The sequence below is a fragment of the Pseudomonas sp. BIOMIG1BAC genome, assembly GCF_001705995.2.
Classification (GTDB): Bacteria; Pseudomonadota; Gammaproteobacteria; order Pseudomonadales; family Pseudomonadaceae; genus Aquipseudomonas; species Aquipseudomonas sessilinigenes.
On record NZ_CP049045.1, the window covers coordinates 6750172 to 6977016 of the forward strand.

The 226845-nt window shown below is 61.9% G+C and carries 214 protein-coding genes and 9 pseudogenes (2 of these 223 cut by a window edge); 89 read left to right on the forward strand and 134 right to left on the reverse strand.

The features are described from left to right. The 3 genes from clpB to rluD form a co-directional block, all read right to left on the reverse strand. Positions 1-57, reverse strand: the start of a protein-coding gene (gene clpB, locus ATY02_RS31370; protein WP_068580965.1) for an ATP-dependent chaperone ClpB. Its footprint begins 2508 nt before the window's first position; only the first 57 of its 2565 coding nucleotides appear in the window; it begins with the start codon at positions 55-57; its stop codon lies beyond the left edge, outside the window. 130 nt (positions 58-187) lie between these two features. Beyond that, positions 188-913: a peptidoglycan editing factor PgeF gene (gene pgeF / locus ATY02_RS31375; protein ID WP_068580969.1), complete on the reverse strand. Its 726-nt coding sequence runs from the start codon at positions 911-913 to the stop codon at positions 188-190. Further along, a complete protein-coding gene (gene rluD / locus ATY02_RS31380; RefSeq protein WP_068580971.1) occupies positions 910-1872 on the reverse strand; it encodes a 23S rRNA pseudouridine(1911/1915/1917) synthase RluD in 963 nt (320 codons plus the stop codon). The genes pgeF and rluD overlap by 4 nt, the downstream gene beginning before the upstream one ends. A 150-nt stretch (positions 1873-2022) precedes the next feature. On the opposite strand from rluD, the gene ATY02_RS31385 reads away from it, so the two are divergent. The 3 genes and pseudogenes from ATY02_RS31385 to ATY02_RS31395 form a co-directional block, all read left to right on the forward strand. Continuing rightward, positions 2023-3045, forward strand: a complete 1023-nt coding sequence (locus ATY02_RS31385) for an outer membrane protein assembly factor BamD (RefSeq protein WP_068580973.1) — start codon at positions 2023-2025, stop codon at positions 3043-3045. 133 nt (positions 3046-3178) lie between these two features. Continuing rightward, positions 3179-3412: a PP0621 family protein gene (locus ATY02_RS36290; RefSeq protein WP_083235883.1), complete on the forward strand. Its 234-nt coding sequence runs from the start codon at positions 3179-3181 to the stop codon at positions 3410-3412. Between the two features lie 358 nt (positions 3413-3770). Next, positions 3771-4664 (forward strand): annotated as a pseudogene (locus tag ATY02_RS31395) (sigma-54 interaction domain-containing protein); the annotation flags it as partial. Between the two features lie 10 nt (positions 4665-4674). Here the strand turns inward: ATY02_RS31395 and thiO are convergent. The 5 genes from thiO to pilV are packed head-to-tail and all read right to left on the reverse strand — an operon-like array spanning position 4675 to position 8084. After that, positions 4675-5772 carry a glycine oxidase ThiO gene (gene thiO / locus ATY02_RS31400; protein ID WP_068580976.1) on the reverse strand — a complete coding sequence of 366 codons (1098 nt, stop codon included), beginning with the start codon at positions 5770-5772 and terminating at the stop codon, positions 4675-4677. A 55-nt stretch (positions 5773-5827) separates the two neighbouring features. Further along, entirely contained in the window at positions 5828-6229 is a 402-nt protein-coding gene (locus tag ATY02_RS31405) for a type IV pilin protein (protein WP_068580979.1), read from the reverse strand. A 15-nt stretch (positions 6230-6244) separates the two neighbouring features. Beyond that, positions 6245-6895 carry a pilus assembly PilX family protein gene (locus ATY02_RS36460; protein WP_068580982.1) on the reverse strand — a complete coding sequence of 217 codons (651 nt, stop codon included), beginning with the start codon at positions 6893-6895 and terminating at the stop codon, positions 6245-6247. A gap of 38 nt (positions 6896-6933) precedes the next feature. Beyond that, the gene (locus ATY02_RS31415; protein WP_068580985.1) at positions 6934-7644 is read right to left on the reverse strand and encodes a PilW family protein; all 711 of its coding nucleotides are present in this window, start codon (positions 7642-7644) and stop codon (positions 6934-6936) included. Beyond that, a complete protein-coding gene (gene pilV, locus ATY02_RS31420) occupies positions 7641-8084 on the reverse strand; it encodes a type IV pilus modification protein PilV (RefSeq protein WP_068580988.1) in 444 nt (147 codons plus the stop codon). The genes ATY02_RS31415 and pilV overlap by 4 nt, the downstream gene beginning before the upstream one ends. Positions 8085-8388: 304 nt before the next feature. On the opposite strand from pilV, the gene ATY02_RS31425 reads away from it, so the two are divergent. Next, positions 8389-8913: a GspH/FimT family protein gene (locus tag ATY02_RS31425; RefSeq protein WP_068580991.1), complete on the forward strand. Its 525-nt coding sequence runs from the start codon at positions 8389-8391 to the stop codon at positions 8911-8913. Here ATY02_RS31425 and ispH read toward each other — a convergent pair whose 3' ends face one another. From ispH to murJ, 6 genes are all read right to left on the reverse strand, one after another. Then, a complete protein-coding gene (gene ispH / locus ATY02_RS31430) occupies positions 8914-9861 on the reverse strand; it encodes a 4-hydroxy-3-methylbut-2-enyl diphosphate reductase (RefSeq protein ID WP_068580993.1) in 948 nt (315 codons plus the stop codon). A gap of 102 nt (positions 9862-9963) precedes the next feature. After that, the gene (gene fkpB / locus ATY02_RS31435; protein ID WP_068595631.1) at positions 9964-10416 is read right to left on the reverse strand and encodes an FKBP-type peptidyl-prolyl cis-trans isomerase; all 453 of its coding nucleotides are present in this window, start codon (positions 10414-10416) and stop codon (positions 9964-9966) included. Beyond that, positions 10409-10921 (reverse strand): signal peptidase II, encoded by a 513-nt coding sequence (gene lspA / locus ATY02_RS31440; RefSeq protein WP_068581052.1) that lies wholly within the window; start codon positions 10919-10921, stop codon positions 10409-10411. Before lspA ends, fkpB begins: the two co-directional genes overlap by 8 nt. Continuing rightward, positions 10914-13745 carry an isoleucine--tRNA ligase gene (gene ileS, locus ATY02_RS31445; RefSeq protein ID WP_068581048.1) on the reverse strand — a complete coding sequence of 944 codons (2832 nt, stop codon included), beginning with the start codon at positions 13743-13745 and terminating at the stop codon, positions 10914-10916. Before ileS ends, lspA begins: the two co-directional genes overlap by 8 nt. Positions 13746-13758: 13 nt before the next feature. After that, complete coding sequence (gene ribF / locus ATY02_RS31450; RefSeq protein ID WP_068581046.1) at positions 13759-14703, reverse strand: bifunctional riboflavin kinase/FAD synthetase; 945 nt, start codon at positions 14701-14703, stop codon at positions 13759-13761. A 129-nt stretch (positions 14704-14832) separates the two neighbouring features. After that, positions 14833-16371 (reverse strand): murein biosynthesis integral membrane protein MurJ, encoded by a 1539-nt coding sequence (murJ, locus tag ATY02_RS31455; RefSeq protein ID WP_068581043.1) that lies wholly within the window; start codon positions 16369-16371, stop codon positions 14833-14835. Between the two features lie 252 nt (positions 16372-16623). Here murJ and rpsT point away from each other — a divergent pair, with 252 nt between their 5' ends. After that, positions 16624-16902 carry a 30S ribosomal protein S20 gene (gene rpsT / locus ATY02_RS31460; protein WP_009050949.1) on the forward strand — a complete coding sequence of 93 codons (279 nt, stop codon included), beginning with the start codon at positions 16624-16626 and terminating at the stop codon, positions 16900-16902. Positions 16903-17013: 111 nt separating this feature from the next. Here rpsT and ATY02_RS31465 read toward each other — a convergent pair whose 3' ends face one another. The 5 genes from ATY02_RS31465 to rplU all read right to left on the reverse strand — a co-directional run bounded on the left by ATY02_RS31465 (position 17014) and on the right by rplU (position 20822). Then, entirely contained in the window at positions 17014-17475 is a 462-nt protein-coding gene (locus tag ATY02_RS31465; RefSeq protein ID WP_068581040.1) for a CreA family protein, read from the reverse strand. A 20-nt stretch (positions 17476-17495) separates the two neighbouring features. Continuing rightward, positions 17496-18614 (reverse strand): glutamate 5-kinase, encoded by a 1119-nt coding sequence (proB, locus tag ATY02_RS31470; RefSeq protein WP_068581037.1) that lies wholly within the window; start codon positions 18612-18614, stop codon positions 17496-17498. Positions 18615-18799: 185 nt separating this feature from the next. Continuing rightward, positions 18800-20023, reverse strand: coding sequence for an Obg family GTPase CgtA (gene cgtA / locus ATY02_RS31475; RefSeq protein ID WP_031320559.1), 1224 nt, complete (start codon positions 20021-20023; stop codon positions 18800-18802). Positions 20024-20217: 194 nt separating this feature from the next. After that, the gene (rpmA, locus tag ATY02_RS31480; RefSeq protein WP_003228360.1) at positions 20218-20475 is read right to left on the reverse strand and encodes a 50S ribosomal protein L27; all 258 of its coding nucleotides are present in this window, start codon (positions 20473-20475) and stop codon (positions 20218-20220) included. Positions 20476-20510: 35 nt separating this feature from the next. After that, the gene (gene rplU, locus ATY02_RS31485) at positions 20511-20822 is read right to left on the reverse strand and encodes a 50S ribosomal protein L21 (RefSeq protein ID WP_068581034.1); all 312 of its coding nucleotides are present in this window, start codon (positions 20820-20822) and stop codon (positions 20511-20513) included. Positions 20823-21201: 379 nt separating this feature from the next. Here rplU and ATY02_RS31490 point away from each other — a divergent pair, with 379 nt between their 5' ends. The 3 genes from ATY02_RS31490 to ATY02_RS31500 all read left to right on the forward strand — a co-directional run bounded on the left by ATY02_RS31490 (position 21202) and on the right by ATY02_RS31500 (position 23090). After that, positions 21202-22170: a polyprenyl synthetase family protein gene (locus ATY02_RS31490; RefSeq protein ID WP_068605706.1), complete on the forward strand. Its 969-nt coding sequence runs from the start codon at positions 21202-21204 to the stop codon at positions 22168-22170. 122 nt (positions 22171-22292) lie between these two features. Further along, positions 22293-22634 (forward strand): zinc ribbon domain-containing protein YjdM, encoded by a 342-nt coding sequence (locus ATY02_RS31495; protein WP_016967028.1) that lies wholly within the window; start codon positions 22293-22295, stop codon positions 22632-22634. Between the two features lie 186 nt (positions 22635-22820). Continuing rightward, positions 22821-23090, forward strand: a complete 270-nt coding sequence (locus tag ATY02_RS31500) for a hypothetical protein (RefSeq protein WP_068580996.1) — start codon at positions 22821-22823, stop codon at positions 23088-23090. A gap of 76 nt (positions 23091-23166) precedes the next feature. Here the strand turns inward: ATY02_RS31500 and ATY02_RS31505 are convergent, their stop codons facing one another. From ATY02_RS31505 to ATY02_RS31515, 3 genes are all read right to left on the reverse strand, one after another. Continuing rightward, positions 23167-23784 carry an FKBP-type peptidyl-prolyl cis-trans isomerase gene (locus ATY02_RS31505; protein WP_068580999.1) on the reverse strand — a complete coding sequence of 206 codons (618 nt, stop codon included), beginning with the start codon at positions 23782-23784 and terminating at the stop codon, positions 23167-23169. Positions 23785-23911: 127 nt separating this feature from the next. Next, positions 23912-24217: a DUF6482 family protein gene (locus tag ATY02_RS31510; protein WP_068581002.1), complete on the reverse strand. Its 306-nt coding sequence runs from the start codon at positions 24215-24217 to the stop codon at positions 23912-23914. Positions 24218-24351: 134 nt separating this feature from the next. Next, positions 24352-24840: a TIGR00645 family protein gene (locus ATY02_RS31515; RefSeq protein WP_068581005.1), complete on the reverse strand. Its 489-nt coding sequence runs from the start codon at positions 24838-24840 to the stop codon at positions 24352-24354. A 152-nt stretch (positions 24841-24992) separates the two neighbouring features. Between ATY02_RS31515 and ATY02_RS31520 the strand changes: the two genes are divergently transcribed. Then, positions 24993-26825: a hypothetical protein gene (locus ATY02_RS31520; RefSeq protein ID WP_068581008.1), complete on the forward strand. Its 1833-nt coding sequence runs from the start codon at positions 24993-24995 to the stop codon at positions 26823-26825. Positions 26826-26846: 21 nt separating this feature from the next. Here ATY02_RS31520 and ATY02_RS31525 read toward each other — a convergent pair whose 3' ends face one another. Further along, complete coding sequence (locus ATY02_RS31525; RefSeq protein WP_068581011.1) at positions 26847-27188, reverse strand: hypothetical protein; 342 nt, start codon at positions 27186-27188, stop codon at positions 26847-26849. 213 nt (positions 27189-27401) lie between these two features. Beyond that, the gene (locus tag ATY02_RS31530; protein ID WP_068581014.1) at positions 27402-29840 is read right to left on the reverse strand and encodes a Lon protease family protein; all 2439 of its coding nucleotides are present in this window, start codon (positions 29838-29840) and stop codon (positions 27402-27404) included. A 274-nt stretch (positions 29841-30114) separates the two neighbouring features. Here ATY02_RS31530 and ATY02_RS31535 point away from each other — a divergent pair, with 274 nt between their 5' ends. The 4 genes from ATY02_RS31535 (at position 30115) to ATY02_RS31550 (ending at position 33567) form a co-directional block, all read left to right on the forward strand. Then, positions 30115-30603 carry a DUF3015 domain-containing protein gene (locus tag ATY02_RS31535; protein WP_068581017.1) on the forward strand — a complete coding sequence of 163 codons (489 nt, stop codon included), beginning with the start codon at positions 30115-30117 and terminating at the stop codon, positions 30601-30603. Between the two features lie 91 nt (positions 30604-30694). Then, complete coding sequence (locus ATY02_RS31540; protein ID WP_068581020.1) at positions 30695-32548, forward strand: DUF4105 domain-containing protein; 1854 nt, start codon at positions 30695-30697, stop codon at positions 32546-32548. Positions 32549-32647: 99 nt separating this feature from the next. After that, positions 32648-33004, forward strand: coding sequence for a hypothetical protein (locus tag ATY02_RS31545; protein ID WP_068581023.1), 357 nt, complete (start codon positions 32648-32650; stop codon positions 33002-33004). 71 nt (positions 33005-33075) lie between these two features. Then, complete coding sequence (locus ATY02_RS31550) at positions 33076-33567, forward strand: GreA/GreB family elongation factor (RefSeq protein ID WP_068581025.1); 492 nt, start codon at positions 33076-33078, stop codon at positions 33565-33567. 6 nt (positions 33568-33573) lie between these two features. Here ATY02_RS31550 and gdhA read toward each other — a convergent pair whose 3' ends face one another. The 14 genes from gdhA to ATY02_RS31620 all read right to left on the reverse strand — a co-directional run bounded on the left by gdhA (position 33574) and on the right by ATY02_RS31620 (position 47757). Continuing rightward, positions 33574-34911, reverse strand: coding sequence for an NADP-specific glutamate dehydrogenase (gene gdhA / locus ATY02_RS31555; RefSeq protein WP_068581028.1), 1338 nt, complete (start codon positions 34909-34911; stop codon positions 33574-33576). Positions 34912-35429: 518 nt separating this feature from the next. Then, positions 35430-35675 (reverse strand): DUF2274 domain-containing protein, encoded by a 246-nt coding sequence (locus ATY02_RS31560; protein ID WP_034018438.1) that lies wholly within the window; start codon positions 35673-35675, stop codon positions 35430-35432. Beyond that, the gene (locus tag ATY02_RS31565; RefSeq protein WP_164823730.1) at positions 35672-36952 is read right to left on the reverse strand and encodes a TrbI/VirB10 family protein; all 1281 of its coding nucleotides are present in this window, start codon (positions 36950-36952) and stop codon (positions 35672-35674) included. Before ATY02_RS31565 ends, ATY02_RS31560 begins: the two co-directional genes overlap by 4 nt. Before the next feature lie 2 nt (positions 36953-36954). Further along, positions 36955-37947, reverse strand: coding sequence for a P-type conjugative transfer protein TrbG (gene trbG / locus ATY02_RS31570; protein ID WP_164823731.1), 993 nt, complete (start codon positions 37945-37947; stop codon positions 36955-36957). Continuing rightward, entirely contained in the window at positions 37944-38648 is a 705-nt protein-coding gene (trbF, locus tag ATY02_RS31575; RefSeq protein ID WP_006378793.1) for a conjugal transfer protein TrbF, read from the reverse strand. The genes trbG and trbF overlap by 4 nt, the downstream gene beginning before the upstream one ends. An 18-nt stretch (positions 38649-38666) precedes the next feature. Then, positions 38667-40034: a P-type conjugative transfer protein TrbL gene (trbL, locus tag ATY02_RS31580; RefSeq protein ID WP_068596007.1), complete on the reverse strand. Its 1368-nt coding sequence runs from the start codon at positions 40032-40034 to the stop codon at positions 38667-38669. After that, entirely contained in the window at positions 40031-40357 is a 327-nt protein-coding gene (locus tag ATY02_RS31585; protein WP_068596004.1) for a hypothetical protein, read from the reverse strand. The genes trbL and ATY02_RS31585 overlap by 4 nt, the downstream gene beginning before the upstream one ends. Before the next feature lie 12 nt (positions 40358-40369). Then, on the reverse strand, positions 40370-41113 hold the full coding sequence (gene trbJ, locus ATY02_RS31590) for a P-type conjugative transfer protein TrbJ (RefSeq protein WP_164823732.1): 744 nt from the start codon (positions 41111-41113) through the stop codon (positions 40370-40372). After that, on the reverse strand, positions 41110-43560 hold the full coding sequence (gene trbE, locus ATY02_RS31595) for a conjugal transfer protein TrbE (RefSeq protein ID WP_164823733.1): 2451 nt from the start codon (positions 43558-43560) through the stop codon (positions 41110-41112). The genes trbJ and trbE overlap by 4 nt, the downstream gene beginning before the upstream one ends. Positions 43561-43570: 10 nt before the next feature. Then, positions 43571-43840, reverse strand: a complete 270-nt coding sequence (locus ATY02_RS31600; RefSeq protein ID WP_068587373.1) for a VirB3 family type IV secretion system protein — start codon at positions 43838-43840, stop codon at positions 43571-43573. Then, positions 43837-44223 carry a TrbC/VirB2 family protein gene (locus ATY02_RS31605; RefSeq protein WP_068587371.1) on the reverse strand — a complete coding sequence of 129 codons (387 nt, stop codon included), beginning with the start codon at positions 44221-44223 and terminating at the stop codon, positions 43837-43839. Before ATY02_RS31605 ends, ATY02_RS31600 begins: the two co-directional genes overlap by 4 nt. Continuing rightward, complete coding sequence (gene trbB / locus ATY02_RS31610; protein ID WP_164823734.1) at positions 44220-45290, reverse strand: P-type conjugative transfer ATPase TrbB; 1071 nt, start codon at positions 45288-45290, stop codon at positions 44220-44222. Before trbB ends, ATY02_RS31605 begins: the two co-directional genes overlap by 4 nt. Next, entirely contained in the window at positions 45287-45763 is a 477-nt protein-coding gene (locus ATY02_RS31615) for a CopG family transcriptional regulator (RefSeq protein WP_068605611.1), read from the reverse strand. The genes trbB and ATY02_RS31615 overlap by 4 nt, the downstream gene beginning before the upstream one ends. Further along, a complete protein-coding gene (locus ATY02_RS31620; RefSeq protein WP_164823660.1) occupies positions 45760-47757 on the reverse strand; it encodes a conjugal transfer protein TraG in 1998 nt (665 codons plus the stop codon). The genes ATY02_RS31615 and ATY02_RS31620 overlap by 4 nt, the downstream gene beginning before the upstream one ends. Positions 47758-48072: 315 nt before the next feature. Here ATY02_RS31620 and ATY02_RS31625 point away from each other — a divergent pair, with 315 nt between their 5' ends. The 3 genes from ATY02_RS31625 to ATY02_RS31635 all read left to right on the forward strand — a co-directional run bounded on the left by ATY02_RS31625 (position 48073) and on the right by ATY02_RS31635 (position 50331). Continuing rightward, positions 48073-48969 carry a LysR family transcriptional regulator gene (locus ATY02_RS31625; protein WP_228022240.1) on the forward strand — a complete coding sequence of 299 codons (897 nt, stop codon included), beginning with the start codon at positions 48073-48075 and terminating at the stop codon, positions 48967-48969. 280 nt (positions 48970-49249) lie between these two features. Then, complete coding sequence (locus ATY02_RS31630; protein ID WP_034018433.1) at positions 49250-49780, forward strand: polyketide cyclase; 531 nt, start codon at positions 49250-49252, stop codon at positions 49778-49780. A 44-nt stretch (positions 49781-49824) separates the two neighbouring features. Beyond that, positions 49825-50331 carry a hypothetical protein gene (locus ATY02_RS31635; RefSeq protein WP_052157317.1) on the forward strand — a complete coding sequence of 169 codons (507 nt, stop codon included), beginning with the start codon at positions 49825-49827 and terminating at the stop codon, positions 50329-50331. 335 nt (positions 50332-50666) lie between these two features. Here the strand turns inward: ATY02_RS31635 and ATY02_RS31640 are convergent, their stop codons facing one another. The 4 genes from ATY02_RS31640 to ATY02_RS31655 form a co-directional block, all read right to left on the reverse strand. Beyond that, on the reverse strand, positions 50667-50984 hold the full coding sequence (locus ATY02_RS31640; protein WP_000539741.1) for a DMT family transporter: 318 nt from the start codon (positions 50982-50984) through the stop codon (positions 50667-50669). A 58-nt stretch (positions 50985-51042) separates the two neighbouring features. Further along, entirely contained in the window at positions 51043-51306 is a 264-nt protein-coding gene (locus tag ATY02_RS31645) for an EexN family lipoprotein (RefSeq protein ID WP_016487824.1), read from the reverse strand. 32 nt (positions 51307-51338) lie between these two features. Then, on the reverse strand, positions 51339-52244 hold the full coding sequence (locus ATY02_RS31650; RefSeq protein WP_006378999.1) for a LysR family transcriptional regulator: 906 nt from the start codon (positions 52242-52244) through the stop codon (positions 51339-51341). Positions 52245-52333: 89 nt separating this feature from the next. After that, positions 52334-53737 (reverse strand): efflux transporter outer membrane subunit, encoded by a 1404-nt coding sequence (locus ATY02_RS31655; protein ID WP_016487825.1) that lies wholly within the window; start codon positions 53735-53737, stop codon positions 52334-52336. A gap of 101 nt (positions 53738-53838) precedes the next feature. Here ATY02_RS31655 and ATY02_RS36300 point away from each other — a divergent pair, with 101 nt between their 5' ends. The 9 genes from ATY02_RS36300 to ATY02_RS31700 all read left to right on the forward strand — a co-directional run bounded on the left by ATY02_RS36300 (position 53839) and on the right by ATY02_RS31700 (position 63527). Further along, positions 53839-54480, forward strand: a complete 642-nt coding sequence (locus ATY02_RS36300) for a TetR/AcrR family transcriptional regulator (RefSeq protein WP_068585663.1) — start codon at positions 53839-53841, stop codon at positions 54478-54480. Between the two features lie 131 nt (positions 54481-54611). Beyond that, on the forward strand, positions 54612-55643 hold the full coding sequence (locus tag ATY02_RS31665) for an efflux RND transporter periplasmic adaptor subunit (protein WP_228022241.1): 1032 nt from the start codon (positions 54612-54614) through the stop codon (positions 55641-55643). Between the two features lie 24 nt (positions 55644-55667). After that, positions 55668-58772, forward strand: coding sequence for an efflux RND transporter permease subunit (locus ATY02_RS31670; RefSeq protein WP_034018429.1), 3105 nt, complete (start codon positions 55668-55670; stop codon positions 58770-58772). An 80-nt stretch (positions 58773-58852) separates the two neighbouring features. Then, positions 58853-59200 carry a DMT family transporter gene (locus ATY02_RS31675; RefSeq protein WP_032665245.1) on the forward strand — a complete coding sequence of 116 codons (348 nt, stop codon included), beginning with the start codon at positions 58853-58855 and terminating at the stop codon, positions 59198-59200. Positions 59201-59215: 15 nt separating this feature from the next. Next, on the forward strand, positions 59216-59836 hold the full coding sequence (locus ATY02_RS31680; protein ID WP_016487830.1) for a DUF3313 family protein: 621 nt from the start codon (positions 59216-59218) through the stop codon (positions 59834-59836). Then, on the forward strand, positions 59833-60990 hold the full coding sequence (locus tag ATY02_RS31685) for an MlaE family ABC transporter permease (RefSeq protein WP_016487831.1): 1158 nt from the start codon (positions 59833-59835) through the stop codon (positions 60988-60990). Before ATY02_RS31680 ends, ATY02_RS31685 begins: the two co-directional genes overlap by 4 nt. A gap of 5 nt (positions 60991-60995) precedes the next feature. Next, positions 60996-61808 carry an ABC transporter ATP-binding protein gene (locus tag ATY02_RS31690; protein WP_024944155.1) on the forward strand — a complete coding sequence of 271 codons (813 nt, stop codon included), beginning with the start codon at positions 60996-60998 and terminating at the stop codon, positions 61806-61808. 91 nt (positions 61809-61899) lie between these two features. Then, a complete protein-coding gene (locus ATY02_RS31695; RefSeq protein WP_034018428.1) occupies positions 61900-62829 on the forward strand; it encodes an MlaD family protein in 930 nt (309 codons plus the stop codon). Continuing rightward, a complete protein-coding gene (locus ATY02_RS31700) occupies positions 62826-63527 on the forward strand; it encodes an ABC-type transport auxiliary lipoprotein family protein (RefSeq protein WP_016487834.1) in 702 nt (233 codons plus the stop codon). Before ATY02_RS31695 ends, ATY02_RS31700 begins: the two co-directional genes overlap by 4 nt. A 75-nt stretch (positions 63528-63602) precedes the next feature. On the opposite strand, the gene ATY02_RS31705 is transcribed toward ATY02_RS31700, so the two are convergent. The 9 genes from ATY02_RS31705 to ATY02_RS31750 all read right to left on the reverse strand — a co-directional run bounded on the left by ATY02_RS31705 (position 63603) and on the right by ATY02_RS31750 (position 71116). Continuing rightward, the gene (locus ATY02_RS31705) at positions 63603-65597 is read right to left on the reverse strand and encodes a relaxase/mobilization nuclease and DUF3363 domain-containing protein (protein ID WP_034018426.1); all 1995 of its coding nucleotides are present in this window, start codon (positions 65595-65597) and stop codon (positions 63603-63605) included. Between the two features lie 460 nt (positions 65598-66057). Beyond that, positions 66058-66657: a S26 family signal peptidase gene (locus tag ATY02_RS31710; protein WP_034018425.1), complete on the reverse strand. Its 600-nt coding sequence runs from the start codon at positions 66655-66657 to the stop codon at positions 66058-66060. Then, positions 66654-67199 carry a DUF2840 domain-containing protein gene (locus ATY02_RS31715; RefSeq protein WP_034018424.1) on the reverse strand — a complete coding sequence of 182 codons (546 nt, stop codon included), beginning with the start codon at positions 67197-67199 and terminating at the stop codon, positions 66654-66656. Before ATY02_RS31715 ends, ATY02_RS31710 begins: the two co-directional genes overlap by 4 nt. Further along, entirely contained in the window at positions 67196-67483 is a 288-nt protein-coding gene (locus ATY02_RS31720) for a hypothetical protein (RefSeq protein ID WP_034018439.1), read from the reverse strand. Before ATY02_RS31720 ends, ATY02_RS31715 begins: the two co-directional genes overlap by 4 nt. After that, positions 67480-68118, reverse strand: a complete 639-nt coding sequence (gene parA / locus ATY02_RS31725) for a ParA family partition ATPase (RefSeq protein WP_034018423.1) — start codon at positions 68116-68118, stop codon at positions 67480-67482. The genes ATY02_RS31720 and parA overlap by 4 nt, the downstream gene beginning before the upstream one ends. Positions 68119-68407: 289 nt before the next feature. Continuing rightward, positions 68408-69256 (reverse strand): replication initiator protein A, encoded by an 849-nt coding sequence (locus ATY02_RS31735; RefSeq protein ID WP_103243856.1) that lies wholly within the window; start codon positions 69254-69256, stop codon positions 68408-68410. Between the two features lie 26 nt (positions 69257-69282). Next, entirely contained in the window at positions 69283-69564 is a 282-nt protein-coding gene (locus tag ATY02_RS31740; RefSeq protein ID WP_034018421.1) for a helix-turn-helix domain-containing protein, read from the reverse strand. Positions 69565-69639: 75 nt separating this feature from the next. Then, on the reverse strand, positions 69640-70446 hold the full coding sequence (locus tag ATY02_RS31745) for a DUF2285 domain-containing protein (protein ID WP_068588630.1): 807 nt from the start codon (positions 70444-70446) through the stop codon (positions 69640-69642). A 322-nt stretch (positions 70447-70768) separates the two neighbouring features. After that, complete coding sequence (locus tag ATY02_RS31750; RefSeq protein ID WP_034018415.1) at positions 70769-71116, reverse strand: DUF2958 domain-containing protein; 348 nt, start codon at positions 71114-71116, stop codon at positions 70769-70771. 265 nt (positions 71117-71381) lie between these two features. Here ATY02_RS31750 and ATY02_RS31755 point away from each other — a divergent pair, with 265 nt between their 5' ends. Further along, positions 71382-71672, forward strand: a complete 291-nt coding sequence (locus ATY02_RS31755) for a helix-turn-helix domain-containing protein (RefSeq protein ID WP_034018414.1) — start codon at positions 71382-71384, stop codon at positions 71670-71672. Between the two features lie 52 nt (positions 71673-71724). Beyond that, positions 71725-73224, forward strand: coding sequence for a hypothetical protein (locus tag ATY02_RS31760; RefSeq protein WP_034018412.1), 1500 nt, complete (start codon positions 71725-71727; stop codon positions 73222-73224). 52 nt (positions 73225-73276) lie between these two features. On the opposite strand, the gene ATY02_RS31765 is transcribed toward ATY02_RS31760, so the two are convergent. From ATY02_RS31765 to ATY02_RS31785, 5 genes are all read right to left on the reverse strand, one after another. Then, positions 73277-73591 (reverse strand): DUF736 domain-containing protein, encoded by a 315-nt coding sequence (locus ATY02_RS31765; protein WP_034018411.1) that lies wholly within the window; start codon positions 73589-73591, stop codon positions 73277-73279. Between the two features lie 773 nt (positions 73592-74364). Further along, on the reverse strand, positions 74365-74574 hold the full coding sequence (locus tag ATY02_RS31770; protein WP_028624810.1) for a hypothetical protein: 210 nt from the start codon (positions 74572-74574) through the stop codon (positions 74365-74367). 63 nt (positions 74575-74637) lie between these two features. Beyond that, positions 74638-76722 (reverse strand): ParB/RepB/Spo0J family partition protein, encoded by a 2085-nt coding sequence (locus ATY02_RS31775; RefSeq protein WP_034018408.1) that lies wholly within the window; start codon positions 76720-76722, stop codon positions 74638-74640. An 81-nt stretch (positions 76723-76803) separates the two neighbouring features. Beyond that, a complete protein-coding gene (locus tag ATY02_RS31780; protein WP_022960621.1) occupies positions 76804-77631 on the reverse strand; it encodes a DUF932 domain-containing protein in 828 nt (275 codons plus the stop codon). A gap of 710 nt (positions 77632-78341) precedes the next feature. Beyond that, a complete protein-coding gene (locus tag ATY02_RS31785; RefSeq protein WP_003283602.1) occupies positions 78342-79370 on the reverse strand; it encodes an IS30-like element ISPsp7 family transposase in 1029 nt (342 codons plus the stop codon). 556 nt (positions 79371-79926) lie between these two features. Between ATY02_RS31785 and ATY02_RS31790 the strand changes: the two genes are divergently transcribed. Genes ATY02_RS31790 through ATY02_RS31805 form a run of 4 tightly spaced genes read left to right on the forward strand, consistent with a single transcriptional unit; the run spans position 79927 to position 86405 of the window. After that, positions 79927-81351 carry a DUF1329 domain-containing protein gene (locus ATY02_RS31790; RefSeq protein ID WP_068585509.1) on the forward strand — a complete coding sequence of 475 codons (1425 nt, stop codon included), beginning with the start codon at positions 79927-79929 and terminating at the stop codon, positions 81349-81351. A 23-nt stretch (positions 81352-81374) separates the two neighbouring features. Further along, positions 81375-83021, forward strand: coding sequence for a DUF1302 family protein (locus tag ATY02_RS31795; RefSeq protein WP_068585505.1), 1647 nt, complete (start codon positions 81375-81377; stop codon positions 83019-83021). Positions 83022-83029: 8 nt separating this feature from the next. Then, positions 83030-85432: an efflux RND transporter permease subunit gene (locus tag ATY02_RS31800; RefSeq protein WP_023082917.1), complete on the forward strand. Its 2403-nt coding sequence runs from the start codon at positions 83030-83032 to the stop codon at positions 85430-85432. A 10-nt stretch (positions 85433-85442) separates the two neighbouring features. Then, positions 85443-86405, forward strand: coding sequence for a WD40/YVTN/BNR-like repeat-containing protein (locus ATY02_RS31805; RefSeq protein WP_023086261.1), 963 nt, complete (start codon positions 85443-85445; stop codon positions 86403-86405). Between the two features lie 84 nt (positions 86406-86489). Here ATY02_RS31805 and ATY02_RS31810 read toward each other — a convergent pair whose 3' ends face one another. Beyond that, positions 86490-87356: a phytanoyl-CoA dioxygenase family protein gene (locus tag ATY02_RS31810; RefSeq protein WP_003089190.1), complete on the reverse strand. Its 867-nt coding sequence runs from the start codon at positions 87354-87356 to the stop codon at positions 86490-86492. A gap of 294 nt (positions 87357-87650) precedes the next feature. Between ATY02_RS31810 and ATY02_RS31815 the strand changes: the two genes are divergently transcribed. Continuing rightward, positions 87651-88418, forward strand: a complete 768-nt coding sequence (locus ATY02_RS31815; protein WP_228022242.1) for a hypothetical protein — start codon at positions 87651-87653, stop codon at positions 88416-88418. Positions 88419-88480: 62 nt separating this feature from the next. Here the strand turns inward: ATY02_RS31815 and ATY02_RS31820 are convergent, their stop codons facing one another. After that, entirely contained in the window at positions 88481-88705 is a 225-nt protein-coding gene (locus ATY02_RS31820) for a type II toxin-antitoxin system RelE/ParE family toxin (protein ID WP_228022317.1), read from the reverse strand. On the opposite strand from ATY02_RS31820, the pseudogene ATY02_RS31825 reads away from it, so the two are divergent. From ATY02_RS31825 to ATY02_RS31840, 4 genes and pseudogenes are all read left to right on the forward strand, one after another. Beyond that, positions 88682-89231 (forward strand): annotated as a pseudogene (locus tag ATY02_RS31825) (recombinase family protein). The gene ATY02_RS31820 and the pseudogene ATY02_RS31825 overlap by 24 nt on opposite strands. Positions 89232-89234: 3 nt before the next feature. Next, on the forward strand, positions 89235-92201 hold the full coding sequence (locus tag ATY02_RS31830; RefSeq protein WP_065990646.1) for a Tn3 family transposase: 2967 nt from the start codon (positions 89235-89237) through the stop codon (positions 92199-92201). A 56-nt stretch (positions 92202-92257) separates the two neighbouring features. Further along, entirely contained in the window at positions 92258-93199 is a 942-nt protein-coding gene (locus ATY02_RS31835) for a tyrosine-type recombinase/integrase (protein ID WP_228022243.1), read from the forward strand. Between the two features lie 78 nt (positions 93200-93277). Then, complete coding sequence (locus tag ATY02_RS31840) at positions 93278-93538, forward strand: hypothetical protein (RefSeq protein ID WP_022676121.1); 261 nt, start codon at positions 93278-93280, stop codon at positions 93536-93538. 3 nt (positions 93539-93541) lie between these two features. Here the strand turns inward: ATY02_RS31840 and ATY02_RS31845 are convergent, their stop codons facing one another. Genes ATY02_RS31845 through ATY02_RS31855 form a run of 3 tightly spaced genes read right to left on the reverse strand, consistent with a single transcriptional unit; the run spans position 93542 to position 95268 of the window. After that, positions 93542-93811, reverse strand: a complete 270-nt coding sequence (locus ATY02_RS31845; RefSeq protein WP_082209094.1) for an HNH endonuclease family protein — start codon at positions 93809-93811, stop codon at positions 93542-93544. A 6-nt stretch (positions 93812-93817) separates the two neighbouring features. After that, entirely contained in the window at positions 93818-94120 is a 303-nt protein-coding gene (locus ATY02_RS31850; protein ID WP_022676120.1) for an SCP2 sterol-binding domain-containing protein, read from the reverse strand. Further along, on the reverse strand, positions 94117-95268 hold the full coding sequence (locus ATY02_RS31855) for an aromatic ring-hydroxylating oxygenase subunit alpha (RefSeq protein WP_068587002.1): 1152 nt from the start codon (positions 95266-95268) through the stop codon (positions 94117-94119). The genes ATY02_RS31850 and ATY02_RS31855 overlap by 4 nt, the downstream gene beginning before the upstream one ends. Before the next feature lie 78 nt (positions 95269-95346). On the opposite strand from ATY02_RS31855, the gene ATY02_RS31860 reads away from it, so the two are divergent. Continuing rightward, entirely contained in the window at positions 95347-96015 is a 669-nt protein-coding gene (locus ATY02_RS31860) for a TetR/AcrR family transcriptional regulator (protein ID WP_083236627.1), read from the forward strand. Here ATY02_RS31860 and ATY02_RS31865 read toward each other — a convergent pair. The 3 genes from ATY02_RS31865 to ATY02_RS31875 form a co-directional block, all read right to left on the reverse strand. Next, positions 95987-97225 carry an MFS transporter gene (locus ATY02_RS31865; protein WP_068587006.1) on the reverse strand — a complete coding sequence of 413 codons (1239 nt, stop codon included), beginning with the start codon at positions 97223-97225 and terminating at the stop codon, positions 95987-95989. The genes ATY02_RS31860 and ATY02_RS31865 overlap by 29 nt on opposite strands. A gap of 16 nt (positions 97226-97241) precedes the next feature. Beyond that, entirely contained in the window at positions 97242-98228 is a 987-nt protein-coding gene (locus ATY02_RS31870) for an MFS transporter (RefSeq protein WP_068587008.1), read from the reverse strand. A gap of 163 nt (positions 98229-98391) precedes the next feature. Further along, positions 98392-98616, reverse strand: a complete 225-nt coding sequence (locus tag ATY02_RS31875; protein ID WP_228022317.1) for a type II toxin-antitoxin system RelE/ParE family toxin — start codon at positions 98614-98616, stop codon at positions 98392-98394. Here ATY02_RS31875 and ATY02_RS31880 point away from each other — a divergent pair. The 5 genes and pseudogenes from ATY02_RS31880 to ATY02_RS31900 all read left to right on the forward strand — a co-directional run bounded on the left by ATY02_RS31880 (position 98593) and on the right by ATY02_RS31900 (position 106541). Further along, positions 98593-99142, forward strand: a pseudogene (locus ATY02_RS31880) (recombinase family protein). The gene ATY02_RS31875 and the pseudogene ATY02_RS31880 overlap by 24 nt on opposite strands. Before the next feature lie 3 nt (positions 99143-99145). After that, on the forward strand, positions 99146-102112 hold the full coding sequence (locus ATY02_RS31885) for a Tn3 family transposase (RefSeq protein WP_065990646.1): 2967 nt from the start codon (positions 99146-99148) through the stop codon (positions 102110-102112). Positions 102113-102145: 33 nt separating this feature from the next. Beyond that, positions 102146-102970 (forward strand): annotated as a pseudogene (oxyR, locus tag ATY02_RS31890) (oxidative stress transcriptional regulator OxyR); the annotation flags it as partial. Continuing rightward, a complete protein-coding gene (recG, locus tag ATY02_RS31895; RefSeq protein ID WP_068579127.1) occupies positions 102967-105042 on the forward strand; it encodes an ATP-dependent DNA helicase RecG in 2076 nt (691 codons plus the stop codon). The pseudogene oxyR and the gene recG, both read left to right, overlap by 4 nt. An 89-nt stretch (positions 105043-105131) precedes the next feature. Next, positions 105132-106541, forward strand: coding sequence for an aminoacyl-tRNA deacylase and HDOD domain-containing protein (locus ATY02_RS31900; RefSeq protein WP_031693225.1), 1410 nt, complete (start codon positions 105132-105134; stop codon positions 106539-106541). A 71-nt stretch (positions 106542-106612) separates the two neighbouring features. Here ATY02_RS31900 and ATY02_RS31905 read toward each other — a convergent pair whose 3' ends face one another. From ATY02_RS31905 to glcD, 9 genes are all read right to left on the reverse strand, one after another. Next, positions 106613-107005 (reverse strand): hypothetical protein, encoded by a 393-nt coding sequence (locus ATY02_RS31905; protein WP_003096629.1) that lies wholly within the window; start codon positions 107003-107005, stop codon positions 106613-106615. Positions 107006-107140: 135 nt separating this feature from the next. Next, complete coding sequence (locus ATY02_RS31910) at positions 107141-107413, reverse strand: HU family DNA-binding protein (protein ID WP_003096630.1); 273 nt, start codon at positions 107411-107413, stop codon at positions 107141-107143. A gap of 201 nt (positions 107414-107614) precedes the next feature. Further along, entirely contained in the window at positions 107615-108769 is a 1155-nt protein-coding gene (alkT, locus tag ATY02_RS31915) for a rubredoxin-NAD(+) reductase AlkT (protein WP_003114369.1), read from the reverse strand. Between the two features lie 51 nt (positions 108770-108820). Next, positions 108821-108988, reverse strand: coding sequence for a rubredoxin (locus tag ATY02_RS31920; RefSeq protein WP_003098329.1), 168 nt, complete (start codon positions 108986-108988; stop codon positions 108821-108823). Positions 108989-109171: 183 nt separating this feature from the next. Beyond that, a complete protein-coding gene (locus ATY02_RS31925; RefSeq protein ID WP_003098330.1) occupies positions 109172-109339 on the reverse strand; it encodes a rubredoxin in 168 nt (55 codons plus the stop codon). 133 nt (positions 109340-109472) lie between these two features. Continuing rightward, positions 109473-109874, reverse strand: a complete 402-nt coding sequence (locus ATY02_RS31930; protein ID WP_003096637.1) for a heme-binding protein — start codon at positions 109872-109874, stop codon at positions 109473-109475. Between the two features lie 4 nt (positions 109875-109878). After that, a complete protein-coding gene (gene glcF, locus ATY02_RS31935) occupies positions 109879-111105 on the reverse strand; it encodes a glycolate oxidase subunit GlcF (RefSeq protein ID WP_068579125.1) in 1227 nt (408 codons plus the stop codon). A 9-nt stretch (positions 111106-111114) separates the two neighbouring features. Further along, positions 111115-112194 (reverse strand): glycolate oxidase subunit GlcE, encoded by a 1080-nt coding sequence (gene glcE, locus ATY02_RS31940; protein WP_031693227.1) that lies wholly within the window; start codon positions 112192-112194, stop codon positions 111115-111117. After that, positions 112194-113693, reverse strand: a complete 1500-nt coding sequence (gene glcD / locus ATY02_RS31945; protein ID WP_068579123.1) for a glycolate oxidase subunit GlcD — start codon at positions 113691-113693, stop codon at positions 112194-112196. The genes glcE and glcD overlap by 1 nt, the downstream gene beginning before the upstream one ends. A gap of 205 nt (positions 113694-113898) precedes the next feature. On the opposite strand from glcD, the gene glcC reads away from it, so the two are divergent. The 3 genes from glcC (at position 113899) to ubiA (ending at position 116187) form a co-directional block, all read left to right on the forward strand. Beyond that, a complete protein-coding gene (glcC, locus tag ATY02_RS31950; RefSeq protein ID WP_003096643.1) occupies positions 113899-114654 on the forward strand; it encodes a transcriptional regulator GlcC in 756 nt (251 codons plus the stop codon). A 79-nt stretch (positions 114655-114733) separates the two neighbouring features. Continuing rightward, on the forward strand, positions 114734-115270 hold the full coding sequence (locus tag ATY02_RS31955; protein WP_031693228.1) for a chorismate lyase: 537 nt from the start codon (positions 114734-114736) through the stop codon (positions 115268-115270). A gap of 26 nt (positions 115271-115296) precedes the next feature. Beyond that, a complete protein-coding gene (gene ubiA, locus ATY02_RS31960) occupies positions 115297-116187 on the forward strand; it encodes a 4-hydroxybenzoate octaprenyltransferase (protein WP_009314540.1) in 891 nt (296 codons plus the stop codon). Between the two features lie 23 nt (positions 116188-116210). On the opposite strand, the gene ATY02_RS31965 is transcribed toward ubiA, so the two are convergent. After that, positions 116211-116594, reverse strand: a complete 384-nt coding sequence (locus ATY02_RS31965; RefSeq protein ID WP_003096652.1) for a hypothetical protein — start codon at positions 116592-116594, stop codon at positions 116211-116213. Between the two features lie 176 nt (positions 116595-116770). On the opposite strand from ATY02_RS31965, the gene phoB reads away from it, so the two are divergent. From phoB to ATY02_RS31980, 4 genes and pseudogenes are all read left to right on the forward strand, one after another. Beyond that, a complete protein-coding gene (gene phoB, locus ATY02_RS31970) occupies positions 116771-117460 on the forward strand; it encodes a phosphate regulon transcriptional regulator PhoB (protein ID WP_003096653.1) in 690 nt (229 codons plus the stop codon). A 72-nt stretch (positions 117461-117532) separates the two neighbouring features. Further along, positions 117533-118366: pseudogene (locus ATY02_RS31975) on the forward strand (phosphate regulon sensor protein PhoR); the annotation flags it as partial. Between the two features lie 39 nt (positions 118367-118405). Further along, entirely contained in the window at positions 118406-118594 is a 189-nt protein-coding gene (locus ATY02_RS36770) for a hypothetical protein (RefSeq protein WP_416220700.1), read from the forward strand. Between the two features lie 18 nt (positions 118595-118612). Beyond that, entirely contained in the window at positions 118613-119581 is a 969-nt protein-coding gene (locus tag ATY02_RS31980; protein WP_083235659.1) for a caspase family protein, read from the forward strand. Here the strand turns inward: ATY02_RS31980 and ATY02_RS31985 are convergent. Continuing rightward, positions 119570-120598, reverse strand: coding sequence for an IS30-like element ISPsp7 family transposase (locus ATY02_RS31985; RefSeq protein WP_164823735.1), 1029 nt, complete (start codon positions 120596-120598; stop codon positions 119570-119572). The two genes, ATY02_RS31980 and ATY02_RS31985, sit on opposite strands and share 12 nt — an antisense overlap. Before the next feature lie 125 nt (positions 120599-120723). Here ATY02_RS31985 and ATY02_RS31990 point away from each other — a divergent pair, with 125 nt between their 5' ends. Then, complete coding sequence (locus ATY02_RS31990; RefSeq protein WP_164823736.1) at positions 120724-121023, forward strand: toll/interleukin-1 receptor domain-containing protein; 300 nt, start codon at positions 120724-120726, stop codon at positions 121021-121023. Positions 121024-121168: 145 nt separating this feature from the next. On the opposite strand, the pseudogene ATY02_RS31995 reads toward ATY02_RS31990, so the two are convergent. Then, positions 121169-121908 (reverse strand): annotated as a pseudogene (locus ATY02_RS31995) (IS5-like element IS1384 family transposase); the annotation flags it as partial. Positions 121909-121978: 70 nt separating this feature from the next. Between ATY02_RS31995 and ATY02_RS32000 the strand changes: the two are divergent. Further along, positions 121979-122458 carry a toll/interleukin-1 receptor domain-containing protein gene (locus tag ATY02_RS32000; protein ID WP_079391116.1) on the forward strand — a complete coding sequence of 160 codons (480 nt, stop codon included), beginning with the start codon at positions 121979-121981 and terminating at the stop codon, positions 122456-122458. Positions 122459-122716: 258 nt separating this feature from the next. On the opposite strand, the gene radC is transcribed toward ATY02_RS32000, so the two are convergent. The 5 genes from radC to ATY02_RS32025 form a co-directional block, all read right to left on the reverse strand. Beyond that, the gene (gene radC / locus ATY02_RS32005; RefSeq protein WP_034018403.1) at positions 122717-123226 is read right to left on the reverse strand and encodes a RadC family protein; all 510 of its coding nucleotides are present in this window, start codon (positions 123224-123226) and stop codon (positions 122717-122719) included. 330 nt (positions 123227-123556) lie between these two features. After that, positions 123557-124624, reverse strand: a complete 1068-nt coding sequence (locus ATY02_RS32010; protein ID WP_034018401.1) for a PDDEXK nuclease domain-containing protein — start codon at positions 124622-124624, stop codon at positions 123557-123559. Next, on the reverse strand, positions 124621-125823 hold the full coding sequence (locus ATY02_RS32015) for a tyrosine-type recombinase/integrase (protein ID WP_034018398.1): 1203 nt from the start codon (positions 125821-125823) through the stop codon (positions 124621-124623). The genes ATY02_RS32010 and ATY02_RS32015 overlap by 4 nt, the downstream gene beginning before the upstream one ends. 223 nt (positions 125824-126046) lie before the next feature. Then, a complete protein-coding gene (gene ettA / locus ATY02_RS32020) occupies positions 126047-127711 on the reverse strand; it encodes an energy-dependent translational throttle protein EttA (protein WP_068581800.1) in 1665 nt (554 codons plus the stop codon). Between the two features lie 120 nt (positions 127712-127831). Next, complete coding sequence (locus tag ATY02_RS32025) at positions 127832-129028, reverse strand: benzoate/H(+) symporter BenE family transporter (RefSeq protein WP_068581803.1); 1197 nt, start codon at positions 129026-129028, stop codon at positions 127832-127834. Positions 129029-129152: 124 nt separating this feature from the next. Between ATY02_RS32025 and ATY02_RS32030 the strand changes: the two genes are divergently transcribed. From ATY02_RS32030 to ATY02_RS32055, 6 genes are all read left to right on the forward strand, one after another. Beyond that, complete coding sequence (locus ATY02_RS32030; protein WP_068581806.1) at positions 129153-129824, forward strand: GntR family transcriptional regulator; 672 nt, start codon at positions 129153-129155, stop codon at positions 129822-129824. A gap of 30 nt (positions 129825-129854) precedes the next feature. Then, entirely contained in the window at positions 129855-130847 is a 993-nt protein-coding gene (locus ATY02_RS32035; protein WP_068581808.1) for a class I SAM-dependent methyltransferase, read from the forward strand. Between the two features lie 63 nt (positions 130848-130910). Beyond that, the gene (locus tag ATY02_RS32040; RefSeq protein WP_068581811.1) at positions 130911-131711 is read left to right on the forward strand and encodes a hypothetical protein; all 801 of its coding nucleotides are present in this window, start codon (positions 130911-130913) and stop codon (positions 131709-131711) included. A 54-nt stretch (positions 131712-131765) separates the two neighbouring features. Then, entirely contained in the window at positions 131766-131996 is a 231-nt protein-coding gene (locus ATY02_RS32045) for an acyl carrier protein (RefSeq protein ID WP_068581820.1), read from the forward strand. 11 nt (positions 131997-132007) lie between these two features. Further along, entirely contained in the window at positions 132008-132856 is an 849-nt protein-coding gene (locus tag ATY02_RS32050) for an alpha/beta fold hydrolase (protein ID WP_068581813.1), read from the forward strand. Next, entirely contained in the window at positions 132853-134640 is a 1788-nt protein-coding gene (locus ATY02_RS32055; RefSeq protein ID WP_164823737.1) for a non-ribosomal peptide synthetase, read from the forward strand. The genes ATY02_RS32050 and ATY02_RS32055 overlap by 4 nt, the downstream gene beginning before the upstream one ends. Here ATY02_RS32055 and ATY02_RS32060 read toward each other — a convergent pair. Continuing rightward, on the reverse strand, positions 134628-135665 hold the full coding sequence (locus ATY02_RS32060; protein WP_011911785.1) for an IS630-like element ISPa47 family transposase: 1038 nt from the start codon (positions 135663-135665) through the stop codon (positions 134628-134630). The two genes, ATY02_RS32055 and ATY02_RS32060, sit on opposite strands and share 13 nt — an antisense overlap. Before the next feature lie 83 nt (positions 135666-135748). On the opposite strand from ATY02_RS32060, the gene ATY02_RS32065 reads away from it, so the two are divergent. The 5 genes from ATY02_RS32065 to ATY02_RS32085 are packed head-to-tail and all read left to right on the forward strand — an operon-like array spanning position 135749 to position 139187. Then, on the forward strand, positions 135749-136678 hold the full coding sequence (locus ATY02_RS32065; RefSeq protein ID WP_068577365.1) for a chlorinating enzyme: 930 nt from the start codon (positions 135749-135751) through the stop codon (positions 136676-136678). A gap of 9 nt (positions 136679-136687) precedes the next feature. Next, positions 136688-137110: a VOC family protein gene (locus ATY02_RS32070; RefSeq protein WP_068577363.1), complete on the forward strand. Its 423-nt coding sequence runs from the start codon at positions 136688-136690 to the stop codon at positions 137108-137110. A 9-nt stretch (positions 137111-137119) separates the two neighbouring features. Further along, positions 137120-137884 carry a thioesterase II family protein gene (locus ATY02_RS32075; RefSeq protein ID WP_068577361.1) on the forward strand — a complete coding sequence of 255 codons (765 nt, stop codon included), beginning with the start codon at positions 137120-137122 and terminating at the stop codon, positions 137882-137884. A gap of 5 nt (positions 137885-137889) precedes the next feature. After that, positions 137890-138528 carry an alanyl-tRNA editing protein gene (locus tag ATY02_RS32080; RefSeq protein WP_068577359.1) on the forward strand — a complete coding sequence of 213 codons (639 nt, stop codon included), beginning with the start codon at positions 137890-137892 and terminating at the stop codon, positions 138526-138528. Between the two features lie 47 nt (positions 138529-138575). Beyond that, the gene (locus ATY02_RS32085; protein WP_068577357.1) at positions 138576-139187 is read left to right on the forward strand and encodes a LysE family translocator; all 612 of its coding nucleotides are present in this window, start codon (positions 138576-138578) and stop codon (positions 139185-139187) included. 295 nt (positions 139188-139482) lie between these two features. Here the strand turns inward: ATY02_RS32085 and ATY02_RS32090 are convergent, their stop codons facing one another. Next, positions 139483-140463: an IS5-like element IS1384 family transposase gene (locus ATY02_RS32090; protein ID WP_010466230.1), complete on the reverse strand. Its 981-nt coding sequence runs from the start codon at positions 140461-140463 to the stop codon at positions 139483-139485. Between the two features lie 90 nt (positions 140464-140553). On the opposite strand from ATY02_RS32090, the gene ATY02_RS32095 reads away from it, so the two are divergent. From ATY02_RS32095 to ATY02_RS32115, 5 genes are all read left to right on the forward strand, one after another. Further along, the gene (locus ATY02_RS32095) at positions 140554-144342 is read left to right on the forward strand and encodes a bifunctional diguanylate cyclase/phosphodiesterase (protein WP_068576409.1); all 3789 of its coding nucleotides are present in this window, start codon (positions 140554-140556) and stop codon (positions 144340-144342) included. A gap of 165 nt (positions 144343-144507) precedes the next feature. Beyond that, positions 144508-145761, forward strand: coding sequence for a serine hydroxymethyltransferase (glyA, locus tag ATY02_RS32100; RefSeq protein WP_068576407.1), 1254 nt, complete (start codon positions 144508-144510; stop codon positions 145759-145761). Between the two features lie 354 nt (positions 145762-146115). Then, entirely contained in the window at positions 146116-147429 is a 1314-nt protein-coding gene (locus ATY02_RS32105; RefSeq protein WP_068576405.1) for a C4-dicarboxylate transporter DctA, read from the forward strand. Between the two features lie 78 nt (positions 147430-147507). After that, the gene (locus ATY02_RS32110) at positions 147508-148206 is read left to right on the forward strand and encodes a FadR/GntR family transcriptional regulator (protein WP_068576403.1); all 699 of its coding nucleotides are present in this window, start codon (positions 147508-147510) and stop codon (positions 148204-148206) included. Between the two features lie 49 nt (positions 148207-148255). Then, positions 148256-149053: a GntR family transcriptional regulator gene (locus tag ATY02_RS32115; protein WP_083235650.1), complete on the forward strand. Its 798-nt coding sequence runs from the start codon at positions 148256-148258 to the stop codon at positions 149051-149053. On the opposite strand, the gene yjiA is transcribed toward ATY02_RS32115, so the two are convergent. The 3 genes from yjiA to ATY02_RS32130 form a co-directional block, all read right to left on the reverse strand. Beyond that, positions 148989-149960 carry a GTPase gene (yjiA, locus tag ATY02_RS32120; RefSeq protein ID WP_068576402.1) on the reverse strand — a complete coding sequence of 324 codons (972 nt, stop codon included), beginning with the start codon at positions 149958-149960 and terminating at the stop codon, positions 148989-148991. The two genes, ATY02_RS32115 and yjiA, sit on opposite strands and share 65 nt — an antisense overlap. Before the next feature lie 77 nt (positions 149961-150037). Then, a complete protein-coding gene (locus ATY02_RS32125) occupies positions 150038-150235 on the reverse strand; it encodes a YbdD/YjiX family protein (RefSeq protein ID WP_007937254.1) in 198 nt (65 codons plus the stop codon). Between the two features lie 15 nt (positions 150236-150250). After that, positions 150251-152317 carry a carbon starvation CstA family protein gene (locus ATY02_RS32130; protein ID WP_068576401.1) on the reverse strand — a complete coding sequence of 689 codons (2067 nt, stop codon included), beginning with the start codon at positions 152315-152317 and terminating at the stop codon, positions 150251-150253. 276 nt (positions 152318-152593) lie between these two features. Here ATY02_RS32130 and ATY02_RS32135 point away from each other — a divergent pair, with 276 nt between their 5' ends. Beyond that, positions 152594-152962: a PilZ domain-containing protein gene (locus ATY02_RS32135; RefSeq protein WP_068576400.1), complete on the forward strand. Its 369-nt coding sequence runs from the start codon at positions 152594-152596 to the stop codon at positions 152960-152962. A 14-nt stretch (positions 152963-152976) separates the two neighbouring features. Here the strand turns inward: ATY02_RS32135 and ATY02_RS32140 are convergent, their stop codons facing one another. The 4 genes from ATY02_RS32140 to katB form a co-directional block, all read right to left on the reverse strand. Beyond that, a complete protein-coding gene (locus tag ATY02_RS32140) occupies positions 152977-153705 on the reverse strand; it encodes a hypothetical protein (RefSeq protein WP_068576399.1) in 729 nt (242 codons plus the stop codon). A gap of 31 nt (positions 153706-153736) precedes the next feature. Beyond that, on the reverse strand, positions 153737-155104 hold the full coding sequence (gene radA / locus ATY02_RS32145; protein WP_068576397.1) for a DNA repair protein RadA: 1368 nt from the start codon (positions 155102-155104) through the stop codon (positions 153737-153739). A gap of 45 nt (positions 155105-155149) precedes the next feature. After that, positions 155150-155698 (reverse strand): ankyrin repeat domain-containing protein, encoded by a 549-nt coding sequence (locus ATY02_RS32150; protein ID WP_068576396.1) that lies wholly within the window; start codon positions 155696-155698, stop codon positions 155150-155152. A gap of 74 nt (positions 155699-155772) precedes the next feature. Further along, positions 155773-157314 (reverse strand): catalase KatB, encoded by a 1542-nt coding sequence (gene katB / locus ATY02_RS32155; RefSeq protein ID WP_068576392.1) that lies wholly within the window; start codon positions 157312-157314, stop codon positions 155773-155775. A 285-nt stretch (positions 157315-157599) separates the two neighbouring features. On the opposite strand from katB, the gene mscL reads away from it, so the two are divergent. Next, on the forward strand, positions 157600-158013 hold the full coding sequence (gene mscL, locus ATY02_RS32160) for a large-conductance mechanosensitive channel protein MscL (RefSeq protein ID WP_068576390.1): 414 nt from the start codon (positions 157600-157602) through the stop codon (positions 158011-158013). Positions 158014-158065: 52 nt separating this feature from the next. On the opposite strand, the gene ATY02_RS32165 is transcribed toward mscL, so the two are convergent. After that, entirely contained in the window at positions 158066-158842 is a 777-nt protein-coding gene (locus ATY02_RS32165; RefSeq protein WP_068576388.1) for a ferredoxin--NADP reductase, read from the reverse strand. A 221-nt stretch (positions 158843-159063) separates the two neighbouring features. Here ATY02_RS32165 and ATY02_RS32170 point away from each other — a divergent pair, with 221 nt between their 5' ends. After that, positions 159064-160188 carry a methyltransferase gene (locus ATY02_RS32170; protein WP_068576386.1) on the forward strand — a complete coding sequence of 375 codons (1125 nt, stop codon included), beginning with the start codon at positions 159064-159066 and terminating at the stop codon, positions 160186-160188. A gap of 203 nt (positions 160189-160391) precedes the next feature. Here the strand turns inward: ATY02_RS32170 and ATY02_RS32175 are convergent, their stop codons facing one another. The 3 genes from ATY02_RS32175 to ATY02_RS32185 form a co-directional block, all read right to left on the reverse strand. Continuing rightward, positions 160392-160559, reverse strand: a complete 168-nt coding sequence (locus ATY02_RS32175) for a DUF2474 domain-containing protein (protein WP_068576418.1) — start codon at positions 160557-160559, stop codon at positions 160392-160394. A 90-nt stretch (positions 160560-160649) separates the two neighbouring features. Then, positions 160650-161657, reverse strand: a complete 1008-nt coding sequence (cydB, locus tag ATY02_RS32180; protein ID WP_022641127.1) for a cytochrome d ubiquinol oxidase subunit II — start codon at positions 161655-161657, stop codon at positions 160650-160652. Positions 161658-161660: 3 nt separating this feature from the next. After that, entirely contained in the window at positions 161661-163091 is a 1431-nt protein-coding gene (locus ATY02_RS32185; protein WP_068576385.1) for a cytochrome ubiquinol oxidase subunit I, read from the reverse strand. Positions 163092-163603: 512 nt separating this feature from the next. On the opposite strand from ATY02_RS32185, the gene ATY02_RS32190 reads away from it, so the two are divergent. Beyond that, a complete protein-coding gene (locus tag ATY02_RS32190; protein WP_068576383.1) occupies positions 163604-164848 on the forward strand; it encodes an MFS transporter in 1245 nt (414 codons plus the stop codon). 130 nt (positions 164849-164978) lie between these two features. Here ATY02_RS32190 and ATY02_RS32195 read toward each other — a convergent pair whose 3' ends face one another. Then, positions 164979-165428 carry a DUF4879 domain-containing protein gene (locus ATY02_RS32195; protein WP_068576381.1) on the reverse strand — a complete coding sequence of 150 codons (450 nt, stop codon included), beginning with the start codon at positions 165426-165428 and terminating at the stop codon, positions 164979-164981. Positions 165429-165635: 207 nt separating this feature from the next. On the opposite strand from ATY02_RS32195, the gene ATY02_RS32200 reads away from it, so the two are divergent. Both ATY02_RS32200 and trmA read left to right on the forward strand, forming a co-directional pair. Beyond that, complete coding sequence (locus tag ATY02_RS32200) at positions 165636-166928, forward strand: NCS2 family permease (RefSeq protein WP_068576378.1); 1293 nt, start codon at positions 165636-165638, stop codon at positions 166926-166928. After that, entirely contained in the window at positions 166925-168004 is a 1080-nt protein-coding gene (trmA, locus tag ATY02_RS32205) for a tRNA (uridine(54)-C5)-methyltransferase TrmA (RefSeq protein ID WP_068576377.1), read from the forward strand. Before ATY02_RS32200 ends, trmA begins: the two co-directional genes overlap by 4 nt. Before the next feature lie 108 nt (positions 168005-168112). Here the strand turns inward: trmA and ATY02_RS32210 are convergent, their stop codons facing one another. The 12 genes from ATY02_RS32210 to pcaQ form a co-directional block, all read right to left on the reverse strand. Continuing rightward, the gene (locus ATY02_RS32210; RefSeq protein WP_068576375.1) at positions 168113-169450 is read right to left on the reverse strand and encodes a TolC family outer membrane protein; all 1338 of its coding nucleotides are present in this window, start codon (positions 169448-169450) and stop codon (positions 168113-168115) included. Then, positions 169447-170796 carry an HlyD family type I secretion periplasmic adaptor subunit gene (locus ATY02_RS32215; protein WP_068576373.1) on the reverse strand — a complete coding sequence of 450 codons (1350 nt, stop codon included), beginning with the start codon at positions 170794-170796 and terminating at the stop codon, positions 169447-169449. The genes ATY02_RS32210 and ATY02_RS32215 overlap by 4 nt, the downstream gene beginning before the upstream one ends. Continuing rightward, complete coding sequence (locus tag ATY02_RS32220; protein WP_068576371.1) at positions 170793-172574, reverse strand: type I secretion system permease/ATPase; 1782 nt, start codon at positions 172572-172574, stop codon at positions 170793-170795. The genes ATY02_RS32215 and ATY02_RS32220 overlap by 4 nt, the downstream gene beginning before the upstream one ends. Positions 172575-172793: 219 nt before the next feature. Then, a complete protein-coding gene (locus ATY02_RS32225) occupies positions 172794-173408 on the reverse strand; it encodes a heme acquisition protein HasA (RefSeq protein ID WP_068576369.1) in 615 nt (204 codons plus the stop codon). Between the two features lie 82 nt (positions 173409-173490). Then, positions 173491-176196 (reverse strand): TonB-dependent receptor, encoded by a 2706-nt coding sequence (locus tag ATY02_RS32230; RefSeq protein ID WP_068576367.1) that lies wholly within the window; start codon positions 176194-176196, stop codon positions 173491-173493. 130 nt (positions 176197-176326) lie between these two features. Further along, a complete protein-coding gene (locus ATY02_RS32235; protein ID WP_068576365.1) occupies positions 176327-177340 on the reverse strand; it encodes a FecR family protein in 1014 nt (337 codons plus the stop codon). 63 nt (positions 177341-177403) lie between these two features. Further along, positions 177404-177925, reverse strand: a complete 522-nt coding sequence (locus ATY02_RS32240; protein ID WP_068576415.1) for an RNA polymerase sigma factor — start codon at positions 177923-177925, stop codon at positions 177404-177406. A 126-nt stretch (positions 177926-178051) separates the two neighbouring features. Then, positions 178052-178276, reverse strand: a complete 225-nt coding sequence (locus ATY02_RS32245; RefSeq protein WP_068576362.1) for a hypothetical protein — start codon at positions 178274-178276, stop codon at positions 178052-178054. A 105-nt stretch (positions 178277-178381) separates the two neighbouring features. Beyond that, complete coding sequence (locus tag ATY02_RS32250) at positions 178382-179059, reverse strand: TetR/AcrR family transcriptional regulator (RefSeq protein ID WP_068576361.1); 678 nt, start codon at positions 179057-179059, stop codon at positions 178382-178384. Between the two features lie 191 nt (positions 179060-179250). Further along, positions 179251-179856 carry a protocatechuate 3,4-dioxygenase subunit alpha gene (gene pcaG, locus ATY02_RS32255; protein ID WP_068576360.1) on the reverse strand — a complete coding sequence of 202 codons (606 nt, stop codon included), beginning with the start codon at positions 179854-179856 and terminating at the stop codon, positions 179251-179253. A gap of 10 nt (positions 179857-179866) precedes the next feature. Next, positions 179867-180583: a protocatechuate 3,4-dioxygenase subunit beta gene (gene pcaH / locus ATY02_RS32260; RefSeq protein WP_068576358.1), complete on the reverse strand. Its 717-nt coding sequence runs from the start codon at positions 180581-180583 to the stop codon at positions 179867-179869. A 104-nt stretch (positions 180584-180687) separates the two neighbouring features. Beyond that, the gene (gene pcaQ, locus ATY02_RS32265) at positions 180688-181617 is read right to left on the reverse strand and encodes a pca operon transcription factor PcaQ (RefSeq protein WP_068576413.1); all 930 of its coding nucleotides are present in this window, start codon (positions 181615-181617) and stop codon (positions 180688-180690) included. A gap of 140 nt (positions 181618-181757) precedes the next feature. Between pcaQ and ATY02_RS32270 the strand changes: the two genes are divergently transcribed. After that, positions 181758-182657 (forward strand): neutral zinc metallopeptidase, encoded by a 900-nt coding sequence (locus ATY02_RS32270; RefSeq protein ID WP_068576356.1) that lies wholly within the window; start codon positions 181758-181760, stop codon positions 182655-182657. Beyond that, positions 182658-183629 carry a hypothetical protein gene (locus ATY02_RS32275; protein ID WP_068576353.1) on the forward strand — a complete coding sequence of 324 codons (972 nt, stop codon included), beginning with the start codon at positions 182658-182660 and terminating at the stop codon, positions 183627-183629. Positions 183630-183657: 28 nt separating this feature from the next. Here ATY02_RS32275 and ATY02_RS32280 read toward each other — a convergent pair whose 3' ends face one another. The 3 genes from ATY02_RS32280 to ATY02_RS32290 form a co-directional block, all read right to left on the reverse strand. Next, the gene (locus tag ATY02_RS32280; protein WP_068576349.1) at positions 183658-184251 is read right to left on the reverse strand and encodes an HAD family hydrolase; all 594 of its coding nucleotides are present in this window, start codon (positions 184249-184251) and stop codon (positions 183658-183660) included. Further along, the gene (gene tesB / locus ATY02_RS32285; protein ID WP_068576347.1) at positions 184248-185117 is read right to left on the reverse strand and encodes an acyl-CoA thioesterase II; all 870 of its coding nucleotides are present in this window, start codon (positions 185115-185117) and stop codon (positions 184248-184250) included. Before tesB ends, ATY02_RS32280 begins: the two co-directional genes overlap by 4 nt. A gap of 104 nt (positions 185118-185221) precedes the next feature. After that, the gene (locus ATY02_RS32290) at positions 185222-185791 is read right to left on the reverse strand and encodes a GNAT family N-acetyltransferase (RefSeq protein WP_068576343.1); all 570 of its coding nucleotides are present in this window, start codon (positions 185789-185791) and stop codon (positions 185222-185224) included. 75 nt (positions 185792-185866) lie between these two features. Here ATY02_RS32290 and ATY02_RS32295 point away from each other — a divergent pair, with 75 nt between their 5' ends. Together ATY02_RS32295 and ATY02_RS32300 are read left to right on the forward strand one after the other, a co-directional pair. Next, positions 185867-186787 carry a histone deacetylase gene (locus tag ATY02_RS32295; RefSeq protein ID WP_068576341.1) on the forward strand — a complete coding sequence of 307 codons (921 nt, stop codon included), beginning with the start codon at positions 185867-185869 and terminating at the stop codon, positions 186785-186787. A gap of 589 nt (positions 186788-187376) precedes the next feature. After that, positions 187377-188624, forward strand: coding sequence for a TIGR03862 family flavoprotein (locus tag ATY02_RS32300; RefSeq protein ID WP_068576411.1), 1248 nt, complete (start codon positions 187377-187379; stop codon positions 188622-188624). Between the two features lie 55 nt (positions 188625-188679). On the opposite strand, the gene ATY02_RS32305 is transcribed toward ATY02_RS32300, so the two are convergent. Continuing rightward, positions 188680-190014, reverse strand: coding sequence for a DEAD/DEAH box helicase (locus ATY02_RS32305; protein ID WP_068576339.1), 1335 nt, complete (start codon positions 190012-190014; stop codon positions 188680-188682). A gap of 195 nt (positions 190015-190209) precedes the next feature. On the opposite strand from ATY02_RS32305, the gene ATY02_RS32310 reads away from it, so the two are divergent. Both ATY02_RS32310 and ATY02_RS32315 read left to right on the forward strand, forming a co-directional pair. Then, positions 190210-190668, forward strand: a complete 459-nt coding sequence (locus ATY02_RS32310; protein ID WP_068576337.1) for a hypothetical protein — start codon at positions 190210-190212, stop codon at positions 190666-190668. Positions 190669-190730: 62 nt separating this feature from the next. After that, positions 190731-191792, forward strand: a complete 1062-nt coding sequence (locus tag ATY02_RS32315; protein ID WP_068576335.1) for an alpha/beta hydrolase family protein — start codon at positions 190731-190733, stop codon at positions 191790-191792. On the opposite strand, the gene yedA is transcribed toward ATY02_RS32315, so the two are convergent. Then, a complete protein-coding gene (yedA, locus tag ATY02_RS32320; protein ID WP_068576332.1) occupies positions 191793-192701 on the reverse strand; it encodes a drug/metabolite exporter YedA in 909 nt (302 codons plus the stop codon). A 162-nt stretch (positions 192702-192863) separates the two neighbouring features. Here yedA and ATY02_RS32325 point away from each other — a divergent pair, with 162 nt between their 5' ends. Continuing rightward, positions 192864-193325, forward strand: coding sequence for an Lrp/AsnC family transcriptional regulator (locus tag ATY02_RS32325; protein ID WP_068576330.1), 462 nt, complete (start codon positions 192864-192866; stop codon positions 193323-193325). 79 nt (positions 193326-193404) lie between these two features. On the opposite strand, the gene ATY02_RS32330 is transcribed toward ATY02_RS32325, so the two are convergent. From ATY02_RS32330 to ATY02_RS32340, 3 genes are all read right to left on the reverse strand, one after another. Beyond that, positions 193405-194010 (reverse strand): PolC-type DNA polymerase III, encoded by a 606-nt coding sequence (locus tag ATY02_RS32330; protein ID WP_068576328.1) that lies wholly within the window; start codon positions 194008-194010, stop codon positions 193405-193407. A 28-nt stretch (positions 194011-194038) separates the two neighbouring features. Next, positions 194039-194518 carry an NYN domain-containing protein gene (locus tag ATY02_RS32335; RefSeq protein WP_068576326.1) on the reverse strand — a complete coding sequence of 160 codons (480 nt, stop codon included), beginning with the start codon at positions 194516-194518 and terminating at the stop codon, positions 194039-194041. A gap of 137 nt (positions 194519-194655) precedes the next feature. Further along, positions 194656-195417: a DUF2076 domain-containing protein gene (locus ATY02_RS32340; protein ID WP_068576324.1), complete on the reverse strand. Its 762-nt coding sequence runs from the start codon at positions 195415-195417 to the stop codon at positions 194656-194658. 178 nt (positions 195418-195595) lie between these two features. Here ATY02_RS32340 and ATY02_RS32345 point away from each other — a divergent pair, with 178 nt between their 5' ends. After that, on the forward strand, positions 195596-196255 hold the full coding sequence (locus ATY02_RS32345) for a YciC family protein (protein ID WP_068576322.1): 660 nt from the start codon (positions 195596-195598) through the stop codon (positions 196253-196255). 88 nt (positions 196256-196343) lie between these two features. Then, positions 196344-197420, forward strand: coding sequence for an endonuclease/exonuclease/phosphatase family protein (locus ATY02_RS32350; RefSeq protein ID WP_068576320.1), 1077 nt, complete (start codon positions 196344-196346; stop codon positions 197418-197420). 1163 nt (positions 197421-198583) lie between these two features. On the opposite strand, the gene ATY02_RS32355 is transcribed toward ATY02_RS32350, so the two are convergent. The 8 genes and pseudogenes from ATY02_RS32355 to phnC all read right to left on the reverse strand — a co-directional run bounded on the left by ATY02_RS32355 (position 198584) and on the right by phnC (position 205927). Continuing rightward, a complete protein-coding gene (locus ATY02_RS32355) occupies positions 198584-199204 on the reverse strand; it encodes an IS5 family transposase (protein WP_309294825.1) in 621 nt (206 codons plus the stop codon). Then, a complete protein-coding gene (gene ltrA, locus ATY02_RS32360; protein WP_010466266.1) occupies positions 199114-200382 on the reverse strand; it encodes a group II intron reverse transcriptase/maturase in 1269 nt (422 codons plus the stop codon). The genes ATY02_RS32355 and ltrA (ATY02_RS32360) overlap by 91 nt, the downstream gene beginning before the upstream one ends. Positions 200383-200901: 519 nt before the next feature. Continuing rightward, positions 200902-201414: pseudogene (locus tag ATY02_RS32365) on the reverse strand (IS5-like element ISPst7 family transposase); the annotation flags it as partial. A gap of 107 nt (positions 201415-201521) precedes the next feature. Continuing rightward, positions 201522-202391, reverse strand: a complete 870-nt coding sequence (locus tag ATY02_RS32370; protein WP_010466239.1) for a LysR family transcriptional regulator — start codon at positions 202389-202391, stop codon at positions 201522-201524. Further along, complete coding sequence (gene ptxD, locus ATY02_RS32375; RefSeq protein WP_003118429.1) at positions 202385-203395, reverse strand: phosphonate dehydrogenase PtxD; 1011 nt, start codon at positions 203393-203395, stop codon at positions 202385-202387. The genes ATY02_RS32370 and ptxD overlap by 7 nt, the downstream gene beginning before the upstream one ends. A gap of 8 nt (positions 203396-203403) precedes the next feature. Next, on the reverse strand, positions 203404-204231 hold the full coding sequence (phnE, locus tag ATY02_RS32380) for a phosphonate ABC transporter, permease protein PhnE (protein ID WP_010466252.1): 828 nt from the start codon (positions 204229-204231) through the stop codon (positions 203404-203406). An 8-nt stretch (positions 204232-204239) separates the two neighbouring features. Next, the gene (gene phnD, locus ATY02_RS32385; RefSeq protein ID WP_010466255.1) at positions 204240-205103 is read right to left on the reverse strand and encodes a phosphate/phosphite/phosphonate ABC transporter substrate-binding protein; all 864 of its coding nucleotides are present in this window, start codon (positions 205101-205103) and stop codon (positions 204240-204242) included. Beyond that, on the reverse strand, positions 205100-205927 hold the full coding sequence (phnC, locus tag ATY02_RS32390) for a phosphonate ABC transporter ATP-binding protein (protein ID WP_003118432.1): 828 nt from the start codon (positions 205925-205927) through the stop codon (positions 205100-205102). Before phnC ends, phnD begins: the two co-directional genes overlap by 4 nt. A gap of 461 nt (positions 205928-206388) precedes the next feature. On the opposite strand from phnC, the pseudogene ATY02_RS32395 reads away from it, so the two are divergent. The 3 genes and pseudogenes from ATY02_RS32395 to ATY02_RS32405 form a co-directional block, all read left to right on the forward strand. Continuing rightward, positions 206389-206901, forward strand: a pseudogene (locus ATY02_RS32395) (IS5-like element ISPre1 family transposase); the annotation flags it as partial. Between the two features lie 519 nt (positions 206902-207420). Continuing rightward, complete coding sequence (gene ltrA / locus ATY02_RS32400) at positions 207421-208689, forward strand: group II intron reverse transcriptase/maturase (RefSeq protein ID WP_010466266.1); 1269 nt, start codon at positions 207421-207423, stop codon at positions 208687-208689. A 59-nt stretch (positions 208690-208748) separates the two neighbouring features. After that, positions 208749-209219 (forward strand): annotated as a pseudogene (locus tag ATY02_RS32405) (IS5 family transposase); the annotation flags it as partial. Between the two features lie 256 nt (positions 209220-209475). On the opposite strand, the gene ATY02_RS36775 reads toward ATY02_RS32405, so the two are convergent. The 6 genes from ATY02_RS36775 to hrpB form a co-directional block, all read right to left on the reverse strand. After that, positions 209476-210270, reverse strand: a complete 795-nt coding sequence (locus tag ATY02_RS36775; protein ID WP_020301990.1) for a DNA translocase FtsK — start codon at positions 210268-210270, stop codon at positions 209476-209478. A gap of 220 nt (positions 210271-210490) precedes the next feature. Next, positions 210491-210916, reverse strand: a complete 426-nt coding sequence (locus tag ATY02_RS32415; protein WP_080761479.1) for a hypothetical protein — start codon at positions 210914-210916, stop codon at positions 210491-210493. Then, a complete protein-coding gene (locus ATY02_RS32420; RefSeq protein ID WP_227496825.1) occupies positions 210913-212964 on the reverse strand; it encodes an integrase in 2052 nt (683 codons plus the stop codon). The genes ATY02_RS32415 and ATY02_RS32420 overlap by 4 nt, the downstream gene beginning before the upstream one ends. After that, a complete protein-coding gene (locus tag ATY02_RS35870; protein WP_034139406.1) occupies positions 212961-214874 on the reverse strand; it encodes a hypothetical protein in 1914 nt (637 codons plus the stop codon). Before ATY02_RS35870 ends, ATY02_RS32420 begins: the two co-directional genes overlap by 4 nt. Further along, the gene (locus ATY02_RS32430; RefSeq protein ID WP_032904872.1) at positions 214867-216348 is read right to left on the reverse strand and encodes a site-specific integrase; all 1482 of its coding nucleotides are present in this window, start codon (positions 216346-216348) and stop codon (positions 214867-214869) included. The genes ATY02_RS35870 and ATY02_RS32430 overlap by 8 nt, the downstream gene beginning before the upstream one ends. Before the next feature lie 49 nt (positions 216349-216397). Further along, positions 216398-218920 (reverse strand): ATP-dependent helicase HrpB, encoded by a 2523-nt coding sequence (gene hrpB, locus ATY02_RS32435; protein ID WP_068579657.1) that lies wholly within the window; start codon positions 218918-218920, stop codon positions 216398-216400. 130 nt (positions 218921-219050) lie between these two features. Between hrpB and ATY02_RS32440 the strand changes: the two genes are divergently transcribed. Together ATY02_RS32440 and ATY02_RS32445 are read left to right on the forward strand one after the other, a co-directional pair. Further along, positions 219051-219470, forward strand: coding sequence for a polyribonucleotide nucleotidyltransferase (locus tag ATY02_RS32440; protein ID WP_068579654.1), 420 nt, complete (start codon positions 219051-219053; stop codon positions 219468-219470). A gap of 22 nt (positions 219471-219492) precedes the next feature. After that, entirely contained in the window at positions 219493-220389 is an 897-nt protein-coding gene (locus ATY02_RS32445) for a cation diffusion facilitator family transporter (RefSeq protein ID WP_068579651.1), read from the forward strand. Here the strand turns inward: ATY02_RS32445 and ATY02_RS32450 are convergent. Beyond that, positions 220383-221447, reverse strand: a complete 1065-nt coding sequence (locus ATY02_RS32450; RefSeq protein ID WP_068579648.1) for a DUF6515 family protein — start codon at positions 221445-221447, stop codon at positions 220383-220385. The two genes, ATY02_RS32445 and ATY02_RS32450, sit on opposite strands and share 7 nt — an antisense overlap. A gap of 417 nt (positions 221448-221864) precedes the next feature. Here ATY02_RS32450 and ATY02_RS32455 point away from each other — a divergent pair, with 417 nt between their 5' ends. Both ATY02_RS32455 and ATY02_RS32460 read left to right on the forward strand, forming a co-directional pair. Beyond that, positions 221865-222344, forward strand: a complete 480-nt coding sequence (locus tag ATY02_RS32455; protein WP_068579645.1) for an Lrp/AsnC family transcriptional regulator — start codon at positions 221865-221867, stop codon at positions 222342-222344. A 138-nt stretch (positions 222345-222482) separates the two neighbouring features. Beyond that, on the forward strand, positions 222483-222692 hold the full coding sequence (locus ATY02_RS32460) for a DUF2788 domain-containing protein (RefSeq protein WP_022641176.1): 210 nt from the start codon (positions 222483-222485) through the stop codon (positions 222690-222692). On the opposite strand, the gene ATY02_RS32465 is transcribed toward ATY02_RS32460, so the two are convergent. From ATY02_RS32465 to ATY02_RS32480, 4 genes are all read right to left on the reverse strand, one after another. Continuing rightward, complete coding sequence (locus tag ATY02_RS32465) at positions 222687-223253, reverse strand: pseudouridine synthase (protein ID WP_164823759.1); 567 nt, start codon at positions 223251-223253, stop codon at positions 222687-222689. The two genes, ATY02_RS32460 and ATY02_RS32465, sit on opposite strands and share 6 nt — an antisense overlap. A 145-nt stretch (positions 223254-223398) precedes the next feature. After that, positions 223399-224895 carry an AMP nucleosidase gene (gene amn / locus ATY02_RS32470; RefSeq protein WP_164823738.1) on the reverse strand — a complete coding sequence of 499 codons (1497 nt, stop codon included), beginning with the start codon at positions 224893-224895 and terminating at the stop codon, positions 223399-223401. A 76-nt stretch (positions 224896-224971) separates the two neighbouring features. After that, positions 224972-226624 carry an acyl-CoA dehydrogenase family protein gene (locus ATY02_RS32475; RefSeq protein ID WP_068579631.1) on the reverse strand — a complete coding sequence of 551 codons (1653 nt, stop codon included), beginning with the start codon at positions 226622-226624 and terminating at the stop codon, positions 224972-224974. Between the two features lie 74 nt (positions 226625-226698). Next, positions 226699-226845, reverse strand: the end of a protein-coding gene (locus ATY02_RS32480; RefSeq protein WP_068579628.1) for a hybrid sensor histidine kinase/response regulator. Its footprint extends 2220 nt past the window's final position; the window shows 147 of its 2367 coding nt (coding positions 2221-2367); its start codon lies beyond the right edge, outside the window; it ends in the stop codon at positions 226699-226701.

Sequence of the window (226845 nt, forward strand, 5' to 3'; positions counted from 1 at the left end):
GGATTGAGAATCGGATAAGGCCAGCTGTAGCTTGCTGGTTAATCGGTCTATACGCATTAGTCACCTTCCTTTTGAGCAGGCCGGAGCGATGGACACACCTAAATAGAGAAACCTGCCAGATGATTCTCTAGATGCGGTCGATTCTGGGAGATTCAAGCGCCAGTTGCTTGACGCAAGTCAGATTAGTCTAGCGCTCGAGCCAGACGAGGGAAGCAAAACGCCCGGTACGCGGACTGCGCCGATAGGAGAAGAAGCGAGGGTCGCTGACTGTGCAATAACCACCGCCATAAACAGCCGTGACGCCACGGGCCGCCAGGCGCAGGCGGGCCAGTTGGTAGATATCGGCCATGAAGCGCCCGGCATTGATGCTCGGCACGAAGGCCTGCTCGGCCTCGGCCAGCTGGGCGACGAACACTTCACGCACTTCGGCGCCCACTTCAAAACGCTGCGGACCGATGGCCGGCCCCAGCCATACCAGGACCTCAGAAGCTGGCACGTCCAAATGATCGAGCGTGGCTTCCAGCACCCCGGCAGCCAGCCCACGCCAGCCGGCATGAGCGGCCCCGACCCGGGTTCCGGCGCGATTGCAGAAAAGCGCCGGCAGGCAGTCGGCGGTCATCACCGTACAGGCAATACCTGGGGTCGCGGACCAGCTGGCATCGGCGGTTGCAACCACGGCCGGATCGGCGTGGGCCACCGCGACACCGTGCACCTGCTGCAGCCAGGCCGGGGCCATGGCGAAGCGTTCAGTGAGGCGACGACGGTTTTCGGCTACCGCTTCAGGATGATCGTCAACGTGATCACCCAGATTGAGACTGTCGAACGGCGCCAGGCTGACGCCGCCCTCACGGGTGGTAACACAGGCTTTGACTCCAGCCGGCGCTGGCCAGTCGGGAATCAGCCAGTCATTCATCCGATGAACGCCTCGCGGTCTTGCTTGAGCAGCGACAGCAGCCAGACGAAGTCTTCCGGCAACGGCGACTCCCAGCTCATGCGCTTACCGGTGGTCGGGTGGTCCAGTTCCAGGAAACGTGCATGCAGCGCCTGGCGCGGGAAGTTCTTCAATGACTCGACCATGGTCGGGCTGGCTGCCGGAGGAATGCGGAAGCGGCCGCCATATGCCGGGTCCCCCACCAACGGGAAGTTGATATGGGACATATGCACCCGGATCTGGTGGGTACGACCGGTTTCCAGCTTGACCCGCACATGAGTGTGGGAACGGAAACGCTCCAGCACTCGGTAGTGACTGACGGCAGGCTTGCCGCCTTCCATCACCGCCATGCGTTGGCGTTGCTGGCCATGGCGCCCGATCGGGGCATTGATCTTGCCACCGGCGGTCACGACACCGATCACGATGCACTCATAGATGCGGCTGACGGTACGGCTCTGCAGTTGGGCGACCAACTGCGTCTGGGCCTGAATGGTCTTGGCCACGACCATCAGCCCGGTGGTGTCCTTGTCCAGGCGATGGACAATACCGGCCCGTGGCACATTGATGATGTCGGGGATGTGATGCAGCAGGGCATTGAGCAAGGTGCCATCAGCATGGCCAGCAGCCGGGTGCACCACCAGGCCGGCTGGTTTGTTGATCACCAGGATGTCGTCGTCTTCATAGACGATGTCCAGCTCGATGTCCTGAGCGACCCATTCACCCTGGGCTTCCTGCTCGGCAGTCAACTCAAGGACGGCACCGCCGTGCACGATATCCCGCGGGCGAAGTACCGCCCCATCCACGGTCAGTCGACCGTCTTTGATCCAGGCGGAAAGGCGCGAACGCGAATGTTCGGCGAATAGTTGGGCGGCGACTTGATCGAGGCGTTGACCGCCCAGTTCGGACGGCACCTCTGCGCGAAGTTCAATTTTATCGGACATGCTCGGACTGGGGGTCGGCACAGCCTTTGGTTTCGGCTGCGCGCTTGTGGTTAAATACGGCGTCTTTTGCCCCGAGGCTTTCAACGGGGCGCTCATCATAACAGGACGGCCCCGCCCAAGACAGCGGCCGTCATAGGGACGCAAGCCGCTATGCAAGTGAAACACCTGCTGCTGATCGCCATCCTCGCACTGACTGCTGCTTGCTCATCGAAGGAAGTCGTTGACGAAAACCTGAGCGAAGTCGAACTGTACCAGCAGGCGCAGACCGACCTGGACAACCATAGCTACACCAGTGCCACCTCCAAGCTCAAGGCCCTGGAGTCGCGCTATCCCTTCGGTCGCTATGCCGATCAGGCACAGCTCGAGCTGATCTACGCCAACTACAAGAATGCCGAGCCAGAAGCCGCCAAGTCGGCTGCCGAGCGCTTCATTCGCCTGCATCCCCAACATCCGAACGTGGATTACGCCTACTACCTCAAGGGCCTGACTTCGTTCGACCAGGACGTGGGCCTGCTGGCGCGCTTCCTGCCGTTGGACATGACCAAGCGCGACCCGGGTGCCGCTCGCGACTCCTACAACGAGTTCGCCCAACTCACCAGCCGCTTTCCCAATAGCCGCTACGCACCGGATGCCAAGCAGCGCATGATCTACCTGCGCAACCTGCTGGCCTCCTATGAAATCCACGTAGCCGACTACTACCTGACCCGCCAGGCGTACGTTGCCGCAGCCAACCGTGGCCGCTACGTCGTCGAGAACTTCCAGGAGACCCCTTCGGTAGGCGATGGCCTGGCGGTCATGACCGAGGCCTATCAGCGCCTGCACCTGGATGAACTGGCAGCCACCAGCCTGGAAACCCTGAAGCTCAACTACCCGAACCACCCAAGCCTGGTGGATGGCCAGTTCGTACCGCGGGTAGCCGAAGCTGACAACCGCTCCTGGCTGAGCAAGGCCACCCTGGGCCTGATCGAGTCCCGCCCACCGCTGCCACCGGGAGAAACCCGCGCCAACCAGGACATCATGAAGCAGTACCAGGATGCCAAGGACGCGATTCCCGCAGAACTCAAGTCCAAGAATGGCAATAGCGATGCTATCGAGGAAGAAAACCACGAAGCCGAAGGCAACAACAGCGATCGCTCCTGGTTCAGCTACATGACCTTAGGCGTGTTCGACTGATTGCTGACAGTGGCGCAGTCCAAACAAAGGGAGACTTGAAGTCTCCCTTTTTCATGTCCCGAGTTTCATAGGCCTGTGCGCCCGGCAAGCGCTTGGCTAAACTGCCGTATCTTTCCCTACTAAGCTGGTCACCATGGTTCGTCTACTGTTCTGGATAGCTCTGATTGCTGCTGCGGTATGGTTCTGGCGCAAATTCAAGCGGCCCGATTCGGCCCCTCGTGCATCAAGTGAACCCACTACCACGCCCATGGTGCGTTGCGCCCATTGCGGCGTACACCTGCCACAGGATCGGGCGTTGAGCCTGTCGCAACAGTGGTACTGCAGCCAGGCACACCTGGAACAGGGGCCAGGCAGCCAAGACCGCTGACTCTACCGGCCCTGCCCTACCGGTGCAGGGCCATCGCCCTCCCACGCCAGAACAATTGGCGACAAAAAACTCTCCCACCCCAGCCCCTTCGACAGCAGGCTTCAGCGCCCGGGTTTACAACGCGTCCGGACGGTTACAGGCCTCGCCCAACGTATCCCGATCTCCCCGCTCCTGCCCCACGGGGCCTAGACTTCAACTCTCGGGCTACCGGCATCGTCGCCTCCCGCTTCTTTTCATGGATGAAATCGCAACTGTCATGAACTCACGGCAAACGGTGCTGTTGGCCGATGCAGCCAGGGCTTCCTCCCACTCAAACCTGTTGACAGGAGAGTCATCAGCCCTGGCCGGCTTGAACCGCCAGATCGCCAAGCTGGCCTCCAGCTTGGCAGCGGTCTACATCAATGGAGAGTCCGGTAGCGGCAAAGAGCGGGTAGCCCGCCTGATCCACCAACTGGGCCCCAGGGCCCGACAACCGTTCATTGCCCTGAACTGCGGCGCCATTCCTGCCGACCTGGTGGAGAGCGAGCTTTTTGGGCACTGTAAAGGCAGCTTCAGCGGCGCCTTGGCCGACTACCCCGGGTTATTCCAGGCGGCCAACGGTGGCACCTTGTTCCTCGACGAGATCGCTGAGCTTCCTCTAGCCATGCAGGTAAAACTGTTACGGGCCCTACAGGAAAAGTCTGTTCGCCCTGTTGGCAGCCATACGGAACGAGCGGTCGACGTGCGGATTCTATGTGCCACCCATCAGGACCTGAAGGTCCTGGTAGAACGTGGCCAGTTTCGCCAGGATCTCTACTACCGCTTGAACGTCATCCAGCTACAGGTCCCGGCCTTGCGCGAGCGCCGTGGAGATATTGCCCTACTGGCACGCCAGATCCTCCAGCGCCTGGCCGCCGGTAGCGGTCAACCGGTACTCGAGCTGCACCCACAAGCGCTACAAGCTCTTGAACAATATGACTTTCCTGGCAACGTGCGCGAACTGGAGAACCTGCTGGAGCGGGCCCATACCCTTTGCGAAGGTCCACGAATAGAGCTGGCGGACTTGCACTTGCCCATCACCGAAACCGTCAGAGGATCCTCCGAGCAACCGATGGCGACCTACGACCTGGTGCAGCATCTGCTCCAGGTCGAACGCCATCTATTGCTCCAGGCCCTGGAGAAAACCCGCTGGAACCGCACCGCCGCCGCCCAGCGCCTGGGCCTGTCGTTTCGCTCGATGCGATACCGCATGAAGAAACTAGGATTGGAGTAGAGCCCGCTGACTAGATTCGCCCTGCGGGGTCGTAAGGCGCCGGATCGATGATCGGTGGATTGCCCAGCAACAAATCGCAGAACAGCTGGCAGGAGGCCGGGGCCAGCACCAAACCGTTGCGGTAGTGCCCGCAGTTGAGCCATAGCCCCTGGACCCCGGGCACCGGCCCGATGAAGGGAATCCCTTCGGGAGACCCTGGACGCAGTCCAGCCCAGTGCCCAACCACCTCGGCATCCACCAGGGCCGGGACCAACTCGACAGCCGAGCTCTTGAGGCTCTCCAGGGCCGAAGCCGTCGGGGTCTTGTCGAACCCCTCATGCTCCAGGGTGCTCCCCACGAGAATGTGCCCGTCACGCCGAGGAATGGCATAACGCCCCTTGGCCAGGACCATGCTGGACAGGAAGTCGGATGCGCATTTGTACAGGATCATCTGCCCCTTGACCGGCTCCACCGGTAGCTCCAGGCCGAGACCGGCCAGCAACTCACCGCTCCAGGCCCCGGCACACAGCACCACCTGGTCCGCCGTCACTTCACCCAGAGAGCTATGCACCCCCACCACACGTTGTTCGTCGCGAATAAAACCCGTGACAGTGCAGTGCTCATCGATATGCACATTAGGCAGGGCTTGCAAGGCAGCCTTGAGGGATTTGACCAACCGTGGATTGCGTACATTGGCTACGTTGGCCATGTAGATCGCCTGCTGGTAGCCCTTGCCCAGCACCGGTACGGCATCATGTACCGCCGAGATATCCACCCGGCTCAACGGACGACCTTCGCACTGGGCCCACTCCAGGGCCTGGGCCTGATCCTCCAGGTCCAGCCAGTAGAGCCCGGTGGTATGCACTTCCGGATCGATACCAGTAGCGCCGAACAATTGCCGCGCCAACTGTGGATAAAAATCCTGGGACCAGTGGGCCAGGGCGGTGACTGCCGGGCTGTAGCGCCAGGGATAGAGCGGCGAAACGATTCCACCACCGGCCCAGGACGACTCTCGCCCCAGGCCCGAGCGCTCCAGAAGCCTCACCTGCTGCCCCTCGGAAGCCAGATTGAAGGCAGTGAGCAAGCCAATGACTCCTCCCCCCACCACCAGCACTTGCTGCTTAGCCATAGTTCGATCCAATCATGAGAAAGACAACAAAGATCCCAGATCTCTGGAGGGTTGCTCAGCGTCCCCAGCAATCCTTCGTGGTCAGGCCTTCAGCCTGATTGCTGAGGCCAATGGCACCGGCCTGGTCGATGGTGAAGCTGCCACATTTGTCTGCGGCCATCAGGCCATCGGCCTTGGGTTGCGCAACCAGCGAAAAAGTCGTGTCGGTCAAGGTTGCAGCAATGCTGTAGTAATCATTTCCCAGGCTAAGGTCTGGAGCATTGCTATAGACCCCGGACTTGGAGTGATAGCGTTCGAGCTGTTGCGCCTGCTCGCTCAGCAGCACAGCAATTTCACTGCGGTGCGGTTTCTTCATGTATTCGGTGATGCTGGGAAGGCTCAGGGTGAGCACCAGGCCAATGATCGCAATCACGATCATGACTTCGATCAGGGTAAGACCCTGGTTGGATCTGCGCATGGTCAAGAATCTCGCTTACTGAATTTGTCGCCACAGGATACGACGCCCATCCATCGGTAGGTTTCCTACCGCATTACCGACGCTCTCAGGGAATCTGCTACGGGTCTCATGGGTGTCCGGTTCCGGCTTGGTCTGGCTAAATGCCCGGCCCGCTGGTCCATCCTCACGGGCATCACTACTCCCCGTTGCCGCAGCGCCGAGCATCTTACCGCTGAACACGTCCACCTCGGTCAATTTCCCACGATCCACGTCCGGCACATGTGCATAAATGCTCTCCAGGACACTTCGCAAAGGCCCGGAAAATCCGACAGCGGTCACTCGAAACAGGAGCACTGGGCGGCTCACAAGAAGCTCGACTACCGGCTCCCGGGCTACCCCCAGGTTCTGCACGCGGTAGTAACCCTCTTTCGTCGCTATCCACTGCCCTCCACCCCCCATGATCTCTGGAGGCGCGCATTGCAGGAAGTTGCCACATGGCGCCAGGACATGACCGCCTCGCCGCACTGCGCCTTCCCCCTCCCTCAAGGCCGTTTCGGCAGACTGGAAGGCGCGATTGTACAGGGCCAGGCTGGCAGCCATCTTCTCCTGCAGCAGGGCATTGTGCATGGCTGAAAGGCCAATCATCGTCAGCAATGACAGGAATACCAGGCTGGTCAAAAGCGCCATGCCACGCTCCTTGGCACTTGCACAGACAACGGCAGTCATCACGGCAGTCTGTTACGTAGGGCCGCCACCACCGTGAAACGCTGCGCACGGACAGCCGCGCCAGGAGCACCCAGCGTCAGGCTCAACCTGACGCTGCGTATACGCGCCGGATCCTGCGGATTACGACTGTAGTAAGACGCCAAGCGTGCAGTGGCCGAATGGGCCAGGCCAAAACTCACATCGAAGGCCTCGACATTATCCAGCAACACCACTTGCTGCTGGCCCAGTCCGCTGCCCAGTAGCAGTTGATGGTTCTTGAACCGGTAGAACAATCGACGCAGGGCAAATACCTGCTGCCCTTCAGCGCCTTTGTGTACTCCTGAATAGGCCACCGCACTCGTCCGACAATCAGTCACCAGGCTCCAGGTCGGTGCGCTGCCCACCTCCCCGATATCGACGGTCACCAGGCTCAATTTCTGCTCGGCACGGCTCCACTGGATCGGCGCCGACATATGCCGGGAGAACGAACCGCCGGTACTGGCATCCTCAATGGTTCGCAAGCAGCCGGAAAACCCCACCATGCGAATCTCTTGCAGCATCTTGCCCAGGACAAAACGCGCCTCCTCCTGCTGGTAGGCCGACGCCCCCTGGCTCATGTAGGTGCTCTTGGCTGCAATGAACACCTGGACGGCCCCCAGTACCAGAACCAGGCTCAAGAGCAGCGCCAGCATCATCTCCACCAGACCAAATCCCGGGCTTGGATGACTCATTGGGCACCTCCCGCTTCTGCCGACAACTTGCTGCCCAGCAGTAGGCTGCGCTGGGTGCCCGAAGCCCCGGCGGCACGTGAGTCATCCCAGGAGATACGGACGCTATGGACGCCGCGTTCAAGACTGATGCTGCCCTTGGCACCCGGCCCGCCAAAGCTTGCAACGTTGCTGGCAAAGTCATTCAGGTCCTGGTCCCGAATATTGTCTCTATGCTCATCGCCGCGGCTAGCCACCGTGTAATCCGCTCCAGCATTGGCCCTGATCCGGTCGAGCATGTCATAGGCGATGAAGCTGGCCTGGGTGCTCATCCGGGCACTGTCGGTGTACTGCAAAGCCTTGAGTTGGACCAACGCCGCTCCCAACAAGCCCAAGGCCAGGATCGAGAGCGCCACCAACACCTCCACCAGGCTCGTGCCGGCCTGTGCATATCGTTGCCCCATTGCCCCTCCGCTCATCGACACAGCCACGACCAACATCGTCATTGCCTGAGGTTAGTCCCGGAGTCATCGCTGGAGCGGCATCTGGAACAACCGGCAATACAATGCAGCCAACTCGACAAGTGCGTCCCAGAGCAGGCGGTGCAAGAGCGGGTAGCGAACGGGCACGGTGCGATGAAACCCTTTGTAGGGATTCATGAGGGAGCTCAAGGCGCAGCGCGGCTATAACCAGCCATAAGTCCAGGCAGCTATGTGAAAACCTGCCTGTGGATTTCGCAGAGCCGTCACTTCCAGGGAGGAGAATACTGTGCACGAGAGAGGTTTCAGCTTGATCGAGCTACTGACCGCACTGGCGCTGCTGGTGTTACTGCTACCGCTTTCCAGCACCACGTTCAGTGAACTGCTGTCTTCGAACCGGCAACAGGATGCTGCACGAACCCTGGCCAGCGATCTGCGCAACGCCAGGGCCGCAGCGATTCAGCATCGCCACACGACACTGGTCCATGCCATGGGCGGAGGCTGGAGCCAAGGCTGGAGAGTCATCCTGGACATCAGCGGCAAAGGGGCAAAAGATCCGGAGAACCCACTGATCATGGAGCGCCGGGGCACAAGAGGAATCGCAATAGAGGGCAACCGCCCGGTGCAGGATTTCGTGCGCTTCAGCGCCATGGGCAGCCCACTGCTACCAACGGGAGCCTTTCAGGCTGGCACGTTGCATATCTGCCAGAGGGCCCGGGAAGGCAGCCTCTATCAGGTAGTGTTATCGCGCAGTGGCAGGATCAGCCTGCGCGATGAAATCATCGAACAGGCTTCATGCACATCCCCTGGCTGATCAGAGCAGAGAACGGACCCGCAGTTCTTTGGGCATGGAGAACGTGATGTTCTCTTCGCGACCGGCGAGCTCGTCGGCGCCCGTCGCCCCCCAAGCCTGGAGCTGCTGGATTACACCACGCACCAGGACCTCCGGAGCCGATGCCCCTGCGGTGATGCCAATGCGCTCGACACTCTCGAACCAGTTGCGCTGCAGATCCTCGGCACCATCGATGAGGTAGGCCGGAGTCGCCATGCGCTCGGCCAACTCGCGCAGGCGGTTGGAGTTGGAACTGTTGGGGCTACCCACCACCAACACGACGTCACACTCGTCGGCCAGCTGCTTGACCGCATCTTGCCGGTTCTGCGTGGCATAGCAGATATCATCCTTGCGCGGCCCGCCGATGGCTGGGAAACGCGCCCGCAAGGCATCGATCACGCGGCTGGTGTCGTCCATGGACAAGGTGGTCTGGGTCACGAAAGCCAGGCGATCGGGGTTCTGCACCTGCAGCTCGGCCACATCCTTCTCATCCTCCACCAGGTAGATGGCGCCACCGTTGCTGGAGTCGTACTGCCCCATGGTGCCCTCGACCTCAGGGTGGCCAGCGTGGCCGATAAGAATGCACTCTCGACCATCGCGACTGTAGCGCGCCACTTCGATATGCACCTTGGTCACCAACGGACAGGTGGCGTCGAACACCTTGAGGCCGCGGCCGGCAGCTTCGCTGCGCACGGCCTGGGATACGCCGTGGGCGCTGAAGATGACAATGACGTCATCCGGCACCTGATCCAGCTCTTCGACGAAGATCGCTCCACGATTGCGCAGGTCTTCGACGACAAATTTGTTGTGCACCACTTCATGCCGGACGTAGATCGGCGGCCCGAAGACTTCCAGGGCGCGATTGACGATTTCGATCGCCCGGTCCACGCCGGCGCAGAAGCCACGGGGATTGGCGAGTTTGATTTGCATGCTGTGCCTCGTGTCTTGCGCGCAAGAAGTTAGATCGTTGTAGACAGCGGATCGCCGGCAAGCCGGCTCCTTAAGAATAGGAGACGGCCTGCCGGCGATGCTTTAAAGCGCTTTGACGTCGATAATCTCGACATCAAAGGTCAAGGTCTTGCCAGCCAGCGGATGGTTGAAATCAACGGTGACCTGGGCTTCATCGAAGCTTTTGACCACACCGGGCAACTCAGTGTTCGCCGCGTCGTTAAAGATCACCAGCAACCCCTCCGACAACTCCATATCCTGGAACTGCGAACGTGGAATGACTTGTACGTTCTGCGGGTTGGGCTGGCCAAAGGCGCTTTCCGGCTCGATGGTCAGGTTACGCTTGTCGCCAGCCTTGAAGCCGAACAGCGCCGCCTCGAACCCCGGGAGCAGGTTGCCATCGCCCACCTTGAAGGTCGCAGGAGCCTTGTCGAAGGTGCTGTCCACCGTATCGCCGTTCTCCAGGCGCAATGCGAAGTGCAGAGTGACTTCGGTGTTCTGGCCGATGCGTTGCCCAGCCAATGCCTGTTCAGTCATGAACGGTTTCTCCGGTTTTCTTGCTCTTGAACATATCCAGGGCCAGCATCACGGCACCGACGGTAATAGCGCTGTCGGCGAAGTTGAATGCCGGGAAGTACCAGCGGTTCTGCCAGTGCACCAGGATGAAATCGATCACATGACCCAGGACGATGCGGTCATACAGGTTGCCCAGGGCACCACCCAGCACCAGGGCCAGGGCGATGGCCAGCCAGGTCTCACCCCGGCCCAGGCGCTTGAGCCAGACCACCAGCACCGCGCTGACCACAATGGCGATCAGGGCGAACAGCCAGCGCTGCCAACCCGAGCCGTCGGCCAGGAAACTGAAGGCGGCACCGGTGTTGTAGGCCAGGGTCCAGCTGAAGTAGTCGGGAATCACCACGATCTGCTGGTACATGGTCAGCGAGTTTTCGAAGTGCAGCTTGCTGACCTGGTCAATGACCAGGACCAGCACGCTCAGCAACAGCCAGCTCAGACGACCGAAACGGCCTGCGGCATTAGGCATAGTGACGGACCTCGCCTTCGCCGCTGATGTTATCTACGCAGCGACCGCAGATCTCCGGATGCTCAGGGTGGACGCCGACATCTTCACGGCAGTGCCAGCAACGGGCGCACTTGGCGAAGCTCGACTTGACCACTTTCAACTTGAGACCGCTGACCTCAGTGGCCACTGCGTCCGCCGGCGCCTGTGCAAGAGGCGCGACACTGGCGGTGGAGGTGATCAGCACGAAGCGCAGTTCGTTGCTCAACTTGGCCAGGTCGGCCGACAGTGCGTCTTCGGCATACAGTGTCACTTCGGCCTGCAGGTTGCCGCCTACCGCTTTCGCAGCACGCTGGTTCTCCAGTTCCTTGTTGACCGCGACCTTGACCGCCATGATCCGCTCCCAGTAGGCACGGTCCAGTTCGAAGCCTTCCGGCAGCTCGCTCAGCCCTTCGTACCAGGTATTGAGCATCACCGACTCATTGCGCTCGCCCGGCAGGTACTGCCACAGCTCGTCGGCGGTGAAAGCCAGGATCGGCGCGATCCAGCGCACCAGCGCCTCGCTGATGTGGAACAGCGCGGTCTGGCAGGAGCGACGGGCCTTGCTGTCGGCGCCGGTGGTGTATTGGCGGTCCTTGATGATGTCCAGGTAGAAACCGCCCAGCTCCTGCACGCAGAAGTTGTGCACCTTGGAGTAGACGTTCCAGAAGCGGTATTCGCCGTAGTGCAGCTCCAGCTCACGCTGCAGCAGCAAGGTACGGTCCACGGCCCAGCGGTCCAGGGCCAGCATGTCTTCGGCTGGCAGCAGATCGGTGGCCGGATTGAAACCGCTCAGGTTGGAAAGCAGGAAACGCGCGGTGTTGCGGATCCGCCGGTAGGCGTCGGCACTACGCTGTAGGATCTGGTCGGATACTGCCATCTCGCCAGAGTAGTCGGTCGCCGAGACCCACAGGCGCATGATGTCGGCGCCCAGGGTGTTGTTGACCTTCTCCGGCTCGATGGTATTGCCCAGCGACTTGGACATCTTGCGCCCGCTTTCGTCCACGGTGAAACCATGGGTCAGCAGTTCGCGGTACGGCGCATGGCCGTCGATGGCGCAGCCGGTCAGCAAGGAGGAATGGAACCAACCGCGGTGCTGGTCGGAACCCTCCAGGTACAGGTCGGCGCGCGGACCTGTGGCGTGACCGATATCGTGGGAGCCGCGCAGCACGTGCCAGTGAGTGGTGCCGGAGTCGAACCAGACATCCAGGGTGTCGGCGATCTTGTCGTACTGGCCGGCTTCATCGCCGAGCAGCTCGGCGGCGTCCATCTTGAACCAGGCCTCGATGCCTTCCTTCTCGACGCGCTTGGCCACTTCTTCCATCAGCTCGACGGTGCGCGGGTGCAACTCGCCGCTTTCCTTGTGCAGGAAGAACGGAATCGGCACGCCCCAATTGCGCTGGCGGGAAATGCACCAGTCCGGACGGTTGGCGATCATCGAATGCAGGCGCGCCTGGCCCCAGGCCGGCACGAACTGGGTGTTCTCGATAGCCTGCAGGGCACGCTCGCGCAGGGTGTCGCCGGCCACCGGTTGCTTGTCCATGCCGACGAACCATTGCGCAGTCGCGCGATAGATCAGCGGAGTCTTGTGACGCCAGCAATGCATGTAGCTGTGGCTGATGGTCTCGGTGTGCAGCAACGCACCGACTTCGCTCAGCTTGTCGACGATGGCCGGGTTGGCCTTCCAGATGAACTGGCCGCCAAAGAACTCCAGGGAAGGCGCATAGACGCCATTGCTCTGGACCGGGTTGAGGATGTCGTCGTTGACCATGCCGTAGCGCTTGCAGGTCACGAAGTCGTCCTCACCGTAGGCCGGCGCGGAGTGGACCACGCCAGTACCGGCACCCAGCTCTACGTAGTCGGCCAGGTATACCGGCGACAGGCGATCATAGAACGGATGACGGAAATTGATCAGCTCCAGGGCCGAACCCGGGGCAGTCACGATCACCGAACCTTCCAGGCCGTAACGGGCCAGGCAGGACTCCACCAGCTCCTCGGCCAGGACCAACAGGCGCTCACCGGTATCCACCAGGGCGTAGTTGAACTCCGGATGGATGTTCAGAGCCTGGTTGGCCGGGATGGTCCACGGGGTGGTGGTCCAGATCACGATGGCCGCGGGCTTGGCCAGCTTGGCCAGGCCGAAGGCAGCGGCCAGTTTGTCCTCGTCGGCGACCGGGAAGGCCACGTCGATGGTGGCGGACTTCTTGTCCTGGTACTCGACTTCCGCCTCGGCCAGGGCCGAACCGCAATCGAAGCACCAGTTCACCGGCTTGAGGCCCTTGAACACGAAGCCACCCTTGACCATCTGGGCCAGGGCACGGATTTCACCGGCCTCGTTGGCAAAGTTCATGGTCTTGTAGGGGTTGTCCCAGTCGCCCAGCACGCCCAGGCGGATGAACTCGACCTTCTGGCCCTCGATCTGCTCGGAGGCGTAGGCGCGGCACAACTCGCGGGTCTGGTCCGAGGACAGGTTCTTGCCGTGGGTCACCTCGACCTTGTGCTCGATCGGCAGGCCATGGCAATCCCAGCCCGGCACGTACGGAGCGTCGAAGCCCGACAGGGTCTTGGAACGGATGATCATGTCCTTGAGGATCTTGTTCAGCGCATGACCGATGTGGATCTTGCCATTGGCGTAGGGAGGACCATCGTGCAGAACGAACTTTGGACGGTCCTTGCCAATCTCGCGCAACTTTCCGTACAGGCCAATGCTGTCCCAACGCTGCAGAATCTGTGGTTCGCGCTGAGGCAGGCCGGCCTTCATTGGGAAGGCGGTGTCCGGAAGGTTTAACGTGGCTTTATAGTCGGTCATTTAAGGCTCTTCATTAGCGATTGGCGCTATGGATACGTGCCACTTGGGCACGGGCGGCGGCAACATCCGCATTGATCGCCGTCTTCAACGCCTCCAGGGAGGCGAAACGCTGCTCTTCACGCAGCTTATGGTGGAAAACCACCGTCAAACGCCGGTCATACAGATCGCCGGCAAAATCTAAAAGATGAATTTCCAGGTGGGCCTTGCCATCACCTGCGACCGTGGGGCGGACGCCGATATTGGCAACTCCCGGCCAGGCCTTGCCATCGATGTCGACACTGACCAGGTAGACCCCGGAGAGCGGCACACGACGACGCTTCAATTGCACGTTGGCCGTGGGCGTACCCAACTGGCGCGCCAGTTTCTGGCCATGCAGGACCCGACCGGCAATCCGGTACGGGCGACCGAGCAAGCGTTCGGCCAGCTCGAAATCAGCGGCAGCCAGTGCATTGCGGACCTGGGTACTGCTGATACGCAAGCCATCGAGTTCAACAGTCTGGGCCGCCTCGACGGTAAACCCGTGGGTCACGCCCGCCTGCTGCAGGAACTCGAAGTCGCCCGCCCGATCACACCCAAAACGGAAGTCGTCGCCGACCTCCAGGTGCTGTACCCCCAGGCCATCCACCAGGATCCGCTCGACGAACTCGCTGGCACTGAGCTTGCTCAGGCGCTGGTTGAACGCCAGGCACAGGACCCGGTCGACCCCTGCCTGAGCCAGCAACTGCAACTTGTCGCGCAAGCGTGCCAGGCGTGCAGGAGCAGACTCGGGAGCGAAGAACTCTCGCGGCTGTGGCTCGAAAATGACCACACAGCTGGGCACGCCCAGTTCAAGCGCACGCTCACGCAGTCGACCCAGGATAGCCTGGTGACCAAGGTGAACACCGTCGAAGTTGCCAATAGTGGCGACGCAGCCCCGATGCTGGGGGCGCAGATTGTGAAGGCCTCGAACCAGCTGCATAACGCGCTTCTTGCTCATAAAGTGGCCGATTATAACCACACCGGGCGGCTGACGACAGGCAGCACCACACCCCAAAGTGATCGAACCGACAAAACCTGTGTCAACCCCGCCCCAACAACTAAACCGTCGTCAGTTCAGAGCCTTGCGATTGAAGTCCCGCAGGCGAAAGCCCAGTAACGCCAACATACCGAAATAAGCCACTACACCGGCTGCCACCAAGGCTCCCAGGCGCAGAAAGCGCTCGAGCATATGCCCCTGATCCCAGGCCGGCATGAAATACATCGCCCCCAGCAACACGCCCGACATCACCGCTACCGCGACGATCAGCTTCAGGGTGAAGACGCCCCACCCCGGCTGGGGCAGGAACATCTGCTGCTTGCGCAACTGGTAGAACAGCAGGCCCGCATTGATACAGGCACCGCCGCTGATGGCCAAGGCCAGGCCCGCATGCTTGAAGGGACCGATCAGCATGAGGTTGAGCAACTGAGTGATAACCAGGGTAAAAATGGCGATTTTCACCGGCGTGCGGATGTTCTGCTGGGCATAGAAACCCGGCGCCAACACCTTGATCACGATGATCCCCAACAAACCGACGGCATAAGCCACCAGCGCGCGCTGAGTCATGGCGGCATCGAAGGCACTGAACTCACCGTACTGGAACAGGGACACCGTCAAGGGCTCTGCCAGGATCCCCAGCGCCAGGGAGCAAGGCAGCACCAGGATGAAACACAGGCGCAACCCCCAATCGAGGATCCGCGAATATTCGTGACGATCCTTATTGGCGTAGGTCTTGGCGAGCGTTGGCAGCAGGATGGTCCCGAGCGCCACGCCCAACACACCCGAAGGCAGCTCCATGAGGCGATCGGCGTAATACATCCACGACACCGAGCCGGCCACCAGGAACGAAGCGAAGATGGTGTTGATGATCAACGAAATCTGGCTCACCGACACCCCGAGGATCGCTGGCAGCATCTGCTTCAGCACCCGCCACACCCCAGTATCACGCAGACTCAGGCGCGGCAGCACGAGCATGCCGATCTTCTTCAGATGCGGCAGCTGGTAGAGCAACTGCGCCAGCCCCCCAGCCAGCACCGCCCACCCCAGAGCCATCACGGGGGGATCGAAGTACGGCGTGAGGAACACCGCGAAGATGATCATGCTGACATTGAGCAGGGTCGGTACGAAGGCCGGCACCGAGAAGCGATTCCAGGTATTGAGGATCGCCCCGGCCAGGGATGAGAGGGAGATCAGCAATATATAAGGAAAGGTCACCCGCAACAGGTCGGAGGTCAGGGCGAACTTTTCCGGGGAATCGACGAAACCCGGCGCCGTGGCCCAGATGACCCAGGGCGCTGCGATCATTCCAAGGGCCGTGACCAATGCCAGCACCAGGGTCAACAAGCCGGACACGTAAGCGATGAAAGTACGCGTCGCCTCTTCGCCCTGCTGGCTCTTGTACTCCGCGAGGATCGGTACGAAGGCCTGGGAAAACGCTCCCTCGGCAAAGATCCGCCGCAACAGGTTGGGCAACTTGAAGGCAATGAAGAAGGCATCCGTGGCCATCCCGGCACCGAAGGTACGCGCGATGATGGTGTCACGCACAAACCCCAGCACTCGGGAAAGCATCGTGATAGAGCTGACGGCGGCCAACGACTTGAGCAGGTTCATGAAAAGCTTTGTGCCTTAGTAGATAAACAGCAGGCGAAAGGATGCCCACCTGTGCGATACTCCGCGCCGCAACAGCACAGAGCCAAAGCTCGCGAGTTTACAGGTCAAGCGCCGGAAATAAATATCCCGCCTCTTCAGATCGACCACTCAGCGGAACGCATCAGCTGCCCTTGACAACACACCAACTCATCGGCATGATTCGCGGCCTATTTTGTTTGCTATTTCCCAAAAAGTCTTTCGAGGAGCTCGACGGTGGCCAACTCACCTTCCGCCAAAAAACGTGCAAAACAGGCTGAGAAGCGTCGCAGCCACAACGCCAGCCTGCGTTCCATGGTTCGTACCTACATCAAGAATGTAGTTAAAGCCATCGACGCAAAAGACGCCGAAAAAGCGCAAGCTGCTTACGTTCTGGCCGTGCCAGTTATCGACCGTATGGCCGATAAAGGCATCATCCACAAGAACAAAGCTGCTCGCCATAAAGGCCGCCTGAATGGCCACATCAAGGCTCTGAAGCTCGCTGCTGCAGCCTAAGCGATACGCTTGTTGAAAAACCGACCCAAGGGTCGGTTTTTTATTGCCTGTAATTCAACCCGCCCGACGAGCCAGCCCAACATCCACAGGGCCGACTCGCCAGCGATCAGATTACTGATGCGACCAAGGCAGGATCGGAATCGCCGTCACCGCATTCTGCGGACTACCCTCGATCAACCGATCGCTATAGACCAGGTACACCAGGGTATTGCGCTTCTTGTCGAGGAAGCGCACCACCTGCATGGTCTTGAACACCAATGACGTGCGTTCCTTGAATACCTCCTCGCCATCCTTCAGGTCACCCTTGAAGGCAATCGGCCCCACCTGGCGACAGGCAATGGAGGCCTCGGCTCGATCCTCGGCCAAACCCAGGCCACCCTTGAGACCACCCGTCTTGGCCCGCGACAGATAGCAGGTCACGCCATCGACCTTGGGGTCATCGAACGCCTCGACGACGATCCGATCATTCGGCCCAACAAACTTGAAGACCGTGGACACCTGGCCAATCTCCTCGGCCGACGCCATGAGCGGCATCGCCAAGAACAAACCCAACAATCCCTTTGCCATGCGCATTCGATTTTTCCTTATGCCACTCAAACCAGAATCAGATTGTCGCGATGAACCAGCTCCGGCTCGGCCATGTAGCCCAGCACACCGACAATCGCATCGGAAGGCTGGCCAATGATCTTCTGTGCCTCTTGCGCACTGTAGTTAGCCAACCCACGAGCGATCTCGCGCCCATCAGGCGCCACGCAGACCACCATCTCACCACGCCGGAAGCCACCCTGGACCTGCTTGACACCAACCGGCAGCAAACTCTTGCGGCCCTGGGCCAACGCAGACACTGCCCCCTCATCGAGCACCAGGGTACCGCGAGTCTGCAGATGCCCAGCCAACCACTGCTTGCGCGCAGCCAGCATGCCGCGCTCCGGCGACAGCAAGGTGCCGATCCGCTCGCCCGCCTTCAACCGATCCAGGACCCGCTCCAGCCGCCCACCCACGATGATCGTGTGCGCCCCGGAACGCGCCGCCAACCGCGCAGCGCGCAGCTTGGTCTGCATACCGCCACGCCCCAGAGCACCGCCAGTACCACCAGCCACCGCATCCAGGGCTGGATCATCGGCTCGCGCCTCATAGATCAGCTGGGCGCCTGGATTACTGCGCGGGTCAGCATCGAACATGCCATCGCGATCAGTCAGGATCACCAGCAAATCCGCCTCCACCAGGTTGGCCACCAGTGCCGCCAGGGTATCGTTATCACCAAAACGGATCTCATCGGTGACCACGGTATCGTTCTCGTTGATCACCGGGATCACCTTGAGCTCGACCAATGCGCGCAAGGTGCTGCGCGCATTGAGGTAACGCTTGCGATCCGACAAGTCGTCATGGGTCAGGAGGATCTGCGCGGTATGCCGACCATGCTCGGCGAAGCTCGATTCCCAAGCCTGCACCAGCCCCATCTGGCCAATGGCCGCGGCAGCCTGCAACTCATGCATCGCACTCGGTCGTGCGGTCCAGCCCAGGCGACTCATGCCAGCAGCGACAGCGCCGGAAGAGACCAGCACCAGCTCGACACCAGCCTCATGCAAGGCCACCATCTGCTCAACCCACACACCCATCGCTGCGCGATCCAGCCCCTTGCCGTCCGCCGTCAGCAGCGCACTGCCGATCTTCACGACCCAGCGCTGTGCACCCGTCACCTTGCTCCGCATCTCATTCAACCTTTGCCAGCGAGCGACGCGACCGAGCGCCACTCATGGGGTTATTCGTATGTACGCCGCGCAGACACCAAAACGCCGCTCAGATGAGCGGCGCATTGAAAGCTGGCCCGGCAGCGATGATAACACCGCGCCAAGCCAGATAAACCGTCTTCGCGGGCAAGCCCGCCAACGATGAATCAGTCGCGGACGTAGATGATTTCCGGGCCATCCTCGTCATCCACATCCTCCTCATCCCAGTCATCGTCGCCGATATCATGGACGCTCTTCACGCCAGTGCGGCGCAGGGCCCGCTGGTCATCCAGGGCCTGCAGCTGGGCACGCGCCTCATCCTCGATACGCTGATCCAGCTCGGCCAGCTCATCGGCAAAGGCCGGGTCGGCCGCCAGACGATCGGCACGATCTTCCAGGTACCGCATGATGTCACGGCTCAGGCGCTCGGTGCCTTCCTTGGAGATAGCCGAGATCACATACACAGGACCGGTCCACTCCAGGCGCTCGACAACCTCCTTGACGCGCTCCTCCTGTTCCTCCTCAAGAAGCATGTCGCTCTTGTTCAGCACCAGCCAGCGCTCACGCTCAGCCAGGGACGGACTGAACTTCATCAGCTCGTTGACAATCACCTCGGCAGCATCGGCAGGACTGCTCTCATCCAGCGGCGCCATGTCCACCAGGTGCAACAGGATGCGCGTACGCGCCAGGTGCTTGAGGAAGCGGATCCCCAGGCCAGCGCCATCGGAAGCCCCCTCGATCAACCCCGGAATATCCGCGATCACGAAGCTCTTCCAGCGATCGACGCTGACCACGCCCAGGTTCGGCACCAGGGTCGTGAACGGATAGTCGGCGACTTTCGGCTTGGCCGCGGAAACCGAACGAATGAAGGTACTCTTGCCGGCATTCGGCAAGCCCAGCAGACCAACGTCCGCCAGCACCTTCAACTCCAACTTGAGGTCACGCTGCTCGCCCGGTTTGCCCGGTGTGGTCTGGCGTGGCGCACGATTGGTACTGGACTTGAAGCGGGTGTTACCCAGGCCGTGCCAGCCACCCTGCACCACCATCAGGCGCTGGCCCGCCTTGGTCAGGTCACCGATGACCTCCTGGGTGCCAGCATCGATCACCGTGGTACCAACCGGAACCCGCAACTCCAGGTCCTCGCCCTTCTTGCCGGTGCAGTCGGTGCTACCGCCATTGGAGCCACGCTCGGCGTCAAAATGGCGGGTATAGCGGTAGTCCACCAGGGTATTGAGGTTTTCGTCGGCGACCATGAAGATCGAGCCGCCATCACCGCCATCACCACCGTTGGGACCACCGTTCTCGATGAACTTTTCCCGACGGAAACTCATGCAACCATTGCCGCCGTCGCCAGCTTTTACTCGGATCGAAACTTCATCAACAAACTTCATGATCAAACGCCTCTCGCCGCACGGGCGAGCTGAAAAAACCAAGACATAAGACTCTTGCAAAAATGAGCGCAGCGGCCTCAATCAACGACCGAAAATTCCAACGCTGGCAGCCCGTACAAACAGCTTTGCAAGAGACTCATCCCACAAACGAAAAAGCCCCGTCGCGAGACAGGGCTTTTCCAGCGATCGCGCAATTAAGCTGCGACGACGCTCACGTAACGACGACCGAAGGCGCCTTTTACTTCAAACTTGATCACGCCTTCGATTTTCGCGAACAGGGTGTGATCCTTGCCCATGCCAACGCCGTAGCCAGCGTGGAATTGGGTGCCGCGCTGACGCACGATGATGTTGCCGGCCTTGATGACCTGGCCGCCATACATCTTCACGCCAAGGCGTTTGGCTTCTGAGTCGCGACCGTTACGGGTACTACCACCAGCTTTTTTGTGTGCCATGAGTTCAATTCTCCTAGTGAGGAATTAGGCTGAAATTAAGCCTGAATACCGGTGATTTTGATCTCGGTGAACCACTGGCGGTGGCCCATACGCTTCATGTGGTGCTTACGGCGACGGAACTTGATGATGCGGACTTTATCGTGACGACCTTGGGCGATCACTTCAGCCTTGACGGTTGCGCCAGCAACAACAGGTGCGCCGATGTTCACGTCATCGCCATTGGCGACCAACAGAACGCGGTCAAAAGTCACGGATTCGCCAGTGGCGACTTCCAGTTTTTCGATCTTCAGGTATTCACCTTCAGCGACCTTGTATTGCTTACCGCCGGTAACGATTACTGCGTACATGGTATTTCTCCGATAATCCTGCTCACCCAGCTCTTAATAAGAAGAGGTATTGGCTGGCATGGCTGCATGGGGCTGGAACGGCCCAAGTGCAATTGCGTAAGGCAGGTGCTGCCCAGGAAGTTCAGGGTGCGCGATTGTACGCAAGGCACAATAACGATGCAAGTGCCGCTCAGGAGCGCGAAAGATGCTGTCAAGCCCTTGTGCCAAAAGAAAAGAAAGCATGCCATCAGGCTTCAATGGCAAAACAAGAGCATTAACCTAGTATTTTACCTTGGCAAATTACGGCATACCGGGGCTTTACCCTCTCGGGAACGCGCCTTGACACCTGCGGACGTGGGTCCTAGCATGCCGCGCATCCCTTCTGGAGCACCTGTCACTGATGCAACCCCAAGCTTTCTACCGCGCGGTGGCGGAAGATTTTAACGCCGTCGACGGCATCATCAAGAAACAATTGACGTCCCGAGTACCGCTGGTTTCGAAAATCGGCGACTACATTACCTCGGCCGGCGGTAAACGCCTGCGTCCTCTATTGGTGCTGCTGTGCGGCAAGGCCCTGGGTCGCGAGGGCGACGATCTGCGCATGCTGGCCGCCACCATCGAATTCCTGCATACCGCCACCTTGCTGCATGACGATGTAGTCGACATGTCCGGCATGCGGCGTGGACGCTCGACCGCCAACGCGATGTGGGGCAACGCCCCAAGCGTGCTAGTGGGCGACTTCCTGTACTCGCGCTCGTTCGAAATGATGGTCGAACTGGGCTCGATGCCCGTCATGCGCATCCTGTCCCATGCCACACGCATCATTGCCGAAGGCGAAGTACTGCAACTGTCCAAGGTACGCGACGCCAGCACCACCGAAGAAACCTACATGGAAGTCATCCGCGGCAAGACCGCGATGCTCTTCGAGGCCTCGACCCACAGTGCCGCGGCCCTGGCCGGCGCGACGCAGGAACAGGCCGAGGCGCTGCGCACCTTTGGCGACCATCTCGGCGTAGCCTTCCAACTGGTCGACGACCTGCTGGATTATCGCGGCGATGCAGACACGCTGGGCAAGAACGTCGGTGACGACCTGGCAGAAGGCAAGCCGACATTGCCATTGATCTACACCATGCGTGAAGGCACCCCGGAACAAGCGGCCCTGGTTCGCCAAGCGATCCAGAAAGGCGGGATCGAAGATCTTGAAAGCATCCGCAATGCGGTCGAAGCCTCTGGCTCCCTGGACTACACCGCGCAACTGGCTCGTGATTACGTCGCTCGTGCCATTGCCTGCCTTGAAGCCCTGCCAGCCAGCGAATACCGCGATGCCCTGGTGGAGCTGAGCGAATTCGCGGTGGCCCGCACTCACTAAGATGCACCCCGGCTCCTGCCAGTGGCAGGAGCCGGTCCTACCTCCAGGCCCTGCGCCCCCGCTTCCCGGCAAAACCCTATATAATGTGCGCTTTTTAGCCATCCTGACTTTGAGGAGCCTAAGTGAGCACTTTGCCACCCTGCCCAAAATGCAATTCCGAATACACCTACGAAGACGGTACCCAGCTGATCTGCCCCGAGTGCGCCCATGAATGGTCCGCCAGTGGCGAAGCCGAAGCCGCTTCCGATGAAGCAGTGAAAAAGGATTCGGTGGGCAACGTACTGCAGGACGGCGATACCATCACCGTGATCAAGGACCTCAAGGTCAAGGGCACTTCCCTGGTAGTCAAGGTCGGTACCAAGGTCAAGAACATCCGCCTGTGCGATGGCGACCACGATATCGACTGCAAGATCGATGGCATCGGCCCGATGAAACTCAAGTCCGAGTTCGTCCGCAAGGTTTGAAGCCACGCCTCTCGCGCCCAGCGCGAGAGGCCTCCCCATCCTCAAGCACTCCCCTGCTAGCCAAAAGCCATTCGCTTTGAGCGAAAGCAATTTCTGCGCAGAAAAAAGCAGAAACCGCCAATAGGCACTTGCTATTCATTGAATAAGAATTATTCTCATTGAACCCCATTCAAGGAGATGAGAACCATGACTTATTTGATTGATGCCTGGCTGGATCGCCCACACCCCTACCTGCGAATCCTGCATCGGGAAACCGGGGAAGTCTGTGCGGTGTTGGAAGAAGAAGCCCTGAACGAGCTGCAGGACCAGGGTGATCTGGACCTGAATGGCTTGAGCTCCAGCGAACCACTGGTTCTCAAGGAGTTGGTGCGCAACCTGTTTTTGTTCTGCTACGCCAGAGCCTTGCGGCCGACCGGCACCGACAGCCAGGGCCTGAGCGCAAGAATCCGCCTATGACCCCGCTGCCGATCAAGGAGCCTGCTCGCAGGCGATGACGACAGTTTCGTCGCCAACGGGCAGGCTCCTCTACCGATTACAGAACGTCCAGCAACTCGACGTCGAATACCAGAACGCTGTGCGGAGGAATGCTGCCAACGCCTTGCGCACCGTAAGCCAGCTCGCTCGGTACATACAGGCGCCATTTGCTACCGGCATTCATCAGTTGCAGGGCTTCAGTCCAGCCCGCGATCACGCCGCCTACCGGGAACTCGGCAGGTTGGCCACGCTCGTAGGAGCTGTCGAATACGGTGCCGTCGATCAGGGTACCGTGGTAATGAGTACGCACGCTGTCTTCACGGGTCGGCTTGGCGCCTTCGCCCTGGGTCAGCACTTCGAACTGCAAGCCGGAAGCCAGAGTGGTGATGCCTTCACGCTTGGCATTTTCAGCCAGGAATGCCAGGCCCGCACCTGCTGCGGCCTCAGCCTTGGCAGCGGCCTCAGCCTGCATGATTTCGCGAATCACCTTGAAGCTGGCGGACATTTCGTCCTGGCCAACGCGGCTTGGCTTACCATCAAAAGCATCGGTCAGGCCTGCCAGGATCGCCTCCAGGCTCACGCCCGGCGGTGGGTTATCACGCAGTTGGTCGCCCAACTGACGGCCAATACCGTAGCTGACGCGGGTTTCGTCGGTAGACAGGTTTACTTCGGACATGACGCTGCTCCGCTGTGCGGACGGCTCGCGAAGCACCGTGCGAAAGCACGTTCCTCCGGAGCGCCCGGAACCAAAAGGGCGAGCAGACTAGCACAGAAGGCCAGCGCGGATCATCGCCGCCGGGAGCTCAGCCCCCGGCATGCAGGGTGATGGGGACTTTCAAGCGATCATCAGTCCCGGCAGCCAGCCCGCACATCTCGTCGTGCACCAGGGTATGGATCAGGTTGAATGGTAAATCAGGAAAGGCCTGCAGCACCTCACGGGCATGTTCTACCGAACGCAAGTGGAATGTCTGGCCCTGGGCGTCGATCAGTGGAAAGGCCATCCCATGCATTCGAGCCTCAAGCAGGTAGATTCCCCCCTCCAGGGAGATCAGGTTCAACTCGTCGACTTTTCCGGCAAGAGCGTAGGCATTCATTTCCTGCAGGTTCATGAGCGCACCTCGTGCAATCCACTCCCGTGACCTGTACAGGGATATGCCCCGGCCAGGAAAAGCACAAGCCACAAACGACACCGCCCGTCCGTTTCACAACGGACGGGCGGTATTCATCCCGCTCACAAGAGCCCTTAGTGCTTGGTCAGCTTGTCCAGGTAACCCATGGCAAATGCGGAGACAACGAAAGTCATGTGGATAACCACGTACCACAGCAGGTATTCGGTAGGAATGTTCTTGGCATCCATGAACACTCGCAGCAGATGGATCGAGGAAATCGCCACGATGGACGCAGCCACCTTCATCTTCAGCGACGAGGAGTCCATCTTGCCCAGCCAGCTGAGCTTCTCCTTGTTTTCATCGATGTCCAACTGCGACACGAAGTTCTCGTAGCCGGAAATCATCACCATCACCAGCAAGCCGCCCACCAGCGCCATGTCGATCAACGACAGCAGCACCAGGATCAGGTCGGACTCGGCCATGGAAAACACATTGGGAATGACGTGGAAGACTTCCTGGAAGAACTTCAATGCCAGCGCCAGCAGGCCCAGGGACAGGCCGAAGTAGATCGGCGCCAGCAGCCAGCGTGAGGCATACATTGTATTTTCGATAAAACGTTCCATTGAAATCTCGTACCTGATGTGAAAGCGGCGCCGAGTATATCAGCGCTCAAAAAGCCCATAAACCATGGCCCTACCGGTTTTTCCGGGCCGTTTTTCTGCTAGTGTCGGAACCATTCCTAGCACTCACCGACATTGGACAGGACGACTGGAAAATGGATTTGCGATTGCCTTTGGCAAGCCTTGGCTTGTGCCTGGCCGTACTGAGCAGCAGCGGCTGTTCGCCCAGCGAAGAAAAGAAAGAGGCCAATCTCAAGGACGAGGCCGCCCAGCTGGAAAAGTCCCTGGCGGCCATCCAGGACCCCAAGCTCAAGGACGCGTTCGCCGACCTCGGTGGCTCATTGCTGCTTCTGGAACGCGCCCAGCTCAAGCTCGCCAACAAGCCGATCGAGACCGAATATGCTGATGACGCGCTGGCCTTGCTCAAGCACTACCCGTCTCCCCAAGCGTTGGTGGATACCTACGTCAACGGTCTGTTCGTACTGCGCAAACAATCGAACTCGGACTACCTGACCGACCTGCAACCGGTCTTCCCGTTCAGCTTCAACATCCCGGGGCAGTTCCCCTTCCCCCATGATCTGCAATGGCAATCGGTGACCTTGAGCAACAAGAAGGTGGTTGCCTTCCAACCAGAATGGTCGGAAACCGATTCGGGAATCCAGTTGAGCCCCTCCAGCGCCAACATGACCAACCCGGACGACCTGACCGTGGCCTACCCCTTTGTCGAAGGGCTGGAGATCGACAACAAGAGCCAACCGCAACCTGTCTCCCTGCAAGGCAAGCTGGAAGTGATCGCACCGGGACGGGTGTTGAATCTCGAACTGACCAAGGCCGACGTCGGCAAGCCTCGCAAGGATGGAAACATCACCCTGACCCTGCTGGTCCTGGAGAAAAACGTCGCCGAGATCGTCGTGGACAACAGCACAGCGCTTCCCGAAGAACTCAGCGATGCCTCCGCTACTCCGTTGCTGGCCCAGGCCCGCGATAGCACTGGGCAGGTTCTCTCACGCTCCGGCTCGATCAATGAAGATGCCGAGCAAATTGCCTTTTATCGACAGCAACTGGCCGAGATGCAACAACAGAAGGCCTGGAGCGATGCCTTCGAAAAACAACTGGAAGACGAACAGCAAGCCTTCGACCGAAAGCACACCCGGCACTATGCCAAGGTCTACTTCAACGGCCTGGTGGACAAACTGGAGGTCGCCGTTCTCGACTTCGCCCAGGCCCAGGTCACGCGCAAGGACCTGGACCTGCCCGTGCATCGTTTCGAGAGCAACACCACGGACAAGCTCATCCAACCATTGCCAATGCCGGTGGTGGTCTATGACGACCAGGCAGCCAGCTACCTCAAGGGCGCGCAACTGGACGAGGAATCACTGAAAAAATCAGTCAGCATCAGCCAATCGGTGGAGGATGCCAGTGCGGCTCGCATCGAATTCAACCACCCTCGCACCTTCAACGATGAGCTACTGGGCTCACAGTTCAACACTGGGGACACGCCGCTGACGTTCTTCACCCAGAACGACAAGGGCGAACGTGGCGAACCCATCGAACTGCCGGACGAGGCCATCGAGATCGACGCCATGCGCGGAGTCATCACCTACGACCTGAACCTGTTCCCGGAAACCCCGGCCTACGCCGTCGGCTCGGTTCCACTGTTTCTGGCCAATATCGAGAAAAAGAGCATAGGCACCGAACAATTGCCCAAGGGGCTCGAACTCAAGGGCAATGCCCTGATCGTCGACCAGAAGCTCTTTCCTTCGGACGCCTGGCGCTTCTATGCCAAGGACGCAAGCGGCCAGTACCTCAAGGAGATCCTGGCGGTCTCCCACAGCGCTCCGAATGCCGGTCCAGCGCTGTATGACGTGCACTACTTCTACGGCCAGCCAAGCCAACTGGAAACCTACAACCGCAGTGACCTGAACACCGTGGAATACGGTTTCGAGGTCAAGCTCGACAAAGTCGAGTCAGGACCTCCCGCGCCCTAGCCAAGCGACGGGACCTGTCCTTCAGTGCTCGGGGTGAAACTGGAAGTCACCGCCACTACGTCCCCGGTCCCCGTTCATCTGCCGCAACTGGGCCTGCAAGTGCAGGCACCAGATCTGTGGATCGTCGGCCAACTGGTAGCCATGGGTCGTCAGGCTTTCGACGATGGAGTCGAGGATGGACTCGGCGAGCACTGGACCACAGAACGGTCCCTGGGACTTGATTGCCGAAGGTTGTTCACCAGCCATTCCGGCCGCGAAGAGAAGGGTCCACATACCGTTGTCACCAGCCAGAGGGCGGACACTGCATTCGATACGGGTAACCAGGCCAAGGCATTGGCGAGTGAGGCAAAGGTTGCGCGACATGGCGGCGACCCTCGGTAGATCCACTATTCAGCCTTCAGCCGAAGACTGTTTCGATCCAGCGACGATTGTCGTTCTCCTTGCCCTGAGGATAGAAGAAAAGAGCGATAAACAAAGTTGCCCCATCCAACAGGCGCCGAATGGTCTATTTTGAAAAATTGGCGCCAGCGCATCGACGCCAATGGCGAGGGCACAGGCCCCCGCCATCCACTATCCTCAGGCCGGCTTGGCCTCGGACAGCGCCTCTTGCGCCGACTCCTTCTCCGCCTCCTTCAGGTCTTCCTCGCTGATCATCTCGGCGATGACCCGCAGGCGCTCCACCACTCGGGCATTGACGCTGCCCTCGGGAAACTGCCCATCGGCATCCGGCTCACCGGCAGGCTCGCCCACCAGCAGGCTCAGCGCCTCATCGGCCTGGCGCACCGCATAGACGTGGAACTGCCCACTGCGCACGGCCTGCAGGACCTTCTCGTCGAGCATCAGGGTGGCAACGTTGGCCTGGGGAATGATCGCCCCCTGCTCCCCCGTCAGGCCACGGGCCTCGCATAGGCGGAAGAAGCCTTCGATCTTCTCGTTGACCCCGCCAACCGCTTGTACTTCGCCAAACTGGTTGATCGAGCCGGTAATGGCAAAACACTGCTTGAGCGGCGTCCTCGACAACGCCGAGATCAGCGTGCAGGCCTCGCCCAGCGAAGCACTATCGCCATCCACGTAACCGTAGGACTGCTCCAGGGCGATGCTCGCGGAAATCGCCAGGGGGAACTCCTGGGCATAGCGACTACCCAGGTACCCGGTCAGGATCATCACCCCCTTGGAGTGAATCGGCTGGCCCAGGTTGACCTCGCGCTCGATATCGACGATGCCGCTGCCGCCAGGGTAGACCGTGGCGGAAATCCGCGCTGGCACCCCGAAAGCCGAGTCCCCCACCTCAAGTACGGTCAGGCCGTTGCACTTGCCCACGGCAGCCCCGTCGGTATCGATGAGGATGATGCCGGCCAGCATGTCGTCGAGAATCCGCGCCGAGACGCGCCCGGTACGAGTCGCCTTGGCCTTGAGCGCACGCTCGATATGCCCGGCATCGGTCATTTCGTCCGAGGCCAGGTGGCGGATGAAGTCGGCCTCGCTGACCAGTTGGAACAAATCACCGATTCGCGCCGACAAGCGCCCCTGGTGCTCGGCAAGGCGGGCACTGTAGGTGGCCAGGCGCGCCACCGCATCAGCGGTCAGGGGAGCCATGCCCTCTTCGGAGGTACGGGTCTTGAGCAGTTGGGCAAACTGTTCCAGGCTTTCGTCCACCATCGGGATGTCTTCATCGAAATCCACCAGCACCCGGAACATCTCCTGGAAGTCCGGGTCCAGGTCCTGCAGCGTGTAGTACAGCTGGCGGGCACCGATGATGATCACCTTGACCTGCAGCGGGATCATCTGCGGCGTCAGGGTCACCGTGGCCAGGCGGCCCATCTCCCCCAGGGGCGACTCCATCTTCAGCTTGCGCGACTGCAAGGCACGCTTGAGGGCATCCCAGACAAAGGGCTCGCTGAGCATCTTCTCGGCTTCCAGGATCAGGAAGCCGCCGTTGGCCCGATGCAGTGCCCCAGGGCGCAGCTGTCGATAGGTGGTGTAGAGCGCGCCCTGGTCGGTGCTGTACTCGATCCGCCCGAACAGGTTGTCATAGGTCGGATGGGGCTCGAACACCACTGGAGCACCGCCGCTGGCCGGATGCCCCACCACCAGGCTCGGGCAGTATTGTTCCTCCAGCAGCTTGCGCGCCACAGCGTCGGTCTTGCTGTCGTCCACCAGTTGCTCGACCACGGTCTTGAGCAGATACACCTGCATGGCCTGCAGGTAGCCGCAGACCGCTGCATTCTCCGCGTACTTCTCCGACAACGGCGACAGCAACGGTTGCAGGGCCAGGGTGATGGTCTCCTCGTTGAGCTGGCGCAGTTGGTTGCTCGATTCGCGCTTCCACTGCGGCAGGCTTGCCAGCTCTTCGTTGAGGCGCTCCTCCAGGGCGGAGATATCTTCATGGAAGCGCTCGCGGTCGGCTTCCGGCAACTGGGCGAATTCAGCTTCGTCCAGCGCCTTGCCCTCGTACATCGGCGTGAAGGCGATATTGCTGCTATCGCGGTACAGCGCCACGTCCTTCTCCAGGGCCAGGCGCTCGATCACGTCCAGGGCACGGTCATAGCGCTGGTTGAAGGCCCGGTCGATGGCACTCTTTTTCTGCTGGTAGGACGGATGCTCGAATACCGCAGGGAAAGTCGCCAGCAAGTTATCGATCAGGACATTGATATCGGCGATGAAGCTGCCCGCCGCACCGGCCGGTAACTCCAGGGCCCGCGGCTCGCGCGGCTCATCGAAGTTATTGACATAGACCCAGTCCGACGGCGTCTGCAGGCGCTTGCCTTCGGCCTTGAGGTAGCGCTTGACGAACGAAAAGCGGCCGGTGCCCGGCTCGCCCATGACAAACACGTTATAGCCAGGGCGCGGCATGGCCACGCCAAACTGCAAGGCCTCTACAGCACGTTCCTGGCCAAGCACGCCGCGAAAGGGTTCCAGATCATTGGTGGTAGAGAAGCTGAACTGTTCAGCAGAAAAGGGGCGGGTCAGCGCTTCAGGCGCTAGACGCAAGCTGGCAGCAACAGGATCAGGCATCGGGCTTCCTTACATCAGGCGGGGCGGATGACGGCATTCTGGCGCCGGGTATGCCCGGCTGGCAAGGCACGCCTGGCGGCAAGGTTCAGGCCGCACAGGGACTGTCCCCCCATGCCGTGCACCCCCCGGCCCCAGGCATTGTTTTGTAAATTGTTACGGAACCCAAGGAATCTGCCTAAACTCCAACCTGTGCGGCTGGGTGATAACCGGCCCCCTGGTGCCGGTACGGACCAGTCCCCCTGTCCATTGGTATGCACACAAAGAGAACAACGCTATGAAACGGATCCTTCTCGGTACTCTTTTCACCGTCGTATCCCTCAACGCCATGGCCCAGGCCCCAGGCGGCCCGGATTGCGGCTGGGGCAACATGCTGTTCAAGGGCCAGCGCGGCACGCCGGCGCACTTCCTGGCGTCGACCACCAACGGCACCTCGGGTAACGCGACCTTCGGCATGACTTCCGGCACCAACGGTTGCTCCACCAACGCGGCACTGACCTACGGCGGTAAGTCCTGGTTCGCCATGAACGGGATGATGAACGAGCTCTCCGAAGACATGGCCAAGGGCCAGGGCGAAGCCCTGACCACCTACGCCGTAGTCCTGGGCGTGGCTCCCGAAGACCGCGCGCACTTCGCAGCGGTCACCCACGAACACTTCCAGCAGATCTTCAACAAGGCCGACGTAACGGCCGAAGACGTGCATACCAACACCCTGGCCGTCCTGAAGGGCGATTCGCGCCTGGCCAAGTACGCCACCCCGGTTTAAGTCCGGCTCGCCCGCTCCCCTTGGGAGCGGGCTTTTTTTATCGACCTTGCCCCACCTTGGGTCTTTGTATTTCCGACTTAAGTTGCCCGATATGCTCAAACGCCTTGCCTACCTGGCGCTCTGTGCCTGCGCCCCGTTGTACGCCGCGCCTCACATCGACCATCAACGTTTGCAGCAACTGGCCAACGACCCCTTCTGGATCTCCCTGGGCCACTACGAAACCGCCAAGCTGGGAGGCTGGCGCAGCTATGTCAGCGACCCGAAGTTCTTCCTGGCCGCCGATGGCGCCCATCACCCCGATGCCGAGTTGCAGGCGACCCTGGACGCCCTCTACGCGCCCGCCAGTGCCGGGGAACGACATGCCCAGTGCGTCTATCCAGCCCGTACCCGCTGGCTCAAGGCACAGCTGAAGCTGGACGACCTGCCCAAGGTCGAATGCGCCGAGTTCACCCAGTGGTTCAAGGACGTCGCGCCCCACAGCACGATGATGATCTTTCCGGCCGCCTATCTCAACAGTCCATCGTCAATGTTCGGCCACACCCTGCTGCGTATCGACCAGGCCGACGTGCAAAGCAATCACACTGCCCTGCTCAGTTATGCCATCAACTTCGGCGCCTACATCGAAGGCTCCGACAACAGCATCCTCTATGCCTGGAAGGGCTTGATGGGTGGTTATCCCGGACTGTTCGCCCTGGTGCCCTACCAGGAAAAACTGGCGGAGTACCGCAGCCTGGAGAACCGCGACCTGTGGGAGTACCGGCTGAACCTCACCCAGGTGGAAACCGAGCGCATGGTGGAACATGTGTGGGAACTGAAGCAGATCAAGTTCGACTACTTCTTCTTCGACGAGAACTGTTCCTACCGCCTGCTGGAACTGCTGCAGGTCGCTCGCCCCAGCCTGCGCCTGACCGGCCAGTTCCCACTCACCGCGATCCCCACCGACACCGTCAAGGCAGTCAAGGACGCCGGATTGGTGGAACGAATCGACTATCGCCCATCCAGGGAGCGCGAGTTGCTCAGCCGCGCCCAGCCCTTGAACCCCGAAGAGCAACAATGGGTACTCAAGGTCAGCGCCGACCAGAAACAACTGCAGGACCGCGATTTCAAGGCCCTGCCCCGGGACCGACAAGCCCTGGTCGTGGACGCGGCCTATCGCCTGGAACGTTATCGAGCCAATGGCCAGGAGCGTGATGCCGAACGCTCCCAGCGCAGTTTCGAGCTGCTCAGGGCCATCAACCAGAACCCCGCTCCAGAGTTGCAGATCCAGCGGCCAGGCCTGCCGGAAGACGGCCACCAGTCCCGCACCTGGCAACTCGGGGTCGGCACGCGCGACGACAAGGCCTTTGCCGAGTACGGCCTGCGCATGGCCTATCACGACCTCAATGACAACGCCGAAGGCTTCCCAATGGGCGCCCAGATCGAGATCCTGCAGATGAAGCTGCGCCAGTACGAAGGTAACCACTGGCAATTGCAGCAGCTCGACCTGGCCACCATCCGCTCCCTGACCCCACGTACGCAGTTGCTGCAACCCTGGTCCTGGCAAGTTACCGGCGGCCTGGAGCGGGTACCGGGCAAGCACGACGACGAAACCCTGGTCAGCCACGTCAATGGCGGTGCCGGCGGCACCTGGCAATTGGGCGAGGACACCCTGGGCTTTGCGCTGGGCACGGTACGGGTCGAGCACAACGCCGATTTCGCCGGTTTCATCGCTCCGGCGGCAGGCTTCAACTCCGGCCTGCTATGGAAGAATCCACTGGGCAACTTCAGCCTGGAAGCCAAGGGCGACTACTTCACCAATGGTGAAGTCCGCCGCAGCCTGAGCCTCAACCAGCAATGGGAGCTGTCGCGCAACCTGGGCCTGCGCCTGAGCGCACAGCGGGAGTTCAGCCAACTGGCCAGCCCGGCCAACGAAGTCATGCTCGAACTCAAGTGGTACCACTACTAACGGCAGCTGCGAGCGTCAAGCTGCTAGCGACAAGGTTTTCACGCGTCGCCGACAAATGCCCTTCTAGACTTCACTCATGTGAAGTCTGGGAGTTCCTCGATGTGGCGTTACGCTTGGGCATTGCTGGCACTGGCCCTGATCGGTGGCTGTGAATCAACCCACGAGCATCTGCTCGCGCAGGGCTATCCGCCAGCATTTGCCGACGGCTTCGATGCCGGCTGCGTCAGTGGCCGCCAGGCCGCGGGGTCCATCAGCGGAGAGTTTCGCAAGGACGTGCCCCGCTACCTCGAGGACCGGCAGTATGCCGAAGGCTGGGATGATGGCTTCCGTCAGTGCCAGGCCATGCTGGAAAACCAGGACCGCGAACAGTATCGCGAACGGCATTGGGATGAGCGGGAACGGGCCTGGCAACAGGAAAAGGATCGCGATGCCGCGCGGGCCTATCGCTCGCAATAGGTCGTTTTCAGCTAACTGCAGGGGGTAAAAGCCTGCAACCATGGCTCGACCCTCCAGCCAAGGAGCACACCATGAGCCGCGCTTTCGTCAACGAGGACCAGGCAGCCGCCCAGGCCGAGCAACCGATCGAGCGCCAGGTCAGCCCGCACCCCAACTATGTCACGCCCCAGGGCCTGGTGGAGCTTCAGGAGAAAGTCGCTCAGCTGCAACTCCAGCATCAGCAACAAAGTGACTTGCGCGATAGCGCCGATCCGCAGCGCCTGGCCGACCTGGAGCGAGACCTGCGTTACTTCTCCCAGCGCTTGCGCAGTGCCCAGGTGGTGACAGCCACCGCCACCGACAAAGTACAGATCGGCAGTCGGGTGACCTATGTCGATGAACTGGACGACCAGCACAGCGTGCAGTTGGTCGGCGAAGACCAGGCCGATGCCGCCCGCGGCCTGGTCAATTGGGCCTCGCCCCTGGGTCGGGCACTGTTGGGCGCGCAACCTGGGGACGAAGTTCTGTGGCAGCGACCGGCCGGGGACCGGCTGATCGAAATCATCCGTATCGAACCGGCCTGAGTCGCCTCAGACCACGCCCTGGGCCAGCATGGCATCGGCGACTTTGACGAAGCCCGCGATATTCGCGCCCTTGACGTAGTTGACCCGACCGTTTTCTTCGCCGTAGTGGACGCAGGCGTGGTGGATCGACTGCATGATGGCGTGCAGCTTGCTGTCCACCTCGCCGGCGGTCCACAACAGGCGCATGGCGTTCTGCGACATCTCCAGGCCACTCACCGCTACGCCACCGGCGTTGGAAGCCTTGCCCGGGGCAAACAGGATGCCGGCGTCGATGAAGATATCCACAGCCTCCAGGGTGGTGGGCATGTTGGCCCCCTCGGCAACACAAGTGCAGCCGTTGCGCAGCAGGGTCCGGGCGGCCTCGGCGTCCAGCTCGTTCTGGGTCGCACACGGCAGGGCAATCTCGCAAGGCAGGTCCCAAGGCGTCTTGCCAGCCCGGAACTCCAGGCCGAAGCGACCAGCCAGCTCGCTGATGCGCCCGCGCTGGACGTTCTTGAGTTCCAGCACCGCTTGCCATTGTTCTTCGCTCAGGCCGGACTCGCAGTACAGGGTGCCTTCGGAGTCCGACAACGAGATCACCTTGCCCCCCAGGTCCATGACCTTGCGGGCGGCATACTGCGCAACGTTGCCGGAGCCGGAGATCGCCACGCGCTTGCCTTCGACCCGATCGCCCCGACGCTTGAGCATTTCCTCGGCGAAGTACACGCAACCAAAACCCGTGGCTTCCGGGCGGATCAGGCTGCCGCCGTAGCTGATGCCCTTGCCGGTCAGTACCGAGGTGAACTGGTTGCTCAAGCGCTTGTACTGGCCAAAGAGGAAGCCGATTTCCCGGGCACCGACACCGATGTCCCCGGCCGGTACGTCCACGTCCGCGCCGATATGCCGGTACAGCTCGCTCATGAAGGCCTGGCAGAAACGCATGACCTCGGCGTCGCTCTTGCCCTTGGGGTTGAAGTCCGAGCCGCCCTTGCCGCCGCCCATGGGCAGGGAGGTGAGGGAGTTCTTGAACGTCTGCTCGAAGGCGAGGAATTTCAGCACGCCCATATTGACCGACGGGTGGAAACGCAGGCCGCCCTTGTACGGGCCGATGGCGCTGTTCATCTGGATACGGAAGCCACGGTTGACCCGGACCTTGCCTTGATCGTCGACCCAGGACACGCGAAATACCACGGCGCGCTCCGGCTCGCAGATCCGTTCGAGAACACCGGAGTCCAGGTAATGCGGGTTGGCCTCGAGAAACGGCCACAGGCTACGCAATACCTCTTCCACCGCCTGGTGGAATTCGGGCTGGTCCGGATCGCGCTTTTTCAGGCGGGCGAGGAAGTCTTCGACGGATTCGATCATGGAAAGTCTCAGCAGATTTATTGTCGTTAAGGGGGAGATTTGCCAAGGACTTTATCAACTCAACCCGCACCGCGACAGCGCAAAATGTCGCAGATATGAATTTAAATGGTGCATTTAATATAAATTTGTTGATTTTGCTGGGCTTGAGCGCACTGAATTGGTGACAAAAAGTCGCAGGTTTGCACTCACTTTGAACGTCATTCGCCCCACTGGATTTACCGGAAAACATCGTTCCGGGCATAAAAAATGTCCGCTGTCAAGCTTCTAGGTGAGCGATGCAGCGCGACGATAGGGCTTGTGGGACAACAGGTTAGGCCAATTTCTGGCTTCTGCGTGTCGTTGCCGTTTTTCAAGCTAGGTGTCGTATAGGCGCTTCGCGATAGAAAGCGTAAGAGCGCCGTAGCGTGCAAGATCGCATCGATATCACGCCTTGAGTTGCCACAAGACTTCCTCAAAAGCGAAAGCGCAGCCCGCAGGCTGCGCTTTCATTCTGGGCAGTGGTGGCTGCGCCGACATCGTCAACTCGATTTCGGAGGCTCAGTCTTGCTCGTGCCCCCCTTCCTGAATCCCCGATCTCCAGCCATGAACGCTTCCAGCATATGCGGGATTAGCGTCGCCGCGTCGACAGCCTCGCCATACGCCTGCGCGTGTAGCGCGGCGTAGCGGTCGAGGTCGGCTTTCAAACTGGTCGGGCAAACGAAAGTCAGCTTGGTGCTCTCGGTCTTCGGCAGCGGGCCGAGTCGCAGCTTCTTGGTCGTGCTCATCGTGAAGTCCCCCGGTTGAAGAACAGCGGCTGGTACGGCCGCAGCACCAGATCCCGGTTGACGATGATGCGAACCGGCAGGCCCGGCCGTTGCGTCAAGGTCGGCTGGATGTTGAGGTTGCGCCGGGTCATCTCCTGGCCGACCTGATTGATGCTGTCCTGCGCGCTGTCGCGCCCAGCGATGATGACGCGATCACCATCCTGCCGGTTCTCCGGCGCGGCCAGCTCGGCACCGACGCCCAGCAGCGTGGTGAGTGCCGCACCGGCAAAGATGCGGCCCCAGTGGTAGTCCACATCGTCCTCCAGCCCGGCATAGCCGGCTGGGTCGGTGCCGGCCAGGTTGTCGAGCGTGAGCGAAGACGTGTCCGGCAGGATGATCCGGTTCCAGACGACTTGAACGCGGCTCTGCCCGTAGCTGACCTGGCTGTTGTATTTGCCCAGGATGCGCGAACCCTGCGGAATCAGCAGGAAGCGCCCGGTGGCTGTGTCATAGACCGGCTCCGTCACCGTGGCGATCACGTCGCCGGGCAAGTCCGACTTGATGCCCGTCACCAAGGCACCTGCGACCACTGTTCCGGCCATAACCTGATACGGCGAAATTGGCAGAGTCAGATTGCCGGAATTACGGGTTTCAGTGGGGCCAGCTTTCATGAAAGCCTCTTTCTGGTCTTGCCGGTTTTGCACCGCTGTCGGGTCAGCAGGTTGGGCCGCCGTGGAGGCCGGCCCGGCCGCCAGCGGGTCAAACGCCGCATTGGCGGCGAAGCCCGGCGCAGCGGCCACCTGTGTCTGCGCTACCGGCGCCGCATTCTGCCCACCCGAGCGGAAGAACACGGACGAGGCCGCGGCCGCCTCGGCTTCTTTTCGCAGGGCATCGTTCGGGTCGTGACCGGGGGCCGCGTAGACAGCCGTCGCCGGCTGCTGCGACTTCACGATAGCCGGGCCAAGATCGCCCGGCAGCGGTGGCCCTAGTTCGGGAACGGCAGGCGGCAACGCCGGCGGCAGCTTGGAATAGTCCGTCGGCAGCGCATCCAGTCCTTCCGACTTTGACACGCGATCGACGTTGTAAAGCTCGGTCTGCTCGCCTGTGCTGCGTCGATGAGGTTGCAGCGACCACATCAGCGCGCCGAGCACGGCGACCGCTAGGACGCCGGCAAGGATGGCCAGCGAGCGCCGGTTCAGGCGTGTGACTGGACGCGGCTGGGCGCGCAGCGCCACTGCCTCCGGCGCCACCTTGTCCGCCTGCGGCGCGGCAAGGTCGGGAGTGTCATCCTGGCTCATGGTCAGTTCCTCCGTGCAACACCATCGGTGCGCTCGATCCGCACCACGTCGCCGCCATCGCCGCCCAGCCGCAGTTCGGCCGCGCCGAACAGGCGATCCACGACGTAGTACGGCGAGCGAAAACGGTAGTTCACCAGTTGCCCGTCGCCCTGCGCGCCGATGACAAACAGCGGCGGCAGCTCGCCCTGGGCGATGCCCGGCGGGAACTGGATATAGACCTTCTCTCCATCATCGAAGGCGCGCAGAGGCTTCCACGGCGGGTTGCTGCCCGATACCGCGTAGCGGAAGCGGATCTTGTCCAGCGACAGGCCCGTATCGACAGGCGTTGTTGCCTGCGCTGCCTGCGCCTGGCGCTGCAACGCGAGCATTCGGTCTTTCGGATAGTCCCAGGACACCGACGCCATCCATGCCCTCTCGGTCGAGGTCAGCTCCAGCAGGTAGGTGCGCCGACTGGTGGTGATGACGAGATTGGTTTTCAGACCGGAGCGGATAGGCTTGACCAGCACATTGACGCGCAGATCGGCCCCGCCGCCGCTGGACGTGTCGCCCACGATCCAGCGCACGGTATCGCCGGCGGCGACCGTTACCAGTTCCTCGCCCGGTTGAAGCGAAACCACCGTCACGCGCCCCGGCGACGCATAGACCTGATAAAGCGCGCCATCGGTGAACGGCCACACCTGAATCGCGTTGACGTAGCCCTCACGGGTAGGCGCGATACGCGCTTCTGCATTGGCACGGGAAACGCGCACCTTTTCGTCGGCCGGCTCCGGCGCAACGGGGGCCTCATCGAGTTCCGGCAGCGGCTTCAACTGCGCCGGCAGCGCCAGCGGTTCAGGGACGGCGACGACTTCGACGGGCGTGGGCGGTTCGGGCAATGGCTGGGCCAGCACCGGCTCGTCGAGCAAGATGGACGGCGGCGGCTTGCCCTGCGAGGCGCAGCCCGCGAGGGCCAGAAGCGTCAAAGGAAAAACGTAAAGGCGGAAACGAAGTTTCATGGTTTGGCTCCTTCGGAAGAATCCAGTTCGCGGCTCCATGACAGGCCGTTGACGTAGATGCCCAATGGGTTCTTGCGCAGGCGCTGTTCAGTACGCGGGGTTTGCAGGACGGTCGAAAGCACGGCGTTCCAGCGTTCGGTGCCGGCGGGCGCACCGTTGACATAGCGCTGCTCTGTCCAACGCACGTTGAAAGACGTGTCGCTGGCGCGAACCACGCTGGTGATCTGCACCGTCACCGATTCCTTGCCGATGCGGGCGAATGGGTCATTGGTGCGGGCGTAGTCGTTGAGCACCGCCGCGCCCTTGTCGGTGGTGTAGTCGTAGGCATCGAGCCAGTTCTGCCGCACCACGATGGGGTCGATGGACAGCGAGCGAACCAGCGTCACGAAGCGCGCCAGGTGGTGCGCGATCTGCGCGTCGCCGGGCCGATACGGCGTAGCGGCCTTACCTACAGCGCGCACCTGCCCGGCCTGATCGACCTCGATGACATAGGGCGTCACGATGGACTGCGCCGAGCGCCACACCAGGCCGCCGGCCATCAACAGCGCGAGCACTAGGCAGCCGAAGGCCATCAGGCGCCAATTCTTCGCCTGCACGCGGGCGGAGCCGATACGGTCGTCCCACACCTGGGCGGCGGCTTGATACGGGGTGGCAGGCTGCGGCGTATCGGCGTAGCGCACCTGCGGTCGTTTGAATCGCATGGGTGTTCTCCTTGAAGATTAGGTATCCGAATCCCGCAGGCTCGGGCCTTGCCCGGAGCCGCCGCCGTCGCCGCCGCGCAGCGTGTGGGCGGCAGTGGTCGCGGCATGGGTGGCTTGCTGGCGGCGGTGCATCCGCTTGGCCCAGGCAGGCTGCTCTTGCTTCTGCGAGCCTGCGGTGCTGTCCGCGGCCTGGCCGGGGCCGGCACCGTCGCTGCCGGCTTCTGTGCCGTTCCAGCCGGCGCGGAAGGAATCGGTCATCTTCTGCCCCGCAGCGGAAGCACCAGAGGCGACGCGGCGGCCTGCGGCTTGTGCGCCAGTCTTGGCGACATTGCCGAAGCCAGCCACCGCGCCCTTGGCACCGCCGCTGGCCGCAGTGGCACCGGCCTGGAACGCCGATCGGGCACTGCCGGCCGCCGAAGTCGCGGCACGCGCGCCGGCACCGGCCAGCTTTGCGGCCGCCGGGGCCATTCGTGCACCTGCCATGACGGCGCCGCCCACGCCCGTTGCGGCGGCCCCGATCGCAACGCCGGTGCCGACAGCCCCGACCGCAGCACCAGCCATCGCGCCCGCACCAAGCTGCGGCGCACCGGACACCAGGCCGGTGGCGATACCGGGGCCGAAAATGCCCAGCGCCAGCAGCGCGAGCGAGGCCAGCATCACGACCAGCGCGTGGTCGATGGATGGCTCGTCCGGATGCACCTGGAACTCGGCGAACAGGCCGGAACCGATGCCGACGATGACGGCCAGCACCAAGACCTTGATGCCTGACGACACCACGTTGCCTAGCACCTTTTCCGCGAGGAACGAGGTCTTGTTCCAGAGTGCAAACGGGATCAAGACGAAGCCGGCGAGCGTGGTCAGTTTGAACTCGATCAGCGTGATGAAAAGCTGTACCGCCAGCACGAAGAAGCAGAGGATCACCACCAGCCAGGCGATGAACAGCACCACGATGGGGTCGATGTTCACGAACACCTCAGGGAACCCAGCCATGTCCCCGATTTGCTCCAGAATCGGCGCGGCAGCGTCGATGCCGGTTTTTGCCAGGCGGCCCGGCTGAAGGAAGTTCTCCATCGTGATGGCCGAGCCGGTCGCGGTAATCCCCAAGCCGGCGAACGAGCGGAACACGATGCTCGCCAGCCAGTTGAAGTTGCCGATGATGTAGGCGAACGCGCCGACATAGAGCACCTTGCGCAGCAGCTTGGCGATCACGTCGTCTCCCTGGCCGGTGGCGTGGCTCATGGCCCAATACAGGCCAGCGATCGTCATGTCGATGATGATGAGCGTGGCGGTGAGAAATGCCACTTCGCCCTGCAATAAACCGAAGCCCGAGTCGATGTAGCGCGAGAACGTATCGAAGAAACGGTCGATGATGGTCACGTCGTTCATGGCGAATCCTCGGGCGGAGTGAGCGGAGCGGCGCCCTCTGGCAATTCATCTGCGGGCGTATCGAAGCTCGGCGGAATCGGCAGGAGTTCAGCCAGCGAGTTGTATTCGTCCGGCCCGGTATAGCCGGCGAAAAAGCGCCGCCGGAAGGCTTCGGCGGCGGCGCGGCAGGCATCCTCGCCCACGGCCTGCCGGTCGGCCGCGCATTGCCCGCGCAATGCCTTGAGCCGCACCGGATCTGCGGCCAGGGCGTCGGCCAGGTTCTCGGCCGGCTGCTGGCCGCACGCGGTCAGCAGCACGGCCAGCAGGACGGAAGCGCATCGCATGGCCGCCTCCGGTCAGTTGTTGTAGAAGTTGACGGACTGCGGCGTGTACGGCGTGCCGGTGCCGAGGAAGCGCCGCCGCACTTCGCGGGCGCGCTCCATAGCCGCCGCTTGCCGCGCCAGTTCCAGCGAAGCGGCCCGGTCTTGCGTGATCTGGAGCTGCTGCGACTGGATCGACTGCTTGGCCTGCAAAGCCAGGAGCTGGTTCGTCGCCTGCATCGCTTGCAGCGCGCCGGTGGCCGACTGGCTCTGGCTCACGAGGTCGGCCAGCGCGCTTTCGTCTTGGGCGAGGTTCTGCGACACCTGCGCCTGCATCCGCATCGCGGTATGCAGGCCGTTCAGGGTGTTCTGCCAGCGTTCGCGGGCATCCTGTGCCATGCGGTCGCCGCTGATGGTGGCGGCGTACTGTTCCGGGTACAGGCGGGCGAACGTGGCATCCATGCTCTGCACGTCGTAGGCCAAGCCGCGCGCCTCGGCGATCAGGCGCTCGGTGGTGGCGAGCGTCGAGCGCAGGCGGTTGACGATGTTGAAGTCGAGATTTGCCAGGTTCCTGGCCTGGTTCATCAACATCTGCGCCTCGTTCTGGAGCTGGTTGATCTGGTTGTTGATCTGTTCCAGCGTGCGCACGGCGGTCAGCGTGTTCTGCACGAAGTTGGACGGGTCGAACACCGTCAGCGCGGATGCGGGCTGCACGGCCAACATCGATACCGACAGCACGGCAGCGAGTGAGACGGAGAGCAAACGGGGCTTGGTCTTCATGGCGAAACCTCCAGCGGTTGAGAAGCGAGAAAGGAAGCTGCCGCCTGAGCGGACGGCAGCAGGTCGGCGGCCCAGCCGAGGCCGCGATGACGCAGCCACGCGCCGGCGAAGCCTGGAGCGCCGGCCTGCGTCAGCATGCGGTCAATGTCGCGTTGGTCTTGAGGGGTGGATGCGCCCGCGAATGCGAGCGCGACAGGCCCCAGGTCGAGGTCGAAAAGGCGGTTGCCGAGGCGCGACTGGTAGTAGTAGTCGCGCTTGGGCTGCGCGGTGGCGACGATCTCGATCTGCCGGCTGTTCAAGCCGAAGCCTTCGTAGATCGAGCGAATCTGCGGCTCGGTCGCCTGCGGATTAGGTAAGAAAATCCTGCTCGCACAGCTTTCGATGATGGCTGGCGCGATGGTCGAGTCCTTGATGTCGGCCAGCGACTGCGTGGCAAAGATGACGCTGACGTTCTTCTTTCTGAGCGTCTTGAGCCATTGCCGGATGCGGGCCGCGAAAGATGGCTCATCAAGGAATAGCCACGCTTCATCGAGGATCAAAAGCGTGGGCGCGCCGTCGAAACGTTCGTCGAAGCGGGCGAACAGGTAGCGCAGCACCGCTTGAACGGCGGCAGGGCTGTGCATCAGTTCTTCCATCTCGAAGCCCTGCACGTCTGCCATGCCCAGCCGGTCTTGGTCAGCGTCCAGCAGCTTGCCGTGTGCGCCGCCCAGCACATAGGGCGCGAGCGCTTGGCGCAGCGCGTTGGACTGCAATAACACCGACAAGCCGGTCATGGTGCGCTGCTCCGCCGGCGCACCGGCAAGGCTTCTCAGCGCCGACCAGATGGCAGCCTTCTCGTCCGGGCCGACCGTCACGCCTTCGTGCAGCAGCCGGCCCTCCACCCATTCGGCGGCCCAGGTGCGGTAGCCCTCCTGGGCAATTCGTGCGAGTGGCTGGAAGGCGATGCCGCCATCGGCGCCGAGGTCATAGTGCTCACCGCCAAGGCCGAGGATGGTGGCGCGCATCGAGCGCCCCATGTCGAAGGCGAAGATCCGCGAGCCGAAGTAGCGCCGGAACTGCATGGCCAGGATGGCGAGCAGTACTGACTTGCCCATGCCAGTCGGCCCAGCGACAAGGGTGTGGCCCACGTCGCCGATGTGCATTACCAGCCGGAACGGCGTCGCACCATCGGTGCGTGTCACGATCAGCGGCGGGCCGTCGAGGTGGTCGTTCTTCTCCGGCCCAGCCCATACCGCTGACAGCGGCATCATGTGGGCCAGGTTCAGCGTTGAAACGATGGGCTGACGCACGTTCGCGTATGCGTTTCCGGGAATCGAAGACAGCCAGGCATCGACGGCGTTCAATGTTTCGGGGATCGTCACGAAGCCCCGGCCCTGGATGACGCGCTCCACCATGCGCAGCTTCTCGTCGGCCACGGCCGGGTCGGCGTCGAGCACCGTCACCGTGGCGGTGAGGTAGCCGAAGGCAACTTGGTCGCTGCCCAACTCCTGCAAGGCGGAGTCGGCGTCAGCGGCCTTGTTGCTCGCATCGGTATCCACCAGCGGGGATTCCTGCTGGAAGATCGTCTCGCGCAGCAACGCGACGACGTTCTTCCGCTTCGCAAACCATTGACGGCGCAAGCGGCCGAGTTCCTTTTCCGCCTCGGCTTTGTCCATGCAGAGAAAGCGTGTGCTCCAGCGGTAGCCAAAGCCCAGGCGGTTGAGGTCGTCCAGAACCCCCGGCCACGTCGAGGTCGGAAAGCCTCGCACCGACGCCACGCGCAGGTGTTGGTCGCCGAGCATGGGCGCAAGGCCACCGACCAAGGCGCAGTCGGCCAGCAGCGCGTCGATATGAAACGGCACGTCGGGCACGTCGACGCGGTAGCGCCGCGTGGACACCGTGGCGTGCAGGTAGGTCAGCGTCTGGTTGTCATCGAGCCAGGCAATCTCCGGCATCACGCCATCGAGCAGATCGAATACCCGATCGGTTTCCGACACGAAGGCATCGAGCCGGCCACGCCAGTCCACTCCGTCGCCTGGCGAGTTCTCGTAGAGCAGCTTGGCAGCGCGGGCACGCGATTCCTCGGGCGGCAGAAACACCATCGTCAGGTGATAGCCGCTCTCGAAGTGGTGGCCCGATTCCTCAAAGGCGGCGCGGCGTTCCTCGTCCACCAGCCAGGACAGTGGCTCGGGAAAGTCCGAGTGCGGATAGTCTGCCGCTGGCCGGCGCGCGGCTTCGATGAACAAGGCCCAGCCTGAACCCAGGCGGCGCAGCGCGTTGTTGAGCCGCGCCGATGTGGCGATCAGCTCGCCCTGCGTGGCGCTGTCCAAGTCTGGCCCGCGAAAGCGTGCGGTGCGCTGGAATGAGCCATCCTTGTTCAGCACCACGCCTGGCGCGATCAGCCCGGCCCAGGGTAGCCAGTCGGCAAGCAAGGCCGGGCGCTGACGATATTCGGCAAGGTTCAGCATGCGATCCTCCTCACACGTCCAGCAGCGGCTTGTGCTTGATGTGGCGCGCGAAGACCTGCATAAACTGCGGATCGACGCGCGCACCCCATACGGCCAGCGAGTGGCCTACGATCCAGAGCACCACGCCGAGAATCCACAGTTGCAGGCCCAGGCCGACGGCGGCGGCCAGCGTGCCGTTGGCGATTGCCACGGTGCGCGGTGCGCCGCCCAGCAGTATTGGCTCGGTCAGCGAGCGATGCAGCGGCACCTCGAAGCCTGGAAAGTCGCTGGCCGCACTCATACGACGGCCCCGCCGGAGAACGAGAAGAACGACAGGAAGAATGAGGAAGCGGCGAACGCGATGCTCAACCCGAACACGATCTGGATCAGCTTGCGAAAGCCGCCGCTGGTGTCTCCGAAGGCCAGCGCCAGTCCCGTGGCGATGATGATGATGACCGCGACGATGCGTGCCACCGGCCCCTGGATCGACTCCAGAATCGACTGCAAGGGCCCCTCCCACGGCATCGAGGAACCGGCGGCCTGCGCCGTCCCGGCCAGCAACAGCAGCAGCGCGGCCAGCAGCAGTCCATGACCCGCAGGGCGGGTGAGGCTGCACAGCGGCGCCAGGCCGGACAGGCGAGGAGGCGGATTTACGGAAAAGCGGAAAGAATCAACATGCGTCATGGCAGTTCTCCAAGTCGGTTGGGGGGGCGGGGATGTGCAGCGGCGTCAGCTGCGAGAGGAACCGGCGTCAGCTCCGGAAACGGCGTTTCCAGTGCGTCCGCCAGGCGATAGCCCGTGTCGTCGAAGCCGACGACACGGGCTATGGTTTCGACGTGGCGCTTGCGGCCGCGTCCGGCGATGTGGATGACGACGTTGACCGCCTCGGCGATCAGCGCCCGCGGCGGATTCACAGCGACTTCGAGAATCAGCTGTTCGAGGCGCAGCAAGGCGCCCAGCGCGGAGCCGGCATGGATGGTTGCAATGCCGCCGGGGTGGCCGGTGCCCCACACTTTGATGAGGTCGAGGGCTTCGCCGCCGCGCACCTCACCGACGATCACGCGGTCAGGCCGCAGACGCATCGTGGCTCGCACCAGCTCGGTCATGGTGACGACGCCGGCGCGGGTGCGCAGCGGCACATGGTCGCGGGCCGCGCATTGCAGCTCGATGGTGTCTTCGAGCACCAGCACGCGGTCGCCTGTGGCGGCGATCTCGGCCAGCAGCGCGTTCGCCAGCGTGGTCTTGCCGGTGCTGGTGCCGCCAGCGATCAGGATGTTCTGCCGCTCGCGCACGGCGCGGCGCAGGAACTCGGCCTGCCCGGCGGTCAGGATGCCGTCGGCCACGTAGCGATCCAGGCCGATGATGCTCACGGCCCGCTTGCGCAGCGCGAAGGCTGGCCCCGGGGCGGCCGGAGGCAGGATGCCCTCGAAACGCTCGCCGGTCTCCGGCAACTCGGCGGTCAAGAGCGGCTGGCCGCGATGCACCTCCGCACCGACATGCGCGGCGACCAGGCGGATGATGCGTTCACCATCGGCCTCGGGCAGCTCCACGCCCAGCGGCGAGCGACCCGACGACAACCGATCCACCCACAGGGTGCGATCGGGGTTGAGCATGATTTCCACCACATCCGGGTCTTCGAGCGCAGCGGCGATCAGCGGCCCCATTGCCGTGCGCAGCATCTGGATGCGGCGATCCTGGGACGCTGCTGCGGATGAGCGAGGTTCGGGCGGGATCTGTGGAACGGCACTCATGATGCACGCTCCGCAGTTCGTTCATGGGCGGACGCCATCACTGCTGCGTCATCCATCCGCATCGGATCGGGGTGCAGTTCCTCCACCACGTCGCGCACCAGACTGCGGCCGCGCAGAAGGTGGCGGCCCAACTGCTCGACGAACTGCTCGAAGCGCACCTTGCCCTGGGCGCGTGCCGCATCCTGATGGGCTTCGGGCACCGGCGTGCTGACGGTCAGGAAGTAGCGGATGAACAGCGCGAGCGTTTCGATCTGGATGTTTTGGTCGCGCTCCAGGCGTTCGGTCTGCCGCGACAGTCGATCCAACCGCTTGGCAATGGCGGCCTCGCGCTGGTCGCCAGCATCGGGCGACAGCCAGGACGCCAAGGCCGCTGCGACGATGGACGACTTGGACACGCCTTTCTTGGCGGCCAGTTCGTCCAGGCGCTGGGCGTGCTCGGGCTGGATGAAAAGATTGAGGCGGTATTGGCTCATAGGTCGATTCCGTCGTTGGGGTCGAGGGAAGCCAGCCGGGCCGTGCGCTGCATGGCCGGGTCGAGCTGGCCGGGAAGCGGCAGCGCCAGGTCGTCGTCATCGAGCAGCGCCAAGTCGTTCGCATGTGCGTCCGGCTCAGGGTCGTAGGCGACGGTTTCGGAGAGTTCGGGCTGGCGGCGCGGGCCGCCGTCGTCGGTGCCGCCCAGGCCATCGGCGGATGCCGAGGCCGGCGCCGCAGGTACGGCCGGGATCGCCAAGCCACTCCAGTCGTCGGGGCGGGCTGGCGGCGCGTCGGTGTACCTCCCGGCTACGAGCGCGGGCGGTGGCAGGACGCGATTCTTGAAATTGGCGTCGGCGTAGTAGCGCAGCTTCTTCGCGCGGATCGGGGCAACGCTGGACACCATGACCACTGCGTCATCAGGTGGAAGCTGCATCACCTCGCCGGGCGTCAGCAGCGGACGTGCAGTTTCCTGACGCGACACCATCAGGTGCCCCAGCCACGGAGCGAGCCGGTGGCCGGCGTAGTTGCGCTGCGCGCGAAGCTCGGTGGCGGTGCCGAGGGTTTCTGAAATCCTTTTCGCCGTCCTTTCGTCGTTCGTGGCGAAAGTCACCCGGACATGGCAGTTGTCGAGGATGGAATGGTTCTGCCCATATGCCTTGTCGATCTGGTTCAGGCTCTGAGCGATGAGAAAGCTGCGGATGCCGTAGCCGGCCATGAAGGCAAGCGCGGACTCGAAAAAATCTAGGCGACCCAGCGCCGGAAACTCGTCCAGCATCAGCAGCAGCTTGTGCCGGCGCGCGATGCCATCGCTGCCGTCGAGCGATTCGGTCAGCCGCCGCCCGATCTGGTTCAAGATGAGCCGGATCAGCGGTTTGGTGCGGCTTATGTCGGAGGGCGGCACCACCAGATAGAGCGATACCGGGTGCTCGGCGGAAATCAGGTCGGCGATGCGCCAATCGCAGCGCGATGTGACTTCGGCCGCGGTCGGGTCGCGGTACAGGCCGAGAAACGACATGGCGGTGGAGAGCACGCCCGATCGCTCGTTGTCCGACTTGTTGAGCACTTCGCGGGCAGCGGATGCGACAACCGGGTGAGGCGCATCGCCCAGGTGCTTCGTCGTCATCATCCGGTGCAGCGTCAGCTCGAACGGACACGCCGGGTCGCTGAGGAAGTTGGCGACACCGCGCAGCGTCTTGTCCTCGCCTGCGTACAGTACATGCAGGATGGCGCCAACCAGCAGCGCGTGACTGGTCTTTTCCCAATGGTTCCGGCGTTCGAGTGCGCCATCGGGATCGACAAGAATGTCGGCCACGTTCTGCACGTCGCGCACTTCGTGCGCGCCGCGCCTCACTTCCAGCAGCGGGTTGTAGGCTGCCGACTGCGCATCCGTGGGGTTGAACAGGAGGCAGTGGCTAAACCGCGAACGCCAGCCTGCGGTGAGCGTCCAGTTCTCGCCTTTGATGTCGTGAACGACGACGGATGCGGGCCAACTCAACAAGGTGGGAACGACCAGGCCCACACCCTTGCCCGAGCGCGTTGGTGCGAAGGTCAGGACGTGTTCCGGGCCTTCATGGCGGAGGTACTGGCCGCGATGCAGCCCGAGGAAAACCCCGTCGGGCTGGATCAGCCCAGCTTTGCGTATGTCTTCCGCATCGGCCCAGCGTGCCGAACCGTAGGTGGTGACAAGGCGCGCTTGCCGCGAGCGCCACACCGACATGGCGATGGCGACCACCACGGCCACCAGACCACTTCCACCCGCGATGGCCCCGCCGATATCGAAGACGTGCGGCGCGTAGGCATCAAAGAAGAACCACCACTCGAACAGCCGCCAAGGGTGATAGACCGGGGTTCCAAAGAAGTCGAACCATGGCGAGCCAAGGCGTAGTTGATAGCCCAGGACGGCGGCTGTCCATTGCGTTGCACCCCACACGCCGGCGATCACGATGCCGAATACGGCGGCGATCTGCCCGAACAGTACGCCCTGAGCTTGCATTGACTGGCCTCCGATTTCCCTGCACTGATTCCTCGTTCAAAAGCGGCACAGGAACGTGCCGCATAGAGCGAGGATCGGTGCCGGGTGGGTGCCCGTCAAAGACCGTTTTGAGCACAACGGTCGAGGGAAAAGAAAGAATGAGCGGCGGGGCGAGTCGAAGACAAACGCCGCAAACTACAGCACCCTATGGCGCATTTGGAGTTTCCAAGAGGTTGCCCAGAAAAAAATTCTCGCTGGGTCTTGCTCCCCTCATGAGCAGAATCTAGATATCATGGAAAAGAATTATTTATTGAAATCTTGATAAGAATGAAAGATATGAAGAGCATGGATCTCAACTTACTCAAGGCGCTGGACGTATTGTTGGACGAACGCAACGTGACACGGGCGGCAGCACGTCTTGGACTAACCCAACCGGCCTTGAGCGGCATGCTTGCGCGGCTGCGTGAAAGCTTCGGCGACCCGCTGTTCGCGCGTGCGCAGCGGGGCATCGTTCCGACGCAGCGGGCGCTAGACATAGGGATATCTGTCAAACAGGTGCTAGCGGAAATCGACGCGCTGCTCCAGCCACCTTCTTTCGACCCAGCCACCGCACAACTGACCTTCTCCATCGCCGCGACGGACTATGCGCTGCGTGCCATTGCTGTCCCATTTCTATCGGCACTCAAACAGCACGCACCGCGCGTTCGAGTCTCATTAGTGCCAGTCGAGAGCGGACTGCTACAGAACCAGCTTGAGCGCGGTCAGATCGATCTAGCCCTCCTGACGCCAGAGATCACTCCGCCAAATCTGCATGCCCGAGAGCTATTCAAGGAGCACTACGTGTGTGTCCTGCGGGAAGACCATCCAGCGGCTATGGGGCGCAAGCTGACAGTTAAGCAGTTCTGTGCTCTCGACCATGCGCTTGTTTCCTACGATGGTGGAGGTTTCCGCGGCGTCACCGACGATGCGCTAGAACAGTTGGGCAAACAACGAAGCGTCACACTGTCGGTCAAGAGCTTTCTGATCTTGCCAGACATCCTGCGTGCCAGTGACATGGTTGCGATCTTGCCGAGCCGCTTGGTCGCCGGTATGGACAAGCTGGCTATCTCCCTGCCGCCGGTGAAGATACCGGGGTTCACCAAGACGGCTGCTTGGCACGAACGCACCCATCACGATCCAGCACATCGCTGGATACGAGCACTGCTGTTCACTTCCTGTGCTAACAACAAGTAGGCAAGATGGCTCTCATCGTCATGCTCAGCACAACTCTGCCTCGCACTACAAATATGCAATCAGCCGGCTCAATTGGAGACGGACCCTTTCGTAGCACCGCTGCGAGATAGCCTTGTCGGCGGATGGCAGAACCTAGACGCTGATATCAAATTATATGATTTCAAAAATAAAAAATTAGTATTTCACTTATTTCACAGGGAGGATCATGATTGCTCTATGACCACTTGAATGACGCAGCCACCCCTGTTGCGTCATTGACATTTTGTGAAGGAGCTTCGATATGAGCAAGCAACAGAACGCCATCCTCTGGCCCGAAGGCTACACGCCGGGCTTTACTGAGAATTTCGCCTCTAATGAGATCATCGCCGCCGGCTTGAGCGCGGCCGACGTATGGCCGCTACTCGTCACACCATCGCTGTGGTCAAGCTACTACGCCAACTCGGCTAACGTGCGCTTTCATGGCGGCAAAGGCCCGGTACTGGCCGACGGCGATCGATTTTATTTCGAGACCTTCGGCTTCCCGGTAGAGGGGCAGTGCAACGAGTACGTGGCACCTGCGGATGGGCAACCCGGCCGCGTGGCCTGGCACGGCTGGTCCGGCGAGGAAGGCACAGATACGCGCCTGGATGTGCATCACGCCTGGCTGGTCGAGAACCTGGACGGCGGGCGCGTGCGCATCCTCACGCAGGAAACGCAGAAGGGCAAGCCGGCCGAGGAGCTGCACAACGCCAAACCCAACCCGATGATCAACGGCCATCAGGACTGGCTCGACAGCTTGGTCGAGACAGCGCGCAAAGCCAAGCAGGCGTAATGGTCGCTGGCCGCTTGATCCCAAGCGTCTGAACTGAGAAAACCATGATGGGAACTCCCCTCGAGATTCTGCTGGTTTTGACTTCGCAGGCAACGATGGGCGACGACCCGCGCCTGACCGGCGTGTGGTTCGAGGAACAGTCCACCCCGTACTACGCCTTGGTCGATGCAGGTGCCAATGTGGATATTGCGTCAATCGCCGGCGGCGAGATTCCGGTGGATCCTCATTCCATAGCGAGCGAAGGCATGAACCCGCCGAGCGTGGAATGCTTCCTCGATGACAAGGTGTCGATGGACAAGCTCGAAGGCTCGCTGAAGATCGACAGCATCGCCCCGGAAGGGGGTGCGGTGATGTTCCTGCCCGGCGGCCATGGCACCATGTGGGACTTACCCGGAGCGGGGCGCTCGTCAATCTGCTGTCGGGCGCTTGGGCTGACGGCAGGGTGGTCGCGGCGGTCTGCCACGGCCGAGCCGGACTGGTTAATGTCAAGGAAGCGAATGGCCAGCCGCTGGTTGCCGGCCGTCGCGTCAGCCCCTTTGCCAAACGCATGAGCCGCGAGACTGGGCTACCTGTGGCAGTGAGTTGGGGCATCGACCATCCGCGAATGGCCGAGCACGTGATCGCTGGCAGGTAGATGGGTTTGGTGATTCTTGGCCGCGCCATGCTAGCCAACCCACACTCTTTCTCCACCTTTGCAGGAGCTGAAGGTGGAGCACCCGGAATGGCTGCTCCACCGCCTTACGCGCACTGGCTCGAACTCTCCCGAGGCTGCGGCAAGCTCACCACATATAACGACTAGGAGGAGGTGACCGTGCGAGTTCCCAGAACCCGATCCAGTCTGTGTCGCAGGGTGTCCCAGTGACTACGCTATCAAAGGAGCTAGTACTCAACTCGATAACTTGAGCGTGATAACGCCCAGGATGATCAGCGCCACGCCAAGGTATCGCATCAGGGAGGTTGGGTCGCCATAGAAATGAATTCCGACTAAGAACGTTCCCGCCGCTCCGATACCCGTCCACACCGCATAAGCAGTCCCAATCGGTATCTGACGCTGAGCAAGCCATAGGAAGGCGCCGCTAATTGTCATGAAAGAGACGGCTACTGCGACCCCACTCCAACGCGATGTTGGCTCTTGCGCCATTTTCAGCCCGACCGGCCATCCGATTTCAAACAATCCAGCCAAAACAAGATAGATCCAGCCCATTGCAATTCTCCTTCAAGTTTTTCATATCCGGCATACATACTCCAGCGTGACCACCAGCTTAGAACTTCGGCGGCTCTTTAGGTGTGGTGTAGGGCACATCGCCATCTTCGTAAAAGCGCTTTCGGGTAGCCTCGGCAACCCGGTTACATAGTTGGTCGCCCAGCATAGGACGATCCAACTTGCATTGCTGGCGCAACTTTTTCAGCCGCTCAGGATTGAGCGCTAATTCATCGACCGTCGGAAGGTTGCCTTTATCTGGTTTCCCGGATGGGCTGCAGGCTGCCAGTGTCGAGGAAAGCAATATGAGAGCAATCTTCTTCATGGTTAAGTTTCCTTGGGAGATTGTGTGATGGTTTACCGCCGACTTTTGGCGTCTGGAGATTTGATCGAATGAACGCGTTCCATGAAGCGAGTCAGTATTTCTGACGGCTCGCTGGCCGGTCGTAGCAGATAGGTCGTGAGCATGGGCGAACCTCCAGTCAGCGGCCGTGCGACCACACCCTGTTCCCTGCTGGCAGTAATATGCGCACCTCCTGTGAGGCCTAGTGCAAGTCCCGCCGAAACCAGGACCATCATTAGATCGCTGGAAGTCACGCGTTCGGCAATTAGAGGCTCAATGTCCACGCGACGTAGCACCCGTTCAACTTGCCGAGCATGGCCCTCACACGCCACCGCGTCGCAGAGCACCAGCGGATACCGCAACAGCTCTTCCAGGGGAATCTGTTTGTGGGATAGCAAGGGGTGCCGTGCGGGCACAGCTACCATCAGAGGGTCACTCCACACCGGCACGGCGATGATGCCTTCGCCGACTTCATCCGATTGAGCGAAGCCGAGATCGTACAGTTCGCCACACAATCCCTTGATTTGCTGTGACAAAGGCACTTCGAAGAAGCGAACTTCCACTTCCGGCTCTTCCTGCCGGCAGAGCGCCAACAACGCAGGCAGGCGCGATGGCGTGATTCCATCAGACAATGCAATACGGAGCTGGCAATGAAAGCCATTGGCTGCGGCGTTCACACTGTCGCGCGCCTGCTGCAAAGCTGCGAAGACACGGGGTACGCTCTCAAAGAAGAGTCTGCCTGCACGAGTCAAGCGGGTGCTCCGAGTGGTTCTCGCAAATAGCGCTACGCCCAACTCCTCTTCAAGCTCTTTGATGGCGCGCGACAGCGGCGATGTCTCGATGTGGAGGCGCTCTGCGGCTCGGGCAAAGTGCAGTTCCTCTGCCACCGCTAGAAAGTAGCGCAGATGCCGAATTTCCATGTTCGCATTCCTCCTCACTTAGGCCTCACCACCTTCGCCTTGCGCCACGCTATCTAGCCTTCGCAAGCTGCTCCAGCAAGCTTCCCCGATCAAACAGGTGGGCCGGATAGTGCTTTTGCCAGCACACCCCATTGCACGGCTGTCTCGGCCCGCGTGCGGATCAGCGAAGCCTGCGCTGACATCACCCCCGCCTCAGCCTCGGCCACCACCGTGGCGTCCACTTGTCCCGCCTCAAACAGACGGCGGCTGCGATCGAGCTGACGCTCCGCGACTGCGACCCCCTCGGTCTGATGCTCCAGTGCGGCGTGCTGCGTATGCCAACCGAGGTATGCGTTCTCTACGTCCTGCAATGCACTCAACAAAGTGCGCTCGAACTCCGCGCGCGCAGCTCGGCTGCGCGCCTCTCCGGTCTCGATGCCGGCACGGATCGCGCCACCATCGAAGATCGGCAACGAAACCCCGGCCCCAAGTGAAAAAATGTTGCCGGTAATGCGCGTCCCCGCACTCTCAACGCGCTGCCGTCCGCCGCTCAGGTCCAACACCAGCTTAGGGAAGCGTTCGCCTTCGGCTGCGTTCCAGCGCGCGGTTTCGGCTGCGAACTTCGCTTCGGCGGCGCGCACGTCGGGCCGCTCACTCAGCAGGTCCGCAGGTATGCGTGTCGGTGTCCAATTGGGGGCGGCGAGTGAAGCAAGAGTCGGAGAAGCTGCAGACGCTCCGGGCGTTTGTCCCGCTAGTACATCAAGTGCATGCGTCGCCTCGCCGCGCGCACGCCGAAGTTGCTCTTGCTCCACACGCAGTGCGACGACGCCGGAGCGGGTTCGCTCGATGTCGAAGCCGGTAGCTTGTCCGGCCTCGAACTTCCGTTGTGTCAGCAAGACAAGTCGCTCGGCGGATGCCAGCCGCGCCGTGGCGAGCGCTTCGAGTTCACTGGCTTGGCGCTGCTGCACAGCCGCCGACACTGTTTCAAACGCGACCTGCCAACGCGTGGCAACCCACGCTTGTTCGGCTGCCACCGCATCCAGGCGCGCACCTTCTGCTGCCTGCGAAAGCCGCCCCGACAGGTCTGCCTCCCACGATGCAGACAACGTGGCGCGGCCATCATTGCCGATCGCAACGTTCTCTGAATAGTCGCGTCCTCGAGTTGCCTGCGTGCCCGCGGACAACGAGGGGAGCAGGGAGGCCCGTGCTCGCCGCGTGGCGGCCGAGGCCTCGTCGACGCGCGCGCGCGCAATCGACAGTTCGGTGTTGCGCTCCAGCGCCGCCCGGACTAGGACATTGAGCTGTGGATCGCCGTAGGCCGTCCACCAGTCGACGGGAAGAGTACGGCGGGATGATTTGTCCAGGATGCCTTCACCTCCCTCTTCATTTGAGAAATGGGCCGGTACATCCAGGCGAGGCGGATCGGCAGAGTGCGGAGCATGGCTGCAAGCCGCAAGAAGCATTAGCGGCGAAATCATGGCCATGAGGCGATAGCGTTCAAGAATTTGAGACATGGCAGGTCCTTGCATTCCGAAAAAGTCTTGACGGACTGTTTTACGCCTTCTACTATACCGTCTGGACTGTATATGACTCAAGCTTTTTTTGGAGCACGACCATGCCGCCTCGCGCGAAAACAAAGTTGCACCCCCCGTCCACCGCCCATAGCAGCACCGATGCGCAGCCCGTTCTCCAGCAAAGAGCCCAGCTAACTCGCGAGCGCATCCTGCAGGCCGCTCGCGAACTGGTGCTGGAGGAAGGCGCCAGTCGTCTGACGCTGGACGCCGTCGTCGTGCGGGCCGGGTTGAGCAAAGGGGCGTTTCTCTATCATTTCAAGACCAAACGCGATTTGTTCGTGACACTGATCGACGAGATGATCCGGGCGTTCGACGCGGTACAAGCCAATCACGAGCGCAGGTTTGCCGGAGACCCGGACCCCTGGCTGTCGAGCCAGGTGGAAGCGATACCCGACGACGAGATGCAGAAGATGGGCGCAGCGCTGCTCGCGGCAGCTGCGGAAGATCCAACACTTCTCGACCCACTGCGCGAGTGGTATCGCGTGCAGTACGAACGCGTGCGTCGATCCCCGCGTGGCACCGAGACCGCGGCACTCATCATGCTGGCATTGGATGGCGCCCTGTTCGCCGATCTCCTGGGTCTGCCGATACTCGCACCCGCAGAGCGGCGGCATTTCTTTCGGGCGCTCCAGGATCTCGCCTCGGGCCATCTCGAACTGATCCCTGCGAAAGGACACCCATGAGTCGCGTCCGTAGAGCTTTCATGACCGCGTGCGCACTGCGCTCCTTGACGGTTGCTTGCACACTATTCATTTCGACCCTGGTCTCAGGGTGCGGAAACTCGCAATCCACCGTATCCGAGCCTCCGCGTGCAGTGAAGCTCGCCGCCGCGCAGTCGGATCTTCCGCATAGCTCCCGCATCGAATTGACTGGCTCGGCGCGAGCAACCGAGCGCAGCATCCTAGGATTTGAAACAGGAGGACGGATCGCCAAGTTGAACGTCGACGTGGGTGAACGGTTCGCCCGCGGTCAAGTCATGGCAGAACTTGATGCGGAACCTGACCGGCTTCGCGTGACGCAAGCGCAAGCATCCCTGGCGGCCGCCGAAGCCGGCCTGATGGATCGACGTGTACAGACAGATCAACAGCGCCGGTTGCTCGAAAGCGAAGTCATCTCCCCTGCTGCGTTCGAGAGCGCCAAGGCGCAGCTAGCGGTCGCAGAGGGCCAAGCGCGCACTGCCAAGGCAGCGCTTGGCCTGGCCGAACGAGCACAACGTGGCACGATAATCGTCGCTCCTTTCGATGGTGTCGTGGCGGAAAAGCTGGCTTTGGCGTTCACCGACATTGCTGCTGGTGCGCCGGTATTTCAGGTCGACGGTGTGCGCAGTGGCACTGAGATCATCGCGAACGCGTCTACTACACAGGCACCTCACATAGATGTCGGCCAACGCGCAGAACTGTTCTGGAGCGGAGCCGAACAACCAATCCGAGCGGTGGTACGTCGTGTCGGTCTGCGCGCCGAAAATGGCTCGCTCCTACCCGTGGTGCTAGTGCCTGAAGATAACGCGCAAGCGCGCGCACTTCGGCCAGGTATTCCCGTACAGGTCGTGCTCGACGCACCTGCGGCGACCTCCAAGACCTCTCGGCCCGAGACTGTATCCGTCCCTTATGCCTCGCTGGTGCTCGGCACGAAGCCGGGTGAGGCTTCCGTCTTCGTCTACACCCCTGCAGATAAGAAGGTGCACCGTCGCGCGGTGCGCTTCACGCCGGCACAGGAAGGAGACAGCGCGCGCGTCCTCGCTGGACTTAAGCCCGGCGAGACGGTGGTTGCCGCCGGAGGCGGATGGCTCACCGATGGACAGCCAGTGACACCACTGGAAGCCACCACTCAATTGACCAAGCGCTAACGCGATCCACCAGGTTACTTCATCATGAAGATCACCGAGATGGCGCTGCGCGCCAGTCGACTTACCTACTTTGTAGCGCTTATCATTTTCGTCGCCGGCATCGCGACCTTCCTGAATTTTCCTTCTCAGGAGGAGCCGACTGTCACGGTCCGCGATGCGATGGTCACGGCGTTGAACCCGGGGCTGCCCGCCGAACGCGTTGAGCAACTCATTGCCCGGCCGATCGAGGAGCGCTTGCGCGAACTGGCAGAGGTCAAGCGCGTGACGAGCACCGTGCGCGCAGGCAGCGCCATGATCCAGGTCACGATCTGGGACCGCTACACCGACTTGGCACCGATCTGGCAGCGCGTCCGGGCCAAGGTCGCCGATTCGAAGGATGCCTTACCACAGGGCACGATGGGGCCTTTCGTCGACGAAGACTTCGGCCGCGTCGCGGTTGCCTCGATTGCGGTCACTGCACCAGGTTACTCCATGAGCGAGATGCGCGTCGCGCTCAAGCAGATGCGCGACCGCCTGTACACCGTGCCTGGTATTGAGCGCATCACTTTCTACGGCCTGCAGGAAGAGCGCGTCTATCTCGAGTTCGATCGGCCTAGGCTTGCGCGATTGGAGCTGACACCACAGGGGGTGATCGACCAACTCGTCAAACAGAACGTCGTCGCTTCGGGTGGACAAATTGTCGTCGGCGGCATCAATGCAACCTTGGCGGTCAGTGGCGAAGTGAGTGACGCTCCCTCCCTGCGAGCAATGCCGATCGCGCTGCCGCGACCGCAAAGTAGTACGGCGCCCATGCCGACGATCGCATTGGGTGAACTGGCGCAGGTGAGTGTGCGGCCAGCCGATCCGCCGGAGTCTGCCGCCATCTACAAAGGCCAGCCCGCGGTCGTCATGGCGGTTTCGATGGCCTCTGGTCAAAACGTGGAGCAGTTCGGAAAAGCGCTCAAAGCACGGGTTGCAGACCAGGAGAAGCTGCTGCCGGCGGGTTTCGATCTGTCATACGTCACTTTCCAGGCCGATGTCGTCAAGCACGAGATGGGCAAAATGAACCACGTCATGATGGAGACGATCATCGTCGTCCTCGGTGTCGTCGTGCTCTTCCTCGGTTGGCGAACCGGGATCATCGTGGGCATGATCGTGCCGTTGACGATCCTCAGTGCACTCATCGTCATGCGCGCGATGAACATCGAGCTTCAGAACGTCTCGATGGGCGCCATCATCATTGCGCTCGGCTTGTTGGTGGACAACGGCATTGTGATTGCCGAAGACATCGAACGCCGCCTAGCCGGTGGCGAAGATCGTAAGCATGCCTGCCTCGAGGCCGGCCGCACGCTCGCCATTCCGCTGCTCACGTCCTCGCTCGTGATCGTGATCGTGTTCTCGCCGTTCTTTTTTGGCCAGAACGCCACGAGCGAGTATCTGCACAATCTCGTGGTCGTGCTGGCACTGACGTTGTTCGCATCGTGGCTGCTGTGCCTGACTGTCACGCCCCTGTTGTGCTACCACTTCGCCAAACCCCACCACAAGCAGGAGCATGGCGACGCCTATGACACCCGCTTCTACCGTGGCTACCGGCGCGTACTGGAGTGGGTTCTCCACCATAAGGCGGTCTATGTAGCGTCGATGATCGCGGCGCTTGCCATTGCGCTGTATGGCTTCACCACCCTGCCTTACGATTTCATGCCCAAGTCCGACCGGCTTCAGTTCCAGATTCCGGTGCAGCTCGCCCCAGGTACGGATTCGCGCGAAACGCTCGCACGCGTGAAGCAGATCAGTAGTTGGCTGGGCGACACGAACATCAATCCAGAAGTCTCCGATCACATCGGCTACGTCGCCGATGGTGGACCTCGCTTCATCCTTAGCCTGAATCCACCGCTGCCGGCATCGAACATCGCGTACTTCGTTGTCACACTGAAGCCGAAGAGCGACATCGACGCTGTCCTCGCCCGAACCCGCAGCTACTTTGCGCACGCACATGGCGACGTGCGCGCCGAGCCCAAGCGCTTCTCGCTCGGTGCGACCGAATCAGGGACCGCCATCTATCGTGTCAGCGGTCCGGATGAGGAGGTATTGTTGGAGGCTGCGTCCAAAATCGAAGCAGCACTGCGCAAGCTGCCCGGAACCATCAACGTCAAGAACGATTGGGATACGCGCATTGGCCGCATCGACGTAAAGGTTGACCAGGACCGCGCGCGTCGGGCGGGCGTAACGACTGAAGACATCGCTGGCGGGCTGGATGTCCGCTACAGCGGCCGATCGATCTCGGTGATTCGCGACGGTGACACCTCCGTTCCGATCGTCCTGCGCAGCATCGTAAGCGAGCGTCGCAGCACGGCAGACGTAGGCGCGACGCTCATCTATCCCAGCAACGGCGGTCCGGCGGTGACGCTGGCCCAGGTCGCAGACGTATCGCTCGCGAGCGAGCCATCGGTCATCCAACGGCGTAATCTCATCCGCACGATCACCGTGCAAGGACAGAACACCTCCTACACCGCCCAGGAGATCGTCAACCGCCTGGTGCCTAGCGTCGCTGCCTTGGACCTGCCCGCGGGCTACTCGGTCGAACTTGGCGGCGAGATCGAGGAAGCTGCCGAATCGAACGCCGCGCTGTCGACCTACATGCCCCTCGCATTTCTGGCGATGCTGATGCTGTTCGTATGGCAGTTCAATTCCTTCCGCAAGCTCGGTGTGATCCTCGCGACGATCCCTTTCACGCTTATCGGCGTGGTATTGGCTCTGAAGCTAACCGGCACACCTTTCAGCTTCATGGCGACCTTCGGCGTACTGGCCTTGTTCGGGATCATTGTCAACAACGCCGTGCTGTTGCTGGAACGCATCGACCAGGGCTTAGCGGAAGGCCTGCCGCGCCATGAAGCCTTGGTTGGGGCCGCGATACAACGACTTCGTCCAATCGTGATGACCAAGGTCACCTGCATTTCGGGACTGGTGCCACTCATGCTCTTCTCCGGACCGTTATGGAAAGGGATGGCGATCGCGATGATCGGTGGGCTGGCGCTCGGAACGCTGGTGACGTTGGGCTTGATTCCGTTGCTTTACGAAGTCCTGTTTGGAATCAAGCGAATTGGGCCGTGGAGCCTGAGTGCCGCCACCGCGCATGGAGATCGCTCATGAGTCTCTTGCGGACCGCCTCGTGCTGCGCATTCTCAGAATTCGTATGTACCCACGCTTCATCCGTATGTCTCGCTAGGCTTATGCGATTCAGCATCCATCCGCTGATCTGGAAATCCTGGTCGATTGTCATTGCCGCAGGGGTTCTAGGAGCGGGCTATCCATTGGGCCTGCGGGCCATCACGGCGGGCGGTCCGACGCGCTGGGTCGGCCTCTGTGTGGCAGTGACGTGCATGGCGGCCAGCGGCGCACTTTTGTGGCTCGCGCTCAAGCGGATTCCGATCAGCGCGGCCTCTGCAGCCTGGGCAGGAATCGGGCTACTTGGAAACTTGGGTATCGGCGCCCTCTTGCTAGGCGATCTCGCATCAGTGACGCGCTGGTCTGGCACCGCCCTCATCGCAGCAGGCATTGCCTGTCTTAGTTTCGTTTGATCAAGGAGACCCATTATGAAGAGCAAAACTGCATTGATCCGCGGCGGCATTTTTTTTTGCGTAGCAGCCGCGCTCTCTGGATGCGCGACCAACAGCATGACGCGCTCCGGATTTCTCGGCGACTACGAGAAGTTATCGCCGACACGATACGAGAACGTACTGATGTACCGCGCAGCGGGATTCGAGCCCAAGCGTTATGCCGCTGTCGTGGTGGAAGATGCGCAGATCAAGACCGCCTCGGGTCGCATCGATGGGCTCGATGACGCGCAGCAGCGTGAAGTGCTAGACCATGTGACGAGCGAACTGAAACGCCAGGAAGGCAAAAGTCCCGCCACCCCAGGTGGCACGGGACAGGTTCGGGTGCGTGTAGCGGTCACCGAACTGCAGACACCGAATCGGGCAGTCAATGCAATGACGACCCTGCTGGTTGGACCCGTGACGACGGGCGGTGCCAGCCTAGAGTTCGAAGCAGTCGATGTAAGTACGGGACGACGCGTTGCTGCCGCCAGTTGCTTCGAGCGCGGCAACGTCATTAAAGAGTTCGCCGGTTCGTACACATTGCTGGGTCATGCCAAAGCGGCGATCACGAACTGCATCGAGCGCATCGACAGCGCTTGGCGGGACACGCAGCCATGAGCAACGCTTCACAGGCTTGGCTCCGGCAGGATGCCATGGTCGGCGGTGATCACAAATGGCTGGCGGGTGGCGACTGGACGATAGAGCACTACGCCAGTCTGGCAAAATCCGTGTCCGCCGCCCGCATCAGCCATGCCGAGGGGTACGCCACTCCCTTGCTCGACTGGACGCAAGTCCAGAGACTGGACACCGCCGGCGCGGCTCTGCTGGTGGAAATTCTCGGGCCAGACTCGATACTCGACCGGCCGGAGGCAGCTCCAAATCTGTCCCCGGATCGCCTCGCCCTAATGAAAGCGCTTGCCGCCGCTGCTACCGCTCAGCAGAAGACGGACAAAGCAGCGGTGAGCGGGAATCCTCTGCTCCGCGGTCTGGGACGCATAGGCCTGACCGTGGAACAGGGCTGTCGTGCGTGTCTTGGTCTGGCCGGGTTCGTGGGTCAGATCATCGAAACATGGAGCCGTACCGTTCGTCACCCGCGTCGCTGGCGCACGACCTCGGTGATCGCTCAAATCCAGCGGTCAGCGGTGGACGCCATTCCCATCGTGGCGCTACTGAGCTTCATGGTAGGAATGGTGGTGGCGTTCCTGGGCGCAACGGTGCTGGCCAACTTCGGTGCGAGCATCTTCTCGGTGCATCTGGTCGCCTTCTCGTTCATGCGCGAGTTCGGAGTGCTGCTCCCGGCCATATTGATTGCAGGCCGTACCGCAAGCGCGTATACCGCCCAAATCGGTTCGATGAAGGCAAATGAAGAGATCGATGCGCTTCGCTCCAACGCGCTCGACCCCATCGAGTTGCTGGTGCTGCCACGCGTGCTGGCGCTTCTTGTGTCCTTGCCACTGCTCACATTAGTAGGCATCTTGGCTGGCATTGTGGGCGGCGCCACTGTATGCGCACTGAGCTTGGAGATTCCTCCTGCACAGTTCCTTGCCATCGTGCAGGAAAAAATCGAGGTGCGCCATTTTCTTGTCGGAATGAGCAAGTCCCCGCTCTTCGCGGTGATGATCGCCGCTATCGGCTGCCATGAAGGGTTCAAGGTCGCCGGTAGCGCTGAGTCGGTAGGCGACCACACGACTTCTAGTGTTGTGCAATCAATCTTCATGGTGATCCTGATAGACGCCATCGCTGCACTGTTCTTCATGGAGATGGGCTGGTGAGCGCGGTGAAGCAAGACACCGACAACGGTGTGCGACACGCTATTGAAGTGCGCGGCCTGGACAACAGGTTTGGAACCCAGCAGGTCCATCAGGACCTAGACCTGGACGTGCGGCGCGGGGAAATCCTTGGCGTGGTGGGAGGGTCAGGCACCGGGAAATCCGTGCTCTTGCGTAGCGTCGTCGGGCTGCAGAAGCCGCATTCGGGCGTGGTCCGTATCGGGGGGCGCGACCTACTGCGAGCCCAATGGCTTGCGCGCGCGCGTATGGAGCGAAGGTTCGGCATTCTGTTCCAGAAGGGCGCGTTGTATTCATCGCTGACCGTCTTGGAGAACGTCGCTCTTCCTTTGATCGAGCATGTCGGTCTGGCGCGGCCTCTTGCCGAGCGTTTGGCAAGAAGCAAGCTGGGCTTGGTGGGGTTGCCTGCCGGAGCGGGAGACAAGTATCCGGCCTCGTTGTCCGGAGGCATGGTGAAACGAGCAGCACTGGCGAGAGCCTTGGCGCTTGATGCGAACATCCTGTTTCTTGACGAACCCACCGCAGGACTGGATCCAATCGGGGCTGCATCTTTCGACCAATTGATTCTGACCCTGCGCAATGCACTGGGCCTCACGGTGTTTCTGGTAACCCACGACCTCGATACGCTGTACACCATATGCGACCGTGTCGCGGTCCTGGCGAACCAGAAGGTACTCATCAACGACGGCATCGAGGCAGTCGAGCGCTTCAAGCACCCGTGGATACAGGAATACTTTCACGGCCCCCGTGGCCGTGCGGCCGCACAGGCCACTGGTGCTTCCAGCCAAGAGACGCAGCCATGAAACCCCTCCGCATCTGCATCATTCTTCCGTCGCGCACGCATTGGGCTGGGCGCACGCAATATTTACACTCTGAAAACGAGGTGGTCTGATCATGGAGCCACGTGCCCATCATGTATTCATTGGTCTGTTCGTCGTGCTGCTCGGTGCGATTGGTATCGGCTTCGCGCTCTGGCTCAGCGACACACGTTCCGACCACGATTACCAGTATTACCGGATCATGTTCGATGAGCCAGTGACCGGGCTTACGCCCGGCAGCCAGGTTCAGTACAGCGGAATCACGATTGGCGAAGTCGTTGCACTTTCTCTTTCGCCGCGTGACCCAAGGCGGGCGATAGCGCGCGTGCGTATCAATGCCACCATCCCGGTCCGGCAGGATACCCGCGCTGAATTGGTCATCACGGGAATTACCGGCAACGCGGTGATCGAGTTGAGCGACGGCGGGCCAAACGTGCCATTGCTGGATCGGAAAGAGGACGAGGAACCGTTGATCCTCGCGCCACGTTCGGCGATGGCATCCCTGGTCTCCGGCGAGGGTAACAGCATGACGACACTCAACGGCATCTTGCTGCGCACGCAGGAGTTACTGTCGAAGGAGAATTTGGCTCTTGTGCACCGCAGTCTAGTGAATCTCGAACAGACTACGGGCGCGGTCGCTGACCAGAGGGCCGAGATCGCGACGTTAATCAGCAATCTGACCGAAGCAAGCAGAGAATCGACAGCTGCCGTGCGCCAAGCAAATAGCACTCTTCGCGATGCCAACCTGCTACTAAATAACGATGGTAAGCAAATCATGGTGAACACGCGTGATGCAACGGCATCCCTCGAACGCGCCGCTTTCAGGGTTGAGACGCTACTGCAAAACAATCAGGAATCGCTGAACCAAGGCATGGCCGCCACAGGCCCTGCCATGCACGAACTCCAGCAGGCGCTGGCCAATCTAAACACCGTGCTGCGCCGACTGGATCGCAATCCGGCGCAATACCTGCTCGGTGGAGAGAACATTGAGGAAACCAAGCCGTGAACACTTCCGCCAGGATGATTCCCGTCGCTGCCGCGACTATGACGCTAGTACTCGGCTTGTCCGCGTGCAGTGTGCTTCCCAAAACAGCTCCAATGGTCACCTACAAACTGCCCGACTATCACATCGCCCAGGCGGAGAGTACGCCACGCGCCGTTCCTGGACCTGGGGCGCTGCGCGTCTACGCCCCTGAGAGTAGTCGCGTCCTGGATTCGGAGCGGCTTTTCATTGCGCAGCCCGATGGTCGCTTGTCGGCTTGGCAAGGAGTGCGTTGGGCCGACCCCGCACCGGTGCTGCTACGCGACCGAATCGTCGAAGCCTTCATGCGCGATGGCCGGTCGACTTCGGTGATTACCGATAGCACGCCAATGAGCGCCGATATGGAGTTGCGCAGTACGCTACGGGCGTTCCAGCTCGAATACCGCGGCACTGAAGCGATCGCCGCGGTTCGGGTTCGGCTCGATGTGCAACTGGTCGATCCGGCCAAACGGACTGCTATTGCCAGTAGACGCTTCGAAGCAATCCAAGCTACAGGCAGCAAGCGAGAGGCAGATGTGGTGAGCGCGTTCGGTGTCGCGACAGACGTGTTGGCCGGGCAGATCGTTGAATGGGCAGTTCAGGTCGGGGCAGCGCGTTTGCGAGTTGCACCGGAATCGGCAAGCAACCATGCACCCACAGCGTCGGCGATAAGCACAGACTAGTCGCCTTAACGGAGCACAGAAGCTAGGGCCAGAACGCTGCTCGACACCTTAACTCGGTACGACAGCCTACGGCCCCTATCCAATCCCAGGACCTCGTTGCCGTCCAACCTCCCATGACACACCGCCGCCGCGTACAGTCGCGGCGATCTGCTGCCCCAGTCGTGGCTCGATTATCGGCCGCCAAGGCACCAGACTGAACCCCATGCCGTCATCGAGCAGCGCATAGCGACCGCTGGCGAGAATGACCGAGCGCCGGTAGATGCCGGCTACGCGCTGCCCGTCTGTGACGTGCCGATGCTCCAACCCACTATCGGCGGCAATGTGCTGGGCGGCCTGCGCCAGCTCCCGATTGCGCAGCGTTTCCAGCAGATTCCGGGAGAGAATCACCCGCTGCCCACGCCGCTGGGCCAGCCCCTGTTCTTCGAGGAAGTCGGCGCGCTGCTGCAAGGCTTGCTTGGCATCGCCACCAAAGCCCAGGTCGCCCAATCCCCGGCCGCCGCCGATCAGTTGCTGGTCGAGCCAGGTGGCGCCGATCACGCGGGCCTGCCGCTCGATCGGCAGGTGAGATTTCAGGTCCACGGCCACGCCGCCCAGTCGCTGCGCATCGTACTGGCGCCCACGCTCGGATAGGTCGTCCGGCACTTTCCATAGCCCTTCCGCCACGCGCTCCACGATGCCGGCCCGGCGCAGGGCTTCCAGCCGTCGGACGTGGGCCGCGACGACTTCCTGCGGGTCGCGGCCGGGCTTGGCTCGGCCTTGCTCGATCGCCAGGTGATGATCGGTACGGTACAGGCCATCGCTCGCCAGTGCGGCGATGTTCTTGTCCGCCGCCCGTACCTCGGCGGAACCACGCACCTCCACCACCGCGCCGGTGGGGTAGCTCGCCAGTTCGTCGCGGGCGTTCAAAGCGACGTAGTGGGCCTTGCCGTCCACGCCGTCGATGACCAGATAGCCGCGGTCGTGCAGCTCGTCGGCCAGCCCCTTGGCGGCCACGCGGCCGACGAGGGTACGGCCGTCGTCGGCCGGCTCGAATATCGCCAGCTCGCGCGGCTGGCCGCTCATGGCGCGCTGCATGGTGCGGATGATGTCGCCACGCTCGCCCAGGGCACGCAGGGTCTTCTCAGCGTCGGCATGGATGGCCCAGGTGCTGGGCTGCACCTCGTCGGCCAGGCCGAGCCGCTGCAAGCGTTGCAGCCGGCCGATCAGTAGCAGGCGCTGGCGTTGCAACGTCGGTTCGTTGAAGCGTTCGATCCGCACCCGGTCATCCTCGCCGACCTCGCGCTGCAACGTGCGGTCGAGGCTCGTCCACCGCTCTTGCTTCACCTCGCGCTGCCAGGTCTGCTGGATCTCCAGTTCGGTGCGCGGCCCCAGCCATTCCGTCGCCAGCTCGGCGGCGCGATGGCGGAAGCCGTGGGCGATGTAGTCGCCCGCGATGACGAGGTCTCTGCCGGTATCGTCGCGTCCGCGCACGATCAGGTGCGTGTGCGGGTTGTCGGTGTTCCAGTGATCGACCGCCACCCAATCCAGCCGCGTTCCCAGGTCGGCCTCCATGCGGTTCATCAGGTGCCGGGTGTAGGTGCGCAGGTCGTGCAGCTCGGCTCCGTCTTCCGGGGAAACAATGAAACGGAAATGGTGTCGGTCGTCCTGGCAGCGTTTCTTGAAGGCATCGAGGTCGGCATGGTCGGTCTGCGGCCCGTAGGCACGGCCCGGCTCGCCGTCCCGGCCGGCACCGTCGCGCTCGATGTAGCGCAGGTGCTTGGCGAGCGACTGCGGGCTGGCGTTGCGCTGGTTGACCAGCAGCGTCTTGACGGTCACGCGCCGTGACATGGGTGTCAGCTTTGCACCTGCGAAGCGCGCTGCCGTATGGCCGCGCCCAAGCCGTGAGCCGGGCCGCTGGCCCGCGTGCTGGCCGCTCCCGCCAGCGACAGGACGGCGCACCGCCGACTTGCCGCCGCTGGCTTTGCCAGCCCGCTTGAGCACCTTGGAAACGAAGCTCCGGCCCTGGCCTTTGCCTCGGTTCTTCGGCGCGCCAGGGCGCACCCGGAAATCGTCGTCGCGGCGGTCGGTCATGGCAGCGCCCCTGGCAAGCTCCGGCGTCTCCGGGCGTGCGAAGCACGCGGACATGCCTGCATTGGCGCGGGCCTCGCGCCCCACGCGGCACGGCGGCAAAGCCGCTCCGTGCCGCGCCACCCCCATGTGCAGACAGGCCTTCGACGCGGCCCGGTGCCGCGTCCTTTTGTCTTGCCTTCCGCCGTTGCCCTTCGCTCCCGCTCCGGGCATCGTCGGCCCGGCGGCGCTGCTGCACCCGCAGCCAACCCGCCGGCGAACGCGCAGGTGGACAAGCCTGGAGCCGCAGGCCAGGCGCGTTCGAAGCAAGACGTCTGCACGTTGGACGGCTGCGCTGAAGGCGGCGCGAAGTGCGGTGCGAATGCACGCGCACTGCACGCGCGACGGCACGCCGAAGACCTGCAGAACGACGCACCTGATAGCACGACAAGAGGCACGGCAACGTGCAGTGAATTGGCGGCCATCATGGGCGTGCCTCCATCCAGACCGGATGCGCAACGCCGATCACGGCGGATGCGCTGACCGGCCCGAAATACCGGCTGTCGAACGATGCCGGATTGGTCACGCTCAACAGGAACAGTTCGCCCGCCTCAAGGCGACGGCAAAGCTGCAAGGATGGCAACGGCCGGCCCAGCCGGTCGGCAGGCAGCGCAGCGGCCATCGGCACGCCGTCGATGCGTACCTGACCAGCGACGATGCAGACGTGTTGCGGCGCGACCGCGCCCACACGCTTGAGCAGCGGAACGCGAGTCGGCAGGTAGCCGCGCTGCGCAGCGAGCGCAGCTACATCTGGCGGCAATGTGGTCAGGACGACGCTGCCCACGGACAAGGGACGCGGCAGCGAATCGGCGCCGTGGCGCTGCGGATCGACGCGATACCAGCCGACCGGAACGCTGTCAGACGGGTTGTAGATCAAGCGCGGCAGCGGCTGCACGAAAGCCGCCCAGGCCAGCGCAGCGAGACCGACGGCGGCGAAGCTCGCCAGCACGAGGCGAGCACGCAGGCGCGAGCGAGGAAGCGGCGCGGCTTTGTGTGTGTGTGCGGTGGTGGGATGGGCCGTCATGGCGGCGCCCTCCCGGCCAGCCAGGCGGCGTGCCGCTCGGCGGTGTATTCGGGCAGCGGCGAATGCGCGGCGAGCCGGTTGGCGAGCGTGCGCCAGTACGCGGGCGACACGTCGATGGCAGAGATACCCAGCGCCTCAATGCCGTCGATGCGTTCCAGCACAGCACGCACATTGGCGTCACCTTCGGCATGCAGCAGCAGGCACGCGCCTGGCTGCACGCCGGGGATGCGTTGCACGGCATCAAGCGGTGTAGCAGCCTGCATCACCATGAGCTGCCAGCGGATCGTGCCGTAGTCGTTGGCCTGCCAACGAACGCGGCAGAGCATTGCACCCGGCATGAACATGGCACAGCGCCGCCAGCGATCTAGCTGGAGCGTGCGCGCTGGTTGGCCGAAGCGCAGGTAGAGCTTGAAACGTGGTTCGATGTAGGCGAGCGATACGCGCGTCAACGGCGCGCTGGCGGGTTGGCTGGAAGGTGATGTGCGCGCAGCCGTGGCCGCGATGGCGGCAGGTGCGGCAGCAGACAATGAGGATGTGGTCATGGCGTGTTCTCCCTGCGGTGTTCTGGAAACTCGCGCTCCAGCAAACCGCGCAGCAAGTCGGCCACGGTCACGCCTTGCGTGAAGGCCGACACCTTGATGCGCGCCCGCATGGCGGGCGTGATGTCGAGGGTCAGGCGAGCGGTGTAGAGGTCGCCCTTGTTGAGCGCATCCGCGTCGCCCTGTCGAATCCAAGCCTCGGCGTGCGGATTGGCGGGCGGACGCGCGCCGATGCCGACCCGCTTGGCCGGGCGTTTTCTGTTGGGTGGGTTGCTGTTGTCGCTCATGACGGCCACCGCAGCAGCTCATCGACCAGCGCGGTGATTTCCTGCGCCGCCGCGCTATCGGGGGCCGTCTCCCGCGCCAATCGACCCGCAGCCACGCTGTCGGCAAAGACGATGCGCTGGCGCACCTCGCTGCGCAGCGCTGGCAACGGCTGTTCGGCCAAGGCTTGTCGTACTTCGCGCCCGATTACCGTTGTGCTGACGCGCCGGTTGATGACGAAGGCCGCGCTTAGCGCAGGCCGGAACACCTGGGCCTCACGGATCAGCGCCACCATCTCGGCGCTGGCCCACAGGTCGTAGGGGCTGGGTTGTACCGGGATCAGCACCCGTTCGGCCGCCAGCAGCGCAGAACGCGCCAAGGCGGCAATCCTGGGTGGCCCGTCGATGATGACGTGATCGGCCCGTCTGGCGAGTTCTGGGGCTTCCTGGTGCAGTGTTTCGCGTGCCAGGCCCACTGCGCTGAAAAGCCGGGGCAAGCCCTGCTGGCTTCTGCGCTGCGTCCAGTCCAGTGAGGAACCCTGCGGATCGGCATCCAGCAGGACGACATGCTGGCCGCGCAGCGCCAGTTCGCCAGCGATGTGCGTGGCGAGCGTGGTCTTGCCGACACCGCCTTTCTGGTTGAGCAAGGCAACGATCATGGCGCGGCCCTCCAGCTTGGAAGACCGGACTGTTTTTGCCGTGCCGAACGGGGTGATTTTTGCGGCTTTTCCTGGCCGGTTTTTCGGCCTGCGGCACTTGTCCACCGCAATGCTGTTTCTCTATCAATAGTTAGAGAATTTAAGTTAGTAATGTTAGAGGGATCGCAAACCCGCGCCGTTACTGGCTTTCCGGCGTTTTCGTACTCCTGATAGCACGATAGGCGTACTCCTGATAGCACGACACCCCTTACTCCTGATAGCACGACCCCATCCACAGCTTGTCCCGCTGTTATCCCCGTGCCGTCTGCGGCACGGGCCGGAAGGTCAGCAATTCCATGTCGTCCTCGGGAATCCGCACGATTCCCAGCTCGTAGCCCGGCAGCGATTGCCGGGCAACCAGCGCCCGCAAGTCGTAGGCGAAATCCGAAAACCGCGTGCTGCTGCCCGACTTGCGGTGCAGATGCCGGAAGTCGAACTGCCAGCCGTATTCCTGCCTCCCGCCATGCTTGCGCACCAGGCGGTACAGCCAGCGCTCGATGCCGCCCGTGAGGCGGAAATACGTCGGGTCGATGGTCAGCACCAGGGCGGCGTCCAGCACGCCGGCATAGAACCAGTCCGGCAGGATCAGTTCGATGCCCAGCGGTGTGCCGTTGGCATCGGCCAGTTCCTTCCATTCGTTGATCCACGAAAAGCGGTGCAAGCGCCTTCCCGTCGTTTCGCGGATGGACGTGGCCACCGTGGTCGATTGCAGCCGGTCGAGCGCGGCCTTGAGACGCTGGTAGTCGCGCAGCGACTTGCCGCGCCCGATGAAGCGCAGGATCTCGTAGGGCGTGGCCTGCATCCGCCGAGAGGGCTGGATGCCCGCGTCCTTGGCTTCGACAATCTGGCTGGCCGCCCAGATCAGGATGTCGGCATCCCAGATCGTGGCAATGCCATGCTCCTGCGTGCCTTCCACGCGAATGGTGATGTTGCCGCTGCGAAAGTCGATCGGCGCGGTGCGCCGCGACTTCGCCAGCGAGAAGAACGGATAAGCCATCAAGTCCTGGGCATCGCGCGGTGCCATGTCCTCGCCCGGCAGAGCTCGGAACAGGTCGAGCTGTTCGCGCTGCTGCAAGGCGTGCCCTGGTGGGCGGGACATGGAGATGGCCACCGGCGATGCGCCGATCAGCGCGCACGGCTGTCAGCCGAGTGGTGCTCGGCATATTCGGGGTCGGAAGTGGTCTCGAAGCTGCGCGTTTCCGCCCAGGCATCGAGGTCGGCCACGGCGTACATGACACGGCGACCGAACTTGCGGAACTTCGGGCCACCACCAATGACGCGCTGTTTCTCCAGCGTGCGCGGTGACAGGCGCAGGTAATCGGCAGCTTCATCGTTGGTGAGATAGCGCTGGGGTTGTGCGGGTGTGGCAACGGGAGCGGCGGCAGGCCACAAGGGAGCGGGTCGCATGGGATGTACCTCCATCAAGCCCGGCCACACAGCGCAGCCGGATGGAGGCAGTCTCAAGAAACTTGGGACTCTTGCTCAGGGACGTTCTGCAGGGGATGCGAAACGTCCCCCCTCATGCGAAGTGACAGCCGGAAGCTGTGCCAGACGGCGATAACCGCCGCGCATCAGCCCATCGCCCCGTCGCACCAGCCGCCGCACGCGGGCGCGCAGAGCGCTGTCGGCGTGCCAGTCGGCGGCAACGGCATCCACACCAAACAGCCCTTCGGCCACCTCCCGCAAGGACGCACCCGCCAGGGTTGCGTCCAGCGCCTGAAGCGTGTGCAGTTCCAGCAATGCGGACAGCGACGGACGTGGCCGGACGGTCGCCGCAGGTACGGCACCGGCTGCTACGGCGATCTTGTTCAATTCGCTCGCCAAGGCCGCATAGCGTTCGCAAGGCGCGGCGCAGGCCCGGATGGCATAGGCGTACGCCATGCCATCAGCCAAGCCTGGTGCGAGAACGAAACGCAGGCAGCAGCCGGGCCAGCGCGCCACCAGCACCAGGCGCTTGCCGTCATGGATCAGGTGTTTGTGGCCCGACAGCTTCCAGAACTCAAAGCACAAGGCATCGGGCGGCGGATCGGCGTCGGGGTAGAGCTGCACCACGGCATCGTGATCGGGGAACCAGGCCGGGTGCGCGTCCCGCGCATCCAGGGCGGGATCTTCCAGCAGGCGCAGCCCCCAATGCCCGGCAGCATCCGGTTGGCGACGATAGCGCAGCCAGTCGTGCCGATAGTCTGGATGACGGCGCAGGTACTCCCAGGCCAGCGCCGGGCCATCCAAATGCAGAACATAGAGATAGGCCGCCGTGGCATACCACGGCTCGGCACTGCGATCAGCCATGAGGCAACCTCCCTGTGCTGGGGATGCGTCGCCACGGCGAAACGGCGTGCTACGAGGCCATCGTCAAAACGTCATGGGTGAAGCGTAAACTGGCAGTGTCAAGACCGATGAACTCCGATGCGTTGCTGAAATCGTCCGAGTGCGACGGCGGCAACGCACTCCAATGGCATGCCGCGTCGGTCAGCTTGCCGCAGCCCGCGCCAGGCATCATGACCGTTTCGATCTGGCACGCACCACTGCGGTGCAACACTGCCGATTCAGACCTAACGGGTCACAGACCAGACCGAAATAGACACATTGCGCCACCGTTTCGCGGTGGCCCTCAATCGGTGATCGAGCTGTTGTCTTCGGCCAGCCGCAGGTATTCCGACAGCCGCCGCACCGGCTGGAAGTAGCGATCCCGCATCACGGACTGCTGGCGCGGCCCGACGATGGCGGCCAGGTCGGACAGCTTCACCGTTCCCAGTGCAGGCATGCCAATCCCCAAGTCGATCAGGCCGTGGGCAGTATCGCCATCGGCTGGGTCGAGCGAAGCCAGCAGCCAAGTGGCATGCGCATCTGGCGTGAACAGGCGCACCACAGGCAGCGGGTCGGTGTCCTGCCCGGCGGCGCGGGCGTGGCCGTTGGCCAGCAAGTGCGTGCGCTCGTTGGCGGTGATGAGCGCGGTCATGGTTGCACTTCCACGGATACACAAAGCATCAGAGACGCTTTCACGCCTTCCCACGAAAGCACCAATGCGCAACCCCACGTATCCGCAGAGACGTAGAAACACGAAGGCACATGCACGGAAGTCAGGAAAGACACGGAACAGGCTCTCCGCTTTTGAAGAAAGCCGCCGATGCGGTTTTCAGTAAAGGCACAAAAACAGTTGATATTGGATGAATGAGTTAAATATAACGTGGTTTTAATTGTGCTGTGAATCGACGCTTCTGTCTATGCAGAAGCGAACCGTCCAGCGCGGCCGACCGGCCGGCTCCACCACCTTCGACGCCGAGCTGGCCCAGGCCTTCGGCGCGGCGGTGCGCGCACTGCGGGTCGAGCAAGGCGTGGCGCAGGAAACCTTGGCACATCAAGCCGGTATCGAGCGTTCTCACATGGGCAAGATTGAGCGCGGCGAACACATGCCCACGCTGGCGATTATTTTCAAGATCGCGCGTGCGCTGGGGCTCAGCGTCGCCCACTTGATGGGGGCCGTTGAAGAAGTCCTGGGCGAAGTACCTAATTGACTCTGCATCGCATAGCTTCGCTTGGCGTGGTGCAACTTTGGAAAGGAACTCAATGGCGAAGACATGCATCGTGTGCGGACAGGCCGCAGGCTCTGGGGAGCACGTTTTTCCGGCGTCTCTTGGAGGCCGGCGGGTCAACTCCGGCATCTATTGCCCCAAGCACGACAACAGCTATTCGGGTCTCGTCAATGAGATTGCCGAGCAGCTCGACTTCCTCAATGCATACTTGGGCGTTCGGCCGGATCACTCCAAGCACCCCAAAACTGCCTATGGCGAGCATACGCTGACGGGAGAGACCGTTTCGATCTCTGCCAAGGAGATCAAATTCACGAAGCCCCGTATCATCTCCCGCACAGCAGTTGGCGAAGGTGAAGAGTTGCATCTGGCATTTCCCAACCAGCAGTCCGTCAAACAGTTCGCAAACAAGATGGAGGACGATGGACACGAGTGGACACCCTTGTCGAAGCCCTCCGCTCGGCCGTATATCACCGGCTCCATTCACCATAAGCGCAAATTTGGCGGTGCCTGTGGTCTGGGCGCCATCGCGTACATGACGCAGACATTCTTCGCGCAGGAATTCCCAGAGCTCGCGCGATCAGGGACGCTTTTCAACTTCATCAACTACACGCAAGCCATCGCCAAGGTCGCAGCGCTGGGCGGCTGCGAACAGCAGCCGGAAGAGCGCGAGGAATTGATCAAAGCACGCGCGGCGGTGACGGTTGCGCTGGAGCCCTTTGGAGGCACGGCACCGATCTGGTGGGATTTCAGCCCGCCCGCCGGAGCGCGCGCCAACAAGTTTGAATTTGGGCATCGAGTGACGGTCGGCGTTGATGGCTTCGACGGCCAAATTTACGGCCGTGTCGCGCTGTTCTCCGCTTTAAACTTTTCCGTACACCTGGGCACGGCACCGCAGGGTTCCGCCACGCGCGAAGTGACAGTGGACATTGATCCTCTCGCGGAGCATCCGCCACACGATATCGACAAACATCAGGTGCTCTTAGCGCCAAGCCGCGTTCAAGTGCCGGAACACGCTACCGAAGGGCTTGCGAATGCGCTCGCCGACGGCACGCAACAGCGTGCGTTCGCAAACCTGCTGGAACGCTTGGAAGAACATCAACTCCTCAAGCTGGCGCGCACCATGAGTACGGCGCTCGCGCCATGTTCCACGTTGTCGCTATTTGAGGCGCGAACACTGATCGAAAAGGAACTTGACCAGCAACCACAGCAAATTTGGCGCTTGGTCACTGCTGTCGTTGAAGGCTTACGGGCGGAAATGGTCAAAGGCGGCATGGAAAATATTACCCCAGTGCTCGATAACCTGATTGCGTATGACGCTCAATCAGCGAGCGGCCTATCGCAGCAGGCAGAGGCCACGTTGGCCCTGGCCAAAGCCGCATTGGTTGCACAGATGGAGCAAGACTGCGCGGCAGGCGTACTCCACGAGGAACGAATTGCGGAACTCATGGGCAGAGGGCCGGGCCTTTATTCCGTGGGCCAGTTGGTGCTGGCGCCTGTCTTGCAGGTGTTTGGTAAATTCGCTGACCCCCAATGAAGTGAGCAGGTAGGCCAAGCGCCTCGCCATAGTGGGCGAGGCGCTGAGGTGGTTACGCCGCCTTGGGCTTGCTGCGTGACCAGATCAGGGCATGCGTGCCATCCTCGTTTTCGATCAGGCGGGCATAGACCGTTGCAGGGAACGATGGATCATCAAGGGTCACGGACACATAAGGGCGTCCGGCCTCACTGGTCTTTTTCCACGCTGCGCCGATGTCGTGGCCAGCCGCTTGCAGGCGGTAGTCGGGTGCGCTTTCGTTCTCGCCCTTGGGGTTGGCAACCAGCTTGACCTTGACATTGAGTGTCAGAGTGCGAAGCGTGCCGGTGAAACCGTCTTTCTCTGCGGTGAAGGTGCCGATGTTTGCCATGATGAATTTCCTTTCGATTGAACAGGGTTCGCGCCCATCGCGTCCTGTTGTGATCCGACCGGCGGGGGACGGGCTGGCTGCACCGCTTGCGGGCGCAACGCAGTGGAGCGCCTGGAAGCGAAAAGAATTTGTGCCGCGAGGAATGCGCGCAGCGCAGGGGAAATTGTTTTCGCCTCCAGGTTGCGGTCATAAAGCCCAAGGCGCAGCCGCGCCACCGCCAGGATTCGCAACAAGACAAGGACGCACGGGCCGCCCGCTCCCGAATGGAAACATGGCCGACTCGGCATCCTCGCATGACAACTTCACCGGCTTGTTCCCTGACGCGGCCAGGTCAATGCCCCAGCAACAAGGTACGAGCGCTCCTGCCACAACTTGCGGCCACATGCTTGATGCGTGGCGTGGAAGTTCCAAATCGAGGCTATGTGGCGTGTCGGTGAACCGTCCTTCGTGACGTACAGGCAAAGAACCGCCAGCGTCGAGCACGGCACGCTTTCGAGCAACCTGCCGCAGCAAGCCGGGGCGTAGGCCCACAAGCGCCGCCCATTGCGGCGAGGTGCTGTCGGAATGTCGGCGGCGCGTGCGCCGCTGCACTTGCATGGCCTCAATGGCTTTTGCGCACAAGGCGACTTGTGCGCGGCCCCTTTACCGCCTGACCGAAGGCGGCAAAGGGGCGTTTTGGCTTTGAGCCTTGAAACCGGGCGCGGCCACCGCCGTGCCCGGATTTTCGGCATTCCCCGCGCCCAAGACGGAACGGCTTGGGCGCGGGGGGCTTCCTATTCTTTGGTTTCGATGATCCACCACACGGCACGCGGCAAGGCGCGGCCCGTAATGGGGTGTAGGTCGGTCAGGTCGGCACGGGCTGTCCAGCCGCGAGGCGGACGATAGCCGCGCACGTCGCTATCGCCATGCCAGCGGCGGGCGCGTACCGTGCCGGGGGCGTAAGTCGCGGCCATGCGCGGGCGGTTCGTGGTGTCGTGGCTCATGGGGGGAGTCCTCGGCATGATAGCGCCCCGCAAAGGAACCGGGGCGCTATCTGTGGTGCGGGGTCAAGCGGCCAATGCCTCGGCTCGCGTCTGCTCATCCGCCACGGCGGCGACTTCATTCGGTGCTTCGACTGCCTCGTCCGTCACCACCTCCTGCACGGTCTGCTGCGTGGCTTCGGCGGCGAAGATGGCAGGCATCCAGCCGGTGCCATCGGCCAGCCGCTCGGCTTCGCTGGCAATGTCGCCTTTTTTCAACTTCGCCAGCCGGGTGACGTGCTCCGGTGCGAATTCGCCCACTGCTTCCAGAGTCGCGGCCTTCGGCACATGCTGGAAATAGCCGTCTGCGGTCGGTTGCCACCATGCCGCCATGTCCAGCGCCACGGCCTGCGCCAGTTCGGCGCCCGGTTGGTGCTGCGTGGCGCGGGGTGTCACCACATCGACCGTGGATGCCACGCATACGGCCAGCAGGCGAACCAGTTCATCCTGCGGCTTCGCCAGCAGTGCGGCGAACAGTTCGGCGCTGTCCTCCGGCAAGGCTTCACCCGCTACCTGTTGCAGTTCGCGCAGTGCCACGGCGGCGGGCGATTCCGGCCAGTCCGGGGCCATGCCTTCCAGCCGATCTTGCTGGGTCAGCTTCACGCCCAGCGGCAGATCGTGGCCGTAGTAGCTGCCCTGCAAAACGGTCTGCGCCATGCCATGCACCAGTGCGGCCAGCGCCACCTGCGGATGCCGGGCCACTTCGATCTGCAGCGCGGCGGTACGGTGGGCACTCAAGCGTTGCGCCAGCCGGTCGGACATGGCGGCGGGCTTGGGGGCGTCGTCGGCTTGCTCGCCTGTGTCGTCGTTCCCAGCTTCGCCCTCGCTGCCGAAACCCTGCCGCAGCCGTTCAAGCGTGCGCAGTGCTTTGGCCTCGGCTTCGCGCAGCAGGCCACGATGAATCACGGCCTCGCCGTTGCGGTCGATGGTGACGATGGCACCGGCGGCAGCTTTGACGGCTTCCCCGTAGTCCAGCAAGCCATCTTCCAGCGCCTGCAACTGTTCGCCCAGGTGTTCGCCTTCTTCCTGCAAGGCATCGGCCTTGTCTTCATCGTCGGCGTCCAGGGCGGCATCCACGGCCTCGGCCAACGCCTGCATCTTGGTTTGCAGCTTCTCGATGCGTTGGGCTTCGCACTTATCCGGGCTGCGGCGCTGTCTCGGGGCGCGCTGGAAGGCTTGCAGGTCGGCATAGGTCGTGCCGGTGGTGGCATCCACCCATGCCCAGCCTTCGGCCTTCACCTCGGCGGCAAGGCTGGCCAGCTTGTCCTGCGCCAGCCGTTCCAGCAGCGTGGCATCGGTCAGATACACGCCGCTATCGGCCTCCGCGAACAGATCGCGGCGGATGCCACCGTCTGCGGCCTCGTAGGTGTCCAGCCCAACGAAGCGCACCAACGGATGCCGATGGGCATCAATCTCGCGCTCGGTCAGGCGGTCGCGCAGGTTATGCGGGCTGCGCTGCCATGTCGGCGCATCGTAGAACGCGGCTTCCTGCGCGGCGTGGTCGTCGGTGATGGCAAGGGCCATCAACTGGTCAAGGCTCACGGCCTCGGCCCGGTAGTCGGCCAGCAGGCGCGGCGACACGTTGGCGAGTTTCAGGCGGCGCTGCACCACCAGCGGTGTGACGCTGAAATCTGCGGCTATGTCCTCGATGGGTCGGCCTTCGGCCACCAGCGCGGCGAATGCCTCGAACTGGTCAGCGGGGTGCATGGCTTCGCGCTGCACGTTCTCGGTCAGGCTGGCGGTGCGGGCGGTGCCATCGGCCACCAGCAGGCAAGGCACATCCCATTCTTTGCTGATGCGGCGCTTCTTCGCCAGCAGCTTGAGAGCGGCAAGGCGACGGCCTCCGGCCACGACTTCGTAACGCTCGCCATCAGTGGTCGCGGTGACGATCAGGTTTTGCAGCAGGCCGACACGCTGGATGCTGGCGGCGAGTTCAGGAATCGACATGCGCGGGGTCTTGCGCACGTTGCGGCCCGTAGGGCGCGATACCAGCCGCGACAGCGGCACAAGAATCAGATTCTTGCTCGGGTCGGCGGCTTCCAGCAGCACGGCAGGCGCGGCGCTGGCTGCGGCGTGGATGGCTTGGGCTTCGGTGTGGTTGATGGCGTTCATGGTGAAAACTCCTTGCGATGATGGAATGCAGCAGCGAATGACGCGGCAAGGGTTGCTGCCTGCCCCTGCCGCGCAGGGGAATCAGGCTTTCAACTGGCGCAGGCCGTCGGCCAGCAGCCACAGAGCGCGATTGAGGCGAATATCGGAATCAATGCCCTGCACGGGGCGGGTCTGCTGGCGGCGTCCGTTGGCGCTGCGCCCATGCAAACCGCCTTTGGTCAGGTTCTCTTGGGTGCGGTTGAACACGCTCCACAAGTCCGGGCGGCGGTCGTCGAACCGGCGCGGCATCAGGATTTGCGATTCGGTGATGGGTGCGGGCTTATCCGGGTCGTCGTACTTGAGCGACAGCGCGGCGCGGGCGAATACTTCGGCCTCGCCTTCGTCCAGCGTGATGGCCTGCATGGATTCGCGGGATTCCAGCGCACGGTCAAACCCGTGCAGCACCTGATAGGCACCTTCGATCACTTGTCCGGCCACGTCGCCCTTATGCGGCACGCGCACATCGGCCACGGTATCGCCGCACACCAGCCCATTGCTGCACACGAAACGGAACATTCCGGCCAGCATCTGGTAGCTGCTGGTGCCATCGTGCGAGTTCAGCAGGATGATTTCGTTGGCTTCGCCTCGGGCGTTGATCTGGCTGGCATGGCGCAGCCGGATCATGTGCTTGGTGTAGTCGCGCCGGTCTTCGTGGCGGGTGCGGGTCTGCGTCACCATGAAAGGCTGAAACCCTTCCTTGCGCAGTTCGGTCAGCACCGTGGCGGTGGGGATATAGGCGTAACGCTGGGAACGGCTTTCGTGGGGGGCTTCCGCAAAGATGGACGGGGCCACGCGGTGAATCTGGTCATCGGACAGCGGGGAATCGCTGCGCAGTACCGGGGAACGGGAAGCAAAACGGGATGCAAGCATGGTCTTTCTCCTGACGAAAAGGGTTTGCTGTTCAAACCGCACACCGGATTCCTAGATTCGGAGCCCAGCCTTTCGGCTGTTCGGTGCGGTTGGCACGAGGAACCCGGTTGGCCCTGTTGCCACCGTCTTTCCTGAGTTCATCGCCCGCGACGGTCAGGAGCCCACGGACGTGGGCCGTCAAGGAGAAAAGCGACAGGTTGGTGCGGCCCGCAGGCGCAGCCGAGGACACGGCCTGGCGCGCCTTGATGGCACGCGGCCACGGGCTACAGTCGCGAGCAAGGTGATGGAGTCAGGAGAGACGGCTGGACATGGCAACGGCCGCCACGATGTGCAGACCGCACGCAAGCGAAGCGCGCAGGCCCGAAGCTGGAAGCCGGGCCGTAGGCGTCAGCCGAGCGGAGCGAGGGAACGATGGAAGCCCGAACAGGGGCGAGACTCGTGCAACGAGGCTCGATGCGCGGCACGACAGCGCGACCGGCCATGCTTTTGGGCCGGGGACGCCCGCCATGTTTGTTCCTTCAGCCTTATGCGTCCGACACGATTAATATCGAAATATCTGTTACATTCGATACGAAGTATCGCGACAGGCACTCCAACACCATTTCGGCAAAAGAGGATCACATGGCAGACAAGAAAGTTATTTTCGTTGCATTCGCTATTGAAGACGAAAGGCAAAGGGACGGCGGTTGCAGGAGCTGAGTGCAACACGGTTATTGAATTGAAGCCGGAGCATCATGCCGCATTGCCATGGAATTTTGCATGACCTCTCCCATCACCTCGATGGGGCATTTGAAGTCGAAGCGCTTGCGCGGTCGCATGTTCAGTTGCAGCGCAATGGCGTCCAGCTTCTCCTGGCTATGTACCGACAGGTCTGTGCCCTTGGGCAAGTACTGGCGAATCAGGCCGTTGATGTTTTCGTTGCTGCCGCGCTGCCAGGGGCTGTGCGGGTCGCAGAAGTAGATCGCCACGCCGGTTCTTTGGGTGATCTCGGCGTGTCGCGCCATCTCCCGGCCCTGGTCGTAAGTCATGCTCTTGCGCATCTCCAGCGGCATGCTATTGAGCGCGGCGCTGAAGCCTTCCAGCGCCGAAGTCGCCGTCGCGTCGTTCATCTTCACCAACATCAGGTACCCACTGGTGCGTTCCACCAGCGTACCGACGGACGAGGCGTTGGCCTTACCCTTGATGAGGTCGCCTTCCCAATGCCCCGGCATCAGCCTGTCTTCAATCTCCGGCGGGCGCACATGAATACTGACCATCTCGGGGATCTGGCCGCGCCGATCCACGCCACCAGAGCGCGGCCGGCGCGTCGTCTTGCCTTGGCGCAGACAGATGATCAGCTCCTTACGCAGCTCACCCACTGGCAGGGCATAGATCGCGTTGTAGATCGTCTCGCGACAGACGTAGGCATCTCGCAGGTTGGGTATGTTCATGCTGCGCAGCTTGCCGGCAATCTGCTCGGGAGACAAACGCTCACGCAGCATATGGGTCACCAGTTCGAAGCGCTCGCTACCCGGCAACAGTTTTCGCATCGGTCGACAAACCTGGCGGCGGGCCTGCATTTGCTGCTGGGCCAGGCGGGCCGAGTAGCCACCGCAAGCACCTCGGTTACGGCGCAGCTCACGGCTGATGGTCGAAGGGGATCGGTTGATCAAGCAGGCAATCCTGCGCAGGCTGAAGCCTTGGGTACGACCGATTTGAATGGTGGCGCGCTCTTCAACGCTGAGTTCGGTATAAGACATAGGGGCAGCACCGTACCGGAAAGGTCAGGTGTTGCACTCAGTTTTTGCCGCCGCCGACTTTTTGAAAGGTCAATCACTTCTTACAAATTCCCCTTTCGAATACATAGATATGTCAGTCAAGGAAGCCTACATCCGCTATAGTCCCGCTCCGCCGCGGAGCGTGCATTGTCGGATAAAGTTGCTCGATTCATGACCGGTCATATCCGATCGCTCCCTCTGACCCGAGGCGAAACGACAATTGAAAATGCCCGAGCCGATATCTACGAAAGTTCCCCTCAAGCTCTCTTGTGCCCTGTTACCAAGCATCTCCAGGTAACACATGTTTCTTTACTTCCCAAGGTGGTGCACAGGGCACTGGGCCTGGAACAGAACTTTTTCCATAACCGCCTGATTTATAACAATTAAAAAAACATGAAAGAGAACTGGCATATGGTTTGCCTCATGATCGTCCGACATGGTCAATTGGTCAGGTCAAATGATCATTATCGACAGGAGCCGACTTCTTCCCCTTGGGAGGTCGAGCAACCGGTCCATGCCCTGTGTGAGGAGCCATCCAATGAAAGATGTAACTGAACGGCTGGAAGGTGAAGCGCCCACCCGTCGTGTTTTCCGGCAGCAGTTGTTCATGACCCTCGCGGTATCGACCGTGCTCTGTTCGGTCCAGGCTGCGCCCCAGGGCCCCGAGGCGCTGGGGTCGAAACTGACTCCCTTGGGCGGGGAGATCGCAGCGAGTGCAAGCGGGGATATTCCTGCCTGGACGCAGCCTGGACAGCAGGACGAGGGATGGAGCTACGGCCAGGTGCGAGGAGAGCACTGGAAGTTCAAGGGCGACAAGCCGCTCTACAGCATCGACGCGAACAATCTCGCGCAACACTCGAGCAAGCTGTCCCCCGGACAGGTCGAGCTGTTCAAGAGGATTCCCGGCTATCGCATGGATGTGTATCCGACCCGTCGGACCTGTAGCGCTCCGGACTTCGTGGTCGAGAACACCCGGCAGAACGTTGGTTTCGCCAAGCTCGATGCTGCCGGCCTCGCTCTGGACGAGGCTCACGTTCCGGGCATCCCGTTCCCCATGCCGAGTACCGGTGCCGAGGTGATGTGGAACATGAAGATGCGCTACCGCGGCGTTGGCGTCGAAATTCCCCGGACCATTTCCGGAATTTCTCCACGCAAAGGGGGGGAATGGTTACGTCAGTCGACAGACACCTTCTTCTTCACGCCCTGGGGGAAAAAGGGGAGTGCGCTCTTCTCGTCAGTTGGCCGCCTGGAGAATGCGACCTTCTTCAACTACCTCGAGCCGGCTGCTCTGGCCGGCCAGTCCGCGGTACAGGCTGCCGTGGCCGGCGAACAGGCCACGACCTTCTACTACTTCCCCGGCCAGCGCCGCGTGCGGCGAATGCCGTCGTACTCCTACGATGCGCCACAGATCGGCTCGGATAACCAGTACACCGTCGACGAGGCGAACGTCTTCTTCGGCACCATGGACCGTTTCGACTGGAAGCTGATCGGCAAGCAGGAGTTGCTGGTGCCTTACAACGATTTCGGTGCCTACGACACTGGCGCCAAGGTGGAGACGTTTGCCGGCAACGACTCGATCGCGCCGCAGTCGCGTCGCTATGAGCTGCATCGGGTCTGGGTCGTCGAGGCCAATGTCCGTCAAGGCATGCGCCATCAGGCGCCGAAGCGCATGTTCTACATCGACGAGGACAGCTGGAACCCGTTGCTGGCGGTGGACTACGACAAGCAAGGGCAGATCTGGAAAGTGCGCGAAGGGTTCTCGATTCCCGTGTACGAGACAGGCGCCTGCGACGTCCAGGCCCAGGTCCAGTACAACCTGGCGGATGGCCGCTACCTCTTCGACATGACCTCGATCGGTGCGGGCAAGAACGATATTCGCTGGCTCACCGAAGACAACGGCTCCCCCCGCCTGAAGCGTGACTTCTTCACCTCCGACAATCTGCGAGCCATCAGCGAGCGCTAACCGACGCCAGATCGAGAGCCAGCATGAAAAAAATAATTACGAAAGCCTCAGGCCTTGTCATCGCGTGCACAACCCCACTGGCAATGGGATTCACGTTCGAAACCGAAACCCTCAATGGCTCCTTCGACTCCACGATCACCGCAGGCATGGGTCTGCGTACCGAGTCACGGGGCTGCAACCTGATCAACCAGGGACCGACCGGGCACAACGCGCCCTCCGGCTGCCTGGCGCAGAGCTCCGGCGTGGCCGACCAGGGCGACCTGAACTACGACCGCGGCGACATGTTCACCAACTACCTCAAGGGCACCCATGAGCTGTTGCTGAAGATGCCCGAGGACATCACCTTCATGGCGCGCGGCACCTGGATCCGCGACTTCGCTGCCACCGATACCACCGGCACGCTGTCGTTCAACACCCCGGAGAGCGTCGGCAGCAACGGGCTGAGCGACGACGCCCGCGACGACCTCGCGTTCAAGGCCCGCCTGCTGGACCTGTGGGTGAGCAAAGGCTTCGACGTGGGCGGGCAGCGGGTCCGCGCACGCCTGGGCAACCAGGTGATCAACTGGGGCGAAAGCCTGTTCGTGGCCGGTGGCATCAACAATACCAACGCCTACGATTACCAGGCCTTGGCGCGCCCCGGCGTGCAGCTCAAGGAGGCCGTGCTGCCGGCGCCGATGCTCAGTGTCGCGTCGGGCCTGGGCTCGGGTGTCAACGTCGAGGCCTACTATCAATTCCGCTGGAACAAGAGCGAATTGCCGCCGGTGGGCAGCTACTGGTCCACCATCAACGCGCTGGGTGAGGGCAGGGGGGACTACGGATTCTCCGAAAAGGACGCCCGCGACAGCGGCCAGTGGGGCCTTTCGCTGCGCTGGCAGCCGGAGGACAGCGACGTCGCCTATGGCTTCTACGTGATGCGTTATCACGACAAGTTGCCATCGTTGCGTGTCGCCATTCTCGACCCGAACACCTTCGCGGCGGCACCGACCTGGGAGTACCAGGAAGACCGGATGATGTACGGCATCAGTGCCAACATGCCGATCGGTGACTGGGCCGTCGGTACGGAGCTGTCGTACCGGCCGAAGGACTCGGTCATGCTCAACCCGGTCATCGACCTGTGTACCGGCAACGGCGGCAAATGCTGGAAGGACGAGAAGAAATTCCAGTGGCACCTGACCGGCCTGTACAGCTTCACGCCGTCCAATTCCCCGACGCTTCTGGATTTCAGCGGGGCCAGCACGGGCAGCTTGCTGACCGAACTGGTGGTCATCAAGTACCCGGGGCTGCATGACGAGGTCAATGGCGAACCGCTCGCCGCGGGACTCAATGCCTGGCAGCTGGATCCTGCCAGAGCGCCGAAGTCCCGTGGCGACAAGACCTCTTCAGGGATCAACCTGGACTTCAGCCTGACCTATGACGGCACCTTGTTGCCGGGCTGGCAGGTCACGCCGGGCGTCTTCTATGCACGGTCGCTGGGAGGACGGACACCGAACCTCAGCGCAACCTTCACCGAGGACGCGAGCAGCATGAACCTGTACCTGAACTTCGTGCGGAACCCGGCCAGTTGGCAGATTTCCCTCAACTACGCGAAGTTCATGGGCGGTGAGACGCCCTACGACCAGCTTTATCGTGACCGCGATTATGTCGGCATCGCGATCTCCCGCACCTTGTGAGGCTTGCCGTGAACGGTTCTGTAAAGCTACCTGAGGCCCCGACACGTGGCCTGTTGTCATATGTCGAAGGTGTGTTGTTCAGGCATCGCCGGCTGGTGCTGGCGAGCCTGGCGGTATTCACGCTGATCATGGGCTGGTTCGCCGTACAGCTGCGCATGGATGCCGGCTTCGAAAAGCAATTGCCGGTAGGCCACGAATACATCGAGACATTCGAGGCCTACCGCAATGACCTGCTGGGGGCGAACCGACTGACCATCGTGGTCAAGGCCCGAGAGGGCGATATCTGGAGCGCCCCGGGCCTGAAGCGGCTGTATGACGTCACCCAGGCGGTGACCTTCCTCCCGGGAGTATCGCGCAGCAGCGTGCGCTCCCTGTGGACGCCCAACGCCTTCGTCAACGAAATCACCGAGGAAGGTTTTCGTGCGGATCCGCTGGTACCCGGAACGGTTTCTCCCGAGCACCTGGATGACCGGATCATCGCGAAGATCGCCAATTCCACTGCCCAGGGCGGCTTCATCGGTACGCTGGTTTCCCGGGACCAGAGCAGCGCGATGATCACGGTGGAACTCAACGAGTACGATAGCCAGGGCGCCCATCTGGACTACGTAACCTTCAACCATCGGCTGGAGAAAGAGATCCGCCAGCGCTTCGAAGACGGCGATTTCGAAATCCAGATCATCGGTTTCGCCAAGCAGATCGGCGACATCGCCGACGGAGCTTCAGCCGTGCTGGAGTTCTGTTTGCTGGCGTTGCTGCTGACGGCGGGGGCGGTGTACTGGTATTGCCACTCGCTGCGTTTCACCTTGCTGGCACTGGTCTGTTCGCTGGCCTCGCTGGTCTGGCAGTTCGGCAGCCTGCGCCTGTTGGGCTACGGGCTCGATCCGCTGGCAGTGCTGGTGCCCTTCCTGGTGTTCGCCATCGGGGTTTCCCATGGCGTGCAGCAAATCAACTTCATCGTGCGCGAGATCGCCATCGGCAAGAGCGCCGAAGAGGCGGCACGCTCGAGCTTCACCGGGTTGCTGGTTCCCGGGACGCTGGCGCTGGTGACCGCGCTGGTTTCCTTCGTGACGCTGCTGTTGATCCCGATCCCGATGGTGCGGGAACTGGCGATCACGGCTTCGCTTGGCGTGGCCTACAAGATCGTCACCAACCTGGTGATGTTGCCGTTGATGGCGTCGTTGCTGCGCGTCGACGACAAGTACGCAGCCGCCCAGGAGGTTTCCCGGCAGCGTCGCAGCCGTTGGCTGCGGGGCCTGGCCCGGCTCGCCGAGCCACGCAAGGCGCAGTGGGTGCTCGGCGCGGCCTTGGCGGTGTTCCTGGCGGCGATCTGGCAAAGCCATGACCGCGTCGTCGGCACGCTGCAGGCGGGTGCGCCGGAGTTGCGCGAGGACTCGCGCTTCAATCGCGACGCGGTCTCCATCGCCAGCAACTACGACATTGGCCTGGACTGGCTCAGCGTGGTGTTCGAAGTCGACAAGGCTCCTTCCGAGGTGGCCTGCGAGGATGTTGCCCTGGGCCAGTACCAGGATCGTTTCGTGTGGGCCATGCAGGGGGTGCCCGGCGTCCTCTCGGTCGCGTCCTTTTCCACCACCATGCGTCAGTTCAACGAGGGCTACAACGAAGGCAACCCGAAGATGGCGGCGGTGCCCATCGACCCGATGAACTACGCCGCGCTGGCCACCGAGGTTGCGCGAACCCCCGGGCTGATGCGCACCGATTGCAGCATGTCGGCCGTGCACCTGTACCTGGCCGATCACAAGGCCACGACCATCAACCGAGTGGTGGACGCCGCCAAGGCCTTCCGCAGCGAGTATCCGATGTCAGGCATTTCGATTCGCCTCGCCTCCGGCAACGCCGGCGTCCTGGCAGCGATCAACGAAGAGGTGGAGAAGAGCGAAACCCCCATGCTGCTTTACGTCTATGCCGCCATCGCCTTGCTGGTGTTCGTGGTCTATCGCGACTTGCGGGCAGTCCTGGTGTGTTGCCTGCCGCTGACCATCGGCACCTTCATTGGCTACTGGTTCATGAAGGAGCTGCAGATCGGCCTGACCATCGCCACCTTGCCGGTGATGGTGCTGGCAGTGGGCATTGGCGTCGATTACGCCTTCTACATCTACAACCGCCTGCAACTGCACCTGGCCCATGGCCAGACGATCACCAAGGCGGTGGAGTACGCGCTGCTCGAGGTGGGCGTCGCCACCATTTTCACCGCCATCACCCTGGCCGTTGGCGTGGCCACCTGGGCCTTCTCGGAGCTCAAGTTCCAGGCCGACATGGGCAAGCTGCTGGCCTTCATGTTCGTCGTCAACATGGTCATGGCCATGACCGTGCTGCCGGCCTTCGCCGTATGGCTGGAGCGGGCGTTCCCGCGCAAACGTCCCGTGCGCATGATCGGCGCGCTGGTGCACTGAGGAGAGAAGCATGAAGTTCAGGGTTTCATTCACCGCGGCCTTGCTCGCAGCAGGATTGCCGCTGATGTCTCTCCAGGCCGCGCCGTTGCAGGCCGTGCCGGCCGTGCAGGCGGGCAATGCCACGCAGGCCACCATGCTGGCCGCCGGCTGGGCCGGAGAGCGGGTGGTTGCCGTGGGCGACCACGGTATCGTGTTGTTGTCCGACGACCAGGGCAGGCAGTGGCGCCAGGCACGCTCGGTCCCACTATCCACGCCATTGACGGGTGTGTCCTTCGTGGATGCCAGGCACGGCTGGGCGGTGGGTCACTGGGGCGCGATCCTGTCCACCGCCGACGGCGGGGAATCCTGGCAGGTCCAGCGCCTGTCGAGCGAAGAAGACCGGCCGCTGTTCGCCGTGCACTTTTTCGATGCCCGGCAGGGCGTTGCGGTAGGGCTCTGGTCGTTGGTGCTGACCACCGAGGATGGCGGCAAGACATGGACGGAGCAGCCGTTGCAAGCGCCTCCAGGAGCCAAGCGGGCCGACCTCAACCTGATGGGGCTGTTTGCCGACAACCACGGCACCCTGTACGCCACGGCCGAGCATGGGCAGGTGCTGCGCTCCGACGACCAGGGGAAGAACTGGCGTTACCTGGATACCGGCTATGAGGGCACCCTGTGGTCTGGCGCGGTGCTGGCCGATGGGCGTCTGCTGCTGGGTGGTCAGCGTGGCACCCTGTTGCAGGGCTCTGCCGATGGCAAGGCTTTTCGCAGAGTGCCAACGCAAGGCAAGGGCTCGGTCACATCCATAGCAGTGGCTGGCGCTCGGGTACTGGCGGTCGGGCTTGACGGACTGAAGGTACGGAGCAGGGATGGTGGAAACAGTTTCCAGGAAGCACCGTCGGCTGACGGCCTTTCGCTGACGGCGGCACTGTTCAACGCCGACGGCACGCCGCTGCTGTTTTCACGTCGCGGAGTAATGCCCCGCCAGGAATGAAAGTGTTCACCGGCCTCTTTGCTTGTCCGGGGACGCGGTTGGGCCTGGCGCCTTCGGGGCCAGGCCGGCCAGCGTGGAAGGCTTCTAGAGCTGGAGATAGTCGGCCAGGTCTGCGTAGTTATGTTGCCACAGGCCTGGGCTGCCATTGGGGTACTGGGAGCGGAAGCCGAGGATCTTCTGAACGCGCGGAGCAAGCGTTCTGACCAGTTCGAGCGGCACGATCAACGGGTAGGCCTCTTCAGGTGTGATGATCGAAGCCTGCATCGGGATGGTCAGCCCGCGACGGTAGAAGTCAGCGGTCACGTTGGCCCCGCCGCCATGAACGACTTTCCCGCCGAACAGCACGGCATCTCCTGCTTTCAACAGGGCAGGGATCGTCATTTCTGGGGTTCCTACATCGTCGAAGTCATCCCAGTCCTGGCTCCCGGGGATCAAGCGCGTGGCACCGTTTTCCTCGGTGAAATCGGTCAGCGCCAGCATCAGGTTGGTGATGGTGCGCGGCGCATGTTTATTCATGGCCACGAACGGTTGGTACTGCGCCATGTCGCGGTGCAGCATTTGCGCTTTGTTGCCTGGGCCGATCTCGATCAACTGGGCCGTGGTCAGCCACCAGTCACCGCACTCCGCGGCGTAGAGCACGTTCCCCAGGTCGTGAAAGAGGTCGTCATCGAGGATCTCCTCGCGAAAGGTCTTGCTGTGGGTGACGAGGTTGGTGAGCCGTTTGGTCTGGCGGCCATGGAACTCGGCGATCAGCTCGTGCTGGTGCTTGGAGCCGGCCTCGAGCGCGGCCAGGGGAGCGTCCAGTTCGTTGTTGATCCGTGCGACTTGTTCGGGGGTCATGAAGTTGCGGATGATCACCGCACCTGCCTGGTCGCTCAGCAGTGCAATCTCTTGCGCTGGAGTCGAGCGGGTTACGACGGGCAGGCTGAAGGTATCGCGAGAGGCTGACATTGAAAGAACTCCGGATTGAAGGAACGGTTGGCGCAGGCGGGTCGCTGCCCGGGCAACGGGCACCGGCGAACAAGCCCGCTTGCCACTGCGCTAAACCCCAAAAAAAGAACATGGAGCGTCACGGCGCCTCCTTGTATTTTTTTGTTCAGGCAGTGAGTTCATGCTAGGTTTCCCCCAACCTTGCGCCAAGGTACGAACTGCACCATTTCCTCTGTGATTTTTGAGTGTTTTGCACCGCCCATGACCAGTACGCCATCCTCCTGGCCACGCCCATCGGAAGCCGTTCGTGAACTCATGCGCAAAGGCGCCGAGCTCGCTCAGACGCTGCCGCCGGAGTGGGTCGAGCGCCTCAATCAGGCGCTGTTCTCTTCACCGGAAGATGCCAAGCTGCTGGAGGACCCGGTCATCCTCGCGGCGTGCCGGCGCGCCAACCGCGCAGAGTTGCTGCATTGGGCGAACGCCAATCTGCAGCGCCCCGGAGAACCGGTGCAACCCTACGTCTCGGCCGACATGGTGGACACGGCCAGGGAACTCGCCCGCAGAGGGCTGTCCGAGCTGCTGATGAATGTCGCGAGGTCGACACAGAACACCGCCTGGGAGCTATGGATGAAGATGGCCTTCAACCTGACGCAGGATCCCAGGGTGCTTGAGGAATTCCTGGAGGTCTCGTCGCGGTCCATCTCGGAGTTCATCGACAGCAACATGCGTGTGGTGACCCAGATCATCCTCGAAGAAAAGAGCGCCCAGGCCCATGACGACCCGATCGACAAACGAAGCCTGGTCAGTCGGCTGCTCGAGGGCAGGGATGTGGATACGGAGCAATTCGGCAGGCGGCTGGGCTACAGCCTTTTCCAGAAGCACTACGCCGGCCTGGTCTGGTGCGAAAGCCCGGACGCCGAGATCCGCCTTCTGGAGGATGTGGCGCGTACCCTGGCGCAACTCACGGGCACGGCGGCGCCGTTGATCGTATTCGCCGGCCTCGCGACCCTGTGGGTCTGGAGCCATGCGGCGAAACCGCTGGACCTGGGGAGCCTACAGAATTCGGAAAAAATCGTACGCTAAGGTTTTCCGATCAGTCATAGGCTCGCCAGTTTGATGTGTTCCGTTCCTGGCCCAGCCAAAACCTATCGGTCTTCGCGGGTGTGCCACAGGCGCAGCAGGTAGATAGTGGAATCCACTATCTCGTAACGCATCTCGTATTGGCCGATCTGAATTCGGCGTACATCCCTTGGTTCGAACTCTTCTAGTCGTTCGCCAATGCGCGGATTGGTCAGCAGCGTGGTAGGTGCTGCTGTAAGTTCATCTACATAGCCTAGGGAGGCCCCTTGCAGGGGCAACGTATCGGCTATGTCCGGGTCAACAGCTACGAACAGAACCCGAAATGTCAGCTGAAACAAAACGAGGTGAACAAACTGTTCACCGACAAGGCCTCTGCCAAGGATACCCAGCGTCCGTAACCGGAGGCCATGCTTGGCTTCGTCCGTGAAGGTGATACGGTCGTGGTACACAGCATGGATCACTTGGCCCGCAACCTGGATGACCTGCGCCGCCTGGTGCAAAAAAATGACCAAGCGCGGCGTGCGTATCGAGTTTTAGAAGGAAGGGCTGGTATTCACGGGAGGTGATTCGCCGATGGCCAACCTGATGCTGTCGGTCATGGGAGCCTTCGCCGAGTTCGAGCGAGCGCTCATTCGCGAGCGAATCGCCCAGGCCAAGCAACGCGGCGGTTACCGGGCTCGTAAAAAAGCCCTGTCCGACGAACAGACTGTCGCAGTCCGGCAACGGGCCGCTGTCGGTGAACCAAAGGCCCAGCTAGCCCGTGAGTTCGGTATAAGTAGGGAAACCCTTTACCAGTACCTACGCACGGATGACTGATACATGCCCCGTCGCTCGATACTCTCGGCTTCTGAGCGCGAGACTTTGCTTGCGCTGCCGGAAAGCCAGGACGATCTGATCCGCTATTACACCTTCAACGAGTCCGACCTGTCGCTGATCCGTCAGCGACGGGGTGATGCCAATCGTCTCGGCTTTGCCGTGCAACTCTGCCTGCTGCGCTACCCCGGTTACGCGCTGTCCAGCGACAGCGTGCTGCCAGATCCGGTCATTGAGTGGGTGGCACGACAGGTTCAGGCTGCGCCCGAAAGCTGGGCGAAGTACGGTGAGCGCGATGTCACCCGCCGTGAACATGCCCAGGAGTTGCGAACCTACCTGGGCTTGTTGCCGTTCGGGCTGTCAGACTTTCGCGCCCTGGTACGTGAGCTGACCAACCTTGCCCAGCAGACCGACAAAGGTTTGTTACTGGCTGGGCAGGCTCTGGAGAGTCTGCGTCAGCAACGGCGGATTTTGCCGACCCTGACGGTGATCGACCGGGCCTGCTCCGAAGCAGTGGCGCGAGCGAACCGGAGGATCTACCGTGCTTTGATCGAGCCGCTAAGCCAGCAGCATCGCAACAAACTCGACGAACTGCTGACCATCAAGACAGGCAGCAATAGTACCTGGTTGACCTGGCTACGGCAGTCACCGTTGAAACCGAATTCGCGGCACATGATGGAGCACATCGAGCGGCTGAAGATTTTTCAACTGGTGGCCCTGCCCGAAGGGCTCGACCGGCATATCCACCAGAACCGCTTGCTCAAGCTTGCCCGCGAAGGTGGGCAGATGACGCCGCAGGATCTTGGCAAGTTCGAGAACGAACGGCGCTACGCCACCTTGGTTGCCGTGGTGCTGGAAAGCACCGCGACAGTGACCGATGAACTGGTGGATCTACACGACCGCATCCTAGTCAAGCTGTTCAGCAGCGCCAAGAACAAGCATCAGCAGCAATTTCAGAAACAGGGCAAGGCGATCAACGACAAGGTTCGCTTGTACTCGAAGATAGGTCAGGCCTTGCTGGAGGCCAAAACTACCGGTGGCGATCCGTTCGCCGCCATCGAGGCGGTCATCCCCTGGGACGAATTCGCCCAGAGTGTGACCGACGCCGAGCTACTGGCCCGTCCCGAAACCTTCGACCATTTGCACCTGGTCAGCGAAAACTTCAATACTCTGCGCCGCTACACTCCAGCCTTTCTGGAGGTGCTTCAACTCCGGGCCGCACCGGCAGCTCAACGTGTGCTGGATGCCATCCAGCAGCTGCGCGAGATGAACGCAGACAACCTGCGCAAGGTGCCATCGGACGCACCAACTGCGTTCATCAAGCCGCGCTGGAAACCGCTGGTGATCACGCCGGAAGGCATTGACCGGCGTTTTTACGAAATCTGCGCCTTGTCTGAACTGAAAAACGCGCTGCGTTCCGGCGACATTTGGGTCAAGGGCTCACGGCAGTTTCGTGACTTTGAAGATTACCTGCTGCCGCCCGCGAAGTTTGCCGCGCTCAAGAAGGAACAGGCGCTGCCATTGGCGACCAATCCCAACAGCGACCAGTACCTAGAGGAGCGCTTGCAGCTGCTAGAGCAGCAACTGGCGACCGTCGCCAAGCTGGCCAAGGACAATGAACTCCCCGACGCGATCCTCACAGAGTCCGGACTGAAGATCACGCCGCTGGATGCGGCAGTACCGGTCACCGCCCAGGCGCTGATCGACAAGACCAGTCAGCTACTACCGCGCATCAAGATTACCGAGCTGCTGATGGACGTGGATGAGTGGACAGGATTCACCCGTCACTTTACCCACCTGAAGGATGGTGCTCAGGCCAAGGATCGAACGCTGTTACTGTCAGCAATCCTTGGTGACGCCATCAACATTGGGCTGACGAAAATGGCCGAGTCGAGTCCGGGTATGACCTACGCCAAGCTGTCTTGGCTGCAAGCCTGGCACATCCGTGACGAAACCTACTCGGCGGCTCTGGCTGAATTGGTCAACAATCAGTTCAACCACACCTTTGCGGCCAACTGGGGAGACGGCACCACCTCATCCTCCGATGGCCAGCGCTTCCGTGCAGGCGGTCGAGGCGAAAGCACCGGGCACGTCAACCCGAAATACGGCAACGAACCAGGGCGGCTGTTCTATACCCATATCTCCGATCAGTACGCGCCGTTCAGTACCCGAGTGGTGAATGTCGGAGTGCGGGATTCGACCTATGTGCTCGATGGTCTGCTGTATCACGAGTCGGATCTGCGGATCGAGGAGCACTACACCGACACGGCTGGCTTCACCGATCATGTCTTCGCCCTGATGCATCTGCTGGGCTTTCGTTTTGCCCCGCGCATCCGCGACCTGGGCGAAACCAAACTGTATGTCCCGCAGAGCGTACAGGACTACCCGACGCTGCGCCCAATGATCGGCGGCACGCTGAACATTAAGCACGTCCGCGCTCACTGGGACGAGATTCTGCGTCTGGCCGCGTCGATCAAACAGGGCACCGTCACTGCCTCGTTGATGCTGCGCAAGCTGGGCAGCTATCCACGTCAGAACGGCCTGGCCGTGGCCCTGCGGGAGCTGGGCCGGATCGAGCGCACGCTGTTTATCCTCGACTGGCTGCAAAGTGTCGAGTTGCGTCGTCGCGTGCACGCTGGATTGAACAAGGGCGAGGCGCGCAATGCCCTGGCCAGGGCGGTGTTCTTCAACCGCCTTGGTGAAATCAGGGATCGCAGCTTCGAACAGCAGCGCTATAGGGCCAGCGGACTGAACTTGGTGACCGCCGCTATCGTGCTGTGGAACACCGTCTACCTGGAGCGGGCAACCCAAGGGCTGACTGACGCCGGAAAGCCGGTGAATACCGATATGTATCAATATCTGTCGCCGCTGGGCTGGGAGCACATTAACCTGACCGGCGATTACGTCTGGCGGCAGAGCCGCAAGCTGGAGGAAGGGAAATTCAGGCCGTTACGACAGCTCGGAAAGCCTTAGCGTACGATTTTTTCCGAATTCTCTCGGCTCCCCTTCTTGGCGCGCTTGATCGCTATGTGGGCAGCACACAGGTTCACCTCATAGGGCCCGATCGCTGGAAACAATATCCGACTTGGCGGCGCGAGAACGGGACGGGCCGACACCGCGCCCAGATCAGCGATGCCACCATTGAGTTCGAGATGGGCGCGTTCAACGCCGCCATGAACTTCGCAATTAGCAAACGCTATGTTCCCGCCAGCCAACGCTTCGAGGGTAAGCCAAAGCTCAAAACCATGCGCCGCGACGAATTCACGTTGGAAGAATATCGCAAGCTGCATGCGGTTGGGCGCGCATGGATTGCCAAGGCCACAAAAGCGCCGAGCGCATGGGCGCGCACCATGTGCTACAATTTCATGCTGATAATGTGCAACACCGGGATGCGTCCACCCGAGGCGAAGAACTTGCGCTGGCGCGACATCATGGTTGCCAAGGATCGTGACGGCAAAGAAATCGTCGTCCTATTCGTCCAGGGCAAGGGCAAGTCGCGCAAGCTGGTCGCGCCGAAGAGCGTGGGTGATTATCTCGACCGTATTCGCGCCATCTCAAAAGCCACGCTACCCGATGATCCGGTATTCACCACCATTACCGGCAAACCCGTCAAATTCCTGTATGAAGACGCCGTTGAGAAACTGCTGACCGAGGCTGAACTCAAAATCGGGCCGAACGGCACTCCGCGTTCAACCTATTGCTTCCGGCATACCTATACCACCTTCCGGCTTAGCGAAGGTGTCGATGTCTATATCCTTGCCGAGCAGATGGGCACGTCGGTCAAGATGATCGAGCAGTATTATGGGCATGTGAACACCATCAAACATGCCGACCGTGTTTTGCAGGGCATGAGTGGATGGGAGCCGATGATAAGCGATCCGGCAGACAGTGGCGGCACGGCCCGCGCATCGGCAGGGGCAAAGGCACGGCTCGCGACGCCAACTCACCGGGCGCGAACGCCACGGCAGTAAATCACCTTCCTATCAGGCCGCGCCCTAACAGCGTCGCGCTGCGATGCGCCGCGTGGGCTCCTATCGCCGGTCGCCGACATGCCGCTGGCATTCTTGGTTAAGCAGATCGGTGCAGATTGCTTTGCAGACCTATGGCGCATCGAGCTTCAATGCGACCTGCCATGCAAGCCTTTCCGCCCGTATCCCGATGCGCCGCTGGCGCACTTGATCGGGACATGGGCCAAGCGGGCAACGGAAATAGGCGCGCCGAGCCTCAAGCACCCCTTTGCCCGCGTCTTCGTCGCAGTTGTCGCCGCTACGCCGCTGGCGAATTCAGAGTGGCGCAATAAAGTGATTTGAAACCTACGGAATGCTCGCAGGACGAGGCCACAGCTGGATTGCCAAGGGCAATAAACCTTGCGCTCGCTTTTGCAGGACGGCCTCATCCCACACGTCTTGATCGGTCAGCAATTGGAAATAGCTGTTCAGCATCAAACTGCTGTTTGCTGCGATTTCTGGGCGCTTCTCGGCAAAGGCACAATTACTCAAAGTCGAGTTATAGCCGGGCGTGGCCAGAGTAAGGTTGCCGATACAGTGCAGCAATCGGTGACCCGTGATGCTCCTATGAAATATCTCCCATCAAAACATGCGGTGCCCCAGCTCGATCAATTTGGCGACGTTGTTCATATCGCCAGTGATGACAATCTTGCCGTTGTTGATAGCCCGGCGTGGGTCAAGCGAGCCGCGCGTCAGCGCCAGCCAGTCGGTCCAGCTAACGGCGATATGTGTGTCTGCTGGCTCCCCCAGTTCCGCGCACCGGACGCCTTGCGCGATACCGTCAAGCAAGACTGCGCCATCATCGCCAAAATCAATAGCCACCCGCGCTCCCGCAATCCACGCGCGGTTTTCGGCCATTTGCCCGATCAGCTCGTCAACGGTCATGCGGCATCCGCCCCGGCCATTTTCCGCGCGATCCAATCGTGAAACGTTTTCACCCTATGTTCTTCTGGCATCAGGACGCCAGCCTTAAACGGACTGGTGCGCAGACCGCGCTGGTTCAATTCGCACACTTCTTCATCTTCATTTTGCACCTGTTGATTGAACGCAACAATCTGGTGCAGATCGAAATTGGGGTCGGCCAAAGCCGCTGGCGCCACCAGCACCTCGCCGGTGACTTCGGTCTGTTCCGGCCCCTTGGGGCGATAGGACACGATGCTGATATAATCGACATGCGCGACGATGAACAATGTTGGCCAGATCACACAATAGACCTGGCCAGCGTTGCGCTGGTCCTCTGTCAATCCAGGAAATTCGGCGGTGGCGGCCGCTCCGCTTAACGTCCAGCTGCGTGCGCCATCACGCAAGCCATGTTCGGGTTCCATGCTGTCGGGGGTCCAATCGGGCGCATCAGAATAAGTGCCCAGCCCTTTTCTATGGATTGGAATGAGGTCGCATAGCGATGGATGAACACCCGGACAATGCAGGCATTCGTGGAAATTTTCCCACAGAATTTTCCAGTTGCATTCAACCAGATGGGTTTCGCGGCTTGCGGTTACCAGCTCGCGCATTGGCCAGTTATCAAGGTCATGCAGGCCAAAGGCATTGTCTGCGCCAAAATCATCGCTGCTTTCCACCGGGCGGACAAACAGCAGCCCATTCCAGTCGATCAGACCAACGCTGCGCAGACCATGATCCGCTTTGTCGAAATCGGGCGCGTGACTGGCCGCAGCGGTTCTTGCCAGTGTGCCGTCGGCGTTAAAGCTCCACGCATGATAGGGACATAATATCCGTCCGCCGCGCAAAGGTTGTTCGTCGGCGGTGCACAGTTCGGATCCGCGATGCGGACAGACATTGTGATAGGCGCGGACATCGCCGTCTTTGGCTCGAACCAGCAGGATATTGGTGCCTGCCACATCCACCCGGCGCATCGTGCCAGGGGCTATATCCGACAGCGGCCCGACATAATTCCAGCCTTTTTTCCATATATTGTGCAATTCATCGGCATAAACGTTCCCATCGATATAGCGCGACGGCGGCAGCGACGGGGTGGCCTCGCGCAGCAGCGGGGAGAGGGGATGGATCTGTTGCATGATGGCGTCCCGTGTTCTACCTCAGATAAGTACACTTTACCTGTCAGCTGACAGGCTGTCAATTCCAGAGCGTCGCTTATGCAAAATGCCAATTCTCATATTACGATTGACGGGGGCGTTAGCCTGCAAGAGGCGATATCTGGCATTCGCGGACCGCGCCCGGCGCATACCGCTACAGCGTGTGAAATCTTGGATGCCGCTGTGGCGCTGGTCGAAGAAGTGGGCGCAGAAAATTTTTCGGCGCACAAGGTGGCGGAACGTTCGGGCCTGAAGCTGGCTTCGGTACAATATTATTTTCCGACCCGCGCGGCACTGGTGCGCGCAATGATCGAATATTGGATCGATGATTATCATGACCGCCTGATTACCAAACTGACGGGTCAGTCGGCTGATCCAGCAGCAGCCATGCGCGATTATCTGGATTTTCTGATGGTTGAGTCGCTCGCGCTGCGCGGCCGCGCATTCTGGAATTATGTCTGGTCCCTTGCCGATCTCGACGCCGACGTCAGCGCCGCACTGACGCAGTTTATGACGCTCTATCGCTCGTTGTTTGCGCTGCTGATCCGCCGGGTCAATAGCGCGCTCTCCGAACGGGAAGCCCTTCGCTTGGCAGCGGCGCTCAGCAGCATGATCGACGGGATTGGATCGGTGGTGGGGGAAGGCAGGCCGACCGACGCTGACCTTGCCGGCATTGAGGATATGGTCAAGTCCTTGGCATTCAGGATTGCGGTGGAGGTACCCCGTTAAGGTTGCGTGACCATGCAGCAGCGGCGAATGCCGGGGCTGCAAGCAACAGAAACGCGACGGCGATGCTCACTGACCACAGCGGCCCGTGCGATATATCGGCCGTCAGGCCAACCGCCGCTGGCCCCGCCATCATGCCCGCCGCCTGTACCGCAGGCATGAGCGATGCCGCCGCCGAAGCATCTTTTTGTCCGGCTAGCGCGCCCAATTGAAATGGCGCGATAAAGGCACTAGCGCAGGCCCCGATCAGATAATAGCTGACGTAAGTCGTTGGGCCAAGCACAAGGTAGAGCGGGGACACGCACAGCAGGATGATCGCCGTTCCGCCGATAAAGGCGGGTAGACGCCCGATCCGTTGGCCAATCGGTGCAGCCGCGAGGCTGCCGATCACTGCAAGCACAGTCGATCCCACCAGCAACTGGCTCATTCCCGACAATGACATGCCGACATCGCTGCCGAGCACTTCGGAAAAAGCCCATGATGCCTGCGTGGATGCCGAGAGCAGCGCAATGGACAGCAACAGCAACCAGCTTGGCCGGGTGAGACTGGCAGCCGGTACCACCAACGCCGCCGGGTTTGCTGACCTCTTTGGCAGCAAGCCCACTAACGGCAGCGCTGTGACGAAGCATCCTGCGAGCAATATGATAACGCCGGTCCAGCCAAGCGCATCGCCAGCGACCGGTAACAGCAACAGCACCACCAAACCGATCACCAACTGTGCCGTAAAAGCATAAGCAAAATTGCGATCAGGTGCGGCGCTTTCGGACAGCACAACGATCGCAATGACGATCAACGGACCGCCGCCGAATATGCTGGCTGTCGCGCGGATGATACGCAAGACGTCAGGTGAGAGGGTAAACGCCGTCGCCACGATCCCGGCGATCATCACCAGCAACGCCGCCAGCGCGGCTGCCCGCCAGTTGAAGCGGGTTATCCACCAGCGCGCGGTGAGCGCGGCGATCACACCGCCCAGTGACTCTGCACCAGCGAGCAGACCGATTTCGCGCTCGGTCAGCGGCACCCGCTGTGCCAGCAGCGCAAGATAAACCGGGGTTATATAGGTGATGAGCGGGGCGAGCGCGTAGAGCAGCCACGCGGCGCGCGCCGCAAGAACCGCGGGCCGTTCTTCAGCATTGGCGGGGTCAAGCGCCAGCAGCGTGGTTGTCGGATCGCTGCGGCGGGTCAGCTTCATAATCGACTGGAATAACGACATTATTTTGTTTCCGGCGTCATTGGGTGCCGCCGTGATCGCCACGCGGCAAATTCGGGCGCAGGCGCGCCAAAGGCCATGCCAGCAACAGCAGCGGCCCCAGCGCCCATGCTAACCCCCATTGAGTCGACAAGCCAAGGCCAAGGCCACCCAGCGCAGGCGCGATCGCCCCGCCGACGGTATAGGCCGCGATGACGATCGATACCGCCAGCGACTGCCCGCGAAACGAGCGGCCTACATGGATCATCGTCAGCGTATAAATCGCGCCGCCCGCGCCGCCCCAGATAATGGCGGCAAGCCAGATCATCGCATCAATGCCCGATCCCAACGGCGCTGCCAGCAGCGACAGTAACAAGGTAGCGCACAATATCTGCATCATCGGCCCGATGCCAAAGCGGTCGGCCAATCGCCCGACCGGATATTGCATCACCAAGCTGGCCACGGCGATGACGCCGGTAAGGATGATTGCGCTATCAGTGGCGATAGCGCCAAGCCGTTCAGCTTGAATCGGGGCCAGTACATTCAACCCGACCTCAAAAACACCGCCGATAAAGCCTAGCGCTGCGAGCGGAAGAAAGACGTGCCACGACGCGTTGCCGCCGGGCGTATCATTTGTGGCAAATTGCACCTTTTCAGCCGTTCCGCCTATCAGCACCGGCAGCCATGATGCGACCGCAAGCCCAATCGCGACATAGCCCGCGCTATCGAGCGTCAGCGCGAACAAAGGCACCAAGAACGGGCCGATGGCATAGGCGGCGGCGACAAGCGTTTGATAGAAGCCAGTTACGCGGCCCAGACTGTCTATCGGAGCAGACCATGCGATCATCGCCTCAACCGCGCTCCAGCGATAGGCGGCGCCAATGCCGACCAACCCCGCGCCGAGGCACAGCGACGCATAATCGCGGCTAGCGGCCTTCACATAGCTGCCATATCGTTCGTTCCACTCGCGCCGGGCTGCCAGATATGGCGTTTCCGGGGCGCTGGACGGTTCCTTACGCTTTTTCATAGTCACTCCGCCAACAGGTTTTATAGTCTTGAGACTATATTCTTGAACACAAATCGGCCTTAGTGGGGAGCCTACAGAATTCGGAAAAAATCGTACGCTAAGGTTTTCCGATCAGTCATAGGCTCGCCAGTTTGATGTGTTCCGTTCCTGGCCCAGCCAAAACCTATCGGTCTTCGCGGGTGTGCCACAGGCGCAGCAGGTAGATAGTGGAATCCACTATCTCGTAACGCATCTCGTATTGGCCGATCTGAATTCGGCGTACATCCCTTGGTTCGAACTCTTCTAGTCGTTCGCCAATGCGCGGATTGGTCAGCAGCGTGGTAGGTGCTGCTGTAAGTTCATCTACATAGCCTAGGGAGGCCCCTTGCAGGGGCAACGTATCGGCTATGTCCGGGTCAACAGCTACGAACAGAACCCGAAATGTCAGCTGAAACAAAACGAGGTGAACAAACTGTTCACCGACAAGGCCTCTGCCAAGGATACCCAGCGTCCGTAACCGGAGGCCATGCTTGGCTTCGTCCGTGAAGGTGATACGGTCGTGGTACACAGCATGGATCACTTGGCCCGCAACCTGGATGACCTGCGCCGCCTGGTGCAAAAAAATGACCAAGCGCGGCGTGCGTATCGAGTTTTAGAAGGAAGGGCTGGTATTCACGGGAGGTGATTCGCCGATGGCCAACCTGATGCTGTCGGTCATGGGAGCCTTCGCCGAGTTCGAGCGAGCGCTCATTCGCGAGCGAATCGCCCAGGCCAAGCAACGCGGCGGTTACCGGGCTCGTAAAAAAGCCCTGTCCGACGAACAGACTGTCGCAGTCCGGCAACGGGCCGCTGTCGGTGAACCAAAGGCCCAGCTAGCCCGTGAGTTCGGTATAAGTAGGGAAACCCTTTACCAGTACCTACGCACGGATGACTGATACATGCCCCGTCGCTCGATACTCTCGGCTTCTGAGCGCGAGACTTTGCTTGCGCTGCCGGAAAGCCAGGACGATCTGATCCGCTATTACACCTTCAACGAGTCCGACCTGTCGCTGATCCGTCAGCGACGGGGTGATGCCAATCGTCTCGGCTTTGCCGTGCAACTCTGCCTGCTGCGCTACCCCGGTTACGCGCTGTCCAGCGACAGCGTGCTGCCAGATCCGGTCATTGAGTGGGTGGCACGACAGGTTCAGGCTGCGCCCGAAAGCTGGGCGAAGTACGGTGAGCGCGATGTCACCCGCCGTGAACATGCCCAGGAGTTGCGAACCTACCTGGGCTTGTTGCCGTTCGGGCTGTCAGACTTTCGCGCCCTGGTACGTGAGCTGACCAACCTTGCCCAGCAGACCGACAAAGGTTTGTTACTGGCTGGGCAGGCTCTGGAGAGTCTGCGTCAGCAACGGCGGATTTTGCCGACCCTGACGGTGATCGACCGGGCCTGCTCCGAAGCAGTGGCGCGAGCGAACCGGAGGATCTACCGTGCTTTGATCGAGCCGCTAAGCCAGCAGCATCGCAACAAACTCGACGAACTGCTGACCATCAAGACAGGCAGCAATAGTACCTGGTTGACCTGGCTACGGCAGTCACCGTTGAAACCGAATTCGCGGCACATGATGGAGCACATCGAGCGGCTGAAGATTTTTCAACTGGTGGCCCTGCCCGAAGGGCTCGACCGGCATATCCACCAGAACCGCTTGCTCAAGCTTGCCCGCGAAGGTGGGCAGATGACGCCGCAGGATCTTGGCAAGTTCGAGAACGAACGGCGCTACGCCACCTTGGTTGCCGTGGTGCTGGAAAGCACCGCGACAGTGACCGATGAACTGGTGGATCTACACGACCGCATCCTAGTCAAGCTGTTCAGCAGCGCCAAGAACAAGCATCAGCAGCAATTTCAGAAACAGGGCAAGGCGATCAACGACAAGGTTCGCTTGTACTCGAAGATAGGTCAGGCCTTGCTGGAGGCCAAAACTACCGGTGGCGATCCGTTCGCCGCCATCGAGGCGGTCATCCCCTGGGACGAATTCGCCCAGAGTGTGACCGACGCCGAGCTACTGGCCCGTCCCGAAACCTTCGACCATTTGCACCTGGTCAGCGAAAACTTCAATACTCTGCGCCGCTACACTCCAGCCTTTCTGGAGGTGCTTCAACTCCGGGCCGCACCGGCAGCTCAACGTGTGCTGGATGCCATCCAGCAGCTGCGCGAGATGAACGCAGACAACCTGCGCAAGGTGCCATCGGACGCACCAACTGCGTTCATCAAGCCGCGCTGGAAACCGCTGGTGATCACGCCGGAAGGCATTGACCGGCGTTTTTACGAAATCTGCGCCTTGTCTGAACTGAAAAACGCGCTGCGTTCCGGCGACATTTGGGTCAAGGGCTCACGGCAGTTTCGTGACTTTGAAGATTACCTGCTGCCGCCCGCGAAGTTTGCCGCGCTCAAGAAGGAACAGGCGCTGCCATTGGCGACCAATCCCAACAGCGACCAGTACCTAGAGGAGCGCTTGCAGCTGCTAGAGCAGCAACTGGCGACCGTCGCCAAGCTGGCCAAGGACAATGAACTCCCCGACGCGATCCTCACAGAGTCCGGACTGAAGATCACGCCGCTGGATGCGGCAGTACCGGTCACCGCCCAGGCGCTGATCGACAAGACCAGTCAGCTACTACCGCGCATCAAGATTACCGAGCTGCTGATGGACGTGGATGAGTGGACAGGATTCACCCGTCACTTTACCCACCTGAAGGATGGTGCTCAGGCCAAGGATCGAACGCTGTTACTGTCAGCAATCCTTGGTGACGCCATCAACATTGGGCTGACGAAAATGGCCGAGTCGAGTCCGGGTATGACCTACGCCAAGCTGTCTTGGCTGCAAGCCTGGCACATCCGTGACGAAACCTACTCGGCGGCTCTGGCTGAATTGGTCAACAATCAGTTCAACCACACCTTTGCGGCCAACTGGGGAGACGGCACCACCTCATCCTCCGATGGCCAGCGCTTCCGTGCAGGCGGTCGAGGCGAAAGCACCGGGCACGTCAACCCGAAATACGGCAACGAACCAGGGCGGCTGTTCTATACCCATATCTCCGATCAGTACGCGCCGTTCAGTACCCGAGTGGTGAATGTCGGAGTGCGGGATTCGACCTATGTGCTCGATGGTCTGCTGTATCACGAGTCGGATCTGCGGATCGAGGAGCACTACACCGACACGGCTGGCTTCACCGATCATGTCTTCGCCCTGATGCATCTGCTGGGCTTTCGTTTTGCCCCGCGCATCCGCGACCTGGGCGAAACCAAACTGTATGTCCCGCAGAGCGTACAGGACTACCCGACGCTGCGCCCAATGATCGGCGGCACGCTGAACATTAAGCACGTCCGCGCTCACTGGGACGAGATTCTGCGTCTGGCCGCGTCGATCAAACAGGGCACCGTCACTGCCTCGTTGATGCTGCGCAAGCTGGGCAGCTATCCACGTCAGAACGGCCTGGCCGTGGCCCTGCGGGAGCTGGGCCGGATCGAGCGCACGCTGTTTATCCTCGACTGGCTGCAAAGTGTCGAGTTGCGTCGTCGCGTGCACGCTGGATTGAACAAGGGCGAGGCGCGCAATGCCCTGGCCAGGGCGGTGTTCTTCAACCGCCTTGGTGAAATCAGGGATCGCAGCTTCGAACAGCAGCGCTATAGGGCCAGCGGACTGAACTTGGTGACCGCCGCTATCGTGCTGTGGAACACCGTCTACCTGGAGCGGGCAACCCAAGGGCTGACTGACGCCGGAAAGCCGGTGAATACCGATATGTATCAATATCTGTCGCCGCTGGGCTGGGAGCACATTAACCTGACCGGCGATTACGTCTGGCGGCAGAGCCGCAAGCTGGAGGAAGGGAAATTCAGGCCGTTACGACAGCTCGGAAAGCCTTAGCGTACGATTTTTTCCGAATTCTCTCGGCTCCCCAAGAAGCTCGAGGACGAGCTGGGGGTGCTGATCTTCGAGCGCAGCAAGAGCGCCGTGCGCCTGACGCCAGTGGGCGAAGGCATCGTCGCCCAGGCACAGAAGGTCCTCGAACAGGCCCAGGGCATCCGCGAGCTGGCCCAGGCCGGCAAGAACCAGCTGGCCGCACCGCTGAAGGTCGGCGCCATCTACACCATCGGACCGTACCTGTTCCCGCACCTGATTCCCCAGTTGCACCGGGTCGCGCCGCAGATGCCGCTGTACATCGAGGAGAACTTCACCCATATCCTCCGCGACAAGCTGCGCACCGGCGAACTCGACGCGATCATCATCGCCCTGCCGTTCCAGGAAGCCGACGTCCTGACCAAGCCGCTGTTCGACGAGCCTTTCTATGTGCTGATGCCGGCCGACCACCCCTGGACCGCCAAGGCCAGCATCGATTCCGAGCTGCTCAACGACAAGAGCCTGCTCCTGCTCGGCGAAGGCCACTGCTTCCGCGACCAGGTGCTGGAAGCCTGCCCGACCGTGCGCAAGGGCGACGAGAACAAGCACACCACGGTGGAGTCCTCGTCGCTGGAGACCATCCGCCACATGGTCGCCTCCGGACTGGGCGTCTCGGTGCTGCCGTTCTCCGCGGTGGACAGCCACCACTACGCGCCGGGCGTCATCGAAGTGCGCCCGTTCAGCGCGCCAGTGCCGTTCCGTACCGTTGCCATCGCCTGGCGCGCCAGCTTCCCGCGTCCACGCGCCATCGAAGTGCTGGCCGACTCGATCCGCCTGTGCTCGGTGGCCCGTCCGCAAACCCAGGAACAACCGCAAATCGCATGACCGAGCTGTCCAGGGTCCCGGTCATCGCGCTGAAGGGCGTAGGCGCCGCACTGGCGGAGAAGCTCGCTCGGGTAGGCCTGGAAACCCTGCAGGACATCCTGTTCCACCTGCCCCTGCGCTACCAGGATCGTACCCGCGTCACCGCCATCGGCGCCCTGCGGCCAGGGGCCGACGCGGTGGTCGAGGGCGTGGTGGCCGGCGCCGACGTGGTGATGGGGCGCCGCCGCAGCCTGCTGGTGCGCCTGCAGGACGGCAGCGGCACCCTGAGCCTGCGCTTCTACCATTTCAGCCAGGCGCAGAAGGACGGTCTCAAGCGCGGCACCCACCTGCGCTGCTACGGCGAAGTCCGGCCGGGCGCCTCGGGCCTGGAGATCTACCATCCGGAATACCGCGCGCTGAACGGCGACGAGCCGATTCCGGTGGAGCAGACCCTGACGCCGATCTACCCGACTACCGAAGGACTCACCCAGCAGCGCCTGCGCCAGTTGAGCCAACAGGCCCTGGCCATGCTCGGCCCCAGCAGCCTGCCCGACTGGCTGCCCGCGGAACTGGCCCGCGATTACCAACTTGGCCCGCTCGACCAGGCGATCCGCTACCTGCACCGGCCGCCGCCGGATGCCGACATCGAGGAACTGGCCGAAGGCCGGCACTGGGCGCAGTTGCGCCTGGCCTTCGAAGAACTGCTGACCCACCAGTTATCCCTGCAGCGCCTGCGCGAAGCCGTGCGTTCGCAGGCAGCGCCGCGCTTGCCGGCGGCCAGCCGCTTGCCGAAACGCTTCCTTGCCAACCTCGGCTTCCAGCCGACCGGCGCGCAACGCCGGGTCGGCGCGGAGATCGCCTACGACCTGGCCCAGGACGAGCCGATGCTGCGCCTGGTGCAAGGCGACGTCGGTGCCGGCAAGACCGTGGTCGCCGCCCTCGCCGCCCTGCAAGCCATAGAAGCCGGCTACCAGGTGGCGCTGATGGCGCCGACCGAGATCCTCGCCGAGCAGCATTTCCTCAACTTCAGCAAGTGGCTCCAGCCGCTGGACATCGAAGTCGCCTGGCTGGCCGGCAAGCTCAAGGGCAAGGCCCGCGCGGCGGCGCTGGACCGCATCGGCGACGGCGCGCCGATGGTGGTCGGCACCCACGCGCTGTTCCAGGATGAAGTGAAATTCAAGCGCCTTGCACTGGCGATCATCGACGAACAGCACCGCTTCGGCGTGCAGCAGCGCCTGGCCCTGCGCCAGAAGGGCGTGGACGGCAGGCTCTGCCCGCACCAGTTAATCATGACCGCCACGCCGATCCCGCGGACCCTGGCGATGAGCGCCTATGCCGACCTCGACACCTCGATCCTCGACGAGCTGCCGCCCGGGCGTACCCCGGTGAATACCGTGCTGGTGGCCGACAGCCGCCGTATCGAGGTGATCGAGCGAGTCCGCGCGGCTTGCCGCGAAGGGCGCCAGGCCTACTGGGTGTGTACCCTGATCGAAGAGTCCGAGGAGCTTACCTGCCAGGCCGCCGAGACCACCTACGAAGAGCTTTCCTCGGCGCTGGGCGAACTGCGTGTCGGCCTGATCCACGGGCGCATGAAGCCGGCGGACAAGGCCGTGGTGATGGAGGCCTTCAAGGAAGGCATGTTGCAACTGCTGGTGGCGACCACGGTGATCGAGGTCGGCGTCGACGTGCCCAACGCCAGCCTGATGATCATCGAGAACCCCGAGCGCCTTGGCCTGGCCCAACTGCACCAGCTACGCGGCCGGGTTGGCCGGGGCAGCGCCGCCAGCCACTGCGTGCTTCTCTACCACCCGCCGCTGTCGCAGATCGGCCGCGAGCGGCTGGGCATCATGCGCGAGACCAGCGACGGCTTCGTCATCGCCGAGAAGGACCTGGAATTGCGCGGCCCCGGCGAAATGCTCGGCACCCGCCAGACCGGCCTGCTGCAATTCAAGGTCGCCGACCTGATGCGCGACGCAGACCTGCTGCCGGCGGTCCGCGATGCCGCCCAATCCCTCCTGGCGCACTGGCCGCAGCATGTCAGCCCGCTGCTCGAACGGTGGTTGCGCCACGGCCAGCAATACGGTCAAGTGTGATCTATTTCGCTCTCGCTGACCGGCGTAGGTCTCAGTCTTGAAGCAGCTCTGGTTATACTGAGGGAAAATCCAGCTCGCATGGTCTCGTCATGACAGAAGCCGCCCTGGCCTCCGCCGATGCTCCGCACGCCCCCCAGGTCATCCTCCAGCTGCTCGCCAAGCTAGGCATCGCCTGCCGCGAGGTCAGCGACAGCGCGGAGCTGCCTGCCGCCCGCCGGGTCCAGGCGGTGCTGCTGGACGACGCCGTCGGCACCCTGCTGGTGCTGTTCCCGCAGAGCCAGTTGCTGGACCTCGCCCGGCTCACCGAGCTGACCGGCCGCAAGCTGCTGGCGATCGAGCCCGAGCGCCTGGAACGAATGCTCGGCAAGCACGAGCTGCACCGCCTGCCGGCGTTGCCGCCCCTGACCAGTTCGCCCTGCCTGTACGACGAGCGCCTGTTGCAGGAACCGCGCCTGCTGATCGAGTCAGGCCAGCCCGGCATCCTCCTGGAGATCGCCAGCAACGACTTCCGCGGCCTGCTGGGCAAAGCCAGCGCCGCGCGCTTCGGCGAACCGCTGGAAAACATCAACCTGAACCTTGACCGCCCGGACGACGACCGCGCGGAAATCAGCCAGGCCGTGCAGGCCTTCACCGCCCGGCGCATCCAGCAGCGCCTGGAGCAGACCATCGAGATTCCACCGCTGCCGCAGACGGCGCAGAAGATCATCAAGCTGCGGGTCGACCCCAACGCCAGCGTCGACGACATCACCGGCCTGGTGGAAACCGATCCGGCGCTCGCCGCCCAGGTGGTCAGTTGGGCGGCCTCGCCCTACTACGCCGCGCCGGGCAAGATCCGCTCGGTGGAAGACGCGATCGTCCGCGTCCTCGGTTTCGACCTGGTGATCAACCTGGCCCTCGGCCTCGCCCTGGGCAAGAGCCTGAGCCTGCCCAAGGACCAGCCGCAGCAGGCCACGCCCTACTGGCAGCAGGCGATCTACACCGCCGCGGTGATCGAGGGCCTGACCCGCGCCATGCCGCGCGAACTGCGCCCGGAGTCCGGCCTGAGCTACCTGGGCGGCCTGCTGCACAATTTCGGCTACCTGGTCCTGGCGCATGTCTTCCCGCCGCATTTCTCGCTGATCTGCCGGCACCTGGAGGTCAACCCGCACCTCGGCCATGCCTATATCGAACAGCACCTGCTGGGGATCACCCGCGAGCAGATCGGCGCCTGGCTGATGCGCGTCTGGGACATGCCTGACGACCTCTATTGCGCCCTGCGCTTCCAGCAGGACCCCAGCTACACCGGGCCGAACGCGGTCTACGCCAACCTGATCTGCCTGACCAACCGGTTGCTGCGCAACAGCGGCATCGGCGATGGCCCGCAGCAAGCGATTCCGGCGGCATTGTACGAGCGCCTGGGGATCAGCCCGGAGAAGGCCGGGGACGCCGTGAAAAAGGTGCTGGAAGCGGAAGCGGCCCTGCGCGAACTGGCGGCCCAGTTCAATCGCTTGCCGGGGTGACCGGGTAGTCCGCTGCGAAACGCACTACCGAAAGGCTGCGGCCGCAGCCCGGATGAGATCGAAAGCCGCCCTCAGGCGGCTTTCTTCTCCGGCGCCTTCTTCTTCGGCTTGAGGTACTTCACCAGACCCTGGAACCAGATCACCAGCGCCGGATTGCCCTGTATCTGGATGTCCTTGTTCTGGATGCCCTGCATGAAGGCCAACTGCGGGTTCTTCGAAGTCATCGCGGCGAAACCGTAGGCTCCGTCCTTGAACCCCAGGGAAAATGCCGGTTGCGGATGGGTACCGCGCTTGCTGCTGACGCGCAGGTCCCTGACCAGGTAGTGGCGCGCCACCTTGCCATCGAGGGTATGCAACTGGAACACCAGGTCCTTGCCCTCGAGCTGCTTCTGGAAAGCGGGATTGTCGCGGCTGGCCTTGGCCATCAGGCGACCAAGCATCCACAGGAGAAGACGAAATTTCATGCACGCGCCTCGATATCCGGGGAGATGAGCGGCGCATTGTAGCTGTTCGCGAGGAGGACTACAGCTGTCCTTTCGATGAGCGCGGAAGCGTCTTCGACGAAGCCCGGAGCCGCTCTGACTCCGGGCTCTCGGCGGTCAGTTGACCGCGTCGCGCAGGGCCTTGCCCGGCTTGAAGGCGACGGTGTTGCTGGCCTTGATCTTCACCGGCTGGCCGGTCTGCGGGTTCTTCCCCGTGCGGGCTCCGCGATGGCGTTGCAGGAAGGTGCCGAAACCGACCAGGGTCACGCTGTCCTTGCGGTTCAGCGCGCCGGTGATTTCATCCAACAGGGCGTTGAGAACGCGATTGGCCTGTTCCTTGGTGAGATCGGCCTTTTCGGCGATAGCGGCGGCTAGTTCTGGTTTACGCATAGTTGCCTCTTTGACGGTTTGTTGTTTTTGTGTCCGTGCTGTCTTCCCAGCAGCGCTCAAAGGCACCGCAGTCCACCGGAACCATAGGCTCTAGACTGCGGTAGACGCGATGGAGGATGGCATGCTCCCGAGGACTGCGCCAGTATCGTCCGACAATTTTGCCGCAAGTCTCGACGGCATAACGGCCGGAACCAATGGCATTCAAGCCATGAGGCCGGGTAACTCTTTGTTCAGGGCCAATTTTTCGTTCACCGCCGCTCCGGTCAGGGCGTAACCGATCACTCGACCAGCGGTATCCCGGCACAGGACCTTGAGGTCCGTTCCAGAGCCTTCCACTAGCCATTGGCCATCCATTCCACGCGGCGGCGGCGACACCACCAGCGGGCAGGCCGGGGTCTTCACCGTCACCGGCATGGGACCGTAGGCCACCTGGCTGGGGTTGCCGGCGAGGGTCTGCGCCAGCGCGCGCGCGCAAGCCATCAGCGGCATCACATAGAGCAGGTTGAGGCCGTCCACTTCGGCGCAGTCGCCCAGCGCGTAGATGTTGGCGTGGGAGGTGCGCAGCGAGCGGTCGACGACGATCCCGCGGTTGACCGCCAGCCCGGCGGCGAAGGCCAGTTCGGTGCGCGGACGCAGGCCGACAGCGGAGACCACCAGGTCGCAGGGAATCACCTCGCCATCCGAAAGATGCGCTTCCAGCCCCTCGCCGGCCTTCTTCAGGCTGGCCAGCACCGGCCCCAGGTGGAAGCGCACGCCGAGGCCTTCCAGGCCGGCCTGCACGGCCTTTGCCGCGGCCGGATGGAGCAGGCCCGGCATGACCTGCTCGCAAGGCGCCACCACGTCGAGCTGGTAGCCGCCGCTGGAGAGGTCGTTGGCGAATTCGCAACCGATCAGCCCCGCACCGAGCAGCAGTACCCGGCGCTTGCCGGCAGCCGCCTGGCGGAAGCGCGCGTAGTCTTCCAGGTCGTTGATCGGGTAGAGCGCGTCCTGGGCATCGCCCTCGACCGGCACCCGGATCGGCTCCGCGCCCCAGGCCAGGACCAGGTCGCGATAACGCACCTCTTCCTCGCCGATCCAGATCCGCTGATGGCCCGGATCGATACCGGTGACCCGGGTATGGGTCAGGATGCGCGCGTTCAGTTGCTCGGCCATGGCGCCCGGTTCGGCCATGGCCAGGCCGTCGGCGTCCTTGTTCTTCGAGAAGCCGGTGGAGAGCATCGGCTTGGAATAGGAACGGCCGTCGTCGGCGGTGATCATCAGCAGCGGCGTCTCGCCGTCCAGCTTGCGCCACTCGCGGGCCAGGTTGTAGCCCGCCAGGCCGGTTCCGATGATTACCAGGGGCGCACGCTCGCTCATTTCCGTTCCTCTGTGATTGCCGGCGCCGGGCGCCGCTTCTGTGGATTTCGCTCAGGCGATCTCGATCATCTCGAAATCGATCTTGCCGACACCGCAGTCCGGGCAGACCCAGTCCGCTGGGATGTCCTCCCAACGGGTTCCCGCCGGAATGCCTTCTTCGGGCAGGCCCAGGGCTTCGTCGTAGATGAAGCCGCAGACCACGCATTGCCACTTGCGCATAGCCACCCTCCTCGTTCGTCGAACCTAGCTCAGCGTCGGTGGCCGGCCAACGGCAAGGCTGCCGGGCGTTCCCGGCAGGACAGTCAATGACCGGACCCAAGCCCCAAGGATAACCCCTGGACGGCCGCTGGCCAAGCATGAAAAAAGGCGGCCAGGGCCGCCTTCTTCGCCGGCGAGCGGGGCTCAGCCGATTTCGATCATCTCGAAGTCCAGCTTGCCGACGCCGCAGTCGGGGCACAGCCAGTCTTCAGGCACGTCTTCCCAGCGCGTTCCCGCCTCGATGCCTTCTTCCGGCCAGCCTTTGGCCTCGTCATAGATCAGTCCACACACCACGCATTGCCACTTCTTCATTGTTTACCTCGGGCGGGTTACCACGGTTCAGCGCCGGCATCCTATAACAAATCCACCCTGTCCGCCAACCTGCCCGAAAGGCAAGGTGGTGCCGAACGGGCCAACCAAAGATGGGTGGTGCCCACCGGTCGCCTCACAGCCCCTCGGCTCCGATCCGCGCCACCTGGGCGTCCTCTTCGGCGCGTACGCCGGAAACCCCGACCGCGCCGACCACCTGTCCGTCCACCAGGATCGGCACGCCGCCCTCCAGGGTGGCCTGCAGCAGCGGCACCGAGAGGAAGGCACTGCGTCCGCCGTTGATCATATCCTCGTAGCGCTTCGTTTCCCGGCGCCCGAGAGCGGCGCTGCGGGCCTTTTCCGTCGCGATGTAGGCACCGATCGGCGCGCAGCCGTCGAGGCGCTCCAGCGCCAGCGGGTGGCCGCCGTCGTCGACCACCGCGATGCTCACCGCCCAGCCTTGGCGCTGTGCCTCCTCGCGGGCCGCGCCAAGGACGCGGGCGACCTCCTCGCGGCCGAGTACCGGCTTGCTGTGCATGGTTTCACTCTCCTCCGGGCAAGGCCTGGTCGAGCAGCTCGATCCAGTGGCGTACCGGGGTCCGTCCGGCCCCGTCGAGATGGGCCTGGCAACCGACGTTGGCCGTGGCGATGACATCCGGCGCGCCGCTTTCCAGGGCGTCCAGGCGGTTGTCGCGCAGACGCCGGGACAGCGCCGGCTGGGTCAGCGAGTAGGTGCCGGCGGACCCGCAGCAGAGATGACCGTCGGCCACCTCGGTGAGATGGAAGCCCAGTCGCCGCAGCACCGCCTCCACGGCCCCGCCCAGTCGTTGCGCGTGCTGCAGTGTGCATGGGCAGTGGAACGCCAGGCGCTGGTCGCAGCGCAGGCCGAGGGACTCCAGCGGCTCGTCGCGAAGCACTTCCACCAGGTCGCGGGCAGCGGCGGCGACCTCGCGCGCCTTGTCCGCGTACCGTGGGTCGTCGCGCAGCAGGTAGGCGTAGTCCTTGACGAAGGCGTCGCAGCCGCTGGCGGTCTGCACGATGGCCTCGGCACCCTCGCGCAGCAACGGCCACCAGGCGTCGATATTGCACCGCGCGCGCTGGCGGCCGCGCTCCTGCGCATCCAGGTGGAAATCCAGCGCGCCGCAGCAGCCGGCCGCGGCCGCCGGCGTCACGCTGATTCCCAGGCGGTCCAGAACCCGCGCGGCGGCGGCGTTGGTGTTCGGCGACAGCGCCGGCTGCACGCAACCTTCGAGCAGCAGCACGCGCCGCGCATGCCGGGGCTGCGGCCGCCTGCCCGGCGCCGCGACCCGACGTGGCAGCTTGCCCTGCATCGCCTCAGGCAGCAGAGGCCTCAGCCGCCCGGCAGCGCCGGCCAGCGCGCCGAACAACCCCGGACGCGGGGCCAGCAGGCGCAGCCCGTCGCGCAGCAGGCGTTGCCGGAAGCCGCGCGGCAGGCGTTCGGCGAGGAGGTCGCGGCCGATATCCAGCAGCTTGTGGTACTCGACTCCGGACGGGCAGGTGGTTTCGCAGTTGCGGCAGCTCAGGCAGCGATCGAGGTGCAGGCGGGTGCGCTCGCTGGCCTCGTCGCGCTCGAGGAACTGCTTGATCAGGTAGATCCGTCCGCGCGGGCCGTCGAGTTCGTCGCCCAGCTCCTGGTAGGTCGGGCAGGTGGCGTTGCAGAAACCGCAGTGCACGCAGCTGCGCAGGATGCGCTCGGCTTCGGCAGCCTCGGCGCGTTGCCGGGCGGAATCGCAGAGGTTGGTTTGCATCGCGCCTCCTCAGAGTTCGGCGTACATCCGCCCGGGATTGAAGATGCCCTGCGGGTCGAGCTGGCGTTTGAGTGCCCGGTGCAGGCCGAGCAGTCCAGGCGGTAGCGGCTGGAACGGCGCATCGAGATGGCCGGCGCGGTAGCAGGTGGCGTGGCCGCCATGGGCGGCGGTCCACGCGCGGATGTCCGCGGCCGGCGCGTCGCTCTTCAGCCAGCGCAGCGCCCCGCCCCAGTCCAGCAACTGACGACCGGGCAACGGCGTCTCCGGCGCCAGCGCCGGCAGCGATAGGCGCCAGAGCGGTCGCGGGTCGTCGAAGAACGGCAGGCGCTGCTCGCTCAGGTCGGCCCAGAAGCCGTCATCGAGCGCTTCGCCACCGAGGCGGTCGCGTGCCGAGCGTACCGAGCCCTCGCCGCCCTCCAGGCGCAGGCGCAGGGCTTCGCCGTCGTGGCAGGCCGCACTGATCGGCAATGGCTGGCCTCCCCACTCGGCCAGTTTGCGCAACGCCATCGCCACCGGCAGGTCCAGGCTCAGGCCGGCCTGGCAGCGCGGCATGGGCAGCACCTTGAAGGACACTTCGGTGACCACCCCGAGGCAACCGAAGCTGCCCGCCAGCAACCGCGACAGGTCGTAGCCGGCGACGTTCTTCATCACCTCGCCGCCGAAGCGCAGGTGGGTGCCCAGGCCACTGATCAGCCGCGTGCCGAGGACGAAATCGCGCACCGCTCCCGCCCAGGGCCGGCGCGGTCCGGACAGGCCGCTGGCGAGCACCCCGCCGACCGTCGCCCGGCCGCCGAAACCCGGCGCCTCGCAGGCAAGCATCTGCCCGCCGCGCGCCAGCACGGCCTGTAGCTCGTCCAGCGGCGTACCGGCACGGGCGGTGATCACCAGTTCGCAGGGATCGTAGGCGACGATCCCGCGGTGTTCGGCGAGCGCCAGCGGTTCGCCCGCGACCGGCCTGCCGAGGAACGCCTTGCTATCGCCGCCGACGATGCGCAGCGGCGCGCGCCGCGCCAGGGCGTCGCGGACCCGCTCGAGCAGCGCGTCGGCATGGTCGGCGCCAGCGTCCGGATCGAAATACGGCTGGCTCATCAGAAACGCTCCAGTTCGGGGAACGGCAGTCGACCGTGGTGGACGTGCATGGCGCCGAACTCGGCGCAGCGATGCAGGGTGGGCACGTTCTTGCCGGGATTGAGCAGCCCGGCCGGGTCGAACGCCGCCTTCACGGCGTGGAACAGGGTCAGCTCGTCGGCATTGAACTGAGCGCACATCTGGTTGATCTTCTCGCGGCCGACGCCATGTTCGCCGGTGATGCTGCCGCCTACCGCCACGCACAACTCGAGGATCCTGCCGCCCAGCGCTTCGGCGCGCTCCAGCTCGCCCGGCAGGTTGGCGTCGAAGAGGATCAGCGGGTGCATGTTGCCGTCGCCGGCGTGGAATACGTTGGCCACCCGCAGGCCGTATTCGCGCGAAAGCTCGGCGATGCCATGCAGCACCCGCGGCAGCTCGCGGCGCGGGATGCTGCCGTCCATGCAGTAGTAATCGGGGGAAATCCGCCCGACCGCCGGAAACGCATTCTTGCGCCCGGCCCAGAAGCGCTGGCGCTCGGCCTCGTCTTGGGCCTGTCGCACCGAGGTAGCGCCGGCCGCCTCGAACAGCTCGCGAACCCGCTCGCAATCCTCGTGCACGTCGGCTTCCACGCCGTCCAGTTCGCAGAGCAGGATCGCCGCCGCGTCGACCGGGTAACCGGCGTGGATGAAATCCTCGGCGGCGCGGATCGACAGGTTGTCCATCATTTCCAGCCCGGCCGGGACGATGCCGGCACCGATCAGGTCGGCCACCGCCCGCCCGGCGCTTTCCACATCGTCGAAGCTGGCCAGCAGGACCTTCGCCACCGGCGGGCGCGGCAACAGCCTGACGGTGACCTCCACCACCACGCCGAGCAGCCCTTCGGAGCCGGTGAACAGCGCCAGCAGGTCGAAGCCGGCGCTGTCCAGGGCGCCGGACCCCAGGCTCAGGCGCTCGCCTTCCAGGGTCACGATGTCCACCTGCAACAGGTTGTGCACGGTCAGGCCGTACTTCAGGCAATGCACGCCGCCGGCGTTCTCCGCGACATTGCCGCCGATGGAGCAGGCGATCTGCGAGGACGGGTCCGGTGCGTAGTACAGACCATGAGGGGCAGCGGCCTGGGAGATCGCCAGGTTGCGCACGCCAGGCTGGACCCGGGCGAAACGACCCAGCGGATCGATCTCGAGGATCCGCCGGAAACGCGCCATCACCAGCAGCACGCCGTTCTCCAGCGGCAGCGCGCCGCCGGACAGGCCGGTGCCGGCACCGCGCGCCACGACCGGTACCTTCAGCCGATGGCAGAGCGCGAGCAGGCCCTGAACCTGTTCGATGCGTTCCGGCAATGCCACCAGCAACGGCGTACAGCGATACGCCGAGAGTCCGTCGCACTCGTAGGGACGCAGGTCTTCCGCCGCGTGCAGCAGTTCGAGGTCGGGCAGGCGGAGGCGCAACTCGGCCAGCAGGCCATCCTTGTCCACCTGCGGCAGCGGACCGTCCAGACGCTCGTCGTAGAGGATGTTCATGGCGGCTGTCCTTGTTGTGGTTGTCGGCGGGATCAGCAAGCGTCCACAGCCTGTACCGCGCGGACGGCCGGGGTCCAGCAGGCGTCGAACTGGTCCTACCAGTATCGCCAGGCCCCATGAACATGAGGCGCATGCTAGAAAGCCCGTGAGCTTCTATAGTGAATAACGACAGCCAACTGGTCCTACCAGTGCAACGGGAGCTTCCATGCAGAAACAGCGGGTGGCCGACCAGGTCGCCGAGCGTATCGAGCGGCTGATCGTCGACGGCGTGCTCAAGGTCGGCCAGGCACTGCCGTCCGAGCGGCGCCTGGTGGCCAAGCTCGGCTGCTCGCGCTCGGCCCTGCGCGAGGGCCTGCGGGCGCTGCGCGGGCGCGGCATCATCGATACCGAGCATGGCCGTGGGTCGTTCGTCGCCGATCTCGACCGCAACGCCGACGCCAGCCCGCTGATGCACCTGTTCGGCTCCCAGCCGCGCACCCTCTACGACCTGCTCGAAGTCCGCGCCCTGCTGGAGGGCGAGGCGGCCCGCCTGGCAGCGCTACGCGGCACCGAGGCAGACTTCGTCCTGCTCGCCCGGCGCTACGAAGAGATGCTCGCCAGCCACGAGGAAACCCAGCCGATCGATCCCCGCGAGCACGCCCGCCGCGACCACGCGTTCCACCGGGCGATCAGCGAGGCATCGCACAATCCGGTGCTGGTGCATACCCTGCAATCGCTCAACGAACTGCTGCTGAGCACGGTGTTCGCCTCGGTGAACAACCTCTATCACCGGCCGCCACAGAAACGCCAGATCGACCGCCAGCACGCGCGCCTCTACGCGGCCCTCCGCGAGCGCCAGCCGGACCAGGCGCAACGGGCGGCGCGCGAACATATCCACAGCATCCGCGACAACCTGCGGGAGATCGAGCAGGAAGAACAGCGCCTGGTCCGCGCCACCCTGCGCCTGAACGGCTGGGGGTGACGCGCCACCGCGTCGCAGACCGGCCGCCGACCGAACGTGCTACCCTCGCCGCCTTCTGCCGCCGTCTCGTAGTCCCGTCATGCCCAGCAATGCGCTCTGGCTTCGCGCCGACCAACTGTCCAGCGTCTCCCCCGCCGTCCTCGACTGGCTGTTCGACGAAGGGTCGCTGACCCGGCGCCTGACCGCCCTCGCCGACGGCGCGTTCCGCGTCGAACCCCTGCTGGAAGGCTGGCAGACCCTGCGCGACGACGAATGCCAGGGGCTCGACGTCCCTCCCGGCAGTAGCGGCTGGGTCCGCGAGGTCTACCTGCATGGCCACGACCGTCCCTGGGTGTTCGCCCGCAGCGTGGCGGCTCGCAGCGCCCTGGAAGGCTCGGGCTTCGACCTGGCGCTGCTCGGCACCCGCTCGCTGGGCGAGTTGCTGTTCAGCGACAGCGCCTTCGAGCGCGGGCCCATCGAAGTCTGCCGCTATCCGGCGGCCGGTCTGCCCGCCGAGGTCCGCGCCGAGGGTCTCTGGGGCCGTCGCTCACGGTTTTCCCGCGGCGCGCTCGGGGTGCTGGTGGCGGAGGTATTCCTACCGAGCCTGTGGGGCCAGGCGGGAATCGCCGACGTATAATCCCCCGGTCGACTCCGGAGGTCCCCATGTTCGTCACCCTGATCAAGCCGCTGGCCCGCCTGCACCCCCGCGCCTGGGACTTCGTCCAACTGGTGCGGCTGGACCGGCCGATCGGCATCTACCTGCTGCTCTGGCCGACCCTCTGGTCGCTGTGGATCGCCGCGGACGGCGTGCCGGAGCTGAAGAACCTGCTGATCTTCGTCCTCGGCGTCATCCTGATGCGCGCCGCCGGCTGCGTGATCAACGACTTCGCCGACCGCAATTTCGACGGCCACGTCGCACGCACCAAGGCGCGCCCGCTGGCCACCGGCAAGATCAGCGTGCGCGAGGCCTGGATCACCTTCGCCGTCCTGGTCGCGCTGAGCTTCGGCCTGGTCCTGCTGACCAACGCAACGACCGTCTGGCTATCGTTCGGCGCGGTAGCCGTGGCCTCGCTCTACCCCTTCATGAAGCGCTACACCTACTATCCGCAGGTGGTGCTGGGCGCCGCCTATTCCTGGGGCATCCTGATGGCCTTCACCGCCGAGCGCGGTGAACTGCCGGCCAGCGCCTGGCTGCTGTTCCTGGCCAACGTGCTGTGGACGGTCGCCTACGACTCCTACTACGCGATGACCGACCGCGAGGACGACCTGAAGATCGGCATCAAGTCCACCGCGATCCTCTTCGGCGATGCCGACCGCCTGATCATCGGCAGCCTGCAGGGCCTGACCCTGCTCCTGCTGGCGCTGGCCGGCAGCCGCTTCGAACTGGGCCTGTGCTTCTACCTCGGCCTGGCGGTGGCGGCGGCCTGCTTCGTCTGGGAAGCCTGGTCGACCCGCGACCGCGACCCGCAGGCCTGCTTCCGCGCCTTCCTGCACAACCACTGGGCTGGCCTGGCGATCTTCCTCGGCACGGTCGCCGACTACGCGCTGCGTTGAGCGGCGCGCAGGCCGGCGACCGTCTAGTCCATGTCCGGCTGGGCGACGTGCCAGGCGCCCATCTTGCCGTCACCGTTCTTGTCGCCAGGCTTCTTGTCCTGGATGAAGGTATAAAGGGGCTTGCCGTAGTAGGCCCACTGCTGGGTGCCGTCCTCGCGAGCGACCAGGCTCCAGTCGCCGCTGGCCTGCGCTCCCTGGGCCGCTGCCAGCGGCGGCCAGTTCTTCGCGCACTGCCCGGAACAGGCGGATTGCCCTTCGCTGTCCTTGTCGTAGGTATAGAGCGTCATGCCCTTGCCATCGACCAGCACGCCGTCCTTCTCGGTGGCCGGCGCCACCGTTTCCTGGGCCAGCGCGGCGAACGCCGGCAGGGCCAGCGCCAGACCCAGCGCCAGGTGGATTCTGTTCATCGCGTCTCTCTCCTGTGTCTTCAGGTGGAGCGTTCGCCGCCCGCAGGGACGGCACCGGAACCTGTTGAGCATAGCCCCGCCGCGGGCAGTCGGCGGAAACTACGCCGTTGTGTCACATACCTGACACAATTTCGTTATCTAATGCGGCGCAAGACAGATCGACCCGAGGCAAGACCATGGTTGGCAAGACAATCCTCATCGTTGATGACGAAGCACCGATTCGCGAGATGATCGCCGTGGCCCTGGAGATGGCCGGCTACGAGTGCCTGGAGGCGGAAAATACCCAGCAGGCGCACGCGGTGATCGTCGACCGCAAGCCGGACCTGATCCTGCTCGACTGGATGCTCCCCGGCACTTCCGGCATCGAACTGGCGCGACGCCTGAAGCGTGACGAACTGACCGTCGACATCCCGATCATCATGCTCACCGCCAAGGGCGAGGAGGACAACAAGATCCAGGGCCTGGAGGTCGGTGCCGACGACTACATCACCAAGCCGTTCTCGCCCCGCGAGCTGGTCGCCCGCCTGAAGGCCGTGCTGCGCCGCACCGGGCCTGGCGACAGCGAGGCGCCGATCGAGGTCGGCGGCCTGCTGCTGGACCCGATCAGCCACCGCGTGACCATCGACGGCAAGCCGGCCGAGATGGGCCCCACCGAGTACCGCCTGCTGCAGTTCTTCATGACTCACCAGGAACGCGCCTATACCCGCGGCCAACTGCTCGACCAGGTCTGGGGCGGCAACGTCTATGTCGAGGAGCGCACCGTCGACGTGCATATCCGCCGCCTGCGCAAGGCGCTCGGCGAGGTCTACGAAAATCTGGTTCAGACTGTCCGCGGGACCGGCTATCGTTTCTCCACCAAGAGCTGACCCCGCGCCCGGCCGCCCGGCGGCCGGAGTCGTTTCCCCTGGACGGTCCGTGACGGACCGCCACTGGACAGGATGCAATCCGTCGTGAACCAAGACTGGCGTGGAGCGCTGATCCGCCACCTGCTTCTCGTGCTGGCCGCCAGCCTCGTGCTCGGCGTGGTCAGCGGCCATTACGGCTGGGCCCTGGCCCTCGGCCTGGCTCTCTACCTCGGCTGGACCCTCTGGCAGCTACTGCGCCTGCACCAGTGGCTGCGCAACCACCAGCCAGACGAGCCACCGCCGGACAGCTACGGCCTCTGGGGCGAAGTCTTCGACAATATCTACCACCTGCAACGCCGCAACCAGCGCGCCCGTGGCCGCCTGCAGGCGGTGATCGACCGGATCCAGGAGTCCACCGCGGCCCTGCGTGACGCGGTGATCATGCTCGACAGCGACGGCAACCTGGAATGGTGGAATCTCGTCGCGGAAAACCTGCTCGGCCTGAAGACCCCGCAGGACGGCGGCCAGCCGGTGAGCAACCTGATCCGCCATCCGCGCTTCAAGGAATACTTCGACCAGGAGGATTACCGCGAGCCGCTGGAAATCCCCTCGCCGATCAACGAGCGCCTGCGCCTGCAATTCCACATCACCCTCTACGGCAACCGCGAGCACCTGATGCTGGTCCGCGACGTCACCCGCGTCCACCAGCTGGAGCAGATGCGCAAGGACTTCGTGGCCAACGTCTCCCACGAGCTGCGCACGCCGCTGACGGTGATCGCCGGCTACCTGGAGACCCTCCTCGACAACGTCGAGGATGTGAACCCGCGCTGGCTGCGCGCCCTGCAGCAGATGCAGCAGCAGGCCGGACGCATGCAGAACCTGCTCAACGACCTGCTCCTGCTGGCCAAGCTGGATGCGTCGGAATGGAAAGACAAAGTCCGTACCCGAATTCGCCGATCGGATGGCGTGATCGCCTTGATTAGCAAGAACTCCTTGGCGTCAAGCGGGCAGAAATGGGAGATTGCATGCGCACGTGAGGAGGGGAAAAAGGTGCTGGGCATCTGGGCCTATTCCGATGACAGGACAAAAATTGAAGGCGTAAACACTGTCGTATGGACATGGGATGCCATAAAGAACTTTATCAACGGTCTCTGACATACGCGGAGTGACGTTATGCGCATAGCTCTTATCGTTGGCATAAATCATTACGAGCATGGTGGCTCTTTATATGGATGTGTCGATGACGCTCACGCGGTGCAAGCTGTCCTAGCTCGTCATGGGGATGGCTCCGTCAACTTCGATTGCAAAATGTTCACCGGGACTGGCCCAACAGATCGCGTCGAACGGTCTTTATTAAAAGATCGGGTTGAGGAGCTTTTCAAGGCGCAAGCTGATATTGCTCTTTTTTATTTTGCTGGTCATGGGCATATTGAAGCAACTGGAGGATATTTGCTGGCGACGGACTCTCGCCGTGGTGACGAAGGTCTATCGCTGTCGGAAGTCCTCGCATTGGCAAATAAATCGCCAGCACGCAACAAGATAATCATCCTTGATAGCTGCCATTCCGGAATAGCCGGCACACCTCCAGTCGCAGGAGAGCTTGCCAGTTTGTCTGAAGGTTTGACGATCCTGACTGCTTCAGCAGCTGATCAATATGCAACGGAAGAAAATGGTAGGGGCGTATTCACAACCCTGTTGGTAGATGCTCTTCATGGAGGGGCGGCCAACCTTACTGGAGACATCACCCCGGGCAGCATTTATGCACATGTTGACCAATCCCTGGGGGCTTGGGAACAACGTCCGATTTTTAAAACTAACGTCCGGCAATTCGTCTCGCTTCGAAAGGTCAATCCGCCGATCTCTCTTGATGATCTCAGACGCATAACTGAATTTTTCCCTCAACGTGGGTTTGAATACAAGCTTGACCCTACGTTCGAGCCAGAACTTAAGGGTAGAGATCCCGGCATGCCTCCGCCAGACCCTGAAAATACGCGGAAATTCGCGCTACTCCAGCGATACAATCGCCTTAACTTGGTTGCGCCTGTCAATGCACCACACATGTGGCACGCTGCCATGCAAAGCAAGTCCTGCAAATTGACAGGGCGGTTGCAGGAGCTGAGTGCAACACGGTTATTGAATTGAAGCCGGAGCATCATGCCGCATTGCCATGGAATTTTGCATGACCTCTCCCATCACCTCGATGGGGCATTTGAAGTCGAAGCGCTTGCGCGGTCGCATGTTCAGTTGCAGCGCAATGGCGTCCAGCTTCTCCTGGCTATGTACCGACAGGTCTGTGCCCTTGGGCAAGTACTGGCGAATCAGGCCGTTGATGTTTTCGTTGCTGCCGCGCTGCCAGGGGCTGTGCGGGTCGCGCAAGTAGATCGCCACGCCGGTTCTTTGGGTGATCTCGGCGTGTCGCGCCATCTCCCGGCCCTGGTCGTAAGTCATGCTCTTGCGCATCTCCAGCGGCATGCTATTGAGCGCGGCGCTGAAGCCTTCCAGTGCCGAAGTCGCCGTCGCGTCGTTCATCTTCACCAACATCAGGTAGCCACTGGTGCGTTCCACCAGCGTACCTACAGACGAGGCGTTGGCCTTGCCCTTGATCAGGTCGCCTTCCCAATGCCCCGGCATCAGCCTGTCTTCAATCTCCGGCGGGCGCACATGAATACTGACCATCTCGGGGATCTGGCCGCGCCGATCCACGCCACCAGAGCGCGGCCGGCGCGTCGTCTTGCCTTGGCGCAGACAGATGATCAGCTCCTTACGCAGCTCACCCACTGGCAGGGCATAGATCGCGTTGTAGATCGTCTCGCGACAGACGTAGGCATCTCGCAGGTTGGGTATGTTCATGCTGCGCAGCTTGCCGGCAATCTGCTCGGGAGACAAACGCTCACGCAGCATATGGGTCACCAGTTCGAAGCGCTCGCTACCCGGCAACAGTTTTCGCATCGGTCGACAAACCTGGCGGCGGGCCTGCATTTGCTGCTGGGCCAGGCGGGCCGAGTAGCCACCGCAAGCACCTCGGTTACGGCGCAGCTCACGGCTGATGGTCGAAGGGGATCGGTTGATCAAGCAGGCAATCCTGCGCAGGCTGAAGCCTTGGGTACGACCGATTTGAATGGTGGCGCGCTCTTCAACGCTGAGTTCGGTATAAGACATAGGGGCAGCACCGTACCGGAAAGGTCAGGTGTTGCACTCAGTTTTTGCCGCCGCCCAGTACTAGGCGAGCACTACCGACTTCTTGCTGAAAAACAACGTTTGTAAATTGCATCAAAGGAGGGGGCATGAAGATATTTTTATCCCATCAGCAGTTGGACTCGGCATTAGCCTTGAGGATACAAGGCCACTTGAAGAATAATCACAATATTGACTGCTACCTAGATGTAATTGATCCAAAGTTTAACAATGGTGAAGATGTTGCTGCGCATGTCAGAAAAGAACTTGATAAATGCACGCAACTATTGGCTGTTGTTTCTGAGGCGACCAAGGCGTCATGGTGGGTACCATGGGAAATAGGTGTTGCAACGGAAAAGGACTTTCCTCTTGCTACATTTGGCGGAAACATCGAGCTTCAGATTATTTAAGGATGGTCTGAAGTAGCCATGTATTTCCCCGGCATACCACCTAGCGCAACTTTTAAACTCGCCAAATGATCAAAAAACAATCAATTCGACGAGTATTTCTTACGTTTTCGCCACCCGGACCCCACTCCGGTGGCCATTTCCCACATTACAGGCGCACCTCTCCTGCATTCGTCAGTAAATGTCGGCGCGCCATCCACAGGTTCGACAGAGCGAACAGTGTCACCAGTTGCGCCGTGTTTTTGGCCAAGCCGCGAAAGCGCACCTTGGTGTAACCGAACTGGCGCTTGATTACCCGGAACGGATGCTCGACCTTGGCGCGCACCTGAGCCTTGGCCTTTTCAATCTTGCGCTTGGCTTTGTACAGCGCGCTGCGCTTATCGAGTTTTTTGTAGGTGCTGCGGCGTGCCGCCACCTGCCAGATAACTTCACGTCCTTCATGCTCGGGCCGCTTTTTCGACACCGGTGTAGCCTGCATCGGCGCAGACCACGTTTTCGTCGCCATGCAGCAATTTGTCCACCTGGGTGACATCCGCCACATTGGCCGCCGTGCCCACTACGCTGTGCACCAGACCCGATTCGTCATCGGCGCCGATGTGGGCCTTCATGCCAAAAATAATACTGGTTTCCCTTCTTGGTCTGGTGCATTTCCGGGTCGCGCTTGCCGTCCTTGTTCTTGGTCGAACTGGGCGCATTGATCAGCGTTGCATCGACGATGGTGCCCTGGCGCAGCGACAGGCCGCGGTCGCCCAGATAGCCATTGATGACAGCGAGGATGCCGGCCGCCAGCTCGTGTTTCTCCAGCAAGCGGCGGAAGTTGAGAATGGTGGTTTCGTCGGGGATGCGCTCCAGGTTCAGCCCGGCAAACTGGCGCAGGATCGTGGTTTCAGTACTAGGCGAGCACTACCGACTTCTTGCTGAAAAACAACGTTTGTAAATTGCATCCAAAGGAGGGGGCATGAAGATATTTTTATCCCATCAGCAGTTGGACTCGGCATTAGCCTTGAGGATACAAGGCCACTTGAAGAATAATCACAATATTGACTGCTACCTAGATGTAATTGATCCAAAGTTTAACAATGGTGAAGATGTTGCTGCGCATGTCAGAAAAGAACTTGATAAATGCACGCAACTATTGGCTGTTGTTTCTGAGGCGACCAAGGCGTCATGGTGGGTACCATGGGAAATAGGTGTTGCAACGGAAAAGGACTTTCCTCTTGCTACATTTGGCGGAAACATCGAGCTTCCAGATTATTTAAAGAAGTGGCCATATCTCAGAAGCACTTCTGATCTGGATAAATACGCTGAGACATCCAAAGAAGCAGCCAGGCGCGTGGTAACAGCAAGTATGGACTCAGCTTCGTCTGGGACGACTGTATTCAGAGGTGATGCAACTAGACACTTCTATAAAACATTGCGAGCAAAGCTTGGGCAGTAAAAGCGGTGACAGAAACCCCTGTCACACTGGCGTAATCAAGTCTCTGCCAAGAGTGCATTATTGAGCCATTGCGTAAGCTTCATATCAGCCCGCAATGGCTCAAGATTCCCGGCAGGAGGGCTCTGTGAGAGAGCTACTATCGCCGCACCGAGTCGAGATGCCTCCTTTGCCCATATAAAAATCCGAGGCAGCGTCTCGGTTTTTTATAAGAGAGCCTAACCAAAAAAACATCGTAAAAAGGGGCCGAAGCCCCTGTACTCACAGTAAGCCATGCTCTGCAAATGATGTTGTGCTCGTGCCGCAAACAATGATGTGATCCAGCACGCGCACGTCCACCATTGCCAGCGCCTCCCGAAGTCGCTTCGTCAGCGACTTATCGGCTGCGCTAGGCTCGGGATTCCCGCTCGGGTGGTTATGAGAAATGATGGCTGCCGCTGCATTGAGCCGCAGTGCCTCCTTGAGAACTTCACGCGGGTACACCGATGCACTGTCGATGGTGCCCCGGAAAAGCTCGCTGTACTCGATCAGCCTATGCTGCGTATCAAGGAACAGCACTGCGAAGACTTCATGCTCCAGGCACGCCAGCTTGGTGCCCAGATACTCCTTTACCGCCATCGGTGATGTAAAGGATTCGCCGCGCGGCATTTTCTGGTCGATGACCAAGCGTGCAGCTTCGAGGATCTGATTGGCAGAAGCTGGCTGGTAGCGCCCACGCGCGCTGCGAACCATCAGAACGGAATCGAAGGAAGAAAGAGAAAGTTGCGACATGATCGTGCTCCGGTTGCACGGGCGGAATTGCCCGGAACCGTGGCCAGCACGGCGCAGCGCAAGCAGTCAGGGGTCGCAGACGGCCAACGTGCCGCAAGCGCGCATGGCGCGTGCAGCCATTGACGGCGAGAACACCGTGATACGGTGAAGGGAACAGCAAGACCGCCTAAACCCGCCCAGTCACACAGTCGGCTTTCGGGCAAGCGGAGCGCGCAGGTCCACGAGGGCCGAAGGCGTCAGGGGGCAGCCGGATGGCTGCGATTCGGCACGAAGCGCGGGGCGCAGCCCGCGAACCCGACGGCGGTACGCCAGGACGCACGGATACTGCTGTCAGGACTTCTCGCCAGGCTCCCGCTGCTCGATCTGCAATCGCGCCCTCTCGGTCGCCTGCTGCAGCTTCTCGCCCAGCACCGCTCGCGGCGGCAAGCTGGTCAGGTACTCGGCGACGTGAATGCCTGACTTATCCAGTTCCAGTAATTCGATCTGTTCGCGCTTCTTGCCGGTGCAAAGGATGATCCCCAGCGGCGAGGCTTCTTCCGGCTCCCGCTCGTGCTTGTCCAGCCAGCGCAAGTAAAGCTCCATCTGTCCCTTGTAGGCTGCTTTGAACTCGCCGATCTTCAATTCCACCGCCACCAGCCGCCGCAGCTTGCGGTTGTAGAAAAGCAGGTCAAGGTGGAAATCCTCGTCGTCGATCTGGATGCGCTTCTGCCGGGCAACGAAGCAGAAACCCGCGCCCAGCTCCAGCAGGAAAGCTTCCATTTCGCGGATGATGGCTGCCTCCAGGTCGCTTTCCTGCCAGCTATCTCGCAGCCCCAGGAAGTCGAGGATGTAGGGATCGCGCATGACCAGTGCTGGGGTCATGCGCTTTGCATCGCGCAGTGTCGCCAGCTCCTGCGCGATGGTTTCTTCCGGTTTTTGGGATAGCGCCGTGCGCTCGTACAACATCGAGTCGATGCGCTCGCGTAGCGTCCGCACGCTCCAGCGCTCGGTGCTCGCCATCTGAGCGTAATAGTCCCGCTGAAGGGGGTCTTTCAGCGGCAGCAAGGCTACGAAATGCGACCAGCTCAATTGTCGTGACAGCGTCACGACAATTGGCTCCTTGGGGTAAGTGGCCGCGAACTGCACCATCCGGCGCAGGTTCTTGTCCGCGAAGCTGCGTCCATAGTCGCGGACAAGCTGCTCGGCCAGAGACGGCAGGATCTCCTCGCCGTACCCGGCCCGTTGCCCGGCCAGCACTTCCGTATGGATGCGCTGGCCTATGCGCCAGAACAGCAAGGTTAGTTCGGCATTGACCGCCGAGGCGGCGCGCTGGTGCGCAGCCTCAATCAGTGCCCGAATGTCACCCAACAGTGCCTTCGGCGCTGCTGGTGAAGAGGGGGACACCTTGCGCCTGCTCATGCCGTCACCTCCGCAGGGGATTGCTTAGCGCCGGTGATCGCCTTGCGCCGGTTCGCCACCAACTCGGCGGCCTCCCGCACGGGCTTGTCTTCGGTGTGGACGTAGCGCATGAACATCGCCACGGTCTTGTGGGCTGTCAGAGCCATACCGACCTTCACCGGGATGCCAGAATTGGCGATGTCCGTCGCCGAGCGGTGACGGATGCCGTGCGTACCCACATGCGTCACGCCAGCGGCTTTGAGAGTGCGGCTCCAACCGTTGTAATACTCCCCGTCGGTCAAATGCCGATCAGGGTGACGCGGAGACGGTAATACATGGGGCGTCGTAGCATTGCGAGCCGCCGTCGAAAGAAGCCGATAGGCTTCTTCGCTCATGGGCTTGGACATACCGCCTGTCTTGCTGTCAGGCCACACCACCCGCCGGTTTTCCAGATCAATCCAATCCCATTGGAGTGAGACGATCTCAGAAAGGCGAGCGGCAAACTCGAATTGCAGGCGGATGGCCAACGGGATCACGGCATGCTCCAGGCCTTCCGCCTCCAATTGGTCAAGGTAGCGAAACAACTTGCCCATTTCCTCGTCGCTGATGAGGTGAGTCGCCTTGCCGTTCGGGTACATGGGCACATGGCGGCATGGGTTAGTGCCGTCAGGGCGATAGCCCCATATCTCGGCCAAGTTGAACATCTTGCGCATCACGCTGAACGTGCGGTTCGCATCGGCGGGTTTGTGCGCCATCTTCTTCATCATCGAAGCCACGTCAGGCCGCTTCAGATCCTGCACCTTCATGCGGCCAAGCATCGGGATGATGTTGCGATCAATGACGCTCTGGTAGCCTTCCTGCGTGCTCGGCTTGTTACGCTGGCTGGAGTAGTCTTCCATGAACTTGATGCACAGCTCCTTGACCGTGGGTGCCTGACGCGCTGCAGCCTTCTCTGCGGCAGGATCTCCACCCCGGCGCACTTGCGCCAGCCACTCCTGCGCCAGCGACCGAGCCTGTTCGACGGTCAGCTCTCCGTATAGGCCCAAGGCAGGTTTGCGCCGCTCTCCGGCGTTTGTGCGGTACTGGAGCATGAACACCTTGCGGCCTGCCGGGGTGATCTTGCACAGGAAGCCAGGAACCAGGGTATCGCGCAGTTCGACTGGCTGCGCTTGGGCTTGTGCCGCATCGACTGCGGACTTGGTGAGTTTGATTTTCGCCATGATGACTCCTCGGAAGACCCGATTTCCAGGAGCCTGTTGGGAGCCAAGCGGATGGAAGCCGGGTCAAGTTTCAGAAAGCACCGGCATATGATGAATCCGCCTAAGTTATTGATAAACCTGCTGTATCTGGCTGCGGCGTAGTCCAGCGAAGTTCGGTGCTGGAGTCATGGTGAAATAAAAAAACGGAGCCCGAAGGCTCCGTTCTGTTCCAGCAGCGGCTCGATCAAGCCAGCTTCTTGTGCCGTACCCGGTGCGGTTGCGCCGCGGCTTCACCCAGGCGCTTCTTGCGATCGGCTTCGTACTCGGTGTAGTTGCCTTCGAAGAACACCGCCTGGGAGTCGTCCTCATAGGCCAGGATGTGGGTCGCCACACGGTCCAGGAACCACCGGTCGTGGGAAATCACGATGGCGGCGCCCGGGAAGTCCAGCAGGGCTTCCTCCAGGGAACGCAGGGTTTCGACGTCGAGGTCGTTGGACGGTTCGTCGAGCAGCAGGACGTTGCCGCCCTCTTTCAGGGTCAGGGCCAGGTGCAGGCGGCCACGCTCACCACCGGACAGGTCCTTGACGAACTTCTGCTGGTCGCCGCCCTTGAAGTTGAAACGACCGACATAGGTGCGCGACGGGATCTCGTAGTTGCCGATGCGAATCTGGTCGGAACCGTCGGAGATCTGCTGGAACACGGTCTTGCTGCCGTCCAGGTCCTCGCGGCTCTGGTCCACGCAGGCCAGCTGCACGGTTTCACCGATCTCGATGCTGCCCGAGTCCGGAGTCTCCTTGCCCATCAGCATGCGGAACAGGGTCGACTTACCAGCGCCGTTGCCGCCGATCACGCCAACGATGGCGCCCTTGGGCATGGAGAACGACAGGTTGTCGATCAGCACGCGATCGCCATAACCCTTGGTGACGTTCTTGAACTCGATGACCTTGTCGCCCAGGCGCGGACCGGCCGGGATGTAGATCTCGTTGGTCTCGCTGCGCTTCTGGAATTCCTGGGACTGCATTTCCTCGAAACGCTGCAGACGAGCCTTGGACTTGGACTGGCGGGCCTTGGCGCCTTTGCGCACCCACTCCAGCTCTTCCTTCATGGCCTTTTCGTGGGCCGACTGCTGCTTGGACTCCTGGGCCAGGCGCGCCGACTTGGCTTCCAGCCAGCCGGAGTAGTTGCCTTCGTACGGGATGCCGGCGCCGCGGTCCAGTTCCAGGATCCAGCCGGCGACGTTGTCGAGGAAGTAACGGTCGTGCGTGATCGCAACCACGGTGCCCGGGAAGTCGTGCAGGAAGTGCTCCAGCCAGGCCACGGAATCGGCATCCAGGTGGTTGGTCGGTTCGTCGAGCAGCAGCATGTCGGGGGCCGACAGCAGCAGGCGGCACAGGGCCACACGACGCTTTTCACCACCGGACAGGTGCTCGACCTTGGCGTCCCAGGCTGGCAGGCGCAGGGCATCGGCGGCGACTTCCAGCTGGCGCTCCAGGTTATGGCCATCGCTGGCCTGCAGGATGGCTTCGAGCTTGGCCTGCTCGGCGGCCAGCTTGTCGAAGTCGGCATCCGGATCGGCGTAGGCAGCGTAGACCTCGTCCAGGCGCGCCTGGGCGTCCTTGATTACGCTGACCGCCTCCTCGACCACTTCACGCACGGTCTTGGCCGGGTCCAGCTGTGGTTCCTGGGGCAGGTAGCCGATGTTCAGCTCCGGCATCGGGCGGGCTTCGCCCTCGAACTCGGTGTCGACGCCAGCCATGATTTTCAGCAGCGTGGACTTACCCGAGCCGTTGAGGCCCAGTACGCCGATCTTGGCCCCGGGGAAGAATGACAGGGAGATGTTTTTCAGGATTTCCCGCTTCGGCGGAACAACCTTGCCCAGCCGATGCATGGTGAAAACGTATTGAGCCAAAATATGGACCTCGTGAAGAAGGTGAGAACAGGCCAGCTAAGCCTCATGGTGCGGTACACAGCACTCCCAACCTTCAAGGTTAACCTAACTGAGCGACGGCGGGCAGACTGCCGGGTGCTTTCAGCCCAGCTTTTTCTTGCTGTAGACCACGTAGAACAAGGTGCCCAGCAACAATCCCCAGAATGACGAGGACACATGGAAGAAACTCGGGAAATACACCGTGATCATCAAGGTGGCCACCGCCGGGTAATAAAGGTCGTGCCTGAGCGAATCCCGCAGGGCATCGGCCAGGGTGCTGAACAACGCCAGGGCCGCGAGCGCCAGGATCACCGGCGAGGGGATCAGCGACAACAGGCTCACCAGGCTGGCGGCAAAGAGCGCCATGACCAGGTAACTGACACCTGCGGCACAACTGGCGATGTACCTCAGGGACTTGTCGCTGGACGCCAGCGGGCCTGCACACATCGCCGCCGTCAGCGCCGCCAGGTTGAGGTTATGGCAGCCCAGTAGCGAGGCACACGAGGTGGCCAGGCCGGTGACGAACAGCGTGCCCGGGAAATGCGTCGTGTAGCCATTGTTGCGCATGATCAGGTAGCCAGGGATGTTCTGGGAAAACAGGGTGACCACGAACAGCGGGATGGACAGGTTGATGAAGGACGAAAGCGTGAAGACCGGAACCACCCACTCGAAACGATAGGTCGACAGTTCGATGGCATATCCCGCTGGTTGCTTGAACAGGAAATAGACGAACAGCACTGCCAGGGAGGTCGGCAGGGCAAACAGCGGCTTGAAGATGAACAACAGCAACCAGACCAGCATTACCGCTCCAACGATCAGCGGATACTGCTCGAAGGCCGGCACGAAGGACTTGGCCAATGACAGCAGGACTCCCGCCAGCATCGCCGACGAAAGGCTGGCGGGGATCTTCTCGATGTACCGGGCGATCCTCGGCACCATGGCCAGTGCCAGCATCAGCATGCCGGACATGCAGAACGCCCCGACCGCTTCGTCGAAGCCCCCCAGAGGCTGGCTATAGCCAAGCAGGATCGCCGATCCCGGCGTCGACCAGGCGAAGGCATAGGGCTTGCGGGTAGCCAGGGAGAACCCGATGCCCATCAGCCCCTGGAACAGGCACAACATTGCCAGCGCACTCACCGCCTGGCTGGCCGAGGCCCCAACGTTGTAGAAACCCTGCAACACGATGAAGAACGTGCTGATGAAACCGATCAGCGCAGCACTGGCACCGGTGCTGATAAGACTCCACCACTCGCCGGACCAGCCGCCACCCGACACTCCCGCCCTGCTCAAAGCACCCATGTTGCCACCCCGTTCACAGAATCTGCGGCGAAAGAGCCAAGCCGCCTTGCATTCCCTAAAAGCTGGTGCTACAACCAATATCCATTGGATATTGGATACGCAAATTAATAGTAATGAGAAAGACTTGAAAAGCAAACGACTAAGCAACCTCGGTGAGATCCAACACAAAACAGCAAGTGAACAGATTGAACAGGTGTTAAAGCAGGCGATCCTTGAGGGGCGCCTTCCCCCCGGCGAGGTCCTGCGCCAGGAGGAGCTGGCGCAAACCTTCAATGTCAGCCGAATGCCGGTTCGCGAAGCACTGAAGAAACTGGAAGCACAGGCACTGGTGGACTTCGTTCCCTACAAGGGCGCGATCGTGACGCAGATATCCAAGGCCGACGGCCTGGACAACTACGCCATCCGGCTGGCCCTGGAACCTGCGGCCATCCGGTATTCGATTCCACACTTGACCAGTGCCGACCTGCAGCAGGCCAAGGACCTGATGCAGCAGATGAATGAAGAAACCGAGATGGACCAGCTAGGGGACCTGAACAAGCGCTTCCACATGTGTCTCTACGGGAAAACGCCCCACCTGAAATTACTGCAGTTGGTGGAGAAGCAGTTGTCCGTAGAGGACCGCTACTTGCGCTTTCACTTATCGGCCATGGGCCGTGAACACATGTCCCAGGATGAACACCTGGCGATGATCGAAGCCGCTACCGAGCAGGACCTGGACCGGGCCGAAGCCCTGGTACGCAACCATTTGATAAAGGCCGCCAAGGCCCTGGAAGACTTTTTCGACCGCAAGACCTGAACGTACGCTCATCACACAAGGAGGTGGACCATGGCCCAAGTCATGTCGGCATCAGCAATCGACTCTGCACAGAACCTGGCAGGCAAATCGATTTTCCTGGAGATGGGCGCACGCCTCGGGGTCATCGACCTGCTCATGCAAGGCGAGCCTTTCGATGTCGAGCAGGTAGTGCGCATCAGCGGTGCCAACCGGCACTTCGTCGTGTCCTACCTGGCCGCCTTGTGCAAACTGGGGCTGGCGACCCAGGAGGCTCGTCCCGACCGCTACAGCGGCACGCCTGCCCTGCCGGTGGCCGTCAACAATTGTGGCTACCTGCTCTGGGCCCTGCAGTCCTGCGCCCCCTTGATCGAGCATCCGGTGCAGTTCGCCAACAACATGCCGGACGCCATCAACACCTATGTGCGCAACGGCGAACATGTGGCACGCACCTCCAAGTGGATGGGAGCCACCGACTTCTACCCCCATGCCGAACAAGAAATTCTCCAGGCCAATCCGAAGAAGATCATCGACTTCGGTTCAGGCACCTGCGGTTTGCTGATCCGACTGCTGGAGCGCCTGCCCCAGGCCACCGGGATCGGCATCGACCTGAGCGCCAGCGCCTGCCAGAAGGCCCGGGAAATCATCGAGGCAAAAGGCTTGAGCCACAGGCTCCAGGTGATTCATGCACCGGTGCAAAGCCTGATCGACGATCCGACCCTGCTCAAGGATGTCGATGTCGTCCATGCCGGATTCGTCTTCCACGATCTGGACCCCACCCAAAGCCAGGTCCTGCCGAGCCTGCTGGCCACCATCAAGGCCGCCTCGCCCCGGGCCAAGCTGGTCATCGCCGATGCCATACCCGACGATGCCCCCTGGGAAAACAACGCCTATTCATTGGCCTTCACGTTCCTGCACACCCACTTCATGGACCGCAAGTTCCCTTCGGAGGAAGGCTGGAAGGCCTTGCTCGAAAAGGCCGGGTTCATGGACGTGACCCTCTCTAAACCCGGCCTTTCCGGCAGTCGCCTGATCGTCGGTCACTAGAGCAACACCCAACTCCAAGCAGTAAGGAATCCTATGTAGCCGCCACTCATCGGGAGATCGATCATGCGCGTGGAAACCCTTGTAGAGCGTGTCAAGAACCATCGCTGCTATAGCCATCCGATTTTTCACAACTGGGCCCGGGTCAATCCCGGCACCGAAGCCATCGGCGCCCTGTTCCACCACATCCGCAGCTTTTGCGATGCCACCCGCCCAGGCTGGAACCTGCCCCAGGGGCTGAAGGAAATCGGCCTGTCCACGGAAAGCCACCTGTTGCAGGAGATCGTCGACAGCGAGGAAAACCATGGCCCTGAACTGGCGATGATGGCCGGGCACATCATCAACCGCTCGGTCCCCGGCAAGGCGATCTTCGACGACTTGAGCGACCAGATTCATATCGAATCCATGCTCAAGCGCTGCTCCGATGAATTGCTGGGCCAACTCCCCGGCTATGACTTCGCCACCGGCCTGATGCCCCAGACCAAAAGGGCTATCCACACCTTCGAGGCCCGCAAGTCGACAGCCGCCCAGGATGTCTACAAGAGCCTGGGGACCGCACTGGCCCTGGAGATCATCTCCAATCGCCAACTGATCCCCGGGGAAAAGGCCTGCCTGGTGGACAGCGGCCTGTACCGCGCCAGCTTCGACGAGCCGGCCATGCACTACCTACTGGAGCACTACGGCGAAACCGGAGCCGAATGCCAGCACGAGCAGAACGCCATCGAGGCGGTGGGCTCGGTACTCAACCCGCAGAACAGCGCCGCCATCGTCCAGGGCGCCGACGACTTCCTCGATAACCTGGAAGCCCTGTGGGACCTGCTGGACTCGACCCTGTTGCAGGCCGAGGGTGACCGCGCTGCAGCCTGACCCCTTCCCGGGCCGGGCAACCGGCCCTCTTCCCGACAACGAGGCAGGTCAATCATGAGTAGCGAAAAGCTCGACAAACTCTTCGAAGACGTCTTCCGCCGCCCGGTAGCCAATGACCAGGACATCTTCGAACTGGGCGCCAACTCGCTCACCGCCATCCAGCTGGTCAGCCAGGTGAACGAGACGTTCGGCGCGAACATCAACATGGAGCAGTTCTTCCTCAGCCCCTGCAAGCAAACCATCCTGGACCAGTTGCCCGCTGCCGCGACAGCGCGCTACGCCTGAAGAGGTGCTCCATGCACAGTCTGTTCACATCGACCTTGGATTTGCAGCGTGCCGGCAAGGTGATCTGTGTGCGGAGCCTGCCTTTTGATCCCACCCGCGAAACCCTGCTGCTGCTGGCGCCAGTGGGTACCCAGTGCTTCTACATGAAGAATGCGGCGCTGTTCCTCATCAGCCACTTCAACCTGGTCATTCTGGAAAGCGACGCCCTGCTGTCCTATGCCGCGGCAGCCGGGTTGGCGCCCAGCGAGGGCGTCGCCGACTTCGTCAGGCAACTGCACGCCGCCCTGCCCGAAGCCGTCAGCGTGGACGCCGTGGTGGGCTACTGCTCTTCGGCCCCCCTGGCGCTTCTGGCCGCCGCCCAAGGGGTGTGCAGCAAACTGCTGTTGCTCAACGGCGCTTACTTTCTCAAGGGCGACGACATCGCCAAGAGCCAGTACGAGCGCGATGTAGAACGCATGATGCAGTCGATTCCCCAGGGCAACTGGGCCCAGGTGTACGAGGCGGTCAGCCTGTTGCACGACAACAGCGGCCTGGCCCCCAGCGACTATCGCTACCAGCAGATTCGGCCCTTGCGCGAGCGACAGGCCTTTCATCAGTACCTGACCTTCCTCAACCACCTGGCGACCCTGGAAGTAGCCGCCACCGCCCAGGCCGTCGAGGCCCCGACCCTGGTCTGGTGCGGCGGCAACGACAGCTACACCGACACCGCATCCTCCCGATACGTTGCCAGATGGCTGCCCAACGGCGAGCTGGTCGAAGACCCGGCCGGGCACCACCATGACTTCGTCGATGGCCACGAACGGCTGTACCAGGCGATGACGCATTTCCTCACCCGCCATCAACCGAGGGCTGCCCGATGAATGCGCACACCTCGTCACCGACCAGTGTCTTTCGCAAGTTCCAGTCGATCTGCACGGTGACGCCCCATGCCCTGGCAGTGGTCGACAACGGCAACACGCTCACCTACCAGCAACTGCACGAGCAGGTACTGGGCTTGTCCCAGCAACTGGTCCGCCAGGGCCTGGCCGACAGTTCATGCCTGCCGCTGGTCGCCAGTCGTTGCCTGCCCTACCTGGTCACGCTACTGGCCTGCTGCAAGCTGGGGATCGCCTATGTATCCATCGATCCGAGCACGCCAGCCCAACGCATCCTCGCGCAACTCGAACAGCTCGACTGCCAGCACCTGCTGCTGATCGGCCAGGCCGAGGACCTGGAGATCGACCCGCGCCTCACCTACCTGCACCTGGACGCCAAGGGCCGCCTGCTCAGCCGGGGCCCGACCCTGCGCCGCACCAGCCAGCGGCGCCCTGCCGACGCCGACAGCCTCACCGTGATGTTCACCTCAGGGACCACCGGGGTGCCCAAAGGGGTCCGGGTGTGCCATGCCGGCCTGCTGAACCTGGTGGAAAACGTGCAAGGACAGGTCCAGGGCAAGGCCCACAACTATGTTCATCACTCCTCGATCAGCTTCGATGCCGCCTTGTTCGAAGTCTGGGTGCCACTGCTGACGGGCGCCTGCGTCACCCTCCACGCCCCGGCGTTCAACATCGAGAGCCTGGCCGACTGTGTACGGGCGAGCCACTGCGATGTGCTGTTGCTGACCACTTCACTGTTCCACCTGGTGGCCCAACATCGCCTGCAAATGCTCGATGGCGTCCGCGTGCTGTATGTCGGCGGCGAAGTGCTCAAGCCCGCATACGCCAGGGCACTCTTGGCCGCCAACCGTGAGATCACGCTGGTCAACGGCTACGGCCCGACCGAAAACACGGTGTTTTCCACCTGGCACAGCATGAGTTCCCCCAAGGACATCGTCGGCGATGCGATCCCCATCGGCCGCCTGCTCAACCACGTGCACGCCAAGGTCGTCGATGCCCGGTTGCAGGAAGTGGAGCCCGGGGCTCCTGGCGAGCTATTGCTCGGCGGGCGCAACCTGAGCCTCGGTTACCTGGACGAAGAACTGACCCGCACGCGCTTCCTGCACCAGGCCGAGGGGGTCTACTACCGCACTGGCGACCTGGTGGTGGAAAACGAACAGGGGGTGTTCTTCTACCAGGGACGCCTGGACGAACAAGTGAAGATCCAGGGCTACCGCGTTGAAATCACCGAGGTCGAACAGGCATTGGGGCAGTTGCCCGGCATTGCCCAGGCCGTCGTACTGGCGCGCCCCATGAATGCCCTGGAAAACTGCCTGCATGCCTTCGTGGTGTTCCAGCATGGCTGGCCGGACATCGACGAAGGCAAGCTATTGAGCCTGCTGTCGGCTCGACTGCCCCACTACATGCTGCCCGCCCGTATCCACCGGTTGTTCGAATTACCGGTCACGGCCAATGGCAAGCTGGACAAACGCACCCTGCACTCCCTGGCAGGCGAGCAACCCAAGGCCCACAGGCCGTCACCACCTGCCGGTTCGGCCGTCCTGGAAGCCTGGTCAGGCATCCTCGGCACCCGCGACCTGCAATTGGAGCACTCGATCTATGCCTACGGCGCCTCATCCTTGAGCGTCGTCATGGCCCATACCCGGATCAACCAGAGTCTTGGCAAGAAAACCCCATTCGATGAAGTCGCCCGGTTGAACACCTTGCAGGAGTGGGTGCAGTACTACGTATTAACCCGGCAATCAAATACACCAAATCATGCTGCGTAGGCGATACGTGGATGCCGGAAATAAGAACGGATTCTTTGAGGGCGTAATTGCAATCGTCTCATGACCGAGCGAACACGCCTTTCCAGTTCGTCCTGATTACGCGCCGGCAAGCCCGTGCGAACCTGATGTTTCAAATCACAATTCAAATACTCGTCAGGGTTCAACTCCGGGGCGTAGGCCGGCAAGAAGAACAGTTCGATTTGCTCTTTGCGGTCGCCAACCCAGGCGCTCACCTTTTTGCTGTGGTGTACGCGCAGGTTGTCGAGAATCAGGAACACCTTGCGGCCCTGAGCATCGCGAATCAGGCGACTCAGGAAGCGAATCAGCACTGGGGCTGTCAGCGTTTCCCGATACAGCATGAAGCGCAGTTTGCCCCGATTGGTCACGGTGGAAATCATGTTGGTGGAAAAACGACTGCCGCTGACCAGGCGCACCGGCGTTTCGCCAATAGGGGCGTAGCTGCGGCCAGCATGGCTGTCACTGCGCATACCGGTTTCGTCGCCCCACTGAATCTCACCATTCTCAGCCCTGGCCCGCTGTGCGATGCGTGGATATTCATTATCCAGCCAGTGCTGAACCACTTCAGGTTTCTGCTGATAAGCCCGATGCAGTGGGCGCTGCGGGGTGTAGCCCCAACGCTTGAGGTATTCACCAACCGTTCGAACCGGCATGAGAAAACCACAGCGCTGGCGGATCAGTTCTCGCACCGCATCACGCGTCCAGAGCGCAAAGCCGAGCTTGAGTTGGTCGGGCATCTTATCGGTCATCAAGGTGCGAATCAGCACTTCCTGGCTGGAGCTCAAACTGCGGCGATCACCCTGGCGCACACCACGCTGGCCGCCGGCAATGGCAGCCTTTTCGCCTTTATGTTCTGCGACCTGCGCCCAGTGAGCAATAGTGCGGGGGTGAACACCAACCGCTTCGCCAATAGCCTTGTAGGTGTAACCCTGCTCACGCATGCGTAGGGCCGTGGAGCGCTTTTCACGTTGTTCTTGGGGGCTGAGTTTACGGGCATCTATTTTCATGGAGACAGATTATCTAATATGCCCTATTTATTTGCCAGGTTAATAACGCATGAAAACCTCAGTAACCTCTCGTAGGAGCCGACATGGACATCACTGACTTTTCGTTGACGGAACAGGAACTCCAGCAATTCGACCGGGACGGCTTCATCGGCCCCTTCACGCTCTACGAGCCTGAAGAAATGATGCAGATGCACAAGACCGTCCGGGCGCAACTGTTCAACCGGACCCATGCGCCCTATGACGCGCCCCTGGACGTGGCGATCACCAACTACGATCGCCACCTGGATGTCGAACTGCTGACCCGCCATGTGTTTCGCAAGGAGATCGTCCATCGGCTGCGGAGCATCCTCGGCCCGGACGTGATTTGCTGGCGCAGCGAGTTCATTCCCAAGTACCCCGGCAATGAAGGCACCGACTGGCACCAGGCCGACACGTTCGGCCATGCCTCGGGACAACCCCAGCTGGTATGGCCCCAGGACGAGGCATTCGGTGGCGCCATCAACGTCTGGACCGGCTTCACCGATGCCACCCAGGAAAACGGCTGCATGCTGTTCATCCCCGGCACCCACAAGAAGATGAACTACGACGAATCCATCGGCATGACGTTCGACCCGGTCGCCAACAAGGACGTGGTCAAGGGCCAGTACGCACGTGGTTTCAACGGCTATGACTACAGCACCCTGCAAAAGGACAAATCCTGGCGGCCGGATGAAGCCGCTGCGGTGCCGATCGTGATGAAGGCCGGGCAGTTCGTGATCTTCCGCTCGATGCTGATGCACTCCTCGCTACCCAACTCGACATCGGACAAGACCCGCCTCGGCTATGTGGCGCGCTACGTGCCCGGGAGGGTGAAGGTCTATCCCGGCACCGACTACGTGAAAGAGTTCGGTGGTGAATATCGCCTGGACAAGTTCGGCGTGGTGCAGGTGGCCGGTACTCGCACCGACCAACAGAATCGGGTGGCGAGCCAGAGCCTTAGCGGCCTGGACCTCAAGCCCCTGGCCTGCAGCTGAGGAACGACCATGGAACAGCACTCCTACCTGGGGATCGACCACATCGCGTACGCCACGCGATCCACGCAGAAGACAGCCGCATTCTTCACGGCCCTGGGGTTCGAAGTGCTGTTCCATCGCCAACCGATCGACAAGTTCGGCGTGCTCATCACCAAGCTGCGCTCGCCGACCGGGGAGATCGTCGAGGTCGTCGAGCCCTTTCGCCCCGACAGCGTGGTCAGCCGCTTGCTGGTCAACGTCGAGGCCTGCATCTATCACGCTGCCTTCAGGGTCGACGACCTGGCGGCGACCCAGGCCTCGCTAGCCGGAATCGGGGGCGTGACGGTGACCAACGTCATGACCATTCCCTACCCCGCGACCGAGGAGCATCGCTCGCTGACCACCTCGCACATGTTCCATCCGGCGGTGGGCCTGTTCGAGATCACCGGATAGGAACCCCCCATGGCCACAGCCTCGATCACCCAGCCGCGCTGGCTCGCCCCACTGTCCACAGCCCCCTGCCGGGAGGGCCAGGACATACTGCTGTGCTTTCCCTATGGCGGCGGCGGCAGCTCGGCCTTCCACGGCCTGGAGGCGCTACGCTACGCCGGCATCACGCCCTGGGTGGTCAAGCTGCCCGGACGCGAGGAGCGGATCCAGGAGCCCGCGGCCACCTGCATCCACGGCCTCATCGATGCCATCGTCGAAGCGCTGCAGGCATTCACCCGGCCACTGGCCTTCTATGGCCACAGCTTTGGCGCGGGCCTGGCCCTGGATGTTGCCCACGCCCTGGTCGAACGTGGCTGCCAGCCTCCAACACGGCTGGTGCTGTCCGGGCGCATGCCTCCCCACACCGGGTATTCACCGCTACTGGGCGCCATGGACGACGAGCAGCTATGGCAGCACGTCTGTGCCGAAAGCGCGCTCCCCCTGCCCCGGGACGCCTCCTGCGGGTTTGCCCGGCAAGCCCTGGTCAAGCTCAAGGCCGACCTTGTACTCAATGCCCAGCTGACCTACAGGTTCATCCGCCCCCTGCCCATACCGCTGTATACCCTCAATGGCCTGGACGACCCGTTGATCGACACCCACCGCCTCGACGAGTGGCAGCGCTATAGCAGCATCCGCTACCAGGGGCAGTGCCTGCCCGGCGGGCATTTTTTCTTCGAAAAAGATTTCCAACGCTTCTACGCGACCCTCCTGACCACCCTCACAGAGCAAGACAGCTAAGCCCTATGGAACGTGCCTTCTGGAATACCCCGTATCTTTCGACCCTGGATGCCCGAGTGCTGAGCATCGAAGGTGCCGACGTCACGATCAGCCCGACGATCTTCTTCGCCGAATCCGGTGGCCAGGAATCGGACCGGGGCACCATCAATCGGATCGAGGTTGCCCAAGCCACGGTGGTCGACGACCGGATCGTCTATCGCCTGGCGACCGAGCCGGACTTCGCCGTGGGCGACCTGGTCAACGTGCAGATCGATTGGCCCCGGCGCTATGCCCTGATGCGCCTGCACTTCGCCGCCGAGATCGTCCTTGAGCTGTTCTACAAGAAATTCCCCGGGCTGGAGAAAGTCGGCGCCCACATCAGCCAGGGCAAGGCTCGCATCGACTTTGTAATGGAGGACAACGTCAGCCAGTACTTCCCTGAGATCCTCGAGCAGGTCGAGCGATTGGTGGCCGCCGACCTGCCGATCGAAAGCCGCTTCACCGATGCCGAACACCTGCGTCGCTGCTGGCACATCGAGGGGTTCTCCCAGGTACCTTGCGGCGGCACGCACCTGCGCAAGACCGGCGAAGTCGGACGGATTCGCCTCAAGCGCAACAACATCGGGGCGCACAAGGAGCGCGTCGAGATCTATCTAGTGGACTAGCCATCGCCCGTTGATCGTGGCCCGGCGTGCTTCAGGAGACCGCCTGCATGCTGAACATCATGCCTGCACTTGGATTGTTGCTGTTGATGCCGGGACCGACCAATACACTGCTGTTGCGCTCGGGGGTGCTCAGCGGGTTCAGGCATGCCTGGCCGCTGAGCCTGCTGGAGTGCCTGGCCTACCTGCTGCAGATTTCATTCTGGGGCTACCTGCTGGGCCATATCGGCGACAACGCGCCCTGGTGCCTGAGGCTGGTGCAGTTCGCCTCGGTCTGCTACCTGGCCAAGACGTCGTACCTGCTCTGGCGCAAGCCCGACGGTAAACTGTCGCCCCCCGCGGAGGGCCGAGTGTCCAGGCTGCACTTCTTCCTGCTGACCCTGATCAATCCCAAGGGCTTGCTGGTGGTCTCGTTCATCGTTCCGGTACAGACCTTCACCGACCCTGGCCTCTACCTGCATTTTGTCGTGCAGTTCACCGCCGTGGTGATCCCGGTGGGGTGTGCCTGGGTGCTGTTCGGCGCCCGGATCAAGCGCAGCGGCCATGCCTGGCTGACGCCCCACGCCATCAACCGCACGGCCTCGGTGGTCATCTGCTGCTTCGCGGTGGCCATCCTCTCGCGACTGGCGGATTCCCTGATCAATAGCGGCCTGGCGCTGTAGTCAGCCAGGCGGGTCTGGCACTTTGCCACAACTCAAGGCATGCTAGCCGCCCTTCGGGCGTCCGGCTTATAGTGCACGTCGCGCCAGTCCAGCCAAACCGCAGGATCACAGCTTGTCCAACGTCACTTCGCCACAGCCCGCGCGCGCTAAGGATGGTCTGAAGTAGCCATGTATTTCCCCGGCATACCACCTAGCGCAACTTTTAAACTCGCCAAATGATCAAAAAACAATCAATTCGACGAGTATTTCTTACGTTTTCGCCACCCGGACCCCACTCCGGTGGCCATTTCCCGCATTACAGGCGCACCTCTCCTGCATTCGTCAGTAAATGTCGGCGCGCCATCCACAGGTTCGACAGAGCGAACAGTGTCACCAGTTGCGCCGTGTTTTTGGCCAAGCCGCGAAAGCGCACCTTGGTGTAACCGAACTGGCGCTTGATTACCCGGAACGGATGCTCGACCTTGGCGCGCACCTGAGCCTTGGCCTTTTCAATCTTGCGCTTGGCTTTGTACAGCACGCTGCGCTTATCGAGTTTTTTGTAGGTGCTGCGGCGTGCCGCCACCTGCCAGATAACTTCACGTCCTTCATGCTCGGGCCGCTTTTCGACACCGGTGTAGCCTGCATCGGCGCAGACCACGTTTTCGTCGCCATGCAGCAATTTGTCCACCTGGGTGACATCCGCCACATTGGCCGCCGTGCCCACTACGCTGTGCACCAGACCCGATTCGTCATCGGCGCCGATGTGGGCCTTCATGCCAAAATAATACTGGTTTCCCTTCTTGGTCTGGTGCATTTCCGGGTCGCGCTTGCCGTCCTTGTTCTTGGTCGAACTGGGCGCATTGATCAGCGTTGCATCGACGATGGTGCCCTGGCGCAGCGACAGGCCGCGGTCGCCCAGATAGCCATTGATGACAGCGAGGATGCCGGCCGCCAGCTCGTGTTTCTCCAGCAAGCGGCGGAAGTTGAGAATGGTGGTTTCGTCGGGGATGCGCTCCAGGTTCAGCCCGGCAAACTGGCGCAGGATCGTGGTTTCGTACAGCGCTTCCTCCATCGCTGGATCGCTGTAGCCGAACCAGTTCTGCAGCAGATGCACACGCAGCATCGCCATCAACGGGTAGGCCGGACGGCCACCTTCACCTTTCGGATAATGTGGCTCGATCAAAGCAATCAAGCCCTTCCACGGCACCACCCGATCCATCTCGATCAGGAACAACTCCTTGCGGGTTTGCTTGCGCTTGCCAGCGTACTCGGCGTCGGCGAAGGTCATCTGCTTCATCGGGAAACTCGGTGGGTGGGGTCGCGGTATTTTGCCAAATCAGAAAGTCTTTTTCAGAGTTTCCCTAAGAACACTGCGCCGGCTTACCCTTTGCGAGGCACACTCAAAGGCGCACTGGCGACGCTGGTGCTGCTTCTCCTGGCCCTGCTGTTCTGGCAGTTGCTCGACCAACTGCAACAGAGCCGCCAGGACCAACGCCAGCATGCCATCGACTACAGCGCCGACCTGGCCGACCACTTGAGCCTGAACCTGGCACTCAATGCCCAGATCGCCCTCAATCTGCTTCCGATCGTCGAAGCCCCCCAGGACAGCCAGCAACAACAGCAATTGCTGCAAAAACTCCAGCGTTCCCTGCCAGATGTGCGCAGTTTCGCCCTGCTCGATACCCGGGGGCAGATCATCAGCGACAGTGCCACCGACAGCCAGGATGCCCTCTGGCTCGCCGACCTGATACAACGCAGCCGCTCCCAGCGCTTTTACTACAGCAACCCGGCCGATGGCTCGGTGGTGCATGTACTGCTGCACCAGGCCAGCGGCTCGACCCGCGGTTACTGGATCCTGCGGCTGGCCCCAGGCTTCCTCCAGACGCTGGTCCGCCAGAGCGAAGAAGGCAACAAGCCGAACTGGGTGATCGAGAATCGCCTGAGCCACCAGGTAATCACCCGCGACGAACACAGCACCGCGACGCCCGGCATGCTGGACCCCGACGAGATGGCCAGCAGCGTGCTGCTGGTACCGCTGAACAACAGCGACTGGCAACTGCGCGGGTTGTTCGACCAGCGAGCGGTGATCGAACAACTGCTCCCGGCCTTCATCGGCAAGTGCCTGCTGGGCCTGGCCTTTTCCCTGCTGCCGGTGATCGCCCTGCTGAACATGCGCCGGCGCCAGCGCCAGTTGCATGAAGGCCGGCGCCGTTACCAGGATATTTTCGAAGGCACCGGCGTCGCCCTCTGTGTCCTGGATATCTCCGGTCTTCCGGGGCTGCTGGAAAAACACCATGTGCACAACAGCGATCAACTCAAGCGCTGGCAGGGCGAACACCCCCAGCAGCGGCGCCAGTTGCTCCAGGAACTGCGGATCACCGAGGTCAACCAGGTCGCCCTGCGCCTGCTCAACGTCGAGTCCAGCGAACAGGCCTGGCAACTGCTGATCGAAGGCCACCAGGACAGCAACAGCGCCATCGGCAACCAGTTGCTGCAGGCCCTGGTCAGCCAGCAGAAACAGCTGGAGCTGGAGATCAAGCTCGGCGATGCCCAAGGCAACGACCAGCACCTGTGGCTGGTCATGCGCCTGCCCGAGCAGAGCGAAGACTACGGCGCGGTGATCCTCAGCATCAGCGATATCACCAGCCGCAAGCTGATCGAGTTGTCACTGCTCGAGCGCGAGGGTTTCTGGTCGGACGTGGTGCGCACCGTGCCTGACCACCTGTACGTGCAGGATGTGATCAGCCAGCGGATGATCTTCAGCAACCACCATCTGGGGCAGACCCTGGGCTACAACAAGGCCGAACTGCAGCAGATGGGCGAATACTTCTGGGAGATCCTGCTCAACCCCGAGGACGCCGACCTCTACCACCGCCTGCGCCAGGAGCAACGGCACTCGGCCTACGCCCAACTGCTGCAATGCCAGCTGCGCTTCCGCCATCGTAGCGGTCAGTGGCGACGCTTCGAAATCCGTGAACAGGCCCTGGCCCGGGACCGCTACGACCAGGTGACGCGGATCATCGGCGTGGCCAAGGACATCACCGACCAGATCGAAGCCAGCGAATCCCTGCGCGACAGCGAGCAGCGCTACCGCATGCTCGCCGAAAGCATCAGCGACGTGATCTTCTCCACCGACAACAAGCTTTCGCTGAACTACGTCAGCCCCTCGGTGCAATCGGTGCTCGGCTACGACGTGGAGTGGGTGTTCCAGAACGGCTGGCAGTCGACCATCGCCAACCCGCACCAGCTGACCGGCATCTATGCCTTGATGGACCGGGTCAGCAAGGCCCTGGACAAGCCCGAGCAACTGGCACAACTGCGCAGCCAGGTGCAGACCCAGTTGTTCCTGTTCGACTGCCTGCGGGCCGACGGCCGCAAGATTCCCATCGAGCTGCGCCTGGTACTGGTCTGGGACGAGCACGGCGCCTTCGAAGGCGTACTCGGGGTCGGCCGCGATATCAGCCAGCAACGTCGTGCGGAAAAAGACCTGCGCATGGCGGCCACGGTATTCGAGCACTCGACCTCGGCGATCCTCATCACCGATCCGGCCGGCTACATCGTCCAGGCCAACGAGGCTTTCAGCCGGGTCAGCGGCTATGCGGTATCCCAAGTGCTGGACCAGTTGCCCAACATGCTCACCGTCGACGAGCAGCAGGAAGCCCACCTGCGCTACGTGATCAAGCAGCTGAACCAGCACAGCACCTGGGAAGGCGAGGTCTGGCTCAAGCGCCGCGATGGCGAGCACTATCCGGCCTGGGTCGGGATCACCGCGGTGCTCGACGATGAAGGCGACCTGGCCAGCTACGTGTGCTTCTTCAGCGACATCAGCGAGCGCAAGGCCAGCGAACAGCGGATCCACCGCCTGGCCTACTACGACGCCCTGACCCACCTGCCCAACCGCACGCTGTTCCAGGACCGCCTGCACACGGCCCTGCAATCGGCGGAGCGGCAGAAGTCCTGGGTGGTGCTGATGTTCCTCGATCTCGATCGCTTCAAGCCGATCAACGACTCCCTGGGCCACGCCGCCGGCGACCGCATGCTCAAGGAGATGGCCGTCCGCCTGCTCGCGTGCGTTGACGATGACGACACCGTGGCGCGCATGGGCGGCGACGAGTTCACCCTGCTGTTGCAACCGCGCGTGAGCCGGGAAATCGCCCTGAACCGGGCGATCCATGTTGCCGAGCAGATCCTTGCCAGCCTGGTCAAACCCTTCGTTCTCGAAGGCCGGGAGTTCTTCGTCACCGCCAGTATCGGCATCGCCCTGAGCCCCCAGGACGGCAACGAACTGAGCCAGCTGATGAAGAACGCCGACACCGCGATGTACCACGCCAAGGAGCGTGGCAAGAACAACTTCCAGTTCTACCAGGCGGACATGAACGCCAGCGCCCTGGAGCGCCTGGAACTGGAAAGCGACCTGCGCCACGCCCTGGAACAGCAGGAATTCGTGCTCTATTACCAGCCGCAATTCAGTGGCGATGGCAAGCGCCTGACCGGTGCCGAGGCGCTGTTGCGCTGGCGCCACCCACGTCGCGGGCTGGTGCCGCCGGGAGACTTCATCCCGGTGCTGGAGGAACTGGGCCTGGTGGTGGACGTCGGCGACTGGGTGATCAGCGAAGCCTGTCGCCAGCTCAAGGCCTGGCACATGGCCAAGGTACGGGTGCCGAAGGTCTCGGTGAACATTTCCGCCCGGCAGTTCTCCGACGGCCAGTTGGGCATGCGCATTGCCACCATTCTCCGGGACACCGGCCTGCCGCCGGCATGCCTGGAGTTGGAACTGACCGAAAGCATCCTGATGCGCGAGGTCAGCGAGGCCATGCAGATCCTCGATGGCCTGAAGAACCTGGGCCTGAGCATTGCGGTAGACGACTTCGGTACCGGCTACTCGTCGCTCAACTATCTCAAGCAGTTCCCCATCGACGTGCTGAAGATCGACCGCACCTTCGTCGACGGCCTGCCGTCCGGCGAGCAGGACGCGCAGATCGCCCGCGCCATCATCGCCATGGCCCACAGCCTGAACCTGGCGGTGATCGCCGAAGGGGTGGAAACCCACGAACAGCTGGACTTCCTGCGCGAGCACGGCTGCGACGAAGTGCAGGGCTACCTGTTCGGCCGACCGATGCCGGCCAACCGCTTCGAGGCGCAATTCAGCAACGACGCCCTGTTCATGTTCGACTAGAAGCAGCGGCACGCTTCAAGCGACAAGCTGCAAGAGAAAAGCGATCCGCTTGCAGCTCGTCACTTGAAGCTGTTTTGCGTGCGACATGATGTCCTTTCATATGCCATCCAAAACCCATTGGGTTAGAATGCCTGCCTTTTCTGCCCCCGATCCTTGAGGACCGCCATGTTCAGCCGTGATTTGACTATTGCCAAGTACGACGCAGATCTCTTTGCCGCCATGGAGCAAGAAGCTCAGCGCCAGGAAGAGCACATTGAGCTGATCGCTTCGGAAAACTACACCAGCCCAGCGGTGATGGAAGCTCAAGGCTCGGTACTGACCAACAAGTACGCCGAAGGCTACCCAGGCAAGCGCTACTACGGCGGTTGCGAATACGTCGACGTGGTCGAGCAGCTTGCAATCGACAGAGCCAAGGAGCTGTTCGGCGCCGATTACGCCAACGTCCAGCCCCACGCCGGCTCCCAGGCCAACGCCGCGGTCTACCTGGCCCTGCTGCAAGGCGGCGACACCATCCTGGGCATGAGCCTGGCCCACGGCGGCCACCTGACCCACGGTGCGGCCGTTTCCTCCTCCGGCAAGCTGTACAACGCTGTCCAGTACGGCATCGATGCCAATGGCCTGATCGACTACGACGAAGTCGAGCGCCTGGCCGTCGAGCACAAGCCGAAGATGATCGTCGCCGGTTTCTCCGCCTACTCGCAGATCCTGGACTTCCCACGTTTCCGCGAAATCGCCGACAAGGTCGGTGCCTACCTGTTCGTCGACATGGCCCACGTGGCCGGTCTGGTCGCCGCTGGCGTCTACCCGAACCCGGTGCCATTCGCCGACGTGGTGACCACCACCACCCACAAGACCCTGCGCGGTCCACGTGGCGGCCTGATCCTGGCTCGCGCCAACGCCGACATCGAGAAGAAACTGAACTCCGCCGTATTCCCTGGCGCCCAGGGCGGCCCGCTGGAGCACGTGATCGCCGCCAAGGCCATCTGCTTCAAGGAAGCCCTGCAACCTGAGTTCAAGGCCTACCAGCAGCAAGTGGTGAAGAACGCCCAGGCCATGGCCGAAGTGTTCATCGAGCGCGGTTTCGACGTGGTTTCCGGCGGTACCCAGAACCACCTGTTCCTGCTGTCGCTGATCAAGCAGGACATCTCCGGTAAGGACGCCGACGCCGCTCTGGGCAAGGCCTTCATCACCGTGAACAAGAACTCCGTGCCAAACGACCCACGCTCGCCGTTCGTCACCTCGGGCCTGCGCTTCGGTACTCCAGCCGTGACCACCCGTGGTTTCAAGGAAACCGAGTGCCGCGAACTGGCCGGCTGGATCTGCGACATCCTGGCTGACCTGAACAACGAAGCGGTGATCGACGCCGTACGTGAGAAGGTCAAGGCCATCTGCAAGAAGCTGCCGGTATACGGCGCCTGATCAGCACCGCACCGCAACAGAAAAGCCCGGCCTAGTGCCGGGCTTTTTCATGTCCCCCAAAAACTTCCTCTAGCCGCTACTGCAGGCCGGCGACGCCCCTGCAAAATCCTCCAAGGCTCTGCAACGGCACTTGCACGCCCCCCGAACGCCATCAAGCCAAAAGTCCGGGTCGACGACACAAGGTCACTGGTCAGACCGGTCAAGCCAATTTGCCCGCCCCCTCTTGTAAACCCCAAAAAACCGAGCGTAGACTGCGCCTGCACTGGACATACCGGTAAGACCACAATAATTAAGTCCGCCACCCGCTGCGCCCTCAAACGCACGGCAGGCAGGACACCGACCAGGACTCCTCCCATGCTCAGATGGTGCTCGCGTTCGATTTTTCTCCAGGTAGTGCTCGGGCTGATACTCGGCATCGTGTGCGGCCTCACCCTCCCCGAATACTCCTCGCAACTCAAACCACTGGGCGATGCCTTCATCAAACTGATCAAGATGCTGATCGGGCTCATCGTGTTCTGCGTAGTCGTCAGCGGTATCTCCGGCGCCGGCGACCTGAAGAAGGTCGGGCGCATCGGCCTGAAGTCGGTGATCTACTTCGAAATCCTCACTACCCTGGCCCTGGTGATAGGCCTGGTCATGGCCTTTGGAACAGGCATCGGCACAGGCGCCAACATCCACCTGGAGCAGCTATCCCAGGCAGACATGGGCGATATCGCCGAACGTGGCCAGCACCTGCACACCACGGCGCAGTTCCTCATGGGCCTGATCCCCTCTTCGGTCATCGGCGCCTTCGCTGAGAACAACATCCTCCAGGTCCTGCTGTTTTCGGTGCTGTTCGGCAGCGCCCTGAACCTGGTGGGCGAGGCCGCCTCGGGCATCTCACGCCTGATCAACGAACTGAGCCACGTGATCTTCCGCATCATGGGCATGATCGTACGGCTGGCCCCCATCGGGGTGTTCGGCGCCATTGCCTTCACCACCAGCAAGTACGGCCTGGACTCACTGCAGCACCTGGGCAGCCTGGTGGGGTTGTTCTACCTGACCTGCATCGCTTTCGTCGCGTTGGTCCTGGGCCTGGTGATGCGCCTGTCCGGGCTGCGCATGCTGCCTTTCCTCAAGTACCTGCGCGAGGAGCTCCTGATCGTCCTGGGCACCGCGTCATCGGACGCCGTGTTGCCGCAGATCATGCGCAAGCTGGAGCACCTGGGAGTGGGCAGCTCCACGGTGGGGCTGGTGATTCCCACTGGCTACTCGTTCAATCTCGACGGCTTCTCCATCTACCTGACACTGGCGATCGTCTTCATCGCCAATGCCACCGGCACGCCGCTGTCCATGGCGGACTTGCTGACCATCCTGCTGGTGTCGCTGATCACCTCCAAGGGTGCCCACGGTATTCCCGGGTCGGCCCTGGTGATCCTAGCGGCGACCTTGACCGCCATCCCGGCAATCCCGGTGGTCGGCCTGGTGCTGGTGCTGGCGGTGGACTGGTTTATGGGGATCGGCCGAGCCCTGACCAACCTGATTGGCAACTGCGTGGCCACCATCGCCATCGCCCGCTGGGAACAGGACATCGACCTGCAGCGCGCCGACAAGGTACTCAGCGGCCAGCAAGGCTATGCCTTCCAGGCACGCAAGACCACGGCCAGCCCCCAGCAACAGGAGTTCTGAGTACATCTTGTGCCAGCCGGCGACTGGCACAACAATCAGCGCGCAACAGCGCGCTACCTATAGCTTATGGAGTCGACAGTGATCAGCTCGTCAACGGTTGTGAACTCAGTGGTAGAAAAACTCCGCACCGCCCTGGCCCGCGGCCAATGGCGCTCGGGCGACATGCTGCCGGGGCAGCGCGAACTGGCCGAGCAGATGGGCATCAGCCGCCCCAGCCTGCGCGAGGCGGTCATCGTCCTGGAGACCCTGGGCCTGGTGCGCTCGATGCCTGGCAAAGGCGTGCTGGTACTCGACACTCCGCCAGACGAGATCCAGGGCGAGAACAGCGTGGCCGGGGCCAGCCTCGAGGACCTGCTGCAACTGCGCTATACCCTGGAGCCGTTCATCGTCGGCCTGGTGGCGCAATCCATCAGCAGCAAGGAAATCGGCCAGTTGCGCCTGACCCTGATGGACATGCGCGAGGCCCTCGAAGCCCGGGACGCCGAGGCAGGCGCCAATGCCTACATCGCCTTCCATGAGGAGCTGTTCGCCCTGACCAGCAACCCGATCTTCCAGAATGTGGTGCAGCAAACCAGCAACGCCCTCAAGCAAAGCACGCAGATCCTGCGTAATTCGCCGGAACACCTGGCCGAGCGCCTGGAGGAGAACGAGGCCGTGGTACGGGCGATTCGCAACCGCAACAGTGCCCAGGCCAGCGCCGAGATGCGCCGGCATATCCTCCAGGAGGGACAACGCATGGGCATCGAGCTGAACATCCCGGACGACCACCTGGGTTAGTGCTTCTTGTAATCCCCTTTCATTCGAGCAACTGGACTGGAGACAGGCCATGGCCAGCCACGCCCTGGAAAACCCGCACTTCACCCCGGTGAGCCACCTGCCCCGGCGCCGGCGCAGCGAAAGAAAACTGTTGGTGGACGATGTTTATCCGCAGATATTCGATGCCATTCTCGAACAGCGCATCGCTCCGGGCAGCCGCTTCACCGAGGACAGCCTGGGCCAGGCATTCGGTGTCAGTCGCAGCATCATCCGCGAAGTGCTGGCACGCCTTTCACACCAGCAAGTGATCATCCTGCAGCCCCATCGTCGGCCACAGGTCGCCGCTCCGGACCTGGAGCACACCCGGCAGATCCTGCACGCCAGGCGCCTGGTGGAAGTCACCCTGGTGCGCCTGGCTTGCCAACAGCCCCGCAGCCGCCTGCAACCGCTACGACAGTGGGTGGCCCGGGAACGGGAGGCCATCGAGCACAACCAGCATGGAGCGGCGATCCGCCTGTCTGGAGAATTCCACCTGCAGCTGGCGCAGATCGCCGGCAACGCACCGCTGGGCCAGTTCCTTGGCAGCCTCGTGCCCCTGACGTCCCTGGCTATCGCCCAGTTCGCCGGGCGGGCCCGGCACCACTGCGCCTGGCAGGAACATTCGGCGCTGGTGGAAGCCTTGCAGGATGGCGATGCCAATCGGGCCGAGCAGTTGATGCAGCAGCACCTGGAACATCTGCAGCAACGCTTGCTGGATGGCTTGCAGGAGCGCCTGGAGAATCTTGCCCAGCCCCCGGGAAAACTCAGCCGGCGAGCATCCGCGCAAACCCCTCGCGAATCTTCTGCTCCGGAAGGTCATCGGCGATGAACACCATCACGCTCTCGCGTGTTTCGCCTTCGGCCCACTGGCTGTCCCAGTCAAAGCCGTACAATTTGAGTACCCCCTGGAACACCATGCGCCGGGGCTCGTCGATGACGTTCAGCACCCCCTTGTAACGCAACAGCTGCTTGCCATGGTCTTCCAGCAACTCGTTCATGAACTCGCTCAAGCGGTCCAGGTCCAGGGGCTGTTCGGTGCGCAGCACCAGGCTGGCGATACGGTCCACCGACGGTGCCTTGCTCACCGGGCGCAGGCTGATGCCGCCGCCCAGGTCGGCGTTGAGGTTGAAACCGCGCACATCGAGCAACTGCGAAAGCTCGATATTGCCGTGGTCCACTCCATGGATCGATGCCCGGCGGTTGATCCGCGTCAGGCGCTGGCAGAGTGCCTCGAAGGTGTCCTGGTCCACCAGATCGCGCTTGCTCACCAACAATCGATCGGCAAAACCGACCTGGGCCTGGGCGATGGTCTGGGTCAGGTGGAACTCGGCGTGCTTGGCATCCACCAGGGTGATGATGCCGTCGAGGATATAACGCTCGCGCAGTTCTTCATCAATGAAAAAGGTCTGCGCCACGGGTGCCGGGTCGGCCAGGCCGGTGCATTCGATCACCAGCCGGTCGAAGGCGATCTCACCGCTGTCCAGGCGCTCCAGCAACAGGTACAGGGCCTTGTTCAGGTCGGTGTGGATGGTGCAGCAGACACAACCATTGGACAGGGTCATGACTTGGACCGGTTCGTCCCCCAACAACTGGCTATCGATACCGGCATCACTGAATTCGTTTTCGATCACGGCGATCTTCAAGCCGTGCTCGGCCTTGAGCAGGTGACGCAGCAAGGTGGTCTTGCCGGCACCGAGAAAACCGCTGAGGACGGTGACGGGAACGGGATTGTGCAAAACGGGATCTCCCACGCCTGAAAGCGCAAGAGCCGGCGGGCCGGCTCTTGCATGGAGTGTTATCTAATCATCGTGCTTCAACAGCACTTCGGACCACCCTTGCCGCCATAGCGTGCCTCCTGGCGTTCGCGAAAGAACGCCTCGTAGGACATCACCGGCTTGTCCGGGTGCTTGGTCTGCATATGCTCGACGTAGTTGTCGTAGTCGGGCATGCCGACCATCAGGCGTGCGGCCTGACCGAGGTATTTACCGAGGCGACTCAAGTCATTGAACATCGCTGCATTCCTCTATTACGCGTCCGGTACCGCCTGGTATGGCGATTCCTTGTCCGTGCGTTCCTTGTTGCCCCAGGCGGCGACACCGACCTTGAGCGCATAGAACAGGATGCTGAATACCACCAGCAGGAACAAGGCCGTCAGGGTCGCATTGGTGTAGGCGTTGAAGATCACGTGCTGCATCTGCGTGATGTCCTTGGCCGGAGCGAGGATCTGGCCGGCGGCCAGGGCATCGTTGTACTTCTTGGCCAGCGACAGGAAGCCAATCGCCGGGCTTGGGTCGAACAGCTTGATGAAGCCTGCGGTAGTGGTGCAGATCAACAACCATACAGCCGGCAGCAGGGTGACCCAGATGTAGCGCTGGCGCTTCATCTTGATCAGGACCACGGTGCCCAGCATCAGGGCAATACCGGCCAGCATTTGGTTGGAGATACCGAACAGCGGCCACAAGGTATTGATGCCACCCAGCGGATCGATCACGCCCTGGTACAGCAGGTAGCCCCAGAGTGCCACGCAGCCGGCGGTCGCGATCAGGTTGGCAGTCCAGGACTCGGTGCGCTTGAGCGCCGGGACGAAGGAGCCCAACAGATCCTGGAGCATGAAGCGCCCGGCACGGGTCCCGGCATCCACTGCGGTGAGGATGAACAGGGCTTCGAACAGGATCGCGAAGTGGTACCAGAACGCCATGGTGTTTTCGCCCGGCAGTACGTGGTGCAGGATCTGCGCGATCCCCACCGCCAGGGTCGGCGCACCGCCGGCACGGGCCAGGATGGTGTTCTCACCGATGTCCTTGGCCACGGCCTGCAGTTGTTCAGGGCTGATGACGAACCCCCAGCTGCTGACGGTCTGGGCCACGGATGCCACATCACCGCCGACGATCGCCGCCGGGCTGTTCATGGCGAAGTACACGCCCGGCTCGATTACCGAAGCGGCGACCATGGCCATGATGGCCACGAAGGATTCCATGAGCATGCCGCCGTAGCCGATGTAGCGGGCGTTGGTCTCGTTATCCAGCAACTTGGGCGTGGTGCCCGAGGAGATCAGCGCATGGAAGCCGGACACCGCGCCACAGGCAATGGTGATGAACAGGAATGGGAACAGGCCACCCTTCCAGACCGGTCCGGTACCATCGGTGAACTGGGTCAGGGCCGGCATCTTCAGCTCGGGCATGGTGATCAGGATGCCGATCGCCAGGGCGATGATGGTGCCGATCTTGAGGAAGGTCGACAGGTAGTCGCGCGGTGCCAGGATCAGCCACACCGGCAGCACTGCCGCGACGAATCCGTAGCCGATCAGCATCCAGGTGATCTGCACGCCGGTGAAGGTGAACATCTTGCCCCAGACCGGGTCGGCGGCCACCTGGCCCCCCAGCCAGATGGAGCCGAGCAGCAGGACCACGCCGATCAGCGAGATCTCACCGATGCGCCCCGGGCGGATGTAGCGCATGTAAACGCCCATGAACACCGCGATCGGGATGGTCGCCATTACCGTGAAGATGCCCCAGGGGCTCTCGGCCAGGGCCTTGACCACGATCAGCGCCAGCACCGCGAGGATGATGATCATGATCAGGAAGCAGCCGAACAGCGCGATGGTGCCGGGGATCCGGCCCATCTCTTCGCGAACCATGTCGCCCAGGGAGCGACCGTTACGCCGGGTGGACAGGAACAGCACCATGAAGTCCTGCACGGCACCGGCCAGCACCACCCCGGCGATCAGCCACAGGGTTCCGGGCAAATAGCCCATCTGTGCCGCCAGGACGGGCCCCACCAGGGGACCTGCGCCGGCGATGGCTGCGAAATGGTGACCGAAAAGAATGTGCTTGTTGGTCGGCACGTAGTCCAGACCGTCATTATTGAGCACGGCGGGAGTGGCCCGGCGCGCGTCCAGTTGCATCACGTTATTGGCGATGAACAGGCTGTAGTAGCGGTAGGCCACCAGATAGATGGCTACGGCGGCGACCACGATCCACAGGGCGTTGATCGCCTCGCCTCGACGCAATGCAACGACGCCAAGGGCGCAGGCTCCGACTATCGCCAACAGCAACCAGGGTAGGTGGCGTAGCGGGCTATTATTGTTTTTCATTTTTATATTCCAGCCAGGGTGGACAGAAAGATAGCGTTTCGAGTTTAGCGCTACTGCACCCAAAGACCAGCCCCCACGTTGGTCTAGAGCCTTCTTTATAGCGACTCGAGGTGGCCTGGGCTGCAACCAGGAGCGTGCTTGCCCTCGTCACGCCCCATTTGCCCATGCCCGCCATGCGCCCGCGTTGCGGCGACTGCTTCGCAACCTGCGGCACAGGCTGTAGCGGCAGTCATGCAGCGGGGTCTATAGTCAGTGCACCATGCAGAGGGCCAGCCCATGAGCGAGCAACACGACGACCGCCGACGCTTCAAACGTATCGCCTTCGATGCCAGGACCGAGCTCAGCCAAGGCACCTACCGCTGGCCAGTCCAGTTGCTGGACCTGTCCCTCAAGGGCTTGCTGATCGAACGCCCCACACCCTGGATGGGTGACCCCAAGCGCCCTTTCGAGGCCGACATCCACCTGGGCCAGGACGCCGACGTGCGCATGGATGTGCAATTGGCCCATGACAACAATGGCCAACTGGGCTTCGTCTGCCTGCACATCGGCCTGGAATCCATCGAGCACCTGCGGCGCCTGATCGAGCTGAACCTGGGCGACCCCGAGGAGCTGGAGCGCGAGCTGGGCGCACTGATCGATATCTGACCAGCCGCACCAAATCAGGGAAACAGCGCGGGCTCGGGGAAGTCGTGCTCCATGTCCCAGTAGCCCGGCTGTTGTCGGGAAACCGCCGTCCACTGTCCATCGACATAACGGAAGGTGCGATAGGTGGTGATGAACTCATCGTCCACCATGGTCGAGGCCGACGAGACCTGCTGGATGGTTTCGGTCCCGCCGCCGCTGGCGGGCACTATCTGCCAGGCCGCCTTGCCGGTATGGCTGAACATCAGCGGCCGCTTCTCGCCACTCTCATCCTGGCACGGCACCGGGTCCAGGCGGTTCTGCGCCGGCACCAGGACCTCGGTGAGCGGACCACTGTAGCTGCCCAGGGGCGCGGTCTGGTCGATGGACAAAAAGAAGGTCGGCGATGGCAGGCCGCTGAGCGGAGCCTTCTTCACATTGGCCAAGGGATAACCCAGGGCCCGCTGCGCTAGCACCTGGCCACTGTCCGAAACCAGGCGCGCCTGGGCTTCCAACGGCTCCGCCGGCTGGCCGTCCGCAGCCTCTGGGAGATTGTCCGCGTCCATGCCGCTGCCCCAGTTTTCGTCATGGACCTCCTGGGTGATGCGTTGGTCTTCCAGCACCTGCAGCGTCGTGCCATCCCCCACCGGCAGTTGTTGCGCGATCCAGTAGCCTGGCGGCGCCTCGGCCTGCTGCGCCAGGGCCAGGCTGCAGCCACAGAGCAAGCCGATCCCCAGCAACCAGTCCTTCATGTGTGTCATGCCCATGTCGTGTGCGTCCCTTCAGTAACAGCCCGAGTTATTCGAAAAGTGCATCCAATGCCTGCTCCAGGCGGGTCACGGCGATGATCTTCAGCCCTGCCGGCGGCTCCTTCGGCGCATTGCCCTTGGGCACGATGGCCCGCTTGAAGCCGTGCTTGGCCGCTTCCTTCAAGCGCTCCTGGCCACTGGGCACCGGACGCACCTCGCCGGACAGGCCCACCTCGCCGAACACCAGCAGGTCATGGGGCAACGGCCGGTTGCGCAGGCTCGACATCACCGCCGCCATCAACGCCAGGTCGGACGCGGTCTCCAGGACCTTGACCCCGCCCACCACGTTGAGGAACACATCCTGGTCGTGGGTCGGGATACCGCCGTGGCGGTGCAATACTGCCAGCAGCATGGACAAGCGGTTCTGGTCCAGGCCCAGGGTCACCCGGCGCGGGTTGGCCAGGTGGCTGTCATCCACTAGCGCCTGGACCTCCACCAGCATAGGCCGGGTGCCTTCCCAAGTGGCCATGACCACGCTGCCCGGCACCTCCTCCTGGGCCCGGGTGAGGAAGATCGCCGACGGGTTGGAGACCTCCTTCAAGCCACGATCGGTCATGCCGAATACGCCAAGCTCGTTGACCGCGCCGAAGCGGTTCTTCACCGCCCGCAACAGGCGCAGGCGCCCATCGGACTCGCCTTCGAAATACAGCACCGTATCCACCATGTGCTCCAGCACCCGCGGACCGGCCAGGGCGCCTTCCTTGGTCACGTGGCCGACCAGGAAGATCGCCGTGCCGCTCTGCTTGGCATAACGCACCAGCAAGGCAGCACTCTCGCGTACCTGGGATACACCGCCCGGGGCCGATTGCAGCTGTTCGGTGAAGATGGTCTGGATGGAGTCGATCACCATCACCTTGGGCTTCTCTACCCGGGCCGTGGCAATGATGGTCTCGATGCAGGTTTCGGTCATCACCCGCAGCTGGTCCTGGGGCAGGCCCAGGCGCCGGGCGCGCATCGCCACCTGCTGCTGGGATTCCTCGCCAGTGACATACAGCGCCGGCATGCGCATAGCGATGTTGCACAAGGTCTGCAGGAGGATGGTCGACTTGCCGATCCCCGGATCACCGCCGATCAGCACCACCGAGCCATCCACCAGGCCGCCGCCGAGCACCCGGTCGAGTTCGCCGGATGCAGTGGAGAAACGCGGGATTTCCTCGACGCTGACCTCGGCCAGGGTCTTGATCTGCGCCTGCTGCCCGGCCCAGCCCGTACGCCCAGCGGGAGCCGCGGCACCGCCGCTTTCGATCATGGTCTCGGTCAGGGTGTTCCAGGCACCGCATTCACCGCATTGCCCGGCCCATTTGGGAAAGGTGGAACCGCACTCGGTGCAGCCGTACATGCGCTTGGCCTTGGCCATCTGAACCCCCGGCAAAAACCGCGATGATAGCTCAGCTGACGCCGATCAGCGCGGCGTAGCCGTGCGGATCTGCCCACTGGCCAGGCGCGTGGCGCTGTTGCCCAGCGGATCCTCGGCCTCAAGATCGGCGCCCTTGGCCGCCAGGGCCTGGAGCAGTTCGGTGCGCTTGAACAGGCCGGCATACATGGCTGCCGTCTGGCCCGCAGCGTTACGCTGGTCGGGGCTGCAATCGGCTGCCATCAGGCGCCGGGCAATCCGCACCTCACCCTTGAAGATCGCCCCCATCAGGGCGGTGTTGCCACGCAGGTCCTGGGCGCAAGCGTCGGCACCGGCGGCCAGCAGGCGCTCCACCGCCGCTCCCTGGCCGTGATAGGCGGCCAGGATCAACGCGGTATAACCCTTCTCGTCACGGGTATCGAGGGAGTAACCGGCCTGGATGAAGGTATCGAGGATCTCGACATCGCCGCGGCGAGCGGCATCGAAATAGTAGTTGGCCAGCTGGACCTTGACCGCTACCGGGTCGGCGGGGCCCGGTTGTTCCGCATAAGCCCCCAGGGAGCAGACGGCCAGCAGCAGTGAAATGAACAGGCGCATGGTGCGACTCCCTTTGTTTCAAGAAACACCTACAAAGAAGGTGCGTCACGCCCGGGGCGTGACGCGGGTCGAGGTCAGTCCACCAGTTTGGCGGCCAGGGCCTTGACGCGGGCCAGATCGCCCTTGGCCACCTTGGCCACCCCAGTACCGTACTCCGGATCGGCCTTATAAAGGAACGACAGCATGATGTGCTTGCTCTCGTCGTCGGTGTCGGCCAAGGACTGGCCAAAGCTCTCGATCAGGTCCTGGCGCTCCTTCTTGCTGTAGGAACGGTACAAGTCGCCGGCCTGCTTGAAGTTCTGCTCACGCTGGATCTTCGCCTGCTGGGTGCTGCCCGCCAGCGCTAGCTGGCTGTAGCGCGCGTCCTGTGGCTCTTCGCGAGGCAGCAGGCGGCTGGGCTGGTAGTTGACTCCACTGCTGGTGTGCCCCAGATTCATGGCACCGTCCTGGTTGCCATTGTTCACCGCCACCTTCGGTGCGTTGATCGGCAGTTGCAGGGCATTGGCTCCCAACCGGTACATCTGGGTATCGGCATAGGAGAACACCCGGCCTTGCAGCAGGCGATCTTCCGAAGGCTCGATACCCGGTACCAGGTTGGCCGGAGCCATGGCGACCTGCTCGGTCTCCTGGAAGACATTGGCCGGATTACGATTGAGCACCATCTGCCCGACCTTGCGCTCGGCGATGCCGGGCCAGATCTTGGTGGCATCAAGCGGGTCGAAGTCGAACTTGGCCAAGTCTTCGGGTTTCACTACCTGGACATACAAGTCCCACTTGGGAAAGTCCCCTTTATTAATGTGGGATACCAAGTCATGGGTCATATGACTGTAATCGCGCCCTTGTACCTCGACCACTTGTTCAGGATCGAGATTCTTCACCCCTTGCAGACTCTTCCAATGGAACTTCACGTAGTGCACTTCGCCCTTGGCATTGACCAACTTGTAGGCATGCACGCCATTACCGTCCATTTCTCGATAACTGGCCGGGGTCCCGGAATTTGAATACAGCTCGGTCAAAGTGCGAGTGGCTTCGGGAACATGGGAGAAGAAATCGAAACGTCGCGAGTCATCGTCCAGGTTGGTACGCGGATCAGGCTTGAATGCATGGACCATGTCCGGGAACTTGATGGCATCACGAATGAAGAAGGTCGGGAAGTTGTTGCCCACCAGGTCCCAGTTGCCGTCCGCCGTGTAGAACTTGGTGGCAAAACCCCGTGGGTCACGCAGGGTTTCCGGTGAATGGTTGCCATGCACCACCGCCGAGAAACGCACGAACACCGGAGTCACCTCGCCAGCGGCGAACACCTTGGCCCGGGTCAGGTCGCTGAGGTTGTCAGTGACGGTGAAAGTGCCATGGGCGCCGGTACCGCGAGCATGCACCACCCGCTCGGGAATACGCTCGCGGTCGAAGCGCTGGAGCTTCTGGATCAGCTGAACATCCTGCAACAGCACCGGCCCAGTGGCGCCTGCGGTCTGCGAGTTCTGGTTGTCGCCCACCGCCGCGCCATTGTCGCGGGTCAGCGTGGCGGCCTGTACGGAAAGGGACAGCATACTGGCGGCGAGTACGCCCAGTACGCTTCGCTGGGAAAGACTCCCGAGGCCAAGAGAAGCAGTCATGTTGAATTCCTCTAGTTATATAAGGCGTATCTCGATACGCCTGCTAGAGGCTAGTGGCTAAACATTTGAAAGCTAAATAGAAAGCCCGCAAGCGCTTGATTGAGAGAATGTTCTGGTTATATCCCCGATGCCGGGGTATATGCGCGCGAAAATGATGGCACTTTGATTAAACTCTTGACCGATATATGGGTCATACCCGCGAGCTGTAGAAAGTTGAGTCGGCAAAATGCTTTTTGCTGACTTACACTGCTGTAACCAATCTCATCCGTAACAAGGGAATAACCTATGGGCGTGTTAAGTGAGTTCAAGGCCTTCGCGGTCAAAGGTAATGTGGTCGATATGGCCGTCGGTATCATCATCGGCGCCGCATTCGGCAAGATCGTCTCCTCCTTTGTCGGTGACGTGGTCATGCCACCCATCGGGCTGCTGGTCGGAGGGGTGAATTTCGCCGACCTGGCCGTCACCCTCAAGGCGGCCGCAGGCGATGCACCGGCGGTCGTTCTGGCCTACGGCAAATTCATCCAGAGCATCATCGACTTCATCATCATCGCCTTTGCCATCTTCATGGGCGTGAAGGTGATCAACCGCCTGAAGCGCGAAGAAGCCGTGGCACCAGCGGAGCCGCCGGTTCCGACCCAGGAAGAGGTCCTGCTGACCGAGATCCGTGACCTGCTCAAGGCCCAGAACGACAAGTCCTGAGGCACGCCGTAGCGACCCGTGGCCGCTCGAAGCAGCGGCCACGGGGGGGGGCCTACCAATAGGTTTCCACTGCCACCTGTCCCGGGCGTCGGCTCAGGCTCAGGTTCATGCCCCGCTGCTTGAGCAGGGCCCGGGTGTCGTCGATCATCTGTGGGTTGCCGCAGAGCATCACCCGAGAGTGTTCAGGACTCAGTTCCAGACCCGCCGCACGCTCCAACTCACCGTTCTCGATCAACTGGGTAATGCGCCCGTTGAGGCTGCCCGGATGCTGTTCGCGGGTAACGGTGCTGATGAACTGCAGCTTGTGGGCAACTTCAGCCAGGTACTCGCGCTGGGGCAACTCGGCGAGCAGTTGCTGGTAGGCCAGCTCCTTGGCCTCGCGCACGCTGTAGACCAGGATGATCCGCTCGAATTTCTCCCAGACTTCGAAGTCCTGCAGGATCGACAGGAATGGCGCAATACCAGTGCCTGTGGATAACAGCCAGAGGTCACGCCCATCGACGAAACGGTCCAGGGTCAGGTAACCGAAGGCCTGGCGATCCACCATCAGGCTGTCGCCCACTTCCAGGCGACTCAATTCACTGGTGAACTCCCCACCGGGTACCACGATGGAAAAGAACTCGAGAAACTCATCGAACGGCGAAGACACCATGGAGTAGGCGCGCCACACCGTAGTGCCATCGGCCTTGGCCACCCCGAGGCGGGCGAACTGGCCGGAACGGAAGCGAAAACCCGGGTCCCGGGTGGTGCGCAGGGTGAACAGGCTGGGGGTCAACGGCTGGACATCGAGCAGGGTCTGGCGGGTGTACTTTTCTTCACTGGCAGTCATGACGAACTCCACAAAACCGATGCTCCTAGTGTCCCGCAAAGCGCCTTGCAGAAACACCGGCGGTTTGTAGTGGCATAGACCACGGGCAATCCTCGGCGAAAAACCGTAAAATCGCCGCACCTCACACAGCCGCCTGCGCTGCCCAACAGCGCTGTCCAAAGGCTCCTGTCAGCCTCCATGTCGCGCCGACAGGTTTTCACCGCTTATCCAGAGTTTGCCCCATGCCCCTGCTTGCCAGCCCCTTCGCCCAGCTCGACCTGATCCGCCAGCCCGAACAGCAGAACGAGCCGCTGCAAGCCTTCGACGCGGCAGACGAATACCTGCTCAACCACCTGGCCGAGCAGCAACCGGCCGAGGAGAGCCGCGTGCTGGTGCTCAACGACAGCTTCGGGGCCCTGGCCGCGAGCCTGCTGGGCAAGGTCCGGGTCACCAGCAGCGGTGATTCCTACCTCGGGGCCCTGGCACTGGAGAAGAACCTGGCACGCAACGGCCTGCCCTTCGATGCCCTGCGCGTGGTACCGGCCAGCGAGCCGCTGAATGGTCCTTTCGACCGGGTCCTGATCCGCGTGCCCAAGACCCTGGCGCTGCTGGAAGAACAACTGATCCGCCTGCAAGGCCAACTGGCGCCCGGGGCACAGGTGGTCGCCGCAGCCATGATCAAGCACCTGCCGCGGGCTGCCGGCGATCTGCTGGAGCGCTACGTCGGCCCGGTCCAGGCGTCGCTGGCGGTGAAGAAAGCCCGCCTGCTGATCGCCACCGTTGAGGCCAGGACGCCGCTGGCATCGCCCTACCCAACCCGCTATCGCCTGGACAAGCCGGCCATCGAGCTGCTCAACCACGCCAACGTGTTCTGCCGCGAAGGCCTGGATATCGGTACCCGTGCCTTCCTCCCGCACCTGCCACAGAACCTGGGCAATGCCCGGGTCGCTGACCTGGGCTGCGGTAACGGCGTACTGGCCATCGCCAGCGCCCTGGACAATCCACAAGCCCGCTACACCCTGGTGGATGAGTCGTTCATGGCCGTGCAGTCGGCCCGGGAGAACTGGCAGGCGCTGCTTGGCGAGCGCGAAGCCGTGATCCGTCCCGGCGACGGCCTGGCCGGCCAGGAGCCGCAATCCCTGGACGTGGTGCTGTGCAACCCGCCGTTCCACCAGCAGCAGGTGGTGGGCGACTTCCTTGCCTGGCGTATGTTCCAGCAAGCCCGGGAAGCCCTGGTGGTGGGCGGTGCGCTGTACATCGTCGGCAACCGCCACCTGGGCTATCACAGCAAGCTGGCCCGCTTGTTCCGCGGTGTTGAACAGGTGGCGGCCACACCCAAGTTCGTGATCCTCAAGGCCCGCAAGTAACCCCACCCTTCCCCGTGTAGGGGCGAAGCTTGCTCGCGATGAAGCCCCGCGAAATGCCTGCAGCACCGCGTTCTCGCTCATCGCGAGCCGAGCGGCTGCTCCTGCACAGAAAAGACGCAGCAAGCCCAGGTCAAAAAAAACCCTCCAATGGAGGGTTATAAACCGCGCCGCAAGACACGGGATGGGATGAGCGGTGATGAAAATCAGTGCGTGGTCAGGCCCGCGGCGTTCATGAACATGCGCATCAGGCTGGCCACCAGGAACAGGGCCAGGACGCTACCGCCCCAGATCATGGCCAGCCAACCCAGGCGCTGCCAGAGCGGCTTCTTCTCGGCTTCTTCGATTTCCTGCAATGAATGTTTACCAGCCATCATCGAATGCTCCTTTCAAAAGGGAGGCGATGGCGCCTGCAAGGGCGCCATCGCGAGCAAGCTTCGCTCCTCTCGAGGAGCGGTGCCTGGCTAGTGATAGCCGTCCTCGTGGGTGACCTTGCCGCGGAACACGTAGTAGCTCCAGAAGGTGTATCCCAGGATGAACGGAATGATGAACAAGGTGCCCACCAGCATGAAGCCCTGGCTCTGCGGCGGTGCGGCGGCGTCCCAGATGGAGATCGACGGCGGCACGATGTTCGGCCACAAGCTGATGCCCAGGCCGCTGTAGCCGAGGAAGATCAGTACCAGGGTCAGCAGGAACGGCGTGTAGTGAGCGTTGCGCGCCACGGCCCGGAGCAGCCCGTACAGGGTCACCAGCACCAGGATCGGCACCGGCAGGAACCAGAACAGGTTCGGCAGGGTGAACCAGCGCGCGGCGATCTCGGCATGGGCCAGGGGCGTCCAGATACTGACCACGCCGATCACCGCCAGCAGGACGAAGGCCAACGGCCGCGCCAGGTCGTGCATCTGCAGCTGCAGCTTGCCTTCGGTCTTCATGATCAGCCAGGTGCAACCGAGCAAGGCATAGGCCACCACCAGCGCCAGGCCGCAGAACAGGGTGAAGGGCGTCAGCCAGTCCATCGAGCCGCCGGCGAACTGGCGGTTGACCACTGGCAGGCCATCGATGAAAGCCCCCAGGGCCACGCCCTGGAAGAAGGTGGCCGCCGCGGAGCCGCCGATAAAGGCCTTGTCCCAGATATGGCGCTTGGCTTCCTTGGCCTTGAAGCGGAACTCGAAAGCCACGCCACGGAAGATCAGCCCCACCAGCATCAGGATCAGCGGCATGTACAGCGCCGAGAGCACCACCGAGTAGGCCAGCGGGAAGGCGCCGAACAGCGCCGCCCCGCCCAGTACCAGCCAGGTCTCGTTGCCGTCCCAGACCGGGGCGACGGTGTTCATCATTACGTCACGGTCGCGGCTGTCCTTGACGAACGGGAAGAGAATCCCGATCCCCAGGTCGAACCCGTCCATGACCACGTACATCATGATGCCGAAGATGATAATCACGGCCCAGAGCAGCGGAAGATCGATACCCATGACTCAATTCCCCTTGTTCAGGCTGGTGCTGTGGTCGTCATCGTCGGCCGCGGAGAGCGGACGGGCCGGCGTGCGTTTGCGGCCAGGGCCACCGTGGCTGGTCTCGGCGCCTTCGTTGGTCACAGGTCCCTTGCGTACCAGGCGCATCATGTAGCCGATACCCACACCGAACAGCGCGAAATACACCACCACGAACAACGCCAGGGTGATGCTCATCTGCACCAGGCTATGCCCGGAAGATGCATCGGCGGTGCGCATCAGGCCGTAGACCACCCAGGGCTGGCGACCGATCTCGGTGGTGAACCAGCCCGCGAGGATCGCGATCAGGCCGGACGGTCCCATCCACAACGCCAGGTACAGGAACGGCCGCGAGGTGTAGAGGTTGTCACGCTTGCGCAGCCAGAGGCTCCACAGGCCGGTGAAGATCATCAGCATGCCCAGGCCGACCATGATCCGGAACGACCAGAAGACGATGGTCGAGTTGGGCCGGTCCTCGGGCGGGAACTCCTTGAGCGCCGGCACCTGCTTGTCCAGGGAGTGGGTGAGGATCAGGCTGCCCAGGTAAGGGATTTCCACGGCGAACTTGGTTTTCTCGGCCTTCATGTCCGGCCAGCCGAAGAGAATCAGCGGGGTCGGCTCATTGCCGACGTTTTCCCAGTGGCCTTCGATGGCGGCAATCTTCGCCGGCTGGTGCTTGAGGGTGTTGAGGCCATGGAAGTCGCCGATCACAGCCTGTACCGGAGCCACGATCAGGGCCATCCACATGGCCATGGAGAGCATGCGCCGGATCGCCGGGTTGTCCCGCCCGCGCAGCAAGTGCCAGGCCGCCGAGGAGCCGACGAAGAACGCCGTGGCCACGAACGCGGCAACGGCCATGTGCGCCAGGCGATAGGGGAAGGACGGGTTGAAGATCACTGCCAGCCAATCCACCGGGATCACCTGGCCATTGACGATTTCATAGCCCTGTGGAGTCTGCATCCAGCTGTTGGACGAGAGGATCCAGAAAGTCGAGATCAGGGTGCCGATAGCCACCATGACCGTGGAGAAGAAGTGCAGCTTGCGCCCGACCTTGTTCCAGCCGAACAGCATCACCCCAAGGAAGCCGGCCTCCAGGAAGAACGCCGTCAGCACCTCGTAGGTGAGCAAGGGGCCGGTGACAGACCCGGCAAAATCGGAGAATCGGCTCCAGTTGGTGCCGAACTGGTAGGCCATCACCAGGCCGGACACCACGCCCATGCCGAAGTTGACGGCGAAGATCTTCGACCAGAAGTGGTAGAGATCGCGGTAGGTATCGTCGTGGGTCTTGAGCCACAAGCCCTCGAGCACCGCCAGGTAGCTCGCCAGGCCGATGGTGATCGCCGGGAACAGGATGTGGAACGAGATGGTGAACGCGAACTGGATTCGGGCGAGATCAAGAGCCTCTAAACCGAACATAAGCTTTCCTCTGTCAGGTAATACCGGCTGCCGGCCAGAGGCCTGCACCCACTGCCCCCACGGATATGGAGTGCGGCGAATTCGGATTCGTTCTTTTTAAACCATCGCTACGCAGGGATTCTGGCCTCGCGGCCGCCACACCAATCCTCGAAAAAGGCCTTGATCTGGATCAATCAACGTTAAAAGAGTAGTCCTAAATTCGCTGCGCAACTGTGTGGTTATTTGCCGCGTGACAGCTTGCCTCACCCTCTCAAGACCGGGGTTTCCCGACGCTTCTCCAGCACACATCATCCCTGTAGCCGCTGCTGAGCCCGCGAAGCTGCGACAAGGTCCGCAGGACCTTCGGTGTCCAACCGATCAGCCGGAACCTGCGCCGCGGCAACAGGGACTCTCATCGAAAAAAGGAGCCAGGAACGAGATAGATGCGCGGCTAACGATTTCCCCTAGACCGCAACTATTGGTTACATCTTGGTGGTAACCTCGCTGCACTCCCCGCTCAGATTTGCCTGCCGATGCCCAGCCCAGAACCTTTGCTGCTCCGTCACCACCGCCCGTTCATCGCTTTCTGGATAGCCCGGATCTTCACCGCCAGTGGCTTCCAGATGCTCACTGTGGCCATTGGCTGGAATCTTTACCAACTGACCGGAAACGTCCTCGACCTGGGCCTGGTGGGGCTGGTGGAGTTCGCCCCACGGGTGCTGTTCATGCTGCACACCGGGCACGTGGCCGACCGCTACGACCGGCGCCGCGTGGCCGCCATCTGCCAGTCGCTGCAAGCCTTGATCGCCCTGTCCCTGGCCATCGGCAGCCTGACCGACAGCGTCACCCGGGAAATGATCTTCATCCTGGCCTTCCTGCTCGGGGGCGCGCGCTCCTTCGAGATGCCCACCACCCAGGCCCTGCTGCCAAGCATCGTGCCCGCCGCGCTGTTTCCCCGGGCAGTGGCCGCCGCGCAATCCGCCCAACAGTCGGCCACCATCGTCGCCCCGGCCCTGGGCGGCTTGCTCTATGCCTTCGGCAGCGCCTGGGTCTATGGCCCGACCGTGATCCTGTACGTGATCGCCTGCCTGTTGATGCTCAACCTGCCTGCCCGCCAGGCCGCCCTGAACAAAAGCAAGGCCACCCTCGACTCGCTGCTGGCAGGCATTCGCTTCATCCGCAGCCGCCCGGATATCCTCGGGGCCATTTCCCTGGACCTGTTCGCCGTATTGCTCGGTGGCGCCACCGCGCTGTTGCCGGTGTTCGCCAAGGACATCCTGCTGACCGGCCCCTGGGGCCTGGGCCTGCTGCGCTCGGCGCCGGCGGTGGGTGCCTTGCTGATGTCGCTGTGGCTGGCGCGCTTCAGTGTCGAGCGCAAGGTCGGACGGGTGATGTTCACCGCCGTCGGGGTGTTCGGCGTGGCGACCATCGCCTTCGGCCTGTCCACCTCGTTCTGGTTCTCTTTGGCAGTGCTGGTGGTATTGGGCGCGGCGGACATGATCAGCATGGTGATCCGCGCCTCCTTCGTACAACTGGAAACCCCGGATGAAATGCGCGGTCGGGTCAGCGCGGTGAACGGCCTGTTCATCGGCGCCTCGAACCAGCTGGGGGAGTTCGAGTCCGGGCTAACGGCCCACTGGTTCGGCACCGTGCCGGCGGTGGTGCTGGGCGGGGTCGGTACGCTGGTGGTGACCGGGACCTGGATCAAGCTGTTCCCGACCCTGGCCAGGCGCGACCGGATGCACGAGCCGCAAACGGAGCCAACCCGGGCAGGTTAGGTGACTGAGCCAGCCGATCTGAACCTGCCCGGCTGGAGTACGCCGGAACAGACAAGGCCCGGATCGGGTTGGCAGCCAAGGCCAAATGCAATACCTGGAGCCCACCATCGAGCCCGTCGTCGGCTGCGACCTACTTGATGTAGATCTGCGCACTCATGGTGTTGCCCGGCGCATTGATCGAGGTGTTGGTGAAACGGAAGGTGCCTTCCTGCTTGTCGGCCAGGTCGAAGATATAGAGGTAGCCGGCGGTGATCCCACCGGTCTCGCAGGGCACATAGGTGGAGCCGTCTTCGCACACCGGGGTCCGGGTCCCGTCGACCTCCAGGCCGTCCAGGGTCACGTAGGGCTCGCGGCCGTAGCCGATCTCCAGCACGTAGACCTTGATGCCCGGCCCGTGATGCTCGCACTGGGTCCGCTCGCGACCGTCGGAGACATCCTCCAGCCCGCAGGCTGGCGACAGCACCTTGAGGATTTCCACCTGGCTCAAGGGCGGAGCCGAGCGGGCCATGGCCGAGCTGGCGAACCAACAGGCCGCGGCTCCCAGCAGCGCCAAGGCGGTCATTTTCACTGTACTGCGCATAAATCCCCCCTCGAAATCAGGCCGCAGTATGCGCTACTTGCCAGCCCGGCAAAACATCGACGACGATCGCAGCCATTGGCCCACGCTGCTGGTATGATGCGCGGCTTTTCCCGACCCAAGGCAAATCCACAGGCGCATCAGGCAGTCTGTGCTTTGCTGTTGGAGTCGATACATTCACGGCGCCTGGCGGCGCCACGGGGAGCAGACATGCTGGAAAGGCTGTTTCAACTCAAGGCACACAACACCAACGTGCGCACCGAGATACTTGCGGGCGTTACCACCTTCCTGGCCATGGCCTACATTCTTTTCGTCAACCCGAGCATCCTCGGCGAGACCGGCATGGACAAAGGCGCGGTGTTCGTTGCCACCTGCCTGGCGGCGGCCATCGGCTCCACCGTCATGGGCGTGATCGCCAACTACCCGATCGCCCTGGCACCCGGCATGGGCCTGAACGCCTTCTTCACCTACACCGTGGTCCTGCACATGGGCCATACCTGGCAAGTGGCGCTGGGTGCGGTGTTCATCTCGGCGGTGCTGTTCTTCCTGTTGTCGATCTTCCGCATCCGCGAATGGATCATCAACAGCATCCCCCTGCCCCTGCGCTCGGCGATTGCCGCCGGTATCGGCCTGTTCCTGGCGCTGATCGCCCTGCATAACGCGCAGATCGTGGTGGGCAACGAGTCGACCCTGGTCGGCCTGGGCGACCTGAGCAAACCGGCCCCTATCCTCGCGGCCCTGGGTTTTGCCCTGATCGTCGCCCTGGAAGCCCTGAAAGTGCGTGGCGCGGTGCTGATCGGCATCCTCGCGGTGACCGTGGTGTCCATCCTGCTGGGCGTTACTCCGTTCGGCGGAGTGACCTCAATGCCTCCGTCCCTGGCCCCAACCTTCCTGCAACTGGACATCAAGGGCGCCCTGGACATCGGCCTGATCAGCGTGATCTTCGCCTTCCTGTTCGTCGACCTGTTCGACAACTCCGGCACCCTGATCGGCGTGGCCAAGCGCGCCGGCCTGATGGGCAAGGACGGCCACATGCCGAAAATGGGCCGGGCCCTGATCGCCGACAGCACCGCGGCCATGGCCGGTTCCCTGCTGGGCACCTCGACCACCACCAGCTACATCGAATCCGCAGCAGGCGTGAGCGCTGGCGGCCGCACCGGCCTGACCGCCATCGTGGTGGCGATCATGTTCCTGCTGGCACTGTTCTTCTCGCCGCTGGCGGCCAGCGTTCCAGCCTTCGCCACCGCACCGGCACTGCTGTTCGTCGCCGTGCTGATGACCTCGGGCCTGGCGGAAATCGACTGGGAAGACATCACGGTCGCCGCTCCCGTGGTGGTCACCGCCCTGGCCATGCCGTTCACCTATTCCATCGCCAATGGCATCGCCTTCGGTTTCATTGCCTGGACCGTGATCAAGCTACTGTCGGGCCGTGCCCGTGAGCTGAACGCGCCCCTGGTGATCCTGTCGATCCTGTTCGTGATCAAGCTGGGCTACCCCGCATGACTTTCGACGCCGCAAGCTACAACACCCAGTTGCAGGAAAAGGTCACGCGCTTGCGTGGCCTGCTGGCCCCCTTCGATGCGCCCGAGCCCCAGGTCTTCGACTCGCCGCTGCAGAACTTCCGCCTGCGCGCCGAGTTCCGCCTGTGGCGCGAAGCGGGCGAGCGCCACTACGCGATGTTCTCCCAGGAGGACAAGCGCACGCCGATCCTGATCGAGCAGTTCCCCATCGCCAGCCAGCGCATCAACCAGTTGATGCCGCAGCTCAAGGCCGCCTGGCAAGCCAGCCACGCCCTGAGCCACAAGCTGTTCCAGGTGGAGTTCCTCACCACCCTGGCCGGCGATGCGATGATCACCCTGTGCTACCACCGCCCGCTGGACGAGCACTGGCACCAGGCCGCGAGCCAGCTGGCCGCCGAGCTGAAAGTCAGCGTGATCGGCCGCTCCAAGGGCAAGCGTGAAGTCATCGGCCAGGACTACGTGGTGGAACGCCTGGAAGTCGGTGGTCGCAGCTTCAGCTACCGCCAGCCCGAAGGCGCCTTCACCCAGCCCAACGGCACGGTGAACCAGAAGATGCTCGACTGGGCCTATGCCGCCCTGGGCGAACGCCAGGATGACCTGCTGGAGCTGTACTGCGGCAACGGCAACTTCACCCTGCCCCTGGCCACCCGGGTGCGCAAGGTGCTGGCCACCGAGATCAGCAAGACCTCGGTCAACGCCGCCCTGAGCAACCTCAGCGAAAACGCCGTGGACAACGTCACCCTGGTGCGCCTGTCCGCCGAGGAGTTGACCGAGGCCCTCAATGAAGTGCGGCCGTTCCGCCGCCTGCAAGGGGTGGACCTGAAGAGCTACGCGTTCGGCAGCGTGTTCGTCGACCCGCCACGGGCCGGCATGGACCCGGACACCTGCGAGCTGACCCGGCGCTTCGACAACATCCTGTACATCTCCTGCAACCCGGAAACCCTGGCGGCCAACATTGCCCAGTTGCACGACACCCACCGGATCGAGCGCTGCGCGCTGTTCGACCAGTTCCCCTGGACCCACCACATGGAATCCGGGGTCCTGCTGACCCGCCGCTGATCCATAGCCCCACCAACGGCCGTCCTCGTGACGGCCGTTTTCATTCTGTCAGCGGCCGTCATTGAAGGCCCTGCGGGCCTTGTCGCAGCCTCGCGGGCTCGTCAGCGGCTACAGGGTCGGGTGGAAGTAGTCGGCCAGTTGCACCATGTCCTGCTCGTTGAGCAGGCCAGCCTGGTACTTGAGCTGGATACGCGCCAGCAGGTAGGCATGCCGGGCATCGGCCAGGTCGCGGCGGGCGCTGAACAGTTGCTGCTCGGCGTCCAGCACATCGAGGTTGACCCGTTCACCACCGCGCACGCTTTTCTGGGTCGCGGCCACCAGGGCCTGGGCCGAGTCCACCGCCATCTCATAGGCCTGGACCCTCGCTGCGGCACTGGTATTGAGGTTGAACTGCTTGCGCAGTTCGTTAAGGGTAGTGGCCGTTTGCGCATCCAGCTCGTACTGCGCCTGGGACAGCTGGCTGGCCGCCTGGCGGGTCGAGGCCGACACCGAGCCTCCGGCGAACAGCGGCAGGCTGACCTGGATACCGACCGTGTTGGTGTCGTACTGCTGGTTGTAGGAGCTCTCGGAGTCGGAGCGGGTCTGGCGGCTGCTGGCGTACAGGCTGACCTTGGGCAGGTGCCCGGCACGCTTGCGCTCCACCTCATACTCAGCCGCCCGCAGGGCCTGCTGCTGGGAGGCCAGCTGCGGGTTGTTGGCCATGGCCAGCTCACGCCAGGTCTCGAAGCGGTTGGGCAGCAACGGCCGGATCTGGAACTGGCGGACCAGTGGGTCCAGCTCGTCGATCTGCAACGGCTCGCCAACGATGGCCTGCAACTCGCGCAGGGCGGCATCCTGCTGGTCCCGCGCCTCGATTTCCTCGGCCAGTGCCAGGCTCAGGCGGGCCTGGGTTTCCAGCGCATCGGTCCGGGTACCTTCACCACTCTTGAGCAACCGTTGGTTGAGCTGCAAGCGCTCGGCAAAGGCGCGCTTCTGCGCGCCACTCAACTCGATACGCTCCTGGGCCAGCAATGCCTGGCTATAGGCACCCAGCAGGCGTACGGCCAACTCCTGGCTCTTGCTGCGAAAGCGCTCGTCGGCGAACAGTGCCTGGGCCGCGCCCTGACGAAAGCGCGCATAGGCTTCGTAGTCCAGCAAGGGTTGCTGTAAGGTCAGCGTCGATGCGTAGCTGCGATAGTCACGGTTGCTGGTGAGATCACCACGCAGGGTTTCCTGGGTCACCTGCGAGCGGTTGCGCGAATTGTTGTAGTTCCAGGACAGGCTCGGCAGCAGCCCGGCCCGACCAATGGCGCGATTCTCCTCCCCGGCATCGCGCTCCTTGATCGCCGCCTGGAAGGTCGGGTCATTGCGCAAGGCCAGGTCGTAGGCTGCCAGCAGCCCCAGCGCCCGGACTTCAGGCGCCAGCAGCAACCCCAGCAGGAGCAGGTATCGTCCAGCGCGGCTCATTCTTCCACCAGCGCCATGTGGCTACGGTCCAGCAAGGGCTTGAACAGGTAGTTGAGCATCGAGCGTTCGCCGGTACGGACAAAGGCTTCCACCGGCATCCCCGGGCGAACCTGCAGGCCTTGCAACTGCTGCATGCCCTGGCTGCTGACCGTGGCGCGCAAGGTGTAGTAAGGCTCCTCGGTACGCTCATCCACCTGGCGATCGGCGGACACCAGGGTCACCTCCCCCGCCACCCTTGGCGTGGTGCTCTGGTTGAACGCCGGGAACATCAATTCCACCGCCAGCCCCGGATGCACCTTGTCGATCAGTTGCACCGGTACCCGCGCCTCCACCAGCAGCGGTTCGTCCTGGGGCACAATGTCCATCAACGGCTGGCCCGGCTTGATCACCCCGCCCTCGGTATACACCTCAAGGCCCACCACTACGCCGGCAGCCGGCGCCCGGACCAGGCTGTTGGCCAGGTCGAACTCCGCGGAGGCCAGCCGATTGCGCAAGTCCTCGGTGCGGATACGGGTATCGGCCAACTGGCTGCGCAGGTCTTTCTGGAAGTCCTCGCCGACCTGGCGGATGCGCAGGCGCAGTTCGAGGATCTGGCGCTGCAGCAAACCGATCCGGCCAAAGTCTTCTGCGATCGCCCCCTCGACCTGGGCATACAAACGCTCGCTGTCCAGCAGCCGGTTACGCGGGATATAGCCATCCCGGGCCAGCTCGCGCAAACCTTGCAGCTGCTCGTTCAAGGCTTGGCGCTGCTGCACCTTGCTGGCCTGGGAATCCCGGGTACCGCGCAGCTGCGCCTCGGAGCCGGCGATGGTTTCGGCAATCCCCTGCTGCTCCATGGCCAGGGCCTGGCGCCGGCTGTCGAACAACTGCCGTTGCAGGGTCAGGCTGGCGGCTACTTCCGGCTCGCCCGCCAAGGCCAGTAGCTGGGGGTCGAAGGTGATCTGGGGCGTACCCTCGCGCTCGGCGTTGAGGCGCGCCTCGCTGGCCAGGGACCCCAGGTACTGGCTGCGCAAGGACTGCATCTGGGCACGCAACGGGGTTTCGTTGAGCCGCAGCAGGACTTGCCCGGCACCGACCCGCTGCCCCTCCTTGACCTCGATGCGCTCGACGATCCCGCCGCTCTGGTGCTGTACGGTCTTGCGATGCCCCGAGACCATGACCTTGCCCGACACCGCCACCCCCTTGTCCAGGGGCGCCAGTGCGGCCCAGCCGAGGAAACCGACGAAACCGGCCAGCACCAACAGCCAACCCAGCCGGGAGTATTTCCTGTCGTCCAGCACCAGCACCTTGCCGGCCACCAAGGGTTCGCCTGCGCTGGCATGGCCTGTGGATAACGCTGCCTTCATGCTTTTCTACCTTCCCCGCCGGCCATGCCCAGGCGATAACTCATGTTCAGATTGGCCACCGGATTGCTCACAGGTGACGCCGGTGGGGCGGCCTTGGCCTTGTGGCTGGCTTCCAGCACCCGGGCGGTAGGGCCGAATGCTTGCAACTGCCCCTCGCGCAGGATCATCAACTGGTCGGTCAGGGTCAGCACATTGGGTTTATGGGTGATCAGCACCAGGGTCCGGCGCAACTGCTTGAGCTGGGCGATGGCTTGCAACAGTGCCTGCTCGCCGGCCTCATCCAGATTGGAGTTGGGCTCATCGAGCACGATCAATGCCGGCAAGCCGTACAAGGCACGGGCCAGGCCGATACGCTGGCGCTGCCCCCCGGACAGGCCGGCTCCCCCTTCACCCAAACGCGTGTCGTAGCCCTGGGGCATCTGCAGGATCAGTTCATGCACCCCGGCCATCTGCGCCGCTTGCAGTACCTGGTCCGAGTCCACCTGGGCAAACCGTGCGATGTTTTCGGCAATGCTGCCGGCGAACAGCTGGATGTCCTGGGGCAGGTAGCCGATATGCGGGCCCAGTTGCCGCTTGTCCCATTGAGCGAGGTCCGCACCATCCAGGCGCACCTTGCCGGTCAGCGGCGTCCAGGCCCCGACCAGCAAGCGGGCCAACGTGGATTTACCGCAACCAGAGGGGCCGATCACCCCCAGGACCTGGCCTGCCGCCAGGGTGAACCCGAGGTTGGCCAGGGCCGGGCGCCGTCGCCCCGGGGCACAGGCGCTCAACTGCTCGATATCCAGTTGCCCCTTGGGTGCCGGCAGGCTCATGCGCACGGGGCGCGGCGGATTTTCCTGCAGCAACTGCGCCAGCCGTTCGTAGGCCAAGCGCGCCGAGCTCCACTGCTTCCATACCGCAATCAACTGATCGATGGGGCTGAGCACCCGGCCCATCAGGATCGAGCCGGCGATCATCATCCCCGGAGTGATCTGCCCCTGCACCGCCAGCCAGGCACCCAGGCCCAGGACCAGGGATTGCAAGGCCATGCGCACGCCCTTGGACCAGGCACTGATGGTCGCGGTCTTGGCGCTGGCCAGGTTCTGCTGGGCAAGAAACGCCTGGTGCCCGGCAAACCAGCGCTCGCGCAAGGCCGCGAGCATCCCCATGGCCTCGATGGCATCGGCGTTGCGCAGGTTGGCCGAAGCCTGCTGGCTGGTCAGGATGGACAACTGGCTGGCCTCGGCCAACGGTGCCTGGCAGATACGCTGGTTGATCCAGGCCAGCGCCACCAGCAGCAGCGCGCCGCCCAGGGCCAGCAACCCGAGCCAGGGATGAAACAGGAAGATCACCAGCAGGTACACCGGGAACCACGGGGCATCGAAGAAGGCGAACAAGGCGTTGCCGGTGGCGAATTGGCGCAGCGCCGTCAGGTCGTTCAGCGCCTGCCCGGCCGCCTGCGGGCTGCCCTTGAGCTGGGCCTCGAACGCCGCATCGTACACCCGCTGGTTCAAGCGCATGTCCATCTGCGTACCGAGGTGGATCACCACCTGGCTGCGCACCCACTCCAACGCCCCCATCAAGCCGAACAGGCCGAGGATCATCAGCGTCAGCATCAGCAGGGTCATCTGATTGCCCGAAGCCAATACCCGGTCATAGACCTGCAGCATGTACAGGGCCGGCGCCAGCATCAGCAGGTTGATCACTGCCGAGAACAGGCCAATGTTGAAAAAGCCGCTCTTGTAGGCCGCCAGGGCCGCCAGCGTCTCGGAAGCGGCAAGTGAGTTCGGCCTGCTCATCCAGATGTCCTGTGGAAAGTTAAAGGAGAGGTGGCCCTCCACCCCGACAGGATGGAGCGGCAAGAGGCGCGCCCGGTACGTTGACAGGCACCGCGGCGCTCCCCAGAATTTGCCACCGCCGTCGCCCTGGCCTTCGAAAACTCGGGCGACGACGGTGAGTTGAAACAGCGAATGGAGGAGCGATCCTGCATTCGCTTTTTTATTGCCTCAGGCCTGCACTCAGGCCGCCAGCGCCCAGTCGTGGGCCACATCCTGTACACCCACCAGGCCGATATCGGCGGCAGCAGGTAGCGGATTGGCATGGGCAACACCGGCCGCTGCCAGGTCGTCGAACGTCGAGTTCACCGACAGGTTCGGGTTGATCGCCTTGAGCAGCGCATCGATTTCGCCTGCCAGTGCCGAGCTGTCGCCGCTCATCAGGCCATAGACCACCTTGTGCACCTCACCCGCACGGCCCTCTTCGCGCAGGCTGTTCAGGCCCAGGTTGGCGAAGCTGACTTCCTGGCTGACCAGGCTGTAGTTGCTGCCCGAGCCACCGGCAAGGGTGTCGCCCAGGGAGACTTTATCCAGCGAGCCCCACAGGGTATGGCTCGGGTTGTTGAACAGGGTGTAGTGCAGGTTGCCATCGGCCACGAAGGCGGCATCGCTGGCCGTGCTCTTGATGGCGTATTGGGTGCCGTCGAACGGCCCCGGGTTGAAGCCTCCGGTGTTGGTGCCGTCCACCACCTGGCCCGGACGATGGTTGACGTCGCCGAAGTAGGCCGACCAGTCGTTCAGGTATTGCGCGACAGTGTTACCGCCATAGGTAGCGCTGTAAGAGATCGAAATGCTCATGCAAAACTCCAATACATAGGTGGGTCATGTCCGCAGCACGCCTGTGCCTGCTGCGGTTTTGCCCGTCACTGGGCAAAAGCGGTCAGAACTGATATTCCACGGTGCCTTGCAGGGTGCGGCCACGGCCGAGGGTGAAGGCCAGGACATCGCCAAGGGGAACCAGGTAGGCGCGATCGGTGACGTTCTCCATGGCCAGGCGCAAGGTCAGCTCCTGGGTGGCCCGGTAGCTGCCATAGAGGTCGTAGACGGTGTAGGGCTTCCAGTCGGCCGGATAGACGCCCGACCGGCTGACCGTCATGTTGGCCGAGTCGGAGATCGAGTAGCCGGCGCTGTATCGGGCGCGGGCGCCGATATCCAGCCTGCGGTCGAAAAAGCGCGCGCCCAGGGTCAAGGTGCCGCGATCCATGGGCATATGCTCGGCCGAACCCAGGATGGCAGCCTTGCATTGGGTGGCGTTGTTGGCGGCGTCATCGGGGCGCATGCCGGTAACGACCGCCCGGCGCCCGGTACCGCTCTTCACCGGCTGGGTCACGCCGCCCAGCCATGCGGTCTTCATGCAGAAATCGTTGTCGCCGATCATGCGGGTGTAGTTCAACTGGCCATAGGCCCCGCCGGTGTCATAGTCGAGTTGGTATTCGATGCCCTTGAACCGGGTGCCGCTCATGTCGTTGACATAGGCGCTGTTGCCGATACCGGCCATGCCATAGCCCGGAGGCTGGACGCCCATGGCCATGTAGATGAAGTCATCGACCCGGGTATCGAAGTAGGCCACCTTGACCCCGAGGCGGTCGTCGTCGAACCAGAGGTTTTCCTTGAAGATGTTGAACCCCGCCTCCCAGGTGGTGGAACGCTCAGGCTTGAGGAACGGATTGGGGTACATGCTTTCCGAGCCACCGCCATGGGGGCGACCGGTGATCATGGTTTCGGTCACCGCTGGCGGGCGCCAGCCCTTGCCGTAGCTGGCGAACAATTGCAGCCATTCCACCCCTGGCTTGACCGACAGGCCGAAGGTCGGCGAGAACCGCCCTTCCTGGTCGTCGATGTCGTAGGCCACGGGCACCGAGACTTGCTGCGGCGTCTTGCCAATCACGAAGGTCCGGGTATTGATCCCGGTTTCACCGCGCAACCGATAACGGTCATAGCGCAAGCCCGCGTTGAGGTTCAGCCAACCGTCATAGTCGTAGTCCAGGCGGGTGAACAGGCTGCCCAGGGCCCGGTCGCCCTCGGGCGTCATGCTGGCCGCGGGCGAGGCACTGACCGCCGAGCCCTTGGGGACTGGCTGGCTGGAGTCCGGGCGAACCTTGTCGTAGAAAAACTCCAGGCCGTAGTTGGCCTTGACCGTGGAGCGCTCGCTCAGGGCGAAGGTCGAGGTGTTCTGTGCCTGGGCGCCATAGGTATCGGTCTGGTAGGTGATCGAGTAGCCAGGATTGATACCGCGCTGCAAGGTGCTCTGGTCGTTGCGATTATCGACGTAGTACAACTTGGCCTTGAAGTCGATCAGCGGGTTGTCCGGCGCGTAGCTGTAGTCGAGGCCAAAGTTCTGCGAGCGCACGTCGCTGCTGCCGAGCTTCTCCCACAGCTGGCCGGTTTTCTCGACGTTCATCATGTTGGCATCGTCGTAGTCGACCTGGGTGCTCAGGTAGCTCAGTTGCAGGCGCTGGTCCTCGGGCAGGTTGAGTCCCAGCTTGGCCAGGCGCGAGCGCATCACCGAGCCGGAGTAGGCAACCGGGGAGTTCTTGACCCGCTCGCTGACCGCCGGGTTCTTCGCGGCGCCGGTGCGCAACTCGCCGATACCGCCCTTGGTTCCAGGATCGTAATCACCCAGGTGGCGTTCGCTGGCCGCCAGCAGCATGTCCCAGGCCTGCGTGCCGATGGCGAAGGCCGAGCTGCCAATGAAGTGAGTACCGTTGCGGCGTCCACCCAGGCCGCTGGTCACACGGATCCGACCGCCGATTTCCTGACCGGGCTTGAGCAGGTCACGGGCATCGAGGGTGCGAAAGTTGGCGACCCCGCCGATCACCCCGGCACCGCCCATGGTCGAAGTGGCGCCCTTCTCCACCACGACTTCGGACAACAGCTCAGGGTCGATGTAGAGGGTGCCGTTGCGTTGCTGGTGGCCGCTTTGCTGATAGTTCTGGCGCATGCCGTCCACCGACATGTTGACCCGGCCGTAGTCCTGGATCCCGCGGATGTTCACCGACAACCCCGGATCCTGCTGGCTGACTGCCGAGTACACCCCGGAGGTCTCCTCCAGCATGTCGGCCGCGTGCCGGGGCGGGTTGCGATCGAGTTGTTCGCGAGTGACCTGGCTCACCGAGCGTGGCGCGGTATAGGTCCAGTCACGCGGGTGGCCTTCGAGGTGGCCGGAGATCGTCGTGGGAGACAGGGCCAGGGCGCCATCCTGCAAGGTCTCGACCCGGGTCAGGGTTACCTGGCGCTCACTGGTGAAGCGATACGTTACTGGCGCACTGCCCAGCAACCTCGCCAAACCATCCTCGGCGCTGTAGCGCCCCTTGAGCGACGAACTCTGCAAGCCATGCAGGCGCTGGCTGTCGAACAATACTTGCACCCCTGCCTGCTCGGCAAAGGCCAGTACGGCGGTACCGAGGGCCTGGGCGGGAATATCGAAATCCAGCCCGTGCTGGCGCTGCGTACCCTGCGCAACGGCGCCCACGACTTCCGCCGCCTGCAATACGCCGCTACCCGCCAACAGTCCCGCCACACCCAGGTGAATGGCCAGGGCCAAACGACTTGCGGCGTGAACTCCAGTGCGACTGCCTACCCTCATGTCCGTCATTCCTGCGCTGGCTATTTTTATTGATGCGAATGCATCTCAGTTAGCTAGACGTGCCACGCAGGAAAACTCAGTAAGGTTTTTTCCAAAAAATTTCAGAAATGTCAGGAAAGCTCCGCCAGCCCTAGTAAATCAGGCTGACGCCGGGCAGATCCAAACGCTGCATTTTCAGCTCCTGGGTCAGGCTGGTCAGGGCCGCATCCAGCATGTCCAGGTGGAATACCCCGCTGACCTGACGCTGGGCCAGGGCATCGTTGGCCAGTACCACCCGCCCGGGACGATAGTGGTTGAGGCGCTCGATCACCGCCGCCAGGGGCTGTCGGTCGAACACCAGGACCCCACGACGCCAACTGGTGGCCCGTTGCAGGTCGAGTCCGTCCAGGGCCACCACTCCCGAGTTCGAATCGTAGCGAGCACTCTGCCCCTCCTGCAGCACCTGCTCGCGGGCCCCTTGCCGCGCGGGATCATCCAGGCTCACCGCGACACTGTGCTGCAAGACGCCGACCCAGGCCTGCCCCGGGCCTTCCCGACCGACCACAAAGCGGGTGCCCAGGGCCCGGGCCTGACCACCTGAACTGCGCACCACAAAGGGACGTGTCTCGTCACCAGCCATCGGTGCGACATCGAATATCGCAGACCCTGCCAGCAGATCGACTTGCCGTTGGCTGGTGCTGAAATCAACCCGAATGGCACTGGTGGAGTCCAGTTCTACCTGGCTGCCGTCGGCCAATCGCACCGTACGCACCTCACCTTTGCCAGTCAGGTAGTCAGCCTCGAGGTACAGCAAGGCCTGGGGACCTTGTAGCCAGCCCAGGGCCAACGCCATGACCAGCATCGCGGCACTGGCGGCCCTCAGGATTCTGCGACGACGCGGCGGTCGCCGTGCAGCGCCTTTCGCTTGCCTGGCCCGGTGCAGCAATGGCGCGGTGCCCGTCGGCGCAGGCTCCAGGTGCAACGCTCCAAGGGCGTCCCACGTGCGCTGGGCGAACGCCAGGGCTTCGGGATGGCGAGGGTCGGCGGCCTGCCAGCGGGCAAGCTCGACCTGCTCGGCAGCGCTGAGCTCGCGTGCCTGCAAACGCACGGCCCAGTCGGCGGCGGCCTCGGTAATACTGTGCTCTTGCGAACCCTGGCTATTCACGTGTGAATCTCGATTTCTCGTTATGTATAAGCAGTGACGTCTGACCCCGGGATTTACGGTAATTCACTCGTCGGCTGGCCGCTCGTCATTGGCCTGCAGGCGCTGCATCACATAGGCCAAGGCCTTGGACAGGTGCTTTTGCACCGAGCTGTCGGAAATATCCAGGTGCCGGGCCACCTCGGCGTGGGTCATGCCTTCCATGCGGTTCAGGCGAAAGATTTCCCGAGTGCGTTCGGGCAATTCGGCCACTGCCTGTTTCAATGCCTTGCGCTGCTGCTGCGCCATCGCCTGAGCCTCCAGCCCGAGGCTTTCATCTTCGATCTCGGCCAGCATTTCATGAGGTACGGTTTCGGTCTTGCGCCGCGCCTCCTGCCGGACATGGTCGATCAGAAGATTGTTCGCCGTGCGGTAGAGATACCCCTGGGAGTTGTCGATGGGTTCGCCACGCGTCTGCTCAGCCAGCCGCAGGAAGCTCTCCTGCACCAGGTCAGCCGCCAACTGAGGGTCCCGTACTCGACGCGCCAGATAACCACGCAAGGTGGCGGCATGCTTGAGGAACAGTCCCTTGAGATCCACGTCCGACAAACCGACTCCCTGGAACATGAAGGAAATTTCCGGGCATCTTACGGCTAGTCGAGAATGATTTTCAATTAACAAGCGCGTTGTCGCCGCCCTGCACCCAGGGTACGAGCGACGACAGCGGCTACCGGCTCATTCGCCCTTGAGTTGCAAACGCGACAGCAGGCCGATCAGCAATACGTTGAAGAGAATCATCAGCAGGCTGCCGAAAATGCCTATCACGTTGATCACCTGGGTCGGCAACCAGTCGAACAGACTCACGCCGGCAAGGGACAGCAGGCGTTCGCCAAACCAGAATGAGTCGACCACGATCATCAGGATCAGGATGATTTTCAGCGTTGGGACGGGGTTGCCCATGGTGCCTTCCTTGTCGAGGGAGAATGTCGCAGGAGCCGGTTGGATTCGGCTCGCGATGGCGATCTTAAGGGGCTTGCCATCGGCCTGCCAGCCCCTGCTGCCGAGTCAGGCTTGCAGGTAGCGCAGCACCGATTCGCAGATCATTTCCCGATGCCGTTGCTTGACGGTTTCATCGGGCAGATCGACCTGGAAGATCTCGCCAAAGGTGTGGCGATTCGAAACCCGATAAAAACAGAACGAACTGATCAACAGGTGGACATCCAGGGAGTCCAGGCCAGGGCGGAACAGCCCCTGTTTCACACCGCGCTCGAGGATCTCGTCCAGGGAGTGGAGGACGTTGTCTTTCATCGCCCTGATCACGCCGGACTGCTTCACGTACTCGGCGTTGTGGATATTCTCGATGCTGACGATCCGCACGAAATCGCCGTGGAGATCGAGATGATCGAAGGTGAATTCCACCAGGCGGCGAATAGCTTCCCGAGGGCCCAGTTCTGCCAGGTTCAAGCGACTCTCGATGTGGCGGATGTCGCCGTAGATTTTTTCCAGGACCTCGACATACAGCTGTTCCTTGCTGCCGAAGTAGTAATAGATCATGCGTTTGGAGGTGTGGGTACGCTCGGCGATAGCGTCTACTCGTGCTCCGGACAATCCCTGCTGCACGAACTCGACGATGGCCTCTTGCAGGATGTTCTCGCGGGTTTTTTCCGGGTTGTTCTTGCGACTCTTGCGTGGCTCGAAAACAGGCTCGCCAGGGGCGATTGAGCATTCATTGGTTATTGTCATTCTAGGTTCACGGCCGTCACTCACAAGCGGCCGATTATGGGCCGCTGCCTGTCGCGAAGAAAGCGCAGAGGAGGCCGTTAGTGCCCTCGGTTACAGATCTTCTACAACTTGGGGCACCTGGCTTGCCAAGGGCTCTCATCGATCGCCGGGAGCGGCTCGTGGCCGTGGCGGTAACAGCCAATCAGGCCAGCCTAGAAATCGAAGAACACCGTCTCGCCTTCGCCCTGGATGCGGATATCGAATCGATAGGCTCGTCCCCCCTCCACCTCACAGGGCTGGGCCAGCAGGGTCTCCCGGCGTTGCGGCTGCTCGATCAGGCCCAGCACCGGACACAGGCTGTTGGCCTGCGCTTCATCGGCGAAGTACAGCCGGGTCTGCAAATGGATATTGATCCCCCGGGCGAACAGCGCCAGGTTGATGTGCGGTGCCATGGGCAGGCCGGCGGCATTGTTCACCACCCCAGGCTTGATCGTGTGCACGGCCCACTCCCCGGTATCCAAGGCAGTGGCAGAGCGACCGAAGCAATTGAAGGGTTTTTCCGTATCCACCAGCGAATCGTAGAAGCCTTCGTGGTTGGCCTGCCAGAACTCCAGGAACGCATCGCGTACCAGGTGTCCGTTGCCATCGTAGACACGACCAAACAGCAGGATGTGTTCACCGGGGGCGTCGGGCCGAGCCATCCGCTCGCTGATTTCCTCGGGCCGTACGGGATTGCCCGCAGCCGCCAGGGCCAGGCCGATATGCACATAGGGACCGGCAGTTTGCGAAGGGGTTTCAGGCAGCAGTTGAACAGGCATGGCAGGCTCCTCAGCAGTTCTCGAAATGGGTCCGGCGCTGGCCGCGCAACACGATGTCGAAGCGATAGGCCAGGCAATCCATGGGGTTGGCAGCGCCCATGTCCAAGCGTGCGATCAGGCTCTGCACAGCCGCCGGATCGGCGATGGACTTGACGATGGGGCACAGCGGGATCAACGGGTCCCCCTCGAAATACAGTTGGGTAACCAGCCGCGTGGCGATTGACGGCCCGCTGATGGAAAAGTGGATGTGCGCCGGGCGCCAGTCGTTGGGACCATTGCGCCATGGATAGGGGCCGGGCTTGATGGTGCGAAAGCTGTAGTAGCCGTCTCGGTCGGTGAGCGTACGCCCAACGCCACCGAAGTTCGGGTCCAGGGGCGCCAGGTAGCGGTCGTTCTTGTGCCGATAGCGGCCTCCGGCATTGGCCTGCCACATTTCCACCAGGGTATGGGGCACCGGCTGGCCGTATTGGTCGCAGACCCGCCCGGCGACGATGATCCGCTCCCCCACCGGCAAGCCGCCGTTGTCGAAGTTGCGCAGCAAGTCGTTGTCCAGGCGAGCGATACGCAGGTGAGAGAAATCCGGCCCCGTGGTTTCACTCAGCGATTGGGGAATGCTCACCAGCGCCTGGCGTGGCGAACGGGCAACCGAGGTCTTGTAGTCGGGCGTCAAGGCCTTGGGGTGCCAGTTACGGTCGCGAATCACGAAGCGACGGCTGTCATCGGACATGTCGGTCTCCTGTTGTTTGAATGTGTGGAGCGCAGCCCACGAAGTTTCAAACAGGCCAGGAGGATGGAAAACTGAAAAACCACCCCACATCCATAACCATATGGTTAAGGATAATGCCCCTCGCGATAGGCCTGCCCCACTTCTCGCAGCACCTCCACCGTCCATTGCGCCGCCAGGGGCAAGGCCAGGCTGGCATTGCTGGATATCCCCACCGAGCCACCGGGTTCGCGCAGTCCCAGGTCCAGTTCCAGCAAGTCACCGCTGGCCAGGTCCAGGCGCACGGCATCCAGCGGCGCGATCCACAGGGCATCACTGGACAGGGTGTAGCGCCGGCTCAAGGCCAGCGACAAAGTCTCCAGGCGCTGTTGTGCCTGGCGGATGCCGCACTGCACGAACAGGCTGTCGGCGTGCTTGCGGATGCTGGTGCCAGCCAGCGGCAGGACCAGGGGATAGGCGCTGACCGTGGCCCGATCCAGAGCCTTCGCCGCCAGGGGGTGCCCGGGCCGGACCACCAGGGTCATGGATTCACTGTACAGGTGCTCGAAGCTCAGGCCCTGGATCTCCGGGCTCTCGGTCATGCGCCCCACCACCAGGTCCAGGTCGCCGACCCGCAACTGCGAAAGCAGATAGGCGCTGGGGCCCGTCACTACGCTGATCGTCAATGCAGCATGCCGCTGGTGCAGGCGGCGCAGCACCTCAGGCAACAGCAGGCTTTCCACGGTGGACAGCACCCCGATGCGCACTACCTTTGCTGCGTGCTCGCCACCGCGCAAGCTGCTCACCCCTTCGCGCAAGGCCTGCACCGAAGGCCCGGCGTACCGCAGGAAGGCCCTCCCGGCGTCAGTCAGGCTGAGCCCGGCCTTGCTGCGGACAAACAGTTGGGTGTCCAGCAGCACCTCCAGCTCCTTGAGGGTCTTGGACATCGCGGGCTGGCTCACCGCCAGCACATCGGCGGCCCGAGCCAGGCTGCCCTGGCGAGCCATTTCAAGAAAACCCACCAGGTGACGGAATTTGATGCGGGTATCGATGTTCAATAGGGAGCCCCAAATGGTGTCTGGAACGAATCGGTCCGGCACCAGGCCATGGTAGCGTGGGCAAAAATCCCTGACGACCGGACTGGCGCCGGCTCGAGCCACCAGCAACACTGACCAGCAGAAAGAACGAGGACTCCCCCATGCTTTGGAAAAAAGGCCGGCGCAGCGACAACGTCGTGGATGTACGAGATGACAGCAGCGGCGGTGGAGGCGGCGGTGGCTTGCGCTTCGGTGGTGGCAAGGGATTGAGCCTGACGGCGATCGTGCTGATCGTCGGCATCGGCTGGGCCACCGGCCAGGACCCCATGCAGATCCTCGGGCAACTGCTCAGCCAGGGCGGTGGCCAGGTCTCGGCGCCGGCCACCACCCAGCAACGCAAGGCGCCACCGGCCAACGACGAACAGGCGGAGTTCGTCCGTGCGATCCTCGGCGACACCGAAGACACCTGGGGCCAGATCTTCCAGCAGGCCGGCCGCCAGTACCAGGCGCCCAAGCTGATCCTGTTCCGGGGCCGGGTCAACTCCGCCTGCGGCGCCGCGACCTCCGCCAGCGGCCCCTTCTACTGCCCTGCCGATCGCCAGGTGTACCTGGACATGGACTTCTTCCGGGAGATGGCCCAGCGTTTTTCCGCCGCGGGCGACTTTGCCCAGGCCTACGTGATCGCCCATGAGGTGGGCCACCACGTACAGACGCTGCTCGGGGTCTCGGCCAAGATGCAGGCGGCCCGCCAGCAGGGTCGGCAGATGGAAGGTGATGGCGGCCTGCTGGTACGCCAGGAACTGCAGGCCGACTGCCTGGCCGGGGTCTGGGCCTACCACGCCCAGAAACGCCTGAACTGGCTGGAACCCGGCGACGTGGAGGAAGCCCTGAACGCCGCCAACGCCATCGGCGACGACCGCCTGCAGCAGCAGGGCCAGGGCCGCGTGGTACCGGATTCCTTCACCCACGGCACCTCGGCCCAGCGAGTGCGCTGGTTCAAGACTGGCTTCAGCCAGGGCCAGGTCGGCCAGTGCGACACCTTCGCCGCCAAGAGCCTGTAGATGCGCCGCCTGCTCGCTGCACTGCTGTGCCTGGGTAGCCTCGGCGCCCAGGCCGGCGAGCATGGGGTCAAGGTCATCAGCCCCGGACGACTGGAACTGCCAGCCGGTGAGCTGGCCCTGGGCCTGAGCCAGGACTGGCGCCAGCCACTGCCGCAAGTGCAGCGGGTGCTGATCATCGTCCATGGCCGGCTGCGCAATGCCCAGACTTATCTGCACAGCGGCGAGACCGCCGCCAGGCAGGCCGGCAAAGACACCACGACGCTGGTGATCGCGCCGCAGTTCCTCAATCAGGATGACATTGCCCGCCATCACCTTCCCGACAGCCTGCTGCGCTGGCAAGGCAACGCCTGGATGGCGGGCGAACCTGCCGTCGGTCCCCATGCCTTGAGCTCCTATGCCGCGCTGGACGCCATCCTCCTGCGCCTGGGCGAGCGCCAGCGCTTTCCCGCCCTCAAGGAAATCGTGGTTGCCGGTCATTCCGGCGGTGCCCAAGTAGTACAGCGCTATGCCCTGACCTCAGGCAAACATGCCGAACTGCAACAGGCAGGGGTCGGACTGCGCTTCGTGATCGCCAACCCTTCGTCCTATGCCTACTTCGATGCCTGGCGCCCGGTTGCCTTCGACCCCGCCACCTGCCCGGGCTTCAATCGCTGGAAATATGGCCTGGAGCAGCGCCCCGCCTACGCCGCCCGACCATCATCGCAACAGTTGGAACGCAGCTATGCCAGGCGCGACATTACCTATCTGTTGGGGCAACAGGACACCGATCCCCAGCACCCGGCCCTGGACAAGAGTTGCGCCGCCCAGGCCCAGGGAGCCTATCGACTGGTGCGCGGGCACAATTACTTCGACTACCTGCGCAAGCGCCATCCCCAGGGCTTGCACCAGCGCCTGGTAGAAGTGCCCGGGGTCGGGCATGACGGGGACAAGATGTTCACCTCTGCCGAAGGCCAGGCGGCGCTGTTCAGGTAGAACGGCTACCGCCTGCGGCACCAGGCATTCAGGGCTGGAGCAGGCGATGCAAGTGCGCGCAATCGCGTGCATGCCAGTCGGTCAGTTCCGGCCAGGGGTTGTCCGGCAGGTTCACCAACACTGTGCGGGTACCGGCTGCGCGCCCACAGTCCAGGTCGAAACGATAGTCGCCGACCATCACCATGCGCTGCGGAGCCACGTTCCAGGCCTGGGCGAGCTTGAGCAAGCCACCGGGATGGGGTTTGGGCGCTGCTTCGTCGCGACCCAGCACATCGGCCTCGGCAAAGCAGTCAGCCAGGCCGATGGCCTGCAACGTCACATGGGCCAGCTCCCGGGCATTGCGGGTGAGAATGCCCAGGCGATAACCACGCCCGGCCAGGTCCCGCACCAGCTCCACCGCGCCCGGCGCCGGACGCGAGCCCAGGGCCAGTTCCCGCTCATGCTCCAGCAGCCAGGCATGCTTGGCTGCGGACTCATCCGCTGGCAGGGCTGCCAGATGCGTGAGGATGTCCGCGTCTGCCGGGATCGACAACGCCTGGCGGATCGCCGCGAAGTCATGCACGGCAATGGTCAGGGTGCCGTCCATGTCGAACACCCAATGCTCGATATCCGAAAGGCTCATGCCCAGTCCTTGCGATGCCGGATCAACCCTTCCTGGGTCACCGAGGCGACCAACTGGCCGGCGCGGTTGAACACGCTGCCGCGCGAAAAGCCCCGGGAGTTGCCAGCCCACGGGCTATCCATGGCGTACAGCAGCCAATCGTCGGCCCGCAGGTCGGCATGGAACCACAGGGCGTGATCGAGGCTGGCCACCTGCATGTCCTTCTGCCAGACCGACTTGCCATGGGGCAGCAACGAAGTGACCAGCAGGCCGAAGTCCGAGGCATAGGCCAGCAGGTATTTATGCAACGCCGGGTTGTCGGCCAGGGTGCCGTCGGCGCGGAACCAGACGTACTTCACCGGGTCCATCGGCTGTGGGTTGTAGGGGTCCCTCTCGGTCACCGGGCGCACTTCGATGGGCTTGGGGCACAGCAGCTTTTCACGCATGTGCTCGGGAATCAGGTGCGCGCGCTGGGTGGCGATCTCCAGCTCCGAGGGCAGGTTTTCCGGGCCGACCACCTGGGGCATGCTGCTCTGGTGCTCGAAGCCCTGCTCGTCGTACTGGAACGAAGCGCTGCAGGTGAAGATCGGATGGCCCTTCTGGATCGCCGTCACCCGCCGGGTGCTGAAGCTGCCGCCATCGCGGACCCGGTCTACCTGGTAGACCACCGGCAGAGCAGCATCTCCCGGACGCAGGAAGTAGCCGTGCATGGAATGTACGTGGCGCGCCTCCTCTACCGTCTGGCTGGCGGCGGACAAGGATTGGCCAAGTACCTGGCCACCGAACAGCTGGCGAAAACCCAGGTCCTGGCTACGACCGCGAAACAGGTTTTCCTCGATCGGTTCCAGGGTCAAAAGATCGACCAGATCATCCAGCACATGACTCATTCAGACTCTCCTCACACAGAGCAAAACCGCGCAATCTCGGCTGCGGCGGTCAAATCAATCGGGGGCAAGCAACCTCATCGGCACATTCTAAACGTGCGCGATTGCTATCCATGCAAGGTTTCCAACCATTGTTCACGGGTGATGCGGTACAGCACATGCTCGCGCAATGGGTGATCGTCGGCGAGCTTGGGATGTTCGAAATCCCCCTGGACGGCGTGCTGCATGCCGATGGCCTGCATCACTTTCTGCGACGGCAGGTTGGTCCGGGTGGTGAAGGCTACCACCTCGTCCAGGGCCAGGTGCTCGAAAGCGCAGCGTAAGGCTGTCCAGGCCGCCTCACTGGCATAACCCAGCCCCCAATGCTCACGGGCCAGGCGCCAGCCGATCTCCACCGCCGGAGTGAAAGGCGCGTCGAAACCCACCACGCCCAGGCCGGTAAAACCGATGAAGGCGCCGTTGTCCTTGCGCTCCAGGGCCCAGGTGCCAAAACCATGCTCGGCAAAATGCCCACGTATGCGGCCGATCAGGGCGGCACTTTCCAGGCGGCTCAAGGGCGCCGGAAAATAACGCATGACCTGGGGATCGGCACACATCGCCGCAAAAGCCTGCAAGTCATCGTCACGCCATTGGCGCAGCAACAGGCGCGCGCTTTCCAGTTGCAGTATCGGCTCCATCGGTGCCCTCCGTTTTCATGGGTGCAAGTCTACATCGCTGGTAGGATCCTTCACGGGTTCCTCTAAGAAAATGCCATGACACTGCCGCTGATCTACCACGACGACTACAGCCCGGAATTTCCCCCAGAACATCGCTTTCCCATGGACAAGTTCCGTCTGCTGCGCGACCACCTGGTGGACAGCGGCCTGGCTCGCGACGCCGATCTGCTACGGCCGCAGTTGTGCCCGGCCGAGGTGCTGGCCCTGGCCCACGACCGCGGCTACATCGAACGCTATATGAATGGCGAGTTGTCCCGGGAAGACCAGCGCCGCCTGGGGCTGCCGTGGAGCGAAGCCCTGGCCCGACGCACCGTGCGCGCTGTCGGCGGGTCGCTGCTGGCTGCCGAGCAGGCGCTGGAACATGGCCTGGCCTGCCACCTGGCGGGCGGCACCCACCACGCCCACTACGACTATCCAGCAGGGTTCTGCATCTTCAATGACCTGGCGGTGATCAGCCATTACCTGCTGGAAAGTGGACGCGTGGGCCGAGTGCTGATTTTCGACTGCGACGTCCACAAGGGCGACGGCACCGCGCGGATCCTGCGGCATACCACCGATGCAGTAACGGTCTCGCTGCACTGCGAAAAGAACTTCCCCGTACGCAAGGCCCAAAGCGACTGGGACATTCCCCTGGCCATGGGCATGGGCGATGCCGAGTACCTGGAGGTGGTGGACGATGCCCTGAACTACCTGCTGCCGCTCTACCAACCCGACCTGGTGCTGTATGACGCCGGGGTCGACGTGCATCAGGACGATGCCCTGGGCTACCTCAAGCTCACCGATGCTGGCGTCGCCGAGCGCGATGAGCGAGTCATGCGCCATTGCCTGGGTCGCGACATTCCGGTGATGGGCGTGATCGGTGGCGGCTACAGCAAGGACCGCCAGGCCCTGGCCCGGCGCCATGGCATCCTGCATCACAGCGCCCAGCGAGTCTGGGAGTCGTCCGGCTGCTACTGAGCCCCTGGCCTGATTACCCACATCCACTGTGGAACCGCTTGTGGATAACCTGGGAGAAAGCCTCTGCAGCCCTTGTGCCACGAGGGCTACGGCCTATCGTCTGTTTTTTGACCAGTGACATCGGGGTGTCATGTTGCTGTGGATCGCTTACCCCCAATAGCTGTGGAATGGCTTGTGGATAACCTGCGCGAAACTCTCTACAGCCCTTTATTTTAAAGGGCTACAGCGCGATGTCTGTTTTTTGAGCAGCATTCGCCAGCGCTCAGCCGGCGATCCGGTGTTTACCCCCAATCGCTGTGGAACCGCCTGTGGACAACCTGCGTGAAAGTCTCTGAAGCCCTTGCAGTCAAAGGCCTCCAGACAATCGGACATTTTTTGACCAGGTTCATCATGGCGTCATTTTCCCATGGGTCGCTTACCCCCAATAGCTGTGGAGCCGCCTGTGGACAACCTGCGCGAAAGTCCATCCAGCCCACGGTTTATAAGGCCCGCAGCCCCATGCTCAGTTTTTGACCAGGCATCATCGGGTCAGCAAGGCACTCGCACCTCGGGTAGAATGCCCGGCCTATTCCTCCAGCCCATCCTTGCCATGACCTCATCGACCTCCCCCACGCCCCACCACGTCGCGATTATCGGCGGTGGCCCTGCCGGCCTGATGGCCGCCGAGGTCCTGAGTCAGGCAGGCGTGCGGGTCGATCTGTACGACGGCATGCCATCAGTGGGGCGAAAATTCCTCCTGGCCGGGGTCGGTGGCATGAACATCACCCACTCCGAGGCCTATCCGGCCTTCCTCTCCCGCTACGCGGAACGGGCACCGCAAATCGCCCCGCTGCTGCGCGAGTTCGGCGCCGAGGCGCTGTGCCAATGGATTCACGGGTTGGGTATCGACACCTTTGTCGGCAGCTCCGGCCGGGTCTTCCCCACGGATATGAAAGCCGCCCCACTGCTGCGTGCCTGGCTCAAGCGCCTGCGCGATGCTGGAGTGGTTATCCACACCCGTCATCGCTGGCTGGGCTGGAATGCCGATGGCAGCCTGCGCATCCAGCACCCGGCGGGTGAAAGTACGGTCCAGGCCGACGCGACCTTGCTGGCGCTGGGCGGTGGCAGTTGGGCACGCCTGGGGTCAGATGGCGCCTGGTTGCCGCTACTGGAACAACACGGGGTCCGGGTAGCGCCCCTGCAGCCGAGCAATTGCGGTTTCGAGGTCAGTGCCTGGAGCGAGTTGCTGCGCAGCAAGTTCGCCGGTGCGCCATTGAAGAACGTAGCCATCGGCCTGGACGACGACGTACCAAGGCTGGGGGAATGCGTAATCACCGCCAGTGGCATCGAGGGCAGCCTGGTCTACGCCCTCTCGGCATCGATCCGCGAAGCGATCAACCAGCACGGCCAGGGCACGATCCATATCGACCTGTTGCCCGGCAAGCCCCGGGACAAGGTCCAGGCGGCGCTGGCCAAGCCACGCGGGTCACGCTCCATGGCCAAGCACTTGCAGGGCCAACTGGGCATCGAGGGCGTAAAGGCTGCTCTGCTGCGAGAGCTGGCGCCCGCCGAGGCCTTCGACGACCCGGCCCGCCTGGCCGCCGCGATCAAGGCCCTGCCGCTGGTGCTGGTGAAGGCCCGTCCACTGGACGAAGCCATCAGCAGCGCCGGTGGTGTGTGCTTCGAGGCATTGGATGAGCGGCTGATGATCCAGCAGCGACCGGGGCTGTTCTGTGCCGGAGAGATGCTCGACTGGGAAGCGCCCACCGGTGGCTACTTGCTCACCGCCTGCTTCGCCAGCGGACGCCGGGCCGGGCGCGGCATCCTCCAATGGCTCGCCGAACGCCGCCAGTCCTAGGCCGGATACCAGGAGCGGCCAGGTTGAACCGGCCGCTCGCAACGTGTCGTGGTGCTTATGGCTTGCGCTTGCGCGGCCCGGTATTGAAGGCCGGTACCTTGCGCACCGGTTTCACCGCAGGCTCTGCGGCCACTTCCCCGCTATCGACCCAACGTCCCAGGTTGCGCTTGCCGGCGCCACCGGCGGCCTTGGGCTTCTTCGGTTTCTTCGGCTTCTTCACCACCTGGCCACTGGCGTCGGTCTCGGGCACTCGGTGCTCGGGCTCGAAATCCTGCTCTTCATGGCGCTTGAGGGTCTGGCGGGTCAGCATTTCGATTGCCGAGAGCAGGTTGACCTCGTCGGCGCAGACCAGGGAAATCGCCTCGCCGGTGGAACCGGCACGCCCGGTGCGGCCGATGCGGTGGACATAGTCCTCGGCCACGATTGGCAGGTCGAAGTTGACCACCAGCGGCAGGTCCTCGATGTCCAGGCCGCGGGCTGCCACGTCAGTGGCCACCAGGATCTGGACCTCGCCCAGCTTGAACCGATCCAGGGCGCGCTGACGCGTGGCTTGGGGCTTGTCGCCGTGGATACCGTCGGCATTCACGCCCTGGCCCTGGAGCTTCTCGACCAGGGCATCCACGCCGTTGCGGGTCTTGGCGAACACCAGCACCTGCTTCCAGCGGTTCTTGCGCAGCAGGTGGCTGAACAGCTCCGGCTTGCGCTTCTTGTCCACTGGCACCACCCATTGCTTGACCGTGCTGGCGGCAACGTTGCGCGGGCTGACTTCGATGCTCAATGGGTCGTTGAGCATCTGCCCGGCCAACAGGCGGATGGCATCGGAAAAGGTTGCGGAAAACAGCAAGGTCTGGCGCTTTTTCGGCAGGGCGGCGTAGATGCTCTTGAGCTCCTCGGAGAACCCCAGGTCGAGCATGCGATCGGCCTCATCCAGCACCAGTGTCTGCAACTGGCTGAACTTCACCGCGTTCTGCCGGAACAGGTCCAGCAGGCGGCCAGGGGTCGCCACCAGCAGGTCGACACCCTTGCGCAGCTTCATCATCTGCGGGTTGATGCTGACTCCGCCATACACCGCGTAGGTGCGCAGCGGCAGGTGCTCGGCGTACTGGCGCACGCTGTCATGGACCTGCTCGGCCAGCTCGCGGGTCGGCACCAGGATCAGTGCCCGCACCGAGTTGCTGTCGACCTTCGGGCCTTCCAGGGTCAGCAATTGCAACAGCGGCAGGGCGAAGCCGGCGGTCTTGCCGGTGCCGGTCTGGGCTGCGGCCATCAGGTCGCGACCGGCCAGCACTGCCGGAACCGCCTGGGCCTGCACCGGGGTCGGGGTCTGGTAGCCAAGAGGTTCAAGGGCGCGCAGCAAGGGTTCGATCAGGCCGAGAGTGGCGAATGTCATGGGGATACCGTAGGAAAAAGTCAGCACAGGAATGCAATGGGCGGCAGTTTACCCTAATTCACAGCCCCACTTACGGACCATGCCCGCCGGCCCGGGAGCGTGTATGCTCGCCCCCAGCTGGCCCAAAAGAATGCACCGTGCGCCCCGCACCGGGTATCTTCACGGCCTTCCCCCCTTCAAGGAGTCTCACCTCGTATGGACCACGAAAATCCGTTCCAGCCCCCCGCTGCCGAACTGCGGACCGCACCGACCGCCGATCAGAACCTGCGCCTCTACAGTGTCGCGGCCATCGGCCTGAGCACCTTCATCGGCACCTCCATGGCGGGTGCCTATTTCATCAGCCAAAACCTCAAGGCACTGGGGCGCGAGGCCGAGGTGAAGAAGGTCTGGGGCATGGGTATCGGCGTCTTCCTGGCCATGACCCTGGCAGGTTTTTTCCTTCCAGAGAACATTCCCGCTGTGGTCTTCATCCTGCCGCAGATCTATGGGATGAACGCCTACGCACGCCAACTGTTCGGCCCCCAGGTGATAGAACACAAGACCAACGGGGGGCCCTTCGTTTCGTTATGGCGCGTGGCGGGAATCAGCCTGCTGTTTGCCCTGGCCCTGGCGGCGGTGTTCTTGATAGTAGCGCTGCTTATCGGCCTCGAGTGATGCTTTCACGCTGAAACCACTACGCCGGGCAATGCCCGGCGTTCTTTGTCCATGGAGTCCCAATGCGCAATATCGCCCTGTCCGCACGGATGCTCGCGGGCCTGTCGCTGGCCCTGTTCCTCCCCCTTGCCGGTGCTGCCGAACTCACCGCTTTGCGTGAAATCACTGTGGCAGATGCCAGCGGCCAACGCCCCCTGCATGTCGCCCTCTGGTACCCCACCGAAACAACGGCTCCGCTGCTGATATCCGCAGAGAACCCGGTCTTCCAGGGCCTGCCCGCCATCAAGGATGCCTCGCCTACCGCCGCGGCCCACCCATTGGTGGTCCTGTCCCACGGCTATCGGGGCAGCTGGCGCAACCTCAGCTGGCTGGTACCGAGCCTGGTCAGCCGGGGATACGTGGTCGCAGCTCCTGACCACCCTGGCACCACGACCTTCGACCGACGCCCGGCAGAAGCGGCGAAGCTCTGGGAGCGTCCCCACGATGTAAGCCGGGTCATAGATGCGCTGAGCGCAGACCCGTCCCTGGCGGGCACGGTCGACCCACAACGTATCGCCGCCATCGGCCATTCCCTGGGTGGCTGGACAGTCACCGCGCTGGCCGGCGGGCGCTACAGTCCGCAACGCTTCCTCGAGCAGTGCCGGCAGCATCCCAACCCACGCCTGTGCGGGCTGGCTCCGGAACTGGGCATCGCAACGGACAACCAAGGTCCGCTAAGTGCCGATCTGCGAGACCCGCGAATCAAGGCCGTGGTGTCACTGGACCCGGGGCTGCTCCGCGGATTTACCCCAGAGAGCCTGGCAGCGGTGCAAACGCCGACCTTGATCCTGGGCGCCGGGGTGAACATTGCCGGCATGCCGGTGGAACAGGAGTCGGGTTATCTGCAAGCCCACCTGCCGCCGGCCACCTCCAGCTTGTTGGTGGTAGCCGATGCCAGCCATTTCAGCTTCATGCAACTCTGCAAGCCAGGAGCCACGGCCTTGCTCAGGGAGGATGACCCCGAGGATGAAATCATCTGCCGGGACGGTGACAAGCGCAGCCGTGAAGCGATCCACCAGCAAGCGGCCCAGGTCATCGACGGTTTTCTCGAGCGCAACCTGGCCAGCCAGGCACCGGGAAGCTGATCAGGCAGCCTCTTTCTGGACTACAGCCTTAGGCTTGCGCCATTGCGGCAGGCCGATCAACACCACGGCGCTGATGATCACCAGCATCGCCAGCGCCTCTTCCAAGCCGATGCTCTCGCCGACGAAGACGATACCCAGCAACACCGCCACCGCGGGGTTGACGTAGGCATAGCTGGTGGCCGCTGCCGGGCGTACGTGCTTGAGCAGGTACATGTAGGCATTGAAGGCGATGATCGAACCGAAGCCTGCCAGGTAGGCCAGCGCCAGCCAGCCCTCCAGGGCCGGCATGGCTTCCAGGCGCTCGCCGCGCAGCAAGCTGCCCAGCAGCAGCACCACACCACCGACGAGCATTTCCGCGGCGCTGGCCATGGCGCCCTGGGGCAGAGGCAAGTGCTTGCTCCAGACCGAACCGAAGGCCCAGGCCGCTGCGGCGAACAACAGCAGGGCCGCGCCCAAGGGACTCGATTGCAGGTTGGACCCCAGGTTGAGCATGCCGATGCCGATCATCCCGAGGATGATGCCGGCCCACTCCAGGCGGGTGTTGCGGGTGCCCCAGAAGTAACCGCAGAGCAAGGTGAACAACGGCACCGTGGCCACCGCCAGGGCCGCGACTCCGGAAGCCACGCCCAGGTGCTCGGCGACCGTCACCGCACCGTTGCCGAAACTCAGCAGCAGGATGCCGATGATCCCGGCGGCCTTCCATTGTGCCCAGGTGGGCGCCGGGACCCCACGCCAGCGCAGGAAGGCATACATCAGGCTGCCGGCGAGCACGAAGCGGATACCGGCAAGCATCAAGGGTGGCCAGTATTCGACACCGATACGGATCACCAGGTAGGTCGACCCCCAGATCACGTAGAGGGCAAAGAATGCGGCGATCAACGGCAAAGGAAAGCGGCTTTGGCCAGGCATGGGGTACGACTCAGGAGGCAGGCAGGGAAGGCCCATTGTAGAAAGTCGAACGGGGTAAGCTTAAGTTACAAAACCTGTTTTTAAGAGCAGTACACTTTCAATAAAGTGGAGTTTTTACCTATATACCTTGCTTTCGAAAGCCAGGTTGTTTTGGAGCCTTCCATGGACAAGTATGACCGCATGCTCCTGGCCCAGCTGCTGGAAAACGGCCGGGCGAGTTATGCCGAGCTCGCGCGCAAGGTCAACCTCTCGGCACCTGCCGTGGCCGAGCGAGTCGCCAAGCTTGAAGCCAGCGGCGTGATCACCGGCTACCAGGCCAAGGTCGACATGAACAAGCTGGGGTTGCCGATCCAGTGCATCATCGAGCTGCGCCTGGCCCAGCACGGCAACCAGAAAAGCTATGAAGAACTGATCAAGATCCCACAACTCACCGAATGCCATCGGGTCACGGGGGATCCCTGCGTGATCATGCAGGCGGCCGTGGGCTCGATGCAGGAGCTGGAAGAGTTGATCAACCGCGTCGCCCAGTTCGGCTTCAGCAAGACCTCCATCGTGCTCTCCAGTGCCATCGAACGACGCCTGCCCCTGGGGCACCTGGACAGCAACGGTAAACCGTCCAGCTGATCCACCAACGGCTGCGTGAAAACCCACGGGGCCTTGCTTGAAGACTCCCCAGGCCCTGTCCGATGGCGCCCGCGGCGTGTCAGCGATGGCGCCGCAAGTGCTCGGGCACCTTGGCCGCGGGAACCTTCTGCAACTTGCACAAAAAATCGTGGGACAGCCGGTGCAGGCCGTGGGTATCGCGCAGTTCGCCCGCCAAGTGCACCAGCAGGTTGGCCGCCATCTCGGCGTCGGCCATGGCTCGGTGAGCCTGGCCGGTATGCGGCAGGCCGGCATAGGTGGTCAGGGTGCCGAGCTTGTGGTTCGGCGCAGCGGGCATCAGGCGCCGGGCCAACAGCAGGGAGCAGGCGAAGTTCTGCAACCGGGTGCGCCGGATCCGCCCCAATTCGAAATCCCAGAACTTCTGGTCGAAAGCCGCGTTGTGCGCCACCAGCGGTGTAGTGCCAACGAACTCGTTGACCTCGTTCATCACCTGCTCGGCCGGTGGTGCGCTACGCAGCATGGCATTGCTGATGCCCGTCAGTTGCTCGATGAAGGCCGGTACCCGCACGCCCGCGTTCATCAGGCTCTGGTAACGCTCGACGATGCGTCCCTGCTCGAGGATCACCACGGCGATCTCCGTGGCCCGACAACTGCTGCTCGGGGAAATCCCGGTGGTTTCAAAGTCGATGACGGCAATGCGTTCCAAACCTGTTTTGCTCCGTATGAATCTGTTTTCAGCTTTTGAGCAGCAAGGTGCCTTCGATCGGCACATAGCGAGTGGCGGCACGAATCAGCGAGTTGGCCGTCAATCCAGGCACCCCATAGGCCACCGCACTGACACCGTGCTTGTGGATGATGCGCTCGAGCAACAGGTCGAAATCGCCATCACCGGAAGCCAGCACCACTTCATCCACCTGCGCAGCGGCGTCCATGATGTCGATGGTGATGCCCACGTCCCAATCGCCTTTGGCCGAGCCGTCGCTGCGCTGGATATAGGGTTTGAGTTTTACCGTGAAGCCCAGGTTGCGCAGGATCTGCTGGAACTGCTGCTGCTTGCTGTCACCACGATCGATGGCATAGGCATAGGCCTGGACGATCTGCCCCTGCTTGCTGACATCCGCCCACAGGGCGGCGTAGTTGAAGTGGCAACCATAAGCCTGGCGCACGGTGTAGTAGAGATTCTGGACATCGGCGAACACAGCGATTTTTTTCACCGCTAATCCTCATGGCACAGCAGCGTGGGAGCTCGATCGGCACTCAGGGCCGCAAAAGTGGCCCAGTATGCCAGCGCCAGGGATTGTTCCGCGAATTATCGGCCCGGGGCGGGTCTGCGCCCCAGGTCGATGATGGATCAGACGAAGGAATCGTCGTCGGAGAAGAACGAGCTGTCGTCGTTGTCGTAGCCCGCGTCGCTGAAGCCGCCCTGGTCGTTGCCACCCCAGGAGTCGTTGTTGGCATAACGCTGCTCATCGTTGCCCCAGCCGCTGTTGTCACTGGCCGGTGCCGGTTCTTCCTTGATGACCTCGACGACTTCCTGAGGCTGCTGGTTGCTGTGGAACAGGCTGCTGATACCTTGGGCCAGCATCACGCCGCCGGCGACGCCCGCTGCGGTTTTCAGCGCACCCCCGAGGAAACTGCTGCCCGCTGCTGGCGCCTGTTGCGGGGCATAGTTCTGCTGGGGCGCAGCGCCGAACCCTTGCTGGGGTGCACCAAAGCCTGGCCGTGGTGGCTCGCGCCAGCCGCCACCGGAGGCGGGTGCCGGGTTCGCGGCCGGCGCCGGGGCCGGCTGCGACTCGCGGGAGCCCCCGAAGATACTCGACAGGAAGCCACCACTGGATGCGGGGGCCGGAGCTGCCTGGGACTTGGCCTGCTGCAAGTCGGCCTGCAGTTGCTGTACCTGCTGGGTCAATTGCTTGTTCTGTTCATCGAGGCTCTTGAGGGCAGCCTCCTGCACCAGGATCGCCTGGGTCATGAAATACCCGGCCGCAGGCTGGCGGGTCAGATGCTCCTTGATCCGCGCCTCGGCCTGGGCATCACGCGGGGCTGAATCCGTTTCGGCTTGCTGCAACCGTGAAAACAGTCCATCGATCAGGGTTTGCTCTTCGTTATTCATGGCGACCTCTTTAGATTGCCGGTAAAAATCCGCTCTACCGCCGGATGAGACGGCGTTACGCACCAGTTATGGGGCTGGCGCGCAGACTTTCAATGGTCTTTACGCAAGGTTTACGTTTGCTCCGCAGGGGGCGTGATCGGTTAAAGTGTCCAACCGCTTCGCCACTGCGACCCCATCGATGAATCCGTTAGATGTCCTGCGTGACTCCCTGTATTTCTTTCGACGCAACCTGGGGCGCATTGCCCAGTTGTGCCTGCCCCTGGTGATATTCGAGGCCTTGTTGCAGCAAGGCGTGGGACAGATCCTGGGCCCGAATGCCTTTCCCGGATACAGCGTGATCGTCGGCCTGCTGGTGTATCCGCTGTACACCGGCGCGCTGATCCTGCTCCTCGATGCCCGTACCCGTGGCGAATCGCCACGTACCCGTGACCTGCTGGCCATGAGCCTGAGCCTGTGGCCACGCTTCGCCCTGCTGACGGCGGTCAGTACCCTGCTGATCCTGCTGGGGCTGTCGCTGTATTTCCTGCCGGGCCTGTGGCTGATGGTGGTCCTGGCCTTCGCCGAGTACCTGCTGGTACTCAAGGGGGCATCGCCGCTGAATGCCATCACCGAAAGCTTTCGCCTGAGCCGCGGGCATTTCCTGCGTATCCTGGCGTGCATCCTGTGCGTGATGACCCCGCTCTGGCTGCTCAAGGGCATGAGCGAGGCCGCCTATCCAGACCCGACGCCGCTGCTATCGCTGACGCTCGACAGCGCCTACAGCTTCCTCCAGCTATTCACCAGCGTGGTGCTGTTTCGCCTGTTCATGCTGATCAGCCAGCAACCGGACAAACACTGAAGCCCCGGCGCGCCGCTCTACCCCTTGGGGGACGGCTGCGCACTCGGTTATGCTCGGACCCCATCCTGCAACGCCATAAGCCGAGCCGATGACCCGTCTATTGCGCATCACCCTGTTGAGCCTGCTGCTGATCAGCCTGGTGCTGGCCAGCCTGATCTACAGCCTGACCTGGCGTCCCGAGGCCAAGGAGACCCTGGCGGTATCCTGCAGCGCCAAGGCTGCGCCGCTGGTACCGGGGCAGGCGCTGAAGGTGATGACCTGGAACCTGCAATACCTGGCGGGCAAGCGCTACGTGTTCTGGAACGACCAGGCCCACGGCGAGGATGAGCGCCCGACCCAGGAAGACATGGCCTTCAGCCTGGATGAAGTCGCCCGGGTCATTCGCGACGAACAACCGGACCTGGTCCTGCTCCAGGAAGTGGACGACAACGCCAAGGCCAGTGCCTACCAGGACCAGCTCAAGCTCCTGCAGGAGCGTCTCGCCGACCTCTATCCCTGCAGCACCCAGGCCTATGACTGGAAGGCCGATTTCGTCCCCTCCCCGCACATCTTCGGCAGCGTCGGCCGAAAGCTGGCAACGCTCAGCCGCTACCAGATCGAACACGCCGAGCGCCTGCAATTGCCGCTACCGGCCAGCAACTTCATCAGCCGCCAGTTCCAACCCAGGGATGCCATGCTGCTGAGCTACCTCCCCCTGAGCGACGGCGGGCAAATGGCCGTGCTCAATACGCACCTGGAGCGTGCCGAACACCCTGGCGACACCCAGCCAAGGCAGGTCGCGGCCATTGCCAAGGTACTGGACAAGCTGGAGGGCCGCGGCACGCCGTGGCTGATCGGTGGCGACTTCAACCTGCTCCCCCTGGGCCAGTACCGGCGCCTGGATGAAAACCAGCGCGCGCCCTACAGCGCCGACAGCCCGCTGCACCTGCTGTGGGACAAATACCCGATGATTCCCAGCAATCCCCAGGCCAGTGGCATCGATCGCGCACACTGGTTGACCCACTACCCCAACGATCCCACTCTCGACGGCCCGGATCGTACCGTCGACTACCTGTTCCACAGCCCGCGCCTGAAGCGGGTCGAGTCCCGGGTCCGCCAGGACGACACCCTGCGCATCTCCGACCACCTGCCGGTGCTCGCACGCTTCCTGTTGCCGGCCCAGTAGGCGGTCATGGCGACGCCGACCGGGCGCTGCGCGGTCGTGATGCCACTACGGCGTCGATGAGGCCTGGAGAGAAAAAACCGAGCGATGCCGACCACCGGGCTCAGCACAAGCAAGTGCACTGGGCCCGGACGGCTCTTACTTGCGCGGCTTGGCCCGGGCGGTGGCTTCGGCGATCAGCGGATCATCCGGCCAGTAGTTCGCTATAGCAGCTTGCAGTTCCTAAGATTGACACCCACATACCGCCCGTAACACTTGATCTTCCGATAATTTCATCGTTCAACGATTGACAGTCAATCTTGCTAACTCGGATTGACAGAAATCAAGGTCGTATAGGACAGGATTGACAGTTATCGGACCTATGATTGACTTTCCGGTGCAGCGAAAAACCGTTAAGTTTGACAAGCACCAGGAGCAATCATGGCGTGAGACCACCTACTTAGGCTTAGCACCTGATGACACCAGCGCACAGACAAAGCTCTCTGTCATGTGCGCAGCCGCGTTAACAAATTTTGGCTTAGCTCTTACCTTCCTCAACTGATGATCTCGACACGTATTTGCACGGCCTTAATCGCACGGATACCTCGCATTGATCCGAAGGCAGCGGCCTAGTCGATCCAACGAGTCGTAACGGTCTCGATTCGTCTCACGGAGCGGTTTCCTTGCGTGCTTGCTTTTCAGCTCTTTCAGCCTTCCGAGCGTCTAGGATTGCTTGCTTTTCAGCTCTTTCGGCTTCTTCGCCTTCTGCGATGATGTTTCTGTACATCTCTGCGCAGGAATTTGGATCAGATCGGCCCTTTTTAACCATTTGCTCGCATAGATCGCGCGCTTCACGGGCAGTGTTCCGGTATTCAGGGATAGTTGATCCGTAAATCAACATGCCAATGAAAAGTGCGACGGGGATTCCAATGACCCAAGGCCATATTGCAGGTTTCCTTGGTTTCGGCACCGAAGCGCCACACTTAGGACAGGCAAAAGCAGTTGTGCTGATTTCGTAATGACACTCTCTGCATCCCACTAAGGATGGTCTGAAGTAGCCATGTATTTCCCCGGCATACCACCTAGCGCAACTTTTAAACTCGCCAAATGATCAAAAAACAATCAATTCGACGAGTATTTCTTACGTTTTCGCCACCCGGACCCCACTCCGGTGGCCATTTCCCGCATTACAGGCGCACCTCTCCTGCATTCGTCAGTAAATGTCGGCGCGCCATCCACAGGTTCGACAGAGCGAACAGTGTCACCAGTTGCGCCGTGTTTTTGGCCAAGCCGCGAAAGCGCACCTTGGTGTAACCGAACTGGCGCTTGATTACCCGGAACGGATGCTCGACCTTGGCGCGCACCTGAGCCTTGGCCTTTTCAATCTTGCGCTTGGCTTTGTACAGCACGCTGCGCTTATCGAGTTTTTTGTAGGTGCTGCGGCGTGCCGCCACCTGCCAGATAACTTCACGTCCTTCATGCTCGGGCCGCTTTTCGACACCGGTGTAGCCTGCATCGGCGCAGACCACGTTTTCGTCGCCATGCAGCAATTTGTCCACCTGGGTGACATCCGCCACATTGGCCGCCGTGCCCACTACGCTGTGCACCAGACCCGATTCGTCATCGGCGCCGATGTGGGCCTTCATGCCAAAATGGTGAGTCGGCCGCGGGAACTGCCCCCGCAGCCGCTCGCAGAACCGTACGTGACACTCTCGCGTCATACGGCTCCCGTTATCCAACCTTGCTGCCCGGTCACTCGCCAGTGATGAAACAGCCGGGGTACCACAGTCCGCATCTTGTCCAGCCATTGGCTAATGCGCCGCTTGCGCCTATGAAGAGCCTTGTATTTTCGTCGGGCCCAGCGTTCAAGCGCGCGGTCAATGTGCTGGAAGATGCCAAGCATGGCTGTCCGATAGAACGAGCCATAGTATTGCGACCACCCCTGTATCACTGGATTGTAGAGCCGAGCCACGTCGACCAGCGTCACGTGGGTTTGGCGATTGAGTCGCCACCTGCGTACCGCTTGCCGCATCCGCTTTAAGGCATCCGCACTCGCTCCCGGAAGGAAGCTCGTGAAGAGCTGGTCTTGTTTGCTGAGCGCCTTCCTCGGCCTAAAGGTGAAGCCGAGGAAGGTAAAGCTCACATGCGGATAACCTGCGCGACGGTTACTGTCCTTGCAGTACACGACCTTCGATTTCTCGGGGTGCATCGTCAAGCCACAGGCAGCCAGCCGTGAAGCAATGGAGCGCATCACGTACTCCGCTTGCTTTCGACTGCGGCAGTGCACCACCGCATCATCGGCGTAGCGGGCAAACGGGCAGTTGGGGCTGGTACGTTGCATCCAGGTGTCGAAGGCATAGTGCATGAACAGATTCATCAGGAGGGGACTGATCACTCCACCTTGCGGGGTGCCGCGTTCGCGTCGGACGCGCATACCGTGATCCGTTTCGAACGGCGCAACCAGCCACCGCTCGATGTACAGAAGTATCCAGTCCTCCTTGATGTGCAGGCGCACCGCCTTCATCAGCAACCCATGATTGATCTGATCGAAGGCTGCCTTGATATCAAACTCCACCACCCAGTCGTATCGCCAGCAGCGCTCACGCGTGATCGCCACCGCCTGCTTCGCTGATCGTCCCGGCCGGTACCCATAGGAGTCCGAGTGGAAGATCGAGTCCAGCTCCGGCTCGATGAGAAGCTTGACCACGGTTTGCGCGACACGATCACCAACCGTGGGCACTCCCAGCTTGCGCGTGCCTCCCGATGCCTTGGGAATTTCTACTTGCTTGACCGGAGGCGGGAAGTACGACCCCGACGACATCCGATTCCACAGCTTGTAGAGATTCTTAGACAGATCCCGCTCGAAATCGGCGATGGTTTCATCGTCGATGCCGGCAGCACCGCGGTTGGCCCTGACCTGCTGGTAGGCGTCCCATACCGTGCGTTTCGCTATGTCATAAGGTTTCGCCGAGCTCACGCCACTCATCCCCGGAGGTTGGCAACGCTCGTCGGCCGGATAACGCCGCCCCTTCGCTCCACCTCCATTACAGAGGCTTCATCGCTACTACGGGAGGCTCCGCCCCTCGTTCCAGCATCGGTATTCTTCCTCATGGTGTTGGCCATTTGTCATTTTCCTTCGCATCTGGAACAAGGTTCTCACGTTCCGTACCAAAGCCTGTATGAAGATCATGCCGCCTATACACCGGCTGCCATCGGGTCCGTAAGCAGGTAACGCCCCGACTTGTCCTGAAGCCAGTACTCCACCTCAGTTTCGGCAGCACCTTGGGCATAACGATGCGTCATCGGACGGTTTGCTTTCGCTCATCTTCTCCATACTCACCTGCCATCCTCAGGGATGACTTTTCCTCGGTCGCTCACCACCACACCTTTTGGATGCAGCAGCACCGGGTGGTTTGAAGTCCGCTCCTGCAAGCCGACTTCAGAAGGCCTACTTCCATCTTCGGCACAGCAGCACAGGTCATCTGACCTGTGTTCGTGACACACAATACTGGTTTCCCTTCTTGGTCTGGTGCATTTCCGGGTCGCGCTTGCCGTCCTTGTTCTTGGTCGAACTGGGCGCATTGATCAGCGTTGCATCGACGATGGTGCCCTGGCGCAGCGACAGGCCGCGGTCGCCCAGATAGCCATTGATGACAGCGAGGATGCCGGCCGCCAGCTCGTGTTTCTCCAGCAAGCGGCGGAAGTTGAGAATGGTGGTTTCGTCGGGGATGCGCTCCAGGTTCAGCCCGGCAAACTGGCGCAGGATCGTGGTTTCGTACAGCGCTTCCTCCATCGCTGGATCGCTGTAGCCGAACCAGTTCTGCAGCAGATGCACACGCAGCATCGCCATCAACGGGTAGGCCGGACGGCCACCTTCACCTTTCGGATAATGTGGCTCGATCAAAGCAATCAAGCCCTTCCACGGCACCACCCGATCCATCTCGATCAGGAACAACTCCTTGCGGGTTTGCTTGCGCTTGCCAGCGTACTCGGCGTCGGCGAAGGTCATCTGCTTCATCGGGAAACTCGGTGGGTGGGGTCGCGGTATTTTGCCAAATCAGAAAGTCTTTTTCAGAGTTTCCCTAGGCTGACAAGCCAAGCGCTGGATCGCAACCATCCATCACCTTATCCAGCTAGATCTGCCTCCTCCAATAAGTGCCGCACAAATCCCGGCGGGTGCAGATTTCCGGGAGGTTTGCGCCAGATCAGTTGGAGACGCTTTTCAAGCCCCGGGATGGGAAGAGCTACCAGCGCGCCACTGCGAACTTCGTCTTGTACTGCGGAAGCCATCACCAACGACACGCCGAGTCCCGCCCTCACTGCTTGTTTGACTGCCTCGGTGCTGCCTAGCTGCATACCGCTGCGAGGCACGCCCAGTTCGCCAAAGTATTCGGTCAGAAGCCGTCCGGTACCGCTACCCGGTTCACCTCCCAGCATCGGCAGGTCCACCAGACGATCACGTTCTATGCACCCTGCTTCAGCCAGCGCATGGTCGGGGCTGACGATAAGCACCAGCGGCTCGACCCGCCAGAGGCGGTGTTCGAAGTCGGGGTGAGGTAGCCACCATTCCATGATCGCGGCGTCGAGCTGGCCCGCCAGTAGCTGGTCGGCCACATCCGGGTTGGCGGCGATGCGCAGATCCACCTCGCCCCTCTCATTTGCGGTCGTCAGATAGTTGCGCACGAATGGCTGGAGAAGGTAGGTGCCGATGTTGGAGCTGGCCCCGACGCGCTCACGATTGCCATGCAGGGCTTCTAGCGCCCGGGCGTGCATGTCGAGCAAGGCGGTCGCATGCGGCATGAAGGCCAGCGCCCGTGTGGTAGGCTGGCAGCCGCTACGACTGCGCTGCACCAGCGTTACGCCGACCTGCTCTTCAAGCTTCTGCAAGTGCTGCGACACCGTCGGCTGGGCCAGCCCCAACGCCCTCGCCGCGCTCTGAAAACTGCCTGTTTGAACGATCGCTACCAGGCTCTTCAGCCAGACCGGATTCAACATGCGGCAGGCTCGGCCTTGGGCAGACGGTTCGCAGCGTTGATTGGGCGCGCACCTGCCAATACCTGGATGATGTTCTGCGCTGCACAACGTTCAATCTCCAGGCGCACCGCGCGCACTGCCGACCCTATGTGCGGAGTGAACAGCGTATTCGGATGCGCGAGCAGCGCAGGATCGATCAGCCGCGGCCGGTCCGCGCGAGCCCAGTCTTCCATTTCGAATACATCCGCCGCATACCCGCCGAGCTGGCCTCGCTCAAGCGCCGCGAGCACGGCGGCTTCATCCACTACCGAACCACGACAGGGGTTTACAAGCAGAGCGCCCGGCCGTACGAGGGCAAGCAGCTCGGCGTTGACCAGATGCTGGGTATCGGCATTCAAGGGAAGCGCCAGCAGGATGAAGTCCGAGCTGGCGAAGAGTTCGCTGCACGCCACCTGGCGCAGGCCGAGCCGTTGCTCGGTTTGTGTATCCAGAGCCTTCGCCTCGTGGTACTGCAGGGTCGCGCCCCATCCCTGCAAGCGATCAGCCATGGCCAGTCCGATGGCGCCCATGCCAAGGATGCCGACCGTAGCGTTATCCAGCCCCGTGCCGTAGAACTGTGGTTGCCAGCCCTGGAACTCGCCAGAGCGGACGAACGCATCTGCTGCCCGCAGATGCCGCCCCAGCCCCACCGCCAGTCCGATCGCCAGCTCGGCAGTCGGGACCGTCAACAGATCAGGCACGAAGGTCAGCCAGACCCCGCGGGCAGTACAGGCGTCCACATCGAAATTGTCGAAGCCCTTGAGCGCGCAGCCGACTACACGCAGCTCAGGGCAGGCTTGAAGAAAGTCTGCATCGACCCGATCGGGCATGAACGCCATCATCGCCTGAGCATCGCGGCAGCGGCGCAGAATTTCCTCGCGCGTCAGCGTGCTGTCGGTCTGGTTGGTCATCAGCTCGCAATGTGGCGCCAGCAGTTGCAGGATCTCATCGTGTACTCGGTGAGTTATAACGAGTTTCGGCAGCATGGTTTGTCCTATTTGAAACGTTTGCGCAGCACGCCACTGAAGGCGTCTACTAGCGTGACCATGGCCAGGATGACCAGCAGGATTGCTGCAACCTCCTGGTACTGCATGATGCGCAGCGAGCCCATGAGTTCGAAGCCGATACCGCCGGCGCCAACCATGCCCATCACGGTGGAGGCGCGAAAGTTGTATTCCCAGCGGTAGATCGCCACGTCGGCGAACTGCGGCGTCACCTGTGGCAAAACCGCGTGCAGCAGCACTTGCATCGGCGTAGCCCCCGCCGCCCGAGCGGCTTCCACCGGCGCTTCGTCGACGTGCTCGATGGCCTCGGCGAAGAACTTGCCGACCATGCCGACCGAATGCAGACCCAGGGCAAGCACGCCCGGCAAGGCGCCGAACCCTACGGCTGCAACGAAGATGATGCCCATGATCAGCTCCGGCACCGACCGCAGGGCATTGAGCAGCACCCGGGCAACACCGAACACAAGGGGGTGCGGCGCCGTATTGCGCGCTGCAACGAAGGCCACCACCAGCGAGAACACCACTGCGATGGCCGTACCGGCGATGCTCATCGCCAAGGTGTCGATCAAGGGGCGAATCCAGCTTCGATAGCCCGAAAAGTCTGGCGGCATGGCCTCGCCTGCCAGGGTCGCGATGGAGGGCAGCCCGTTCAGCAGCGTGGTGGCATCGAGCAGCCCCACGTACCAGCAGGCCAACAGCACCACTCCGAATACAATCGCCACCTGCCCCAGCTGGCGCCACCAACCGAGGCCGAAGCCTCGAAGGATGTGCTCGCGTTGCTCTGCAGGCAGCGCCTGCACGTCGTAATGAGTAGACATATCGGTGCTCACATCGTGGCGAAGTCGAGGCCGAGCAGCGATCCCATGTTGCGGATCACATCGTAGTCGGCGTCGGTGATTGGCGCGAAGGCCTCGGCCTTGAAGTTGCGCAGCACTTCGGGATCGTCGATACCGACGAATACATCCCGCACCTTGGTTTTCAGCTCGGGGCTCAGGTTCGAGCGCATCGCCCAGGGGTACTGGGGGTATTCGCCGCTGTAACCAAGTACTTTCACCTTGCTCGGATCGATTAGGCCACGTTCGGCTACGTGATTGAAAATTACCTCCGACAGCCCACCCGCATCGGCGTTGCCGTTCGCCACGTTGACGGCAACGGCGTCATGCGTGCCCACAAAATGTTGTTCGTAGTCCTGCCCACCCGTCAAATCGGCCGTCTCAAGAAGCACGGTTTTGGGAATCAAATGGCTGGACGTCGATGCCCGGTCACCATAGGCCATCTTCTTGCCCTTAAGGTCGGCATACTCATTCACGCCTGACGCCACATTGGCGATAATCACCGAGCGATAGGTCGGCTTGCCGTCGATGACCATGGCAGCGAAGGGCTCGATGTCGCTTTTGCTTTTGGCCATGACGTAGGACAGCGGACCGAAATACGCCAGGTCGATACGGCCAAAGCGCATCGCCTCAATCATCGAGGAATAGTCGGTGGTTACGATCAGCTGCACCTTCTTGTCCAGATGCTCTTCCAGATAATCCTTCAGCGGCTGGTTACGCTTGATCAGCTCGGAGGCGTTTTCGTCCGGCAGCAGGGCAACCTTTAGCACATCCGGATCGGCATCGGCCGCTAGGGCGGACAAACTTGAAACAGCGGACAGCAAGCAAGTCAATAAGAGCGCGGATAAGCGTTTCATCGGGACATCTCCAGTGAAGGTTCGAGCATGACAGGTGGTTCAGCCGGAGCATTCGCTGGCTGAGTCGTAGAGCGGCCTGCATAGATGCGCTCAAGCTGCGCATCGGTGAGTTCCGAGGGCGCGGCATCGAAAACGATCTGAGAATCGGCCAGCCCGACGACGCGATCGGCGAAGCGGCGGGCATATTCGAGTTGATGCAGCGAAACGATGGCGGTGATGCCGTCTTCCTTGCAGATGTCGCGCAGCAATCCGAGAACACGGACCGAAGTGGCCGGGTCGAGACTGGCTACCGGCTCATCGGCCAGAATGATCGCCGGCTGTTGCGCTAGCGCACGCGCGATGCCTACCCGCTGCTGCTGGCCACCGGACAGTTTGTCCACCCGGCTTAGCGCCTTGTCTGCCAGACCGACCCGAGCGAGGCAACTGAGCGCAATCTCCTGATCGGCACGCGGCAGAGGAAACAGCGAGCGGAGCGTGTTGTGAAAGGCCAGCCGACCGGTAAGCACATTAGCCAGTGCGCTTTGACGTTCGATTAGCTGGTGGTGCTGAAAGATCATGGCGGTACGCCGACGATGCTGACGCAAGGCCGAGCCGCTGCCGAGTTCACCGAGTTCGCTGGTGACACTGCCGCCAGTGGGCGTGACGAGTCGATTGAGACTACGGAGCAAGGTCGACTTGCCTGCGCCCGAGAGACCAAGCAGCACGGTGAACTCACCACGCCGAAATGCAATCGAGGTATCGCGTAGGGCTGTCACGCCGCCTGGATAGACGACGCTCAACCGGTCGACCCGCAGCACGGCGTCCTGTATCGGATGGGGCGTCATTTGATCACCTTTCGCAATATTGCTGGCCGCACAATTGCGGTTCGCGATGCAAAGGGTAGAAATTCCTTGTTACCGCACTGCTTCTAAAGGATGACATTTCGATGAATACTTCGAATCTGCCGTAGCGGGGCGGCAAGCGAAGCCGTGGAAGAACGGGCGCAACGTAGCGTCTTTCTTCACGCGGGATACAGGAGGCTTTGATTGATACTGCTGCGGATTCGCTACAGTAACGTTGGGCCAGAACGTAATGCCATCCAAGCAAGAGAGCGCACACTAGCGGACTATAGGAGACATTCTATTCTTGCCCGTCGATTGACCTAGGCCGTTATGTGGCTGGTCGAAACCTTCAGGTGCCGCCCAACTAGACGTCTGTTGTCGCGCCCAGCTTAATGCTAGGGAAACTCTGAAGAAGACTTCCAGATTTTGGCAAAATACCCGGATTCCACCCACCGAGTTTCCCGATGAAGCAGATGACCTTCGCCGACGCCGAGTACGCCGGTAAGCGCAAACAAACCCGCAAAGAGTTGTTCCTGATCGAGATGGATCGGGTGGTGCCGTGGAAGGGTTTGATTGCCTTGATCGAGCCGCATTATCCCAAGGGTGAAGGCGGTCGTCCGGCCTATCCGCTGATGGCGATGCTGCGCGTGCACCTGATGCAAAACTGGTTCGGTTACAGCGATCCAGCGATGGAAGAGGCGCTGTACGAGACCACCATCCTGCGCCAGTTCGCGGGGCTGAGCTTGGAGCGTATCCCCGATGAAACCACCATCCTCAACTTCCGTCGTTTGCTGGAGAAGCACGAACTAGCCGCCGGCATCTTGGCTGTCATCAATGGCTATCTGGGCGACCGAGGGCTGTCGCTGCGCCAAGGCACGATCGTCGATGCCACGCTGATCAATGCGCCGAGTTCGACCAAGAACAAGGACGGTAAGCGCGACCCGGAAATGCATCAGACCAAGAAGGGTAACCAGTACTGTGTGTCACGAACACAGGTCAGATGACCTGTGCTGCTGTGCCGAAGATGGAAGTAGGCCTTCTGAAGTCGGCTTGCAGGAGCGGACTTCAAACCACCCGGTGCTGCTGCATCCAAAAGGTGTGGTGGTGAGCGACCGAGGAAAAGTCATCCCTGAGGATGGCAGGTGAGTATGGAGAAGATGAGCGAAAGCAAACCGTCCGATGACGCATCGTTATGCCCAAGGTGCTGCCGAAACTGAGGTGGAGTACTGGCTTCAGGACAAGTCGGGGCGTTACCTGCTTACGGACCCGATGGCAGCCGGTGTATAGGCGGCATGATCTTCATACAGGCTTTGGTACGGAACGTGAGAACCTTGTTCCAGATGCGAAGGAAAATGACAAATGGCCAACACCATGAGGAAGAATACCGATGCTGGAACGAGGGGCGGAGCCTCCCGTAGTAGCGATGAAGCCTCTGTAATGGAGGTGGAGCGAAGGGGCGGCGTTATCCGGCCGACGAGCGTTGCCAACCTCCGGGGATGAGTGGCGTGAGCTCGGCGAAACCTTATGACATAGCGAAACGCACGGTATGGGACGCCTACCAGCAGGTCAGGGCCAACCGCGGTGCTGCCGGCATCGACGATGAAACCATCGCCGATTTCGAGCGGGATCTGTCTAAGAATCTCTACAAGCTGTGGAATCGGATGTCGTCGGGGTCGTACTTCCCGCCTCCGGTCAAGCAAGTAGAAATTCCCAAGGCATCGGGAGGCACGCGCAAGCTGGGAGTGCCCACGGTTGGTGATCGTGTCGCGCAAACCGTGGTCAAGCTTCTCATCGAGCCGGAGCTGGACTCGATCTTCCACTCGGACTCCTATGGGTACCGGCCGGGACGATCAGCGAAGCAGGCGGTGGCGATCACGCGTGAGCGCTGCTGGCGATACGACTGGGTGGTGGAGTTTGATATCAAGGCAGCCTTCGATCAGATCAATCATGGGTTGCTGATGAAGGCGGTGCGCCTGCACATCAAGGAGGACTGGATACTTCTGTACATCGAGCGGTGGCTGGTTGCGCCGTTCGAAACGGATCACGGTATGCGCGTCCGACGCGAACGCGGCACCCCGCAAGGTGGAGTGATCAGTCCCCTCCTGATGAATCTGTTCATGCACTATGCCTTCGACACCTGGATGCAACGTACCAGCCCCAACTGCCCGTTTGCCCGCTACGCCGATGATGCGGTGGTGCACTGCCGCAGTCGAAAGCAAGCGGAGTACGTGATGCGCTCCATTGCTTCACGGCTGGCTGCCTGTGGCTTGACGATGCACCCCGAGAAATCGAAGGTCGTGTACTGCAAGGACAGTAACCGTCGCGCAGGTTATCCGCATGTGAGCTTTACCTTCCTCGGCTTCACCTTTAGGCCGAGGAAGGCGCTCAGCAAACAAGACCAGCTCTTCACGAGCTTCCTTCCGGGAGCGAGTGCGGATGCCTTAAAGCGGATGCGGCAAGCGGTACGCAGGTGGCGACTCAATCGCCAAACCCACGTGACGCTGGTCGACGTGGCTCGGCTCTACAATCCAGTGATACAGGGGTGGTCGCAATACTATGGCTCGTTCTATCGGACAGCCATGCTTGGCATCTTCCAGCACATTGACCGCGCGCTTGAACGCTGGGCCCGACGAAAATACAAGGCTCTTCATAGGCGCAAGCGGCGCATTAGCCAATGGCTGGACAAGATGCGGACTGTGGTACCCCGGCTGTTTCATCACTGGCGAGTGACCGGGCAGCAAGGTTGGATAACGGGAGCCGTATGACGCGAGAGTGTCACGTACGGTTCTGCGAGCGGCTGCGGGGGCAGTTCCCGCGGCCGACTCACCACTTCGGCATGAAGGCGCACATCGGTGTCGATGATGAGTCGGGCTTGGTGCACAGCGTGGTGGGCACGGCGGCCAACGTGGCCGATGTCACCCAGGTCGATAAGCTGCTGCACGGCGATGAGAACATGGTCGGTGCCGACGCGGGTTACACCGGCGTCGAGAAACGCCCTGAACATGAAGGCCGGGGGGTCATCTGGCAGATCGCCGCCCGCCGTAGTACTTACAAGAAGCTTGATAAGCGCAGTGCTTTGTACAAAGCCAAGCGCAAGATTGAGAAGGCCAAGGCTCAGGTACGAGCCAAGGTCGAGCATCCGTTCCGGGTGATCAAGCGCCAGTTCGGTTATGTGAAGGTGCGCTTCCGTGGTCTGGCGAAGAACACGGCGCAACTGATGACGCTGTTCGCGCTGTCGAACCTGTGGATGGCGCGCCGACATTTACTGGCGAATGCAGGAGAGGTGCGCCTGTAATGTGGAAAATGGCTGCCGCGAGGTGCTCGCGGCGGCTAAAAACACAGAAATAAGCGGGTGATCTGAGCGTTTTTGATCGATTTGCCGCTTTTAAAATCGGCAGGGGCTGAAGTCAGCCAGAAATACACAACTACTTCAGACCATCCCTAAAGCCATAGAATATTTTCCTACTCAATGCCGAGGCCTGAAATTGGTCCTCTCCTATGGGCTTAGCCCGCGAGGCGGGCTGATAAGCGGTGGCGTATCCTGACAGTTCTCACTCATCGCCGGGGGGTAGATTGACCATCACACCAATTTTCAATTTAGTGCCGTACCCACCTACCAATTTGGCTCTGAGCTGGAAACATGAAACACCGTGAATTCCTTGGTCCCCAATCTGTGCGACAAAACTGGCTGCCGCCTCTCTCGGCAGATAGCCCACTTTGAACCCATCTATGAAAACTGCACATGCGTTGGCGTCATGGGGGTTGTTAGGTTCGGTCACAATGAACGCTTCAAAGTCATTATCCTCGGCCAAGCATCTGGAGTTCCTGAGTGTTCTCAAAGCCGCCTGATAATGCGACTCTCCAACGATGTCGAACCCAATATCCCTAGTGCCTTTGATTCTGCCCGTAAGCGGTGGAATCTCAACTCTTTCTGGGCAAGGGAGTGCCTTACTGCGAGTCGGCTTTTGTTCGAGCTCAGCGTTTGGACTGCCTGGCTTTTGTCCGGTGCGACCAAGAAGGTGGGCACTGCGTTCTTCGGTCGATAGCAAACGACGCTCACCTGCAGCGTTAAGTGGCGATACGAACCCATCAAACTCCATGGCTTCAATAAATCTAGCTGCCCGGTTGTACCCGATTTTCAGATGCCGCTGGACCCCACTGATGGAAGCTCGCCTGGCATCTAGTACGAAGCTGATTGCCTGGATGTATAGCGGGTCGCCAATATCGCTGTAAGAGCCAATGACCGCTGGCTTGGGTGGCTCGTTGCGAGGTGGTCTAGGGCGCGATGTAGGTTGAGGTATGTCATTGGTGCGTGAGAAATGAAACAACCTATCAAACCAAGACATATCGATTTCCTTGAAGGCCCGGCGAACCGGGCGGGATTTCTGTTCAACCAATGTAGCCTGTAGGATCTACACGGTGGATGCCATTTCTTCCAGTGCTGCCGCACAGCGTTTGTCGGAGCTGCTTACCGTGACCGGCCCATTCATCGTCATGCCCATCGAGCTGACGCTTGCCAGCCAGAACGCCGCACACGCTGGAATCTGGGTGGTTAAGTCCGTGCAATTACCCACCGAACCTTGGCTGAACTCGTGCGAGCTCCCGCTCCAACTCCCTTACCCGCTCATACAGTTGCAGATTCTGTGTAAGTACAACATCTCGCTGGTGACAGGCAACTTTTAACTCATCCTCCAGCACAGCTAGCTTGTCCTGTACCCGCTTAATTGCTTGCGCCTTGGGCGAACGAGTTGTTTTACTGGACGCGGCCTCTACCCGATAAGCCTCAATCCGTGCAATTAGGGGTTGATGGATTCTTCGTGACTTTTTCAGATAGCCACGATCGAATCCTGCTTCCACACTGACAATGCCAGCCGTAATTTTCGATGAGTCAATACCAACATGCTCTGAAACAACCGGCGCACCATCTACAAGGCGGTTAAAAGCTTCCTCGCAGACAATCACCCCCCTACTAACCCCATCTTTAGCCTTCATCGCTCAACCCTTCTAGTCTCAATCACACGAGCCTGAAAGCTCACGAGTTTGTCCAGATCGATTTTTGTTATTTGATACTCAACAGAATTTTTTTCATAGGACGCAATTTCGGAATTCATTGTTACAATAGCATCAGCTATTTTTTCCGACTTTATTATTGCTCCTTCACACGACAAGCACTCAACAAAGTCGCCGAGCAGGAAAGAATCGCATCTACCTACTTTCGTGCAACCGCCTAAAAGAGTTGAACGGTAGTAAAGCTCTCCGTTCTTAACCCTGCTAAGGGTTTCAGCGCGGACATCTTCCACGCACAACTCCCCGCTCTCTACTCGAGCTTTTTGCTTCTCCATATAGGACCCGGTGCCACCAAAGAGTGATGTCTCCTTACCAAGCAAATCTGCTAGAAGCTGATTTGCCACAGCCATGGGCATTCCCACCTGAAATTCCAAGGCAACATGCGACGCGGGCAGAACAAACTCGTTCTTTTTTACGTCGAAATAGCCAAAAATAGTTTTCAGGTTTTCGAAATTGTTCGCGTAATACCGAGTCATCTGAATCGTCATATGTTTGTACTGCGACTTCAAGCTCGGCAACGACACAAAGCCACTACTACTTGCATAAAATGCCAATGAGCGTCGTAATTGATGAGAACTTATTGGCCATGGCTTGCCTAAAGCGTATCTATTATCACTAGAGTAGTCACGTTCCGGATCACTTAGCGTGAGCTCTCGCAGATCAGCTGACTGGATCAAAATACCTCTAGACCAATTCATTTCCCGTGCACGCTTATCCAACCTACCAACCCCAACCTCCGTGTCTTCATGAAGCAAAATTGCAGAGTTTAGAAACAAGGGGCATTTCTCGGGATTATCAATTCTGTATAATACACAAAGGCCTCGACAAATAGCTTGCGCTACCTTTATGGCTTTGATCACTTCTTCGGTGGCCAGCCAGGACTCCTCCTTTCTATAACCCTCGAACTTGGTAGTAGTAGAAATGATACTGATCATCCTAGCGCTATCTCGCACTGAGCCATGATCATCCACAGTCTCGGATACAGCTACCTCTTGACTTAGACAGTTATAGGATAATCGGAGTACTTCCTGATCCCGCATGCCGGTGTAGAGATGAATAATAGTTTTTACTACACATTGCATTGCCATTAACGACCTAGATAATTGTCTTCGGTCTGAGCAGGCGAACTCGTCACTCATGATCTTGCTCAGACCATGGCTTTTGAGTGCTTGCTCAAACGTAGGCCTACGATGCTTTTCCCCGCCAGCACCACGCGTCCTTTGTTGGTTTTTTGAACGCCCGTAAAAAAAGTCAGCAAAGCAAGCAATAAAATTCTCAATCCCGTCGAGCCCTAGGTACAGTTGATCAAGAAAATTTCCCAGTTGATTAATAATACCAAGATATATATGGGTTGGTATAACTGGATGCTGCATACTTTTCGTTCGACCAAACTCCAGATCGTTTGAACTTATAACCTTGTATCCTAACCGCTGCTCACCAATGGTGAGCAAGTGATTTAAAAGCCCTCTAAACGTTCTATTGAAATTTGTTCTTTTGTTATTCTGAGAAACAAAAACTGCGAAATACACTGGTGTTATCAGCAACTGCCGCATCGACAAAACACCTACCAACGGCTTATTTTTTTGATCAAAGCAAAACCGAGCAGCAATACGAAACTCTACAAAATATTGCAAAAGTGTTGATGGTGATAGCCTACCGACACGTCCGGACCCGGCACTGTAAATCAGACAAAACAGGATATACTTAACTTCCGCGATCAACGCTTCTTGCTCAGGACCGCCCTCAGCAAAGATAGAATTAAAATTCAGTGCCATTATTTTTTTTGCGCTCAACCTGTATGGGTTGAAGTCCCAGGCATCATCTCCATAAGTAGCAGTCGGCTTGCCGTTCTTATCTCGACAAAGGACGAAATCAGCAGAAGGTGCGACAGTAGAATTGCCCAGAGCATCTGGAGCAACTGAGTCTGACTTGTCAGAGCTTATAAATAGCCCACTCACATATCCAGCACTCAAAATACGACTCCCATTTTTTCATAGCGCTGTAATCGATTTTCCCAAAACGGAGTTAACTCACCCAATACGTTAACTTTACGCCTTATCAGGACAGTCAATTCGGCGCTTGTAGCCGAACGACCTCCAATTACTCCAATAATGAACTCAATACGAATCATCAAGTCTTTAAATAACGTGTCGGCATGATGTAAGTCGGGCGCCGCGCTGCGAACCGCATTAATTACGAATTGCAAACTGAAAAGCTTATGTAAATCTTCTTCATCTGAGTGACAGACATAGTGCTTGCAGTACAGGCATCCGTATTGCGTTTTGCAACTGGGCTGAATCACTACCACCGGATCTATCGGTGAGGGGTTGTTAAAGTCATCACAGTGCCCAGTAGCCGTAGCGAAGGAGTCGGCACCTCTCCGCTCGCGTATGACCGATGCGGCCTTGCGAACAGACTGCCAATAACTACCAAACTCGCTCTCCTGCTGCTCGATAGACGTTTGTACGTAATCAGACACATTGGTGGAAACCGTATGATTCATGACATCTGCAACCGTTGTCGGTGAAAGCCCTAGCCCATGCAGTACAACACTCTTGAATTTCCTTACGGCTCTGGAGCTAATATTCGGACAGTCCGGATCAAGATAGATGCCACTGATCGTTTTATAAAAAACGCTAGAAAACGCCTGCGGCAGTTGCGTACACCCTCCTGTATACCCACCACATTTATTCATATTGAAAAACATTTTGCCGAAGGTTTCTCCATTCAAAATCCATGCTCTAAGCTTGAGATATCCCCTCAAGAGGCTTAGTCCGTTTTGCTTTCCGATGGCGTATCGAGTTTTCTTACCGCCCGCCCTAAATTTAATAGCAGAGAATTCTTTTTTAACCAGAGACTTCTCAAGAGCTGTATCTTCTTCATAATCAAACTGCACGAACTCTGCTGGTGAAGCACCAGTAATTACAAGAAAAATGCAAGCGTACGCCTTGGCAGCTAGAGCCGCCAATCGAAGTCGCTGTTCGTGCCTAGGATCACAGTTGGCTGACTTGAAATTATCTAAGGCGCCATCCACTGCTCGGCGAACTGCGGAACGCCTTACATAAGCACCGTCACCCACAAGGGAATCTATATACTCTTCAATTGTAGAAATTCGGCGAGCAGAATAATTATAAACATGAAGCTTTCTTTCTATGTAAGGACTGAACACTCCTTTATTAGATGGAAAAATAACGACTTGGCAATTATCGTACTCGACAACACATGGAAACGGATTTTCACCTATTACAAACTCGCTCAGGTTGCGGGCGAGTGCGACACATGCTTTCAAGTAAATCTCAACATGCTGCTCCCTCGGTGGTTTAACCCCACCTCTATTAAACCTAATCCGGATAGCATTGCCGATTATATATCTGGACTCTTCGGGAAAGCGCAGAACAATGAGCCTGATGAAAGCTCGTTGAAAATTACAAGCACTAACCGGAACAATTTTGCCTACAGCAATTAAATGATTAAGATGCTGCGTATAACTCTGATACGCAGTTATTGTTGAACTCGCCGTCGAAAATACATCAGTGTGGTTATTGGTATCACACCAAGTCAGCAATTGCGCAAAATACCTACACTCACTATGGATGGTTCTGTGATTACCCATAACGGCGAACGATGCTATTATTCTCCTAATCAATTCGAGCCGATCTTTGAAAAGTGACATTTCTACAACCGGATTACATCGACTATCAATATGGCTCTTATTTCTCCCGCGCTCCACATAAGCAAAGCAGCCTATATCAATAGGCAACGCCTTTACGTCCTTATTGAGTTGTATACGAATTCGCTCAGGCCGCAAAAACTCCTGACTGAGTTGCGCTACCGTAAAAATATCGGTTTCACGATGAGTCATTTTTGCTTGCGCATCACTCATCGAGCGTCTCCAATTTCAAATCTTCATAACTTCCAAAGCGAAACAGCACCTCTTCATACAGTTCTTGCGCTGCAAACTTTTCAGAGTGCATCTTGAAGAGCTTAAGGTAATGTTCAGTCATTTCTCTATTTTTATGATGCAATCGGTGCTGAATAAAAGAAATCTCTTCCCCTGGGCGAATCTGACCGGACGCCAAAAGTGGTAACAGATGCTGATAGAGCTGAAAAGCATAAGTCGCCCGAAGCCAGTGGTAAGAAAAACTTTTTGGAAACTTATCAGATGCTTTGACCAACAGCTTGCGCGTGATGGTATCTGTAACCTGACCAGTCGGCCGGGATTTAATCATTGGATAGCGAGGATCGTCTTTTGCCATGTAATAGCATCCCCCTTGGTCAGACAGGAATACGTACATATCACCTTCATCCAAAGCGGGGAGTTCAGGATACTCTTTTTCAAAATGGCTCCGCAGCTTTGAGCGTCGCTTGGCCGCCGCTGGACTATTAGCCATAACCTTTAATTCTTCAACTAGCTGGCTAGGCAAATATAGTTGCTGGCTTCTATCTCGCTTCGTATCCATACCCGTGCCCGGACCTGCACGCATTAGATAAGTACCGTCGTTCAGCAAATTTCCTTCTGTAAATGAATTCAAATGCTTCAGTCGCATTGTCAGAACTGTTTGTTTTCGTGCACCTGTCATCAATGCAGTCAGTAGAATAAGTCGTTGTTGGACCGTCCATCCTTTGCCCTTCAACATACCCAACAATTCGCCAAGCTCAACATTGGCCAATGGCCGGAGGTCTTCACCGTCCTCCCGAACAAACCCAATTGGCACAGGGCTAGAAGCCGGCGTCGATTTAGTTTGACTGCGTTTTTCGGCAGTTATTAATTTGCTACCGAATGAGCCTTTAAATAGGAACTGAACCTTCTTAACTGAATCAACACGTTCGATGTCGATGTCATGCCAATTAGCCGCCACATATTTATAAAAATCGAATACCACTCCAGTGAATTGATTGATGACTGCCGCGCTACGTTTTCCTTCGTTAACCAAATGAGCGAAATATTTGTATGTAGGGCGCAAAGCAGGACGACGGCCAGAGAAATCCAGCCAATCAAGCGCTTCATCTTCACAAAAGGTCAGATAATCAAGCAATTTGCTGGCCCGACGACGAACATCATCTATGGGTCTGCCAACAAGAGGTTTATGCCTCACATGATTCAGCAAGTACGAATTCGCTTCGAACCAGGGTCTGCCATCCCTATGGAAAAGGAACGGGAAATTGAAAAGGTCTCCCTCGCCCTCCTGCGCCCCGAACTCATTGAGTTGATAAAGCGTTCTCGATGGCTCAGACGCCGCAAGCAAATTCTCGATAGCACCACGTGGCTTTTGAGAGACGTAAATCTCTGCAAAGGCATTCCGAACGCGCGGAACAAGCACCAAACGGCCGTGGTATCGCGGATTCACATAGGACATATCCACTCCCTAGAGAAATCGTCAATCCTATGAGGCATGGACTCAATACTCAATCCTTTCTGTCAATGTTCTTTTTGTTAAGCGATTCAACCCAGGGGTCTAACTTATGGAATAGCTTGGGGTAGCGCCCCTTGAGGTCCTTCTTGACCTCGGCGTAGGTGCTGCGCCAGAAGTTCGCCAGGTCCTGGGTCACCTGCACCGGGCGGCGGGCGGGGGACAGCAAGTGCAACTTGACCGCCTGGCGGCCGTCGGCGATGCGTGGGGTTTCGGCCAGGCCGAACAACTCTTGCAGGCGCACCGCGAGAATCGGCGGCTGCTCGCTGTAGTCCAGGCGGATCGAAGAGCCGGATGGCACCTTCAAGTGCTGCGGGGCCAGCTCGTCCAGGCGCTGGGGCAAGGGCCAGGGCAGCAAGCCGAGCAGGATGCCGGCCAGGTCCAGGTTGGCGAAGTGGGCCAGGCGCGAGACCTTGCCCAGGTACGGCGCCAACCAGTGTTCCAGCCCCTCAAGCAAGGCCGCATCGCTGACATCCGGCCACTGGCTTTCAGCCTTGGCGGCCAGTTCCAGCTGGCGCAACAGGGCCACCCGGGCCTGCCACTGGCGCAGCTCGGCGGTCCAGGGCAACAGCTCCAGGCCCTTGCGCCGCACCAGCTGGACCAGGGCCAGGCAGCGGGCGCTTTCATCCAGGCCCGGCAGCGGCTCGCGGCTGAGCACCAGTTCGCCCACCTTGCGTTGCCTTTCTGCCCGCAACAGGCCTTCACGCTCGTCCCAGTCCAACTGGTCGACGTTACGCACCTGCTCGGCCAGCACCGTTTCGAACAGCGCTGGATCGAAATCCGCAGCCAGGTAGATCCGCTCCTCACGCTGGCCCTGGCGGCTGCCCAGGTCGGCGATCACCAGCCAGGGTTGTTTCATCAGGTTGTCGGGCTCGCTGAACAGGGCCGCACGGCCATTGGCCAGGCGGTACTCGGCGCCACCCGGGCGCCGTTGCTGGGCCACCCGGTCGGGATAGGCCAGGGCCAGCAAGGCACCGAGCCAGCGTGGATGCTCGGGATCGGCTACCGCCGCATCGGCTTGGCCGCGCAGGTAGCCGCGGTATTGGCGCGCCAGTTGCCGGGCCCGCTGCACGCCACCCTGGGCGCCACGGGCAGCCCGCGCCTCACCCGAGAGCAGCACCAGGCGGCTGTGCAGGTCGGCGTCGGCTCCCCGCAGGATGTCCCGCTCGCCAAGCAAGGCCGCAACATCGCAAGCCATCGGCGCCAGCCCCAAGGACTGGCCGCGCAGCAACAGATGGGCGATCCGCGGGTGGGTCGGCAACTCGGCCATGGCCTGGCCGTGACGGGTCAGGTTGCCTTCCCCGTCGAGCGCGCCCAGACGCATCAACAGGTCCTGGGCCTGGGCGTAGGCGGCGCTGGGCGGCGCATCCAGCCAGGCCAACTGGTCTGGCGCCACGCCCCAACGCGCCAGTTGCAACGCCAGGCCGGCCAGATCGGCCTGGAGTATCTCCGGGCTGGCGTGGGCGGCCAGTTGTTCTTGCTGGTCCGCCGACCACAGCCGGTAGCACACCCCTGGCTCCAGCCGCCCGGCGCGACCAGCACGCTGGGTGGCGCTGGCCCGGGAGATGCGTTGGGTATCGAGGCGGGTCATGCCGCTGCCGGGATCGAAGCGCGGCACCCGCGCCAGCCCGGCATCCACCACCACCCGCACCCCATCGATGGTCAGGCTGGTTTCGGCGATGTTGGTGGCCAGCACCACCTTGCGTTTGCCTGGCGGCGCCGGATCGATGGCGGCACGCTGGGCGGCAAGCTCCAGTTCGCCGTGCAACGGGCACAGCAGGATCTCGTCACGCTCGCCCAAGGCCTCGCTCAATTGCTGGTGCACCCGGCGAATCTCCGCCTGGCCCGGGAGGAACACCAGCAGGCTGCCGCTCTCGTCATGGATCGCCTCCAGGACCGCCTGCACCACCCGCGGCTCGATGAACTCACCAGGCTGGAACGGCCGGCCCCAGCGCTGGGCCACCGGAAACATGCGCCCCTCGCTGCGCAGGATCGGCGCAGCGTCCAGCAACGCCGACAGGCGCTCGCCCTCCAGAGTCGCCGACATCAGCAGGATCTTCAGCGGTTGCTCGTCACGGAACAGTTCGCGGCCATTGAGGCTCAGGGCCAGGGCCAGGTCGGCATCCAGGCTGCGCTCGTGGAACTCGTCGAAGATCAGCAGGCCGACACCCTCCAGGGCCGGGTCGTCCTGCAGGCGCCGGGTGAGAATGCCTTCGGTGACCACTTCGATACGGGTACGCGGACCGACCTTGCTGTCCAGGCGGATGCGATAGCCCACGGTTTCCCCGACCTTTTCCCCCAGTTCGCTGGCCAGGCGCTCAGCGGCGGCACGGGCGGCCAGGCGCCGGGGTTCGAGCATGAGGATGGTTTGCCCGGCCAGCCAATCCTGGTCCAGCAACGCCAGGGGCACGCGGGTGGTCTTGCCGGCGCCGGGCGGGGCTTCGAGCACCGCTTCGTGGCGTGTCGCCAAGGCGTCACGCAGTGCAGGCAAAACTTCATCGATCGGCAAGGATTTCATGCTGGCTCCAAAACAGAGGCGCGAGTATAACGGCGAACTGCCCGGGGCTGATCATGGTCTGAGTGCTGATCGACAAGACTCGCCCCACCGCACCATTTGTCCGGGCCTTCATGCCTGTTAGGAGATATCCATGCGTATTCCCCACCGTGTCATCGGCGGCATCCTGGTGACCACCCTGCTGACCCAGCTCAACGCCTGTGGCTCGATCTTCTTTCCTGATCGGCGCGGCCAGATCGACGGCAAGATCGATCCGGTGATCGTGGCGCTGGATGCCGTGGGCCTGCTGTTCTACGTGATCCCGGGGCTGATCGCCTTCGGCGTCGACTTCGCCACTGGCGCCATCTACCTGGAGCCGGGCAAGACCGCACAGGTCGCACCGGAGAAACTCCAGCAGGCCATCGGCGCCGACGGTACAGTCGACAAGCGCAAGTTGCAGGCCATCCTCGAACAGGAACTGGGGGGCCACTTCCCACTGGACGATCCACGCCTGATCCAGCACAAGGGCAGCGTGCAACAACTGGCCCTGTACGGACTGCAACCGGCCGCTTGAACGCGCCACACAAGGAAACCCCATGATCGGTAGCCCGGAACACGCTCGCCTCCTGCGCCTCGCCACCCGCGCCTCGGTCACCGTGGCCGGTATCCTGATCCTGACCAAGGCCGTGGCCTGGTGGCTCAGCGGCTCGGTGAGCATGCTCGCCGGCCTGACCGACTCGGTGCTCGACGGCTTCACCTCGCTGCTCAACCTGCTGGCCGTGCACTACGCCCTGCGCCCGGCCGACGATGACCATCGCTATGGCCATGGCAAGGCCGAATCCCTGGCGGGCATGGCCCAGGCCCTGTTCATCGCGGGCAGCGCGGTACTGATCGCCTTCCAGGCGGTCGAGCGCCTGCACCACCCGGAACCGGTCGGGGCGCCCTGGCTGAGCATCGGGGTGATCGTCCTGTCGCTGGTGCTGACCAGCGCCTTGCTGGTGTTGCAGCATCGGGTGATCCGGGCCACCGGCTCCAACGCGGTACGGGCCGACTCACTGCACTATCGCTCCGACCTGATGCTCAACGGCAGCATCCTCCTGGCCCTGGCCCTGGCGGCCTTCGGCTGGCAGCAGGTGGACGCCTGGTTCGGCTTGGGGATCGCCGTGTACATCCTCTGGAGCGCGATCCAGATCGCCCGGGAAAGCTTCTCGGTGCTGATGGACGAAGAACTCCCTCCCGAGGTCAGCCAGCGCATGCTGGAACTGGCCTGCGCAGTACCTGGAGTGTTGGGCGCGCATGATTTGCGGACGCGGATTTCCGGCAGCCGCTGGTTCGTCCAACTGCACCTGGAGCTACCCGGCGACCTGACCCTGAGGGTGGCCCACGGCATCAGCGACCAGGCCGCCGATGCGATCCACGCCGCCTATCCACGGGCCGAAGTGCTGGTGCACGCCGACCCGCAGGAAGTGGTCAAGGCCGCCAGGGCTCAGTAGGTCACCTGGTAGCCCCGTGAGCTCAGGCAATTGCCCTGGGCCTGGCGATAGGCCTGGACCACTTCGGGCGCCGGCTGGTAGGTCACACTGGCCGGATCGAAACCACTCTGCTGCACCGCCCAGCGATAACAGTCATAGCGGTCCTGATCGACCTGCTGCGGCGGCTGGCCGTTGACCGGATAGGCCATGACGTCATAGCCATTGCCAACCGGTTGCGGCGCAGGTGGCGCGACGCCTGCCGGCGGCTCCACCACCACGTACTCCTGGGTGTTGGCCTCATAGGTGTAGTAGGCACCGGCGGCAAGGAAGAACAGCGCGCTGCCGATCCACACTTCACGCGCGTAATCGGGCAGGTAGCCCACGCGGATGCCATAGGGCGGGGTCACCACCACATAGCGCGTGCCCTGGGGGCGATACCAGTAGCCACCCGAGAAGAAGTAGTCGTGGCCACGATACGGCACGCGAAAATTGCGCTCGGGAAAACGGTCGATCACATAACCCGGGCGGTATTGCGGCCCCGGGCCCCAACCGTTGCCACGACCGTCAGGACGACCCGGCCAGCGATTGTCATTGGGGTGGCGATTGTCTGGGCGCCAACCCGGATTGCCGGCCTGCCAATGCGGGTTGTAATCGTTGCGCCGGGGGATGTCCTGGTAATAGCCACGTTGTGGCTCCTGGGTCTGGCGCACAGTATCCGGGCGCGGCTGGATCGGCAGGTTCGGGGCCGGTTGTGGCGCTGGCCGCCCCTGCTGCTCGGCCTCATGGCGGGGGCGTTCCTGCCACTGCCCTTCCTGATGTTGAGGGCTGCGCTCGAACTGACGGCTGTTGTCGCCACGGATGATTTCGTTCTGCACACGGGGTTGCTGCGGGGGCTGCTGGTACGCCGGATGGCCCTGGTTGTTCTCCCTGCGGCCTTCAGGAGCATGTTCGCGCTGGCCCCCGGCCTGCTCTCCCTGCTGGGGAGGGCGCCTCTCGTCTCGCTCATCGGCGAACACTTGCGCGCTGACGCTCACGCACAACACACCAACACCTGCCATACGCCAGATGCGCGACTTCATGCTATTCCTCACTGCGAATTGGGGGGACCTGAACATAAGACTGGCAAAAGCCCAGGGCGGTTCTGCTAGAGATTATCAGTCACGAAACTTATTTCGCAGGCAATAAAAAAGGGCGGCCCGTCGGCCACCCCTTGAGATTTTGTCCGTGCTCGGCGCTTGTGGCACCGGCTCACCTCACTCCGTCTTCTGGACAGGGTGCAGCCCGGGGGCCTGCCCAACCCTGTGGGGTTGGCGGCCGCGGCAGGCCTGATTCGGCGGGCCGCAGTGGACTCTATGTCCGGGCAGTGATTCTGGTGATAAGCATAGGCTTGGGCCTGCGACAGGGGATTGCGAAGATTGCTTTCAAAAACAACTCTTGCGCAATTTTTAACCCAAGACAGATAATTCGACGCAATAGTTAAGACAAAGGCCTGAACAATGAGCAAACTCGACCGCTACGACCTGAGCATTTTGGCGGAATTGCAACGCGACGCCCGCATCTCCAACCAGGAACTGGCCGAACGCATCGGCCTGTCGCCTTCGCCTTGCTCGCGCCGGGTCAAGCAGCTGGAAGACGACGGCTACATCTCGCGCCAGGTCGCGCTCCTGGACCGCAAGATGCTCGGCCTGAGCCTGACGGCCTATGTGCTGATCGGCATGGACCGGCACACCCCGGAACGCTTCGAGAATTTCGAAGCGGCGATCCGCAACCTGCCCCAGGTGCTCGAGTGCAGCCTGGTCACCGGGATCGACGCCGACTACCAGCTCAAGGTCGTGGTACCGGACATGGATCACTACCAGAAGCTGCTGCTGGGCCACCTCACCCGCATCGAAGGGGTCACCAGCGTCCGCTCCAGCTTCGTGCTCAACCAGGTGCTCAATAGCACCGAATTGCCCCTGACCCACCTGCGCAACTGACGACCACCGGCGGATTCGGCCAGGCTCTGCGCCCGATTGTCGCTGTGGCGACGTAACGCACGCAGATCAATGCCTGGCCCAGGTCGCTTGGCGTATACTCGCCCGGCTTTTTTATCCTGCCTGCACTGGAGATGATCGATGGATCCAGCAGTATTCGAAGAATGGATGATGACTGGCCTGGTCAGCATCCTGATCATTTTCATGGGTTTCATCGTCTGGGACCTGGCCAAGAAATCCAAGGCCGGACGTTTCGGCTCGTTCATCCTGTTCTTCGTCCTGGGTCTTGGCGTGGCCGCGTTCATCATCAAGAGCGTGGTGATCGGCCTGATCGAAACCGGCGCCCTATAGCCGCGCCGGCACTTCCTTCCACTGGCCTTGATCGAGGCCATCCAGGGTCCAGTCACCGATCCGCACCCGTACCAGGCGCAAGGTCGGCAAGCCCACCGCCGCCGTCATGCGCCGTACCTGGCGATTGCGCCCTTCGCGGATCACCAGCTCCAGCCAGCTGGTCGGTACGCTCTTGCGAAAACGCACCGGCGGATTGCGCGGCCACAGCTGCGGCTCCTCCAACTGCCGGGCCTGGGCTGGCAAGGTCATGCCGTCGTTAAGCTCCACGCCGTCGCGCAAGCGCTGCAACTGCTCGGCGCTGGGCTCGCCTTCCACCTGCACCCAATAGGTCTTGGCCAGCTTGTGCTTGGGATCGGCGATGCGCGCCTGCAACTGGCCGTCGTTGGTCAGCAGCAACAGGCCCTCGCTGTCGCGGTCCAGGCGCCCGGCGGGATAGACCCCGGGGATGGCGATGAAATCCTTGAGCGTCGCCCGGCCTTCGCCGTCGCTGAACTGGGTCAGCACATCGAACGGCTTGTTGAACAGGATCAACCGTGGCTCGGCGGGCGGCGCCTTGGCCACGCGCTTGGCGGGGGATGCAGAAAACGGCTTCGCGCCGGGGCGGCGGGAAGCAGGACGAGGCGGACGAGACATAGAGACGGGAACATTCAGCGATCAGGACCGACCATGCTAGTGGCCTGATCGCCAAATGACCATGGGCGAGGTGTCAGCGGAACGGCGGCTCGTCGAAGCTGCGCAGTTTGCGCGAGTGCAGGGAATTGAGCTCGCTGCGCAGCAGGTCCACGGCCTCGATGCCGATCTTCAGGTGCTGGCTGACTGCGCGCTCATAGAAAGCGTTGGCCGATCCCGGCAGCTTGATCTCGCTGTGCAGGGGCTTGTCCGAAACACACAACAAGGTGCCGTAAGGCACCCGCAGGCGATAGCCCTGGGCAGCGATGGTGCCGCTTTCCATGTCCACCGCCACGGCCCGGGACAGGTTGATCAGCGGCCGCTCCTCGGCCCAGCGCAATTCCCAGTTGCGGTCGTCGTAGGTCAGCACGGTGCCGGTGCGCAGGCGCTTCTTGAGTTGCTCGCCCTTCTCCCCCGTGACATTGGCCGCCGCTTGTTGCAGTGCCAGCTGGACCTCGGCCAGGGCTGGAATCGGGATATTCGGCGGCACCACGCGATCGAGAATGCCGTCGCGGCGCATGTAGGCGTGGGCGAGCACGTAGTCGCCAATGGTCTGGGACTGCCGCAGGCCGCCGCAGTGGCCAATCATCAGCCAGCAATGAGGACGCAGTACTGCCAGGTGGTCGGTGATGTTCTTGGCATTGGACGGACCGACCCCGATGTTCACCAGGGTCACGCCGTGGCCATCGCTGGCCTGCAGGTGGTAGGCCGGCATCTGGTAGCGGTGCCAGACCACGCCGGCGGCAATGGCCGAAGCCTCGCCGTGGTCCATGCCCTTCTCGATGATCACGTTGCCCGGCAAGACCATGCGCACGAAACGCGGGTCGGTACGCAGCTGCTCCAGGCCATGGACGATGAACTGGTCGACATAGCGGTGGTAGTTGGTCAGCAGGATCCACGGCTGCACATGGCGCCAGTCGCTGCCGGTGTAGTGCACCAGGCGACGCAGGGAAAAATCCACCCGCGCGGCATCGAACAGTGCCAGGGGCAGTGGATCGGTGTTTTCCCAGTCGTAGAGGCCATCGGCGATGCCATCGGTGGCGGCCGACAGGTCGGTGCTCGGGAAGACCCGGGCCAGGGCCGCGGCAGTTACACCGGAGCCAGCCAGCTCATCGCCCTGCTCGACGACATAGGGATAGGGAATGTTCTGCTCGCTGACACCCACTTCCACCGTCACGGTGAAATCGTGCATCAACGGCACCAGCTGCTCGAGCAGGTAATTGCGAAAGGCCGCAGGGTGAGTGACGGTGACACTGTAGGTACCCGGCAGCTGGACCTTGGCATAGGCCCGGGTGGTCTGGGGTACTTCGCCCTGGCAGTGGTAGGTCAGGCGCAGCTCGGGGTAGCGGAACAACGCTCGTTGTTCGGCATCCGGTTCGACGCGGTCCTTGAGGTAACGCTTGAGCGCCTGGCTCAACGCCGTGGTGGCCCGCTCGTGCAGAGCAGCCAGCCGGTCCACGGCTTGTTCGGCGGATTGAACGACAATAAAAGCTTCGGTCACGATGAGCACCCTGTGTTCTGATCTTGCAGGCATCCATCTTGCCTGCAACCTCGTCCCACGGGAACAGTGGCATCACAGTCGGGGCCGGCGAACCGACCCCGGCCACGCCTCAGAAGCCCTGTGGAGTGGAGCGGGCAACGATGGCGGCTACGTCCAGCCCACGCGGCAGGGTGCCGTAGACCCGCCCGGACTGGCCACCCAGGCGACTGGCGATGAAGGCATCGGCGACCACCTGGTTGCCGGCCTCCAGCAGTAGCTTGGCTTGCAGGCCCAGGGCAATGTCCTCGGTCAGCTGGCGAGCGCGATACTGGATGTCATCGGTGTCCTTGAAACCCGCCTTCAGCCCGGCGATATGGGCGGCCAGATGCTTGTCGCCATGGCCATCGCCCAACTCGGCGAACAACGCATCGAGCACGCCTGGCTCCTTCGACAGGGCCCGCAGCACATCCAGGCACTGGACGTTGCCGGAACCTTCCCAGGTGGAATTCACCGGCGCCTCGCGGTACAGCCGCGGCAGGATGCTGTCCTCGACATAACCGGCGCCGCCCATGCATTCGGCGGCTTCGTTGATCATGGCCGGGGCCCGCTTGCAGATCCAGTACTTGCCCACCGCCGTCACCAGGCGCGAGAACTTCGCTTCCTGGGCATCGTCCTGGTGATCCAGGGCCCGGCCCATGCGCATGCTCAGGGCCAGGGCGGCCTCGCTCTCCAGGGCCAGGTCGGCCAGCACGTTCTGCATCAGCGGCTGCTCGCCGAGCACCCGGCCACCGACGCTGCGATGGGCACAATGATGGCTGGCCTGGGTCAGGGCCTGGCGCATCAGCGAGCTGGAACCGACCATGCAGTCGAAGCGGGTCATGGCCACCATCTCGATGATGGTCGGCACCCCTCGACCCTCCTCTCCCACCATCCAGGCCAGGGCGCCGCGAAACTCCACTTCGCTGGAAGCGTTGGATTGGTTGCCCAGCTTGTTCTTCAGGCGCTGGATATAGAACTGGTTGCGACTGTCATCCGGGCGATGGCGCGGCAGCAGGAAACAGGTCAGGCCCTTATCGGTCTGGGCCAGGGTCAGGAAGGCATCGCACATCGGCGCCGAGCAGAACCACTTGTGCCCGACCAGCTCATAGGCCTGCCCCGGCCCCGTGGCCCCTACCGGGTAGGCCCGGGTGGTGTTGGCGCGCACATCGGTACCGCCCTGTTTCTCGGTCATGGCCATGCCGATGGTCAACCCGGCCTTGTGCTGCATGCCGACGTTGCGCGGGTCGTACTCGGTGGCGAGGATCTTCGGCAACCACTGCTCGGCGATATCCGGCTGTAGCTTCAAGGCCGGTACACAGGCGAAGGTCATGGTCAGCGGGCAGCCGCTGCCGGCCTCGGCCTGGCTGTGCAGGTAGGTCATGGCGGCCCGTGCCACGTGGGCGCCAGGCTGGGGATGGGTCCAGGGCAAGGACGTGAGGCCACCCTCGATCGCCGCCTGCATCAGCTGATGGTAGGCCGGGTGAAACTCCACCAGGTCGACCCGGTGGCCGAAGCGGTCATGGCTGTTGAACACCGGCTTGTTCTGGTTGGCCAGGAACCCCGCTTCCATCAACGGACCACCCGCCAGGGCCCCGTAGGCCTCGACCCGGGACTCGGCCCAGCCGGCATCGAACCGGCGCATCCATTGCTGCAACGGCAGGTCGATCCGATAGAGGTTGGCGCCATCCAGGGCAGGCGGCTGGTTGGTCACTTCGTGGGTTTCAGCGAACTGGTGGAGGTTCATCACAGGGCTCCTTCAGGGTGTGCCAAGCCCCCAGTTAAGCACCCACCCCAGCCCGAACAAAGTGGCATATACGCCTAAATGTCGGCGCTTTCGCCCTGTTCCACGCGCAATACGCATGTGGCCAGCACAGCCTGCAACTCCTCGAACTTCACCGGTTTGCCCAGGTAATCGATGGCGGGGCCCGCGGCACATCCCTCGGAGCCTGGCGTACAGGCCAAGAG

What these genes read in the sequence shown, in the direction of transcription:
- pilV (WP_068580988.1), bottom strand. Translation starts at nt 8,084, where the DNA reads ATGGGGCAACGATATGCACAGGCCGGCACGAGCCTGGTGGAGGTGTTG.
- ATY02_RS31415 (WP_068580985.1), bottom strand. Translation starts at nt 7,644, where the DNA reads ATGAGTCATCCAAGCCCGGGATTTGGTCTGGTGGAGATGATGCTGGCG.
- ATY02_RS32345 (WP_068576322.1), top strand. Translation starts at nt 195,596, where the DNA reads ATGAATCCGTTAGATGTCCTGCGTGACTCCCTGTATTTCTTTCGACGC.
- ATY02_RS32050 (WP_068581813.1), top strand. Translation starts at nt 132,008, where the DNA reads ATGCACAGTCTGTTCACATCGACCTTGGATTTGCAGCGTGCCGGCAAG.
- ATY02_RS31505 (WP_068580999.1), bottom strand. Translation starts at nt 23,784, where the DNA reads ATGTCCGAAGTAAACCTGTCTACCGACGAAACCCGCGTCAGCTACGGT.
- ATY02_RS31680 (WP_016487830.1), top strand. Translation starts at nt 59,216, where the DNA reads ATGAAGAGCAAAACTGCATTGATCCGCGGCGGCATTTTTTTTTGCGTA.
- ATY02_RS32025 (WP_068581803.1), bottom strand. Translation starts at nt 129,028, where the DNA reads ATGGGTGCTTTGAGCAGGGCGGGAGTGTCGGGTGGCGGCTGGTCCGGC.
- ATY02_RS31685 (WP_016487831.1), top strand. Translation starts at nt 59,833, where the DNA reads ATGAGCAACGCTTCACAGGCTTGGCTCCGGCAGGATGCCATGGTCGGC.
- hrpB (WP_068579657.1), bottom strand. Translation starts at nt 218,920, where the DNA reads ATGAAATCCTTGCCGATCGATGAAGTTTTGCCTGCACTGCGTGACGCC.
- ATY02_RS32295 (WP_068576341.1), top strand. Translation starts at nt 185,867, where the DNA reads ATGACACTGCCGCTGATCTACCACGACGACTACAGCCCGGAATTTCCC.
- ATY02_RS31870 (WP_068587008.1), bottom strand. Translation starts at nt 98,228, where the DNA reads ATGAAAAAGCGTAAGGAACCGTCCAGCGCCCCGGAAACGCCATATCTG.
- ATY02_RS32450 (WP_068579648.1), bottom strand. Translation starts at nt 221,447, where the DNA reads ATGAAGTCGCGCATCTGGCGTATGGCAGGTGTTGGTGTGTTGTGCGTG.
- ATY02_RS32225 (WP_068576369.1), bottom strand. Translation starts at nt 173,408, where the DNA reads ATGAGCATTTCGATCTCTTACAGCGCTACCTATGGCGGTAACACTGTC.
- ATY02_RS31815 (WP_228022242.1), top strand. Translation starts at nt 87,651, where the DNA reads ATGCGCAAAGGCGCCGAGCTCGCTCAGACGCTGCCGCCGGAGTGGGTC.
- ATY02_RS31740 (WP_034018421.1), bottom strand. Translation starts at nt 69,564, where the DNA reads ATGCGACCCGCTCCCTTGTGGCCTGCCGCCGCTCCCGTTGCCACACCC.
- ATY02_RS32165 (WP_068576388.1), bottom strand. Translation starts at nt 158,842, where the DNA reads ATGACTGCCAGTGAAGAAAAGTACACCCGCCAGACCCTGCTCGATGTC.
- cgtA (WP_031320559.1), bottom strand. Translation starts at nt 20,023, where the DNA reads ATGAAGTTTGTTGATGAAGTTTCGATCCGAGTAAAAGCTGGCGACGGC.
- ATY02_RS31560 (WP_034018438.1), bottom strand. Translation starts at nt 35,675, where the DNA reads ATGAGCACGACCAAGAAGCTGCGACTCGGCCCGCTGCCGAAGACCGAG.
- ATY02_RS31795 (WP_068585505.1), top strand. Translation starts at nt 81,375, where the DNA reads ATGAAAAAAATAATTACGAAAGCCTCAGGCCTTGTCATCGCGTGCACA.
- ATY02_RS32350 (WP_068576320.1), top strand. Translation starts at nt 196,344, where the DNA reads ATGACCCGTCTATTGCGCATCACCCTGTTGAGCCTGCTGCTGATCAGC.
- ATY02_RS32475 (WP_068579631.1), bottom strand. Translation starts at nt 226,624, where the DNA reads ATGAACCTCCACCAGTTCGCTGAAACCCACGAAGTGACCAACCAGCCG.
- ATY02_RS31490 (WP_068605706.1), top strand. Translation starts at nt 21,202, where the DNA reads ATGCAACCCCAAGCTTTCTACCGCGCGGTGGCGGAAGATTTTAACGCC.
- rpmA (WP_003228360.1), bottom strand. Translation starts at nt 20,475, where the DNA reads ATGGCACACAAAAAAGCTGGTGGTAGTACCCGTAACGGTCGCGACTCA.
- alkT (WP_003114369.1), bottom strand. Translation starts at nt 108,769, where the DNA reads ATGAGCGAGCGTGCGCCCCTGGTAATCATCGGAACCGGCCTGGCGGGC.
- ATY02_RS31905 (WP_003096629.1), bottom strand. Translation starts at nt 107,005, where the DNA reads ATGAAATTTCGTCTTCTCCTGTGGATGCTTGGTCGCCTGATGGCCAAG.
- ATY02_RS31525 (WP_068581011.1), bottom strand. Translation starts at nt 27,188, where the DNA reads ATGTCGCGCAACCTTTGCCTCACTCGCCAATGCCTTGGCCTGGTTACC.
- ATY02_RS31520 (WP_068581008.1), top strand. Translation starts at nt 24,993, where the DNA reads ATGGATTTGCGATTGCCTTTGGCAAGCCTTGGCTTGTGCCTGGCCGTA.
- katB (WP_068576392.1), bottom strand. Translation starts at nt 157,314, where the DNA reads ATGACTGCTTCTCTTGGCCTCGGGAGTCTTTCCCAGCGAAGCGTACTG.
- radC (WP_034018403.1), bottom strand. Translation starts at nt 123,226, where the DNA reads ATGTCGCAACTTTCTCTTTCTTCCTTCGATTCCGTTCTGATGGTTCGC.
- ATY02_RS32040 (WP_068581811.1), top strand. Translation starts at nt 130,911, where the DNA reads ATGCGCGTGGAAACCCTTGTAGAGCGTGTCAAGAACCATCGCTGCTAT.
- proB (WP_068581037.1), bottom strand. Translation starts at nt 18,614, where the DNA reads ATGCGGAGCAAGGTGACGGGTGCACAGCGCTGGGTCGTGAAGATCGGC.
- ribF (WP_068581046.1), bottom strand. Translation starts at nt 14,703, where the DNA reads ATGCAGCTGGTTCGAGGCCTTCACAATCTGCGCCCCCAGCATCGGGGC.
- ATY02_RS31715 (WP_034018424.1), bottom strand. Translation starts at nt 67,199, where the DNA reads ATGACCACATCCTCATTGTCTGCTGCCGCACCTGCCGCCATCGCGGCC.
- ATY02_RS32170 (WP_068576386.1), top strand. Translation starts at nt 159,064, where the DNA reads ATGCCCCTGCTTGCCAGCCCCTTCGCCCAGCTCGACCTGATCCGCCAG.
- ATY02_RS32220 (WP_068576371.1), bottom strand. Translation starts at nt 172,574, where the DNA reads ATGAGCAGGCCGAACTCACTTGCCGCTTCCGAGACGCTGGCGGCCCTG.
- ATY02_RS36300 (WP_068585663.1), top strand. Translation starts at nt 53,839, where the DNA reads ATGCCGCCTCGCGCGAAAACAAAGTTGCACCCCCCGTCCACCGCCCAT.
- ATY02_RS32080 (WP_068577359.1), top strand. Translation starts at nt 137,890, where the DNA reads ATGGAACGTGCCTTCTGGAATACCCCGTATCTTTCGACCCTGGATGCC.
- ATY02_RS32065 (WP_068577365.1), top strand. Translation starts at nt 135,749, where the DNA reads ATGGACATCACTGACTTTTCGTTGACGGAACAGGAACTCCAGCAATTC.
- ATY02_RS31615 (WP_068605611.1), bottom strand. Translation starts at nt 45,763, where the DNA reads ATGAGCCAATACCGCCTCAATCTTTTCATCCAGCCCGAGCACGCCCAG.
- ATY02_RS31920 (WP_003098329.1), bottom strand. Translation starts at nt 108,988, where the DNA reads ATGCGCAAGTGGCAATGCGTGGTCTGCGGCTTCATCTACGACGAAGCC.
- ATY02_RS32075 (WP_068577361.1), top strand. Translation starts at nt 137,120, where the DNA reads ATGGCCACAGCCTCGATCACCCAGCCGCGCTGGCTCGCCCCACTGTCC.
- thiO (WP_068580976.1), bottom strand. Translation starts at nt 5,772, where the DNA reads ATGGCTAAGCAGCAAGTGCTGGTGGTGGGGGGAGGAGTCATTGGCTTG.
- ATY02_RS31545 (WP_068581023.1), top strand. Translation starts at nt 32,648, where the DNA reads ATGTGGCGTTACGCTTGGGCATTGCTGGCACTGGCCCTGATCGGTGGC.
- ATY02_RS32125 (WP_007937254.1), bottom strand. Translation starts at nt 150,235, where the DNA reads ATGTTCAATGACTTGAGTCGCCTCGGTAAATACCTCGGTCAGGCCGCA.
- ATY02_RS31865 (WP_068587006.1), bottom strand. Translation starts at nt 97,225, where the DNA reads ATGTCGTTATTCCAGTCGATTATGAAGCTGACCCGCCGCAGCGATCCG.
- phoB (WP_003096653.1), top strand. Translation starts at nt 116,771, where the DNA reads ATGGTTGGCAAGACAATCCTCATCGTTGATGACGAAGCACCGATTCGC.
- rluD (WP_068580971.1), bottom strand. Translation starts at nt 1,872, where the DNA reads ATGTCCGATAAAATTGAACTTCGCGCAGAGGTGCCGTCCGAACTGGGC.
- fkpB (WP_068595631.1), bottom strand. Translation starts at nt 10,416, where the DNA reads ATGACTGAACAGGCATTGGCTGGGCAACGCATCGGCCAGAACACCGAA.
- ATY02_RS32060 (WP_011911785.1), bottom strand. Translation starts at nt 135,665, where the DNA reads ATGAAAATAGATGCCCGTAAACTCAGCCCCCAAGAACAACGTGAAAAG.
- ATY02_RS31675 (WP_032665245.1), top strand. Translation starts at nt 58,853, where the DNA reads ATGCGATTCAGCATCCATCCGCTGATCTGGAAATCCTGGTCGATTGTC.
- glyA (WP_068576407.1), top strand. Translation starts at nt 144,508, where the DNA reads ATGTTCAGCCGTGATTTGACTATTGCCAAGTACGACGCAGATCTCTTT.
- ATY02_RS31850 (WP_022676120.1), bottom strand. Translation starts at nt 94,120, where the DNA reads ATGACCGTTGACGAGCTGATCGGGCAAATGGCCGAAAACCGCGCGTGG.
- ATY02_RS31695 (WP_034018428.1), top strand. Translation starts at nt 61,900, where the DNA reads ATGGAGCCACGTGCCCATCATGTATTCATTGGTCTGTTCGTCGTGCTG.
- ATY02_RS32455 (WP_068579645.1), top strand. Translation starts at nt 221,865, where the DNA reads ATGAGCAAACTCGACCGCTACGACCTGAGCATTTTGGCGGAATTGCAA.
- ATY02_RS32445 (WP_068579651.1), top strand. Translation starts at nt 219,493, where the DNA reads ATGATCGGTAGCCCGGAACACGCTCGCCTCCTGCGCCTCGCCACCCGC.
- ATY02_RS32230 (WP_068576367.1), bottom strand. Translation starts at nt 176,196, where the DNA reads ATGAGGGTAGGCAGTCGCACTGGAGTTCACGCCGCAAGTCGTTTGGCC.
- ATY02_RS32370 (WP_010466239.1), bottom strand. Translation starts at nt 202,391, where the DNA reads ATGTTGAATCCGGTCTGGCTGAAGAGCCTGGTAGCGATCGTTCAAACA.
- ATY02_RS36290 (WP_083235883.1), top strand. Translation starts at nt 3,179, where the DNA reads ATGGTTCGTCTACTGTTCTGGATAGCTCTGATTGCTGCTGCGGTATGG.
- ATY02_RS31655 (WP_016487825.1), bottom strand. Translation starts at nt 53,737, where the DNA reads ATGTCTCAAATTCTTGAACGCTATCGCCTCATGGCCATGATTTCGCCG.
- ATY02_RS32415 (WP_080761479.1), bottom strand. Translation starts at nt 210,916, where the DNA reads ATGAAGGCTAAAGATGGGGTTAGTAGGGGGGTGATTGTCTGCGAGGAA.
- ATY02_RS31530 (WP_068581014.1), bottom strand. Translation starts at nt 29,840, where the DNA reads ATGCCTGATCCTGTTGCTGCCAGCTTGCGTCTAGCGCCTGAAGCGCTG.
- ATY02_RS31705 (WP_034018426.1), bottom strand. Translation starts at nt 65,597, where the DNA reads ATGACCGACCGCCGCGACGACGATTTCCGGGTGCGCCCTGGCGCGCCG.
- ATY02_RS31550 (WP_068581025.1), top strand. Translation starts at nt 33,076, where the DNA reads ATGAGCCGCGCTTTCGTCAACGAGGACCAGGCAGCCGCCCAGGCCGAG.
- ispH (WP_068580993.1), bottom strand. Translation starts at nt 9,861, where the DNA reads ATGCAAATCAAACTCGCCAATCCCCGTGGCTTCTGCGCCGGCGTGGAC.
- ATY02_RS32105 (WP_068576405.1), top strand. Translation starts at nt 146,116, where the DNA reads ATGCTCAGATGGTGCTCGCGTTCGATTTTTCTCCAGGTAGTGCTCGGG.
- ATY02_RS31985 (WP_164823735.1), bottom strand. Translation starts at nt 120,598, where the DNA reads ATGTCTTATACCGAACTCAGCGTTGAAGAGCGCGCCACCATTCAAATC.
- recG (WP_068579127.1), top strand. Translation starts at nt 102,967, where the DNA reads ATGACCGAGCTGTCCAGGGTCCCGGTCATCGCGCTGAAGGGCGTAGGC.
- ATY02_RS31855 (WP_068587002.1), bottom strand. Translation starts at nt 95,268, where the DNA reads ATGCAACAGATCCATCCCCTCTCCCCGCTGCTGCGCGAGGCCACCCCG.
- trbG (WP_164823731.1), bottom strand. Translation starts at nt 37,947, where the DNA reads ATGAAACTTCGTTTCCGCCTTTACGTTTTTCCTTTGACGCTTCTGGCC.
- ATY02_RS32010 (WP_034018401.1), bottom strand. Translation starts at nt 124,624, where the DNA reads ATGAGCAGGCGCAAGGTGTCCCCCTCTTCACCAGCAGCGCCGAAGGCA.
- ATY02_RS32130 (WP_068576401.1), bottom strand. Translation starts at nt 152,317, where the DNA reads ATGAAAAACAATAATAGCCCGCTACGCCACCTACCCTGGTTGCTGTTG.
- pcaH (WP_068576358.1), bottom strand. Translation starts at nt 180,583, where the DNA reads ATGTCCGATGACAGCCGTCGCTTCGTGATTCGCGACCGTAACTGGCAC.
- ATY02_RS32140 (WP_068576399.1), bottom strand. Translation starts at nt 153,705, where the DNA reads ATGGGCATGACACACATGAAGGACTGGTTGCTGGGGATCGGCTTGCTC.
- ATY02_RS31885 (WP_065990646.1), top strand. Translation starts at nt 99,146, where the DNA reads ATGCCCCGTCGCTCGATACTCTCGGCTTCTGAGCGCGAGACTTTGCTT.
- ATY02_RS32135 (WP_068576400.1), top strand. Translation starts at nt 152,594, where the DNA reads ATGAGCGAGCAACACGACGACCGCCGACGCTTCAAACGTATCGCCTTC.
- ATY02_RS31750 (WP_034018415.1), bottom strand. Translation starts at nt 71,116, where the DNA reads ATGACCGCGCTCATCACCGCCAACGAGCGCACGCACTTGCTGGCCAAC.
- ATY02_RS31540 (WP_068581020.1), top strand. Translation starts at nt 30,695, where the DNA reads ATGCTCAAACGCCTTGCCTACCTGGCGCTCTGTGCCTGCGCCCCGTTG.
- lspA (WP_068581052.1), bottom strand. Translation starts at nt 10,921, where the DNA reads ATGCCTAATGCCGCAGGCCGTTTCGGTCGTCTGAGCTGGCTGTTGCTG.
- ATY02_RS31405 (WP_068580979.1), bottom strand. Translation starts at nt 6,229, where the DNA reads ATGCGCAGATCCAACCAGGGTCTTACCCTGATCGAAGTCATGATCGTG.
- ATY02_RS32310 (WP_068576337.1), top strand. Translation starts at nt 190,210, where the DNA reads ATGGACCACGAAAATCCGTTCCAGCCCCCCGCTGCCGAACTGCGGACC.
- ATY02_RS31810 (WP_003089190.1), bottom strand. Translation starts at nt 87,356, where the DNA reads ATGTCAGCCTCTCGCGATACCTTCAGCCTGCCCGTCGTAACCCGCTCG.
- ATY02_RS31670 (WP_034018429.1), top strand. Translation starts at nt 55,668, where the DNA reads ATGAAGATCACCGAGATGGCGCTGCGCGCCAGTCGACTTACCTACTTT.
- rplU (WP_068581034.1), bottom strand. Translation starts at nt 20,822, where the DNA reads ATGTACGCAGTAATCGTTACCGGCGGTAAGCAATACAAGGTCGCTGAA.
- ATY02_RS31965 (WP_003096652.1), bottom strand. Translation starts at nt 116,594, where the DNA reads ATGAACAGAATCCACCTGGCGCTGGGTCTGGCGCTGGCCCTGCCGGCG.
- ATY02_RS32185 (WP_068576385.1), bottom strand. Translation starts at nt 163,091, where the DNA reads ATGTTCGGTTTAGAGGCTCTTGATCTCGCCCGAATCCAGTTCGCGTTC.
- ATY02_RS31630 (WP_034018433.1), top strand. Translation starts at nt 49,250, where the DNA reads ATGAGCAAGCAACAGAACGCCATCCTCTGGCCCGAAGGCTACACGCCG.
- glcC (WP_003096643.1), top strand. Translation starts at nt 113,899, where the DNA reads ATGCAGAAACAGCGGGTGGCCGACCAGGTCGCCGAGCGTATCGAGCGG.
- trbE (WP_164823733.1), bottom strand. Translation starts at nt 43,560, where the DNA reads ATGCTGAACCTTGCCGAATATCGTCAGCGCCCGGCCTTGCTTGCCGAC.
- ATY02_RS31645 (WP_016487824.1), bottom strand. Translation starts at nt 51,306, where the DNA reads ATGAAGAAGATTGCTCTCATATTGCTTTCCTCGACACTGGCAGCCTGC.
- ATY02_RS31600 (WP_068587373.1), bottom strand. Translation starts at nt 43,840, where the DNA reads ATGAGTGCGGCCAGCGACTTTCCAGGCTTCGAGGTGCCGCTGCATCGC.
- mscL (WP_068576390.1), top strand. Translation starts at nt 157,600, where the DNA reads ATGGGCGTGTTAAGTGAGTTCAAGGCCTTCGCGGTCAAAGGTAATGTG.
- glcD (WP_068579123.1), bottom strand. Translation starts at nt 113,693, where the DNA reads ATGAACATCCTCTACGACGAGCGTCTGGACGGTCCGCTGCCGCAGGTG.
- ATY02_RS32290 (WP_068576343.1), bottom strand. Translation starts at nt 185,791, where the DNA reads ATGGAGCCGATACTGCAACTGGAAAGCGCGCGCCTGTTGCTGCGCCAA.
- ATY02_RS31620 (WP_164823660.1), bottom strand. Translation starts at nt 47,757, where the DNA reads ATGCAAGCTCAGGGCGTACTGTTCGGGCAGATCGCCGCCGTATTCGGC.
- ATY02_RS36775 (WP_020301990.1), bottom strand. Translation starts at nt 210,270, where the DNA reads ATGTCTTGGTTTGATAGGTTGTTTCATTTCTCACGCACCAATGACATA.
- ATY02_RS32325 (WP_068576330.1), top strand. Translation starts at nt 192,864, where the DNA reads ATGGACAAGTATGACCGCATGCTCCTGGCCCAGCTGCTGGAAAACGGC.
- ATY02_RS31830 (WP_065990646.1), top strand. Translation starts at nt 89,235, where the DNA reads ATGCCCCGTCGCTCGATACTCTCGGCTTCTGAGCGCGAGACTTTGCTT.
- ATY02_RS31720 (WP_034018439.1), bottom strand. Translation starts at nt 67,483, where the DNA reads ATGAGCGACAACAGCAACCCACCCAACAGAAAACGCCCGGCCAAGCGG.
- ATY02_RS32430 (WP_032904872.1), bottom strand. Translation starts at nt 216,348, where the DNA reads ATGTCCTATGTGAATCCGCGATACCACGGCCGTTTGGTGCTTGTTCCG.
- ATY02_RS32195 (WP_068576381.1), bottom strand. Translation starts at nt 165,428, where the DNA reads ATGCGCAGTACAGTGAAAATGACCGCCTTGGCGCTGCTGGGAGCCGCG.
- ATY02_RS32090 (WP_010466230.1), bottom strand. Translation starts at nt 140,463, where the DNA reads ATGAAGCAGATGACCTTCGCCGACGCCGAGTACGCTGGCAAGCGCAAG.
- ltrA (WP_010466266.1), bottom strand. Translation starts at nt 200,382, where the DNA reads ATGAGTGGCGTGAGCTCGGCGAAACCTTATGACATAGCGAAACGCACG.
- ATY02_RS31770 (WP_028624810.1), bottom strand. Translation starts at nt 74,574, where the DNA reads ATGAGCCACGACACCACGAACCGCCCGCGCATGGCCGCGACTTACGCC.
- ATY02_RS32340 (WP_068576324.1), bottom strand. Translation starts at nt 195,417, where the DNA reads ATGAATAACGAAGAGCAAACCCTGATCGATGGACTGTTTTCACGGTTG.
- ATY02_RS32150 (WP_068576396.1), bottom strand. Translation starts at nt 155,698, where the DNA reads ATGCGCCTGTTCATTTCACTGCTGCTGGCCGTCTGCTCCCTGGGGGCT.
- ATY02_RS32000 (WP_079391116.1), top strand. Translation starts at nt 121,979, where the DNA reads ATGAAGATATTTTTATCCCATCAGCAGTTGGACTCGGCATTAGCCTTG.
- ATY02_RS31840 (WP_022676121.1), top strand. Translation starts at nt 93,278, where the DNA reads ATGCCGCTGGCATTCTTGGTTAAGCAGATCGGTGCAGATTGCTTTGCA.
- ltrA (WP_010466266.1), top strand. Translation starts at nt 207,421, where the DNA reads ATGAGTGGCGTGAGCTCGGCGAAACCTTATGACATAGCGAAACGCACG.
- ATY02_RS31735 (WP_103243856.1), bottom strand. Translation starts at nt 69,256, where the DNA reads ATGTCCCGCCCACCAGGGCACGCCTTGCAGCAGCGCGAACAGCTCGAC.
- ptxD (WP_003118429.1), bottom strand. Translation starts at nt 203,395, where the DNA reads ATGCTGCCGAAACTCGTTATAACTCACCGAGTACACGATGAGATCCTG.
- ATY02_RS31745 (WP_068588630.1), bottom strand. Translation starts at nt 70,446, where the DNA reads ATGGCTGATCGCAGTGCCGAGCCGTGGTATGCCACGGCGGCCTATCTC.
- trmA (WP_068576377.1), top strand. Translation starts at nt 166,925, where the DNA reads ATGACTTTCGACGCCGCAAGCTACAACACCCAGTTGCAGGAAAAGGTC.
- ATY02_RS32055 (WP_164823737.1), top strand. Translation starts at nt 132,853, where the DNA reads ATGAATGCGCACACCTCGTCACCGACCAGTGTCTTTCGCAAGTTCCAG.
- ATY02_RS32300 (WP_068576411.1), top strand. Translation starts at nt 187,377, where the DNA reads ATGACCTCATCGACCTCCCCCACGCCCCACCACGTCGCGATTATCGGC.
- ATY02_RS31625 (WP_228022240.1), top strand. Translation starts at nt 48,073, where the DNA reads ATGAAGAGCATGGATCTCAACTTACTCAAGGCGCTGGACGTATTGTTG.
- ATY02_RS32015 (WP_034018398.1), bottom strand. Translation starts at nt 125,823, where the DNA reads ATGGCGAAAATCAAACTCACCAAGTCCGCAGTCGATGCGGCACAAGCC.
- trbJ (WP_164823732.1), bottom strand. Translation starts at nt 41,113, where the DNA reads ATGAAGACCAAGCCCCGTTTGCTCTCCGTCTCACTCGCTGCCGTGCTG.
- ATY02_RS31780 (WP_022960621.1), bottom strand. Translation starts at nt 77,631, where the DNA reads ATGCTTGCATCCCGTTTTGCTTCCCGTTCCCCGGTACTGCGCAGCGAT.
- ATY02_RS32190 (WP_068576383.1), top strand. Translation starts at nt 163,604, where the DNA reads ATGCCCAGCCCAGAACCTTTGCTGCTCCGTCACCACCGCCCGTTCATC.
- radA (WP_068576397.1), bottom strand. Translation starts at nt 155,104, where the DNA reads ATGGCCAAGGCCAAGCGCATGTACGGCTGCACCGAGTGCGGTTCCACC.
- ATY02_RS31650 (WP_006378999.1), bottom strand. Translation starts at nt 52,244, where the DNA reads ATGGAAATTCGGCATCTGCGCTACTTTCTAGCGGTGGCAGAGGAACTG.
- ATY02_RS31385 (WP_068580973.1), top strand. Translation starts at nt 2,023, where the DNA reads ATGCAAGTGAAACACCTGCTGCTGATCGCCATCCTCGCACTGACTGCT.
- ATY02_RS31755 (WP_034018414.1), top strand. Translation starts at nt 71,382, where the DNA reads ATGCAGAAGCGAACCGTCCAGCGCGGCCGACCGGCCGGCTCCACCACC.
- phnC (WP_003118432.1), bottom strand. Translation starts at nt 205,927, where the DNA reads ATGACGCCCCATCCGATACAGGACGCCGTGCTGCGGGTCGACCGGTTG.
- ATY02_RS31510 (WP_068581002.1), bottom strand. Translation starts at nt 24,217, where the DNA reads ATGAACCTGCAGGAAATGAATGCCTACGCTCTTGCCGGAAAAGTCGAC.
- ATY02_RS31535 (WP_068581017.1), top strand. Translation starts at nt 30,115, where the DNA reads ATGAAACGGATCCTTCTCGGTACTCTTTTCACCGTCGTATCCCTCAAC.
- ATY02_RS31775 (WP_034018408.1), bottom strand. Translation starts at nt 76,722, where the DNA reads ATGAACGCCATCAACCACACCGAAGCCCAAGCCATCCACGCCGCAGCC.
- phnD (WP_010466255.1), bottom strand. Translation starts at nt 205,103, where the DNA reads ATGAAACGCTTATCCGCGCTCTTATTGACTTGCTTGCTGTCCGCTGTT.
- ATY02_RS32210 (WP_068576375.1), bottom strand. Translation starts at nt 169,450, where the DNA reads ATGAGCCGCGCTGGACGATACCTGCTCCTGCTGGGGTTGCTGCTGGCG.
- yedA (WP_068576332.1), bottom strand. Translation starts at nt 192,701, where the DNA reads ATGCCTGGCCAAAGCCGCTTTCCTTTGCCGTTGATCGCCGCATTCTTT.
- trbL (WP_068596007.1), bottom strand. Translation starts at nt 40,034, where the DNA reads ATGAACGACGTGACCATCATCGACCGTTTCTTCGATACGTTCTCGCGC.
- ATY02_RS31790 (WP_068585509.1), top strand. Translation starts at nt 79,927, where the DNA reads ATGAAAGATGTAACTGAACGGCTGGAAGGTGAAGCGCCCACCCGTCGT.
- ATY02_RS31635 (WP_052157317.1), top strand. Translation starts at nt 49,825, where the DNA reads ATGATGGGAACTCCCCTCGAGATTCTGCTGGTTTTGACTTCGCAGGCA.
- phnE (WP_010466252.1), bottom strand. Translation starts at nt 204,231, where the DNA reads ATGTCTACTCATTACGACGTGCAGGCGCTGCCTGCAGAGCAACGCGAG.
- ATY02_RS31910 (WP_003096630.1), bottom strand. Translation starts at nt 107,413, where the DNA reads ATGCGTAAACCAGAACTAGCCGCCGCTATCGCCGAAAAGGCCGATCTC.
- pgeF (WP_068580969.1), bottom strand. Translation starts at nt 913, where the DNA reads ATGAATGACTGGCTGATTCCCGACTGGCCAGCGCCGGCTGGAGTCAAA.
- ATY02_RS31765 (WP_034018411.1), bottom strand. Translation starts at nt 73,591, where the DNA reads ATGGCAAACATCGGCACCTTCACCGCAGAGAAAGACGGTTTCACCGGC.
- amn (WP_164823738.1), bottom strand. Translation starts at nt 224,895, where the DNA reads ATGCCTGCAAGATCAGAACACAGGGTGCTCATCGTGACCGAAGCTTTT.
- ATY02_RS31515 (WP_068581005.1), bottom strand. Translation starts at nt 24,840, where the DNA reads ATGGAACGTTTTATCGAAAATACAATGTATGCCTCACGCTGGCTGCTG.
- ileS (WP_068581048.1), bottom strand. Translation starts at nt 13,745, where the DNA reads ATGACCGACTATAAAGCCACGTTAAACCTTCCGGACACCGCCTTCCCA.
- tesB (WP_068576347.1), bottom strand. Translation starts at nt 185,117, where the DNA reads ATGAGTCATGTGCTGGATGATCTGGTCGATCTTTTGACCCTGGAACCG.
- ATY02_RS31565 (WP_164823730.1), bottom strand. Translation starts at nt 36,952, where the DNA reads ATGAGCCAGGATGACACTCCCGACCTTGCCGCGCCGCAGGCGGACAAG.
- ATY02_RS35870 (WP_034139406.1), bottom strand. Translation starts at nt 214,874, where the DNA reads ATGAGTGATGCGCAAGCAAAAATGACTCATCGTGAAACCGATATTTTT.
- ATY02_RS32460 (WP_022641176.1), top strand. Translation starts at nt 222,483, where the DNA reads ATGGATCCAGCAGTATTCGAAGAATGGATGATGACTGGCCTGGTCAGC.
- parA (WP_034018423.1), bottom strand. Translation starts at nt 68,118, where the DNA reads ATGATCGTTGCCTTGCTCAACCAGAAAGGCGGTGTCGGCAAGACCACG.
- ATY02_RS32440 (WP_068579654.1), top strand. Translation starts at nt 219,051, where the DNA reads ATGCGTATTCCCCACCGTGTCATCGGCGGCATCCTGGTGACCACCCTG.
- ATY02_RS31805 (WP_023086261.1), top strand. Translation starts at nt 85,443, where the DNA reads ATGAAGTTCAGGGTTTCATTCACCGCGGCCTTGCTCGCAGCAGGATTG.
- gdhA (WP_068581028.1), bottom strand. Translation starts at nt 34,911, where the DNA reads ATGATCGAATCCGTCGAAGACTTCCTCGCCCGCCTGAAAAAGCGCGAT.
- cydB (WP_022641127.1), bottom strand. Translation starts at nt 161,657, where the DNA reads ATGGGTATCGATCTTCCGCTGCTCTGGGCCGTGATTATCATCTTCGGC.
- murJ (WP_068581043.1), bottom strand. Translation starts at nt 16,371, where the DNA reads ATGAACCTGCTCAAGTCGTTGGCCGCCGTCAGCTCTATCACGATGCTT.
- ATY02_RS31500 (WP_068580996.1), top strand. Translation starts at nt 22,821, where the DNA reads ATGACTTATTTGATTGATGCCTGGCTGGATCGCCCACACCCCTACCTG.
- ATY02_RS32275 (WP_068576353.1), top strand. Translation starts at nt 182,658, where the DNA reads ATGCGCCGCCTGCTCGCTGCACTGCTGTGCCTGGGTAGCCTCGGCGCC.
- ATY02_RS32250 (WP_068576361.1), bottom strand. Translation starts at nt 179,059, where the DNA reads ATGACAATAACCAATGAATGCTCAATCGCCCCTGGCGAGCCTGTTTTC.
- ATY02_RS32085 (WP_068577357.1), top strand. Translation starts at nt 138,576, where the DNA reads ATGCTGAACATCATGCCTGCACTTGGATTGTTGCTGTTGATGCCGGGA.
- ATY02_RS31990 (WP_164823736.1), top strand. Translation starts at nt 120,724, where the DNA reads ATGAAGATATTTTTATCCCATCAGCAGTTGGACTCGGCATTAGCCTTG.
- glcF (WP_068579125.1), bottom strand. Translation starts at nt 111,105, where the DNA reads ATGCAAACCAACCTCTGCGATTCCGCCCGGCAACGCGCCGAGGCTGCC.
- ATY02_RS32270 (WP_068576356.1), top strand. Translation starts at nt 181,758, where the DNA reads ATGCTTTGGAAAAAAGGCCGGCGCAGCGACAACGTCGTGGATGTACGA.
- ATY02_RS31930 (WP_003096637.1), bottom strand. Translation starts at nt 109,874, where the DNA reads ATGCACAGCAAGCCGGTACTCGGCCGCGAGGAGGTCGCCCGCGTCCTT.
- pcaG (WP_068576360.1), bottom strand. Translation starts at nt 179,856, where the DNA reads ATGCCTGTTCAACTGCTGCCTGAAACCCCTTCGCAAACTGCCGGTCCC.
- ubiA (WP_009314540.1), top strand. Translation starts at nt 115,297, where the DNA reads ATGTTCGTCACCCTGATCAAGCCGCTGGCCCGCCTGCACCCCCGCGCC.
- ATY02_RS32355 (WP_309294825.1), bottom strand. Translation starts at nt 199,204, where the DNA reads ATGGCTGGACAAGATGCGGACTGTGGTACCCCGGCTGTTTCATCACTG.
- ATY02_RS32305 (WP_068576339.1), bottom strand. Translation starts at nt 190,014, where the DNA reads ATGACATTCGCCACTCTCGGCCTGATCGAACCCTTGCTGCGCGCCCTT.
- ATY02_RS32035 (WP_068581808.1), top strand. Translation starts at nt 129,855, where the DNA reads ATGGCCCAAGTCATGTCGGCATCAGCAATCGACTCTGCACAGAACCTG.
- ATY02_RS31465 (WP_068581040.1), bottom strand. Translation starts at nt 17,475, where the DNA reads ATGCGCATGGCAAAGGGATTGTTGGGTTTGTTCTTGGCGATGCCGCTC.
- ATY02_RS31760 (WP_034018412.1), top strand. Translation starts at nt 71,725, where the DNA reads ATGGCGAAGACATGCATCGTGTGCGGACAGGCCGCAGGCTCTGGGGAG.
- ATY02_RS32280 (WP_068576349.1), bottom strand. Translation starts at nt 184,251, where the DNA reads ATGAGCCTTTCGGATATCGAGCATTGGGTGTTCGACATGGACGGCACC.
- ATY02_RS31955 (WP_031693228.1), top strand. Translation starts at nt 114,734, where the DNA reads ATGCCCAGCAATGCGCTCTGGCTTCGCGCCGACCAACTGTCCAGCGTC.
- ATY02_RS36460 (WP_068580982.1), bottom strand. Translation starts at nt 6,895, where the DNA reads ATGGCGCTTTTGACCAGCCTGGTATTCCTGTCATTGCTGACGATGATT.
- glcE (WP_031693227.1), bottom strand. Translation starts at nt 112,194, where the DNA reads ATGAGCCAGCCGTATTTCGATCCGGACGCTGGCGCCGACCATGCCGAC.
- ATY02_RS31860 (WP_083236627.1), top strand. Translation starts at nt 95,347, where the DNA reads ATGCAAAATGCCAATTCTCATATTACGATTGACGGGGGCGTTAGCCTG.
- ATY02_RS32175 (WP_068576418.1), bottom strand. Translation starts at nt 160,559, where the DNA reads ATGGCTGGTAAACATTCATTGCAGGAAATCGAAGAAGCCGAGAAGAAG.
- trbB (WP_164823734.1), bottom strand. Translation starts at nt 45,290, where the DNA reads ATGAGTGCCGTTCCACAGATCCCGCCCGAACCTCGCTCATCCGCAGCA.
- ATY02_RS32045 (WP_068581820.1), top strand. Translation starts at nt 131,766, where the DNA reads ATGAGTAGCGAAAAGCTCGACAAACTCTTCGAAGACGTCTTCCGCCGC.
- ATY02_RS32215 (WP_068576373.1), bottom strand. Translation starts at nt 170,796, where the DNA reads ATGAAGGCAGCGTTATCCACAGGCCATGCCAGCGCAGGCGAACCCTTG.
- ATY02_RS32315 (WP_068576335.1), top strand. Translation starts at nt 190,731, where the DNA reads ATGCGCAATATCGCCCTGTCCGCACGGATGCTCGCGGGCCTGTCGCTG.
- ATY02_RS31900 (WP_031693225.1), top strand. Translation starts at nt 105,132, where the DNA reads ATGACAGAAGCCGCCCTGGCCTCCGCCGATGCTCCGCACGCCCCCCAG.
- ATY02_RS31980 (WP_083235659.1), top strand. Translation starts at nt 118,613, where the DNA reads ATGCGCATAGCTCTTATCGTTGGCATAAATCATTACGAGCATGGTGGC.
- ATY02_RS31710 (WP_034018425.1), bottom strand. Translation starts at nt 66,657, where the DNA reads ATGACGGCCCATCCCACCACCGCACACACACACAAAGCCGCGCCGCTT.
- ATY02_RS31640 (WP_000539741.1), bottom strand. Translation starts at nt 50,984, where the DNA reads ATGGGCTGGATCTATCTTGTTTTGGCTGGATTGTTTGAAATCGGATGG.
- ATY02_RS32115 (WP_083235650.1), top strand. Translation starts at nt 148,256, where the DNA reads ATGGCCAGCCACGCCCTGGAAAACCCGCACTTCACCCCGGTGAGCCAC.
- ATY02_RS31925 (WP_003098330.1), bottom strand. Translation starts at nt 109,339, where the DNA reads ATGAAGAAGTGGCAATGCGTGGTGTGTGGACTGATCTATGACGAGGCC.
- ATY02_RS32200 (WP_068576378.1), top strand. Translation starts at nt 165,636, where the DNA reads ATGCTGGAAAGGCTGTTTCAACTCAAGGCACACAACACCAACGTGCGC.
- ATY02_RS31605 (WP_068587371.1), bottom strand. Translation starts at nt 44,223, where the DNA reads ATGACGCATGTTGATTCTTTCCGCTTTTCCGTAAATCCGCCTCCTCGC.
- ATY02_RS31585 (WP_068596004.1), bottom strand. Translation starts at nt 40,357, where the DNA reads ATGCGATGCGCTTCCGTCCTGCTGGCCGTGCTGCTGACCGCGTGCGGC.
- trbF (WP_006378793.1), bottom strand. Translation starts at nt 38,648, where the DNA reads ATGCGATTCAAACGACCGCAGGTGCGCTACGCCGATACGCCGCAGCCT.
- ATY02_RS32070 (WP_068577363.1), top strand. Translation starts at nt 136,688, where the DNA reads ATGGAACAGCACTCCTACCTGGGGATCGACCACATCGCGTACGCCACG.
- ATY02_RS32245 (WP_068576362.1), bottom strand. Translation starts at nt 178,276, where the DNA reads ATGGGCAACCCCGTCCCAACGCTGAAAATCATCCTGATCCTGATGATC.
- ATY02_RS31785 (WP_003283602.1), bottom strand. Translation starts at nt 79,370, where the DNA reads ATGTCTTATACCGAACTCAGCGTTGAAGAGCGCGCCACCATTCAAATC.